Annotated in this window: 216 protein-coding genes and 2 pseudogenes (2 of these 218 only partly in view); 111 read left to right on the top strand and 107 right to left on the bottom strand. The window is 71.7% G+C overall.

The genetic code is table 11. The features are described 5' to 3' along the window. From AB0K15_RS09150 to AB0K15_RS09135, 4 genes are all read left to right on the top strand, one after another. Positions 1 to 119 carry the end of an alkaline shock response membrane anchor protein AmaP gene (locus AB0K15_RS09150; RefSeq protein ID WP_364047482.1) on the top strand. Its footprint begins 493 nt before the window's first position, so 119 of the gene's 612 nt are visible here — the last part of the coding sequence; its start codon lies off the left edge, out of view; the stop codon is at positions 117 to 119. Positions 120 to 145: 26 nt separating this feature from the next. Next, complete coding sequence (locus tag AB0K15_RS09145) at positions 146 to 1225, top strand: ATP-dependent DNA ligase (RefSeq protein ID WP_364047480.1); 1080 nt, start codon at positions 146 to 148, stop codon at positions 1223 to 1225. Between the two features lie 68 nt (positions 1226 to 1293). Further along, positions 1294 to 2859, top strand: a complete 1566-nt coding sequence (locus AB0K15_RS09140; protein WP_364047478.1) for an alpha/beta hydrolase — start codon at positions 1294 to 1296, stop codon at positions 2857 to 2859. A gap of 13 nt (positions 2860 to 2872) precedes the next feature. After that, positions 2873 to 3541, top strand: coding sequence for a DNA alkylation repair protein (locus AB0K15_RS09135; protein WP_364047476.1), 669 nt, complete (start codon positions 2873 to 2875; stop codon positions 3539 to 3541). A 121-nt stretch (positions 3542 to 3662) separates the two neighbouring features. Here the strand turns inward: AB0K15_RS09135 and AB0K15_RS09130 are convergent, their stop codons facing one another. Next, positions 3663 to 3905 carry a DUF2630 family protein gene (locus tag AB0K15_RS09130; protein ID WP_364047474.1) on the bottom strand — a complete coding sequence of 81 codons (243 nt, stop codon included), beginning with the start codon at positions 3903 to 3905 and terminating at the stop codon, positions 3663 to 3665. A gap of 87 nt (positions 3906 to 3992) precedes the next feature. Here AB0K15_RS09130 and trxA point away from each other — a divergent pair, with 87 nt between their 5' ends. Next, complete coding sequence (trxA, locus tag AB0K15_RS09125) at positions 3993 to 4376, top strand: thioredoxin (RefSeq protein ID WP_364047472.1); 384 nt, start codon at positions 3993 to 3995, stop codon at positions 4374 to 4376. Between the two features lie 83 nt (positions 4377 to 4459). On the opposite strand, the gene AB0K15_RS09120 is transcribed toward trxA, so the two are convergent. Both AB0K15_RS09120 and pruA read right to left on the bottom strand, forming a co-directional pair. After that, positions 4460 to 5389, bottom strand: a complete 930-nt coding sequence (locus AB0K15_RS09120; protein WP_364047470.1) for a proline dehydrogenase — start codon at positions 5387 to 5389, stop codon at positions 4460 to 4462. A 12-nt stretch (positions 5390 to 5401) separates the two neighbouring features. Next, positions 5402 to 7030: an L-glutamate gamma-semialdehyde dehydrogenase gene (gene pruA / locus AB0K15_RS09115; protein WP_364047468.1), complete on the bottom strand. Its 1629-nt coding sequence runs from the start codon at positions 7028 to 7030 to the stop codon at positions 5402 to 5404. A gap of 169 nt (positions 7031 to 7199) precedes the next feature. Here pruA and AB0K15_RS09110 point away from each other — a divergent pair, with 169 nt between their 5' ends. From AB0K15_RS09110 to AB0K15_RS09100, 3 genes are read left to right on the top strand one after another with little or no spacing between them, the layout of a single operon-like run. Then, complete coding sequence (locus tag AB0K15_RS09110) at positions 7200 to 8795, top strand: helix-turn-helix domain-containing protein (RefSeq protein ID WP_364047466.1); 1596 nt, start codon at positions 7200 to 7202, stop codon at positions 8793 to 8795. A gap of 42 nt (positions 8796 to 8837) precedes the next feature. Next, complete coding sequence (locus AB0K15_RS09105) at positions 8838 to 9467, top strand: maleylpyruvate isomerase N-terminal domain-containing protein (RefSeq protein WP_364047464.1); 630 nt, start codon at positions 8838 to 8840, stop codon at positions 9465 to 9467. Beyond that, entirely contained in the window at positions 9464 to 9976 is a 513-nt protein-coding gene (locus AB0K15_RS09100; protein ID WP_364047462.1) for an AAA family ATPase, read from the top strand. The genes AB0K15_RS09105 and AB0K15_RS09100 overlap by 4 nt, the downstream gene beginning before the upstream one ends. Before the next feature lie 71 nt (positions 9977 to 10047). On the opposite strand, the gene AB0K15_RS09095 is transcribed toward AB0K15_RS09100, so the two are convergent. From AB0K15_RS09095 to AB0K15_RS09080, 4 genes are all read right to left on the bottom strand, one after another. After that, on the bottom strand, positions 10048 to 10302 hold the full coding sequence (locus tag AB0K15_RS09095) for a S1 RNA-binding domain-containing protein (RefSeq protein WP_364047460.1): 255 nt from the start codon (positions 10300 to 10302) through the stop codon (positions 10048 to 10050). A gap of 181 nt (positions 10303 to 10483) precedes the next feature. Beyond that, positions 10484 to 11485 carry an LLM class flavin-dependent oxidoreductase gene (locus AB0K15_RS09090; protein ID WP_364047458.1) on the bottom strand — a complete coding sequence of 334 codons (1002 nt, stop codon included), beginning with the start codon at positions 11483 to 11485 and terminating at the stop codon, positions 10484 to 10486. 48 nt (positions 11486 to 11533) lie between these two features. Further along, positions 11534 to 11926 (bottom strand): DUF6221 family protein, encoded by a 393-nt coding sequence (locus AB0K15_RS09085; protein WP_364047456.1) that lies wholly within the window; start codon positions 11924 to 11926, stop codon positions 11534 to 11536. A gap of 223 nt (positions 11927 to 12149) precedes the next feature. Beyond that, a complete protein-coding gene (locus AB0K15_RS09080; protein ID WP_364047454.1) occupies positions 12150 to 13172 on the bottom strand; it encodes a DNA polymerase domain-containing protein in 1023 nt (340 codons plus the stop codon). 65 nt (positions 13173 to 13237) lie between these two features. Here AB0K15_RS09080 and AB0K15_RS09075 point away from each other — a divergent pair, with 65 nt between their 5' ends. The 9 genes from AB0K15_RS09075 to AB0K15_RS09035 all read left to right on the top strand — a co-directional run bounded on the left by AB0K15_RS09075 (position 13238) and on the right by AB0K15_RS09035 (position 20176). After that, positions 13238 to 13912: a TVP38/TMEM64 family protein gene (locus AB0K15_RS09075; protein ID WP_364047452.1), complete on the top strand. Its 675-nt coding sequence runs from the start codon at positions 13238 to 13240 to the stop codon at positions 13910 to 13912. 117 nt (positions 13913 to 14029) lie between these two features. Further along, positions 14030 to 15712 carry a serine/threonine-protein kinase gene (locus tag AB0K15_RS09070; protein WP_364047975.1) on the top strand — a complete coding sequence of 561 codons (1683 nt, stop codon included), beginning with the start codon at positions 14030 to 14032 and terminating at the stop codon, positions 15710 to 15712. Between the two features lie 105 nt (positions 15713 to 15817). Continuing rightward, entirely contained in the window at positions 15818 to 16225 is a 408-nt protein-coding gene (locus tag AB0K15_RS09065) for a hypothetical protein (RefSeq protein ID WP_364047450.1), read from the top strand. A gap of 107 nt (positions 16226 to 16332) precedes the next feature. Continuing rightward, on the top strand, positions 16333 to 16638 hold the full coding sequence (locus AB0K15_RS09060) for a hypothetical protein (protein WP_285968938.1): 306 nt from the start codon (positions 16333 to 16335) through the stop codon (positions 16636 to 16638). A gap of 19 nt (positions 16639 to 16657) precedes the next feature. Next, complete coding sequence (msrB, locus tag AB0K15_RS09055) at positions 16658 to 17083, top strand: peptide-methionine (R)-S-oxide reductase MsrB (protein ID WP_360596774.1); 426 nt, start codon at positions 16658 to 16660, stop codon at positions 17081 to 17083. 134 nt (positions 17084 to 17217) lie between these two features. Next, on the top strand, positions 17218 to 18120 hold the full coding sequence (locus AB0K15_RS09050) for a TIGR04222 domain-containing membrane protein (RefSeq protein ID WP_364047447.1): 903 nt from the start codon (positions 17218 to 17220) through the stop codon (positions 18118 to 18120). Positions 18121 to 18148: 28 nt separating this feature from the next. Further along, positions 18149 to 19063, top strand: coding sequence for a TIGR04222 domain-containing membrane protein (locus tag AB0K15_RS09045; protein ID WP_364047445.1), 915 nt, complete (start codon positions 18149 to 18151; stop codon positions 19061 to 19063). After that, a complete protein-coding gene (locus AB0K15_RS09040) occupies positions 19056 to 19859 on the top strand; it encodes a DUF692 domain-containing protein (protein ID WP_364047443.1) in 804 nt (267 codons plus the stop codon). Before AB0K15_RS09045 ends, AB0K15_RS09040 begins: the two co-directional genes overlap by 8 nt. Then, the gene (locus AB0K15_RS09035) at positions 19856 to 20176 is read left to right on the top strand and encodes a hypothetical protein (RefSeq protein WP_364047441.1); all 321 of its coding nucleotides are present in this window, start codon (positions 19856 to 19858) and stop codon (positions 20174 to 20176) included. The genes AB0K15_RS09040 and AB0K15_RS09035 overlap by 4 nt, the downstream gene beginning before the upstream one ends. Here AB0K15_RS09035 and AB0K15_RS09030 read toward each other — a convergent pair. The 4 genes from AB0K15_RS09030 to hemE are packed head-to-tail and all read right to left on the bottom strand — an operon-like array spanning position 20166 to position 24795. After that, entirely contained in the window at positions 20166 to 21542 is a 1377-nt protein-coding gene (locus AB0K15_RS09030) for a CoA transferase (RefSeq protein WP_364047439.1), read from the bottom strand. The two genes, AB0K15_RS09035 and AB0K15_RS09030, sit on opposite strands and share 11 nt — an antisense overlap. A 5-nt stretch (positions 21543 to 21547) precedes the next feature. Further along, the gene (gene hemQ, locus AB0K15_RS09025) at positions 21548 to 22240 is read right to left on the bottom strand and encodes a hydrogen peroxide-dependent heme synthase (protein WP_364047437.1); all 693 of its coding nucleotides are present in this window, start codon (positions 22238 to 22240) and stop codon (positions 21548 to 21550) included. Positions 22241 to 22291: 51 nt separating this feature from the next. Then, positions 22292 to 23701 carry a protoporphyrinogen oxidase gene (gene hemG / locus AB0K15_RS09020; RefSeq protein ID WP_364047435.1) on the bottom strand — a complete coding sequence of 470 codons (1410 nt, stop codon included), beginning with the start codon at positions 23699 to 23701 and terminating at the stop codon, positions 22292 to 22294. After that, positions 23698 to 24795: a uroporphyrinogen decarboxylase gene (gene hemE, locus AB0K15_RS09015; RefSeq protein ID WP_364047433.1), complete on the bottom strand. Its 1098-nt coding sequence runs from the start codon at positions 24793 to 24795 to the stop codon at positions 23698 to 23700. Before hemE ends, hemG begins: the two co-directional genes overlap by 4 nt. 880 nt (positions 24796 to 25675) lie before the next feature. Here hemE and AB0K15_RS09010 point away from each other — a divergent pair. The 3 genes from AB0K15_RS09010 to AB0K15_RS09000 all read left to right on the top strand — a co-directional run bounded on the left by AB0K15_RS09010 (position 25676) and on the right by AB0K15_RS09000 (position 28970). Further along, positions 25676 to 26239, top strand: coding sequence for a DUF3000 domain-containing protein (locus AB0K15_RS09010; protein ID WP_364047431.1), 564 nt, complete (start codon positions 25676 to 25678; stop codon positions 26237 to 26239). Between the two features lie 677 nt (positions 26240 to 26916). Then, positions 26917 to 27633 carry a response regulator transcription factor gene (locus AB0K15_RS09005; protein WP_033291604.1) on the top strand — a complete coding sequence of 239 codons (717 nt, stop codon included), beginning with the start codon at positions 26917 to 26919 and terminating at the stop codon, positions 27631 to 27633. Positions 27634 to 27704: 71 nt separating this feature from the next. Further along, positions 27705 to 28970: a ribonuclease D gene (locus AB0K15_RS09000; protein ID WP_364047429.1), complete on the top strand. Its 1266-nt coding sequence runs from the start codon at positions 27705 to 27707 to the stop codon at positions 28968 to 28970. Between the two features lie 124 nt (positions 28971 to 29094). On the opposite strand, the gene AB0K15_RS08995 is transcribed toward AB0K15_RS09000, so the two are convergent. From AB0K15_RS08995 to AB0K15_RS08985, 3 genes are all read right to left on the bottom strand, one after another. Next, complete coding sequence (locus AB0K15_RS08995; protein ID WP_364047427.1) at positions 29095 to 29976, bottom strand: tetratricopeptide repeat protein; 882 nt, start codon at positions 29974 to 29976, stop codon at positions 29095 to 29097. A 680-nt stretch (positions 29977 to 30656) separates the two neighbouring features. Next, positions 30657 to 31598, bottom strand: coding sequence for a hypothetical protein (locus AB0K15_RS08990; RefSeq protein WP_364047425.1), 942 nt, complete (start codon positions 31596 to 31598; stop codon positions 30657 to 30659). 34 nt (positions 31599 to 31632) lie between these two features. Next, complete coding sequence (locus tag AB0K15_RS08985; protein ID WP_364047423.1) at positions 31633 to 32304, bottom strand: helix-turn-helix domain-containing protein; 672 nt, start codon at positions 32302 to 32304, stop codon at positions 31633 to 31635. 159 nt (positions 32305 to 32463) lie between these two features. On the opposite strand from AB0K15_RS08985, the gene AB0K15_RS08980 reads away from it, so the two are divergent. The 7 genes from AB0K15_RS08980 to AB0K15_RS08950 all read left to right on the top strand — a co-directional run bounded on the left by AB0K15_RS08980 (position 32464) and on the right by AB0K15_RS08950 (position 44011). Next, on the top strand, positions 32464 to 33963 hold the full coding sequence (locus tag AB0K15_RS08980; RefSeq protein ID WP_364047421.1) for an amino acid permease: 1500 nt from the start codon (positions 32464 to 32466) through the stop codon (positions 33961 to 33963). 10 nt (positions 33964 to 33973) lie between these two features. Continuing rightward, positions 33974 to 34804, top strand: a complete 831-nt coding sequence (locus AB0K15_RS08975; protein ID WP_364047419.1) for an urea amidolyase associated protein UAAP1 — start codon at positions 33974 to 33976, stop codon at positions 34802 to 34804. Continuing rightward, a complete protein-coding gene (locus tag AB0K15_RS08970; protein ID WP_364047417.1) occupies positions 34801 to 35421 on the top strand; it encodes an urea amidolyase associated protein UAAP2 in 621 nt (206 codons plus the stop codon). The genes AB0K15_RS08975 and AB0K15_RS08970 overlap by 4 nt, the downstream gene beginning before the upstream one ends. Then, complete coding sequence (gene uca / locus AB0K15_RS08965; protein WP_364047415.1) at positions 35418 to 38960, top strand: urea carboxylase; 3543 nt, start codon at positions 35418 to 35420, stop codon at positions 38958 to 38960. The genes AB0K15_RS08970 and uca overlap by 4 nt, the downstream gene beginning before the upstream one ends. Then, a complete protein-coding gene (atzF, locus tag AB0K15_RS08960) occupies positions 38957 to 40546 on the top strand; it encodes an allophanate hydrolase (protein ID WP_364047413.1) in 1590 nt (529 codons plus the stop codon). The genes uca and atzF overlap by 4 nt, the downstream gene beginning before the upstream one ends. A gap of 162 nt (positions 40547 to 40708) precedes the next feature. Continuing rightward, the gene (locus tag AB0K15_RS08955; RefSeq protein WP_364047973.1) at positions 40709 to 41899 is read left to right on the top strand and encodes a thiolase family protein; all 1191 of its coding nucleotides are present in this window, start codon (positions 40709 to 40711) and stop codon (positions 41897 to 41899) included. Next, complete coding sequence (locus tag AB0K15_RS08950; RefSeq protein WP_364047411.1) at positions 41900 to 44011, top strand: 3-hydroxyacyl-CoA dehydrogenase NAD-binding domain-containing protein; 2112 nt, start codon at positions 41900 to 41902, stop codon at positions 44009 to 44011. A gap of 48 nt (positions 44012 to 44059) precedes the next feature. Here the strand turns inward: AB0K15_RS08950 and AB0K15_RS08945 are convergent, their stop codons facing one another. The 7 genes from AB0K15_RS08945 to AB0K15_RS08915 all read right to left on the bottom strand — a co-directional run bounded on the left by AB0K15_RS08945 (position 44060) and on the right by AB0K15_RS08915 (position 49587). After that, positions 44060 to 44326 carry a hypothetical protein gene (locus AB0K15_RS08945; protein ID WP_364047409.1) on the bottom strand — a complete coding sequence of 89 codons (267 nt, stop codon included), beginning with the start codon at positions 44324 to 44326 and terminating at the stop codon, positions 44060 to 44062. A 227-nt stretch (positions 44327 to 44553) separates the two neighbouring features. Then, positions 44554 to 45063, bottom strand: a complete 510-nt coding sequence (locus tag AB0K15_RS08940; RefSeq protein WP_364047407.1) for a permease-like cell division protein FtsX — start codon at positions 45061 to 45063, stop codon at positions 44554 to 44556. Positions 45064 to 45120: 57 nt separating this feature from the next. Continuing rightward, positions 45121 to 45618, bottom strand: coding sequence for a hypothetical protein (locus AB0K15_RS08935; RefSeq protein WP_364047405.1), 498 nt, complete (start codon positions 45616 to 45618; stop codon positions 45121 to 45123). 18 nt (positions 45619 to 45636) lie between these two features. After that, the gene (locus AB0K15_RS08930; RefSeq protein WP_364047403.1) at positions 45637 to 46149 is read right to left on the bottom strand and encodes a hypothetical protein; all 513 of its coding nucleotides are present in this window, start codon (positions 46147 to 46149) and stop codon (positions 45637 to 45639) included. Positions 46150 to 46187: 38 nt separating this feature from the next. Then, positions 46188 to 47333: a HAMP domain-containing sensor histidine kinase gene (locus tag AB0K15_RS08925; protein WP_364047401.1), complete on the bottom strand. Its 1146-nt coding sequence runs from the start codon at positions 47331 to 47333 to the stop codon at positions 46188 to 46190. Next, entirely contained in the window at positions 47333 to 48007 is a 675-nt protein-coding gene (locus tag AB0K15_RS08920; RefSeq protein ID WP_220238356.1) for a response regulator transcription factor, read from the bottom strand. Before AB0K15_RS08920 ends, AB0K15_RS08925 begins: the two co-directional genes overlap by 1 nt. A 98-nt stretch (positions 48008 to 48105) precedes the next feature. After that, on the bottom strand, positions 48106 to 49587 hold the full coding sequence (locus tag AB0K15_RS08915; RefSeq protein WP_364047399.1) for a PucR family transcriptional regulator: 1482 nt from the start codon (positions 49585 to 49587) through the stop codon (positions 48106 to 48108). A gap of 107 nt (positions 49588 to 49694) precedes the next feature. Between AB0K15_RS08915 and AB0K15_RS08910 the strand changes: the two genes are divergently transcribed. The 4 genes from AB0K15_RS08910 to AB0K15_RS08895 all read left to right on the top strand — a co-directional run bounded on the left by AB0K15_RS08910 (position 49695) and on the right by AB0K15_RS08895 (position 54098). Continuing rightward, entirely contained in the window at positions 49695 to 51146 is a 1452-nt protein-coding gene (locus tag AB0K15_RS08910; RefSeq protein ID WP_364047397.1) for a sodium:solute symporter, read from the top strand. A 37-nt stretch (positions 51147 to 51183) separates the two neighbouring features. Beyond that, the gene (gene speB / locus AB0K15_RS08905) at positions 51184 to 52128 is read left to right on the top strand and encodes an agmatinase (RefSeq protein ID WP_364047971.1); all 945 of its coding nucleotides are present in this window, start codon (positions 51184 to 51186) and stop codon (positions 52126 to 52128) included. Continuing rightward, positions 52125 to 53771, top strand: a complete 1647-nt coding sequence (locus AB0K15_RS08900; protein ID WP_364047395.1) for a thiamine pyrophosphate-binding protein — start codon at positions 52125 to 52127, stop codon at positions 53769 to 53771. Before speB ends, AB0K15_RS08900 begins: the two co-directional genes overlap by 4 nt. Positions 53772 to 53906: 135 nt before the next feature. Next, the gene (locus AB0K15_RS08895; RefSeq protein ID WP_364047393.1) at positions 53907 to 54098 is read left to right on the top strand and encodes a hypothetical protein; all 192 of its coding nucleotides are present in this window, start codon (positions 53907 to 53909) and stop codon (positions 54096 to 54098) included. 121 nt (positions 54099 to 54219) lie between these two features. Here the strand turns inward: AB0K15_RS08895 and dxs are convergent, their stop codons facing one another. Further along, the gene (gene dxs, locus AB0K15_RS08890; RefSeq protein WP_364047391.1) at positions 54220 to 56139 is read right to left on the bottom strand and encodes a 1-deoxy-D-xylulose-5-phosphate synthase; all 1920 of its coding nucleotides are present in this window, start codon (positions 56137 to 56139) and stop codon (positions 54220 to 54222) included. 209 nt (positions 56140 to 56348) lie between these two features. Between dxs and AB0K15_RS08885 the strand changes: the two genes are divergently transcribed. From AB0K15_RS08885 to AB0K15_RS08865, 5 genes are all read left to right on the top strand, one after another. Next, the gene (locus AB0K15_RS08885; protein ID WP_364047389.1) at positions 56349 to 57818 is read left to right on the top strand and encodes an aldehyde dehydrogenase family protein; all 1470 of its coding nucleotides are present in this window, start codon (positions 56349 to 56351) and stop codon (positions 57816 to 57818) included. Positions 57819 to 57885: 67 nt separating this feature from the next. Continuing rightward, positions 57886 to 59448 carry an amino acid permease gene (locus tag AB0K15_RS08880; protein WP_364047387.1) on the top strand — a complete coding sequence of 521 codons (1563 nt, stop codon included), beginning with the start codon at positions 57886 to 57888 and terminating at the stop codon, positions 59446 to 59448. Continuing rightward, a complete protein-coding gene (locus AB0K15_RS08875) occupies positions 59445 to 60992 on the top strand; it encodes a GMC family oxidoreductase N-terminal domain-containing protein (protein ID WP_364047385.1) in 1548 nt (515 codons plus the stop codon). The genes AB0K15_RS08880 and AB0K15_RS08875 overlap by 4 nt, the downstream gene beginning before the upstream one ends. A 116-nt stretch (positions 60993 to 61108) precedes the next feature. Further along, complete coding sequence (locus AB0K15_RS08870; RefSeq protein ID WP_364047383.1) at positions 61109 to 61546, top strand: hypothetical protein; 438 nt, start codon at positions 61109 to 61111, stop codon at positions 61544 to 61546. Between the two features lie 42 nt (positions 61547 to 61588). Then, entirely contained in the window at positions 61589 to 62599 is a 1011-nt protein-coding gene (locus AB0K15_RS08865; RefSeq protein WP_364047381.1) for an ABC transporter substrate-binding protein, read from the top strand. On the opposite strand, the gene AB0K15_RS08860 is transcribed toward AB0K15_RS08865, so the two are convergent. Genes AB0K15_RS08860 through AB0K15_RS08850 form a run of 3 tightly spaced genes read right to left on the bottom strand, consistent with a single transcriptional unit; the run spans position 62589 to position 66428 of the window. Further along, positions 62589 to 63161 carry a TIGR03086 family metal-binding protein gene (locus AB0K15_RS08860; protein WP_364047379.1) on the bottom strand — a complete coding sequence of 191 codons (573 nt, stop codon included), beginning with the start codon at positions 63159 to 63161 and terminating at the stop codon, positions 62589 to 62591. The genes AB0K15_RS08865 and AB0K15_RS08860 overlap by 11 nt on opposite strands. Positions 63162 to 63192: 31 nt before the next feature. Next, the gene (locus AB0K15_RS08855) at positions 63193 to 64383 is read right to left on the bottom strand and encodes a class I SAM-dependent RNA methyltransferase (protein WP_364047377.1); all 1191 of its coding nucleotides are present in this window, start codon (positions 64381 to 64383) and stop codon (positions 63193 to 63195) included. Further along, on the bottom strand, positions 64380 to 66428 hold the full coding sequence (locus AB0K15_RS08850; protein WP_364047375.1) for an APC family permease: 2049 nt from the start codon (positions 66426 to 66428) through the stop codon (positions 64380 to 64382). The genes AB0K15_RS08855 and AB0K15_RS08850 overlap by 4 nt, the downstream gene beginning before the upstream one ends. A 150-nt stretch (positions 66429 to 66578) precedes the next feature. On the opposite strand from AB0K15_RS08850, the gene AB0K15_RS08845 reads away from it, so the two are divergent. Together AB0K15_RS08845 and AB0K15_RS08840 are read left to right on the top strand one after the other, a co-directional pair. Further along, positions 66579 to 67244 (top strand): TrkA family potassium uptake protein, encoded by a 666-nt coding sequence (locus AB0K15_RS08845; protein ID WP_364047373.1) that lies wholly within the window; start codon positions 66579 to 66581, stop codon positions 67242 to 67244. Next, complete coding sequence (locus AB0K15_RS08840) at positions 67244 to 67900, top strand: TrkA family potassium uptake protein (protein WP_360596843.1); 657 nt, start codon at positions 67244 to 67246, stop codon at positions 67898 to 67900. The genes AB0K15_RS08845 and AB0K15_RS08840 overlap by 1 nt, the downstream gene beginning before the upstream one ends. Before the next feature lie 62 nt (positions 67901 to 67962). Here the strand turns inward: AB0K15_RS08840 and AB0K15_RS08835 are convergent, their stop codons facing one another. Next, positions 67963 to 68622 (bottom strand): DUF3159 domain-containing protein, encoded by a 660-nt coding sequence (locus tag AB0K15_RS08835; protein WP_364047969.1) that lies wholly within the window; start codon positions 68620 to 68622, stop codon positions 67963 to 67965. Positions 68623 to 68760: 138 nt separating this feature from the next. Further along, entirely contained in the window at positions 68761 to 69141 is a 381-nt protein-coding gene (locus AB0K15_RS08830) for an OB-fold nucleic acid binding domain-containing protein (protein WP_220238342.1), read from the bottom strand. Between the two features lie 102 nt (positions 69142 to 69243). Between AB0K15_RS08830 and AB0K15_RS08825 the strand changes: the two genes are divergently transcribed. Continuing rightward, positions 69244 to 69978, top strand: coding sequence for an alpha/beta hydrolase (locus AB0K15_RS08825; protein WP_364047371.1), 735 nt, complete (start codon positions 69244 to 69246; stop codon positions 69976 to 69978). Between the two features lie 58 nt (positions 69979 to 70036). On the opposite strand, the gene AB0K15_RS08820 is transcribed toward AB0K15_RS08825, so the two are convergent. Both AB0K15_RS08820 and dut read right to left on the bottom strand, forming a co-directional pair. After that, complete coding sequence (locus AB0K15_RS08820; RefSeq protein WP_364047369.1) at positions 70037 to 70708, bottom strand: DUF3710 domain-containing protein; 672 nt, start codon at positions 70706 to 70708, stop codon at positions 70037 to 70039. Then, entirely contained in the window at positions 70708 to 71211 is a 504-nt protein-coding gene (gene dut / locus AB0K15_RS08815; protein WP_285968981.1) for a dUTP diphosphatase, read from the bottom strand. Before dut ends, AB0K15_RS08820 begins: the two co-directional genes overlap by 1 nt. Positions 71212 to 71235: 24 nt before the next feature. On the opposite strand from dut, the gene AB0K15_RS08810 reads away from it, so the two are divergent. Continuing rightward, a complete protein-coding gene (locus AB0K15_RS08810; protein WP_364047366.1) occupies positions 71236 to 71721 on the top strand; it encodes a DUF3093 domain-containing protein in 486 nt (161 codons plus the stop codon). 192 nt (positions 71722 to 71913) lie between these two features. Here the strand turns inward: AB0K15_RS08810 and AB0K15_RS08805 are convergent, their stop codons facing one another. Continuing rightward, complete coding sequence (locus tag AB0K15_RS08805) at positions 71914 to 72222, bottom strand: DUF4193 domain-containing protein (RefSeq protein ID WP_204090248.1); 309 nt, start codon at positions 72220 to 72222, stop codon at positions 71914 to 71916. A 592-nt stretch (positions 72223 to 72814) separates the two neighbouring features. Between AB0K15_RS08805 and cei the strand changes: the two genes are divergently transcribed. Then, on the top strand, positions 72815 to 73498 hold the full coding sequence (cei, locus tag AB0K15_RS08800; RefSeq protein WP_364047364.1) for an envelope integrity protein Cei: 684 nt from the start codon (positions 72815 to 72817) through the stop codon (positions 73496 to 73498). A gap of 34 nt (positions 73499 to 73532) precedes the next feature. Here cei and AB0K15_RS08795 read toward each other — a convergent pair whose 3' ends face one another. Then, the gene (locus AB0K15_RS08795; RefSeq protein ID WP_364047362.1) at positions 73533 to 74354 is read right to left on the bottom strand and encodes an inositol monophosphatase family protein; all 822 of its coding nucleotides are present in this window, start codon (positions 74352 to 74354) and stop codon (positions 73533 to 73535) included. 64 nt (positions 74355 to 74418) lie between these two features. Between AB0K15_RS08795 and ppgK the strand changes: the two genes are divergently transcribed. From ppgK to AB0K15_RS08760, 7 genes are all read left to right on the top strand, one after another. Beyond that, a complete protein-coding gene (gene ppgK, locus AB0K15_RS08790; RefSeq protein ID WP_364047360.1) occupies positions 74419 to 75180 on the top strand; it encodes a polyphosphate--glucose phosphotransferase in 762 nt (253 codons plus the stop codon). Positions 75181 to 75435: 255 nt separating this feature from the next. Continuing rightward, on the top strand, positions 75436 to 76839 hold the full coding sequence (locus AB0K15_RS08785) for an RNA polymerase sigma factor (protein WP_364047358.1): 1404 nt from the start codon (positions 75436 to 75438) through the stop codon (positions 76837 to 76839). A gap of 623 nt (positions 76840 to 77462) precedes the next feature. After that, the gene (locus AB0K15_RS08780) at positions 77463 to 78440 is read left to right on the top strand and encodes an ABC transporter permease (RefSeq protein WP_360596855.1); all 978 of its coding nucleotides are present in this window, start codon (positions 77463 to 77465) and stop codon (positions 78438 to 78440) included. Then, positions 78440 to 79435, top strand: a complete 996-nt coding sequence (locus tag AB0K15_RS08775) for an ABC transporter permease (protein ID WP_364047356.1) — start codon at positions 78440 to 78442, stop codon at positions 79433 to 79435. The genes AB0K15_RS08780 and AB0K15_RS08775 overlap by 1 nt, the downstream gene beginning before the upstream one ends. Beyond that, positions 79432 to 81564: an ABC transporter ATP-binding protein gene (locus AB0K15_RS08770; RefSeq protein ID WP_364047354.1), complete on the top strand. Its 2133-nt coding sequence runs from the start codon at positions 79432 to 79434 to the stop codon at positions 81562 to 81564. Before AB0K15_RS08775 ends, AB0K15_RS08770 begins: the two co-directional genes overlap by 4 nt. A gap of 41 nt (positions 81565 to 81605) precedes the next feature. Beyond that, positions 81606 to 83300, top strand: coding sequence for an ABC transporter family substrate-binding protein (locus AB0K15_RS08765; RefSeq protein ID WP_364047352.1), 1695 nt, complete (start codon positions 81606 to 81608; stop codon positions 83298 to 83300). 76 nt (positions 83301 to 83376) lie between these two features. Then, entirely contained in the window at positions 83377 to 84315 is a 939-nt protein-coding gene (locus AB0K15_RS08760; protein ID WP_364047350.1) for a DUF3592 domain-containing protein, read from the top strand. Here the strand turns inward: AB0K15_RS08760 and AB0K15_RS08755 are convergent. The 4 genes from AB0K15_RS08755 to AB0K15_RS08740 are packed head-to-tail and all read right to left on the bottom strand — an operon-like array spanning position 84307 to position 86551. Next, positions 84307 to 85287 (bottom strand): aminoglycoside phosphotransferase family protein, encoded by a 981-nt coding sequence (locus AB0K15_RS08755; protein ID WP_364047348.1) that lies wholly within the window; start codon positions 85285 to 85287, stop codon positions 84307 to 84309. The genes AB0K15_RS08760 and AB0K15_RS08755 overlap by 9 nt on opposite strands. A 46-nt stretch (positions 85288 to 85333) precedes the next feature. Then, positions 85334 to 85732, bottom strand: a complete 399-nt coding sequence (locus tag AB0K15_RS08750; protein ID WP_364047346.1) for a hypothetical protein — start codon at positions 85730 to 85732, stop codon at positions 85334 to 85336. Between the two features lie 19 nt (positions 85733 to 85751). Continuing rightward, entirely contained in the window at positions 85752 to 85961 is a 210-nt protein-coding gene (locus AB0K15_RS08745; protein WP_364047344.1) for a hypothetical protein, read from the bottom strand. Beyond that, positions 85958 to 86551, bottom strand: coding sequence for a hypothetical protein (locus tag AB0K15_RS08740; protein WP_364047342.1), 594 nt, complete (start codon positions 86549 to 86551; stop codon positions 85958 to 85960). Before AB0K15_RS08740 ends, AB0K15_RS08745 begins: the two co-directional genes overlap by 4 nt. A 109-nt stretch (positions 86552 to 86660) precedes the next feature. Here AB0K15_RS08740 and AB0K15_RS08735 point away from each other — a divergent pair, with 109 nt between their 5' ends. The 3 genes from AB0K15_RS08735 to AB0K15_RS08725 are packed head-to-tail and all read left to right on the top strand — an operon-like array spanning position 86661 to position 90036. Beyond that, positions 86661 to 87875 carry a histidine kinase gene (locus AB0K15_RS08735; RefSeq protein WP_364047340.1) on the top strand — a complete coding sequence of 405 codons (1215 nt, stop codon included), beginning with the start codon at positions 86661 to 86663 and terminating at the stop codon, positions 87873 to 87875. Beyond that, entirely contained in the window at positions 87872 to 88522 is a 651-nt protein-coding gene (locus AB0K15_RS08730) for a response regulator transcription factor (RefSeq protein ID WP_364047338.1), read from the top strand. The genes AB0K15_RS08735 and AB0K15_RS08730 overlap by 4 nt, the downstream gene beginning before the upstream one ends. 56 nt (positions 88523 to 88578) lie before the next feature. Continuing rightward, positions 88579 to 90036 (top strand): amino acid permease, encoded by a 1458-nt coding sequence (locus tag AB0K15_RS08725; protein WP_364047336.1) that lies wholly within the window; start codon positions 88579 to 88581, stop codon positions 90034 to 90036. Here the strand turns inward: AB0K15_RS08725 and AB0K15_RS08720 are convergent. From AB0K15_RS08720 to AB0K15_RS08710, 3 genes are read right to left on the bottom strand one after another with little or no spacing between them, the layout of a single operon-like run. After that, positions 90033 to 90785, bottom strand: a complete 753-nt coding sequence (locus AB0K15_RS08720; RefSeq protein WP_364047334.1) for a hypothetical protein — start codon at positions 90783 to 90785, stop codon at positions 90033 to 90035. The genes AB0K15_RS08725 and AB0K15_RS08720 overlap by 4 nt on opposite strands. Positions 90786 to 90789: 4 nt before the next feature. Continuing rightward, positions 90790 to 92151: a glutamine synthetase family protein gene (locus tag AB0K15_RS08715; RefSeq protein WP_364047332.1), complete on the bottom strand. Its 1362-nt coding sequence runs from the start codon at positions 92149 to 92151 to the stop codon at positions 90790 to 90792. 20 nt (positions 92152 to 92171) lie between these two features. Continuing rightward, positions 92172 to 92981 (bottom strand): EamA family transporter, encoded by an 810-nt coding sequence (locus AB0K15_RS08710; RefSeq protein ID WP_364047330.1) that lies wholly within the window; start codon positions 92979 to 92981, stop codon positions 92172 to 92174. A 340-nt stretch (positions 92982 to 93321) separates the two neighbouring features. Between AB0K15_RS08710 and AB0K15_RS08705 the strand changes: the two genes are divergently transcribed. Continuing rightward, complete coding sequence (locus AB0K15_RS08705; protein WP_204090267.1) at positions 93322 to 93501, top strand: hypothetical protein; 180 nt, start codon at positions 93322 to 93324, stop codon at positions 93499 to 93501. Positions 93502 to 93818: 317 nt separating this feature from the next. Here AB0K15_RS08705 and AB0K15_RS08700 read toward each other — a convergent pair whose 3' ends face one another. The 5 genes from AB0K15_RS08700 to AB0K15_RS08680 all read right to left on the bottom strand — a co-directional run bounded on the left by AB0K15_RS08700 (position 93819) and on the right by AB0K15_RS08680 (position 100660). Next, a complete protein-coding gene (locus tag AB0K15_RS08700) occupies positions 93819 to 94955 on the bottom strand; it encodes an ROK family transcriptional regulator (RefSeq protein ID WP_364047967.1) in 1137 nt (378 codons plus the stop codon). Between the two features lie 56 nt (positions 94956 to 95011). After that, a complete protein-coding gene (locus AB0K15_RS08695) occupies positions 95012 to 96442 on the bottom strand; it encodes an ABC transporter permease (protein WP_364047327.1) in 1431 nt (476 codons plus the stop codon). 20 nt (positions 96443 to 96462) lie between these two features. Continuing rightward, the gene (locus tag AB0K15_RS08690; RefSeq protein ID WP_360596877.1) at positions 96463 to 97236 is read right to left on the bottom strand and encodes an ATP-binding cassette domain-containing protein; all 774 of its coding nucleotides are present in this window, start codon (positions 97234 to 97236) and stop codon (positions 96463 to 96465) included. Positions 97237 to 97332: 96 nt separating this feature from the next. Then, positions 97333 to 98472: a substrate-binding domain-containing protein gene (locus tag AB0K15_RS08685; RefSeq protein WP_364047325.1), complete on the bottom strand. Its 1140-nt coding sequence runs from the start codon at positions 98470 to 98472 to the stop codon at positions 97333 to 97335. A 439-nt stretch (positions 98473 to 98911) separates the two neighbouring features. Further along, positions 98912 to 100660, bottom strand: coding sequence for a DEAD/DEAH box helicase (locus AB0K15_RS08680; RefSeq protein WP_364047323.1), 1749 nt, complete (start codon positions 100658 to 100660; stop codon positions 98912 to 98914). 225 nt (positions 100661 to 100885) lie between these two features. Between AB0K15_RS08680 and AB0K15_RS08675 the strand changes: the two genes are divergently transcribed. Then, on the top strand, positions 100886 to 102037 hold the full coding sequence (locus AB0K15_RS08675) for a YihY/virulence factor BrkB family protein (protein ID WP_364047321.1): 1152 nt from the start codon (positions 100886 to 100888) through the stop codon (positions 102035 to 102037). Between the two features lie 42 nt (positions 102038 to 102079). On the opposite strand, the gene AB0K15_RS08670 is transcribed toward AB0K15_RS08675, so the two are convergent. Both AB0K15_RS08670 and AB0K15_RS08665 read right to left on the bottom strand, forming a co-directional pair. Beyond that, a complete protein-coding gene (locus tag AB0K15_RS08670; RefSeq protein WP_364047319.1) occupies positions 102080 to 102919 on the bottom strand; it encodes a hypothetical protein in 840 nt (279 codons plus the stop codon). A gap of 381 nt (positions 102920 to 103300) precedes the next feature. After that, on the bottom strand, positions 103301 to 103543 hold the full coding sequence (locus tag AB0K15_RS08665) for a DUF3039 domain-containing protein (protein WP_364047317.1): 243 nt from the start codon (positions 103541 to 103543) through the stop codon (positions 103301 to 103303). A gap of 95 nt (positions 103544 to 103638) precedes the next feature. On the opposite strand from AB0K15_RS08665, the gene AB0K15_RS08660 reads away from it, so the two are divergent. The 4 genes from AB0K15_RS08660 to AB0K15_RS08645 are packed head-to-tail and all read left to right on the top strand — an operon-like array spanning position 103639 to position 106567. After that, positions 103639 to 104133: a pyridoxamine 5'-phosphate oxidase family protein gene (locus AB0K15_RS08660; RefSeq protein WP_364047315.1), complete on the top strand. Its 495-nt coding sequence runs from the start codon at positions 103639 to 103641 to the stop codon at positions 104131 to 104133. Continuing rightward, positions 104130 to 104777 carry a hypothetical protein gene (locus AB0K15_RS08655; protein WP_364047313.1) on the top strand — a complete coding sequence of 216 codons (648 nt, stop codon included), beginning with the start codon at positions 104130 to 104132 and terminating at the stop codon, positions 104775 to 104777. Before AB0K15_RS08660 ends, AB0K15_RS08655 begins: the two co-directional genes overlap by 4 nt. A gap of 9 nt (positions 104778 to 104786) precedes the next feature. Further along, the gene (locus AB0K15_RS08650; protein WP_364047311.1) at positions 104787 to 105701 is read left to right on the top strand and encodes a pseudouridine-5'-phosphate glycosidase; all 915 of its coding nucleotides are present in this window, start codon (positions 104787 to 104789) and stop codon (positions 105699 to 105701) included. Then, positions 105698 to 106567, top strand: coding sequence for a carbohydrate kinase family protein (locus tag AB0K15_RS08645; RefSeq protein ID WP_364047309.1), 870 nt, complete (start codon positions 105698 to 105700; stop codon positions 106565 to 106567). The genes AB0K15_RS08650 and AB0K15_RS08645 overlap by 4 nt, the downstream gene beginning before the upstream one ends. A gap of 65 nt (positions 106568 to 106632) precedes the next feature. On the opposite strand, the gene AB0K15_RS08640 is transcribed toward AB0K15_RS08645, so the two are convergent. Continuing rightward, a complete protein-coding gene (locus AB0K15_RS08640; protein ID WP_360596894.1) occupies positions 106633 to 106980 on the bottom strand; it encodes a DUF3099 domain-containing protein in 348 nt (115 codons plus the stop codon). Positions 106981 to 106997: 17 nt separating this feature from the next. After that, on the bottom strand, positions 106998 to 108281 hold the full coding sequence (locus AB0K15_RS08635; protein ID WP_364047306.1) for an amidohydrolase: 1284 nt from the start codon (positions 108279 to 108281) through the stop codon (positions 106998 to 107000). A 19-nt stretch (positions 108282 to 108300) separates the two neighbouring features. On the opposite strand from AB0K15_RS08635, the gene AB0K15_RS08630 reads away from it, so the two are divergent. From AB0K15_RS08630 to AB0K15_RS08615, 4 genes are all read left to right on the top strand, one after another. Then, on the top strand, positions 108301 to 109830 hold the full coding sequence (locus tag AB0K15_RS08630) for a class I SAM-dependent methyltransferase (RefSeq protein WP_364047303.1): 1530 nt from the start codon (positions 108301 to 108303) through the stop codon (positions 109828 to 109830). After that, positions 109827 to 110252, top strand: a complete 426-nt coding sequence (gene dtd / locus AB0K15_RS08625) for a D-aminoacyl-tRNA deacylase (protein WP_364047300.1) — start codon at positions 109827 to 109829, stop codon at positions 110250 to 110252. Before AB0K15_RS08630 ends, dtd begins: the two co-directional genes overlap by 4 nt. 322 nt (positions 110253 to 110574) lie before the next feature. Further along, positions 110575 to 111606 carry a sigma-70 family RNA polymerase sigma factor gene (locus AB0K15_RS08620; RefSeq protein ID WP_364047297.1) on the top strand — a complete coding sequence of 344 codons (1032 nt, stop codon included), beginning with the start codon at positions 110575 to 110577 and terminating at the stop codon, positions 111604 to 111606. Positions 111607 to 112021: 415 nt separating this feature from the next. After that, the gene (locus tag AB0K15_RS08615) at positions 112022 to 113680 is read left to right on the top strand and encodes a fumarate hydratase (RefSeq protein WP_364047294.1); all 1659 of its coding nucleotides are present in this window, start codon (positions 112022 to 112024) and stop codon (positions 113678 to 113680) included. A gap of 54 nt (positions 113681 to 113734) precedes the next feature. Here the strand turns inward: AB0K15_RS08615 and AB0K15_RS08610 are convergent, their stop codons facing one another. From AB0K15_RS08610 to AB0K15_RS08575, 8 genes are all read right to left on the bottom strand, one after another. After that, positions 113735 to 114160 (bottom strand): MarR family transcriptional regulator, encoded by a 426-nt coding sequence (locus AB0K15_RS08610; protein ID WP_364047291.1) that lies wholly within the window; start codon positions 114158 to 114160, stop codon positions 113735 to 113737. A 1-nt stretch (position 114161) separates the two neighbouring features. Beyond that, positions 114162 to 115565 (bottom strand): MFS transporter, encoded by a 1404-nt coding sequence (locus tag AB0K15_RS08605; RefSeq protein ID WP_364047965.1) that lies wholly within the window; start codon positions 115563 to 115565, stop codon positions 114162 to 114164. Between the two features lie 133 nt (positions 115566 to 115698). Beyond that, positions 115699 to 116136, bottom strand: coding sequence for an SRPBCC family protein (locus tag AB0K15_RS08600; protein WP_364047288.1), 438 nt, complete (start codon positions 116134 to 116136; stop codon positions 115699 to 115701). 177 nt (positions 116137 to 116313) lie between these two features. After that, on the bottom strand, positions 116314 to 116820 hold the full coding sequence (locus AB0K15_RS08595; RefSeq protein WP_364047285.1) for a hypothetical protein: 507 nt from the start codon (positions 116818 to 116820) through the stop codon (positions 116314 to 116316). 41 nt (positions 116821 to 116861) lie between these two features. After that, a complete protein-coding gene (locus tag AB0K15_RS08590; RefSeq protein ID WP_364047282.1) occupies positions 116862 to 117353 on the bottom strand; it encodes a hypothetical protein in 492 nt (163 codons plus the stop codon). Positions 117354 to 117441: 88 nt separating this feature from the next. Further along, complete coding sequence (locus AB0K15_RS08585; protein ID WP_364047279.1) at positions 117442 to 118110, bottom strand: phosphonatase-like hydrolase; 669 nt, start codon at positions 118108 to 118110, stop codon at positions 117442 to 117444. Beyond that, on the bottom strand, positions 118107 to 119225 hold the full coding sequence (locus tag AB0K15_RS08580; protein ID WP_364047276.1) for a TIGR03364 family FAD-dependent oxidoreductase: 1119 nt from the start codon (positions 119223 to 119225) through the stop codon (positions 118107 to 118109). The genes AB0K15_RS08585 and AB0K15_RS08580 overlap by 4 nt, the downstream gene beginning before the upstream one ends. Positions 119226 to 119319: 94 nt before the next feature. Further along, entirely contained in the window at positions 119320 to 119700 is a 381-nt protein-coding gene (locus AB0K15_RS08575; protein WP_364047273.1) for a DoxX family protein, read from the bottom strand. A 135-nt stretch (positions 119701 to 119835) separates the two neighbouring features. Here AB0K15_RS08575 and AB0K15_RS08570 point away from each other — a divergent pair, with 135 nt between their 5' ends. Beyond that, positions 119836 to 121059 (top strand): amino acid permease, encoded by a 1224-nt coding sequence (locus AB0K15_RS08570; protein WP_364047270.1) that lies wholly within the window; start codon positions 119836 to 119838, stop codon positions 121057 to 121059. 141 nt (positions 121060 to 121200) lie between these two features. Beyond that, the gene (locus tag AB0K15_RS08565) at positions 121201 to 122007 is read left to right on the top strand and encodes a serine protease (RefSeq protein WP_364047267.1); all 807 of its coding nucleotides are present in this window, start codon (positions 121201 to 121203) and stop codon (positions 122005 to 122007) included. 70 nt (positions 122008 to 122077) lie between these two features. Here the strand turns inward: AB0K15_RS08565 and AB0K15_RS08560 are convergent, their stop codons facing one another. Then, positions 122078 to 123184 carry a nitronate monooxygenase family protein gene (locus AB0K15_RS08560; RefSeq protein WP_364047264.1) on the bottom strand — a complete coding sequence of 369 codons (1107 nt, stop codon included), beginning with the start codon at positions 123182 to 123184 and terminating at the stop codon, positions 122078 to 122080. 8 nt (positions 123185 to 123192) lie between these two features. Then, complete coding sequence (locus AB0K15_RS08555) at positions 123193 to 124785, bottom strand: acyl-CoA synthetase (RefSeq protein WP_364047261.1); 1593 nt, start codon at positions 124783 to 124785, stop codon at positions 123193 to 123195. A 62-nt stretch (positions 124786 to 124847) separates the two neighbouring features. Between AB0K15_RS08555 and AB0K15_RS08550 the strand changes: the two genes are divergently transcribed. Beyond that, positions 124848 to 125636 carry a crotonase/enoyl-CoA hydratase family protein gene (locus AB0K15_RS08550; RefSeq protein WP_364047258.1) on the top strand — a complete coding sequence of 263 codons (789 nt, stop codon included), beginning with the start codon at positions 124848 to 124850 and terminating at the stop codon, positions 125634 to 125636. A 38-nt stretch (positions 125637 to 125674) separates the two neighbouring features. Here the strand turns inward: AB0K15_RS08550 and AB0K15_RS08545 are convergent, their stop codons facing one another. Further along, positions 125675 to 127198 carry an acyl-CoA synthetase gene (locus AB0K15_RS08545; protein WP_364047255.1) on the bottom strand — a complete coding sequence of 508 codons (1524 nt, stop codon included), beginning with the start codon at positions 127196 to 127198 and terminating at the stop codon, positions 125675 to 125677. A gap of 80 nt (positions 127199 to 127278) precedes the next feature. Here AB0K15_RS08545 and AB0K15_RS08540 point away from each other — a divergent pair, with 80 nt between their 5' ends. Genes AB0K15_RS08540 through AB0K15_RS08530 form a run of 3 tightly spaced genes read left to right on the top strand, consistent with a single transcriptional unit; the run spans position 127279 to position 130481 of the window. Next, the gene (locus AB0K15_RS08540; protein ID WP_364047252.1) at positions 127279 to 128256 is read left to right on the top strand and encodes an OB-fold domain-containing protein; all 978 of its coding nucleotides are present in this window, start codon (positions 127279 to 127281) and stop codon (positions 128254 to 128256) included. Positions 128257 to 128265: 9 nt separating this feature from the next. Then, positions 128266 to 129318 (top strand): thiolase domain-containing protein, encoded by a 1053-nt coding sequence (locus AB0K15_RS08535; protein ID WP_364047249.1) that lies wholly within the window; start codon positions 128266 to 128268, stop codon positions 129316 to 129318. After that, positions 129315 to 130481, top strand: coding sequence for a thiolase domain-containing protein (locus tag AB0K15_RS08530; RefSeq protein ID WP_364047246.1), 1167 nt, complete (start codon positions 129315 to 129317; stop codon positions 130479 to 130481). Before AB0K15_RS08535 ends, AB0K15_RS08530 begins: the two co-directional genes overlap by 4 nt. 5 nt (positions 130482 to 130486) lie before the next feature. On the opposite strand, the gene AB0K15_RS08525 is transcribed toward AB0K15_RS08530, so the two are convergent. The 3 genes from AB0K15_RS08525 to AB0K15_RS08515 are packed head-to-tail and all read right to left on the bottom strand — an operon-like array spanning position 130487 to position 133594. Further along, positions 130487 to 131509, bottom strand: coding sequence for a YhjD/YihY/BrkB family envelope integrity protein (locus AB0K15_RS08525; RefSeq protein WP_364047243.1), 1023 nt, complete (start codon positions 131507 to 131509; stop codon positions 130487 to 130489). 44 nt (positions 131510 to 131553) lie between these two features. Next, positions 131554 to 132330: a transglutaminase family protein gene (locus tag AB0K15_RS08520; protein ID WP_364047240.1), complete on the bottom strand. Its 777-nt coding sequence runs from the start codon at positions 132328 to 132330 to the stop codon at positions 131554 to 131556. Positions 132331 to 132367: 37 nt separating this feature from the next. Next, entirely contained in the window at positions 132368 to 133594 is a 1227-nt protein-coding gene (locus AB0K15_RS08515) for a cytochrome P450 (RefSeq protein ID WP_364047237.1), read from the bottom strand. 218 nt (positions 133595 to 133812) lie between these two features. On the opposite strand from AB0K15_RS08515, the gene AB0K15_RS08510 reads away from it, so the two are divergent. Both AB0K15_RS08510 and AB0K15_RS08505 read left to right on the top strand, forming a co-directional pair. Beyond that, positions 133813 to 135387 (top strand): acetyl-CoA C-acyltransferase, encoded by a 1575-nt coding sequence (locus tag AB0K15_RS08510; protein ID WP_364047963.1) that lies wholly within the window; start codon positions 133813 to 133815, stop codon positions 135385 to 135387. A gap of 31 nt (positions 135388 to 135418) precedes the next feature. Next, entirely contained in the window at positions 135419 to 135781 is a 363-nt protein-coding gene (locus AB0K15_RS08505; protein ID WP_364047234.1) for a VOC family protein, read from the top strand. 6 nt (positions 135782 to 135787) lie between these two features. Here the strand turns inward: AB0K15_RS08505 and AB0K15_RS08500 are convergent, their stop codons facing one another. The 4 genes from AB0K15_RS08500 to AB0K15_RS08485 form a co-directional block, all read right to left on the bottom strand. Further along, on the bottom strand, positions 135788 to 136402 hold the full coding sequence (locus tag AB0K15_RS08500; RefSeq protein WP_364047231.1) for a hypothetical protein: 615 nt from the start codon (positions 136400 to 136402) through the stop codon (positions 135788 to 135790). Between the two features lie 1010 nt (positions 136403 to 137412). Next, the gene (locus AB0K15_RS08495; protein WP_364047228.1) at positions 137413 to 137883 is read right to left on the bottom strand and encodes a pyridoxamine 5'-phosphate oxidase family protein; all 471 of its coding nucleotides are present in this window, start codon (positions 137881 to 137883) and stop codon (positions 137413 to 137415) included. Positions 137884 to 137920: 37 nt separating this feature from the next. Next, positions 137921 to 138817, bottom strand: a complete 897-nt coding sequence (locus AB0K15_RS08490; protein WP_364047225.1) for an SDR family oxidoreductase — start codon at positions 138815 to 138817, stop codon at positions 137921 to 137923. A 1-nt stretch (position 138818) separates the two neighbouring features. Beyond that, complete coding sequence (locus AB0K15_RS08485) at positions 138819 to 139547, bottom strand: SDR family oxidoreductase (protein ID WP_364047222.1); 729 nt, start codon at positions 139545 to 139547, stop codon at positions 138819 to 138821. Positions 139548 to 139627: 80 nt separating this feature from the next. Here AB0K15_RS08485 and AB0K15_RS08480 point away from each other — a divergent pair, with 80 nt between their 5' ends. The 5 genes from AB0K15_RS08480 to AB0K15_RS08460 all read left to right on the top strand — a co-directional run bounded on the left by AB0K15_RS08480 (position 139628) and on the right by AB0K15_RS08460 (position 143886). Further along, the gene (locus AB0K15_RS08480; protein ID WP_364047219.1) at positions 139628 to 140380 is read left to right on the top strand and encodes an enoyl-CoA hydratase family protein; all 753 of its coding nucleotides are present in this window, start codon (positions 139628 to 139630) and stop codon (positions 140378 to 140380) included. After that, positions 140377 to 141237: a CoA-transferase gene (locus AB0K15_RS08475; RefSeq protein ID WP_364047216.1), complete on the top strand. Its 861-nt coding sequence runs from the start codon at positions 140377 to 140379 to the stop codon at positions 141235 to 141237. Before AB0K15_RS08480 ends, AB0K15_RS08475 begins: the two co-directional genes overlap by 4 nt. Positions 141238 to 141307: 70 nt before the next feature. Beyond that, positions 141308 to 142027, top strand: coding sequence for a CoA-transferase (locus AB0K15_RS08470; protein WP_364047213.1), 720 nt, complete (start codon positions 141308 to 141310; stop codon positions 142025 to 142027). Further along, positions 142024 to 143076, top strand: a complete 1053-nt coding sequence (locus tag AB0K15_RS08465; RefSeq protein ID WP_364047210.1) for a nitronate monooxygenase — start codon at positions 142024 to 142026, stop codon at positions 143074 to 143076. The genes AB0K15_RS08470 and AB0K15_RS08465 overlap by 4 nt, the downstream gene beginning before the upstream one ends. A gap of 9 nt (positions 143077 to 143085) precedes the next feature. Continuing rightward, positions 143086 to 143886 carry an alpha/beta hydrolase gene (locus AB0K15_RS08460; protein ID WP_364047207.1) on the top strand — a complete coding sequence of 267 codons (801 nt, stop codon included), beginning with the start codon at positions 143086 to 143088 and terminating at the stop codon, positions 143884 to 143886. Between the two features lie 125 nt (positions 143887 to 144011). On the opposite strand, the pseudogene AB0K15_RS08455 reads toward AB0K15_RS08460, so the two are convergent. The 3 genes and pseudogenes from AB0K15_RS08455 to AB0K15_RS08445 all read right to left on the bottom strand — a co-directional run. Beyond that, positions 144012 to 144287: pseudogene (locus AB0K15_RS08455) on the bottom strand (cytochrome P450); the annotation flags it as partial. Positions 144288 to 144782: 495 nt separating this feature from the next. Next, positions 144783 to 145361 (bottom strand): VC0807 family protein, encoded by a 579-nt coding sequence (locus AB0K15_RS08450; RefSeq protein ID WP_364047204.1) that lies wholly within the window; start codon positions 145359 to 145361, stop codon positions 144783 to 144785. 102 nt (positions 145362 to 145463) lie between these two features. Continuing rightward, positions 145464 to 146630 (bottom strand): low temperature requirement protein A, encoded by a 1167-nt coding sequence (locus AB0K15_RS08445; RefSeq protein WP_364047201.1) that lies wholly within the window; start codon positions 146628 to 146630, stop codon positions 145464 to 145466. An 81-nt stretch (positions 146631 to 146711) separates the two neighbouring features. Here AB0K15_RS08445 and AB0K15_RS08440 point away from each other — a divergent pair, with 81 nt between their 5' ends. The 4 genes from AB0K15_RS08440 to AB0K15_RS08425 all read left to right on the top strand — a co-directional run bounded on the left by AB0K15_RS08440 (position 146712) and on the right by AB0K15_RS08425 (position 151086). Next, positions 146712 to 147842 (top strand): sensor histidine kinase, encoded by a 1131-nt coding sequence (locus AB0K15_RS08440; protein ID WP_364047198.1) that lies wholly within the window; start codon positions 146712 to 146714, stop codon positions 147840 to 147842. Then, complete coding sequence (locus tag AB0K15_RS08435) at positions 147827 to 148486, top strand: response regulator transcription factor (protein ID WP_266118359.1); 660 nt, start codon at positions 147827 to 147829, stop codon at positions 148484 to 148486. The genes AB0K15_RS08440 and AB0K15_RS08435 overlap by 16 nt, the downstream gene beginning before the upstream one ends. A 20-nt stretch (positions 148487 to 148506) precedes the next feature. Beyond that, positions 148507 to 149469, top strand: a complete 963-nt coding sequence (locus AB0K15_RS08430; protein ID WP_364047194.1) for a squalene cyclase — start codon at positions 148507 to 148509, stop codon at positions 149467 to 149469. 228 nt (positions 149470 to 149697) lie between these two features. Then, entirely contained in the window at positions 149698 to 151086 is a 1389-nt protein-coding gene (locus AB0K15_RS08425) for a hypothetical protein (protein ID WP_364047191.1), read from the top strand. Positions 151087 to 151345: 259 nt separating this feature from the next. Here the strand turns inward: AB0K15_RS08425 and AB0K15_RS08420 are convergent, their stop codons facing one another. The 4 genes from AB0K15_RS08420 to AB0K15_RS08405 are packed head-to-tail and all read right to left on the bottom strand — an operon-like array spanning position 151346 to position 155382. Then, positions 151346 to 152548, bottom strand: coding sequence for an amidohydrolase family protein (locus AB0K15_RS08420; RefSeq protein WP_364047188.1), 1203 nt, complete (start codon positions 152546 to 152548; stop codon positions 151346 to 151348). Then, complete coding sequence (locus tag AB0K15_RS08415) at positions 152545 to 153978, bottom strand: sodium:solute symporter family protein (RefSeq protein WP_364047185.1); 1434 nt, start codon at positions 153976 to 153978, stop codon at positions 152545 to 152547. The genes AB0K15_RS08420 and AB0K15_RS08415 overlap by 4 nt, the downstream gene beginning before the upstream one ends. Then, a complete protein-coding gene (locus AB0K15_RS08410) occupies positions 153978 to 154178 on the bottom strand; it encodes a hypothetical protein (protein ID WP_364047182.1) in 201 nt (66 codons plus the stop codon). Before AB0K15_RS08410 ends, AB0K15_RS08415 begins: the two co-directional genes overlap by 1 nt. A 4-nt stretch (positions 154179 to 154182) precedes the next feature. Then, a complete protein-coding gene (locus tag AB0K15_RS08405; protein WP_364047179.1) occupies positions 154183 to 155382 on the bottom strand; it encodes a M20 family metallopeptidase in 1200 nt (399 codons plus the stop codon). A gap of 121 nt (positions 155383 to 155503) precedes the next feature. Here AB0K15_RS08405 and AB0K15_RS08400 point away from each other — a divergent pair, with 121 nt between their 5' ends. Beyond that, positions 155504 to 156517, top strand: coding sequence for an Lrp/AsnC ligand binding domain-containing protein (locus AB0K15_RS08400; RefSeq protein ID WP_364047176.1), 1014 nt, complete (start codon positions 155504 to 155506; stop codon positions 156515 to 156517). Between the two features lie 128 nt (positions 156518 to 156645). On the opposite strand, the gene AB0K15_RS08395 is transcribed toward AB0K15_RS08400, so the two are convergent. From AB0K15_RS08395 to AB0K15_RS08380, 4 genes are all read right to left on the bottom strand, one after another. Next, complete coding sequence (locus AB0K15_RS08395) at positions 156646 to 156825, bottom strand: hypothetical protein (protein WP_364047173.1); 180 nt, start codon at positions 156823 to 156825, stop codon at positions 156646 to 156648. A gap of 305 nt (positions 156826 to 157130) precedes the next feature. After that, positions 157131 to 158621 carry a DUF1996 domain-containing protein gene (locus AB0K15_RS08390; RefSeq protein WP_364047170.1) on the bottom strand — a complete coding sequence of 497 codons (1491 nt, stop codon included), beginning with the start codon at positions 158619 to 158621 and terminating at the stop codon, positions 157131 to 157133. 241 nt (positions 158622 to 158862) lie between these two features. Further along, positions 158863 to 159612 carry a zf-HC2 domain-containing protein gene (locus AB0K15_RS08385; RefSeq protein WP_364047167.1) on the bottom strand — a complete coding sequence of 250 codons (750 nt, stop codon included), beginning with the start codon at positions 159610 to 159612 and terminating at the stop codon, positions 158863 to 158865. Between the two features lie 7 nt (positions 159613 to 159619). Further along, positions 159620 to 160237: a sigma-70 family RNA polymerase sigma factor gene (locus AB0K15_RS08380; protein ID WP_364047165.1), complete on the bottom strand. Its 618-nt coding sequence runs from the start codon at positions 160235 to 160237 to the stop codon at positions 159620 to 159622. Positions 160238 to 160538: 301 nt separating this feature from the next. Between AB0K15_RS08380 and AB0K15_RS08375 the strand changes: the two genes are divergently transcribed. From AB0K15_RS08375 to AB0K15_RS08355, 5 genes are read left to right on the top strand one after another with little or no spacing between them, the layout of a single operon-like run. Further along, entirely contained in the window at positions 160539 to 160976 is a 438-nt protein-coding gene (locus AB0K15_RS08375) for a hypothetical protein (RefSeq protein ID WP_364047162.1), read from the top strand. Positions 160977 to 161007: 31 nt separating this feature from the next. Further along, a complete protein-coding gene (locus tag AB0K15_RS08370; protein WP_364047159.1) occupies positions 161008 to 161700 on the top strand; it encodes a DUF4142 domain-containing protein in 693 nt (230 codons plus the stop codon). Further along, a complete protein-coding gene (locus tag AB0K15_RS08365) occupies positions 161693 to 162301 on the top strand; it encodes a ferric reductase-like transmembrane domain-containing protein (RefSeq protein WP_360596967.1) in 609 nt (202 codons plus the stop codon). Before AB0K15_RS08370 ends, AB0K15_RS08365 begins: the two co-directional genes overlap by 8 nt. Continuing rightward, positions 162298 to 162522, top strand: coding sequence for a ferredoxin (locus AB0K15_RS08360; RefSeq protein ID WP_220238256.1), 225 nt, complete (start codon positions 162298 to 162300; stop codon positions 162520 to 162522). The genes AB0K15_RS08365 and AB0K15_RS08360 overlap by 4 nt, the downstream gene beginning before the upstream one ends. Continuing rightward, positions 162515 to 163819: an NAD(P)/FAD-dependent oxidoreductase gene (locus tag AB0K15_RS08355; protein ID WP_364047155.1), complete on the top strand. Its 1305-nt coding sequence runs from the start codon at positions 162515 to 162517 to the stop codon at positions 163817 to 163819. Before AB0K15_RS08360 ends, AB0K15_RS08355 begins: the two co-directional genes overlap by 8 nt. 87 nt (positions 163820 to 163906) lie before the next feature. Here AB0K15_RS08355 and AB0K15_RS08350 read toward each other — a convergent pair whose 3' ends face one another. Genes AB0K15_RS08350 through AB0K15_RS08335 form a run of 4 tightly spaced genes read right to left on the bottom strand, consistent with a single transcriptional unit; the run spans position 163907 to position 167537 of the window. Further along, positions 163907 to 165058, bottom strand: a complete 1152-nt coding sequence (locus tag AB0K15_RS08350; RefSeq protein WP_364047152.1) for an acetyl-CoA C-acetyltransferase — start codon at positions 165056 to 165058, stop codon at positions 163907 to 163909. Next, positions 165051 to 165650 carry a TetR/AcrR family transcriptional regulator gene (locus tag AB0K15_RS08345; RefSeq protein WP_364047149.1) on the bottom strand — a complete coding sequence of 200 codons (600 nt, stop codon included), beginning with the start codon at positions 165648 to 165650 and terminating at the stop codon, positions 165051 to 165053. Before AB0K15_RS08345 ends, AB0K15_RS08350 begins: the two co-directional genes overlap by 8 nt. 10 nt (positions 165651 to 165660) lie before the next feature. Continuing rightward, a complete protein-coding gene (locus AB0K15_RS08340; protein WP_364047146.1) occupies positions 165661 to 166425 on the bottom strand; it encodes an SDR family oxidoreductase in 765 nt (254 codons plus the stop codon). After that, positions 166422 to 167537, bottom strand: coding sequence for an acyl-CoA dehydrogenase family protein (locus AB0K15_RS08335; protein ID WP_364047143.1), 1116 nt, complete (start codon positions 167535 to 167537; stop codon positions 166422 to 166424). Before AB0K15_RS08335 ends, AB0K15_RS08340 begins: the two co-directional genes overlap by 4 nt. 71 nt (positions 167538 to 167608) lie before the next feature. Here AB0K15_RS08335 and AB0K15_RS08330 point away from each other — a divergent pair, with 71 nt between their 5' ends. The 8 genes and pseudogenes from AB0K15_RS08330 (at position 167609) to AB0K15_RS08295 (ending at position 176359) form a co-directional block, all read left to right on the top strand. Continuing rightward, on the top strand, positions 167609 to 169204 hold the full coding sequence (locus tag AB0K15_RS08330; RefSeq protein ID WP_364047140.1) for a FadD3 family acyl-CoA ligase: 1596 nt from the start codon (positions 167609 to 167611) through the stop codon (positions 169202 to 169204). Then, positions 169197 to 170015 (top strand): annotated as a pseudogene (locus AB0K15_RS08325) (enoyl-CoA hydratase); the annotation flags it as partial. The gene AB0K15_RS08330 and the pseudogene AB0K15_RS08325, both read left to right, overlap by 8 nt. 161 nt (positions 170016 to 170176) lie before the next feature. Continuing rightward, positions 170177 to 171310, top strand: a complete 1134-nt coding sequence (locus AB0K15_RS08320; protein ID WP_364047137.1) for an acyl-CoA dehydrogenase family protein — start codon at positions 170177 to 170179, stop codon at positions 171308 to 171310. Beyond that, the gene (locus tag AB0K15_RS08315; RefSeq protein WP_364047134.1) at positions 171307 to 172443 is read left to right on the top strand and encodes an acyl-CoA dehydrogenase family protein; all 1137 of its coding nucleotides are present in this window, start codon (positions 171307 to 171309) and stop codon (positions 172441 to 172443) included. The genes AB0K15_RS08320 and AB0K15_RS08315 overlap by 4 nt, the downstream gene beginning before the upstream one ends. After that, a complete protein-coding gene (locus AB0K15_RS08310; RefSeq protein WP_364047131.1) occupies positions 172440 to 173546 on the top strand; it encodes an acyl-CoA dehydrogenase family protein in 1107 nt (368 codons plus the stop codon). Before AB0K15_RS08315 ends, AB0K15_RS08310 begins: the two co-directional genes overlap by 4 nt. A 79-nt stretch (positions 173547 to 173625) precedes the next feature. Next, a complete protein-coding gene (locus AB0K15_RS08305) occupies positions 173626 to 174660 on the top strand; it encodes an acyl-CoA desaturase (RefSeq protein ID WP_364047127.1) in 1035 nt (344 codons plus the stop codon). 10 nt (positions 174661 to 174670) lie between these two features. Then, on the top strand, positions 174671 to 175741 hold the full coding sequence (locus tag AB0K15_RS08300) for an MBL fold metallo-hydrolase (RefSeq protein WP_364047124.1): 1071 nt from the start codon (positions 174671 to 174673) through the stop codon (positions 175739 to 175741). A 363-nt stretch (positions 175742 to 176104) separates the two neighbouring features. After that, positions 176105 to 176359 carry a Smr/MutS family protein gene (locus AB0K15_RS08295; protein ID WP_220238245.1) on the top strand — a complete coding sequence of 85 codons (255 nt, stop codon included), beginning with the start codon at positions 176105 to 176107 and terminating at the stop codon, positions 176357 to 176359. Positions 176360 to 176366: 7 nt separating this feature from the next. On the opposite strand, the gene hsaB is transcribed toward AB0K15_RS08295, so the two are convergent. The 5 genes from hsaB to AB0K15_RS08270 form a co-directional block, all read right to left on the bottom strand. After that, complete coding sequence (hsaB, locus tag AB0K15_RS08290; RefSeq protein ID WP_364047121.1) at positions 176367 to 176903, bottom strand: 3-hydroxy-9,10-secoandrosta-1,3,5(10)-triene-9,17-dione monooxygenase reductase subunit; 537 nt, start codon at positions 176901 to 176903, stop codon at positions 176367 to 176369. A gap of 564 nt (positions 176904 to 177467) precedes the next feature. Continuing rightward, positions 177468 to 178367 (bottom strand): iron-dependent extradiol dioxygenase HsaC, encoded by a 900-nt coding sequence (hsaC, locus tag AB0K15_RS08285; RefSeq protein ID WP_364047118.1) that lies wholly within the window; start codon positions 178365 to 178367, stop codon positions 177468 to 177470. Next, positions 178367 to 179197 carry a 4,5:9,10-diseco-3-hydroxy-5,9,17-trioxoandrosta-1(10),2-diene-4-oate hydrolase gene (hsaD, locus tag AB0K15_RS08280; RefSeq protein WP_364047115.1) on the bottom strand — a complete coding sequence of 277 codons (831 nt, stop codon included), beginning with the start codon at positions 179195 to 179197 and terminating at the stop codon, positions 178367 to 178369. Before hsaD ends, hsaC begins: the two co-directional genes overlap by 1 nt. Then, on the bottom strand, positions 179197 to 180366 hold the full coding sequence (hsaA, locus tag AB0K15_RS08275; protein WP_364047112.1) for a 3-hydroxy-9,10-secoandrosta-1,3,5(10)-triene-9,17-dione monooxygenase oxygenase subunit: 1170 nt from the start codon (positions 180364 to 180366) through the stop codon (positions 179197 to 179199). The genes hsaD and hsaA overlap by 1 nt, the downstream gene beginning before the upstream one ends. Before the next feature lie 29 nt (positions 180367 to 180395). Next, positions 180396 to 181976, bottom strand: coding sequence for an FAD-binding protein (locus AB0K15_RS08270; RefSeq protein WP_364047109.1), 1581 nt, complete (start codon positions 181974 to 181976; stop codon positions 180396 to 180398). A gap of 99 nt (positions 181977 to 182075) precedes the next feature. Between AB0K15_RS08270 and kstD the strand changes: the two genes are divergently transcribed. Genes kstD through AB0K15_RS08240 form a run of 6 tightly spaced genes read left to right on the top strand, consistent with a single transcriptional unit; the run spans position 182076 to position 187627 of the window. Beyond that, positions 182076 to 183740, top strand: coding sequence for a 3-oxosteroid 1-dehydrogenase (kstD, locus tag AB0K15_RS08265; RefSeq protein WP_364047106.1), 1665 nt, complete (start codon positions 182076 to 182078; stop codon positions 183738 to 183740). Further along, positions 183737 to 184891: a Rieske 2Fe-2S domain-containing protein gene (locus AB0K15_RS08260; protein ID WP_364047103.1), complete on the top strand. Its 1155-nt coding sequence runs from the start codon at positions 183737 to 183739 to the stop codon at positions 184889 to 184891. The genes kstD and AB0K15_RS08260 overlap by 4 nt, the downstream gene beginning before the upstream one ends. Beyond that, positions 184888 to 185196 (top strand): hypothetical protein, encoded by a 309-nt coding sequence (locus AB0K15_RS08255; RefSeq protein WP_364047100.1) that lies wholly within the window; start codon positions 184888 to 184890, stop codon positions 185194 to 185196. Before AB0K15_RS08260 ends, AB0K15_RS08255 begins: the two co-directional genes overlap by 4 nt. Beyond that, on the top strand, positions 185189 to 186205 hold the full coding sequence (locus AB0K15_RS08250) for a ferredoxin--NADP reductase (protein ID WP_364047097.1): 1017 nt from the start codon (positions 185189 to 185191) through the stop codon (positions 186203 to 186205). Before AB0K15_RS08255 ends, AB0K15_RS08250 begins: the two co-directional genes overlap by 8 nt. A gap of 21 nt (positions 186206 to 186226) precedes the next feature. Continuing rightward, the gene (locus AB0K15_RS08245) at positions 186227 to 187087 is read left to right on the top strand and encodes a MaoC/PaaZ C-terminal domain-containing protein (protein ID WP_364047094.1); all 861 of its coding nucleotides are present in this window, start codon (positions 186227 to 186229) and stop codon (positions 187085 to 187087) included. Positions 187088 to 187144: 57 nt separating this feature from the next. Beyond that, positions 187145 to 187627 carry a riboflavin kinase gene (locus AB0K15_RS08240; RefSeq protein WP_364047091.1) on the top strand — a complete coding sequence of 161 codons (483 nt, stop codon included), beginning with the start codon at positions 187145 to 187147 and terminating at the stop codon, positions 187625 to 187627. Between the two features lie 33 nt (positions 187628 to 187660). Here the strand turns inward: AB0K15_RS08240 and AB0K15_RS08235 are convergent, their stop codons facing one another. From AB0K15_RS08235 to AB0K15_RS08210, 6 genes are all read right to left on the bottom strand, one after another. Then, positions 187661 to 188239, bottom strand: coding sequence for a DUF5134 domain-containing protein (locus tag AB0K15_RS08235; RefSeq protein WP_364047088.1), 579 nt, complete (start codon positions 188237 to 188239; stop codon positions 187661 to 187663). 187 nt (positions 188240 to 188426) lie between these two features. Beyond that, positions 188427 to 189596, bottom strand: a complete 1170-nt coding sequence (locus AB0K15_RS08230; RefSeq protein WP_364047085.1) for a lipid-transfer protein — start codon at positions 189594 to 189596, stop codon at positions 188427 to 188429. Next, positions 189593 to 189979 carry a MaoC family dehydratase gene (locus AB0K15_RS08225; protein WP_364047082.1) on the bottom strand — a complete coding sequence of 129 codons (387 nt, stop codon included), beginning with the start codon at positions 189977 to 189979 and terminating at the stop codon, positions 189593 to 189595. The genes AB0K15_RS08230 and AB0K15_RS08225 overlap by 4 nt, the downstream gene beginning before the upstream one ends. Further along, positions 189976 to 190887, bottom strand: coding sequence for an OB-fold domain-containing protein (locus AB0K15_RS08220; RefSeq protein WP_364047079.1), 912 nt, complete (start codon positions 190885 to 190887; stop codon positions 189976 to 189978). The genes AB0K15_RS08225 and AB0K15_RS08220 overlap by 4 nt, the downstream gene beginning before the upstream one ends. After that, the gene (locus tag AB0K15_RS08215) at positions 190884 to 192056 is read right to left on the bottom strand and encodes an acyl-CoA dehydrogenase family protein (protein WP_364047076.1); all 1173 of its coding nucleotides are present in this window, start codon (positions 192054 to 192056) and stop codon (positions 190884 to 190886) included. The genes AB0K15_RS08220 and AB0K15_RS08215 overlap by 4 nt, the downstream gene beginning before the upstream one ends. After that, on the bottom strand, positions 192053 to 193120 hold the full coding sequence (locus AB0K15_RS08210) for an acyl-CoA dehydrogenase family protein (RefSeq protein WP_364047073.1): 1068 nt from the start codon (positions 193118 to 193120) through the stop codon (positions 192053 to 192055). The genes AB0K15_RS08215 and AB0K15_RS08210 overlap by 4 nt, the downstream gene beginning before the upstream one ends. Before the next feature lie 149 nt (positions 193121 to 193269). Between AB0K15_RS08210 and AB0K15_RS08205 the strand changes: the two genes are divergently transcribed. Next, the gene (locus AB0K15_RS08205) at positions 193270 to 194220 is read left to right on the top strand and encodes an alpha/beta fold hydrolase (RefSeq protein ID WP_364047070.1); all 951 of its coding nucleotides are present in this window, start codon (positions 193270 to 193272) and stop codon (positions 194218 to 194220) included. A 3-nt stretch (positions 194221 to 194223) separates the two neighbouring features. Here the strand turns inward: AB0K15_RS08205 and AB0K15_RS08200 are convergent, their stop codons facing one another. Next, positions 194224 to 194775, bottom strand: a complete 552-nt coding sequence (locus AB0K15_RS08200) for a Uma2 family endonuclease (RefSeq protein ID WP_364047961.1) — start codon at positions 194773 to 194775, stop codon at positions 194224 to 194226. Positions 194776 to 195279: 504 nt separating this feature from the next. Between AB0K15_RS08200 and AB0K15_RS08195 the strand changes: the two genes are divergently transcribed. Then, positions 195280 to 196953, top strand: a complete 1674-nt coding sequence (locus AB0K15_RS08195) for a TIGR04141 family sporadically distributed protein (RefSeq protein WP_364047067.1) — start codon at positions 195280 to 195282, stop codon at positions 196951 to 196953. Between the two features lie 160 nt (positions 196954 to 197113). Here the strand turns inward: AB0K15_RS08195 and AB0K15_RS08190 are convergent, their stop codons facing one another. Next, entirely contained in the window at positions 197114 to 198508 is a 1395-nt protein-coding gene (locus AB0K15_RS08190; RefSeq protein ID WP_364047064.1) for a wax ester/triacylglycerol synthase family O-acyltransferase, read from the bottom strand. A gap of 58 nt (positions 198509 to 198566) precedes the next feature. Here AB0K15_RS08190 and AB0K15_RS08185 point away from each other — a divergent pair, with 58 nt between their 5' ends. Continuing rightward, positions 198567 to 199808 carry an alpha/beta hydrolase gene (locus AB0K15_RS08185; RefSeq protein WP_364047061.1) on the top strand — a complete coding sequence of 414 codons (1242 nt, stop codon included), beginning with the start codon at positions 198567 to 198569 and terminating at the stop codon, positions 199806 to 199808. 1 nt (position 199809) lies between these two features. Here the strand turns inward: AB0K15_RS08185 and AB0K15_RS08180 are convergent, their stop codons facing one another. Both AB0K15_RS08180 and folE read right to left on the bottom strand, forming a co-directional pair. Then, a complete protein-coding gene (locus AB0K15_RS08180) occupies positions 199810 to 201030 on the bottom strand; it encodes an FAD-dependent oxidoreductase (RefSeq protein ID WP_364047058.1) in 1221 nt (406 codons plus the stop codon). A gap of 14 nt (positions 201031 to 201044) precedes the next feature. Next, positions 201045 to 201644 carry a GTP cyclohydrolase I FolE gene (gene folE / locus AB0K15_RS08175; protein WP_364047055.1) on the bottom strand — a complete coding sequence of 200 codons (600 nt, stop codon included), beginning with the start codon at positions 201642 to 201644 and terminating at the stop codon, positions 201045 to 201047. Between the two features lie 199 nt (positions 201645 to 201843). Between folE and AB0K15_RS08170 the strand changes: the two genes are divergently transcribed. Beyond that, positions 201844 to 202488 (top strand): transcriptional regulator, encoded by a 645-nt coding sequence (locus AB0K15_RS08170; RefSeq protein ID WP_364047959.1) that lies wholly within the window; start codon positions 201844 to 201846, stop codon positions 202486 to 202488. Here the strand turns inward: AB0K15_RS08170 and AB0K15_RS08165 are convergent. From AB0K15_RS08165 to AB0K15_RS08155, 3 genes are all read right to left on the bottom strand, one after another. Further along, complete coding sequence (locus tag AB0K15_RS08165; RefSeq protein WP_364047052.1) at positions 202473 to 203639, bottom strand: SWIM zinc finger family protein; 1167 nt, start codon at positions 203637 to 203639, stop codon at positions 202473 to 202475. The two genes, AB0K15_RS08170 and AB0K15_RS08165, sit on opposite strands and share 16 nt — an antisense overlap. 11 nt (positions 203640 to 203650) lie before the next feature. After that, positions 203651 to 206401 (bottom strand): DEAD/DEAH box helicase, encoded by a 2751-nt coding sequence (locus tag AB0K15_RS08160; protein ID WP_364047957.1) that lies wholly within the window; start codon positions 206399 to 206401, stop codon positions 203651 to 203653. Between the two features lie 239 nt (positions 206402 to 206640). Beyond that, complete coding sequence (locus tag AB0K15_RS08155; RefSeq protein ID WP_364047049.1) at positions 206641 to 208743, bottom strand: acyl-CoA dehydrogenase family protein; 2103 nt, start codon at positions 208741 to 208743, stop codon at positions 206641 to 206643. Positions 208744 to 208888: 145 nt separating this feature from the next. On the opposite strand from AB0K15_RS08155, the gene kstR reads away from it, so the two are divergent. Next, the gene (kstR, locus tag AB0K15_RS08150) at positions 208889 to 209518 is read left to right on the top strand and encodes a cholesterol catabolism transcriptional regulator KstR (protein WP_364047046.1); all 630 of its coding nucleotides are present in this window, start codon (positions 208889 to 208891) and stop codon (positions 209516 to 209518) included. A 28-nt stretch (positions 209519 to 209546) separates the two neighbouring features. Here kstR and AB0K15_RS08145 read toward each other — a convergent pair whose 3' ends face one another. From AB0K15_RS08145 to AB0K15_RS08135, 3 genes are read right to left on the bottom strand one after another with little or no spacing between them, the layout of a single operon-like run. Then, complete coding sequence (locus AB0K15_RS08145) at positions 209547 to 210536, bottom strand: TIGR03557 family F420-dependent LLM class oxidoreductase (protein ID WP_364047043.1); 990 nt, start codon at positions 210534 to 210536, stop codon at positions 209547 to 209549. A 15-nt stretch (positions 210537 to 210551) separates the two neighbouring features. After that, positions 210552 to 211382 (bottom strand): LLM class F420-dependent oxidoreductase, encoded by an 831-nt coding sequence (locus AB0K15_RS08140; RefSeq protein WP_364047040.1) that lies wholly within the window; start codon positions 211380 to 211382, stop codon positions 210552 to 210554. A 19-nt stretch (positions 211383 to 211401) separates the two neighbouring features. After that, a complete protein-coding gene (locus AB0K15_RS08135) occupies positions 211402 to 212232 on the bottom strand; it encodes an LLM class F420-dependent oxidoreductase (RefSeq protein WP_364047037.1) in 831 nt (276 codons plus the stop codon). A 120-nt stretch (positions 212233 to 212352) separates the two neighbouring features. Between AB0K15_RS08135 and AB0K15_RS08130 the strand changes: the two genes are divergently transcribed. After that, positions 212353 to 213069, top strand: coding sequence for a class I SAM-dependent methyltransferase (locus tag AB0K15_RS08130; RefSeq protein ID WP_364047034.1), 717 nt, complete (start codon positions 212353 to 212355; stop codon positions 213067 to 213069). Positions 213070 to 213157: 88 nt separating this feature from the next. Here AB0K15_RS08130 and icmF read toward each other — a convergent pair whose 3' ends face one another. Continuing rightward, entirely contained in the window at positions 213158 to 216394 is a 3237-nt protein-coding gene (gene icmF / locus AB0K15_RS08125) for a fused isobutyryl-CoA mutase/GTPase IcmF (protein WP_364047031.1), read from the bottom strand. A 144-nt stretch (positions 216395 to 216538) separates the two neighbouring features. On the opposite strand from icmF, the gene AB0K15_RS08120 reads away from it, so the two are divergent. From AB0K15_RS08120 to AB0K15_RS08105, 4 genes are all read left to right on the top strand, one after another. Then, positions 216539 to 216883 (top strand): metalloregulator ArsR/SmtB family transcription factor, encoded by a 345-nt coding sequence (locus AB0K15_RS08120; protein ID WP_364047028.1) that lies wholly within the window; start codon positions 216539 to 216541, stop codon positions 216881 to 216883. Then, positions 216880 to 217323, top strand: a complete 444-nt coding sequence (locus AB0K15_RS08115; protein WP_364047025.1) for an SRPBCC domain-containing protein — start codon at positions 216880 to 216882, stop codon at positions 217321 to 217323. Before AB0K15_RS08120 ends, AB0K15_RS08115 begins: the two co-directional genes overlap by 4 nt. Continuing rightward, on the top strand, positions 217320 to 217970 hold the full coding sequence (locus AB0K15_RS08110; RefSeq protein ID WP_364047022.1) for a DUF899 domain-containing protein: 651 nt from the start codon (positions 217320 to 217322) through the stop codon (positions 217968 to 217970). Before AB0K15_RS08115 ends, AB0K15_RS08110 begins: the two co-directional genes overlap by 4 nt. A gap of 186 nt (positions 217971 to 218156) precedes the next feature. Beyond that, entirely contained in the window at positions 218157 to 218729 is a 573-nt protein-coding gene (locus AB0K15_RS08105; RefSeq protein WP_364047019.1) for a dihydrofolate reductase family protein, read from the top strand. A gap of 30 nt (positions 218730 to 218759) precedes the next feature. On the opposite strand, the gene AB0K15_RS08100 is transcribed toward AB0K15_RS08105, so the two are convergent. The 4 genes from AB0K15_RS08100 to AB0K15_RS08085 are packed head-to-tail and all read right to left on the bottom strand — an operon-like array spanning position 218760 to position 224649. Then, positions 218760 to 219371 (bottom strand): ATP/GTP-binding protein, encoded by a 612-nt coding sequence (locus AB0K15_RS08100; protein WP_204090344.1) that lies wholly within the window; start codon positions 219369 to 219371, stop codon positions 218760 to 218762. Continuing rightward, positions 219352 to 220122 carry a DUF742 domain-containing protein gene (locus AB0K15_RS08095; RefSeq protein ID WP_364047016.1) on the bottom strand — a complete coding sequence of 257 codons (771 nt, stop codon included), beginning with the start codon at positions 220120 to 220122 and terminating at the stop codon, positions 219352 to 219354. The genes AB0K15_RS08100 and AB0K15_RS08095 overlap by 20 nt, the downstream gene beginning before the upstream one ends. Before the next feature lie 7 nt (positions 220123 to 220129). Beyond that, positions 220130 to 220582, bottom strand: coding sequence for a roadblock/LC7 domain-containing protein (locus tag AB0K15_RS08090; protein WP_220238205.1), 453 nt, complete (start codon positions 220580 to 220582; stop codon positions 220130 to 220132). Then, positions 220579 to 224649 carry a nitrate- and nitrite sensing domain-containing protein gene (locus AB0K15_RS08085; RefSeq protein WP_364047012.1) on the bottom strand — a complete coding sequence of 1357 codons (4071 nt, stop codon included), beginning with the start codon at positions 224647 to 224649 and terminating at the stop codon, positions 220579 to 220581. Before AB0K15_RS08085 ends, AB0K15_RS08090 begins: the two co-directional genes overlap by 4 nt. Positions 224650 to 225628: 979 nt before the next feature. On the opposite strand from AB0K15_RS08085, the gene AB0K15_RS08080 reads away from it, so the two are divergent. After that, on the top strand, positions 225629 to 226057 hold the full coding sequence (locus tag AB0K15_RS08080) for a DUF485 domain-containing protein (RefSeq protein ID WP_364047009.1): 429 nt from the start codon (positions 225629 to 225631) through the stop codon (positions 226055 to 226057). After that, positions 226054 to 227652, top strand: coding sequence for a cation acetate symporter (locus tag AB0K15_RS08075; RefSeq protein WP_364047006.1), 1599 nt, complete (start codon positions 226054 to 226056; stop codon positions 227650 to 227652). Before AB0K15_RS08080 ends, AB0K15_RS08075 begins: the two co-directional genes overlap by 4 nt. A 200-nt stretch (positions 227653 to 227852) precedes the next feature. On the opposite strand, the gene AB0K15_RS08070 is transcribed toward AB0K15_RS08075, so the two are convergent. Then, a complete protein-coding gene (locus AB0K15_RS08070; protein ID WP_364047003.1) occupies positions 227853 to 228416 on the bottom strand; it encodes a helix-turn-helix domain-containing protein in 564 nt (187 codons plus the stop codon). A gap of 148 nt (positions 228417 to 228564) precedes the next feature. Here AB0K15_RS08070 and AB0K15_RS08065 point away from each other — a divergent pair, with 148 nt between their 5' ends. Beyond that, on the top strand, positions 228565 to 228747 hold the 5' portion of the coding sequence (locus tag AB0K15_RS08065) for an MFS transporter (protein WP_364047000.1). It continues 1260 nt past the right edge of the window; the window shows 183 of its 1443 coding nt (coding positions 1-183); its start codon is at positions 228565 to 228567; its stop codon lies off the right edge, out of view.

The following is a 228747-nucleotide window of genomic DNA, read 5'->3' as shown; positions in this document are numbered from 1 at the left end:
TCTGGACCGACCTCGACACCTACGTGCTCGCGCGCGCCCGCGAGGCGCTCGGGCTCGACTCGCTGCCCACGGCCGTGTGCCTCGAACTCGACACGACGGGCCCGGCACGCGTGCGCTGACCGCGTGTTTCGCACAGAATGCCCGCATGGCCCTCCCCGTGCAGGCTCCGATCAAGCCCATGCTCGCCAAGCCGGCGAAGGCGATCCCCGACTCCGGCGGGCTCCTGTTCGAGCCCAAGTGGGACGGGTTCCGCTGCCTGGTCTTCCGCGACGGCGACGAGCTTACCCTGCAGTCGCGCGCCGAGAAGCCGCTGAACCGCTACTTCCCCGAGGTGGTGGAGCGGCTGCTGGCGACGCTGCCCGAGCAGGTCGTGCTCGACGGCGAGCTGGTCGTGGGCCGCGGCGGCAAGCTCGACTTCGACGCGCTGACCGAGCGGATCCACCCGGCCGATTCCCGCGTGCAGCTGCTGGCGAAGGAGACGCCCGCGGAGTTCGTGGCGTTCGACGTGCTGGCGCTGGGTTCGGAGTCCTTCATGGACGAACCGACGTCGGCGCGGCGCGCCCGGCTCGAGGGCATCGCGGGCGACGGCGTGCACCTCACACCGGCCACCACCGACCCGGACACCGCGCGGCACTGGTTCGAGCTGTTCGAGGGCGCGGGGCTCGACGGCGTGATCGGCAAGCCGCTCGACGAGCCGTACTCGCCGGGCAAGCGCGTGCTGGTCAAGTACAAGCACTCCCGCACGGCCGACTGCGTGCTGGCCGGGCTGCGCTGGCACGTCGACGGCGAACCCGGTGAGGCCGTCGGGTCGTTCCTGCTCGGGCTGTACGACGCCGAAGGGCTGCTGCACCACGTCGGTGTGGTCGGCTCGTTCCCGGTCAAGCGGCGCCGTGAGCTGGCCGAGGAACTGGCCCCGCTGATCACCGACGGCGAGGGGCACCCGTGGGTGGGCGACGCCGTGCGCGAGGGCCAGCGGATCCCCGGCGGCATCACACGCTGGCGCTCGACCGAGCACGCGTGGGTGCCGCTGAAGCCGGAGCGCGTGGTCGAGGTCGGCTACGAGCACACCGAGGGCGGCGAGCCCGCGCGGTTCCGCCACACCGCGCAGTTCAAGCGGTGGCGCCCGGACCGGGAACCGGCGTCGTGCGGCTACGCGCAGCTGGACGAACCGGCGCGCTACGACCTGTCGGCGGTGTTCCGCGGCGAGGTCGTGCGGACCCGCTAACTTCCGCGTCACACCCGGCGTGCCAAGCTCGTCGGACAGTTCCACCGACACCACGTGAGGACCAGCCCGTGCGCCGCCGTTCCACCAGCCGCCCCCGTCTGCGTGCCGTGGTGGCGGTGCTGGTGGGCGCGTTGACCGTCGCGGGCTGCACCACGGGCCCGTCGGTGCGCCCGGCGGTGGTGGACAACGACGGTCAGGTCACGCAGCCGCCGGCGCCGACCGCCGCGCCCGTGCCGCTGCCGCCGCTCGTGCAACCGCAGTCGTCCAGCCTGCGCTGGACCGACTGCGACGACGACACGCGCCAGCGCATGGGCTCCCCCGCCGCGCCGGATTCACTGCACTTCACGTGCGCGCGCCTGACGAGCCCGCTCGACGCGCCCGACGACACGCAGCACCTGCTCGCGCGCATCCTCGTGCTCAAGGCCGGCAACGGCCCGATCCCGCTGGTGGTCGTCAACGACATCGGCGGCGAACCCGGCTCCGTCTTCGCCGCGCGCCTGGCCTCGCAGCTGCCGCCCGCGTTCCTGCAGAAGTTCTCGCTGATCGGCGTCGACCGCCGCGGCACCGGCCTGTCGGGCGGCGTGCAGTGCGTGCCGCCCGAGGCGCGCGAAGCGCTGCTCGGCGCCGACCCCGCCCAGGGCGATCTCACCGACGTCCTCGACGCGTCCCGCCGCGCCGGCCAGCAGTGCGCCATCGACCTCGACACCGCCCAGACGGCGCTGGACAGCTGGCGCACCGCGGGTGACCTCGAGGAGCTGCGGACCCAGCTCGGCGTGCCGCACCTCAACGCGCTCGGACGGGGTGACGGCTCGAAGGTGCTGTCGGAGTACGCCGTGCGCTACCCCGCGCAGGTCGGGCGCATGGTCCTGGACGGCCTGCCCGACCCGGGTCAGGACCGTGCCGCGGTGCTGGACGCCGTTGCCGCCGGTGCGCAGGCCACCCTCGACGCGTTCGGGGCCGATTGCGCTGCTCGTGGGTGCGCGATGGGTGATCCGAAAGCGGCGTTGAAGCAGGTGACCGACCGCTTGCGCGCGGTGCCGCAGACGACTCCGGACGGGGTCACGGTGACTCCCGGCATCGCGACTTACGCGGTGTACCTCGGGCTGGCCGACCGTACGCGCTGGCCTGCGCTGGCCGATGCGCTGACCGCGGCCAAGTCCGGCGACGTGACCGCTCTGGAGTCGTTCGCGGACCCGGTGATCGTCGACGCGCAGGGCCGCACGTCGCGGATCGGCGGGGTCATGGCCACCCGGTGCAACGACGCGGCCACCCGGCTGCCAGCCGACCAGATCAACAAGGTCGACGAGGGGATGCGGGCGAAGTACCCGCAGTTCGGCTCCGCGGTCGCGCAGGAGCTCGCGTGGTGCGGGGCGTGGCCCGTGCGCCGCGAGCCGCTGCCCGCCGCCGGCGCCCCGGGCGCGCCGCCCATCCTGGTCGCCGCGACGGCCGCCGATCCCGTGACGCCGGAGATCGGGACCACGCGTGCGGCGGACCAGATGCCGAGTGCGGTGACCATCTCCTGGCAGGGGGCTGGGCACGGGGCGGTCGGGCAGTCTCCGTGTGTGACGGCCGCCGTCCAGGCGTTTCTGATCGACGGGAAGGTTCCTACCGACGGGACTCTGTGCCCGGCTTGACGGGGGGTTGACGGTGACCGACAGCGCTGTGGCCGAGGTGATGGCCGAACTGGCCGCCTTGGAAGACCCGAGGTCTCGGGCGGTGAACGAGAAACATGGCGATGACCATGCGGTGAATCTGGGCAAGTTGCGTGCGCTGGCCAAGAGGTTGAAGACGCAGCATGAGCTTGCTGTTGAGCTCTGGGATACGGGGGACACAGCCGCGAGGCTGGTGGCACTGCTGATTTGCCGGCCGAAGCTGTTCGATCGTGTCGAGTTGGACACCATGCTGCGTGCGGCTCGGACGCCAAAGGTGCATGACTGGCTTGTCGCCTACGTCGTGAAGAGGAGTCCTCACGTCGAGGAGCTGCGGGTTGCCTGGTTCGGTGATTCGGATCCGGTCGTGGCCAGTGCCGGGTGGGCGCTGACTACCGATCGTGTGGCGAAGGCTCCTGATGGGCTGGATCTCGGTGGGTTGCTGGATGTCATCGAGGGTGAGATGAAGGATGCGCCCGAACGGTTGCAGTGGGCGATGAATCATTGTCTTGCGCAGATTGGGATTGAGCATCCGGGTTATCGGGGTCGTGCGGTGGGTATTGGGGAGCGGTTGGGGGTTTTGAAGGATTATCCGACGCCGGCGAATTGTACGTCGCCATATGCGCCGGTTTGGATTGCTGAGATGGTTTCTCGTAAGGTCGAGTAGTTGCGGCTCGGCGCGCGGAGCGCACCATTGCCGGGTTTCAGGGGTGGAGGTGGGCACCCCTACCTCCGGCAATGGTGCGCTCCGCGCGCCGAGCCGAATCAAAGAGCAAAACAAAGCAAAACTACTGCCGATACCCCTCAACCTCACCCACAGACCGCACCTTCGCCTCATCCGGGTTCTCATGGAACTCCGCCCGAGCCCGTCGCTGCCGCAACAGGTCCCAGCACTGGTCGAGCTCCTGCTCCACCTTCGTCAGCTTCGCCTGGTCGTCCCCGGACAGGCCGGTGCCGACCGATCGCGACCGCAGCTGGTGCTCTTCCGCGATGAGCTCGTCGATCCGGCCCAGGATCTCGCCGTTCGCCATGGGTGGTCCTCCTCACCTCGTACTTCCGGCCCCTGACGCTACCCGCCGCCGGGGAATTCCCGCCCGGCGCCGTCCGTTGAAGCCACCATGAGCACCGTTGAGCTGACCACCGCCAACTTCGACCAGACCGTGACCGACAACGACTTCGTCCTGATCGACTTCTGGGCGAGCTGGTGCGGGCCGTGTCGCCAGTTCGCGCCGGTGTACGACAAGTCGTCGGAGAAGCACTCCGACATCGTCTTCGCCAAGGTCGACACGGAGGCCGAGCAGCAGCTGGCCGCCGCGTTCGACATCCGGTCCATCCCGACGCTCGCGGTGATCCGCGACAAGACGCTGATCTACGCGCAGCCGGGCGCGCTGCCGGAGTCGGCGCTGGAGGACCTCATCCGCCAGGCCCGTGAGGTCGACATGGACGAGGTCAAGAAGGCCGCCGCCGAGCACGCCGAGCAGGCCGCCCAGGAGCAGGTCTGACGCACCGCCCCCGAGCAGGGGCCGACCACGACGAAGGCCCCCTCGACCACCGATGAAGTGGTCGAGGGGGCCTTCGCGCGTCTTCAGGAGCGGGTGATGAGCCCACGCAGGAAGAACGCCAGGTTGGCCGGACGCTCGGCGAGCCGGCGCATGAAGTAGCCGTACCACTCGTCGCCGCACGGCACGTACACGCGCATGGTGCGCCCCTCGGCCGCGAGGTTCTTCTGCTCCTCCGGGCGGATGCCGTAGAGCATCTGGAACTCGTGGTCGCCGGGCTCGCGGCCGTGGTCGGCGGCCAGCTTCTTCGCGATGGCGATCATCCGCGGGTCGTGAGAGGCCACCATCGGGTAGCCCTCGCCCGCCATCAGCACGCGCAGGCAGCGCACGTAGGACTTGTCGACGTCGGCCTTGTCCTCGAACGCCACCGACGACGGCTCCGCGTAAGCGCCCTTGCACAGCCGCACGCGCGACCCCGGGCCGGACAGCTCGCGGCAGTCCTGCTCGGTGCGCTTGAGGTAAGCCTGCAGCACCGCACCGACCCACGGGTACTCGCCGCGCAGCTCCCGCAGGATCGCGAGCGTCGAGTCCGTGGTGGTGTGGTCCTCCATGTCGAGCGTCACCGTCGCGCCGACGGCCTCGGCCGCCGCGCAGATCTTGCGCGCGTTCTCCAGCGCCACGTCCTCGCCGTCACCGGGCAGGAACTGCCCGACGGCCGAGAGCTTCACCGACACGTCGGCGCCGGCGGCGAGACCCTGGTCGGCGAGCGCCGAGAGCAGTTCCTCGTACGCCCGGACGGTGCCGGCCGCCTGCGTGGCGTCGGTCGTGTCCTCGCCGAGGTGGTCGATGGTGATCGACCGGCCGTCGGCGGCCAGCTCGCGCGCGACGCGCACGGCGTCGGCGGTCGTGGACCCGGAGACGAAGCGGCGCACGACGGATCGCGTCGCGGGCACCGCTTCGATCAACGCGCGCATCCGCTTCGATCGGGCGGCGGCGAGCAACGGGGCACGCAGCATGGCGGTCTCTCCTCAGCCCTGGTGCGGGTAGCGCACGGCGGTCGGCGGCACGAACGTCTCCTTGATCGAGCGCGGGCTCGTCCAGCGGAGCAGGTTGAAGATCGAGCCGGCCTTGTCGTTGGTGCCCGAAGCGCGGGCCCCGCCGAACGGCTGCTGCCCGACGACGGCGCCGGTCGGCTTGTCGTTGACGTAGAAGTTGCCCGCCGTGTAGCGCAGCGCCTGCGAGGCCTTGGCGACGGCGGCGCGGTCGTTGGCGATCACGGAACCGGTGAGCGCGTAGGCCGCGGTCTCGTCGATGACCTTGAGCATCTCGTCGAACTGCGCGTCCTCGTACACGTGGACCGACAGGATCGGGCCGAAGTACTCGGTGCTGAAGATCTCGTGCTTCGGGTTGCTCGACACCAGGACGGTCGGCTGCACGAAGTAGCCCACGCTGTCGTCGGCGGTGCCGCCGGTGAGGATCTCGACCTCGGCGTCGCCCTTCACCCGCTCGAACAGCGACGCGTGCTTGTCGAACGCGCGGCGGTCGATCACGGCGCCACCGAAGTGGGACAGGTCGCTGACGTCGCCGTAGGTGATGGCCTCGGTCTCGCTGACCAGGCCGTCCTTCAGCTGCTCCCACAGGCTGCGCGGCACGTACGCACGCGAAGCGGCGGAGCACTTCTGGCCCTGGTACTCGAAAGCACCGCGGACCAGCGCCGTGCGCAGCACGTCGAGGTCGGCCGACGGGTGCGCGAGCACGAAGTCCTTGCCGCCGGTTTCGCCGACGAGGCGTGGGTAGCCGCGGTAACCGGCGATGTTCGCCCCGACGGTGCTCCACAGGTGCTGGAACGTCGGGGTGGAGCCGGTGAAGTGGATGCCCGCGAGGTCGCGGTGCGTCAGCGCCACCTCGGACACGGCCTTGCCGTCGCCGGGCAGCAGGTTGATCACGCCCGGCGGCATGCCGGCCTCTTCGAGCAGCCGCATGGTCAGGTGCGCGGCGAGGCTCTGCGTCGGCGAGGGCTTCCACAGCACGGTGTTGCCCATCAGCGCGGGCGCGGTGGGCAGGTTGCCGGCGATCGCGGTGAAGTTGAACGGCGTGATCGCGTAGACGAAGCCCTCGAGCGGCCGGTGCTCCATGCGGTTCCACACGCCCGGCGAGCTGGCGGGCTGCTCGGCGAGGATCCGGCGGCCGAACTCGACGTTGAACCGCCAGAAGTCGGCGAGCTCGCACGCGGAGTCGATCTCGGCCTGCGTCGCGGTCTTCGACTGGCCGAGCATGGTGGCGGCGTTGAGCGTGGCGCGCCACGGGCCGGTGAGCAGGTCGGCGGCGCGCAGCAGCACCGCGGCGCGGTCGTCGAACGACAGCGCGCGCCACTCCGGTGCGGCCTTGCCGGCGGCCGCGATGGCGTCGTGGGTGTCTTCCTTCGACGCGCTGGAGATGGTGCCCAGCACGTGGCTGTGGTTGTGCGGCGCGACCACGTCGATCTTCTCGCCGCCTCCGGCGCGCTGCTCGCCGCCGACGGTCACGGTCAGGTCGACCGGACCGGCCTGACCCAGCTTCTTCAGCGCCCCTTCCAGCTCGGCGCGCTCGGCGCTGCCCGGTGCGTAGGTGTACACCGGCTCGTTCTTCGGAGCGGGTGTCTGGGTCACGGCGTCCACGGCGGCTCCCTCTGGTCTTTCTTCTGCGGTGCTTCTCGGTACTGCTTCTGGGTACGGCTGCTCTGTACTGCTGGGATGCCCGAACGGTAACTCCGGAAAGCGCCGGCAGGTTTATCCGACCGGCTAGAATCAGGGTGATGAACTTGTCCGATCGGATGAAGGTGGTCCGGTGACGGCCGAAGCGCCCGACGGCCTGCCCGCCACCTCGCTGCGCCACGTGCTGGCGACGCTGGGCGAGCCGCTCGTGCGCGTGCTGGTGGCGCCGCGGGGGCTGGGCGTGCGGGTCGACGACGTGGTGATCCTCGACCCCGAAGACCCCCCGGAGGCGCACCCGGGCGACCTCGTGCTGGTGATCGGCGCGCGCGGCCGGGCGGCGGCCGCGGCCATCCGCGCGGCCGGGCGTGGCGGGGCGGCCGCGGTGGCCGTGAAGGGCGAGGGCGGCACGGACGTGGCGGCCGACGCGGGCGTCGCGCTGCTCACGGTGGGGGCCGAGGCGCGGTGGGAGCAGGTGGAGGCGCTGGCCCGCGGGGTCGTCGACGCGGCCCGGGCGGGCGGCGAGGCGGAGACCGGCGAGGTGCTGGGCGACCTGTTCGCGCTGGCCCAGACGGTCGCGACACTCACCGGCGGCCTGGTCAGCATCGAGGACACCGCGAGCCGCGTGCTGGCGTACTCGCGCTCGTCGGACGAGGTCGACGAGCTGCGCCGGCTGTCGATCCTCGGCCGTGAGGGACCGGAGCGGTACCTGGCGATGCTGCGGGAATGGGGCGTCTACCAGCGGCTGCGCGCGGGCGAGGGCATCGTCCGGATCGACGAACGGCCCGAGCTGGGCATCCGCCGGCGCATCGCGGCCGGCATCCACGCGGGGTCGCAGCCGCTGGGCACGATCTGGGTGCAGGAGGGCGCCACACCGCTCACCGAGCAGGCCGAGGTCGCGTTGCTGGGCGCGAGCCGCACGCTGGCGCCGCAGCTCATCCGGGCCCGCACGCTGCCGAGCCCTCAGCTGCGGCTGCGTGAGGACCTGCTGGCCGGGCTGCTGGAGGGCCGCGTCGACGCCGAGTCGGTGGCCGACGACATCGGCGCCGATCCCGCGCGGCCGGCGCAGGTGCTCACGTTCGCGCTGTCCTCGGCCGGTCCCGCCGCGTCGGACCGGCTGCTGCGGCGCGCGGAGCTGGTGCACCTGATCGCGGTGCACACCGCCGCGTACCGGCGCAGTGCCCTGGTGAGCGTGCTGGGCGGGCGCGTGTACGCGTTGCTGCCCGATCTGCCGGAGCATTCGGACGCGGCGGTTCTGGCTCTGGCCAAGGAAATCGTGACGGCGGCGGAGCGGCACCTCGACGTGCCGGTGCGGGCGGCGCTCGGCGGCGTGGTCCCCCGGCTGTCCGACGCGGCCGCGTCTCGCGGCGACGCCGACCGCGTGCTGCTCGCGATGGCGCGCGGCCGCTGGCCCGACGCCGTCGCGTCGCTGGCCGATGTCCGCGCCGACGTGCTGCTGTCGGAGGTGCTGGCGTACCTCGCGGACCAGCCCCGCATCCGCGACCCGCGGCTGGCCGAGCTGCTCGCGCACGACGCCGACCACGGCGGGATCCTCGTGCCGGCGGTGCTGGCGTACCTCGACGCGTTCGGGGACGTGCGGGCGGCCGCGAAGGCGTTGAACATCCACCCGAACACCGTGCGGTACCGCGTGCGGCGGGCGGCGGAGGTGTCCGGTGTCGATCTCGGGGATCCGGCTCAGCGGCTGCTCACGCAGCTGCAGCTGCGGCTGTAGAAACCTTGTGCGGGCCGGAGTGTGGCCTCGCTAGGGTGCGGCATGGATCTTTTCCCCCGGGCCTGGGGCGCCCTGCAGGAAGCCGTCCACTCCCTCGACGACACGCAGTGGGTCGCGCCGTCCGGCTGCGCCGGGTGGCTGGTGCAGGACCTCGTGTTCCATCTGATCATCGGGGCGCAGGACATCCTCATCACGCTCGTGACGACCACCGACGCGCCCGCGACCCGCGACGCCGTGACCTACTGGGAGCCGGGCGAACCGGGTGACGGCACGGACGCGGAATCGGCGTTCGTCCGCCGCGGCGCCGTCGCGTACTCCGGCCCGGCCGCGCTCACGCACCACTTCGACGACCTGGCCGTCGCCGCGGGGCGGGCCGCGGCCGCCGCGGATCCCGCAGCCCGCGTGGAAACCCGCGACGAGGTGCTGACGGTCGCGGACTACCTCACGACGTACGTGGTCGAGGCGACGCTGCACCACCTCGACCTGACGCTGCATCTGTCCGGTGTGGACGGTCCGCCGGCGTCGACCCTGGCGGCGACGCGGGCGATCGTGGCGGGCGTGGCCGGACGGCCGTTGCCGTCGGAGGACGACCGGGAGGCGCTGCTCCACGCCACGGGCCGGCTGCCCGCTCCGCCCTCGTGGGCCGGGTTCGAGCCGGTGGCGCTGGGATGATCGTGTGGCTCAACGGCACGTTCGGCTCCGGCAAGACCACGACCGCGCGGGAGCTCACCGGGCCGCTGGGGGCGCGCCTGTTCGACCCGGAGTACGTCGGTTACCTGCTGCGCGTGCCGTTTCCCGAGCCCGACGGGGATTTCCAGGACCTCGAGCTGTGGCGTCCACTGGTGGTCGAGACCATGGCGCGGGTGCACGCGCACACCGGCGGACCGCTCGTGGCGCCGCAGACGATCCTCGTCGAGCAGTACGCGCGGGAGATCTTCGACGGTCTCCAGGCGCGCGGCATCGCCGTGCACCACTTCGTGCTGCACGCGGACCGCGACGAGCTGCGCCGCCGCATCGAGACCGACGAGCCGGGCATTCGGCAGTGGCGGCTCGATCACCTCGACGCGTACGAGAAAGCCCTTCCCTGGCTTGGGAAATCGGGCACGGTGCTCGACACGGCGAGCACGCCGCCGGCCGCGGTCGCGCGCACGATTCTGGCTGCGGTCAACCGAAAGCAGTGACGTGAAGGCCGTGACCTGACGGCCGTGAGCCGAGGGCTGGGGCAGCAGCGCTTCTGCCCCAGCCCCGCGCGTCACGCCGCGACGAGGCTGAACCGGCGACGTTCGACGTCGATCTGCTCGATGCGCACCGTCAGGCGGGCACCGACTTCAGGAGCGGCGCCGCGGTCGGTCACGAGCAGGCCCTGGATGCCCGGTGCCACCTCGACGAACGCGCCGAACGGCAGCTGCTGCACGACGACGCCGTCGAGCACTCCGCCCGTGGCGTGCTCGGACAGCCAGGAACGCCAGGTGGTTTCCGGGGCTCCGGTGGATTCCGATGTGGACAAACGATTTCACCTCCCTTCGCGAACCGCGGAAATGTCCTCGGAGTTCGCTGGGGAGGGGGTGGGCCACGGGCCCACCGGGGGTTCACGGCAAGGCCGGGTAACCCGTCTGCTCACGGCTCTCGGCCGACCCGGCAGTCATGCGCTCACCGTAGCAGTGTGTTCCGCCGCGGGTAAGCGGTTTTCAGGCCGAGACCGAGAGCCCGGCCAGCTCCGCCAGTGCGGCGAACGACTCGACGCGGGCAGCCTGGTCGTAGGTGCTCGTGCTCACCAGCAGCTCGTCGGCCCCGGTGGCCTCGACCAGCTCGCCGAGCCGGTCGGTCACCTCGGCGGGGGTGCCGCCGATCTGGCTCGCGACGATGTCGTCGAGGCGCGTGCGTTCGCGGTCGGTCTTGGGCAGCGCCAGGATCTCGTCGACGGGCGAGAGCGGCGGGAAGACGCCGTGGCTGCGCGAGTACACCGTCGACCACGCCTCGGGCACGAGCAGCCGGCGGGCCTCCTCGTGGGTCTCCGCGACGGCGACCGAAGTCGACACGACGACATAGGGCTCGGCGACCGCTCCCGTTCCCGCGAACGTGTCCCGGTAACGCCGGATGGCCTCGACCATCGCCCGCTCCCCGCGCGCCGGCGCGATCACCAGCGGCAGGCCCAGCTCGGCGGCGAGGTCCGCACCGGAGCCGGTGGCCAGCAGGAACGTCGGCAGGCTCAGCCTTTCGGCCGGGATCGCGTGCACGCCGGGGTAGGCCGTCTGGTCGCCGCTGAAGAACGCGAGCAGCTCGCGCACCTGGCCGCCGAAGTCCTCGGCCGCCTCGCGCCCCTGCCCGAGCGCGCGCCGCACGCCGTCGGTGAACCCCACCGACCGGCCCAGCCCCAGATCGATCCGGCCCGGGAACAGCGACTCCAGCACCCCGAACTGCTCCGCGACCACCAGCGGCCGGTGGTTCGGCAACATCACGCCGCCCGTGCCGACGCGGATCCGCGACGTCACGGACGCGACCGCCGCGGCCAGCACCGTCGGCGCCGACCCGGCCACCCCGGGCACGCTGTGGTGCTCCGACACCCAGAAGCGGTGGTACCCGAGCCCCTCGATGTCCCGCGCGAACGCGACGGTGTCCCTCAGCGCCTGCGCGCTGCCCCGCCCGCGCCGGGCGGGCGATCGGTCGAGCACGGAGATCCGGAACGTCACCCAGGGATCAACACGGCCGCCGCGCGGCGGATTCCCCGGCGTGCCGAGCTATGGACGCCAGCGTTCGCTGTAGTCCGGGTGGTCGGCGTAGGGCAGGGCGAGCAGCCGCAGCGTCGGGCACCAGTTCGACCCCGCCTCGTCGGCCGGGACGTGACAGGTCTCGCACCAGTACTCGCTGCCGTACAACGGAAAGCCGGGGACCTTTTCGGACACGGTGGTGCGGTGGGCGAGCATGATGCGGCGCGTGACCTCGACCTCGTTGATCATCTGGTTGACGACGTCGAGCTCGAGGTCGCCGAGCGCGCGCACGCGTTGTTCGACCGCGACCTTCGTCTCGCCGCGGTTGAGCGCCTCGCCGTTCTTCGCCTTCTGCACCGCCTGCATGATCAGCGCCTGCCGCTGACCCACCCGCGCGGCGAGGAACGCGATCAGGTCGTCCACGAAAGGCCTCCGTCCTCGAGCCGGGCTCCTCCGGCGCGGGATAGTCGCCCCGCGGCGCCGGGGCGTTACGCGCCGGATGTGCCGCAGGGCTCAACCCGAGCCCGCCGGACGCTACCCCACTCCCAGTCTGACCAGCGGGAACGTTACGCAGCCGTAAAGGTGGGAATTTTTCGCGTTCGCCGAAGTTGATGACGGACGGTGAGCACCCGCGGCGACGGAGCGATCACTCGGTGTCGGGCCGCGCCTTGCTCGGCTGCACACGCTTGGGCTCACCCGGCATCTTCGGGTAGTCCGGCGGGTACGGCAGCTCCGCGCCGCCGAGGTCGCGATCGTCGCGGTCGTACCACTCCAGGAGGGTTTCGAGGCCGAACGCCGTTTCGTCCATCGGCGCGTGGAGGTCGCCGTGCTCGGCCAGGAAGGCCGGCACGGTGAGCACGTCGAAGTCGTCCGGGTGCACGTCGTCGAGCATCGCCCAGGTCAGAGGCGTGGAGACGGTCGCGCGCTGCGTGCCGCGGACCGACCACGTGGACGCGACGGTGCGGTCGCGCGCCGCCTGGTTGTAGTCGAGGAACACGCGGCCGCCGCGTTCCTCCTTCCACCACGAAACGGTGGCCTTGTCCGGGATGCGGCGTTCGACCTCGCGCCCGAGCGCGATCACCGCGTGGCGCACGGCGATGAAGTCCCATTCCGGCCGGATGCGCACGAGCACGTGGACGCCGCGTCCGCCGGACGTCTTGGGGTAACCGGTGAGCCCGGCCTCGGCCAGCACCTCGCGGACCACGCGCGCCACCGCGACGGCGTCGTCGAAGCCGGCCGAGTCGGGCGGGTCGACGTCGATGCGCAGCTCGTCCGGATGGTCCACATCGGACCGCCGGACGGGCCAGGGGTGGAAGTCGAACGTGCCGAGGTTCGCCGCCCACGCGAACACGGCGGGTTCGGTCGGGCAGACCTCGTCGGCGGTGCGCCCGGACGGGAACGTGATCCGCGCGGTCTGGACCCAGTCGGGGGCGCCCTTGGGCACGCGCTTGGCGTAGAACCATTCGCCCGCCACGCCGTCGACGTAGCGCTTGAGCGTGGTGGGCCGCTCGCCGATCGCGCGCAGCAACGGCTCGCCCACGGCGAGGTAGTGCTCCACCACCTGCCGCTTCGTGATGCCGCGCTCGGGGAAGTACACCTTGTCGGGGCTGGTGACCCTGACGGTGCGCTCCCCCACCTGGTACTCGACCGGATCGCCGTTCTTGGGCATGGGCCCACCGTAGCCGGATCCACGCCGCGCGCCCGCCGATCACGCGTTCCTCTACCGTGGACCGGGTGTCCGGCAGAACCAAGCTGATCCTCGCGCTCACCGTGCTCGTCCTCCTCGCGGCGGCCGCGGTGTTCCTGCCGATCCCCGGCCCGGCGGACCTGCGCCGGTGGGCCCAGGCGACCGGTCCAGCGACGCCGCTGGTGCTGCTCGTCGCGTACTCGTTGCTCACCGTGGCGCCCATTCCGCGCACGGTGTTCAACCTCGCGGCCGGCCTGCTCGTCGGTTCTGTCGCGGGAATCGCGATCGGCCTGGTGGCGACGACGATCGCCGCGGGCCTGTCGTTCGGGCTCGCGCGGCTGCTGGGCCGTGACCTCGTGCTGCGCCACCTGCACCGCGCCCCCGTGCGCATCGTCAACGAACGGCTGTCCGGCGGCGGTGTGCTGGCGATCACCTCGCTGCGGCTGATCCCCGTGGTGCCCTTCGCGCCGCTGAGCTACCTGTGCGGGGTGTCGACGGTGAAACTGGTTCCCTACCTGGTCGGCACGCTGCTGGGAAGCGTCCCCGGCACGGTCGCCGTGGTGGTGCTCGCCGACGCGCTGACCGGCGACACGCCGCCCGCGCTCCTGGGTTGTTACGCCGTTTTCGCCGCGGCCGGAGCCGTCGGCCTGGTCAGGGTGCTGAAGAAGCGCACGCCCGCCGTCGAGAAGGAAGAGCCCGCCGCCTCCGCACCGGCTGGCTGACGGCGGCAACATCCACCCGACCGCTACACTCGTTCGGGTGCGCGAGGGGTATCCGCGCTGAGTAAGGCCACGATCACCGGGATTTCGTCAGGAGCGGTCGCCATCGACACCGGTCAGCTGATCGCGGGGCACTACCGCCTCGTCGAGCACATTGGTAGCGGTGCCATGGGTGTGGTGTGGCGCGCCGTCGACGTGCGCCTGGAACGGTCGGTGGCGATCAAGCAGATCCTGCCCCAGCCGGGCGTCTCCGAGGCCGAACGCGACAACATGCGCCAGCGCGCCATGCGCGAGGCGAAGAACGCCGCCCGCTTCCAGCACCCGAACGCGATCGTCGTCTTCGACATCGCCGAACACGGCGGCGACCCCTGCCTCGTGATGGAGTTCCTCGACGGCCCGAGCCTCTCGGCCGTGCTGGCCGAGCAGGGCACGCTGCCCGTCGGCCAGGTCGCGCGCATCGGGGAGCAGGTGGCCGCCGCGCTCGTCGCCGCGCACCGCTCCGGGATCGTGCACCGCGACGTGAAGCCCGGCAACATCCTCATCGACGAGACCGGCACCGCGAAGATCACCGACTTCGGCATCTCGCGCGCGGCCGGCGACATGACGCTCACGCAGACCGGCCTCATCGGCGGCACCCCGGCGTACCTCGCGCCCGAGCTGGCGCGCGGCGCCGACCCTGTGCCCAGCTCCGACGTCTTCGCCCTCGGCGCCACGCTCTACCAGGCCATCGAGGGCCAGACGCCCTACGGCAACACCACCAACCAGCTCGCGCTGCTCTACGCGGCCGCCAACGGCCAGATCAACCCGCCGACCCAGGCCGGCCCGGCCACCGCGCTGCTGATGAGCCTGCTGCGCAGCGAGCCCGGCGAGCGCCCGAGCATGGCCGAGGCCCGCGAAGGCCTGGCCAAGCTCGCGGCGGGCGAGCCGGCCGCGGGCCCGGAACTCCTGTCGTCCGGCCCCACCGAACGCCTCGACCGCGGCGGCTCACGTCCGCCGTGGCAGCGCGTGGACGGCCCGAAGACGGCCGCCCCGATCCCCACGCAGAAGGCCCCGTCGAACCCGCCGCGCACCCCGACGGCCGCGTTCATGCCGATGCGCTCGCCCGCCGCGCCGCCCAACACGCCGCCGCGGCCCCAGCCCGCCCAGCCGGCTCCCCCGGCGCGGCCGACGCAGCAGCAGCCCCGCCCGGCCCCGACGGCCGCCGCGCCGAACTACCGCAACGCGTCGAGCACGCCGCCGCCTGCCGACAACAAGCGCAAGTTCGCCCTGCTCGCGGGTGGCGCCGCGGCCGTGGTCGTGATCGCGGTCGTGGTGTTCCTGGTGCTGAGCTCCGGCAGCGATGGCGGGGGCAACGGTTCGAACACGGCGAACCAGCCACAGCAGACGAACTCGACCGGCTCGCCGAACACCCCCAGCAGCGGCCCGTCGGCATCGCCGCCGGTCGCCGGGCTCGGCCAGACGCCGAACGACGGGGGCAAGCTCGCGCTCACGCCCGCCGGCCAGCGGGTGATCGACTTCTACAGCTTCCCGCAGGACACGGCCGCGGCGTGGGCGATGCTCACCCCGGCCGCCCAGCAGGTCTACGGCAGCCAGGCGGCGTTCGACCAGTACTGGCAGCAGTTCGGCAATGTGAGCAGCAAGTCCGCTCGGGGCAGTTACAACGCCGACGACTCGGTGAACATGACGGTCACCGTCGTGTTCCCCGACCACACGGAGAGCCGCGCGTTCCGCGTCGTCAACTCCGGCGGGCAGATCCTCATCGACTCGAACACGAAGAGCCAGAAGGACATCACCCAGGGCTGACTCGTGCCCGCGGTGAGCAGGAATCCCGCTCACCGCCACACGAATCGGAATTGTCACCCGTCCGACGCCTTACGTCGCAACAGCTCGGTGCAATAGCTACGCCTGGTGATCAATCGGACGAATTCCCGAAACCGTAGATCCCTCGCAAAGCAGACACCGGCTGTCGCGCTGTCGGCCGCCACGCTGACGGTCGGCCTCAGCAGTCAGGCCGACGCGTCACCCCGTGCCGTGACCAGCGGAACGCCGGGCACGATGGTGACCACCTACGAGGCCGTCAACATCCGGCAAACTCCGTGGTCGACCAGCAAGAAACAAGGCAGTTACCCCGCCAACTACACGGTGTTCGGCATTTGCTGGGCGCACGGGGAACCCATTTCGGACAATGGTGTCGTGAGAAATGACATCTGGGTTTCCACCGGCGTCGAGAACGGCGTGCAGTCCTTTTTCATCAGTGCCGTTTACCTCAAAGGTGATTCCCTGGGTGGAATGCCCGTCGGCGCGCAGTGCCCCTGACAGCCTGCCGGAACGATCGTCACCAGGAGCTACGCCACAGTGGCGAACCAGTGAGACTCGCCGCGCGGGGAGTGTGGTGAGCAGGGGTGATGGCCTACCGTGGAGCCATGGCCGAGAGCGGAGCTGTACAGCCGGGCTGGAATCCTCGGTTCCACGAGGATCTCGTCGGGCTGGATCCGTACGACCCGGAGGCGCGCGCGTTCGCCGCGCACCTCGACCGGATGGAGCGCACGGGCCCGACGTTCACCGTCGAAGCGTGCCTCGACCAGGTCTCCGACTTCGCCGATTCCAGCAGCCGCGCGGGCGGGCTGCGCTACTGGGTTTCGGCGCTCATCGCGGCGTTGATCGTGTTCGGGGTGATCGTGACCGCATGGCAGATCGTGACCCACGCGATCGCTTTCCTGGCGGGGTAACGTGGGCGAGGTGAAAGGTATGAAACCCGTGGTCGGCACCACGCCCCGTGTGGTGAAGTCCGAGCAGGAGTGGCGCGAGCAGCTGAGCCCCGAGGAGTACGCGGTGCTCCGCCAGGCCGGCACCGAGCGGCCGTTCGTCGGCGAGTACACCGACACCAAGACCACCGGCGCGTACGAGTGCCGCGCCTGTGGTGCCGAGTTGTTCCGCAGCGACACGAAGTTCGAGAGCCACTGCGGCTGGCCTTCGTTCTTCGACCCGGCGGACTCCGACGCCGTGCTGCTGCGCGAAGACCGCACGCTCGGCATGCGCCGCATCGAGGTGCTCTGCGCCTCGTGCCACAGTCACCTCGGCCACGTCTTCGAGGGCGAGGGCTACGACACGCCGACCGACCAGCGCTACTGCATCAACTCGATCTCGCTGAAGCTCGTTCCCGAGACCGAGTGACACCGACGATCACCGAAGAGCGCCCTCCCACCACCGGGAGGGCGCTTTTTTCTTGAGGGAGACTTAGGGAAACTCGGGGCAACCACGGCGTCTTCCTGCGCGTGCTACGAAACACGACGCACCGGGGAGGCGCCATGACCCTCATCGCCACCATCGCCTTGACACTGCTCGGTGTATTCGCGTTTCTCGGCGGACTCTGCCACGACCGGCGAATCCGGGCCGGCTTCCGCAGCGGGACCCGCCTCGGCTCCCTCGCGCAGATCGCATTCCTCACCGCCGGCCCTGGCCGCACCGGTGAAACCGTGGTGGCGGCGATGATCGAACGCGAACAGCTGCGGCTCGACGGCAGCGGGCGGCTGTATCGCACCCCGCTGGCGCCCGTCGACGCGCTGGGCGTGGCCACGGCCGAGCTCGTCGGTGTCGGCGCACCGACCTTCCCCGACGTCATCCGGCAGCTGGCCACAACCGACGCGATGGCCGCGCTCGCCGGCGACCTCGCGGCGCGGGGACTCGTGGTCGACGCCGCCCGGAGGCGCCGAGGATGGTGGTCGGTGGCCGCCGCGGAAGCCGCGTTCGCGGTCGGAGGCCTGGTGCTGGGTGTGGCTTCCACGAGCTGGTTCGTCGCCGCGGCCGTGGTCCTCGTTTCGGCTCTCGGGGTCGTTGCTCTCATCTGCTCGTGGCAGCCCGCCGGCCGCACCAACGCTGGTTACGAAGCGGTGCGTGCTGCCTGGGCGGATCACGGCCTCATGACGGGAGCCGCGGGCGCCGTGGCGGTCGGCGGGCTGGCCAACCATCCGGACCGCGAGACGCGGGTCGTCTTCAGCCGCGGCAGGACAACCCGGCGCGTTCACCCCGGGTACGGCGGGGGCTTCTTCCCGGCGGTGGCGGGTCTTGTCTCGGGTCGAGCTGCGGCAGTGGTTCGAGTTGCGGCAGCGGATCGGGGTGCGGTGGCGGCGGATCCGGCAGCTGCTGACCGGAACCACGGCGCCGCGGACGGCGTCAGTTGTGCCGACCCCACAGGGGGACGGGGTAGGTAGCGTCCGGCGATTGCGAGGGAGGTAGGCCGTGGAAGAGACGTGGGGGATTTCGGGACCGCAGTTCCTGGCGTGGTACGGGATCGCGCTGGCCGTGGTGCTCGTGGTGCAGGTGGTGGGGCCGCGGGTGGCGCGCCCGCGAAGTGTCGAGCACACCGGTGAGCTGCCGGATGTCTACCACCTCGCCTACCTCGCCGGCGGGCCCGAGCGCGTGGCCGACACGGCGATCGCGGCGCTGGTGGACCGCGGCCTGCTGCGCGTGAACAGCGAAGGGCTCGTGACGGCGGCGGGGAAACGCCCGTGGCACAAGCTCGAACGCTCGGTGCACGAAGGCGCCAAGGGCGCCACCGGCGGCACCACGCGCAGCCTGCGGGCCAAGGCCGCGCGGTCGAAGGCGATGAGCGACCTCGAAACCGAGATGCAGCGCGCCGGCCTGCTGACCTCCGGCAGGGAAGCGCGGCCGTTCCACACCGTGGTTTTGCTGGCCTACCTGGTTCTCCTGGCGGTCGGCGCCGTGCGGTTCGTGGCGGGTGCGGCGAACGACCGGCCGGTCGGCTGGCTCTTCCTGCTGCTCGTCGTGGCCTTGGTGCTGACGATCGTCGCCGGGGTCGTGCGCAGCCGCGAGCGCGTGCGGGTCACGCCGAGGGGCCAAGGCGCGCTCACCCGCGCTCGGTCCGCGAGCCGGGCACGGGGTGCCGCGCAGCCGGCCTTGCTGCTCGCCGGAGCAGCCGGTGCGGTGGCGCTGGGCGGGCTCGCGATGTACCCGGACGACGAGCTGAGCGCGGCGCTGGTCCCGCCGTTCCAGCCGTTCGCCGGGTCCGGCGGTGGTTCGTCGGGCGGCGGGTCTTCCTGCAGCAGCAGCTCGTCGTGCAGCAGCGGGTCTTCGTGCAGCAGTGGCTCCTCGTGCGGTTCGTCGTGCGGTGGCGGCGGGGGTTGCGGTGGTTGACCGGCTCGGTGTCGGCATCGGCTGGCGGGCAGAACTGGACCTGTCGATCGCGCGGCTTCCCGGTGTCGACTGGGTCGAGGTCGTCGCCGAGAACCTCCACGCGCCGCACCTGCCCGAAAGCCTCCTGGCGTTGCGGCGGCGCGGCATGCCGGTGCTGCCCCACGCCGTTTCGCTCTCGCTCGGCGGGGCCGAGCCACTGGACACCCACCGCGTCGAGCACCTCGCCGAGCTGGCCCGGGCGCTCGACGCGCCGCTCGCCAGCGACCACGTGTGCTTCGTCCGCGCGGGCGGGCTCGACTCCGGGCACCTCATGCCGCTGCCGCGCACCCGCGAGGCGCTCGACGTGCTCGTGGCCAACGTCCGCCTCGCTCAGTCCATTGTGGACCTACCCTTGGCGCTGGAGAACATCGCGGCCGTGCTGGAGTGGCCGGAAAACACGTTGTCGGAGGAGCAGTTCCTCACCGAGCTGACCGAGCGCACGGGGTGCCTGCTGATCATCGACGTGGCGAACCTGTACGCCAACGCGCGCAACGTCGGCACCGACCCGGCGGCGTTCCTCGACGGGATCCCCTGGGAGCGCCTGGCCTACGTGCACATGGCGGGCGGGATCGAGCGCGACGGCGTCTATCACGACACGCACGCGCACCCGGTGCCGCCCGAAGTCCTCGACCTGCTCGCCGAGCTGCGCCGCCGCACCGACCCACCGGGCGTGCTGCTGGAACGCGACGACGACTACCCCACCGACACCGAACTGGCCACGGAGCTCGCCGCCCTGCGCGCGACGGTGACGGCGTGAGCCGCGAGGAGCTCGCCGCCCGGCAGGCCGCGCTGCTCGACACGCTGCTCACCGGAGCCCCGCCCCCGCCGGGTTTCGCACCCGAACGGCTGCGGGTGGAGGCCGACGTCCTGCTCGCCAAACGACGCCGGCTCATGGCGTACCTCAGGCCCGGCCTGGCCGAAAGCCTGGGCGAGCGCTTCGCCCCGCTCTTCGACGCCTATGCCGCCGCGCACCCGAAAACCGACACGATCCGGGCGCGCGAGTACGCCGACGCGTTCGCCGCCTGGGTCGCCGGCCGGGAACCAGCGAAGCGCCGGCGCTGGTTCAGGAGCTGACCGGGTGCCACACCGCGCTGTCCGCTCCGGGCAGGTGCGACGCGTGGTCCCAGTGCGGTGGGGCGCCCGGCAGGTCGCCGGCCATCTTCACGCGCGTGAGCCTGCCGAAGTCGCTGTCGACTTCTTCGACGAGGTCGCCGTAGTCCACCGAGTCCACACTGGACACCGCCGGGTCCTTGCGGCCCAGTGAATCCAGCCACCGGCCCGTGCCCGCGAGCGAGAGCCGCACGTTCCAGCTGCCGCCCTCGACGACCGTGCGGCGCACCGCCGTCATGATCGCCGCGGCCGCGAGCCAGCCCGTGGTGTGGTCGAGCGCCTGCGCGGGCAGCGGCGTCGGCCGGTCGGTGCCGGCGACGCGAGCGCCTTCCTCGGCGATGCCCGACGCCATCTGCACCAGGCTGTCGAACCCGCGGCGGCGGGCCCACGGGCCTTCCCAGCCGTAAGCCGACAGGTCGGCCGTGACGAGACCCGGCCGCAGCTCGGCCATCTCCTGCGGACCGAATCCGATTCGCTCGAGCGCGCCCGGGCGGAACGACTGCAGCACCACGTCGGCGCGCGCGATGAGCTTCTTCAGCCGGGCCCGGCCGCCCTCGGTGTCGAGCGCGACGAACCCCGAACGCTTGCCGTGGCCGGTGTCCATCGTGAGCGCGGGGATGCGCGGCAGGTGCGCGGCACCCACGTGGAGCACGTTCGCACCGTGGGCCGCGAGCACGCGGCCGGCCACGGGCCCGGCGAGCACGTGCGTCAGCTCCAGCACCCGGACTCCGCCCAGCGGCCGGTCGGAGTCGAAGAGCGTGTTCTTCGGCGCGTCGCCGATCTGCCGGATCTCGGCGAGCGGCAGGCCCGCGACGGCCTGGCCCTGCGGGTGCGCGAGCCACTCGTCGCGCGAACGCAGGAGCGCGGCCGCGCCGCCCGCTGTCACCACGGCCGACTCGACCTCGGCGGCCGTCTTGGCGGCCACGGTCTTCGCGACGGCCTCACGCTGCGCGGGCACGCCGAGCGACCAGCACACGGCGGCCTCGTGGCGCGGGTAGTTCGCGTGGAGCTTGACCCAGCCGTCGGACGCGAGATAGTCGCCGGCGATCGGTCCCCACGGGCTCGGAGGCAGCTCGCCGTCCACCCGCAGGAAGGCTTCGCTGCGCACGGCGGCCGCGGCGTGGCGCGTGTCGGCGCCCACCGTGCCGGGGTCGATGCCGCGCAGGCGCAGCAGCTCACCGGCCGCCAGCGTGGCGGCCGCGATGCCCGCCGTCGCGGCGGCCTCGACCCGGAAAGGACCGGGCAGCAAGGATTCGTCGCCGGTCAGGGACACGGCCGGGAGGGATTCGCCGGTGAGCGTCTGCCACACCCCGGCCAGCACGTCCTGCACGGCGGTTACGGCAGTGCCGCGACGAGCTCGGCGGGCGCCACGCGGGTGCCGGTGTAGAACGGGATCTCCTCGCGCACGTGGCGGCGAGCCTCCGTCGCGCGCAGGTGACGCATGAGGTCGACGATGCGGTGCAGCTCGTCGGCCTCGAACGCGAGGATCCACTCGTAGTCGCCGAGCGCGAACGACGCCACGGTGTTGGCGCGCACGTCCGGGTAGTCGCGGGCTTCCTTGCCGTGGTCGGCGAGCATCTTGCGCCGCTCCTCGTCCGGCAGGAGGTACCACTCGTAGGAGCGGACGAACGGGTACACGCAGATGTACTTGCGCGCTTCCTCGCCGGCGAGGAACGCCGGGATGTGGCTCTTGTTGAACTCCGCCGGCCGGTGCAGGGCGACCTGGCTCCACACCGGGGTCGACGCGCGGCCCAGCGGCGTGCGCCGGAAGCCGTTGTAGGCGGCCTGGACCTGCTCGATCTCCTCGGCGTGCCACCACACCATGTAGTCGGCGTCGGCCCGGAGCACGGACACGTCGTAGACGCCGCGCACCACCACGCCCTTGTCGGCGAGCCCGTCGAGGAACTCCGCCGTCTCCTGCCCCGCGGTGCCGCGGTCCTCGCCGAGGCGGCCGGGCTCGACCCGGAAGACCGACCAGGCGGTGTAGCGGATGCTGTCGTTGAGCTCGTTGTAGTTCAGCCGCGCCATGGCTCCATCCTCGCACCGCGCGGCATTCGGGCGCCAAGCGCCTCCGTCACGTCACACTGTGAAGCTCGCCGCGATCCGCTTCGCGGCGGCGTCGGCGGTCGCGACGCACGCCGGGAGGCCGACGCCGTGCAGCGTCGCGCCCGCCACGGCGAGGCCGGGGAGCGCGTTGACGGCCGTTTCGATGCGGGTCACGCGCTCGAGGTGCCCGGCGCCGTACTGCGGCAGGCCGCCGCCCCAGCGGGTGACCAGCGTGTCGAGCGGCTCGGCGGTGACGCCGGTGAGGCGGGCGAGGTCGTCGCGGACGGCGTGCACGAGGGCTTCGTCGTCGCCGCTCAGCGCGCCCGGTTCGCGGAAGCGGCCGACGGAGCCGCGGACCAGCACCGGGCCGGCGGCGCCGTAGTGGGCCCACTTGTTGGCGGAGAAGGTGAACGCCTTCGACGCGTACGGCACGCCGTCGGCGTCCTTCTCGCCCGCGCCGATGAGGATCCCCGACGCGTCGGGCAGCTTGGTGCCGGGCGGCAGCGCGAGGGCCACCACGGCCATCGACGCCAGCTCGACCTCGCCGAACGCCTCGGACGCGGCCGGGACGACGTCGGCGAGGAGCTTGCGCGCGGCGGGCGCGGGCACGGCGAGGACGACGGCGTCGACGTCCACCGGGGTGTCCTCGGGGGCGTGGGCCGGGGCGGCGGCGCCGACGTCGAGACGCCAGCCGTTCGCGGTCCGGGTCAGCGCGCGGACGGTGGCGGAGGTGCGCACGGTGGCGCGGGACAGCTCGCGCAGGCGGTCCAGCAGCGTGGTCAGGCCACCGGTCAGCGTGCCGAACACGGGCGCGGTGCCGGGGGTCTTCGGCAGCAGGGAGGCCGCGGCGTCGGTGAGCGAGCCGGCGCCCTCGGCGACGGCCTTGGCCAGGCCGGGCATGGTCGCGCGCAGGCCGAGACCGTCGGCGCCGCCCGCGTAGACGCCGCCGAGCAGCGGGTCGACGAGCCGGTCGACGAGCTCGTCGCCGAAGCGGGCGCGCAGCAGCGGGCCGAGGGGCAGGTCGGCTGCGGTGAGCTCGACGGGGCCGAGGGAGCGTTCCTTCTCGACGGCGAGGCGGCCTTCTTCCGAGAGCACGCCGGCCACGGCGTCGGCGGAGGCGGGCACGCCCATGACCGTGCCGGGCGGGAGGCCCGTGACGGTGCCGCCGGCGTGGATCTTGGCGCGCGCCTTGGTGGGGTGCACGAGGTGCTCGCCCAGCCCGACCTCGGCGACCAGCGCCGTGACCTCGGGCCGGCGGGCGAGGAACGCTTCGGCGCCGACGTCGTAGGGCACCCCGCCGACCTCGGCCGTGCGCAGCTTGCCGCCGACGGCGGGGGTGGCTTCGAAGACGGTGATCGCGACGGCGTCGCCGAGCAGCGTCCGCAGGCGGTAGGCCGCGGTCAGGCCGGAGATGCCGCCGCCGACGACGGCGACGTGCTTCACAGCGAATGCACCAGCTCGACGACGCGGGTGAGCACCTCGGGCTCGAGGCTCGGCAGCACACCGTGGCCGAGGTTGAAGATGTGGCCTTCGGCCGCGCGACCCTCGTCGACGATCCGGCGCACCTCGGCCTCGATCACCGGCCAGCCCGCGTAAAGCAGCGCAGGGTCGAGGTTGCCCTGCACCACGGCCTTGCCGCCGAGCCGGCGCACGGCCTCGTCGAGCGGCACGCGCCAGTCGACCCCGACGACGTCGGCGCCCGCGTCGCGCATCGCCACGAGCAGCTCGCCCGTGCCGACGCCGAAGTGGATCCGCGGCACGCCGTAGCCCGCCACGCCGGCCAGCACCTTCGCCGAGTGCGGCTGGACGAACTCGCGGTAGTCGCGCTCGGACAGCGCGCCCGCCCACGAATCGAACAGCTGGATGGCGTCGGCGCCGGCGTCGAGCTGCGCGCGCAGGAAGGTGAGCGCGATGTCGGCGAGGCGGCCGGCGAGCTCGTGCCAGAGCTCGGGTTCGGCGTGCATGAGCGCCTTGGTGTGCTCGTGGTTGCGGCTCGGGCCGCCCTCGATGAGGTAGCTGGCCAGCGTGAACGGCGCCCCGGCGAAGCCGATCAACGGCGTTTCGCCCAGGCGCTCCACGAGCAGGCCCACGCCCTCCGCGACGCGCGCGACCTGCTCGGCCTCCAGCAGCGGCACCGCCCGCACGGCGGCGGCGTCGCGCACCGGCTCGGCCACCACGGGCCCCGTGCCGGGCACGATGTCGATGTCCAGGCCCGCCGCCTTCAGCGGCACCACGATGTCGCTGAACAGGATCGCCGCGTCCACACCGTGCCGGCGCACCGGCTGCAGCGTGATCTCGGCGAGCATCTCGGGGTCGAAGCACGCGTCGAGCATCGCGACGCCCTCGCGCAGCTTCCGGTACTCCGGCAGCGACCGCCCGGCCTGGCGCATGAACCACACAGGCGTGCGCACGGGCTTCTCCCCGCGCGCCGCGGCCAGCAACGGCGACCCCGCCAACACCCGCCGCGCGGCGACAACGGGGGCGGCTTCGGACACGGAGGACTCAGACACAGACGAAAGCTCAGGCACGAAACCCATCGTCCCACCCACTCCCCCACGCCACTCGCGTAGGCCACGGCTACTGACCGGACGTGCCGGGATTTTCGATCTCGCGCACACCGGCCGGGGTGAGGAAGCCTCGGCGCCCGATCGACCCGCTCTGGCGGCGGGCGACGCGGGGGCCTGCGCGCCCGGCCTTCGAAACCGGTCGCCCGGCGCCGTCTCACCTGCGCCAGGTCGGCTCCCTCCCGTCCAGCTCTCCTCCCCGCGGACGGGAGGTCATGCCAACCAGGCGGCCGCCGAGCCACTCGGCAGCCTGCGCAGCCAGCCCTTCGGAACCGACGTCCAGCTCCCGTCCGCCCGCACCGAGCCGACTCCACCGCCTCCCTCCCGTCCGCCCCCCCCCCGCGGACGGGAGGTCATGCCAACCAGGCGGCCGCCGAGCCACTCGGCAGCCTGCGCAGCCAGCCCTTCGGAACCGACGTCCAGCTCCGATCCGCCCGCACCGGGCCGCCTCCACCGCCCCCTTCCTGTCCGACTCCCTCCCGCGGGCGGCAGGGCAAGCCAGCCCGGGCTGCCGCCAGGCCACTCGGCGGCGTCGGCACGCGGCACGAGCAGCCCCGACCGCGGACGACAGCTCAAAACCGACCTGACCTGCCGCCAGGCCACTCGGCGGCCACGACACCCGGCCCTGCGGATCCGATCGCCCGGCGCTCTTCGGCCTGCGCCAGGTCGGCTCCCACAGCTCCCCCAGCCCGTTGCCACGCCTGTCGAAGCCGCGACCAGCGCTGCGGCCGGATCGAGGCCCCGCGCTCGAATCGCCCGGCCCGGCGAGGCGCCGGCGGGCCGCTGGGCCGGTCGGGTCGTCCCTCGGCGCGCCTGCGTCCGCAACGGGGCGTCGCCGCCCTACAGTCGATGCGTGACCGCGATGACGCCAGTGCCCGAGCTCTTCCGCGAAGCCGTCGCGGCGCTGAAGTCCGTGCGGCCGCGTCCCGAGGTGCAGCTGGAGACCATGCGGGCGCCGCAGCGGCTGGCGCCGTGGTCGTTCGCGGTGAGCTGCGAGGTGGCGGGACCGGCGGACGTGCTGGCGTCGGGGCGGCTGGTGCTGCTGCACGACCCCGACGGTCAAGAAGGCTGGGACGGCGTCCTGCGGCTGGTCATGTACGTGCGGGCCGAGCTCGACCGCGAGCTGGCCACCGATCCGTTCCTGCCGGCCGTCGGCTGGTCGTGGCTGACCGAGGCGCTGGAAGCGTCCGGCGCCTCGTGGACGGCGCTGGGCGGCACGGTCACGGAAACCTCCTCGGCGCGGTTCGGCGACATCGCCGGCCCCTCGCGCACCGACGACCTCGAGCTGCGGGCGTCCTGGACGCCCACCGACGCCGCGCTGCGCGCCCACGGCTACGCGTTCTGCCAGGTGATGGCGAGCGTCGTGGGGCTGCCGCCGGTCGGCGTCACGTTGTTCGAACAGCGCCAGAGCTCCTGATCCACCGAAGTTCACCCGGACGGGCCGCCCGTCCGGGGCCCTCGCGCGCCCTCAGCACGTCCAGGAGCGCCCGACGTGGTCTGGACAACCGACGACACCGGCGGCGGACCGAACGCGATTCTGAGAGCCGTTCACGTCCGTCCACCTGGGACCGCACGCACTAGCACGCACGGACGCCCACGTTCGTGAAGACCCCATGATCACGGGCTGTCATGCCCTGGTCACGCCCGCAAAGCCCCCCGAGGCCCGCGGAGCCCCCGCGCCAACCCCATCCAGAGTCCCTCCGACCGCCTCTGTGCAAACGTGAAGAAAGTTGATCTTGCCCCGGCGGAGGCCGATTTCCGGTGTCTGATGGACTGCTCGCGAGACGTCCGGGCGCAAGCACCCGCAGGTGCACGGCCCACCTGCACGGGCGTTTCGGGTTCGGTAACTCTGTTGCATCGCCCCCGGAAGCCGTTCCGTTAGCAACGGGCTCAGCACTAGCCCGATCGTGTGACGGTGAACGCCCTGAGTGACGAGTCGTTTCAGATAGATACCCATTCGATCCCCCCGTAACGGCCTCCGGGCGGCTACAGTGCCTTCGACGACACCACTTTCGGTCTAAAGCTGGCGCGGCTGAACGGCCGAAGGTCCCGGTGCCGGTCGGGGGGCACGACCGACTCCAGGGAGGTAGTGACGTGGCTACCGTCGGCTTATCTCAGGCCGTTCGATCCACGCCAGCCGGTGCTTTGCCGGCGAGCATGGTTCCGCACCCGCGGGAAGAGCTTTTTTCCGTGTTGGTGGTCGATGACCACCCGCTGTTGAGGGAGGCAATCGCAGCACGACTCGCACAGATGGGTGCGGGCACGGTCCACGAAGCCGCCACGGTGGCCGAGGCGAGGGCGCGAGCACAGGCCACCGGCCCGTGCGACCTGGCGATCCTCGATCTCGGACTGCCGGACGGCAGCGGCATCGAGCTGGTTACGGAACTCCGTAGCCACGGGTGGCCGCGTGTGGTGGTGCTCGCATCGTCCGACGACCCGTACGCGGTTCGGTCGGCGTTCCAGGCCGGTGCCCAGGCGTACCTGCTGAAGTCCGCTTCGCCGGTGGTTGTCACCGACGGCGTGCGCAGGGTCCTGGAAGGCGGCGTGTACGCCGACCCGAGCGTGGCCCCGGTCCTGGCGACCGGCACGCGGGTCGCGGGTACCGACAACACCCCGCGTGAGCTCTCCGCCCGTGAGGTGGAGGTGCTCCAGCTCGTCGCCGACGGGCAGTCGAACAAGGAGATCGGGGAGGAGCTTTCGCTCTCCGCGCTCACCGTGAAGTCGCACCTCTCCCGCATCGGGCGCAAGCTCGGCACGGGTGACCGGGCACAGATGGTCGCATTGGCTATGCGAGCCGGTGTGATCCGCTGACGAAGGCAGACAGAGGCCCTGCGGGGCGGGCGGACCAGGCGCGGTACGCCCGTCCCGTAGGGTCGTCAGCTATGGGAAGTGCACAGGCGGACGGCGCCCGGACCGGAGACACCACCACCGAGGACGCCGGATCGCCCGTGCTGCTACGCGAGCCCGCCGAAGGGACACCCCCCGTGGTGTCCGATCCGGCGGCGCTCGCCGAGGCGTGCGCGCGGCTCGCCGCGGGAACCGGTGCCGTGGCCGTGGACACCGAACGGGCGTCCGGCTACCGCTACTGGCCCAAGGCGTACCTCGTGCAGCTGCGCCGCGAAGGCTCCGGCACGGTCCTGCTCGACCCGATCGCGCTGGCCGACGACCTCGCGCCCCTGCGCGAAGTCCTCAACGACACCGAGTGGGTGCTCCACGCCGCGTCCCAGGACCTCCCGTGCCTGGCCGAGCTGGACCTGCACCCCAAGAGCCTCTTCGACACCGAGCTGGCCGGCCGGCTGGCGGGCTACGAGCGCGTGGCGCTGGGCACGCTCGTCGAGCTGCTGCTCGGCTACACGCTCGAGAAGGGCCACAGCGCCGCCGACTGGTCGAAGCGGCCGCTGCCGATCGACTGGCTCAACTACGCCGCCCTCGACGTCGAGCTCCTCAACGAGCTGCGGGAGAAGCTCGAGGTCGAGCTGGAGTCCCAAGGCAAGCTCGAGTGGGCGCGGCAGGAGTTCGAGGCCGTGCGCACCGCGCCGCCGCCCGCCCCGCGCGCCGAACCGTGGCGTCGCACGTCGGGCGTGCACAAGATCCGCAGCCCGCGTGGCCTCGCCGCCGTGCGCGAGCTGTGGCAGGCCCGCGACGAGCTGGCCCGCAAACGCGACCGTGCGCCCAGCCGCATCCTGCCCGACAGCGCCATCGTCAACGCCGTGACCGCCGACCCGAAAACCGTCGAGGAGCTGCAGGCCCTGCCGGTGTTCAGCGGCCGCGTGCAGCGCAAGTACACCGCCAGCTGGCTGCGGCACCTCCAGGCCGCCAAGGCGCTGCCCGCGAGCGAGCTCCCCAGCCCCACCCAGCCCTCGGACGGCCCACCCCCGGTCAACCGCTGGGCCGACAAGGACCCCGACGCGGCCGCCCGCCTCTCCGCGGCCCGCGCGGCGCTGGCCGCCATCGCCGAGGACCGGCGGGTGCCCGTGGAGAACCTCATGCTGCCCGACCTCGTGCGCCGCACCTGCTGGCGCCCCCCGGCCGACCTGTCGGAAGACGGGGTGTCCGCGGTGCTGCAGGCGGGCGGGGCCCGGCCGTGGCAGGTGGAGCTGACGGTGGGGGCACTGAGCAAGGCGCTGCACTCGACGGCTTCTGCCTGACGGTCCCGGCGTGGCGGTGGGATCCGGGCCGAAGCGGCCGGGCTCGCGCTGGCTCTCGCATGGGCGGGCCATCCACGGCTTGGTGCGGCCGATCGCGACCCGCTCTCGCGCTTCGCTCGGCAGATCACACTTCGCCGAGCCACGCGGCGGTCTCGAGGGTGCGCGAGTGGGCGGGCCCGAGGACGGCGTCGAGGGCAACGACCGCGGCCTCCAGCCCACGGCGAGCCTCCTCGCGGTGCCCCCGGCGCGCGGCAACACGCGCGAGAGTCGCCTGGGCCGAAACGGGCGTGGGATGGCCGGGCGGCCAAGCCCCGGCGGCGAGGAGGACTCCGGCTTCCCGCTCGGCGCCGTCGAGGTCACCTGTCTCCAGGTATGCGCGCGCCAGCGAGCCGCGAACCACGAGGGTTTTGCGGGTGTGGTCCGGGGAGGCGGCAAGGATCGAACCCAGTAGCTCGGCGGCTTCCCCGGCTTCGCCGACAAGCAGCAGCACCGCGGCGAGGAGCTCGCGGAACCCCTCGGCGCCGTGCCGGGCGACGAGCTCACGCAAAGGCGCGACGGCTGTCTGCGGATCTCCCCGCTCCGCGCGGATCACCAGGCCGACCGCGGCCACGCTGTCGCGCAGGCGCTCAGTGGCGGCGAAGGGCAGCAGCTCGGCGAGCAGACACTCGGCCTCGTCGAACCGTTCGAGCGCACGCAGCACCGTGACCTGGCGATAGCCGGCCGTCTGCGTCGCCACGTGAGCCGGGCCGACCTCGGCCGCGCACGAGCGCCGGTGGGTTTCGAGCACGTCGAGTGCCTCGGCGTAGCGCCCGGCCACGCCGAGCACCAGCGCGAGGTTGGGGCGGGCTTGGAAGGTGCCAGGGGCCTTCGCGCCCCACGTCCGCTCGTAGGCCTCGGCGATCCGCACCAGCAGCGGCACGGCCTCGTCCGGCCGGCCCTGCTCGGCCAGGCTGAGCGCGAGGTTCATCCAGGCGGCCAGGGTGTTCGGATGCCGCGCACCCGTCACCCGTCACCCGCGCCTGCGCCGGCGCCAGCTCGGCGAACAGCACCTCGGCGGCCGGCCAGTCTCCGGCCTTCATCAGCGCTCGGCCCAGCTCATGCCGGTACCGGAGCGCGGTCGGGCTCTCGGGGTTGCGGGCCTTCGCCAGCGCGGCCCGCAGCCTTGTGGCCTCCTCGTCCGCGCCGGGCACGGGCCGGGAACGGAACAGTTTCACGGCCGGCGGCCGCACGGTCTGGGCACCGGAGCAGTCTGCTGGGCGCGGAGGCGGCGGTCCAGCGGGGTTTCCGGGGCCCCACCGCGGCGAGAATCGCGCCGGAGCGCAACACTGCCACCCCCGGACCGAGCGGACCCCGACCAACACCCCCAGTCGGCCCAGCAATCCACCGGGCTCAGCCCAAGTGGTCCAGAACCTCTCGCCCAGTCAGAACTTCCGGGACCCCGACCGCCGCGAGAATCGCCAGGAATGCAACGCCCCCCACCTCCGGACCGAGCGAACTCCGACCAACACCCCCAGCCAGCCCAGCAATCCACCGGGCCTCAGCCCAAGTGGTCCAGAACGGTCGCGCCCAGCCAGAACTTCCGGGACCCCCACCGCCGCGAGAATCACGCCGGAGCGCAACACCACCACCCCCGGCCCGAGCAAACCCCGACCAACACCCCCAGCCAGCCCACCAGTCCACCGGGCCTCAGCCCAGGCGATCCAGGACCTCTTGCGCAGCAACAACTTCCGGGTGTCCCACCGGCCACGCCACCGCTGCGAGTACCGCGCGGGCGTGGAAGGCCGCCACCTCCGGGTCCGGGTGGATCTGGGCCAAGGTGCCGCGGTTGCGGAGCGTCTGGCGCCAGCCGCTCCAGGACTCGGCGATCAGGGAGGTCAGCAGGGAGGCGGCCTCGGCGTGGTCGGCGGTCAGGACCAGTACGTCGGCGAGGCATTGGCGGAAGAAGCCGTGCCGGGGGTGCCGGGTGGCGAGTTCGCGTAGTGGGGGCACCGCGAGAGCAGGCTCGCCCTGTTCGGCGCCGATTTCCAGGCGCGCGGCTTCCGCCCAGTCGAGGTCGAAGGGTTTGCGCAGGAACGGGACGATGTGTTCGGCCAGCTCGCGCAGGGCCTCGTCCTGGCGGTCGGCGTCGCACAGCGCGATCAAGTCGCCGAAGCGGACTTCGCGGGTCAGGGGGTCGGCATCGCCGAGTTCGGCGGCGCAGTAGCGGACCAGGGAGGCCGACGCGGCGACGCGCTCGTCGATGCGGTTGGCCACGCTCAGGGCCTCGACGAGCATGCGGCGGCACCAGATCGTGGCGGCCTCGGCGCCCCACGTCCGCTCGTAGACGTCCTCCGTCTCGGCCAGCAGGGGCACGGCCTCGTCGGGGCGGCCCTGCCCGGACCACGACATCGCGAGCTGCACCCACAGGCCCAGCGTCTCCTTGCTGCGCGGGCCGAACTCGCGGGTCATGGGCGGCACGAGCTCGCGGAACACCGGCTCCGCGTCGCGCCATTCGCCCAGTTCGCCCAGCCGGACGGCGACCCCGAAGCGCTCCAGCAGGTCACGCGCGCCTTCGCGGCCGCGCGACCACGCCGCCGAGCCACGCAGCGCGGCTGCCTCGTCGAACGGTCGCGAACGGAAGAACTTCACAGGCACCACCGGAGCGACGTGTCCACAATGCGCATTATGTCCGACCGGCCCCTGCCAGCAGCGCGCGGGCCGCCGCCCGCAGCGTGTCGTCCGGTTCGCCGAGGCCGGCCAGCCGGACGACGGCGTCGGCCGCCTCGCGGGCGTGGGCCTCGACGTCGAGCGCCGGGTCGTCGCGGCGCGTGATCGCGGTGCTCTCCACCAGGCCGAACACCAGGTCCGTGCGGATTGCCGACACGCCCTGCCCAGCGGCGGCCACGAGCGCGCCGTACGCGGCCTTGAGCTCGGCCCGATCCGCGCGGAACCCGGCGAGGTTCGGCGACGACACCTCGGGCAGCAGGTACAGCGCCCCGATGTTGTGCCGGGCCCCGCCCAGCAGCCGCACGTCCGCGTAGGCCAGGGCCCACAACCGCACGCTCGCCGGCTCGGGCGAGGGCGCCGAGACCAGCCCGACCGCCACGGCCAGCGAAGGCCGGACCGTGGCCGCCAGCAGCTCGGCGAGGATGTCCTCCTTGGCCGGGAAGTGGTAGTACAGCGACGCCTGCCGCAGGCCCGCCCGCTCGGCGATCGCGCGGGTGGTGGTGGCCGCGTACCCCGCGCCCGTGAACAACTCCCCTGCCGCGTCGAGCACCGCCTCGCGCGCGTCCTGGCGGCTCGCCGCCGCGCCGCTCGCGCGGGGCCGCCCCACTCCCGTCGCCTTCCCGTCCACGCGGCCGATCCTGCCAGGCGCGCGGCCGTGTTACGCGCTGCAGCCCCCTCCGGAAACACCCGTTAACACTCGCCTTACGCGGGCGAGACGGCACCGACCCACCGGCGGCTTAATTTCGGTCAACCGATCGAAATCCCCGCCAGCAGACGGGAGCCCCGCATGCCCGCGCCACCGGTCCCCTCCGACGACCTCACCCAGTTCGGCTACCGCCAGGAGCTCCGCCGCAGCTTGGGCGGCTTCTCCGCCTTCGCGGCCGGCTTCTCCTTCGTCTCGATCCTCACCACCGTCTTCCAGCTCTTCGGCTTCGGCTACACCTTCGGCGGCCCGCTGTTCTTCTGGTCGTGGCCGTTCGTGCTCGCCGGGCAGGTCCTCGTCGCGCTCGTCTTCGCCGAGCTGGCCGCCCGCTACCCGCTCGCCGGATCCGTCTACCAGTGGGCCAAGCAGCTCGCGCGCGGTTTCGCCGGCTGGCTCGCGGGCTGGATGATGCTGCTCGGCTGCGTGGTCGCGCTCGCCGCCGCGGCGATCGCGCTGCAGATCGTGCTCCCGTCGGTGTGGAGCGGGTTCCAGCTCGTCGGCGGCGACCCGTCGGTGACGTCGCCGACCGGCGCCACGAACGCCGTGCTGCTCGGCACGCTGCTGATCGTCTTCACCACGGTGGTCAACGCCGCCGGCGTCCGCGCCATGGCCCGCATCAACGACATCGGGGTCGCGGCGGAGCTGATCGGCGTCGTCGTGCTCATCGGCGGCCTGGCACTGTTCGCGGTGCGCGGGCCGCAGGTCGTGGTGCACAGCGTCCCGGTGAGCGACGGCGCCTCCGCGGCCGGGATCGGCGGTGTGCTCGCTTCGGCACTGATGGCCGCGTACGTGCTCTACGGATTCGACACGGCGGCCTCCGTCGCCGAGGAGACGCGCGACGCCCGCCGGGCGGCGCCACGAGCCGTGCTGCGCGCGGTGCTGGTGTCGGGGCTCGGCGGCCTCGCCGTGGTGCTCACCGCGCTCATGGCCGCGCCGAGCCTCACCGACGGCGAGCTCGCCGGGCACGGCCTGCCGTACGTGATCACGGCCGTCTTCGGCGACACCTTCGGCCGGATCTTCCTCGCCGACGTCGCGATCGCCGTGATCGTCTGCACCCTCACCATCCAGACCGGCACGATCCGGCTGATCTACGCGATGGCCCGTGACAACGCGCTGCCGTTCTCCGCGCGCCTGTCCGGCGTCAATCCGCGCACCGGCACCCCGTTGTGGCCCGCCGTCGTCTCCGGTGCGCTGGCCATCGCGCTGCTCGGAGTCAACGTCGGCAACCCGACTCTGTTCAGCACGATCACCGGCACCTCGGTGGTCGTGGTCTACCTCGCGTACCTGCTGGTCACCGGCCCGCTGCTGGTGCGCCGGCTGCGCGGGCGGTTCCCCGCCGAGCCCGGCCTGTTCTCGCTGGGGCGCTGGGCGGTCCCGGTGAACGTCGCCGCGGTCGCCTACGGCGTGGTGATGATCGTCAACATCGCCTGGCCCCGCGCGGAGATCTACGACCTGGCCGGCTCGGGTTCGCCCTGGCTGCTGCTGTTCCCCGTCGAGTTCGTCGGCGCCGCCCTGCTGATCGGCTGGTTCTGCTGGCTGCGCCTGCGCCGGTCCACCACCCCCGCCCTCGAACCCGCGGTCTGAGAGGACGTCCATGAGCACCACGGCAACCACGTACGGCGCGCGCGACCACGCCCGCGCCCAGGCGGGCACCGTCGTCGACACGATGCCGACGATCCCGGCGGCCGGGTGGCCCGCGCCACCCGGAGTCGAGCCCACCGCGCTGACCTGGGCCGAAACCGTGGCCGGCGGCGGCTACACGCACAAGGTCCTCGCCCGCGGCACGCGGCTGCGGCTCACCGACCTCGAGGGCGACGCCTGCGCGCACCTGCTGCTGTTCAACGCCGACGGGCCGTGGGAACGGCTCAACGTCGCCGACACCGTGAAGGTGCAGTGGAACGCCTACCTCGGCGAGTCCGTCGCACTACTGTCGGACCAGGCCCGGGTGCTCGCGACCCTCGTGGCCGACACCAGCGGCCGGCACGACGCGGTGTGCGGCACGTCCACTGTGGACGGAAACACCGAGCGCTACGGCGACGGCGCACCCGAAGGCCCCTCTCCGGCCGGGCGGCCGCTGTTCACCTTGGCGGCGGCGAAAAACGGCCTGGGGCCCCGGGATCTGCCGCCCAGCCTGTCGTTCTTCCAGGGCGTGCGGGTCGGCGCGGACGGCGACCTGGCCTTCACCGGCTCCGCGGGCCCCGGCGCGTCGGTGGACCTGCGGATCGAACTGCCGGTGATCGTCCTCCTCGCCAACACCGCGCACCCGCTCGACCCGCGCGAGGGCTACACCGTGAGCCCGCTGCGCGTCCTCGCCTGGCGCGACCGGCCCACCGGCCCGGACAGTCCGGAGTGGACCCACACACCGGAAGCGCAGCGCGCGTTCGAGAACACCGCCGACTACCTCACCGCCCGGGGGCTCGCATGACCACGACCGTGCTCGACGTCGAAGTCCCCGCGCGGGCCCCGTTCTCCACCGTGCTGCGCCGCGGCCAGGAGCTCACGATCGTCGACCTCGGCGGCAACCAGGCCGTCGACTTCCTCTGCTACGACGCGAACGACACCTCTCGCCGCTACAGCGCCGCCGCGACGATCGCCGCGCAGCGCAACATCTTCCTCACCACCGGCAGCGTGCTGCGCACCGGCGAGGGCGCGCCGCTCGTCACGGTCGTCGCCGACACCTGCGGCCGCCACGACACGCTCGGCGGCGCGTGCAGCAAGGAGTCCAACAGCCTGCGTTACGGCCAGCACACCCGGTTCCAGCACGCCTGCGCCGACAACTTCCTCATCGAGGGCAGCAAGTGGGGCCTCGGCAAACGCGACCTGGTGAGCAACGTCAACTGGTACATGAACGTGCCCGTCGAGGCCGACGGCACGCTCGGCATCGTCGACGGCATCTCCGCGCCGGGCCTGGAAGTCCGGCTGCGCGCCGAGACCGACGTGCTCGTGCTCGTGTCCAACTGCCCGCAGATCAACAACCCCTGCAACGGGTTCGACCCGACGCCGGTGCGGATGGTCGTGACCGAACCGGAGCGTGCGGCGTGAAACTGCTGGTCGCCAACCGCGGCGAGATCGCCGTCCGCCTCCTGCGCGGCGCACGGGAGCTGGGCATCCCGACCGTCGCCGTGTACTCCGACGCCGACCGCACCGCACCCCACGTGCGCCTGGCCGACGAGGCCGTGCGGCTCGGCCCGGCGCCCGCGGCCGAGAGCTACCTGAGGGCCGACGCGATCATCCGGGCCGCGCTCGACACCGGCGCGGACGCGATCCACCCGGGTTACGGCTTCCTCAGCGAGGACACCGCCTTCGCCCGGGCGTGCGAGAACGCCGGGATCGCGTTCGTCGGCCCGGCACCGGATCACCTGGAAGTGTTCGGCAGCAAGCACACCGCGCGCGAGGCCGCGATCGCGGCCGGGGTGCCGCTGCTGCCCGGTACCGGGCTGCTGGCCGATCTCGACGAGGCCCTCGCGAAGGCAACCGCGATCGGCTACCCGGTGATGCTCAAGGCGACCGGGGGCGGCGGCGGGATCGGGATGCGCGCGTGCGCGTCGGCCGAGGAGCTGTCGGCCGCGTGGGAGACCGTGCGCAGTGTCGCGGCCAAGAGCTTCGCCAGCTCGGGCGTGTTCCTGGAGCGGCTGGTGACGCGCGCCCGGCACGTCGAGGTGCAGGTGTTCGGCGACGGCGAGGGTGCGGTCCTCGCGCTGGGCACGCGCGACTGCTCGCTGCAGCGCCGCAACCAGAAGGTCGTGGAGGAGTGCCCGGCGCCGGACCTGCCGGACGCGGTGCGGCGGCAGCTGGCCGACGCGGCGGTGGCGCTGTGCTCGTCGGTGCGCTACCGCTCGGCCGGCACGGTCGAGTTCGTGTACGACCCCGTGCGCGAGGAAGCCGCGTTCCTGGAGGTCAACACGCGGCTGCAGGTCGAGCACCCGGTGACGGAGGCGGTGTACGGCGTCGACCTCGTGGGCTGGATGCTGCGGCTGGCCCAGGGCGAGCGCGGGATGTTCGACGCGGTCCCCGAGCCGCGCGGGCACGCGTTCGAAGCGCGGGTCTACGCCGAGGACCCGAGTGCGAACCACCGGCCGAGCGCCGGCCTGGTCACCGGTGTCGCGCTGCCGCCGGACGTCCGCGTGGACACCTGGATCGAGGCGGGCACCACCGTCACCACGCACTACGATCCCTTGCTGGCCAAGGTGATCTGCACCGGCACCGACCGCACGGGCGCGCTGGCGAACCTGCGGGCGGCGCTCGCGGCCACCGCCGTCGGCGGCGTGCGCACGAACCTCGGCCAGCTCCGCGCCGCGGCCGCGGATCCCGCGTTCGCGAGCGCCGCCCACGACACCGCGACGCTCGACGGCGTCACCGACGACGAGCCGCGGATCGACGTCGTGCGCGGCGGCACGATGACCACCGTGCAGGAGTGGCCGGGCCGCACCGGGTTCTGGCACGTCGGGGTGCCGCCGTCCGGCCCGATGGACGACCTGTCGCTGCGGCTGGGCAACCTCGCGCTCGGCAACCCCGAGGGCGCGCCCGGCCTGGAGTGCACTGTGGACGGTGTCACGCTGCGGTTCTCGGCCGAGACCACCGTCTGCGTCACCGGCGCCACCGCACCCGTGCTCCTCGACGGCGCCCCGGCTCCCGCGTGGACCCCGTTCGTGGTCCCGGCCGGCGGCACGCTCGACGTGGGCGCGGGCACGGCCGGGCTGCGCAGCTACGTGCTCGTGCGGGGCGGCCTCGCCGTGCCCGAGTTCCTCGGCAGCGCGGCGACGTTCACGCTCGGCCGGTTCGGCGGCCACGGCGGCCGCGCGCTCGCCGCGGGCGACGTGCTCACCCCCGGCCCGGAGCCCGCGGACCCGGTCGGCGGCGCCGTCGGGGACCGGCCCCAGATGGACGCACAGTGGACGATCGGCGCGCTGGAAGGCCCGCACTCCGCACCGGAGTTCTTCACACCGGCCGACATCGAGACCTTCTACCGCACCGAATGGCAGGTGCACTTCAACTCCGCGCGCACCGGAGTGCGGCTCGTCGGGCCACGCCCGGAGTGGGCCCGGGAGGACGGTGGTGAGGCCGGGCTGCACCCGTCCAACATCCACGACACCCCGTACGCGATCGGCGCCGTCGACTACACCGGCGACCTGCCGATCCTGCTCGGCCCGGACGGCCCGAGCCTCGGCGGGTTCGTCTGCCCGGCGACGGTCGCGACCGGCGAGCGCTGGAAGCTCGGCCAGCTCCGGCCGGGCGACACCGTGCGCTTCGTCCCGATCGACGCCGACCACGCCGCGGCCCTGCGCCGCCGCCCGGCGGTACCGCTGCTCACGAGCCGCAGCGTCCTCGACGACGGCGGGGTGCTCGCCCGGCGGCCCGCGGCGGACGGCGAGCCGTCGGTGACCTACCGGCGCAGCGGCGACGACAACCTGCTCGTCGAGTACGGCGACATGACCCTCGACCTCGCGCTGCGGATGCGCGTCCACGCGCTGGCGGAGCGGCTCGCCGCCGAAGGCGTGCCGGGGATCGTCGACCTCACGCCGGGCATCCGGTCGCTGCAGGTGCACGTCGACCCGGACGCGCTGCCGGTCGGCAAGGCCCTCGGCCTGGTGCGTGAGCTGGAGGACGACCTGCCGGGCACCGCGGACCTCGTGGTCCCCAGCCGCGGGGTGCGGCTGCCGCTGTCGTGGGACGACCCGGCGACGCGCGAGGCGATCGAGCGGTACATGACGGGTGTGCGCGACGACGCCCCGTGGTGCCCGTGGAACATCGAGTTCATCCGCCGCGTCAACGGTCTGTCTACTGTGGACGACGTCTACCGCACGGTCTTCGACGCCGAGTACCTCGTGCTCGGGCTCGGCGACGTCTACCTCGGCGCGCCCGTCGCGACCCCGCTGGACCCGCGCCACCGGCTGGTGACCACGAAGTACAACCCGGCCCGGACGTGGACGGCCGAGAACTCGGTCGGCATCGGCGGCGCCTACCTGTGCATCTACGGCATGGAGGGGCCGGGCGGGTACCAGTTCGTCGGCCGCACCGTGCAGGTGTGGAGCGGCTGGCACCAGCGCGGCGCGTTCGAGCCGGGATCGCCGTGGCTGCTGCGGTTCTTCGACCGGATCTCGTGGTACCCCGTGTCGGCCGACGAGCTGCTGGACCTGCGGGCGCGCGGCTCGGCCGGGCAGCTGGAGCTCGACATCACCGACGGGGAGTTCCGCCTCGCCGACTACCAGCGGTTCCTCGCCGACAACGCCGAGAGCATCGCCGGGTTCCGCGCCACGCAGTCGGCGGCGTTCGAGGCGGAACGCCGCGCCTGGGCGGCCGCGGGCGAGTTCGACCCGAAGCCGGAACCGGTCACCAGGCCGCCGGCGCGCGTGCAGGCGCCGCCGGGCGGGCACGTCGTCGAGGCCCCGTTCGCCGCCACCGTTTGGCGGGTCGACGTCGAGGCGGGCACGCGGGTGGACCACAAGCAGTCGCTGGTCACGCTGGAAGCCATGAAAACCGAGGCGCGCATCCCCGCGCCCGCGGACGGGAAGGTGCTCGAGGTGCTCGTGTCCCCCGGCGACCAGGTCGCGCCCGGCACCCCGCTGGTGGTGCTCGGATGATCCGCGAACGCGTGCGCGCCGCGTACCGGCGCATCGAGCAGGTCGACCGGCCCGAGATCTGGGTCGACCTGCGTCCTGAAGCCGAGCTGCTGGCCGACGCCGAAGCGCTCGAGGAGCGGTACACAGCCGGAGAACCGCTCCCGCTGTACGGGCGGCTCGCCGCGGTCAAGGGCAACATCGACGTCGCCGGCTTGCCGACCACCGCCGGGTGCCCGGCCTATGCCTACGAGCCCGAGGCGGACGCGCCGGTCGTCGCTCGGCTGAAGGCGGCGGGTGCGCTGGTGCTCGGCACGACGAACCTCGACCAGTTCGCCACGGGGCTGGTCGGCACGCGCAGCCCCTACGGTGCGGTCCGCAACGCCGTCGATCCGGCGTACGTGTCGGGCGGGTCGAGCTCGGGGTCCGCGGTCGCCGTCGCGCTGGGGATCGCGGATCTCGCGCTCGGGACGGACACCGCGGGCTCGGGCCGGGTGCCGGCGGCGTTCAACGGGATCGTCGGGCTGAAGCCGACGCCGGGGCTGCTGCCGACGGACGGCGTCGTGCCGGCGTGCGCGAGCATCGACTGCGTGTCGGTCTTCGCGCGCACGGTGGGCGAGGCGGAACTCGCGCTGCGGTGCCTGTCGGACGAGGGCGCGTTCCGGATCGGCGTCCCGGCCTCCCTGGGGCCGCTGCAGGACGGGTGGGCCGAGGCCTACGCCGCCGCGGTGGCGGACTACACCGCGGCCGGCGCGGCGGTGACCACTGTGGACTTGTCGCCTTTTCTCGCCGCGGCGCGGCTGCTGTACGAGGGCTCGTTCGTCGCCGAGCGCTACACCGCCGTCGGCGAGTTCGTCGAGAAGCACCGTGACGACGTCGACCCGACCGTCGCGGAGATCATCACCGCGGCCCGCGACCTCCCCGCGCACCGGGTGTTCGCCGACCAGGCCACGCTCGCCGGGCTCAAGCGCGAGGCCGATGTCGCGCTCTCCACAGTGGACGCCCTGCTGCTGCCGACCACCACCGGGCACCCGACGCTCGCCGAGGTGGCCGCGGACCCGGTCGGGGCGAACGCCGCGCTCGGCCGCTTCACGAACTTCGCCAACCTGCTCGGCCTGTCCGCGCTCGCCGTGCCCGCCGGGACGGTCGCCGGGCGGCCGTTCGGGGTGATGCTCGTCGGCCCGGCCGGCGCGGACGCGAAGCTGGCCGCGTTGGCTCGCGGCGTCGAGGACCGCGTGCGCCTCGCCGTCGTCGGGGCGCACCTGCGGGGGCAGCCGCTCAACCACGAGCTGACCTCGCGTGGCGGCCGCTTCGTCGCCGAGACCGAGACCGCGCCCGAGTACCGGCTGCACGCCCTGGCCACGACCCCGCCGAAACCGGGGCTCGTGCGCGTGGCCGAAGCCGGCGTCGCGATCGCGGCCGAGGTGTGGGACCTGCCGGTGGCCGGCTTCGGCGCGTTCGTGGCGGCGGTCCCGGCGCCGCTGGCCATCGGGCGGGTGCGCCTGCGCGACGGTTCGGAGGTCTCGGGGTTCCTGTGCGAGCCGGCGGCGCTCGCCGCCGCGGAGGACATCTCGGCGAAGGGAGGCTGGCTCGCCCACCTGCGTTCCTGAGGGCGGGGGCCGCCCGGGAGTGTGCCGTCGCCCACTCGTCTGGGCCACTCCCCTGGTTACCCGTGGGTAACAAGGGCTATCGTGCGGACAGGATTTCTGTCTACTTCAGGAGCATTCGTGGCCGCACCAGCAACGCCGCCCCTTGCGCCGACCGCGCGTGGGGTGCGCAACGTCGTGTTCGTCGAAGGGGTACGCACCCCCTTCGGCAAGGCGGGCGACAAGGGCATCTACGCCGGGACCCGCGCGGACGACCTGGTCGTCAACGCCATCCGTGAGCTGCTGCGGCGGCACCCCGAGCTGCCGCCCGAGCGGGTGGACGACGTCGCCATCGCCGCGACGACCCAGATCGGCGACCAGGGCCTCACCATCGGCCGCACGGCCGCCCTCCTGGCGGGCCTGCCGAAGTCCGTGCCGGGCTTCGCGATCGACCGCATGTGCGCGGGCGCGATGACCGCCGTGACTACCGTCGCGAGCGGCATCGGCTTCGGCGCGTACGACATCGCCATCGCCGGCGGCGTCGAGCACATGGGCCGCCATCCGATGGGCGAGGGCGTGGACCCCAACCCGCGCATCATCGCCGACAAGCTCGTGGACCCGACCGCGCTCGTCATGGGCCAGACCGCCGAGAACCTGCACGACCGGTTCCCGGAGATCACCAAGGAGCGCACCGACGCCTACGCCGCCCGCAGCCAGGAGCGCTACGCCGAGGCCGTGAAGGCCGGCAAGATCGGCCCGGAGCTGGTGCCGGTCGCCATCCGCTCGAAGGAGCTGGGCTGGGGCCTGGCGACCGAGGACGAGCCGCCGCGGCCGGGCACGACCGTGGAGCAGCTGGCGAAGCTCAAGACGCCGTTCCGGCCCCACGGCCGCATCACCGCGGGCAACGCGGCGGGCCTCAACGACGGCGCCACCGCGTCGATCCTCGCCGACGAGGAAACCGCGCGCGAGCTGGGCCTGCCGGTCGCGATGCGGCTGGTCGGCTACTCGTTCGCCGGTGTCGAGCCGGAGGTCATGGGCATCGGCCCGGTGCCGGCCACCGAGAAGCTGTTCAAGCGCACCGGCCTGTCAATCGACGACATCGGCCTGTTCGAGATCAACGAGGCCTTCGCCGTGCAGGTGCTGGCCTTCCTCGACCACTTCGGCATCGCCGACGACGACCCGCGCGTGAACCAGTGGGGCGGCGCGATCGCGTGCGGCCACCCGCTGGCCTCGTCCGGCGTGCGGCTGATGACGCAGCTGGCGCGCCAGTTCGCCGAGCGCCCCGACGTGCGCTACGGCATGACCACCATGTGCATCGGCATCGGCATGGGCGGCACCGTGATCTGGGAGAACCCGGCGTTCGAGGGGGCGAAGTAAATGACTTTCACCGCTGAAGAGGCCAAGGCCGCGTTCCCCGACGAGGTCGTGACCACCGCCGTCACCCGCCTGGTGAAGGTGCCCGGGCTCGCGAAGCCCGTCGCGCTGATCACGCTCGACAACGGCCACGACCACACCCGCCCGAGCACGTTCGGCCCGCAGGGGCTGGTGTCGCTCGACGCCGCGCTGGACGTGGCGTTCGCGGCCGAGCCCGCGGCGATCGCGGTCACCGGCAAGCCGTTCATCTTCGCCGTCGGTGCGGATCTGTCCGGTGTGGAGGCCGTGTCCGACCCGGCGCTGGCGCGCAAGATCGCGCAGACCGGCCACGACGTGTTCCGCCGGCTCACCGAGTCGACGATTCCGACGTTCGGCTTCGTCAACGGCGCGGTGATGGGCGGCGGGGTGGAGCTGGCCCTCTCGTGCCACTACCGCACGCTGTCGGAGAACACCGCCGCGATCGCGTTCCCCGAGGTGTTCCTCGGCCTGTTCCCGGGCTGGGGCGGCACGCAGCTGCTGCCGAACCTCATCGGGGCCGACGCCGCCGTCACGGTGATCATCGAGAACGCGCTGGCGCAGAACAAGATGCTCAACGTCAAGCAGGCGGCGGAGCTCGGCATCGTCGACGAGGTGTTCGGCTCGGCCGACTATCTCGAGCGGTCGCTGCTGTGGCTCGCGAAGGTCGTCAACGGCGAGGTCACTCCCGCGCGGCGCGAGATCGACCGCGGCGCCGGCTGGGACGCGGCCATCGCCCGCGCGAAGTCTATCGTGGACGGTCGTACGCACGGCGCGTCCCCGGGCGCGACCAAGGCCGTGGAGCTGCTGGAGCTGGCGCGGGAGAACGACCTCGACCGCGGCTACGCGGCTGAGACCGACGGCCTCGCCGAACTGCTGATGTCCGACGTGCTGCGCGCCGGGCTGTACTCGTTCAACCTCGTGAACAAGCGCGCGAAGCGGCCGGCCGGCGCGCCGGACAAGTCGCTGGCGCGCAAGGTGAACAAGGTCGGCATCGTGGGCGCGGGCCTGATGGCTAGCCAGCTCGCCCTGCTGTTCGTGCGCCGCCTCAAGGTGCCGGTGGTCCTCACCGACGTCGACCAGGAGCGCGTCGACAAGGGCGTGGGTTACGTCCACGACGAGATCGACAAGCTGCTGTCGCGCAAGCGCGTGTCGCCGGACGGCGCCAACCGGCTCAAGGCGCTGGTGACCGGGTCGCTGGACAAGGCCGCGTTCGCCGACGCCGACTTCGTGATCGAGGCCGTGTTCGAAGAGCTGGGCGTGAAGCAGGCGGTGTTCGCCGAGCTGGAGCAGCACGTCTCGCCCGAGGCGATCCTGGCGACGAACACGTCTTCGCTGTCGATCAGCGCGATGGCCTCGAAGCTGCAGCACCCCGAGCGCGTGGTGGGTTTCCACTTCTTCAACCCGGTGGCCGTGCTGCCGCTGCTGGAGATCGTGCGCGGCGAGAAGACCGACGACGCCACGCTCGCCACGGCGTTCTCCGTCGGCAAGCAGCTGAAGAAGTCGAGCGTGCTGGTGAAGGACGCCACGGCGTTCGTCGTGAACCGGCTGCTGCTGCGCTTCCTCGGCGAGGTGCTGGTGTCCGTGGACGAGGGCACGCCGTTCGAGGTCGCGGACTCGGCGCTGGAGCCACTGGGCCTGCCGATGTCGCCGCTGAACCTGATGCAGCTCGTGGGCCCGGCGATCGCGCTGCACGTGGGCGAGACGCTGCACGGGTCGTTCCCGGACCGCTTCACGGTGAGCGAGAACCTCGCCAAGTTCGTGAAGGCGGGCAAGAAGGGCGTGTGGACCTGGGACTCCTCGGGCAACGCGTCCGTCGACCCGGAGGTCGACGCCCTCTGGACCCGGGGCGGCAACCCGTCCACAGCGGAGCAGGTGCGCGACCGCGCGCTGAACGCCATCGCCGAGGAGATCCGCCTCATGCTCGATGAGGGCGTGGTCGCGGAGGCGCAGGACATCGACCTGTGCCTGCTGCTGGGCGCGGGCTGGCCGTTCTGGAACGGCGGTATCACGCCGTACCTGGACCGCGCGGGGGTTTCGGAGCGGGTGAACGGGAAGCCGTTCCTGGCGCCGGGTGTCGCTTCGGTGCCGGTGGCTTGATGTCTCCGGGGCGGCTGTCCGTTGTGGACGGCCGCCCCGGTTTCCGGGTCACGGGCAGGACGGGCCGCGGGTGCCGGGCGGAAAGTACAGCCGCAGCTGGTCCTGAGTCATCACGTTCACGCGTTCCGCGCCCAGGGTCCGCTGCCGCAGTTTCGCGGCCAACGCGGTCGTGTCGGTGCCCGGCCGCGGGAACGCGGTGATCACGGGCGGCACGTCTTCGGGGCCCAGCGCCCGCCTCAGATCGGGGTCGTCCTTGAACACTTCCTCGACCCGGGCGTAGCTCTGGGCCCGGGTCTCGGTGAACACCTCGGCCACGTCGGGGTCGTCCTGCAGCGCCTGCCGCTAGCCGCATCTCGTCGTCCTCGGCGAAGGCGAGTTGCACGGCGGTGCAGCTCCCGCGTTCGCCCGGCGGCGCCCCGGCCGGGTGCCGGCGCACCGCGTCGGAGTGCACGGCCGTGCCGACGATGAAGGCCAGGCCGACACCCGCACCGAGGGCGAGCACGAGCACCGGGGCGAGCCGGCGCCACGTCCGCATCATCCGCTCAGAACTCCCCCGCGCGCGGGCACACGGGGCCGCGCTTGTCCGCGGGGATCTTGTCGCGCACGGCGTTGACGTCGAAATCGTCGGCCCGCCGCGCGCTCGGGAACCGCCGCCCGAGTTCGGCCGCGTACGCCTTCAGGTCGGTGCCCGGAAGCGGAATCACGGTCACCGAACCGGGGATGGCGCTCGGATCCGTGGTCGCCAGCAGGTCGGGCTCGTCCTTGAAGATCTCCTTGAAGCGCACCCAGGCTTCGGCCTTCGTCTCGGTGTACACCCGCCGGGCCTTCGGGTCGTTCCGCAGCTGGTCGGCCACGAACCGCATCACCTGGTCGTCGTCGAAGTACACCTCCACCGCGGCGCACGGCCGGTGCCCGGCCAGCGGCACGGGCGTCCGGTCCACCGGCAACGGATCCGGCCGCACGGCCGCTGCGACGACGAAGGCCAGCCCGACGCCTGCGCCCAGCGCGACGACCAGCACCGGGACGAGCCAGCGCCAGATGCGAATCCCCATGGCCTGATCATCACACACCGGAGCCGGGACTGGTCCCGGTCGGCGTTCGCCGTGCGGCTAAGCGCAGACGAAGCCCTGCATCCCCGGGTGGTACTTCTTCCACACAGCCTCGACGTCGAGCTGTTGGACCTTCTGGGCGTCCGGGAACCGCTGCTTCAGCTCGGCGGCGTAACGGGTGAGATCGGTGCCCGGAACCGGAAGCACCACCACCGTCGCCGGCATGGCACTTTCACTCGTCGCGGCGATTTTCGCCGGGTCCTGCTGGTAGATCTTCTTGAACTCCGCCCAGGTCAGGGCCTGGGGGTCGAGATCGACCCGGCGGGCTTTCGGGTCGTTCCCCAGCACGGCGGCGGCGCGGCGCATCGCATCGTCGTCGCGGAAGTAGACCTGCACGGCCAGGCACGGCTGGTGCCCAGCCGACGGCGCCGGTGTCCGCGCCACCGACAACGCCACGGCCCGCACCGACCCGGCGGCCACGAAGGCCAACCCGGCGCCCACCCCGAGCGCGACCACCAGAACCGGCGCCAGCCAGCGCCACAAACGAATCCCTGTCACGATTTCACCCAGTCCTGATCAGTACTCGCCCGCGCGCGGGCACGTCGGGGCGTCCCGAGGTTTGCCGAACTTCTCGTTGAACGCGTTGACGTCGAGGGAGTAGACCTCCTGCGCGTCCGGGAAGCGGGTCTTCAGGCGGGCGGTGTAGGCCACGAGGTCGGTGGCGGGCAGCGGCACGACGGTGACCACCGCGGGCGAGGTCTCCTCGCCGCCCAGCCCGTGCATCATCTCCGGGTGGTCCTTGAAGCCGTCGCGCAGCGAGAGGAAGGACTCGTGTTCGGACTCGACGAAGACGAGCCGGGCGTCCGGATCGTCGTGGAACGTGGCGGCAGCGCGCCGCATCTGGTCGTCGGTGTCGAAGTACGCTTCCACGTCCCGGCACGGCTGGTGCGCGGCCAGCGGCACCGGCGTGCGGTCGACCGGCAGCGGGTCCGGACGCACGGCCGTCCCGACCACGAAGGCCAACCCGGCGCCCACCCCAAGCGCGACCACCAGAACCGGCGCCAGCCGGCGCCACAAACGAATCCCCACGCACGATCATCATCCGGCGGGGCGGGAACGTTACGAGCTCACAGCGCCGGGATCCCGTGCGGACCCGCCGGCAGGTGCACCGTCACCGTCAACCCGCCGCCCACCACCGGTTCCGCCGAGATCGCGCCGCCGTGGGCCTGGACGGCGGCCCGCACGATCGACAACCCCAGACCCGCGCCGGAGCGGGCGGTGCGGGCGACGCCGGCGCGGCGGAACGGCTCGAACAGCTCCGGCACGGCCGCCGGGTCCAGCAGCCCGCCCGACGAGCGCACGCGCAGGGTGGACCACTGGGGCCCGGGTGTCGTGGAGACCTCCAGCCAGCCGCCGTCGACGTTGTGGCGCACCGCGTTCTCCACCAAGTTGCCGGCGATGCGTTCGAGCAGCGCGGGGTCGCCGAACGCGGGTGCGGCGACCGTCGAGAACTCGGCGCGCAGGCCTCGCGCGGACGCTTCGGCGCGCACGGCGGCCCAGGCGCGGCCGACGAGCACCGCGAGGTCCACCGGTTCGCGCACCACGAGACCGGCGCCGTCGGTGCGGGCGAGCAGCAGCAGGGAGTTCACGAGCTGGCCCGCGCGTTCGGTGGCGTCGCGGACCACACCGCCCATCCGACGGAGCTCTGCCTCGTCGGCTTCCTCGTCGGACAGCGTCACGTCGAGCTCGGTGCGGATGACCGAAAGCGGCGTGCGCAGCTCGTGGCTCGCGTTGGCGACGAAGTGGCGCTGCGCGTCGAACGCGGCCTGCAGGCGGTCGAGCATGTCGTCGAAGGTCCGGGCCAGCTCGGCCAGCTCGTCGCGCGAGCGGATCTCGCCGATGCGCTCGCCCATCGACTCCACCGACAGCCGCCGGGCGGTGCCGGTGATCTCGCGCAGCGGCAGCAGCACGCGCGAAGTGAAGGTCCACGCGAGGATCGCCGCCGCGGCCACGACGAAACAGAACGCCAGCGAGCCGAAGATCAGCACCCGGTTCACGGCGTGCGTACGCAGGTGCTGGGCGAGCGTGGACGCGTCGACGTCGACCCCGTCCACGCGCACGATCGTGCCGGGCGGCATGTGCGGCACGGCGTCCACCGCGTCGCCCACGAGCGACCACGCCAGCCACAGCAGGAGCAGCCCGGCCGCGGCCACCAGCACGGTCGCGAGGATCGTGACCCGGGCCCGCAGGCTGCGTGTGCCGGGCAGGTTCACTACGCGCCGGCCTCCGCGACCGGCACGCGGTAGCCCGAGCCCACCACGGTCTCGATGATTCCCGGCTCACCCAGCTTCTTGCGCAAGGTCATCACGGTGACCCGCACCGTCGTGGTGAACGGGTCGGCGTTCTCGTCCCACACGCGCTCCAGCAGCTCCTCGCTGCTGACCACCGACCCCGAGGCGGACAGCAGTACCTCGAGCACGCCGAACTCCTTGCGCGTCAGGTCGATCGGCCCGCTCGCGCGGCGCACGATGCGCTTCGCCGGGTCCAGCTCCACGTCGCCCGCCGTGAGCAGCGGCGGCGCGGCCGGCGTCGCGCGGCGGCCGAGCGCGCGCACGCGGGCGACCAGCTCGGGGAATGCGAACGGCTTCGCGAGGTAGTCGTCCGCACCGAGGGACAGCCCGTCGACTCGGTCGGAGACGGAACTGCTCGCGGTGAGCATGAGCACCCGCGTGAGCTCGCCGGACGCGACGATCTCGCGGCACAGCTCGTCGCCCGACATCCCGGGCAGGTCGCGGTCGAGCAGCACCACGTCGTACCGGGTGACGGACGACTTCTCGTGCCCGTCGTCACCGGTCAACGCGACGTCCACCGCCATGCCCTCACGGCGCAGGCCGCGGGCGATCGCGTCGGCCAAGGGCTCTTCGTCTTCGACTACCAGAACACGCACCAGACCACAATCCCACAGTTTCCTGAGAGCACCTGAGAGACCTGAATGGACACTCCGGGCCACCTCACGCGCAGCTCACGGCGAACGTCCGATCGGCGTCACGACCAGCGCAACGCGAACCACAGCCGCATCCGCGTCTCCGGGTCCGCGAGATCCACGCCCAGCGCCCGTTCGGCCTGCCCGATCCGGTGCCGGACGCTGTTGCGGTGCACCCCGAGCTCGGCGGCCGTGCGGTCCCAGCCGCCGTGGTGCGCGAGCCAGGTGCGCAGCGTCGGCACCAGCTCGCGGTCGTGCGCGCGGTCCAGCTCCCGCAACGGCGCCAGCACCCGCTCGGCGAACCCCGCCGCGGCACCGGGCGCGACGAGCGCGTCGAAACCCAGCGGATCCGCGGCCGCCACCGGCCGCCCGAGAGCCTGTGCCCGGGCCAGCAGCAGCTCCGCCTCCGCGAGCGCGCCCGGCAGCCCGTCCGCGGTCACGGGCGAGCCGGCCACCGCGAGCCAGCCGTGCTCGCGCAACCCGTCGAGCTCCGGCGAGGAACCCACCACGGCCAGGAACCGCGGGCCGGGCAGCACCCGCACGAGCGGGGTGTCGAGGCGCGCGCGCAGCCAGTCGTGGCGCACGGCGACCTCGTCCGGGCCACGGCGGTGCGCGACTCCGGCCACGAGCCGGCACTCCCCCGTGCCCAGCAACGTCGTGACCACGTCCGCGCCACCCTGGCCCAGCAGCAACCCGGTGGCCGCCGCCCCGAGTTCCGCGGTGTCGGACCCGGCGCGGCCGACGAGCCCGAGCAAAGCCGCGCCGACGGCGAGGATCGCGCGGTCCCCGCCGTCGAACCGGCGCCGCCGCCCGAGCACGAGCAGGTGCGCCGCGGTCGCCTGCGGGTACACCGGCTGCGCCACCACATACGTGCCGTCCGGCAGCTCGGTGGTCGCGCTGCGGATGCCGGTGCCCGCGCGCACCGTCGTGAGCAGGTCGGCGACCTCCGGCGGCAACGGCTGCGGCGCGTCGTGGCCCGCCACGAGCGCGTCCGCGGGCCTGACGAGCGCCACCCAGCCCCGCAGACGCTCGGCCAGCGCCGTCACGAGCGCCCCCATGCCGTCGCCCGCGGCGCGCGTGAGGGCCTCCCGCGCGACCGCCGTGCGGCGCTGTTCGCGTTGCCCCGCCTCCGCGAGCGCGACGGCGACGGCCCGGCTGATCGCGAGGAACGGCGTGCGGGGCGGCACGACCACCAGCGGCAGGCCGTGGCGCACGCACGCGTCACGCAGCGGCTCCGGCAGGGTCTCCGACACCGTCGGCGTGAGGCCGAAGCCCAGCGCGGTCACGCCGGCGTCGCGCAGGCGGCGGACGTAGTGCCCGGGCTCGCGCGGGAGGTTGACACCCGCGGTGAGCACCAGCTCGGCACCGAGCAGGTAGGGCGCGGGGTCGTCGAGCTCGCTCACGTGGGCCCAGCGCACGGGCGCGTCGAGCGCGCCCGGCCGCAGCGTCTCCCGCACGACGTCGAGCGCGAGTTCCGGGTTGCCGACAACCGTCCGTAACGGAACATTCACTTCCACGGACTCGTGCTCGAGGTTCTGGGTCATTTCATCCCGGCTTTCGACGGTTCCTGGACGGATCGTCCCATGCCGGAGCGGTGGCGCACGAACCTACGGTGGCCCGGACAACCCCGCAGAGAACCGAGGAGGACCCCGTGGGCGGCGACTACGCGGTGATCGCGCTGTACATCGCGGGCATGATCGGCGTGGGCTGGATCGGCCTGCGCCTGGCGAAGACGAAGTCCGACTACCTCGTGGCGGGCCGGCGGCTGGGCTGGTTCATGTACTCCGGCACGATGTCCGCCGTCGTGCTCGGCGGCGCGTCCACGGTCGGCGGCGTGAAGCTCGGCTACACCTACGGCGTCTCGGGCGCGTGGCTGGTGGTCACCATCGGCGCCGGCATCCTCGTGCTGCACGCGGTGTTCGCGCGGCGGCTGGTGAAGCTGCGCGTGTACACCGTCGGCGAGATGCTCGACCTGCGCTACGGCGGCCGCACCAGCGCCGTGTCCGGGGTCGTGATGTGGGGCTACACGCTCATGCTCACCGTGACCTCGACCCTGGCGTTCGCGTCGATCTTCAAGGTCCTGTTCTCCATCCCGAGCTGGGCCGGCATCGCGATCGGCGGCTCGATCGTGGTGCTCTACTCGGTGCTGGGCGGCATGTGGTCGATCACGCTCACCGACATCGCGCAGTTCGTGATCAAGACGATCGGCATCCTGTTCGTGCTGCTGCCGATCGCGCTCGTCTCCGCCGGCGGCTTCGGCGGGATGGCCGAGAAGCTCGACGCCGGCTACTTCGAGTTCACCTCGATCGGCGGCGAAACCATCCTCACCTACTTCCTGATCTACACCTTCGGCCTGCTCATCGGCCAGGACATCTGGCAGCGCGTGTTCACCGCCCGCACCCCGCGCGTCGCGACCGGCGGCGGCATCATCTCCGGCGTCTACTGCCTCGTCTACGGCGTGGCCGGCGCGCTCATCGGCACGGCCGCGAAGGTGCTCTACCCCGACCTCGGCAGCGCGCAGGACGCGTTCGCCACGATCGCCGAGCGCCTGCTGCCCACCGGCGTGCGCGGGCTGGTGCTGGCCGCCGCGCTGTCGGCGCTCATGTCGACCTCCAGCGGCGCGCTGATCGCGTGCGCCACCACCACGACGTCGGACCTGCTGCGCAAGATCGGCCTCAAAGGCGGTGAGGTGCTGCGCAACCGCGTGACCACGCTGGTCCTGGGCCTCGTCGCCATCGGCATCGCCATGGTCGTGGACGACGTCGTCAACGCGCTGACCATCGCCTACGACATCCTCGTGGGCGGCCTGCTGGTCACGATCCTCGGCGCGCTGTTCTGGAAGCGCGGCACCCGCCAGGGCGCGTACGCCTCGATGGTGGCCGGCACGGTGTTCGTGGTGGCGTTCATGATCATCGACGGGGTCGCGGCCAACAGCCCGATCTACTGGGGCCTCGGCGCGAGCCTGGTCGTGTACGTCGCGGTGAGCCTCGCGACGCCGCGCACCTCCGAAGCCATCCTGTCGGTCTGGACGCGGCGCCTGAACGGTTCCGCGGCAGACGAAGAGAACGCGGCAGCGGCGACCCCGGCCGCCGCGCAGGCCTGAACACCCCAACCACGAGGAGCACACCGCAGTGAGTGACCTGCCCCCGATCGGCCCGCTCGACTCGTCGCGCGTCCCGCGCTTCGCCGGCTTCGCGACCTTCGCGCGGCTGCCGAGGATCGACGAGGTGGCCCACGCCGACGTCGCCGTGGTCGGCGTCCCGTTCGACTCCGGCGTGTCGTACCGGCCGGGCGCCCGCTTCGGTCCCGCCGCCGTGCGCGAGGCGAGCCGGCTGCTGCGGCCGTACCACCCGGCGCTGGACGTGTCGCCGTTCGCCGAACGGCAGGTCGTGGACGCGGGTGACATCGCGGCGAACCCGTTCCACATCGGCGAGGCGATCGAGAAGGTGCAGCAGGACGCCGAGGCGCTGATGGCCGGCGGCACGAGGCTGGTCACGGTCGGCGGCGACCACACCATCGCGTTGCCGCTGCTGCGCGCCACGGCGAAGAAACACGGCCCGGTCGCGCTGCTGCACTTCGACGCGCACCTCGACACGTGGGACACCTACTTCGGCGAGCCCTACACCCACGGCACGCCGTTCCGCCGCGCCGTCGAGGAAGGAATCCTCGACACGGCAGCACTTTCGCACGTCGGCACGCGCGGCCCGCTGTACGGCAAGCGCGACCTGGAGGAGGACCGCCGGCTCGGCTTCGGCATCGTCACCTCCGGCGACGTGCTGCGCCGCGGCATCGACGAGACCGTCGACGCGCTGCGCCAGCGGATCGGTGACCGGCCGCTGTACATCTCGGTGGACATCGACGTGCTCGACCCCGCGCACGCACCCGGCACCGGCACGCCCGAGGCGGGCGGGATGACGAGCCGCGAGCTGCTGGAGATCCTGCGCGGGTTGCGCGACCTGCACCTGGTGGGCGCCGACGTCGTCGAGCTGGCCCCGGCCTACGACCACGCCGAGATCACCGCCATCGCGGCCTCGCACGTGGCCTACGACCTCGTGAGCCTGCTGGCGCTGGGGAAGAGCGAATGACGCGCATCGGGGGCGACATCGTCGTCGAGACGCTGCGCGCGCTCGGCGCGGACACGGTGTTCGGGCTGCCGGGCCAGCACGCGCTGGGGCTGTTCGAGGCGTTGCGGCGGGCGGACGACGTGCGCGTGGTGAGCTCGCGGGTGGAGAACAACCTGGCGTTCGCCGCCGACGGTTTCGCGCGCGCCCGGCTCGCCGCCGACCCGCACGGGCCGGTGCCGGTCACGCCGATGATCGTGTCGACCGGCCCGGGTGCGCTGCTGACGTTGGCCTCGCTGCAGGAGTCGCGGGCCGCGTCGGTGCCGGTGCTCGGGATCTCCAGCCAGATCCCCGTCGCCGGGCTCGGCGGCGGGCGGCACGGTTACCTGCACGAGCTGCCCGACCAGCAGGCGAGCTTCCGCGACGTCGTGAAGTCGGTGCACGTGGTCCGCGCCGTCAGCCAGATCCCGACGGCGCTGCGTGAAGCATGGACGGCCGCCGCGACCGCGCCGTACGGGCCGGTGTGGGTCGAGATCCCGCAAGACGTTCTGCTCGCGGAGGCTTCTCTGCCGCCCCTGCACGACGTGACCGCGGTGCCGGTTGCGCTCGAACCGCTGCCGGAACTGGCGGCGGAGGCTTCGAAGCTGCTGTCCGCGGCGAAGAACCCCGTGATCCTCGCCGGCGGGGGCGCGCTGCGGTCCGGTGCACACGCGGAATTGCGGGCGCTCGCCGAAGCGTTGCGGGCGCCGGTGGTGTCGACGTTCGGCGGCAAGGGTGTGTTCCCCTGGGATCACGAGTTGTCCGCGCGCTCGTGGCTGGAGGACTGGCACACCACGGAGTTCCTCGCCGGCGCGGACGTGCTGCTGGTGCTCGGTTCCGGGCTCGGCGAGCTGTCCAGCAACTACCGCGAATTCGCGCCGCGCGGGCGGGTGATCCAGGTGGAGGCCGACCTCGGGAAGCTGGAGTCGAACTACCCCGCGCTGGGCATCCACGCCGACGTGCGGCTGTTCCTGCGGGCGTTGGAGGTTTCGGCGCTGGACCTTCCGGCGCGGACCGCGGACGGGCGTGCCGAAGCCGCCGTGGCCGATTTGCTCGCGCGCGTCGAGTCGCGATTGGACGGTCAGGACCTGGCCGCCGAACGCAAGCTCGTCGACGACCTCCGCGCGGCGGTGCCCGAAGGCACGCAGACGTTCTGGGACATGACGATCGCCGCCTACTGGGCGTGGTCGGCGTGGCAGCCGGACGGCGCGCCGATCCACACCGCGCAGGGTGCGGGCGGCCTCGGCTACGGGCTGCCCGGCGCCCTCGGCGCAGCCGCCACGGGGATCCCCACGCTCGCCGTCTCCGGCGACGGCGGCGCGATGTACGGCCTGGCCGAGCTCGCCACCGCGAAGCAGCACGGTCTCGACGTCACGTGGCTCGTGATCGACGACGGCGGCTACGGCATCCTGCGCGAGTACCTCACGGGCGCCTTCGGCGAGACGACGGCGACCGAGCTGGCGCGGCCCGACTTCGTGGCGCTGGCCGAGTCGTTCGGGGTGCCGGCCGTGCGGTCCGGTTTGGGTACGGTGGGCGCGGACGTGGCCAAGGCGTTGCGGACACCGGGACCGTCGGTGGTCTTGCTGCCGGCCGTGCTGAAGATGTTCGCCCCGACCCACCTGGAGTGAGCGGCGACCCACGTCCTGAACTTCGTCGGCGACGCTCTTACCGAGGCCGAGGGCTCGCTCACCCGCACCGACCCGGCCACCGGGGAGGCGTCCGGCACGAGCGTCCTCTCCGTACAGTCCGAAGTCGACAAAGCGATGACCGCCGCGGCCCGCGCCTTCCGCACCTGGCGGCGCAGCACGCCGGCCACGACGCTGGGTCTGCTGTTCGCCGACACCCCGATGATCACGGGCCCGTTCGCCGGGGCGGCGGGTGGTGTGGACCTCAGCCTGGTGGTGACGCTCCGCGGCTGCGGTGGCTCATCCGGGGTTGGTGAAGGTGTTTCCTGAGCCGCGGGAGGTTTTCGGCCCGGTCACAGATGAGGTGGCGGCTGTCGCGGTGGTTTGACCCCGCGCACGAGAACGGCGGGTCCTCCGCAAAGGGACCCGCCGCTGTCGTACGACCGAAAACTCAGCCCCGCGGATTCTCCGCCGGAACATCCTGCGCCACGCCCAACCGGCCCGACGCCCATTCCGTGATGCGGCGCGCCACGTCCTGGGCGGTGAGGCCGACGCGGTCCAGCACCTCGTCGCGCGAGCCGTGGTCGTGGAAGCTCTGCGGTACGGCCAGGTCGCGCAGCGGGACGTCGCAGTCGGCGTCGCGGAGGACGGCGGCCAGGGCGGAGCCGAAGCCGCCGTGGCGGCCGCTGTCCTCGACCGTCACCACGAGCTTGTGCTGCTCCGCGAGGGCGACCAGTTCGGCCGGGACGGGGACGACCCAGCGCGGGTCGACGACCGTGACGCCGATGCCCTGGTCGGCCAGGCGGTCGGCGGCCGCGAGGCCCAGCTTGCCGAACGAGCCGACGGCGACGAGCAGCACGTCCGGGGTGCAGGACTCACGCGGGCGGCGCAGCACGTCGACCGTGCCGAGGCGCTCCACGGCGGGCAGGTCGGCGCCGACGGTGCCTTTGGAGAAGCGCAGCGCGGTGGGTCCGTCGGCGACGGCGACGGCCTCACGCAGCTCCTCGCGCAGCGTGCCCGGGTCGCGGGGCGCGGCCACGCGCATGCCGGGCACCATGCCGAGCAGCGACAGGTCCCACATGCCGTGGTGACTGGGGCCGTCGGGGCCGGTGATGCCGGCGCGGTCGAGCACGAACGTCACCGGCTGGCGGTGCAGCGCCACGTCCATCAGGACCTGGTCGAACGCGCGGTTGAGGAACGTGGAGTAGACCGCCACCACCGGGTGATAGCCGCCCATCGCCAGCCCCGCCGCCGACGTCACGGCGTGCTGCTCGGCGATGCCGACGTCGAACCAGCGGTCCGGGAACTTCTCGGAGAACTTCTCCAGGCCGGTGGAGCGCAGCATCGCCGCGGTGATCGCCACCACGTCCTCGCGCTCGGCGCCGATCTTCGCCAGCTCGTCGCCGAACACGCCGGTCCAGCTCGGGCCCTTCACCGGCGGCAGGCCGGTCTCCGGGTCGATCGGGTCGGTCTGGTGCATCTGGTCGGCCTGGTGGTTCACCGCGGGCGCGTAACCGTGGCCCTTCTCGGTGACCACGTGCACGATCACCGCGCCGCCGAACGCGTGGGCGCTCTGCAACGCCTTCTCCAGCGCCACCAGGTCGTGGCCGTCGACGGGGCCCAGGTACTTCAGGCCCAGGTCGGAGAACATCACCTGCGGGCTCAGCGCGTCCTTGATGCCGGCCTTCGCGGCGTGCAGCGCGGCGTAGATCGGCTTGCCCACCACGGGGGTGTTGCGCAGGATCTCGCGCCCGCCGTCGAGCAGGCGCTCGTAGCCGGGCTGCAGCCGCAGCGCCGCGAGGTGGTCGGCGAGCCCGCCGATGGTCGGCGAGTAGGAGCGGCCGTTGTCGTTGATCACGATCACGACCGGGCGGTCCCGGTTCGCCGCGATGTTGTTGAGCGCCTCCCAGCACATGCCGCCGGTCAGCGCGCCGTCGCCGACCACCGCCACGGCGTGGCGCGGGGCACCGCCGGACAGTTCGAACGCCTTCGCCAGGCCGTCCACATAGGACAGCGCGGTGGACGCGTGGCTGTTCTCCACCAGGTCGTGCTCGCTCTCGGCGCGCGACGGGTACCCGGTCGGACCGCCGAGCTGGCGCAGCTTGTCGAACTCGGTGTGCCGGCCCGTCACGATCTTGTGCACGTACGCCTGGTGACCGACGTCCCACACGATCGCGTCGCGTGGCGAGTCGAACACCCGGTGCAGCGCGAGCGTCAGCTCCACGACACCCAGGTTGGGGCCCAGGTGACCCCCGGACCGCCGCACCTTCTCGACGAGGAAATCCCTGATCTCGGCGGCCAGCTCGTCGAGGTCCTCGACGCTCATGCGCTTCAGGTCCGCCGGTCCGTGCACGGAGTCCAGCATCGTCACAGCTCCACCTCGCCTGGTTCCCTTCGCTCCCGCCAGTTCGGGCCAGTCTACGGATCCGCGCCACCACCGCCGCGCCGCCCGCGTCCCGGATCACACGCCGACCCCCCGCGCAACTCCACGGTCGGGTGTGAACATGGAGTCTTCGGCCAAGTCGCGGCTACCGCGAGTGGCCTCGATAATCCGAACCGGACCAAGATCGAGAGGACCTCATGGCGGACTTGTACATCGGCGGCGAATGGGTGGACGCGAAGGCGGGTGGCCGGCGCGAAATCCGGTGCCCCGCCGACGGGTCGCTCGTCGCCGAGGTGGCCGAGGCCACGCGCGAGGACACCGAGGCCGCGATCGCCGCCGCCCGGCGCGCGTTCGACACCGGCCCGTGGCCCTCGACGCCTGCCGCTCACCGCGGCGACCTGCTGCTGCGCGCGGCCGACCTGCTCGACCGCGACGCCGAGACCTTCGCCCGCGCCGAGTCGCTCGACACCGGCAAACGCCTGGTCGAGAGCCGTTACGACATGGCCGACATCGCCGCCTGCCTGCGGTACTTCGGCAAGCTCGCGGCCAACGACGCGGGCCGCGTGGTCGACACCGGCAGCGCCGACTCGTTCAGCCGGATCGTGCACGAACCGGTGGGCGTGTGCGGGCTCATCACGCCGTGGAACTATCCGCTGCTCCAGACCATCTGGAAGGTCGCGCCCGCGTTGGCCGCGGGCAACACGTTCGTGCTCAAGCCGAGCGAGCTGACGCCCCACACGTCGATCCTGCTCATGAAGCTGCTCACCGAGGCCGGCCTGCCCGGTGGCGTCGCCAACCTGGTGCTCGGCGCCGGCCCGGAAGCCGGCGCACCGCTTTCGGAACACCCGGACGTGGACCTGGTCTCGTTCACCGGCGGTCTCGCCACCGGCCGCGTGATCGCCGCCAACGCCGCCGCGACGGTGAAAAAGGTGGCCCTGGAGCTCGGCGGCAAGAACCCCAACGTGGTGTTCGCCGACGCCGACTTCGAGACCGCCGTGGACTACGCCCTCACGGCCGTGTTCCTGCACTCCGGCCAGGTCTGCTCCGCGGGCGCGCGCCTGATCGTCCAGCGCGAGTGGCACGACGAGTTCGTCGACGAGCTGGTGCGCCGCGCCGAGCGGATCCGCCTCGGCGGCCCCTTCGACGAGCACGCCGAGACGGGACCGCTGATCTCGGCCGCCCACCGTGAAAAGGTCGAGCGCTACATCGCCACGGCCCTGGCAGAGGGCGCGGTGCTGCGCACCGGCGGCAAACGGCCCGACGACCCCGAGCTGCAGAACGGTTTCTACTACCTGCCGACGATCCTCGACAACGTCGCACAAGGCAGCCACGCCGTGGTCGAGGAGTCGTTCGGACCGGTCCTCACCGTCGAGACCTTCACCGACGAGGACGACGCCGTGCGCATCGCCAACGACACCCACTACGGGCTGGCCGGCGGCGTGTTCACCAACGACGCGGCGAAGGCGCAGCGCGTGGCGAACCGCTTGCGCCACGGCACGGTCTGGATCAACGACTACCACCCGTACCTGCCGCAGGCGGAGTGGGGCGGCTACAAGCAGTCCGGCTTCGGCCGCGAGCTGGGCCCGACGGGCCTGGCCGAGTACACGGAGGCCAAGCACATCTACCAGAACCTGCGTCCCGGCCCGCAGAAGTGGTTCGCCGGCTGACACCCGTGCGCTGAACAAGCGCCTCAAGCCCTAGTCCGATCGAGAACCACCGAAAGGACCAGTGCCCGTGAGCACCGACACCGGCGGCCGTGGCAACGCGGACACCAGCGACCGAGAACTCGGCGAGTTCGGCTACACCAACCAGCTCAAGAGAACGCTGGGCAGCTTCCACACGTTCGCCGCCGGCATCAGCTACATCTCGGTGCTCACGGGCGTGTTCCAGCTCTCCTACCTGGGCCTTTCCGAAGGCGGCCCGGCATACTGGTGGTCGTGGCCGATGGTGTTCGCCGGCCAGCTCACGGTGGCGCTGAGCTTCGCGGAGCTGGCCGCGCAGTACCCGGTGGCCGGGTCGGTCTACAACTGGGCGAAGAAGCTCGGCAACGGGCACGTGGCGTGGCTGGCGGGCTGGATGATGCTGCTGGCCTCGATCGTGTCCATCTCCGCGACGGCGCTGGCCTACCAGCGCACGCTGCCGCAGATCACCTCGTTCTTCCAGTTCATCGGCGACGGGTCGGGCACCAGCGACGCGGCCAACGGCGTGCTGCTGGCCACCTGCCTGATCGTGTTCACCACGCTGGTCAACGCGTTCGGCGTGAAGCTGATGGCCCGCATCAACAGCGCGGGCGTGTTCATCGAGCTGCTGTTCGCGGTGCTGCTGGTGGTGTTCCTGGCGTTCCACTTCGTGCGCGGCCCCGGCGTGGTCACGCAGACGAACGGCACCGGCGCCGGGCACGCGGGCGGCTACCTCGGCGCGTTCCTCATCGCGGCCATCGCGTCGTCGTACGTGATGTACGGGTTCGACACGGCGGCCTCGCTCGGCGAGGAGTCGGTGGACCCGCACCGCAACGCGCCGAAGGCGATCATGCGCGCGCTCGTCGCGTCGTTCCTGCTCGGCGGGCTGATCATCCTGTTCGCGCTGATGGCCGTCGGCAACATTCACGCGCCGGAGCTCGGCACGGTCGGCCTGCAGTTCGTGCTGACCGACGCGCTCGGGCCGGCGATCGGGCGGATCTTCCTGTTCGTGGTGTTCATCGCGATCACGGTGTGCGTGCTGGCGGTGCACACGGCGGCGATCCGGATCGCGTTCGCGATGGCCCGCGACAACGCGCTGCCCGGCGGGTCGCGGCTCGCGCGGGTGAGCAAGAAGACCGGCACGCCGGTGCTGCCCGCGATCGTGATCGGCGTGATCGCGATCGCGCTGCTGCTGGTGAACATCAACTCGTCGCAGATCTTCTCGGCGATCACGAGCCTCGCGATCATCCTGATCTACCTGGCCTACCTGCTGGTCACGGTCCCGATGCTGATCAAGCGCGTGCGCGGCGGCTGGCCGCGCAAGGACTGCCCGCCCGGGCGGTTCTCGCTCGGGCGCTGGGGCCTGCCGGTGAACGTGCTCGCGGTGCTGTGGGGCATCGGCATGACCGTGAACCTCGCGTGGCCGCGCACGGAGATCTACAACGCGTCCCCGCCGTTCCACTGGTACCTGCGCTGGAGCTCGGTGCTGTTCGTCGGCGTGTTCGCGGCCGGCGGGTTCGCCTACTACTGGTTCGTGCAACGCCACCGCATCGGGGTGCTGGCGGGCCACGCCTCGGTGCCGTCGGCGGAGCAGTCCGAAAAGGAGGAGTCCCGGTGAACGAGTTCGACTACGTGGTGGTCGGCGGCGGCACGGCGGGTTCGGTGGTGGCGGCGAGACTTTCGGAGGACCCGGACGTCACCGTCTGCCTGCTGGAAGCCGGACCGTCCGATGTGGACGACCCCGCCGTGCTGGAGCTGACGAACTGGATGGCGCTGCTGGAATCCGGTTACGACTGGGACTACCTGGTGGAGCCCCAGGAAGCCGGCAACTCCTACCTTCGCCAGGCTCGCGCGCGGGTGCTCGGCGGGTGTTCGTCGCACAACTCGTGCATCGCGTTCTGGGCGCCGGCCGAAGACCTCGACGAGTGGGCTTCCCTCGGCCTGCCGGGCTGGTCGGCCGCCGACATCTTCCCGCTGTACCGACGACTCGAGACCAACGACGGCCCCGGCGAGCACCACGGCCGCTCCGGACCCGTCACGATCCGGTCCGTGCCGCCGCGCGATCCCGCGGGTGTCGCGATGCTCGCGGCGTGCGAGCAGGCGGGCATCCCGACCACGGAGTTCAACTCCGGCAAGACGGTGACCCATGGCGCGAACTGGTTCCAGATCAACGCGCGCGAGGACGGCGTGCGCTCCTCGGCCTCGGTGTCGTACCTGCACCCGATCCTGGACACGCGCAAGAACCTGGAGGTGCGCACCGGCGCGCGGGCCAAGCGGCTGCTGTTCGACGGCCGCCGCTGCACCGGCGTCGAGCTGCAGCACCCCGACCTGATCCACCACACGACCGTGACGGCGCGGCGCGAGGTGATCGTGAGCTCCGGCGCCATCGACACGCCGAAGCTGCTGATGCTCTCGGGCATCGGGCCCGCCGGGCACCTGCGCGAGGTGGGCGTGGACGTGCTCGTGGACTCCCCCGGCGTCGGCTCGAACCTGGAGGACCACCCCGAGGGCCTGGTCCAGTGGGACGCGCTGCAGCCGATGGTCACCGAGTCCACGCAGTGGTGGGAGATCGGCATCTTCACGTGCACCGAAGAAGGTCTGGACCGGCCGGACCTGATGTTCCACTACGGTTCGGTGCCCTTCGACCTGAACACGCTGCGCCACGGCTACCCGACCACGGAAAACGGCTTCTGCCTCACGCCGAACGTCACGCGCAGCCGCTCGCGCGGCACCGTCCGCCTGCGCACGCGCGACTTCCGCGACAAGCCCCGCGTGGACCCGCGGTACTTCACCGACGAGCACGACATGCGCGTGATGACCCACGGCGTGAAGCTGGCCCGCGAGATCGCCGCGCAGCCGGCGCTCGACGAGTGGGCCGGTATCGAGCTCTCACCGGGCCGTGACTGCGTGAGCGACGACGAGATAGCCGACTACCTGCGCAAGACCCACAACACCGTCTACCACCCCGCGTGCACCGCCCGGATGGGCCCGGACGGCGACCCGGACGCCGTGCTCGACACCCGCCTGCGCGTTCGCGGTGTCGAGGGCTTGCGGGTGGCGGACGCGTCGGTAATGCCGTTCCTGGTGACCGTGAACCCGTGCATCACCACGATGGCCATCGGCGAGAAGTGCGCGGACCTGATCAAGAAGGATTACGCCTGAGGCGGCGGAGATCACCACGCGAGCCGGGTTTCCGGTGAGCGGGCACCGTCCACAAGCGTCCGTCCGGAGGCAGTGGAACCGGTCACGGCGCCCGTACACTCGGGTCCCCTGGCCTGGTGGAGGTGTTCGTGAGCGGTGGGTCGCTGCGCGGGACGCGGGCGGTGCTGGTGGCCGGCACGGCCGTGGCGGGCGGGGTGGCCCTCGTCCTGCCGACGGCCCACTCCCTGCCCGGCAAGCTGCCCGCCGACGACCTCGGCCCCGAGCTGAGCCTGGCGCTGAGGATCGTCTGCGCGGTGGCGCTCGCGGCCGCCTTCGCGCTCGCGTGGGTCACGCTCAAGCGCCACAGCGACGAGCCGCTGGCGTTCGCGATGCTGCCCGGGCTCGTCATCGCCGGGATCGCCGTGCGCTACCTCCTGCGGACACTGCCCGCGTACGCGGACGAGTTCCCGGCCGCGGGCATCGGGCCGGCGCTGGGCTCTTGGCTGTTGCTCGGCGTCGGCGCGCTGCTGACCGTGACGGGGCTCGCGGCCGGTTTCGCGCTCAAGAGGCGCTGACGCCGTTGCAAGAATAGGCAATGCTTACCTAATATCCCCGGCATGACTTCTGGCCTGGTGGGGCGGCGCGGTGTGCTCAAAGCCGCGGTGGGGGTGTCCGCCGGGCTGACCCTGGCGGCTTGTTCCAGCGCCGGGGAGACCCCGGCCGCGAGCGGTCCGGCCGCACCAGGCTTCCCGGTCGACGTGAAGGGCGGCGAAGGCACCACGACGATCCCCCGGCCGCCGCGGCGCGTGGTGTCGGTGGGCCAGTACCGCGACTCCGACGCGGCCGTCGCGCTCGGCGTCGTGCCCCTCATCACCCCTGACCTGGGCAAGTTCCTCCCGGGCGGGATGTCGCCGTGGCTCAAGGTCAAGGCGGGCGCCCACCCGCCGGAGCTGTTCGCCGACACGCAGCTGCCGTACGAGCGCATCGCCGCGTTCACGCCGGACCTCATCCTCGGCGCCGACCGGTCCACGCTGGCCCAGGACTACAAGACGCTCAGCGCGATCGCCCCGACGCGGTCGTCCGCCTCCGGGTACAACAAGGACACCTGGCAGGTCACCACGCGCCGCGTCGCCACCGCACTGGGCCGCTCCCCCGAGGCCGAGAAGCTCGTGACCGACGTCGAGGCCCGGATCAAGGCCGCGAAGGACGCCAACCCGAGCTTCGCCGGGCGCACGTTCACCATCGGCCCGGTCACCGGCGACGGCACGATCACTACGATCAGCAGCGCCCAGGACGCGTCCGCCCTGTTCTTCGCGCAGCTGGGCCTGGTGCTCTCGCCGAAGGTGACGTCGCTGCCCCAGACCTCGATCCCGGGCCGCTCGCAGATCAGCCCGGAACGCCTGGACCTCATCGACGCCGACGTCCTCGTGCTCACCTACACCACCCCGGGCAGCCGCGCGCAGACCGAGGCGCTGCCGCTGTTCCAGCAGCTCCCCGCCGTGCGCCGCGGCTCGTACGTCGCACTCGACATCACCACGGCGATCGCCCTGGCGTTCCCCTCGGCGCTGAGCGTGCCCTACGGCCTGACCGAGGTCGTGCCCAAGATCGCGGGCGCGATCAAGGCCTGAGCACGCGCACCGGAGTCCGCCCCAGGAAAGCCGCCAGCCGATCGGCGACGCTCGCGTCCGGGGGAGCCGGTTGCTCCGGCGCGAAGGGGCCGCCGGGTGGCCGGGCCTGGTCGCCGAACCGCGTTCGCCAGGATTCGAGCGCCTGCTCGGCCAGGTCGGGCACGAGGTCCGTCGGCTGGCCCGTGGCGTCGGCGATGTCCCAGCCGTGCGCGAGGTACTCGTTGAGCCGCAGGTGGACCAGCAGGGAGCCGGGCACGTCGCCGAGCGGGGTGGTCACCAGGCGCGTCGCCAGGCCGGGCTCGGCCAGGACCGAGCGCGCCCGCGCCACCGAAGCCGTGAACGCGCCGGGCGGATCGGCGCCGAGGTAGTCGCCCGGTGGCGCCGCCGGGCCCGCCCCGGCCCATTCCGCCACCCGCGCATTGCCGTGCGCTAGGTGGTTGACCACCGCGCGAACGTCCCACTCCGCACAGGCCGTGGGCAGCGCCCACTGGTCGTCGCGCACCGAAGAAACCACCGCCTGGACCGCCGCCGCGGCGCGGTCGAAGTCGTCGAGCAGAGCCATGCCGCCAGTGTGACCTGTGCCACCGACAAAATTACTGCAGCAGCGCGACGCACTCCACGTGGTGGGTCATCGGGAAGGCGTCGAACGCCCGCAGGTCCGTGAGCGAATACCCGTGGTCGGCGAAGGTCGCCAGGTCGCGTGCGAGCGCCGCGGGGTCGCAGGCGACGTACACGATCCGGTCGGGCGAACCCGCCGCGATCGCGTCCACCACCGCGCGCCCCGCGCCCTTGCGCGGCGGGTCGAGCACGACCACGTCGACGGGCTTAGGCGCGTCCGCCAGCGCGAGTTCGACCCGACCCTCGCGCCACGACACCTGCGGCAGGTCCGCGAGGTTGCGCTCGCCGTCCGTCACCGCCTGCCGGCCGGACTCCACGGCGAGCACGTGCCCGTCCGGCCCGACCTGCTCGGCCAGCACCGACGCGAACAGGCCCACGCCGGCGTAGAGGTCCCAGGCGACCCCACCGCGTGGAGCCTCGGCCCACTCGCGCACGAGCTGCGCGAACGTCTCCGCCGCGAAGGGATGCACCTGCCAGAAGCCGTGGGCGTCGAGCCGCCAGTCGCGGCCGGCGGCGTGCTGCACGGCGAGGCCCCCGGACAGCTGGCGCGACTTCGTGCGGCCGTGGACGGTGGAGAGCTCGCGCAGGTGCGTGTGCCCGTCGCCGTCGGTGGTCGTCTCCAGCTCGGTGCCCGGGCGCCAGCGCTTGGCCAGCGCGACGTCGAGCGTGCCCGGCACCGCGATCGGGCAGTCGTCGAGCGCGACGACGCGGTGGCTGTGGTGCGCGCGCAGCCCGGCGCGGCCGTCCCGCCCGGCCACGAGCCGCACGCGGCTGCGCCAGCCGAGCGGGCCGCCGTCGAGCGGCTCCACCACGACGTCACGCGTGATGCCCGCCAGGCGTTCCAGCTGCTCGGCGACCACGGCCGCCTTCAAGACGCGCTGGTACTCCGGGTCGGCGTGCTGCCAGTCGCAGCCACCGCAACCGCCCGGGGCGGCCAGCGGGCACGGCGGCGTGACGCGGTGCTCCGAAGCGTCGAGCACCTCCACCGCGTCCGCCCGGCAGAACGAACCGCCCTTGTCCTCGGTCACCTCGGCGCGCACGCGCTCGCCCGGCAACCCGTGGCGCACGAACACCACCCGTCCGTCCACACGCGACACGCAGTGGCCGCCGTGGGCGACCGGGCCGATCTCGAGCTCGAGCACGCGGCCGAGCCAGTTCTCCGTCATTCAGCAGTTTCCTTGGCCGGTTTGGGGGTTTCCACGGGCTTCGCGGCACCACCGGCGCTCGCCGCGAACCCACGTCGCACGTCGCCGGCCGCGGGTCGGGCCCGGCGTTCGCGCTCGGCCGCTTTCGCCGAAGACTCCAGCTGCCACGGTACGCTCGCGACGATGACACCCGACTGGAACAGCAGCCTTCCCTTGAGCCGCAACGCACTCTGGTTGTGCAGCACCTGCTCCCACCAGTGGCCCACCACGTACTCCGGGATGAACACGGTGACCACGTTGCGCGGGTTGTCGCCGCGCACACGCTTCACGTAGTCCAGCACCGGCTTCGTGATTTCACGGTAGGGCGACTCGACGACCTTCAGCGGCACCTTGAACTTGTGCGCATCCCACTCGGCGGTGAGCCGGCGGGTGTCGGCGTCGTCGACGTTCACCGTCACGGCCTCGAGCACGTCGGGCCGCATCGCCTTGGCGTAGGCCAGCGCACGCAGGGTCGGGCGGTGCAGTTTGGACACGAGCACGATCGCGTGGTTGCGCGAGGGCAGCACGGTCGGGGTGTCGTCGAGCTCCTTGAGTTCCTCGGCGACGCGGTCGTAGTGCTTCCGGATCGCCGTCATCAGCACGAAGATCGCCACCATCGCCGCGATCGCGATCCACGCGCCGAGCAGGAACTTGGTGATCAGCACGATGACCAGCACGGTGCCGGTCATCGTCAGGCCGATCGCGTTCACCGTCTGCGAGCGCCGCATCCGCCGCCGCACCGCGCCGTCGGTTTCCTTGGCCAGCAATCGGTTCCAGTGCCGGATCATGCCCGCCTGGCTCACCGTGAACGACACGAACACGCCCACGATGTAGAGCTGGATGAGGCGCGTGACCTCCGCGTCGAACGCGATGATCAGCACCAGCGCGAAGATCGCGAGGAACAGGATGCCGTTGGAGAACGCCAGCCGGTCGCCGCGCGTGTGCAGCTGCCGCGGCAGGTACCGGTCCTGCGCGAGGATCGAGCCGAGCACCGGGAAACCGTTGAACGCCGTGTTGGCCGCCAGCAGCAGGATGATGCCGGTGGAAAAGGAGATGTAGTAGAACGCCGGCGGGAAGTCCGCGAACACCGCCTGCGCGATCTGCGCCACGATGGTCTTCTGCTGGTACCCCGCGGGCGCGCCCTGCAACTGCTCGGCCGGGTTGTCGGCGAAGTTCACCTTTGTGATCACGGCGAGCGTGATGATGCCGATGAGCATCGTCACCGCGAGCACGCCCATGAGCAGCAGCGTGGTCGCCGCGTTCTTCGACTTCGGCTTGCGGAAGGCCGGCACGCCGTTGCTGATCGCCTCGACGCCGGTCAGCGCCGCGGCACCGGAGGAGAACGACCGCAGGATCAGGAACACGAACGCGAACCCGGTCCAGGTGCCCTCGGAGTGCAACGTGAACCCGGCGCTCTCCGCACGCATCTGGGTGCCCGTCGCCGCCTCGATCAGGCCCCACACGACCATGACGAGAATGCCGACAATGAAGCCGTATGTGGGGATCGCGAAGGCTTTGCCCGATTCCCGCACCCCGCGCAGGTTCAGCGCGCTCAGCACCGCGACGATCACCACGGACGTGATCACCTTGTGGTCGGCGACCCACGGGATCGCCGAGCCGATGTTGGCCACACCGGACGAAGTGGACACCGCGACGGTGAGCACATAGTCCACGAGCAGCGCGCTGGCCACCGTGAGGCCGAACTTGCCGCCCAGGTTGGTCGTGGCGACCTCGTAGTCACCGCCACCGCTCGGGTAGGCGTGCACGTTCTGCCGGTACGACGCCACGACCGTCAGCATGACCAGCGCCACGGCCACCCCGATCCACGGCGCGAACGCGTACGCCGACAGCCCGGCGAAGCTCAGGGTCAGGAAGATCTCCTCCGGCGCGTACGCGACGCTGGAGAGCGCGTCCGACGCGAAGATCGGCAGCGCGATGCGCTTGGGCAGGAGCGTGTGGCCGAGGCTGTCACTGCGGAACGGACGTCCGAGCACCAGGCGCTTCAGCACGGTCGGGAACTTCGACACCTGGGTGAATCTACAGCGAAGCGAAGCTTCTCCGTTGAGGGCGGTGGCGGGGACGACAGTGGAGTAACTGCCACCCCGCGCGGTAGGTTCAGCGCTGGTGCGCGAGGGTACCTACGGACGGGTTTACCCCCACCTACGAGGAGGCAGGGCGTGCACGTGGTGATCATGGGGTGCGGCCGGGTCGGCGCATCCCTGGCCGCGGCGCTGGAGCGTCTCGGCCACGAGGTGGCCGTCATCGACAAGAACCCCCAGGCGTTCCGCCGGCTGGGCAGCGACTTCCACGGCCAGCAGATCGTCGGCGTCGGTTTCGACCGGCAAATCCTGATCGAGGCGGGCATCGAACAGGCCGGCGCGTTCGCCGCCGTGTCGAGCGGGGACAACTCCAACATCATCTCCGCGCGGGTCGCGCGCGAGAACTTCGGCATCGAGCACGTGGTCGCGCGGATCTACGACCACAAGCGCGCCGCCGTGTACGAGCGGCTCGGCATCCCCACCGTCGCGACGGTGCCGTGGACCACCGACCGCTTCCTGCGCACCCTCCTGCCGGACGGCGTCGCGTCGGTGTGGCGCGATCCGTCGGGCAACGTCGCGCTGCTGCAGCTGCCGCTGAACGAGGGCTGGGTCGGACGCAGCGTGCGCGAGCTCCAGGAGGCCACCGGCGCACGGGTCGCGTTCATCATGCGGTTCGGCAACGGCGTGCTGCCGGACAACAAGACCATGGTGCAGGCCGACGACGTCGTGTACGTCGCGGCCCGCTCCGGCACCGTCAGCGACGTGACGAGCGTGGCCGCTCGCGCTCCGGAGGAGGAGAACTGATGCGGGTCGCGATCGCGGGTGCCGGCGCCGTCGGGCGCTCCATCGCCGTCGAGCTGATCGACGGGCGGCACCAGGTGATGCTGATCGAGCGCGAGGCGGACCAGTTCGAACCCGACACCGTGCCGCAGGCCGACTGGGTCCTCGGCGACGCGTGCGAGGTCTCGATCCTCGAGGAGTCGGGGATCGAGCGCTGCGACGTGGTGATCGCCGCGACCGGCGACGACAAGTCCAACCTCGTGGTGTCGCTGCTCGCGAAGACGGAGTTCGCCGTGCGCCGCGTGGTGGCCCGGGTGAACAACCCCGCCAACGAATGGCTCTTCACCGACGCCTGGGGCGTCGACGTGGCCGTGTCGACCCCGCGCATGCTCGCCGCGATGGTCGAGGAGGCCGTGAGCGTCGGCGACCTCGTGCGGCTGATGACCTTCCGCCAGAGCCAGGCGAACCTCGTGGAGCTGACGCTGCCCGAGGAGACCCCGTTGGCCGGCAAGCCCGTGAGCGAGATCGCGCTGCCCCGCGACGCCGCGCTCGTCACGATCCTGCGCGGCGACCGCGTGATCGTGCCGCAGCCGGAGGACCCGCTGGAGGCCGGCGACGAACTGCTGTTCGTGGCGACGTCGGACGTCGAGCCGGAGATCCGCACGGCCCTGGGGTACTGAGCACCCGAGAAAGGCCCCTCACGAGCGCGTGAGGGGCCTTTCCGGTGTCTTGGAGAAGACCGTTAAGCCTCGGGAGTCGGCGTCTGCGCGTACTTCTCGCGCAGCCGGGCCTCGACCTCCGCGTCGGTCTCCGGCTTCGGCTCCGTCTCGGCCAGCGCCTTGAGCCGCTTGTCCGAGCGGCGGACCGCCCAGACGACCACGAGCAGGCCCAGCGCGTAGAGCGGGTACCCCATGGCGATCTTCGCGAACGCGAGCCAGCCGGTGTAGTCGCTGTTGTAGAGCCAGCGCTGCACCACGAACCGGGCGGCGAAGATCACGGCCAGCGCGAGCGTGGCGATGTCGTAGCCGTAGCGCGAGGGCTTGTCCTTGCGCCAGGCCTGGCCGGTGCCGTTGAGCGCGCTCCACACCACGCCGGCGATCGGCCAGCGCACGAGGATCGACAGCACGAACACGCCGCAGTAGGCGAGGCTCGCCCAGATGCCGAAGAGGAAGAAGCCCTTGGCCGAACCCGTGCGGAACGCGATGAACGCCGCGATCGCGACCCCGAAGAACCCCGAGATCGCCGGCTGCAGCGGCTCCTTGCGCACGATCCGCAGCACCGTGATCGCCACGGCGCTGCCGACCGAGCCCCAGATCGCCGCGGTCAGCCCGAAGAAGGCGTTCACCAGCACGAACACGATCACCGGCACCGACGAGTAGAACAGGCCCGACACGCCGCCCATCTGCTCCAGCAACGTGGGTTCGGGCTTCTCGGTGTCGGTTCCGGCGTCGGTGTGGTGCTGGTCGCTGTCCTGCTTTTCGTCCCCGCCTTCGGGCACGTGCTTCTCGTCGCGGGGAGCGGGTTCAGTCACGGGAGTCGATCAACCTACCGGGCTCTGGAGTTCGTAGTACGGGTTGTACAGCACCTTCTGGCCGTCACGCTCTGCCATCCGGCCGCGGACCTTGATGGTCCGACCCGGCTCGATACCGGGGATCCGGCGTCGGCCCAGCCAGATTAGCGTCACGCCCTGTGTCCCGTCGAACAGCTCGGCCTGGAGCGTCGGAGTTCCCTCGCTCGGGCACAGCTCGACGCTGCGCAGCCTGCCGAGCACTGTCGCCTCTTCGCCGGACCGGCAGTCACAGGCACGGCGAGCACCTTCGGCCCCGGACCTCTCGGACATCTCGTCGGCGTCGAGGTCCTCGACGTCGCTGGTCAGCTTGCGAACCAACCGGCTGAAGTAGCCGCCGTCCTTGGCGGACATGGTGTGCTCCTGTGCTCCGGGGCCCCCGACTTCGCGGCCCGTGCGTAATCCAGCGTAGCTGTGGTTCACATCAGCGAAACGGGTTTGCGCCAAGATCGCAACGTGACGTCCGCAATCCGGAACCTGCCCGTCGTCCTGCTGCCCGGAACGGGGTCCGACGAAGTGTTCGTCCAGTCGGTGTTCACCGGCCCGTTGGCCTCGGTGGGCGCCCGGCTGATCGCGCCTCCCCCGCCGCCCGGCGCCGCGCTCGCCGACGGGTACCTCGAAGAGCTGGACCGCCTGGCGGGCGTGCACGGGTCGCTGGTCGTCGGGGGCGTCTCGTTCGGCGCGCACCTGGCCGCCGAGTGGGCGGTGGCGAACCCGGGCCGTTGCGAGGGGCTGGTGTGCGCGCTCCCGGCCTGGAACGGCGAACCCGGGTCAGCGGCCGCGGCCGTCGCGGCTCGCGCCTCAGCGGATCTGGTGGCCTCCCAGGGGGTCGAGGGCGCGCTGGCCGCCGCGGCCGCCGGGAGCCCGGGGTGGCTGGTCGACGAGCTTTCACGGGCGTGGCGCCGGCAGGGAAAGGAACTGGTGGCCGGGCTGCGGGTCGCGGCGGGGCGCCGGGCGCCGTCGTTGGCCGAGCTCGCGACGGTCGCCGTGCCGGCCGGGATCGGCGGCTGCGCCGGGGACCTGGTGCACCCGGTGGCGGTGGCGCGCGAGTGGGCCGGGGTGCTGCCGAGGGGCGAGCTGGAGGTGGTCGAACTGGCCGGCTTCGGGCGCGACCGCGAGATGCTGGGGCGGGCGAGCCTGGTCGGGTTCCTGAAGGGCTGGTTCAGGCCCGCCGCGGGCGGTGAGCAGTGACTGCAACGGGCGAAGGCCCCGGCACGGGTGAGTGCCGGGGCCTTCGCCGCGTGGGCTGTCAGCCTTCTTGCTGCTCGGCGATGTGCTGCGCGACGGCTTCCGGGAGCGTGATGGGGAGCGGGGTGCGCACCGGCATCGGGGAGTCGCCGCGGTCGACGATCGTGTGGCGCACGATCATGCGCAGCACGTCGGGAGCCTGGGCGGACTGCGACTGCGGACCGGCGATCACGCCGCGCAGCATCCAGCGCGGGCCGTCCACCCCGACGAAGCGCAGCGCGACGTCGCCGACGATGGCGGACAGCTCCAGGCCCCACTCGCCGCGGCCGACGGTCACCTTCGCGCCGTCGGCGCGCAGCTGGTCGGCCAGCTCGGTGCCGACCTCGCGCCACAGGCCGCCGGAGCGCGGCGCCGCGTAGGCGCTGACCGTGATCTGGCCCTGCTCGGTCACCACGTGGACCGCGCGGACACCACCGGCCTCCGGGTCCATCTCGACCTGCACCTGCGAGCCGTCCGGGACCGGGACCCGCACCGACCCGAGGTCGATGCGCGGGATGCCGTCCTCTTCGGCGTCGGCGACGTCGAAAGGCCCCTGCTCGGTCTCCGACAGCTGGTTCTCGGGTTCGATCGCGTCGTCGGCGTCCGCCCCGGTGTCGCCCGCAGCGCCGTCGCCGTGCTCGGTCACCCCGTCGACCGCGCTGCCGGACTTGCGCTTGCGTCCGAAGATCCCCACTACTTCTCCGTTCCTTCCCCAGTGCCCGCGTCCGCGCCGGGCACGTCCGGGACCAGTGTGGCGTGCCCGCCCGTCGAGCCGTAACCACCGGCGCCACGTTCGGTGTCACCGAGTTCGGCGACCTCCACGAACACGGCCTGCTCGACCCGCTGGATCACCAGCTGGGCGATCCGGTCGCCGCGCGCGAGCACCACCGGCTCGTGAAGATCATGGTTGATGAGGCAGATCCGGATCTCACCGCGGTACCCCGCGTCGATCGTGCCGGGGGTGTTCACCACCGAAAGGCCCACGCGGGCCGCGAGCCCCGAGCGCGGGTGGACGAACCCCGCGAACCCCGGCGGCAGCGCGATCGCGACGCCGGTTCCCACCACCCCGCGTTCGCCGGGCCCGAGCACGATATCCGAGGTGGTGACGAGATCGGCGCCGGCGTCGCCGGGCCGCGCATACGCGGGCAACGGGACGCCGGGGTCGAGCCGGGTGAGGAGTACCTGAACGCTGGACACGGGCGGCGAGACTACCCTTGTCGCGTGGCTGACACCGTGAACACCGCCGTGAAGCGCGGCCTGGCGCACTCCGAACGGCTGTACGTGCCGTGGTGGGGCTGGCCGCTGCCGATGCTCGGCGCGATCCTGCTCGGCGTGGAGATCCACCTCGGGTACCCCTCGATCCCGGTGTGGATCCCGCTGCCGATCGCCATCGTCGTGATGGGCGCGCTGCTGCTGTCGCTCGGCCGTTCCCGCGTGCGGGTGACGAGCGGTGACGAGCCGGAACTGTGGGTCGGCGACGCACACCTGCCGCTGCGCTTCGCGGGCGTGGTCGAGATCCTCGAGAAGGACGACAAGCGCCGCGCCCTCGGGCGCGACGGCGACCCGGCCGCGTTCGTCATGCACCGCGGCTGGGTGGGCCCGGCGGTCCGCGTGCAGCTCACGGACCCGGCCGACCCCACGCCGTACTGGCTGTTCAGCACGCGCAAGCCGAAGCGCGTCGCCGAACTGCTGCGCGCCCGTTCCTGAGCGGGCGCACCCGCCGCGTCCGCGGAACCGGTCCCGCGGACGCGGAAGGGGGCCGGCCTGGTGGGCCGACCCCCTTTATCCAGCTCGCGAGCGAGCTTCCCCGGACCGCCGCGACTGTGTTTCCCCTGAAAAACCTGTGTTTCCCTGAAGTCCTGTACGAGATCCCCGTACGCCGTCAGGCGCAGGCTGTGCTCAGGCGCAGTCGCGGCAGATCAGCCGGCCGCCGTTGTCTTCGGCGAGCCTGCTGCGGTGGTGCACCAGGAAGCAGACCGAGCAGGTGAACTCGTCCGCCTGCTTCGGCACGACCTTCACGGTCATGTCCTCACCGGAAAGCCCGGAAAGGTCGGCACCAGGAAGCTCGAAGTTCTCGGCGTTCGCGTCCTCGTCGACGTCGACGACGCCGGACTGGTTCTCGTTCCGCCGGGCCTTCAGCTCCTCCAACGAGTCTTCGGCCAGCTCGTCGGCTTCGCTGCGGCGCGGAGCGTCGTAGTCGGTAGCCATGTGTCCCTCACCCCTGCGAATCAGCTTGTCTTGTTCTTCCGGTCCCCCGGGCGTGCCCGTGAGCCGGTCGTGCCGCTGGTCAACGTTCCAGCGCCCCTGTTTGTGCCCGGCGCCCGCAGTGACCGAGGTCTCAGCCAGGTGCCCCTCTTCCTGCGGCCGGAGCCCGCGAAGGGTAGCTCACCGTTCGCCGAGCTCCGCACCGAGTCGCACATTGCTTGAATTTCGTCACCCGACAGGGGGAACCCGCAGGTGAGACGGCTTCGCTCCGGTCAGGTTGCCCGCGCGTCGCGAAGATCACCCGGCAGCGGTGTCCGCTTGCTCCCGCGGAGGTCTCCGTGGTGCGATCGGCGGACCGGGGATTCGCGGCCCGGCCTCGGCGGGGACGGGGCGGGCACAGGGTGACCCGCGCCACCGGGTGCGGCGCGGAACGCCTAGGCTGGGCGGCTACGGCGGCCCGCACGGTGTCGCCTGGTACACCAGGGACGACACCGGGGGACGACATCGACCGGGGCGCGCGGCGCCACGGGGTCGTGAGGTTCCTCGGGCTGGGGTCCGCGGATGGGGTTTCCGCGTTCGGGAAGGGACGGGGCAGGTGGCGTCGGGGAACGGCTCGGGGGACCGTGGTGCGCGGCCCTATCGCAAGCACCGGCCGCTGCCCGCGCTCATCGTGATCGGGGTGCTCGCCCTCGGCGCGGTGTTCGTGTGGGTGAACGCCGTGGTCAGCCGAGGGGACGTCGACGAGGCCGTGCTCTGCACGCCGGCGCCCACCCCGCCACCGGGCACCACCTACACGACGGTGGCCCACAACGGCCTCGACGACCGTTCCCCCGTGCCGCCCGACAAGGTGGCGCTCAAGGTCCTCAACGCCAGCACCACGCGCGGCCAGGGCGGCATCACGACCACGGCCCTGCGCGAGCTCGGCTTCACCGCCATCGGCGACCCGGCCAACGATCCGGCCTACCCCAAGGGCGACGCCAAGTGCCGCGGCCAGATCCGCTACGGCGAGAACGGCGCCGCGGCCGCGCGCACGGTGAGCCTCGTGGTGCCGTGTGCCGAGCTCGTGCGCGACAACCGCAAGGACGCCAGCGTCGACCTCGTCACCGGCACGCTCTTCGACGACGTCCGCCCGCGCCCCGAGGCGCTCCAGATCCTCCGGAAGCTCGCCGACTGGTCCAAGTCCCACCAGGGCGGGGGCGGCAACGAGCAGTCCTCGGGCCCCGGCGCGCCCGTGATCGACCAGACGCTGCTCGCCGCGGCCCGCGACGTCACCTGCTGACCCTGGACCCCCGGGCGGGGGTCCAGGGCACGCGTCAGACGCTCTTGGCGTTCAGCGAAGCCAGCACCTGCCGCAGCGGCTCCGCGATGCCGGGCGCCGCCGCGAAGGTCACGTCGTCGCCGAGGTCGGGTGCCGAGCCCGGCAGGAGGATCGTCGCGCCGGCCTCGGCCGCGACGAGCGCCCCGGCGGCCCAGTCCCAGCGGTGCAGGCCGTGCTCGAAGTACGCGTCGAGCCAGCCCGCGCCGACCGCGCACAGCTCCAGCGACGCCGCCCCGCCGCGGCGGAGATCCCGCACGTGCCCGAGCAGCTCGCCCGCGAGGGCGCCCTGGCGCACGCGACGGTCGCGCGCGTAGGCGAACCCGGTGCCGACCAGCGACAGGTCCAGGCGCGTCGGGGAGGACGCCGACAGGCGCCGTCCGTCGAGCCAGGCGCCCTGGCCCCGCGCGGCCGTCCAGCGGCGGCCGCTGACGGGTTCCACGACCGCGCCGGCGACCGACACCCCGTCGACCTGCGCGGCCAGCGACACGGCGAACGCCGGCAGCCCGTAGAGGAAGTTGACGGTCCCGTCGATCGGGTCCACCACCCACGTCACCCCGGACCCGGCCGCGGCGCCGCCGCCCTCCTCCCCGAGCACGGGCTCACCCGGGCGCAGCTCGGCCAGCCGCCGGCGCACCAGCTCCTCGGACTCCTTGTCGATCGCGGTGACCACGTCGGTGTCCGCCGACTTGGTGTCCACGCGGACCACCTCGCCCGCCTGCATGGCGGTCCAGGCCGCCCGCACCAGCCCGGCCGCCTCGACCGCCACCTGCTCCGCAACGCTTTTCAGCAACGACTCGTCAACTCCCACGTCCGACATGTCACCACACCCGGTTAAAGTCTCCGGAGCAGACTTCTGAATCGTGCGAGAAGGGACCACGTCAGTGACGGCGACCCGAGGTTTCGGAATCGACATCGGCGGCAGCGGGATCAAGGGCGCGCTGGTCGATTTGGAAACGGGACAGCTCATCGGCGAGCGACACCGGATCGAGACGCCGCAGCCGTCCACGCCGGAGGCCGTCGCGGACGTGGTGGCCGAGATCGTGCACATCGCGGAGTGGGACGGACCGGTCGGCGTGACGCTGCCGGCGGTGGTCAAGAAGGGGGTCGCGCACACCGCGGCCAACATCGACCACGCCTGGATCGGCACGGACGCCGACGCGCTGTTCGCCAAGCGCCTCGGCAAGAGCGTCGCGGACGTGGCGATGCTCAACGACGCCGACGCGGCCGGCATGGCCGAGATCCGCTTCGGCGACGAATCCGCGCGCACCGGCGTCACCGCCCTGCTGACCTTCGGCACCGGCATCGGCAGCGCCGTGTTCCACGACGGCAAGCTCGTGCCCAACACCGAGTTCGGCCACCTCGAGGTCGACGGCCACGACGCGGAGAAGCGCGCCGCGGCGTCGGTGAAGGACAACGAGGGCCTGAGCTACCACCAGTGGGCCAAGCGGGTACACCGTTACCTGACCGTGCTGGAGAACCTGATCTGGCCGGATCTGTTCATCGTCGGCGGCGGCGTCAGCAAGAAGGCGGAGAAGTGGGTGCCGCTGCTGGACGTCCGGACGCCGGTGATCGTGGCGTCGCTGCAGAACAACGCGGGCATCGTCGGCGCCGCCGCGGCCGCGGCCGAGGGCATCGAGCACTGATCGAGCACTGACCCGGTGACGCTCGTGACCGGCCGCGAAACCTACGCGCGGGTCACGGGAAGGTCACGTGCGGGTACCGTGCGGCAGGCCGGAGGGTGATCGCTTCGCGACGCACTGCCCGGCCGTCGTTACAATGGAACGCGGCCCACGGCTGCGGGAGTGAAAACCGCAGGCCGAGGCGTGTTCCCCGAATGTGAGGCAGCCGAGGTGGCGATACCTCGGCTCGTCATGATCGACCGCTGCGAAAGGGCGTAAGTGGCAGCCGCAAGAACCGCAACCCGAAGCGGGACGAAGACAGCGACCGCAGCCGGCGAGCCGGCCGACGAGGCAGCCACCGGCGCGGCGAAACCCAAGACCGCCACCAGGTCTGCCGGCGCGAAGAAGGCTCCGGCCAAGAAGGCGCCGGCCAAGAAGGCCACCACCAAGGCGCCCAAGACCGACGACGGCGACCCGGACGGCCCGGTCGACCTCGACGAGGCCGAACTCGACAGCCCGGACCTGTCCGACCTGGAAGAGGTCGAGGTCGACGTCGTCGACGAGACGGTCAACGACGACGTCGCCGAAGACGACTCCGACGACTCGGAAGACGAAGCCGAGGAGACGGAGACACCGGCCGCGCGCCGCCGTAGCAACGCAGCCGCCGAGAAGGGGCCGAAGTCCTCGGACAACCCCGACTTCGTCTGGGACGAGGAGGAGTCCGAGGCGCTGCGCCAGGCGCGCAAGGACGCCGAGCTCACCGCCTCGGCCGACTCGGTGCGCGCCTACCTCAAGCAGATCGGCAAGGTCGCGCTGCTCAACGCCGAGGAGGAGGTGGAGCTCGCCAAGCGCATCGAGGCGGGTCTCTACGCCGCCGAGCGCGTGCGCACCGCCGAGGAGGAGGGCGAAAAGCTCGTCACCCAGATGCGCCGCGATCTCAAGTGGATCGTGCGCGACGGCGAGCGCGCCAAGAACCACCTGCTGGAGGCGAACCTCCGGCTCGTGGTCTCCCTGGCCAAGCGCTACACCGGCCGCGGCATGGCGTTCCTGGACCTCATCCAGGAAGGCAACCTCGGCCTGATCCGCGCGGTGGAGAAGTTCGACTACACCAAGGGCTACAAGTTCTCGACGTACGCCACGTGGTGGATCCGCCAGGCGATCACCCGCGCGATGGCCGACCAGGCCCGCACCATCCGCATCCCGGTGCACATGGTCGAGGTCATCAACAAGCTCGGCCGTATACAGCGCGAACTCCTGCAGGACCTCGGCCGCGAGCCGACGCCCGAGGAGCTCGCCAAGGAGATGGACATCTCGCCGGAGAAGGTCCTGGAGATCCAGCAGTACGCGCGTGAGCCGATCTCGCTGGACCAGACCATCGGCGACGAGGGCGACTCGCAACTCGGTGACTTCATCGAAGACTCCGAAGCGGTCGTCGCGGTCGACGCGGTGTCGTTCACGCTGCTGCAGGACCAGCTCCAGTCGGTGCTGCAGACGCTGTCCGAGCGCGAGGCGGGCGTCGTCCGGCTGCGCTTCGGTCTCACCGACGGTCAGCCGCGCACGCTCGACGAGATCGGCCAGGTCTACGGCGTCACGCGTGAGCGCATCCGCCAGATCGAGTCGAAGACGATGTCGAAGCTGCGGCACCCGTCGCGGTCCCAGGTCCTCCGGGACTACCTGGACTGATCACTCAGTCTCGACGAAGAACCCCGTCACCGGAATCCGGTGGCGGGGTTCTTTGCTGTGCGCGAAGATCCACTGGGCCCTGATGATCGGGCACTGTTCGATCATCAGCGCTGTTCGGTCGGGCACAGCTCCGTCGAGCGCCGTTCAGCCGGACACGGCTCCGACCGGCCACTGTGGACGAAGCGGGTCCGGCACACAGGACTGGACCTCCGCCGGCCGGGCGAACAGGTCCAAACCATGACCGGTATGTCCGTTTCCCCTGTTCCGCAGGCGTTCGCAACATTTCCGTCCGCCCCCGGAAACATTTCCGGAACGTGATCCGCGGTATTCGCCCACACACCCACCGCGACGAACCGCACGTAGTGAATACCGCGCGAGCCCCGTCCACCGCAACACCCGAAAGTCGGTCCTTCACGTGCCCGCGGCGAAAATCGTGATTATTTGGTTGCCTGGGAACGAAGTTCGAAGGGCCTTCTCCGGATTATGCTGCGCCGACAACGAGCGTCAGCAGCATTCGGAAGGCAGCACCGGCAAGTGTTTTCGACGAAAACTCAATCGGGCGAGAGCCAGGCGTGGCCGTCGGGTCGGAGTGGAACCTCCGTCCCCGGTGAATCGAGGAAACCGTGATCGGCTTCCTCCTCCGCCGCCTCGTCAACTACGTGGCATTGTGCCTGGTCGCCACCTTCGCGGCCTTTTCCTTGGCGTCGCTGGCTTTCAGCCCGCTCGACGCGCTGAAGCTGCGGAACCCCCCTGCTCCGCAGTCCACTATCGACGCCAAGGCGGCCGAGCTCTACCTGAACCAGCCGATCCCCGAGCGCTTCTTCACCTGGCTCGGTGGCGTGCTGCACGGGAACTTCGGCCGCACGGTCGCCGACCAGCCGATCACCGACGAGCTCTTCCGCCGGGCCGGCGTGAGCCTGCGGCTGTTCCTGCTGGGCATCACGATCGGCATCATCATCGGCGTGCTCGTCGGTGTGGTGAGCGCGATCCGGCAGTACAAGGTCAGCGACTACGTGGCCACCACGTTCTCGTTCGTCGTGCTGTCGACCCCGGTCTTCGTGATCGCCACGATCCTCAAGGCGGGCGCCCAGTCGGTGAACGACAACCTGCTCGGCGGGTACCAGTTCTTCATCGTGCAGGGCGAGACGAGCGGCCTCGACGGCAGTTTCGGCGACGTGCTGCTCGACCGGCTGCAGCACATCATCGTGCCGACACTGGCGATCGTGCTGACACAGGTCGCCTACTACAGCCGCTACCAGCGTTCGGCGATGCTCGACGTGCTCGGCTCCGACTTCCTGCGCACCGCCCAGGCGAAGGGCCTCACGCGCCGGCGCGCACTGTTCAAGCACGGCCTGCGCACGGCGCTGATCCCGATGGCGACGCTGTTCGCGTTCGGCTTCGGCCTGCTCATCACGGGCGGCATCTTCACCGAGCGGATCTTCGGCTGGTACGGCATGGGCGACTGGCTGGTGACCGGGATCCAGAAGCAGGACACCAACATCGTCGCGACCGTGACCCTGTTCATCGCGATCTGCGTGCTGCTGGCCGGGTGGCTGGCCGACGTGCTCTACGCCGCGCTCGACCCGAGGGTGAGGATCTGATGGCCGCTCCCGTGAACGAGGCCGACATCGCCGACTCCGCCGTGCTGGCGGTCGACCCGGGCAACGAGGCCGACAGCAAGTCCTCCAGCCGCGGCAAGCTCGTGCTCCGCCGGTTCCTGCGCAACAAGCTCGCGGTCGTCTCGCTGGCCGTGATCGTGCTGTTCTACGTGCTGGCCTTCACCTACACGTGGTACTCGCCGTGGTCCTACGACGAGCTCGACCCGCTGTCGAACCTGCTGCCGCCGGACGGGAACCACTGGTTCGGCACGAACCAGATCGGCGGCGACATGTTCGCGCAGACCATGCGCGGGCTGCAGAAGTCGCTGACGATCGGCCTGCTGGCCGCGCTGTTCTCCACCGGCGTCGCCTCGATCGTCGGCGCGGCCGCCGGCTACTTCGGCGGCTGGACCGACCGCATCGCCATGTGGTTCGTGGACCTGCTGCTGATCCTGCCGCCGTTCCTGATCATCTCGATCCTCTCGCCGGCCTTCCGCGGCAAGACGTGGCTGATCCTGGTCGGCCTGATCGCGTTGTTCCAGTGGATGATCACCGCCCGCATCGTGCGCGGCATGACGCTGACCCTGCGCGAGCGCGAGTTCGTGAAGGCCGCGCGGTTCATGGGCCAGCCGTCCTGGCGGATCATCGCCAAGCACATCGTGCCGAACATGGCCTCGCTGCTGATCATCGACGCTACGATCAACGTCGGCGTCGCGATCATCACCGAAACCTCGTTGTCGTTCTTCGGGTTCGGCGTGCAGTCGCCCGACGTCTCGCTCGGCACGCTCATCGCCGACGGCACCGACGCGGTGCGCACCTTCCCCTGGCTGTTCTACATCCCGGCGGGCTTCCTCGTGCTCACCGTGCTCGCGGTGAACTACGCGGGTGACGGCCTGCGCGACGCGCTCGACCCGTCGTCGTCGCGGTCGCGGCGCAAGGAGCGCAAGCGCATCGAAGAGAAGACGAAGTCCCCCAGCACCACAGGAGCCACAGCATGACCGCCGCACTCACCCTGGGCGCGGAGACCGAGAAGCCCACCGGCACGGTCCTGGAGGTTGCCGACCTCGACGTGTCGTTCCCGTCCGAATCCGGCCGCGTGCACGCGGTCCGCGGGCTCTCCTACCAGGTCGCGGCCGGCGAGGTGCTGGGCATCGTCGGCGAGTCCGGCTCCGGCAAGTCGGTGTCGTCGCTGGCGGTCATGGGCCTGCTCCCGCCGCAGGCACGCATCTCCGGCTCGATCCGGTTCCAGGGCAGCGAGCTCATCGGCAAGTCCGACGTCGAGCTGTCCAAGCTGCGGGGCAAGAAGATCTCCATGGTCTTCCAGGACCCGCTCTCGGCGCTGACGCCCGTGTACACCGTGGGCGCGCAGATCGCCGAAGCGCTGCTGGTGCACGCCAAGGGCTCGATGACCAAGCAGCAGGCCAACAACCGGGCCGTGGAGCTGCTCGACCTCGTCGGCATCCCCAACGCCGCCGCGCGCGCCAAGGCGTTCCCGCACGAGTTCTCCGGCGGTATGCGCCAGCGCGCGGTGATCGCCATCGCGATCGCCAACGACCCGGACCTGATCATCGCCGACGAGCCGACCACCGCGCTCGACGTGACCGTGCAGGCCCAGGTGCTGGAGGTCCTCAAGACCGCGCAGGAGGTGACCGGCGCCGGCATCGTGATCATCACCCACGACCTCGGCGTGGTCGCCGGGTTCGCCGACCGCCTGATGGTCATGTACGCCGGGCGCGCCGTGGAACAGGGCCCGGTCGAGACCATCTACGCCCAGCCGCGGATGCCGTACACGCTGGGCCTGCTGGGCTCGATCCCCCGCGTCGACGCGCACGAGAAGCAGCCGCTGGTGCCGATCGAGGGCCAGCCGCCGTCGCTGGTGAACCTGCCCTCGGGCTGCCCGTTCGCGCCGCGCTGCCCGCTGGCGATCGACGCGTGCCACCAGGCCGAGCCGGAGCTGTTCACGATCACCCCGGGCAACCCGAACGCGCCGGTCGACACCACGCACCGGGCCGCCTGCATCCGCACCGAGGAGCTCGCCGGCCCCCAGGCCGACGCGGCCGAGGTCTACGGCGCCGAGGTGATCGAGGAGGCCGCGGTCGCGAAGCTGCCGCGCACCCAGCGCACCACCGTGCTCGACGTGCAGGACCTGCAGAAGCACTACCAGATCACCAAGGGCGCGGTGCTCAAGCGCAAGGCCGGGGTGGTCAAGGCGGTCGACGGCATCAGCTTCGACATCGTCGAAGGTGAGACGCTGGGCCTGGTCGGCGAGTCCGGCTGCGGCAAGTCGACCACGCTGATGGAGATCCTCGAGCTGGCCGCCCCGCAGAACGGGTCGGTGGCGGTGCTCGGCCGGGACGTCGCGAAGCTGAACGGCAAGGGGCGCAAGGAGATCCGGCGCGACCTGCAGGTGGTGTTCCAGGACCCGATGGCCGCGCTCGACCCGCGGCTGCCGATCGGTGACATCATCGCCGAGCCGATGGTGACCCACGGCTATGACAAGGCCCGCATCGCCCAGCGCGTGCCCGAGCTGCTCGGGCTCGTGGGGCTGCGCGCGGAGCACGCCGACCGGTATCCGGCGGAGTTCTCCGGCGGTCAGCGCCAGCGCATCGGCATCGCCCGGGCACTCGCGCTCGAGCCGAAGCTGATCGTGCTCGACGAGCCGGTGTCCGCGCTGGACGTGTCGATCCAGGCCGGCGTGATCAACCTGCTCGACGAGCTGAAGGCGAAACTCGGCCTGTCGTACCTGTTTGTGGCCCACGACCTGTCGGTGATCCGGCACATCGCCGACCGCGTGGCCGTGATGTACCTCGGCAAGATCGTCGAGATCGGCGACGTGGAGACGGTCTTCGACGCGCCGCAGCACCCGTACACGCAGGCGCTGCTGTCCGCGATCCCGATCCCCGACCCGATCAAGGAACGCGAGCGGACGCGGATCATCCTCACCGGTGACCTGCCCAGCCCGGCGAACCCGCCGTCGGGCTGCCGGTTCCGCACCCGCTGTTTCGTGTTCTCCCAACTGTCCGAACAGGACAAGCAGAAGTGCATCGACGTCGAGCCGCCGCGCGAGTCGCGCGCGGACGACCACGACGTCGCCTGCCACTACGCCAAGACCCGCGAAGTCGTGTAGCCACGCATCCGTTGGCACACAGGGAAAGAAAGGTAAACATGATGCGACGGAGAATGGCCGCGATCGTGGCTCCCGTTGCCGCTCTGGGGCTCCTGCTCGCCGCTTGTGGCGGCGGCTCCTCCAGTGGTGGCAACAGCGGACTGCAGGACGCCGGCAGCCAGCAGGTCAAGACCGCGGACATCAACGCGATGCCGGTCGACCAGCTCAAGGACGGCGGCGACCTCAAGTGGCCGGTCGACCAGCTGCCCGACAACTGGAACTACAACGAGGTCGACGGCACGGTCCTCGACGGCGCCAACATGTTCGGCGCCATCCTGCCCTACCCGTTCCCGCAGAACGCGGACGCGACGGTGGGCCTGGACCAGAACTACCTCACCTCGGCCGAGGTCGTCAGCACCGACCCGCAGGTCATCGAGCTGAAGATCAACCCGAAGGCCAAGTGGAGCAACGGCCGGCAGTTCTCGTGGGAGGACTACGCCGCGCAGGCCAACGTGCTCAACGGCAAGAACCCCGCTTACCAGGTGTCGAGCACCACGGGTTACGAGGACATCGCCAAGGTCGAGAAGGGCACCGACGACCTCGACGTGAAGATCACCTTCGCGAAGAAGTTCGCCGAGTGGAAGTCGCTGTTCAGCCCGCTGTACCCGAAGGAGCTGAACGCCGACCCGGACACCTTCAACAAGTCCTGGGCCGCGAAGCCGGCGATCACCGCGGGCCCGTTCAAGGTCAAGAGCATCGACGCGACCGCCAAGACCGCGGTCTTCGAGCGTGACCCGAACTGGTGGGGCGCGAAGCCGAAGCTGGACACCGTGACCTACAAGGTCGTCGACCGCGCCGCGCAGCCGGACGCCTTCGCCAACGGCCAGATCGACTTCTACAACCTGAACAACGACATCAACACCTTCAAGCGCGCCCAGGCCGACCCGAACGCGGTCGTCCGGCAGTCGACCTACCCGGACTACACGCACCTGACCTTCAACGGTGCGTCCGGTTCGATCCTGGCCGACAAGGACCTGCGCCTCGCGCTGATGAAGGGCGTCGACACGGTCGGGATCAGCAAGGCGATCCTCGGGCAGATGCAGAAGGACACCACCCCGATCGGCAACCACCTGTTCCTCAAGGGTTCCAAGACCTACGAGGACAACTCGGGTCCGTACAAGTACAACGTGGACAGCGCCAAGGCCGACCTGGACAAGCTGGGCTGGAAGCTGAGCGGTGACACGCGGGCCAAGGACGGCAAGCAGCTCAAGGTGCGCCTGGTGATCCCGTCGGGCACCCCGATCAGCCAGCAGATCGGCCAGATCCTGCAGTCGGAGTTCAAGGCGATCGGTGTCGCGCTGGACATCCAGGCCGTGCCCACCACCGAGTTCTTCAAGAACTACGTCAACGTCGGCAACTTCGACCTGACGATCTTCCGCTGGATCTCGAACTCGTTCCCGATCGGCGGCAGCAAGGGCATCTACTACCTCGACCCGAAGAACATCAACCAGAACTACGGCCGCATCGGTGACGACAAGCTGAACCAGCTGCTCGACACCGCGGCCCAGGAACTGGACGACACGAAGCGGGCCGCGGACATCAACGCCGCCGACAAGGAGATCTGGGCCATCGGGCACCAGCTCCCGATCTTCCAGTCGCCGGGCGCGTTCGCGACGCGCAAGACGCTGGCGAACTTCGGTTCGCCGGGTTACGCGAACAACCCGTACGACTACACCAAGATCGGCTTCGTCAAGTAACGCGGTACCCCCGGGAGAGCGGCGCGGGCCCCGGCCCGCGCCGCTCTTTCCTTTGTAGACACCTAAGGTGGAACGCATGCGGAGTTTCCTGCGGCTGCGGCCGGTGCGCCACATCTTCGTGACGAGTGCCGTGGTGCTGCTCGTGTGCGCGGCGGTGTTCGTGCTGCAGCTGCTGGAGTTCTCCCACGCGCAGGCCGAGGTCCGGGGCATCACGGCACAGGCCACGGGCACCGTGGTGCGCGGCGGTGAAGGCTCGGCGACCGTGCGCTTCCCGGTGGCCGGCGGGTCCGAAGCGACGGCCGACGTGCAGCTCGACAGCTCGGCGCCGAAGACCGGCACGAGCGTGCCCGTGCTGTACGACCCCGCGCAGCCCTCCCGCGCGCTGATCCGCGACGCCACCCCGATCGTGACCGCCGACCGCGCGACGACCTACGCCACGGTGACCGTGGTCGCGGCCGCCGCGGTGCTGGCCGTCGACCTCTTCCTGTTCTTCACGCGCTTCGTCCGGCCCGCGCGGGCCGCGGCGTCGACGTCACCGATCCCGGTGCGGCGGGTGAAGGTGCAACGCGGTCTGCTCACGCGGTCCTGGCTCGAAACCGAGACGGCATCGCCCCGCTGGATCCCGGTCTACTTCTCCCCCACCCTGATCGGCCTGCCCGCGCCGGCGAAGGTCGTGGTCCGCGGCGACGTGCGCCGCGACCGGCTCGTCGCCGTCGAGGTGGGCGACGAACTGCTGTATCCGGCCGGCTCCGTGCGGGCCACCGAGCCGCGCGGCCGCCGCACCGACAACCCCGCTGAGCCGGACGAAGAACGCTCGCTCGCAGCGGCGCGCCCGGTGTCGCCGGCCCGCCAGTTCCGCGCCGACCTGCCGGTGCTGGCCGTCGCCCCGATCGTCGGCGCGTTCTGGGCCTTCGTCGACGGCAGCGGCTTCAGCGGCTGGCTCGTGGTCACCGTGCTCGTCGCCGCGTTCGGGTTCTGGTGGGCCGCGTTGCGCGGCTCCGACCCGTCAGTCTGAGCCCAGCTCCGCGAGGACGGCGCTCACCTCGTCGTAGGAGTCCGCGAGCTTCTCCGCCTGGTCGAGGCGGTGACGCTCCAGCCGCAGCGCGCCGAGGTGCCGGGCGCGGTAGTAGAGCATGCGCCGCCGGGCCTCGGGCGAGGTGTCGAGCGGGCCGTAGGCCTCCCAGAACTCGTCGCGCTCCGTGCCGGGCTTGGCCAGCGCCATGCGGATCGGCCAGTCGGCCGCCGGGTCGCCCCACCAGCTGCGGTCGTGGTCGTAGACGCCGGTGACGCGGAGGTCGTCGGCGAGCATCACGTTCACCGTCCACAGGTCACCGTGCAGCAGGCGCGGTTCGGTGACCTCGTCGATCAGCGCCGAGTCGCGGGCGGCGAGCTTGCCGATCTCCCGCGCGTCGGCGGCGTCGAGGCCGCGGTCTTCCAGGTCGAGCGCGATGTCGGCGAAGAAGGCGACCAGCGCTTCGCTCCACGTGGCGAAGTGCGGCCCCGCGACCGGACCGAAGCCGGGCCCGCGCACGTCGTGCACCAGGCGCGTCAGGCGGCCCAGCTCGCGGAAGAACGGCCCGCGCTCGGCCGGCGGGTGGCCCGGCAGGACGTCGGGCCCGGCGCGGCCGGTGAGCACGGCCTGCACCACGTAGTCGCGCGGGAGCACCTCATGGGTGAAGTCGGCCGCGATCGTGCGCGGCAGCAGGTGCGCGATGGGCGCGAAGTAGGGCGCCGCGATGTACTCGTTGCGCATGAACTGCCACTCGGTCCGCGCCTGGCGCGCGGGCTCGGGGGCCACGCGGAGGATCACCGGCCCGTCGGCGAGCTCGACGCGATAGGTCGTGTTGTAGCCGCCCCAGCCCAGCTCGGTCGCGGACCGGACCACGGTGGCGGGCCCGAACACGCGCTCGCACACCGCTTCGATCTGCTCGGGCCCGAGCTGCTGCTGGAACGCCCCGATCGGGCGGTCGAGGGGGCGGAAGTCCATGGGGCTCATCCTGGCAGCCCGGGTGGCGGCGCCGATCACCAGCCGCTCAGGGCACCGCCAGGCCCTCGCGCCTCAGCGACTCCTCGATGCGCAGCCGCTCGAGATCGCGGTCGATGCCCTCGGGCAGCGATTCGAGCCGGTGCTCGACGCCGACCGCGCGGCAGGCCGTCTGCAGCAGCTCGTCGTAGGCCTGGCGGGTACCGATGCGCCGGGCGGCCGGTGTGCCGGGCGGGTAGGACGCGAGCACGCGGTGCACCCGCCGCAGGTCCGCGGAGAGGCGTTCGACGGGCGGCCCCGCCGGCCGCGGCTGCTCGCGGCGGCGGTCGCGCAGCCAGCGGTAGACGGCGGGCACGCGCAGCGCGCACCAGAAGAGCGCCGAGGGGGCGATGCTGACCACGGCGAAGAGGACGAGAGGCCCGGCCACGCTGCCGGTCGCGTCGGCCACGCATCCAGTGTAATCCGCGTCACAGGTGATCGCGCCGGCGTTTTCGGGCCTGGCCCGCGAACAGCACGGCGGCGCCCACCGCGAGCATCACGGCACTGGCCGCGATGTGCAGCTGCGGGGGCAGCAGGTGCAGCTGCACGAACCAGCTGGGGTTCGTGTGGCCGGCGAGCCGGTTGATGAGCCCGCCGGCCCCCTGGATCACGAGCAGGAGGCCGAGGAGCTCGATCACGAGGTCACCTTCTCCTGCCGCGCCGGCTCGTCCTTCTTGCCGAACAGCTCGGTCCACAGCGGGCCGGCGAAGAGCCAGATGCCCACGAGACCGCCGAGGCGCGGCAGCCAGTCCCACAGCGGCGCGACCTGGCCCGGGCGGCCGATGAGGAAGATCGCGGCCAGCAGCAGCCCGGCGGCGATCACACAGGCCAGCACGCACTTGTACCACTCACGCCACTCGTGGCGGATCTTCGCCTTGCCCCGCAGCTTCGGCGCGGGCGGCGGGCCGCCGGCGAAGCGATGGGCGAAGCGCACGTCGGCCCAGCGGACCATGCTCGGGCCGAACACGATGCTGAAGCCCAGGTACACGGCGGCGAGGCCGTGCGAGAGGTTCGGGGTCGTGCCGCGCGCGAGGTCGACGACGGTGGCGACCAGCACCACCAGGTCGATCACGGGCACGGCGGCCAGCAGGACGGTGCTGAACTTCTTCAGCTTCAGCGGGTAGCGCGCCACCAGGCCGCCCACGAGGACGACCCAGAAGGCCACTTCACCCCCGACGATGAACAGGGTCGTCGGGTTGTCGACGAGGTAGTTCCCGACAGCGTTCATGATCCCCACTGTCCCGCGAAGAACAACGGGACGAATCGGTGAAGGGCACGATCGAGGGGTCATCACTTAGGAGGACGACCACCGGTACGCCCTGTGCTTCCATGGGGTCGTGCCGCTGCGAGGAATCCGCGCGCCGGCCCTGTTCAAGCCCCGGGAACTGCCCCCGTGGCAGCAGGACGGCCTCATCGCCCTGTTCGTCTTCGTCGTGGGCCTCGCGCTGTACCTCACCGACGTCTACCGCCTGGTCCCCGGCCCCGACCACTTCGGGCTGTGGGTGCGGCTCCTGGAGCTCGCGGTGCTGTGCGGCCTGTCGTTCCTGCGCCGCTGGGTGCCAGGCGGCCTGCTGCTGGCCACGGGTGTGCTCGCGGCCGACCTGGTGCTGAGCCCGTCGCTGCCGGTCGTGGCCGTGTACACCGACTTCCTCTACGCGGCGACGCTGTACGGCTCACGGCGCATGAGCCGGGTGATGATCGGCGTCGCGGCCACGGCCGCGCTGGGCGTGCTCGTCGCCGCGCTGGCCGTGTCCGCGCAGTGGCGGTTGGCCGTGATCGGCGCGCTCGGGATCCTGCCGTTCCTGCTGGTACCGGTGTGGTGGGCGGCGAACGTGCGCCAGCAGCGCGACATCGCGTCGACCGAGCGCGCCAACGCCGAGCAGCTGGCGAAGATCGCCGAGCTCGACCGGCGCGCCGCCGTGGCCGCCGAGCGGGCGCGGATGGCGCGCGACCTGCACGACGTGATCGCGGGGCACCTCTCGGCCATCGCGATCCAGTCGGAGGCGGCGCTGTCGATGGCCGAGGACCCGAAGATGTCCCGCGCGGTGCTGGAAGCCGTGCGGGAGAACAGCGTGAGCGCGCTCGACGAGATGCGCACGATGATCGGCCTGCTGCGCGCCGCGTCGGAGAGCGACGACGACGAGTACGAGACCACCGCTCCCGCCCGGCTCGCCGAGCTGTCGCGGCTGGTGGAATCCGCGCGCGCCACGGGGATGGAGGTCGTCGTCGAATCCACAGTGGACTCGTCCGCTGGCCTGCCCGCCGCGGTCGACCTCACCGCGTACCGGATCGCGCAGGAAGCGCTGACCAACGCGGTGAAGCACGCGCCGGGTGGGCGGGTCGTGGTGGACCTGCGCTGCGACGGCGGCATACTCACCGTCGAGATCGGCAACGAGCTGCGTTCGACGGCCGCGCGTACCGGGGGCACGGGCCACGGGCTGCTGAGCATGCGCGAACGCGCGAGTGCCGTGGGCGGGACGCTGAGCGCGGGCCCGTCGGGCTCGGACTGGGTGGTCCGCGCCGAGCTGCCACTGGTGGAGGGACACGCGTGACGGTCAAGGTGCTGGTGGCCGACGACCACGGGGCGATCCGGGCGGGCCTCGTGCTGATCCTCGGCAATGCCGAGGGCATCGAGGTGGTCGGCGAGGCCGCCGACGGCGCCGCCGCGGTCCGGCAGGCGCGGGCGCTGCGGCCCGACGTCGTGCTGATGGACGTGCGCATGCCCGGCACCGACGGCATCACCGCCACGCGCGAGCTCGTCGCCGAAGGGCTGGCGCAGGTCCTCGTGCTCACCACGTTCGACCTCGACGAGTACGTGCACGCCGCCCTGCGCGCCGGTGCCGCGGGCTTCCTGCTCAAGTCCGTCGAAGCGCCTCGGCTGGTCGAGGCCGTGAAGCTCGTCGCCGCGGGCGAAGGTGTGCTGGCGCCGCAGGTGACGCGCAAGCTCATCACGGCGTTCGCGCAGTCGGCCGGGAAACCCGTCACCGCGCCCGCGGGGCTCGACGACCTGACCGACCGCGAACGCGAGGTGCTGGGCTGCCTCGGCGCCGGCCTGTCCAACGCCGAGATCGGCAGCCGCCTGCACATCGGCGAGACGACGGTGAAGACGCACGTGTCGCGCGTGCTCACGAAACTCGACCTCCGCTCGCGGGTGCAGGCCGCGATCCTCGCGCAGGAAGCCGGGCTCGCGCTGGACTGAAGTCCGCGCCGAGCTGCCGATCTGCAGGCCGGCCCGTGAGCTTCTAACGTTCTTCCATGGGTGTGCGGAGAACGTTGGACGTGGACGAGGTCCTGAAGCGCCAGGACTCGGGCGAGCTGAAGCGGCGGCTCAGGGGACGCGACCTCGTGGGGTTCGGCGTCGGAATCATCATCGGGACCGGTATCTTCACGCTCGCCGGCGTCGAGGCCAAGACCCACGCCGGGCCGGCGGTCACGCTGTCGTTCGTGATCGGCGCGGTCGTGGCCGGGCTCGCGGCGCTCTGTTACGCCGAGCTGGCCTCCAGCGTGCCGACAGCCGGCAGCGCCTACACCTACGCGTTCGCCACGCTCGGCGAAGTCTTCGCGTGGATCATCGGCTGGGATCTGCTGCTGGAGTTCGCGCTCGGCGCCGCCGTCGTGTCACGCGGGTGGTCCGGGTACCTGGCGAACCTGCTCGGGTTGCCGTCCGCGTGGTTCGGTGAGGACGCGAAGGTCAACATCGGCGCGGTGATCATCATCGCCGTGCTGACGGTGGTGGCCGTGCTGGGCATCAAGGAATCCGCGTGGCTCACCAACCTGCTGGTGTGCGTGAAGGTCGCGGTGTGCGTGCTCATCATCGCGGTGGGCGTGTTCTTCATCAAGGGCGCCAACCTCACGCCGTTCATCCCGCCGGCGCAGCCGCCCTCGGGTGGCTCGGGCGCGCTGGAGCAGCCGGTGGTGCAGGCCGCGCTCGGCCTCGACCAGTCCGTGTACGGCATCGCGGGTGTCGTGACCGCCGCGGCCGTGGTGTTCTTCGCCTACACCGGTTTCGAGGCGCTGGCCAACCTCGGCGAGGAGACCGTCAACCCGCGCAAGGATCTGCGCGTGGGCATCCTCGGCGCGCTGGCCGTGTGCGCCGTGCTCTACATCGCCGTCTCGATCGTGCTCACGGGGATGATCCCGTTCACCGACATCGACACCGGCGCCCCACTCGCGGCCGCGTTCGACAGCGTCGGCCAGCACTGGGTCGGCGCGCTGATCTCACTCGGCGCGGTGACCGGCCTGACGTCGGTGATGATGGTCGAGCTGGTGACCATCGGCCGCATCGGCTTCGCGATGGGCCGCGACGGCCTGCTGCCCAAGGCCATCGGCACGACCCACCCCCGCTGGGGCACCCCGCACCGCATGACCATCCTGGGCGCCGTTCTCATCGCCGCGCTCGCCGCGTTCGTGCCGATCTCCGCGCTGTCCGACATGGTCAGCATCGGCGCCCTCTCGGCGATGATCATCGTGGCGCTGGCCGTGCCGGTGCTGCGCCAGCGCCGCCCGGACCTGAAGCGGCCGTTCCGCGTGCCGTTCTCCCCCGTGGTCCCGATCATCGCCGCCGTGGCGTGCTTCTACCTCATGCTGAACCTCGACGTGCTCACCTGGATCCGCTTCGCCGCGTGGCTCGTGCTGGGGCTGCTGATCTACTTCTTCTACGGCCGCAAGCACTCCCGCCTCGCACCGGGCAACCGGACCGAGTCGACCACCTAGGCGAACCCGGGCCGCAGGCCCGCGCCGGCGACCGCTTCGGCGAGCTCGCCGGCGTGGGCCGCGTCCGCGACGAGCAGCAGTACTCCCGAAGCGGCCAGTGCGGCCGACATCCACTCCACCGGCTGGTCGTGGATCCCGTTGTCCCCCAGCACGGCGTAGGTGTCCACAACGGACAGCAGCGTGCCCTCCGCGCCGATCCGCACGCCGGCCACCAGAAGGTGGTGGTGGCCGGGCGGGCGCCACCGGTTCGTCCACAGGGGAGGGACGCCGGTGTGGAGGTAGTCGAGCAGCGCGCGTTCCGGGGTGTCGGGCGAGCCCAGCTCGGCCGGGTCGAGCCGCGCGAGCACCGCCACGCGCGGCAGGTCCCACAGCGCAACCAGCAGGTCGACCAGCGCCCGCGGGGACCACTCCCCCGCCGCCGGGACGACCCGCAACCGCTTGCCCGACAACGCTTCCACGGCGGCGGCCAGCGCTTCCGGCTCGGTACCCGCCGTCGCGGCGTCGCACGGCACGGGCAGCCGGAAGTCGTCACGGTTCTTCGCCCCGGCCGGCGGCTCGCCCGGCGCGCGCACGGTGCCGGCCGCCGCGGCGACCTCGTCCTGGTCCGCGACTTCGCAGCCGGCCGCCCGCAATACGGCCAGTGCCGCGAAGGCGGCCGAGAGCCCGTCCTTCTGCGGCAGCTCGGCGCGCGCTTCGGCGATGAGCCGCGCGGCGCCGGGCAGCCAGTGCACGGCGGAGAGCCCGGCCACGCGGTCAGTACCGCCAAGCGTGGGCCGCGACGATCTCCTCCGGCGTGCGGTCCGCGGCCCACGCCGCGTCGGACGCGCGGACCGCGCGGAAGGCACCCAGCAGCTCGTCGCCGAGGGCGCCCGAGACGCGGGGCGACGCGAGCAGCGCCGCGGCCTGGTCGGCGGGGTTCGCGGGCAGCGGCAGGACGCCGCGGGTCTCGCGTTCGCCCGCCGTCCAGCCACCCGGGTCCTCGGCGATCGGTTCGGGCAGCGGGGCGCCGTCCTCGATGCCGGACATCCCGGCGGCCAGCACCACCGCCAGCGCGAGGTACGGGTTGGCCGACGCGTCGGAGGTCTTGAGCTCGACGTTCGCGTGGTCGGGGCCGAGCAGCGCCGAGTCCGGCACGTACCGCAGGGGCGCTTCGCGGTTCTCCACGCCCCAGAACGCGTACGCGCCGGCGAAGTAGCCCGGACGCAGCCGGAGCGTGGAGGGCACGCTCGGCGCCGTGACGGCCGTCAGTGCGGGCAGATCGCGCAGCAGGCCGCCGAGGTAGGCGGCACCCTCGCCGGCGAGCTCGCCGGGCCGGCCCTCGCCGGCGAGCAGGTTGCGGCCGCGGCGCCGCACCGAGGTGTGCAGGTGCCAGCCGTTGCCGGCCGCCGCGAGGCTGACCAGCGGCGCGAAGCTCACGGCGAGGCCGTGGGCGTGCGCGGCGGCGTGGATGGTCTGGCGGGCGAGGAGCTGGTCGTCCGCGGCCGACACGGGGTCGGTGGCCGCCAGCGACAGCTCCAGCTGGGCCAGGCCGTACTCGGCGTGCAGCTGGCCGATCTCCAGGCCGTTGGCGGCGAAGTCGTGCAGCAGGGCGGCGACGAACCCGTCGAGACCGACGAGCGCGTGCGGGCTGTAGGCGGGACCGGGGTGCCCGGGAGCCGCGGCGACGTCGGTGCTGCCGGCGGGCGCCACGGCGAACTCGAGCTCGTAACCGGCGCGGAACTCCAGCCCCCGGCGGCCGGCCTCCTCGACCTGGCGCTCCAGTACCGAACGCTGGCAGTAGGGCCAGGGCGAACCGTCGGCGGCGACCTGTCGCGCGGGCGCCCAGGCGAGCGCGGGCTGGCCGGCGAGGCGCCGCAGGCGTTCCAGCACCGGCACGAGCCGGATGTCGCCGGACGGCGTCGCCAGGCCCGCGTGGCCGTAGGTGATGGCGTCGTGGCTGTCGAACACGGGGAACAGCGAGGTCGCGCCCACGCCGCGGGCGGCGGCGCCCGCGAGGCCGTGGATGGGCACGATGCGCGAGCGCGGGATGCCGTTGTTGTCGGCCCAGGAGAGGTGGACCCCGCGCACCCCGGACAAGGCCAGGTCCTTTGCAACCGCCGACGCCGCCTTGGTCATCGCCACCTCCGGGGTTCGGCTCAGTATCGCGGCTCCGGCGAGGGATCGTCGACCGCCGGCTCGTCCCTGCGGCGCAGCGCGACCCCGGCGACGACCGCGAGCGTGCCCAGCGCCTCCGGCAGGCTCGGTACCTGCGCGAGCAGCGCGTACCCCGTGACGCCGGCCGTGACGGGGAGCAGCGCCAGCAGCACCGCGAAGCCGGCCCGGCCCACGCGCCGCAGCACGAACTGGTCGAGCACGTAGGGCACCACCGTCGACAGCACGCCCACGCCGATGCCGAGCAGCAGCATACGTGGCGAAGACCACACCGCACCCGTGCCGAGCGCCAGCGGCGAGAGCACGACGGTGGCCACGGCGAAGCCCACCGCGAGGCTGTCCACGCCGTCGCCGGCCACCGCGACGCGCTTGCCGAGCACGATGTACCCGGCCCACGCGGCCGCCGCGGCCAGGGCGAACACCACGCCCAGCGCGCTGCCCTCCAGCCGCACGTCGGCGATCGCGACGACACCGACGGCCGCCAGCGCCAGCGCGCCGAGGTCGCGGCGCGTCCGCGACCCCACGGCCGCCACGACCACGGGCCCGGCGAACTCCAGCGCCACGACCGTGCCGAGCGGGAGGCGGGCGATGGCCTCGTAGAAGGCCACGTTCATGACCGCGGTGACCACGCCGAACGCGGCGGCGAGCACGAACCGCCGTCCCCGCCAGGCGGCGCGGGCGGGCCGGCGCCAGGCGAGCAGCACCACGGCGGCGCCCAGGCAGCGCAGCCAGGCCACCCCCGAGGGGGAGGCGTGCCCGAAAAGCCCGACCGCGATGGCCGCACCGGCATACATCGAAATTCCGCTGAGAACGAACAAGACCGGGGCCGGAATGGCCGGCGCACGTTTTCCGGATAGCACAGAACCCACTCGCGCATGGTGCCTGACCTCGAAAAACGGCTACGCACAGGCACCCTTGTCCTAAGGAGCGGGACGGGACTACGACAACTGGGGTAAATCGGCGTGACACAGGTCCCACCGGCGCGGGAACACTTGCGGGCCGCGAAACGTCTGGAACAGTGGAAGCACGAACACCGCGGAGCCGGAGGCGATCCCGCCGAGGGCATCACTTCCGAAGTGGGCGTAGCTGGATCGAGGTACTGGGCAACCAGTACCGGGACGGAGGGAGACCCCCATGACATCACCCACGCTCACCCGCCCCGAATTGACCGCCGCCGACCGATGCGACCGGTGCGGGGCTGCGGCTCAGGTACGCGCCGTCCTCAGCTCCGGAGGTGAGCTGCTCTTCTGCGGGCACCACGCCCGTGAGCACGAGGCCAAGCTCAAGGAACTGGCCGCGGAGATCCAGAAGTAGGGGTCTCGAAGACCACGCCGAGGCCAAGTTCTCGGCCCGAAGGCGGCAGGTGCCCGATGCACCTGCCGCCTTCGGCGTATCGAGACCCTTTAGCGGTGAAACCGAGACCCGGCGACTTCGCCACTTGCAACTTCACGTTTTGCACCGGGTGCTGAATTGACAATTCCTGTCCGGTCCGAAACCGGACCGAAACCGAATACCGGGTAGTTCCGTGGCAAACGCCACACCCCGGAATTCACCGCGGGTAATCGCCGGGGAGTCCGTGAAGGGCACCTCGGGCGAGTCGGCGGCCGCCGGGGTGCCCTTCACGGAACTGCCTAGACCGTGTCGAGGACGACCTCGAACGCCACCTCGGCGGCGCCCAGCAGCTTCACGTCGGCGCCCAGCGCCGAGCTCACGATCCGTGTGCCGCCGACCGCCCGGCTCACCAGGCTGCGCCTGCGGACCTCGGCGCCCACGGAGCCGATCACCGACTCCGGCAGCACCGTGAGCAGGTCGCCCAGCACGACGAGCTGCGGGCCCAGCAGGTTGACCACGTTGACGAGGCCGATTGTGAGCCACTCGGCGAACTCGGCGAGCCGCGAGAGGGCCGCCTCGGGGTCGCGGGCCAGCTCCCGCAGCTCGAACAGGATCGCGCCCCGTGCGGTGTCCTCCGGCAGGCCCAGGGCCCGGCACAGGGCAGCCTCGCCGATCTCGGTCTCCCAGCAGCCGCTGCTGCCGCAGTAGCAGGGTCGTCCGCCCGGGCGGACGACCATGTGGCCGATCTCCCCGACGTAGCCCGCGCCGCCCCGCAGCGACGAGCCCTGGGCGATGACGCCGCCACCGACACCGACGTCGGCGGACACGAACACGGCGTCGGACGACCCGCGGGCCGCGCCGCGCAGGTGCTCGGCGACGGCGCCGAGCTCGGCGTCGTTGCCGACCAGCACGGGGATGCGCAGCACGCTGGACAGGCGCTCGCCGAGGGCGACGTCGGTCCAGCGCAGGTTCGGCGCCTCGTGCACGTGGCCGTCGGCACGCCGCACGACCCCGGGCACCGACACCCCGACGGCCACGGGCGTGACCCCGAGGTCGCCGGCCAGCACGGCGGTCGACTCGATCACGTGCGTGATCACCTCGTCGGCCTCGCGCATCCGGCCGCGCAGGTTCCAGCTGTTGCGGCCGAGGATCTGGCCGCCCAGCCCCACGAGCGCGATCGCCACGTGCTCGACCTGCAAGTCGACCGCGAGCACGACCGCCGCGTGCGGCTGGGGCAGGACCAGGAGCGAGGGGCGGCCCGCCCCTCGTCCCGGCCTCGGCACCTTCTCCTCGACGACGCCCGCTTCCGCGAGCCCGTCGACGAGGGTCTTGATCGTGCTCCGGTTGAGGCCCAGCTCCGCGGCCAGGGTCGCCCGGGTGCTCGGCCCGCCGACGTGCAGCAGGCGGAGCAGGGTCGTGCGGTTGTGCCGGCGCACCTCGTCGGGTCGTGCGACGGACGAGCTCGTCACCGGCTTGACCGTGACATCGGGCGTCAGCGTGCCGACGCAGCCGCTCGGCGCCGCGACAGCGCGTCGACGGTGGCCGCGAGCAGCAGGACGAGACCGGTGACGATGTTCACGACGGCCGCGGACTGCTGGAGCAGGCCCAGGCCGTTGTTCACGATCGCCAGCACGGCACCACCGATGACCGCGTCGATGATCCGGCCCTTGCCGCCGAACAGCGACGTACCACCGATGACCGCCGCGCCCACCGCGAACAGCAGCGTGTTCAGGCCACCGGACTGCGGGTTGACCGAGCCGATCTTCGACGAGTACACGATCGCGCCGATCGCCGCGAACGACGAGCTGATCACGAACACGCTGGTGCGCAGCTTCGCCACGTTGATACCGGCGCGGCGGGCCGCTTCCTGGTTGCCACCGACGGCGTAGAGGTGCCGGCCGTACTTCGTGCGGTTGAGCACGTAGGTGCCGGCGAACAGCAGCACCAGCACGATCGGGACGACGTACGGGACGCCGTCGATGACCACGGACGCGTTGGACGAGCGGTTCACCGTCAGCAGGTACGTGGCGACCGCCGAGATCACCGCGACCAGGCCGACCTTGAACAGCACGATGGGCGTCGGCTGCACCACGAGGCCGCGTTTGAGCCGCGAGAAGTGCTGGCCGAGCGCGATGATCGCGTACCCGCCCACGGCGACGATGAACAGGATCCAGCTGCCGAGCACCGACAGGTTGCCGTTGGCCACCGCGTTGAGCGTGTCGTCGGTGCTGATCGGCAGCGTGCCGCCCTCACCGATGAACTGCAGGATCACGCCCTGCCACACGATGAACAGCGCCAGCGTCACGACGAACGACGGCATGCCGATCTTCGACACGAGGAAACCGGTGATGCAGCCGATGGCGGTACCGGTGGTGATCGCGATGATCATCTCGAGCCACGCGTTCTGCGGGGCTCCGATCAGGATCACCACGATGCCGATGAGCGAGACCGCGGCCCCGGCCCAGATCCGCTGCAGCAAGGCCAGGATCACGGCGATCGCGAGCACGGCGATGAACGTGACGAACACGCCCGTGCCCATCGAGCCGAGCAGGTTGCCGTTGCGTACGTAGTGCAACGCCATCAGCGAGGCGGCCACACCGGAGGCGGTACCGGCCGACAGGTCGATCTCGCCGAGCAGCAGCACGAAGACGATGCCCATCGCGATGATCGTCTGGCCCGCGCCCTGCGAGAGCAGGTTCGCGATGTTGCGCAGGGTGAAGAAGTCGCTGGAGAGGGAGCTGAAGAGGATCGCGAGGACGATCACGCCCAGCACGGCGGGGACCGAGCCGAGCTGGCCGTCCTTCATCCGCGCGAAGTAGTCCTTGATCGCCTCGCCCGTCGACATCGACGTGGTGTCGATGCCGAAGTCGGCGATCGCGTTCGCCGAGTCCGGCTTGGCGGACTTGGCAGGGGTCTCAGTCATAACCGGTTCTTTCTCGTTGCTCACAGCACGACGTGTTCGGGGCGGGCCAGGCCGAGGTCACCCGACCGGCCGGAGGTGATCAGCTCGACCACCTGGTTGGTCGTCACGTCCTTGGTCTGGACCTCAGCGACCAGACGGCCCAGGTACAGCACGTCGATGCGGTCGGCGACCTCGAACACGTCGGCCATGTTGTGACTGATCAGCACGACACCGAGACCCTGCTCGGCGAGGCGCCGGACCAGGTCGAGGACCTGACGGGTCTGCGCCACACCGAGGGCGGCGGTCGGCTCGTCGAGGATCACGACCTTGCTGTTCCACAGCACGGACTTCGCGATGGCCACGGTCTGGCGCTGTCCACCGGAGAGCGCGGAGACGGGCGTGCGCACCGACTTCACGGTGCGCACCGACAGCGAGGCCAGCGTTTCCCGCGCGGCCTTCTCCATGCTCGCCTCGTCGAGCAGCCAGCTGTTGCCGCGCTCGCGGCCGAGGAACATGTTCTGGACGATGTCGAGGTTGTCGGCCAGCGCGAGGTCCTGGTAGACGACCTCGATGCCGAGCTCGGCAGCGTCCTTCGGGCTGTGGATGTGGACTTCCTGGCCGTTGAACCGCACGGTTCCCGTGTCGTACGGGTGGATGCCGGCGATGCACTTGACCATCGTCGACTTGCCGGCGCCGTTGTCGCCGACGAGCGCGGTCACTTCACCCGCCCGCACGGCGAAGTCCACGTCGTGGAGGACGTGGACCGGGCCGAAGCTCTTGTTCAGGCCTTTGATGTCGAGAATGGGCTCGCTCATGGGATTCGCATATCTCTCGCGTGGGTACCGGGCCGGGACGCGTAGCCGGGGTACGCGTCCCGGCCCGGCTGCTGGGTTGGTGCTACGCGGAACGGATCAGCTGATGCCGTACTGGGTGCACTTGGCGGCGACGTCACCGGTGCAGACGTCGGACGCCTTGACGTAGCCCTGCTGGATGACCGTCTTGACGTCGTTCACCGTGATCAGGGTCGGCGCGAGCAGGACCGACTTGATGTCGCGGTTGTTCTTCGGGTCGTGCAGGGTGCCGGTGGCGATCGCGTCGGCAGCGGCCTTGTCACCCTTGGCCAGCGCGGCGGCCAGCTTCGCGGTGTTGTCGGCTTCCTGCTTGATCGGCTTGAAGATCGTCAGGAGCTGGTCGCCACGCAGGATGGCCTGCAGGCCGGCCGCGGTGGCGTCCTGGCCCGTGACCGGGACCTTGCCGTTGAGGCCGTTCTTCTTCAGCACGGTGATGACCGCGCCGGCGAGCTCGTCGTTCGCCGCGACGACACCGTCGACCTTGTTGCCGACACGGGTCATGATCTGCTCGAAGGTCGTGCCACCGACCTGCGGGTCCCAGTCGTTGATCGGCTGCTTCTGGACCAGCGTCAGCGCGCCCGACTGGTACAGCGGCTTGAGGACCTTGTCGTGACCGTCGCCGAACAGGGTCGCGTTGTTGTCGGTCGGGGCGCCCTCGAGCTGGACGACCGCGGCACCCTTCTTGTCCTTCAGCGCGTCGGCCATGCCCTGCGCCTGCAGCTCGCCGACCTTCTCGTTGTCGAACGAGACGTAGTAGTCGGCCGAACCGCCGAGGCTCGGGCGGTCGTAGTCGATGACCGGGATGCCCGCGGTCTTCGCCTTGGCCTCGATCGCGGCACCGACGGCCGGGTCGGACGGGGCGATGACCAGGACCTTCACGCCCTGGCTGATGAAGCCGTCGGCGAGGGTCGAGAACTTCTGGTTGTCACCCTGGGCGTTCTGGATGTCGGCGCTGAAGCCCTGGGCCTGGAGAGCGGCCTGGAGCATCGGCTTGTCGAACGCCTCCCACCGGGCGGAGGTGGCGGTCTCGGGCAGGATCACGCCGACCTTGCCGTTCGCGCCGCCGCCGGCGGGGGCGGAGGCCGAGCCGGAGGCGGAGCTGTCCCCCGTGCCCCCGGAGTTCGAGTTGGCACCGCACGCGGTCAGCACCAGGCCGGCGCTCACCGTGGCGGCAAGGAGGGTAAGGGTTCTGCTGCGCATCCTCGTTCCTTCCGGATCATGCTCGCGGGGCGGTGATCCGGAAGACCCGGCGCACCGACGCGCATATGTTGTGGCCGACAACATATGCCGCTGAGCAGCTTCGCGGAAGATAGCTGGATCGATTAAATGACACCAATTGGACACGGTTTCGCAACACGGCCCGACCACAGCCCGGAAAGGGTAAATCCACTGACGGAGTGATCGCCAGTGCGCACCGAGCGTGACGAGATCGACTTCGCTGACTCTTCGTGAGCCGAACGCCTCCTGCCGCCCCGACGGAGCCCCCCGGACACGTTCGGTGCGCAAATCCCGTTACGCGGCGCCGATCCACGCGCCACGGTCAGGCAGGCAGAATTCGGGCACCGGCCGGGCCGGCCCGCGGATCCGTCCCGTTCCGCGTCCCCGGACGATCGCCCGGGGGCCTCGAACGGAGCAAGCGTCACCAGGAACGGAGCGTGACGATCCGCTCTTCGAGCTGCTCCACGGTCGCCATGGCGGTCGGCGGGCCGCCGCACACCCTGCGTAGCTCGTTGTGGATCGCGCCGTGGGCCTTTTTCGTGCGGTGGTGGTAGACGCCGACCAGCGCGTTGAGCTCCTTGCGCAGCGAGCCGAGGCGCTCGCTCACCGACTGGGGCCGCGCGGGCGCCGGAGCGGCCTTCTCGGCCTCCGGCTTGCGGCGCTTCTCGTCGGAGAGCTGCTCCTCCTGCCGCTTGCGCAGCAGGGCGCGGACCTGGTCCGGCTCGAGCAGCCCGGGCAGGCCGAGGTACTCCTGCTCCTCGTCGGAGCCGGAGAAGACGGCGGTCCCGAACGAGTTACCGTCGTAAATCACCTGATCGAGCTCAGCCGACGCGCCGAGCGAGGTGAACGCCTTCTCCTCTTCGCCCGGTTCGTCCTCCGTGCGGTTGGCCTGGGCGAGCAGTTCGTCTTCCCAGCCGTCCTTCTCGCGGTGGGGCTTGCCGAGCACGTGGTCGCGCTGCGCCTCCAGCTCGCTGGCCAGCTCCAGCAGCACGGGCACGCTGGGCAGGAAGACGCTCGCCGTCTCGCCCTTCTTGCGGGCCCGCACGTAGCGGCCGATGGCCTGGGCGAAGAACAGCGGGGTCGACGCGCTGGTGGCGTACACGCCGACCGCCAGGCGCGGCACGTCGACGCCTTCGGAGACCATGCGGACGGCCACTATCCAGCGCTCGTTGGTCTCCGAGAACTCCTTGATCCGGCCCGACGCCTTCGGGTCGTCCGACAACACCAGCGTCGGCATCTCCCCCGAGATGCGCTCCAGGATCTTCGCGTACGCGCGCGCCGACTCCTGGTCCGTCGCGATCACCAGACCGCCCGCGTCCGGCACGCCCTGGCGGACCTGCGACAGCCGCGTGTCGGCCGCCTGCAGCACCGCGGGGATCCACTCGCCCGCCGGGTCCAGCGCGGTGCGCCACGCGCGGGCGTTCTGCTCGGCCGTGAGCGGCTCGCCCAGCCGCGCGGTGAACTCCTCGCCCGCGCTGGTCCGCCACGACGCCTCGCCGGAGTAGGCCAGGAACACGACCGGCCGGACCACGCCGTCGGCCAGCGCGTCGGCGTAGCCGTAGGAATGATCGGCCTTGCTGCGCTGGAAGCCGCCCGCGTCGGGCTCGTAGGTGACGAACGGGATGGCCGAGTCGTCGCTGCGGAACGGGGTCCCGGTCAGCGCCAGCCGCCGGCGGGCGGGCGTGAACGCCTCGCGCACCGCGTCGCCCCACGACTTCGCGTCGCCGCCGTGGTGGACCTCGTCGAGGATGACCAGCGTCTTGCGGTTCTCGGTGCGCACGCGGTGCAGCGTCGGGTGCGCGGCGACCTGCGCGTAGGTGACGGCGACGCCGAGGTAGTCCGACGACGTGACACCCGTCGTGTTGCGAAAGTTCGAGTCGATCGGGATCCCGGCCGCCGACGCCGAGGCCGCCCACTGGTGCTTGAGGTGCTCGGTCGGCGTGACGATCGTGACCGCCTCGATGGTGCGGTCCGACAGCAGCTCGGCGGCGATGCGGAGACCGAACACGGTCTTGCCGGCGCCGGGCGTCGCGACCGCGAGGAAGTCCTTCGGCTTGCTCGAGAGGTACTTCGTGAGCGCTCGGCGCTGCCACGCGCGCAGCGGTCGCGCGGTGGAGTCCCGCTCGGCGGGTGGTGCCCCGAGGACCCCCTGCGTCGTCGTCTCGGACAACCTCGCTCACCCCCTCCCCGGGCCGCGAACCGCGGCCGTGACGTGCGAAAACCCCCACTGTGGTACCGGCTTCGACGCCGGCGACTGCGGTGAGGGCACTTCGGGCAGCTTACCTTCCGGGCGCCGCGGCGCCCGGCACCGCCACGGGTGATGTCCCCCGACACGCTCGGAGAGGGGACCCGCGACGAGCCAAATTCCCGCGAATGGACCATGCTGGGACCCACCATGGGTGAGGTGAGACCGGACGCCGACGCGGCGACGGCGACGAAGACGGCACGCAAAGGGCCGTGGCGCCTCATCACGCGCACCTTCGCCAAGGCCTGGGACGGCAACATCTTCTCCGAGGCGGCCGAAGCGGCGTTCTGGCAGACGCTCTCGCTACCGCCCCTGCTGCTCGGGCTGCTGGGCAGCCTCGGCTTCATCGGCGAGTGGTTCGGCCAGGGGGTCGTCACGGCCGTGCACGACCGCATCATCACGTTCTCCCGCACCATCTTCAGCACCAACGCGGTGCAGGAGATCATCGAGCCGACGGTGAACAGCATCCTCACGGTCGGCAAGGGCGAGATCGTGTCGGTGGGCTTCGTCATCTCGCTGTGGGCGGGCTCGTCGGCGATGTCGTCGTTCGTCGACGCCATCACCGTGGCCCACGACCAGTACGGCGTGCGCAACGAGGTGTGGCAACGGATCTTCGCGCTGCTGCTGTACCTGTGCGGGCTCGTGATCCTCGTCGTCGGGCTGCCGCTGCTGGCGATCGGGCCGGACCTGCTGCCGGAGTTCTTCCCCGTCGCCTGGCGCGACACGGTGTCGGCGTGGGTCGGCACGCTCTACTACCCCGTGCTGGGCGTGATGATCGTGCTGGCGCTGACCACGTTGTACAAGCTGGCGCTGCCGCGGCGGCTGCCCTGGCACCGCGGGCTGCCCGGCGCCGTGCTCGCGATGCTCGTGTTCCTCGTCTCCAGCATCGGGCTGCGCATCTACCTCAACTGGATCACCAAGACCGGCTACACCTACGGCGCGCTCGCCGCGCCGATCGCGTTCCTGCTGCTGATGTTCTTCATCGGACTGGCCGTGGTCGGCGGCGCGTACTTCAACAGCGCGATCCAGGAACTGTGGCCCGCCAAGGCGTCCCGGCGCCAGCGCCGCAAGTGGCGCCGGCTCGAGATGGAGCGGGCCAACGAGCGCATGCGGGCCGAGGAAGGGCGCAAGCTCTGGGACCGCACCACGATCCCTTTGCGGCGCCCCAAACGCGCCGCCGACGCCGAACCCGAAGAGCCGCCTGCGGAAGCGGTTCCGGACGAGGACGCGGCAGGCGAACGGCCCGACCGGTCCGGTCACGACGCCGACGCCGATGCCGACGCCGTGCGCAAGCTGCCGTGAAGGGCAGCGCCGTTCCGTAGCGGTGCCCTTCACGGACCGGGGTCACTGCTGCCGGAACCGCCAGGTCTTGCTGTCCACGGCGATGCAGACGCTCGGCGACATCACGATCACGCGCAGGGTGTCGTCGCGCTCGTCGAAGTCGATGCCCTCGACCTCGAAGGTGCCACCGCACCCGCTCTGCAGCGGCAGCCGGCCCAGCGACGTCACGTGGCCGGTCACGTCGGAGCCCGATAGCGGCCCGTCGAGGTCGACCTGCAGGAGCGGCTTAATGGCGCCGAAGAGGCTGCCGTCGGGGTCGTCGGAGGCGCACATCAGGCGCGTGGCCGTGACGAAGTCGCAGCCCTGCACGTCGCGGACCTGGTGGTCCAGGCGGATCGCGGAGGCGTAGGGCAGGTTCTGCGCCGGGTCGGTGAACGCCACGCCGGGCATCGGGTGCACGAGGAGGCGGTCCATCGTGCCCCACTCGCCGGCCACCAGCCAGCGCGCGTCGGGTGAGACGGCGGCGAAGGAGTTGTTGCTCGCCTCCCACGGCTCCAGCGCGTGTTTGTAGTCGGTCTGCGTGCCGTCGGGTGTCTGCACGCGGAAGAGCTTCGCGCCGCGGTCGTCGCGCTGGTAGGGCTCCACGTACCAGCCCTGCGCCGAGCCCGGGTCGCCGACGTGGTTCCAGCCCTGCACGGCCAGCCCGACGTCGACCGTGGCGACGCCGGTGTAGTGGATGGTGGTGCCCGACGGGCGGACGACCGTGGCGAGGCCCTGGCTCTCGTCGAGCGGGCGAGCGCGGTCGGACCCGACGGCGGTCCACCCGGTGACGGCCTGGGCGAGCCCCGGCACGGCGGCCGCAAGCACCACGACGAGGGCGAGGACGATCCCGGTTCTGCGCATGTGGAGGTCTCCTGCTGCGGGAAGGAACTGGCGGGATCGCAGATCTACCAGTTCTTCCCCGGCTCCACAGCCACTGGGTGAATGATTTTCACGTTTTTTCGCCCGGGCGTGCCTGAGCGGCCACGCCCGGGCGCGGGTCAGCGGTTTGAGCAGAGAGGGCGCAAGCGACCGGCTGCGTCGGACGCCGGCGGTTCGTGGACCGGCGCACCCTCGCCAGAGCCTCGCCCGACGGCTCGGGTCGGGCCGGAAGGTTCGCCCGGGCAAGCCGATCCGCCGGTCAAGCGCACGACGACGACCGGCCCCGAGCCGGCGGTGTGTTCGCCCGGGCGTGCCTGAGCGGCCACGCCCGGGACGCGGGTCGTCGGGGTCTGCTCGGCGGGTCTAGGCGTCCCCGCCCGGGCGGAGGCCGTCGTAGATCTCCTTGCAGGCCGGGCAGACCGGGGAGCCCGGCTTGGGCGACTTCGTGACCGGGAAGACCTCGCCGCAGAGCGCCACCACGTGCGTGCCCATGACCGCGCTCTCGGCGATCTTGTTCTTGCGCACGTAGTGGAACATCTTCGGGGAGTCGTCGTCGGTCGACTCGGTGCTGTCGGTCTCCGGCTTCGTCAGCGTCTCGGTGCTCACGCGTCCATCATGCCTCAGTCGCGCGGGTGCCGGAATCACCGGCCGCGGGACTATCGTCAGTGCACCCACGGGCACCGGACGGCGGGAGCCACGTCATGGACGGACCGACCGCGACCAGGCCGCACATGCCGGGCTACGGCATCGCACCCGCTTCGGCCGGGCTGCTGCCGTGGCGCTGGGCCGACGAGCGGCTGCGCACCTCCCACGACTACTGGCTCGCCACCGTCACCCCCGCGGGCCTGCCCCACCTCATGCCCGTGTGGGGCGTGTGGACCGGCGAGCTGCTGTGGTTCTCCTCGTCGCTGCGCTCGGTGAAGGCGCGCAACGTCGCAGCCGGCTCGGCGGTGTCCGTCGCGACGGAGGACCCCGAAGAGCCCGTGGTGCTCAGCGGCGCGGCCGAGCTCGTCGCCGACGCGGACGAGATCCGCGGATTCCTCGACGCGATGAACGCCAAGTACGAGACGACGTACGGGATCGACTTCCTCGACCCGGCCGTGAACGCGTCCGTGCGGGTGCGGCCCGAGGCGGTGTTCGCCTTGCGGGAAAAGGACTTCACGACTTCCCCGACGCGCTGGGAGTTCTCCCGGTGACGGCCTGGGGCGCCGCGGTCGCGCACGTGGGCGGCGACGAGGAGGTGGCCCGCGAAGCCTGGCGCGACCTCGAAGCGCGCTACGGCGAACCGCACCGGCACTACCACGACCTCGCCCACGCCACGGCCGTCGCGCGCGACGGTGCCCAGCTCGCCGCCGAAGCCGGCCTCGGCCCGGACGAGTGCGCCGCGGTCGCGCTGGCCGCGTGGGCGCACGACGTGGTCTACGACGCCGTGCCGGGCGAGGACGAGCGCGCCAGCGCCGCCTGGCTGCGCCACTGGCTCACCCTGGCAGGCGCCGGCGCGCAGCACGTCGCGCGCGCCGAGGCCCTCGTGCTCGCCACCGCGGCCCATGAAGCACCGGAAGCCGACGGAGCGGCCACCGCACTGCTCGACGCCGACCTCGCGATCCTCGGCGCGGCCCCCGCGGCTTACGCCGGGTACGCCGCCGCCGTCCGCCGCGAGTACGCGAAGTACGACGACCGGGCCTGGGCCGCCGGGCGCGCCGCGGTGCTCGCGAACCTGCTGGCCCGGCCCCTGCTGTACCGCAGCGAAACCGCGCGGGCACGCTGGGAGACGCCCGCGCGCCGCAACCTGGCGGCCGAGCTGACCCGCTGGCGGGAGCACGCCGGCGATCACCGATGATGTCCGTCCGTGACCACACAACTCTTCCTCCACGAGGAGGTCGCCTCGGCGTTGCGTGACGGCCACCCCGTCGTCGCCCTCGAGAGCACCATCCTGTCGCACGGGCTGCCCCACCCCCGCAACCTCGACGTCGCCCACCGCCTCGAGCGGGTCGTGCGCGACGGCGGCGCCGTGCCGGCCACGATCGCCGTGCTCGACGGGCGTCCGGTGATCGGCCTGTCGCCCGCGGAGCTGGAGCGCGTGTGCGCGCCGGGCGCCGGGCTGGACAAGCTCTCGCTGCGCGACCTCGGCCCGGCCGTGGGCCTCGGCCGCTCGGGCGCGACGACCGTGGCCGGCACGTCGGCGCTGGCCGCCGCGGCCGGGATCGGCGTCTTCGCCACCGGCGGCCTCGGCGGGGTGCACCTCGGCGCGGCGCAGAGCTGGGACGTGTCGGCGGACCTCGGCGTGCTCGCGAAGGTGCCGACGGTCGTGGTGTGCTCCGGCGTGAAGTCCGTGCTCGACATCGCGGCGACGCTGGAAGTGCTGGAGACCAACTCCGTGCCGGTGCTCGGCTACCGCACCGACGAGTTCCCCGCGTTCTACCTCCGCTCGTCGGGCCACCCGGTGGGCTGGCGCGTGGACGACGCGAAGGAAGCCGCCGCGGTGATCGCCGCGCACCGCGCGTACGCGAATTCCGGTGTGCTGCTGACGAACCCGATCCCGAAAGAGTCCGAAATGGACCGTGAGCAGCACGACCGGCTGCTGGCCGACGGGCTCGCGAAGCTGCGCGACGGCGGCGTGCACGGCTCCGACGTGACGCCCGCGCTGCTGGAGCACTTCCACACCGCGAGCGACGGCGTGAGCATCGACGCCAACGAAGCCCTCGTGCTCAACAACGCCAAGCTCGCCACCGAGGTCGCCGTGGCGCTGGCGGTGCGCGCGTGACCGGCATCGTGGTGGTCGGCGACGCCGGCCTCGACGTGGTCGCCCGCCACGACGAACCCCTCCCCCACGGCGGCGACGCCCGCGCGCAGATCCGCTTCACCGGCGGCGGCGCAGGCGCGAACACCGCGCTGTGGCTGCGTTCGCTGGGCGCCGACACCACCCTGGTGGCCCGCATCGGCGACGACTCGGGCGGCCGGCTGATCAAGGCCGAGCTGGAGGCGACGGGTGTGCGCTGCGCGTTCGCGGTCGACCCCGAGGCGGCCACGTGCTGCGTCGTCGTGATGGTGGACGCCGAAGGCCAGCGCAGCATGCTCGCCGACCGCGGCGCGAACAAGCGGTTCCGGCCCGAGGACGTGACGCCCGAGGCGCTCGCGGGCGCGAGCCACCTGCACCTGTCGGGCTACGTGCTGCTCGACCCGTCGTCACGGCCCGCGGGCCTCGCGGCGCTGGCGGCGGCGAAGGAGGCCGGGCTCACCACGTCGGTCGACCCGCAGGCCGCGGCGCACATCCACGACCCGGCGGCATTCCTCGACGACGTGCGCGGCACCGACCTGCTCATGCCCAACACCGAGGAGCTGGTGGCGCTCACGGGTTCGGCCGATCCGCTGTCGGCGAAGGAACTGCTCGGCACCGTCGGCGCGGTCGTCGTGACGGCGGGCCTCGGCGGCGCCGCCTGGGTCGACACCCACGGCGTGACCACCGTGCCCGCGGTCGAGGCCGAGTGCGTGGACTCCACGGGCGCGGGCGACGCGTTCGACGCGGGGGTGCTCACCGCGTGGCTCGCCGGGCAGTCCACTGTGGACGTGCTGCGCGCGGGGACCCGGCTGGGCGCGCTGGCCGTGAGCCGTGTCGGCCCCCAGCCCTGAGCCTGAAAAACCCGTGGGCGCCACCGCCGGCGAGAACCGGCGGCGGTGGCGCCCACGGGCGAGCTTCAGCCGTCGATCACCCGGTGTTCGCGGTTCTCGATCTGCTTCGCCTCCCGCTCGTAGCGGTTGACGTTCTTCGCCTTGCGCGGCGGCCGGTCGTTGGCGATCAGCACCGCGATCCACGGCAGCGGCACGGAGATCACGAGGAACGTGACCGCGAGCCACCACGTGTGGTAGGTCAGCCCGGCCAGGATCAGGCACGGAATGCGGCACACCATCATGATGATGTACTTCTTCTTGCGTGCGGCCAGCTGATCGTCGTAGGACGGTTCTGCCTCGGTGATGAGCACCGGGGCCGGGCGGGGATCGGAACCTTGGGCGGGCTCGTTCACAGCACCACCTCCACCCCTCATGCTCCCACTCCTGGCCGTCATGCGACACCCGGGTGGGACATCCGCGACAACGCGGCGACGACGAGCGTCTCCACGCCCGCGCGCAGCGTCGGGTGCAGGATCGGCGCGAAGCGCGGCGAGTGGTTCGACGGGATGTCGGTCTCGAAGCGGCCCTCGGTCATCGCCGTGATCACCTCCTGCGGTTCGAGGCCTCCGACCAGCCAGAACACCGAGGGCACGCCGGCCGCCGCGCCGAACTCGCCGAAGTCCTCGCTGCCGGTCACGAGCGGCGCCGGCAGCACGGTGCCGTCGGCGAAGTGCCCGCGGAACACCTCGGTGAGTTCGTCGGACGCGGTCTCGTCGTTCGAGGTCGCCGGGTAGGAGTTGAGCAGCTCGATCGTCGGCGGCTTCGGCGCGTTCGCGCCCGCGGCCTCGGCGTTCACGATGCGTTCGATCGCGGTGCGCAGCCGCAGCAGCACCCCGTCGTCGAAGGCGCGGGTGTTGACTTCGAGCACGGCGTCGTCGGCGATGACGTTGCCGACCGAGCCGACGTGCAGCGAGCCGACGGTGACCACCGCCGGTTCGGTGGCCGCGACCTCGCGGGAGACCACGGTCTGCAGCTTCAGCACCACCGACGCCGCCATCACGGCCGGGTCGACGGTGGTCTCGGGCCGCGAGCCGTGGCCGCCGCGCCCGTGCAGGGTGATGCGCAGCGTGTCCGAAGCCGCCATGAGCACGCCCGGCCTGGTGAGGACCCAGCCGGCCGGACCGGGCACGAGGTGCTGGCCGAAGACCACGTCGGGGCGCCCGGCGAGGTCGAACAGGCCGTCGGCGATCATCTCGGACGCACCGCCGTTGCCCTCTTCCGCGGGCTGGAACACCGTCAGCAGCGTCCCGGACCACTCCCCGCGCGCGGCCGCGAGCAGGCTCGCGGCGCCTGAGAGCCACGTGGCGTGCATGTCGTGGCCGCAGGCGTGCATCACGGGCACGTCGTTGCCCGACTCGTCGACGCCGCGCGCGGTGCTCGCGTACTCGAGGCCGGTCTTCTCCTCGACCGGCAGCGCGTCGATGTCGGCGCGCAGCATCACCGTGGGGCCTTCGCCGTTGCGCAGCACGCCGACCACGCCGGTGCGGCCGACGCCGGTGTGGACCTCGAACCCGTCGGCCTCGAGCCGGCGCGCCAGCTCGGCCGCGGTGCGGGTCTCGGCGAACGCCAGCTCGGGGTGGCGGTGGAAGTCGACGTAGAGCGCCTCCAGGCCGGGCAGGGCCGCGGCAAGGGGAGCGAGGACACGTTCGACGGGATGGGAGGTCACGGAACCCATCGTGGCAGGCTTACCCACCGTGAGCACGAACACGCCTCTGCCCGACCTGTCCGACGACGTCTGCGCGCGCTTGCGCGAGGCCTTCCGGCGCGCCGGCTACGACGCCGACGGGGTGGTCGACGCCCTCGGCGGCGCGGCCCACGCGGCGCTCGGCCGCGGCGAGCCCGAGCCGGCCCGGCGCGCGAGCCTCGACGCGGGGGACCTCGGCACGCTCGTGCGGCTGTTCCTGCTCGGCCTCGCCGAGCCCGAAAAGTCCGTTGCGTCCGCTTTTTCGCCCCTGACACCGGAAGCCGCCGTCGCGGCGGGGATCCTCGCGGCCACGGAGACTTCTCATGACGGCGACGGGTACAAGGCCGCCCTCGACATCCGCCCGCACGGCGACGAGGAGGGCTCCTGGTGGGTGGTGGCCGACCTCGACGCCGACATGCTCGGCCACGTCGTGCCGGAGGACCACGTGCTCGGTGTCGGGCACGCGTCGCTCAGCCTCATCCGCGCCACCAGCAGGCGCCCGGTCGGCACCCTGCTCGACGTCGGGACCGGTAACGGGGTGCAGGCCCTGCACGCCACGCGCCACGCGCAGCGGGTGACGGCCACGGACGTCTCCGCGCGGGCGCTCGCGCTGGCCGCCGGCACGTTCCGGCTCAACGAGCTCGACGTGGAACTGGTGCGCGGCGAGTGGTTCGCGCCGGTCGCGCGGCGCCGGTTCGACCAGATCGTGTGCAACCCGCCGTTCGTGGTCGGACCACCGCGCGTGGACTACACCTATCGCGACTCGGGCCTGGCCGGCGACGACGCCAGCGCGCTCGTCGTGCGCCAGCTGCCGGGGTTCCTCAACGACGGCGGCACCGGGCAGCTGCTGGCTTCCTGGCTCCACACGGGCGGTGAGGACTGGGCCGATCGGGTGGCGCGCTGGCTGCCGGCGGAGACGGACGCGTGGTTCGTGCAGCGCGACGTCGCCGACCCCGCGCTGTACGTGGGCACCTGGCTGCGCGACGAGGGCATCGACCCGCGCTCACCCGAAGGCCGGGTGAAGGCCGCCGCGTGGCTCGACTGGTTCACCGAGAACCGCGTGCAGGGCATCGGCTTCGGCTTCGTCACGCTGCGCCGCGCGGCCGGCAAGACGCCGACCGTGGTGTGCGAAGACCTGCGCCAGGCCTACGACGACCCCCTGGGCCCGGAGGCGGCGAACTGGCTCGACCGCGTCGACTGGCTGCGCACGTACGGCGACGAGCTCATGGGCACCGCCTTCCGCGTGCCCGACAGCGTGCTGCTGGAACGCGTCGACTCCCCTGGCGACGAGGGCTGGGAGACCACCGTGCGGCGCCTGCACCGCACCGACGGACCCGGGTGGCAGCACGAGGTCGACGAGCTCGCCACGCGGCTGCTGGCGGGCTGCCGGGGCGCGCTGGCGCTGGAGGACCTCGTGGAGCTGCTGGCGGCCGCGCAGGGCCTCGACCCGGCGGAGCTGGCCGCGGCCGCGCTGCCCGTGGTGCGTGAGCTCGTGCGGCACGGGATGCTCGTGCCGGCCGCCGCGTCGATTTCACGGTGAGGGCCGTCGCGGCGCGCGTCACCCGGGCGAGTGTGACGGTCGACGGAGAGGTGACGGGCGCGCTCGAAGAACCGGGACTGTTGGTGCTGCTGGGAATTCACGCCGACGACGATCGGGTGAAAGCGGCGACGATGGCGCGCAAGCTCCACGAACTGCGGATCCTGCGCGACGAGCAGTCCTGCGCGACCGCGGGCGCACCGTTGCTGGTGGTGTCCCAGTTCACGCTCTACGGCGACACGCGCAAGGGCCGCCGGCCGTCCTTTGTCGCCGCCGCGCGCCCGGCCGTGGCCGAGCCCCTGGTGGACGCGGTGGTGCAGGAGTTGCGTGACCGTGGGGCATCCGTGGCCACCGGGCGCTTCGGCGCGATGATGGCGGTGGAGAGCGTGAACGACGGTCCGTTCACCGTTCTCGTTGAGGTCTAGACCACTGTCACTCCGCCGCTCTCGGTGCCCGGGAACGTAACCGGGCACCGAGCGGTTCACCCCGAACGCGGATTCTCATGGAATTCTCATGATTATTCCCGCTGTGGCGTGCTTCTCAGCAAAAGCTCAGTTTTGGTGGAGCAACCGGGCGACGGGTGTGCCCGTCCTTTCTTCAGCGAGCCGGGAACGTTTTGGAAACCCGGTGCGTTACCACAAGTGTCCAGCTAAGCCGGCTGGCCGGAGGTCAGGGTTTCCACAGGGCCCGACACCGAAGGCGCAGCACAGGCGAGACACGTTCAGCCCGTGACCGGGGAGGCAGAGAATGTCAGTCCAGACTCTCGAACGCGAAGCGCGCGGGATTCGCGAGCGTGGGATTCCAGCACAGCAGAACGAGGAGCCCGTGAGTGTGGGGACGCTCACGGACGCCGACCTCGACGCCCAGAGCCCGGCCGCCGACCTGGTGCGCGTGTACCTCAACGGCATCGGCAAGACCGCGCTGCTCACCGCGGCGGACGAGGTCGAGCTGGCCAAGCGCATCGAGGCGGGCGTGTTCGCGCAGCACATGCTCGACACCGCCGAAGACCTCACGGCCAAGCGCCGCACCGAGCTCACCGCGCTGGTGCGCGACGGGCACGTGGCGAAGAACCACCTGCTGGAGGCCAACCTCCGCCTCGTGGTCTCGCTCGCGAAGCGCTACACCGGCCGGGGGATGCCGCTGCTCGACCTGATCCAGGAGGGGAACCTGGGTCTGATCCGCGCGGTGGAGAAGTTCGACTACTCCAAGGGGTTCAAGTTCTCGACCTACGCCACCTGGTGGATCCGCCAGGCCATCACCAGGGGGATGGCCGACCAGGGTCGCACCATCCGGCTGCCGGTCCACCTCGTGGAGCAGGTCAACAAGCTCGCCCGCATCCGCCGCGACCTGCACCAGCAGCTCGGCCGTGACGCGACGCACGACGAGCTGGCCGCCGAGTCGGGCATCCCGGTCCACAAGATCTCGGACCTGCTCGACCAGTCGCGCGACCCGGTGAGCCTCGACATGCCCGTGGGCGCCGAGGAAGACGCCCCGCTGGGCGATTTCATCGAGGACTCGGAAGCGACCGACGCCGAGAGCGCCGTCATCTCCGGTCTCCTGCAGGACGACCTGCGCCGCGTGCTCGCGACGCTCGACGACCGCGAGCAGCACGTCATCCGGCTGCGCTACGGCCTCGACGACGGCCAGCCCCGCACGCTGGACCAGATCGGCAAGCACTTCGGCCTGTCGCGCGAGCGCGTGCGCCAGATCGAGCGTGAGGTCATGGCGAAGCTCCGCCAGGGCGAGCGCGCCGACCGGCTGCGTGCCTACGCGTCCTGAATCCTGATGACCCGAAGACCCCGTGGCCCCCGGCCCACGGGGTCTTCGGCGTTTCCGGGCGGATTCCCGCGCGCGCAAAGGCGAACGATCACCGGCGTTTGAGCCTGTTGGTGACTGGGTAGCAATCAGTGGGCAACACCCGTTCGGCCGCGTTGACTTATGACCTTCGTCACGAGACTGTCGTGCTAGGCGAACGGAACGCCAGGTTGAGCCACGCGGTACGGGTGTTCGCATCCGGCCGCTTTCCCCGGGAGGTCGGGTCCGTCGGGGTGGGCCCGGCCTCCCGAACCAAACTCCGGGAGCCGTGAGCCGGCCCCGTGAGTGCCCTGCAACACAGTCGCCACGCGGGTGTGCGGGGAGCCGGAAGCCGCTGAGTACCGTGGTCGGATCCCGATCAGGGCAAAGGAGCCTGGCTGTGCCGTCCACCACGTTTCAGCACACCGAAGTCCTGCCGCTGGGCAAGGACACCACCACCGAGTACCGGCTGGTCACCGCCGACGGCGTCGAAACCGTCGAAGCGGCCGGCCGGAAGTTCCTCAAGGTCGACCCCGCGGCGCTGACCACGCTCGCCCGCACGGCCATCACGGACATCCAGCACCTGTTGCGTACGTCACACCTGCAGCAGCTGCGGGCGATCGTTGACGACCCCGAAGCGAGCGGCAACGACCGGTTCGTCGCGATGGACCTGCTGCGCAACGCGGCCATCTCGGCCGGCGGCGTGCTGCCGATGTGCCAGGACACCGGCACGGCCATCGTCATCGGCAAGCGCTCCGAGGGCGTGCTGACCGGCGGTGACGACGAGCGGGCCCTGTCGGAGGGCATCTTCGACGCCTACCAGCAGCTGAACCTGCGCTACTCGCAGATGGCGCCGACCACCTTCTGGGACGAGCGCAACACCGGCACCAACCTGCCGGCGCAGGTCGAGCTGTACCACAAGGACGGGGAAGGCGACCCGTCGTACGAGTTCCTCTTCATGGCCAAGGGCGGCGGGAGCGCGAACAAGACGTTCCTGTACCAGGAGACCAAGGCCGTGCTGAACCCCAAGCGGCTCGCCCGGTTCCTGGACGAGAAGCTGCGCAGCCTCGGCACCGCGGCGTGCCCGCCGTACCACCTGGCGATCGTCGTCGGCGGCATGTCGGCGGAGTTCAACCTGAAGGTCGCGAAGCTCGCTTCGGCGCGCTACCTCGACACGCTGCCGGCCGAGGGTTCTGAGCTGGGCCACGCGTTCCGCGACCAGGGCCTCGAACAGCAGGTGCTGGAGATGACGCGCCAGTTCGGCATCGGCGCGCAGTTCGGCGGCAAGTACTTCTGCCACGACGTACGCGTGATCCGGCTGCCCCGCCACGGTGCGAGCTGCCCGGTCGGCATTGCCGTGTCGTGCTCGGCCGACCGCCAGGCCAAGGCCAAGATCACGGCCGACGGCGTGTTCATCGAGCAGCTCGAGCGCGACCCCGCGCGCTTCCTGCCGGACGTGACCGAGGACGACCTGTCCGACGAGGTCGTGAGCGTGGACCTCAACCGCCCCATGGCCGAGATCCGCGCGCAGCTTTCCCAGCTGCCGGTGAAGACGCGCCTGTCGCTGTCGGGGCCGCTGGTCGTCGCGCGCGACATCGCGCACGCGAAGATCGCCGAACGCCTCGACGCCGGTGAGGAGATGCCGCAGTACCTCAAGGACCACCCGGTGTACTACGCCGGCCCGGCGAAGACGCCCGACGGCTACGCGTCCGGTTCGTTCGGCCCGACCACGGCCGGGCGCATGGACTCCTACGTCGAGCAGTTCCAGGCCGCGGGCGGCTCGATGGTGATGCTCGCGAAGGGCAACCGCTCCAAGCAGGTCACCGCCGCGTGCCAGAACCACGGCGGCTTCTACCTCGGCTCGATCGGCGGCCCGGCCGCGCGGCTGGCCAAGGACTGCATCAAGAAGGTGGACGTGCTGGAGTACCCCGAGCTCGGCATGGAAGCCGTGTGGAAGATCGAGGTCGAGGACTTCCCCGCCTTCATCGTCATCGACGACAAGGGCAACGACTTCTTCGCCGCCACGAGCGAGCCGGTGCTGCAGATCAGCTTCCGCTAGCCGAACACGGCCGCGCCCCGCCCGCCGAAGCCCGGTGAGCGGGGCGCAGCCGTGTCAGTCGTCGGTGACCTGGGCGATCAGGCGGTCCAGCTCGATCAGCTCCGCGGACGACAGCGCGAGCATCGATTTCGGCGGCTCCCCCAGGATGCGCTCGGCCCGGGCCGCCACCATCGCGCCTTCGGCCGTGACGGTGACGACGCGGCTGCGCCGGTCTTCCGGATGTGGTTCGCGCAGCACCAGGCCGCGGCGGACGAGCTCGTCCACCACGTGCGTGGTGTAGGGCCGGTCGGTGTTCAGCTGCTCGGTGAGCTCGCTCATCGTCAGCGGCCGCGCCGCGACCCGGCGCAGGGCTTTGATCTTGATGAAGCTCATGCCGAGCGCTTCGCAGACCTCACGCTTGCGTTCGTGGCGGTCGAGCACCAGCGCACGCATCCGGGCCCACACCCGGGTGGCGACCTCGGTGTCGGAGTCGGTGCCCATGTCAGGCCCGGACCAGTCCCGTGTCGGTTTCCTCTTCGACGCCCACCCGCCGCGCCGTGGCGTACGCCCAGCGCGTGGTGGTCACCAGCCCCAGCACGAGCACCAGCAGCCCGCAGCCGCCGATGATCCACCAGCCGGCGTGACTGGCGGCCGCGAGACCGCCGGCGAACGGGCCGTGCACCCGCGCCGTGACCACCGCGCCGATCACCGCCACGCCGAGTGACGTGCCGACCTGGCGGCTCGTCGACGCGATCGCCGCGGCCACGCCGGCCTGCGCCCGCGGCATCCCGGACACCGCCGCGTAGGTGATGGGGGCGTTGACCAGGCCGAACCCGACGCCGAACACGACGTAGGCGATGACCAGCCGCCACAGCGGCGTGGTCGACGACAGGTCGAGCATGAGCAGCGCGCCGACCACGGTGCCGATGCCCGCGCCCACCAGCGGCAGCCGCGCGCCGCGGGTGCCCACGAGCCGGCCGGAGATGGGTGCGCAGATCGCGCACATGATGGCCATCGGCAGCGTCAGCAGGCCCGCGTGCAACGCGCTGTAGCCGCGGGTGTCCTGCAGGTAGAGCGAGTTGAGGAAGAGGAACCCGGCCATCGCCGCGATACCGGACACCGCCGTGAGCGTGGCGCCGGAGAACGGCGCGCTGCGGAAGAACCGCGGTTCCAGCAACGGATCTCGTCGCCTTCGTTCGTACGGCACGAACACCGCCACCGAGACCAGGGCGAGCACGAACGCGACGAGGATCTGCGGCGAGCCGTAGCCGGCGTCGCGGCCCTCGATGATGCCGTAGGTCAGCCCGGCGAGGAACACGATCACCAGCAGCTGGCCCACCGGGTCGATCCGGCGCGGCCGCGGCGCGCGCGACTCCGGCACGAACACCGCGGTGAGCACGATCGCGGTGATGATGACCGGCACGTTGATCCAGAAGATCGAGCGCCAGCCGGCCGCGCCCACGAGGAGCCCGCCGAGCACCGGGCCCACGGCCATGGACAGCCCCATCGTGGCGCCCCACATGCCGATCGCGCGTCCGCGTTCCTTCGGATCCGTGAACGTGTTGGTGACGATCGACATCGCCACCGGGTTGAGCATCGACCCGCCGATGGCCTGCAGGGCGCGGAACGCGATGAGCAGGCCCACGCTGGGCGCGAGACCGCACAGCAGCGAGCCGACGCCGAAGAGCACCAGGCCGGTCTGGAACGTCCGCCGCCTCCCGAGCCGGTCGGCCGTCGAGCCCGACAGCATGAGCAGGCTCGCGAGCACGAGCGTGTAGGCGTCGATCGTCCACTGCAGGCTCGACACGGACGCGCCCAGGTCGTGCTGGATGGAGGGCAGCGCCAGGTTCACGATCGTGTTGTCGAGCCCGACGATGAACAGGCTCATGCAACAGACAGCCAGCACGATCTGGCGCCGCCGACGGCTGAGCTCCGGCACGGTACCCCTCGAGGTAGTTGTAGAATCCTAACATTTAGCACACTACAACTAACTGTCCGCGCCTACCGCCGAACGCGGTACAGCTCACGCTGCATCCCGGTCAGCCGGGGAACATCTTCGTAAGCCGGGCGAGGGTCTTCTCGATACCGTCGGCGTTGCGCTTCGGGAAGCCCATCAGCTCGATCGCCAGCGGCGAGGCCGCGGTCGAATAGTCGAACGTCTCGGTCACCGTGGTCTTGTTCGCGCCGGCGGGCTCCAGCAGCCAGCGCCAGCGGTGGCCCACGAAGTGGCGCCACGCGATGAGCCGGTTCTCCTCGAACTCCACCACGGTGTTGCTGATCCGGTACGGCGCGCCCAGCTTCATGTCCATCCCGAACGTCGCGCCGAGCGAGAGCCGGGAAGGGGCCCCGTCACGGCCGCGGCGGACCGTGCCGGACCCGTCGATCAGCGGGTGGTTGGCGGGATCGGCGAGCAGGTCGAACAGCTGCTCGGGTGACGCGGCGACGACCGCGGTGCGCGAGATCTGGCGAGTGCCCATGCCCGGTGAGCCTAGGGCTCCGCCGGTGCGCCCACGATTCGAACGACGGGCGCCCCGAGGGAGATCACCCGGGTACCACGGGGGCGGGTGGCACCCGGGTGACCGCCCGGCCGGGACCGCGTGGCTCGGGCAGCCGGCCCCCCGAACGAGCCACGCGGCTCCGGCCCGGCGAAGCCGTCACCGAGGCGGCGACTGCTTCAGAACCACCGTCCGCTCGCCGAGCGGCGCGGCGAGCGCGACGGAGATGTAGGGGTAGCGCAGGTCCATCGTGCACATCTGGCCGGTCTGCGCCTTGGTCTCGCTCAGGTCCAGCACCACGTGCTGCGCGGTCTGCTCGATCGCCTCGCCGAGGGCGTGGCCGCAGCCGCCCTCCTCGGCGCGGACGTTGATGATCGTGCCGCCGTTGGCCGTGTAGACCTCGTGCGGGAAGCCGGACGGCAGCGCCTTCGCGTCGACCTGGTCCGCGGGGACCGGCGTGCTGCCGGCCGGCACCTCGAACCGGGGTTTGCCCGGCGGGTTGGGAGGTTGCTTCGGCACCGGCGACGGCGAGGTCGAGATGCTGCCGCTCGGCGCCACGGAGTCGCCTCCGGACGCGGGGTTCGTGGCCATGGTCCCTTGGGCGCCGCAGGCTGTCACCGTGGCGAGGATCAGGCCCGTGCCGACCAGCTTCGTCAAGTACCTCATGAGCCAAGGACGGAACGGGAACCGCATCCGGTTGCATCCGCTCACGGACCGGGGCGCAGGACCAGCTTCCGGCCGCCGAGCGGCTCGGCCAGCGGCACGGGCAGCGACACCTCGCGCACGTGCATGGGGCACATCTGGCCGTGGGGCGCCTTGGTGACGGTGACGATCACGACGGCCTGCTGCGCGGTCTCCCCACCGGCCGCGGCCGTGATGTGGTCGCAGCCGGCCTCGTCGGCGTGGATCACGACGACCTTGCCGCCCTGCGCGAGCGTCACGTCGTGGGGATAACCACCGGGCAGCGCCGACGCGTCGATCTGGCCGGGCGCCGGTGCCGTGTCGCCGGGCGGCGTGCCCTGCGTCGGACGGCTCTGCGGCGGGCCGGACGGGGACGGCAGCGGCATCGGCGGGGGAAGCGTGGGGGAAGCCGGTACCGAGGACGTCGCGGGAGAAGGCGACGAGCTCGCCGCGCCGGGCCCCGCCGGCGCGGCCCCTCCGCCGCCGCACGCCGCGGCCGAAAGCAGCAGAACGCTCACACCCAGGACTTTCACCGTTGTCCGCATACCGTGCGGACGGAATCCGGGCCGCGGTGGTTGCACGGGCCGGCCGGAAAGCTCGGAAACTTCAGTCCAGCACGTCCGGCAGGTCGCGCACGGAGTCCAGCACGTGCGTCGCCCCGGCCTCGGTGAGCTCGGCGCGCGTGCCGGCGCCGGTCAGCACCCCGGCCACCACGCGCGCGCCCGCGGACAACCCGGTGCGCACGTCCGAGGGCGTGTCCCCGGCGACGGCGACGTTGCGCACGTCGGTGACGCCCAGGCGCAGCACGGCCGTGAGCACGAGGTCGGGGTACGGGCGGCCGCGCACGCCCTCGCTCGGGGCGAGCGTGAGGTCGGCGAGCTCGCGCCAGCCCAGCGCCTCGAGGATCGCCTGCTGGGTGACGGCCGCGAAGCCGGTGGTCAGCGCGACCTTCACGCCGCCGTGGCGCAGGCCGCGGATCACGTCCTCCGCGCCCGGCACCGGCTCGCAGTCCCCCGCCGCGACGAGGCTCGCGTAGGCGCGTTCGAACTCGGCGTTGGCCCGCTGCGCGAGGTCCTCGGTCGGCAGCAGCGCGCGGAAGACGGTGATCTTCGACTGGCCCATCGTGGCGTTCACGTGCGCGAGCATCGCCGGGAACCGCTCGTCCACTTCGGACACCCCGGCGCCGCCGATCGCGGCGGTGAAGGCGCGCACCACGAGACCGTTGTCGACGACGGTGGTGCCGGCGAGGTCCAGCACCACGAGCTCGGTCGTCACAGGCCCAGCTCCCGCGCGGTGTCCTCGGCGATCGCCGGCGAGCACGTCATGCCGCGCCCGCCGGGTCCGGTGACGAGGAAAGCGTTGTCCGCCAGGCGTTCCCGGTGCACGATCGCGGCCGGGTCGAGGGCCTGGGCGTACACGCCGGCCCAGCGGCGGCGGAGGCGCGGCAAGGGCCGGCCCAGCAGCGCGCCGGCGACCTCGGCGAGGTGCTCGTACGGGTCTTCGGTGACGTCGAAGCCGAAGGGCTGGTCGTACTCGTGCGTGTCGCCGATGGTGAGCGAGCCGTCGAGGCGCTGGACCATGAGCAGCTGCATCGCGTGCGCGGCGGCGACGTCGCCCTGGGGCTGGGTGCGGCCGAGCTCGGCGAGCGCGTCGCCGCGGAAGACCGGGTAGTAGCGGAAGCTGTCGGCGTCGGCGACGCTCGTGGTCAGCGTCTCGCCCAGGGGTTCGGTCTGCGCCATCTGCAGCCGCACGCGGCGGACGGGGACCTCGCCCGCGAGCTCGCGGACGAGGCCGCCGAGCCACGCGCCGGTGCAGAAGATCGTGACGTCGCCTTCGTGGTGGTCGCCGTGGTCGTCGGTGACGCCGGTCTTGGTCAGCGAGCGGACTTCCCGGCCGGGCAGCCAGGTGTAGCGGCCGGTCTTCCGCAGCGCCTCGCGCAGGGCGGGCTGGGCGGCGCGGGGTTCGACGGCCGCATCGCGCTCGCACCACAGTGCGGCCGTGAAGTCGCCGCGCAGAGCCGGGTTCAGCCGGCGGGTCTCGGGCGGGGTGAGGAGCGTGAAGCCGCGCTCGGCCGCGTCGGCCTTCGTCGTCGCGGCTTCGGCGACGGCACGCTCGGCTTCGGTGCGCAGGACCGTGAGCGAGCCGTTGGCGCGGAAACCCAGCGCCGGCGTCTGCTCGGCGATCGTCTGCCACAGCTCGCGGGCACGCAACGCCGTGGTGAGCTCCGGACCGGCCGCCCGGCCGCTGACCCAGACGAGACCGAAGTTGCGCACGGACGCGCCGCGGGCTTCGGTCTCGCGTTCGAGGTGGACGACGTCGTGGCCGCGGTGGATCGCCTGCCACGCGTGCATCGTGCCGAGGACGCCGCCACCGACGATGAGGATTCGCACGAGGGCCACGGTCGTTCAGCGGTGGGAATGGGGAGTTTCGCGGTGGGGAACGGAGAGTGAAGACGTGCGGTGGAGTGGCTCGGGGTTGTTCCCGTCAGAGGCGGCCGCTCGCGACGAACACGGCGAGGGCGAGGATCAGGGCGTTGACCGTGACGTTGCGCCACTCCGCGGCCTTGTGCTGGACGATCGCGAGGCGCGCGTGCATGGCCATCGCGCCGATCATCACCACGACCAGGCCGACGGCGGCCCAGCCCGTGAGGCTCGGCGCGACACCCGTGAGCTGCGGCAGGATTAGGCCGGCCACGGCGATGAGCTCGCAGATCGCGGTGAACCGCACCACCGGCAGCGGATAGGCGGCGGCGCCGGTCTGGCCCGTTTCGAGCATGCGCTCGCGCGACATCGTGGACTTGAGCGAGCCGGACAGGGCGAAGAGCACGGCGAGGACGATCTGTCCGGCCCAGAGTGCGGCGTGCACGGGGTCTCCCTCCGAATGGCGGTCGCGGAGGGAACGAGGGAGCGCCGCGAGGTGTGACAGCGGGGATTTGCCGCCCCTTGAGGCCGCCCGCTGTGGTTGGCTGTCGCTGCCCGCCACCGGTGAAAGGAACCCACGATGCCGCTCGCCCGCCGGCTGGGGCTGACCGATGCCGTGTTCCTCGGACTCGGGTCGATGATCGGCGCGGGGGTGTTCGCGGCGTTCGCGCCCGCGGCCGGCGCCGCCGGGGCCGGGCTGCTGCCCGCGCTGGGGATCGCGGCGGTGGTCGCCTTCTGCAACGCGACGTCGTCGGCTCGGCTGGCGGCGCGGCACCCGGAGTCGGGCGGCACCTACGTGTACGGGCGGGCGCGGCTCGGCGAGTTCTGGGGGTACCTCGCCGGCTGGGGGTTCGTCACCGGCAAGACGGCGAGCTGCGCGGCGATGACGCTGACCGTCGTGGCGTACGGGGCCCCCGGTGTGGGGCAGCCGTGGCGTGCGGTGATCGCCGTCGGGGTCGTGGCCGCCGTGACGGGGGTCAACTGCCTCGGGGTGCACCGGTCGGCGCTGGCGACGCGGGTGATCGTGGTGGTCACGCTGGTGGTGCTGGCGGCGGCGGTCGCGAGTGCGACGTCCGGCGGGTTCGTCGCCGAGCCGTTCGCGCCGTTCGACGGCGGCGGGGTGCTGACGGCGGCGGGGCTGCTGTTCTTCGCGTTCGCCGGGTACGCGCGGCTGGCGACGCTCGGGGAGGAAGTGCGCGACCCCGCGCGGACCATTCCGAGGGCGATCCCGATCGCCCTCGGGCTGACACTGGTGGTCTACGCCGTGGTCGCCCTCGCCCTCCTGCTCACGCTGGGGCCGCAGCGGCTGGCGGCGAGCGCGGACCCGATCGCGGAGGCGGCGGCGCCGTGGCTCGCGCCGGTCGTGCGGGCCGGTGCGGCGCTGGCGTCGCTGGGTTCGTTGCTGGCGCTGGTGCTCGGCGTCTCGCGCACGACGCTGGCGATGGCCCGTGACGGCTATCTGCCGCGCGCGCTCGCCTCGGTGCACCCGCGGTTCGAGGTGCCGCAGCGGGCGGAGCTGGCGGTGGGCGTGGTGGTGGCCGTGCTCGCCACGACGGTGGATCTCCGGGGGGCCATCGGGTTCTCGTCGTTCGCGGTGCTCGCGTACTACGCGATCGCCAACGCAGCGGCGTTGCGGCTGCGGGCGGAGGAGAACCCAGCGCCGCGGATCGTCGCGGTTGCGGGGCTGGCGGGGTGCGCGGTGCTGGCGTTCAGCCTGCCGTGGCCGTCGGTGGTGGCGGGGTGCGCGGCGCTGGCGCTCGGGGCGCTGGCGTACCTCGTGCGGCGGCCGACCGTCCGGCACTGAACCGGTTCCGTGACCCGAGGGGACCGCTCGCCCGAAAGATCCGAAGAAAGTTGGTTGTCCGGTTGTCCGGGGTCTGGTGTAGTCGAGTCATCACTCCCCGTATCCCCATTCCTCTGTGGACACCGGAAGGACGGATCCCCCATGACCTTCAAGAGACGGTTCACCCTGCTCGGAAAAGCTCTCGTCGGCGTCACGGCGCTGGCCGCCGCGGTCGGGCTCGCGACCCCCGCCGTCGCCGGCCCGCCGCCGTCGACGAACGGCACCCAGGTGGTGGGCGGCAGCCGGGCAGCGTCAGGTGAGTTCCCTTGGATGGTAAGGCTTTCCATGGGCTGCGGCGGCGCGCTGTACACGCCGCAGATCGTGCTCACCGCCGCCCACTGCGTCACGCGCACCGGCTCGAACACGTCGATCACGGCGACGCTCGGCGTGGTCGACCTGCAGAGCTCCAGCGCGAAGAAGGTGCGCTCCAGCTACGTCTACCGCTCCACCACGTACGACACGACCGGCGGTGACTGGGCGCTGATCAAGCTCGCGAGCCCCGTCTCCGGCATCCCGACGCTGCCGCTCGCCTCCAGCACTTCCCTCAACACCGGCACGTTCACCGTCGCGGGCTGGGGCGCCGCGACCGAGGGCGGCGCACAGCAGCGTTACCTGCTGAAGGCGCAGGTGCCGTTCGTCAGCGACTCGACGTGCAAGGCCCAGGGCGGCGACTACTCCGGTCTCATCGCCAATGCGGAAATCTGTGCGGGCAACGTCTCCGCGGGTGGCGTCGACACCTGCCAGGGCGACTCCGGCGGCCCGATGTTCCGCCGCGACACGGCCGGCGAGTGGGTCCAGGTCGGCATCACGAGCTGGGGCACCGGCTGCGCCCGCGCCCACGCGCCCGGCGTGTACACCGAGGTGACGAGCTTCGCGAGCGCGATCGCTTCGGCGGCTTCGAAGATCTGACCCCGGCGGCCGGGGATGGCGTGGCGCCGGTGCGCCACGCCATTCCCGGCCGCGGCGGAGACCGTCCGGTTCAGCGGGTCTTTTCCAGCCGTACCAACGCTTCCTCGTAGCCGCTCACCAGCTCCCCCATCACCTCGGCCACCGGGCGGACGCGGTCCATCCGGCCGACGATCTGGCCCACCGGCATCGACACCGCGGCCGGGTCGCTCGCGGCGTGGATGCGGTTGTGGGCGTGGGAGACCAGGAGGTTCTGCAACGGCATCGGCAGCGGTTCGGGCGCGCCGGGAGCGGCCCAGGCGTCCGTCCAGCGCGTTTTGAGCAGGCGGGCCGGCTTGCCGGTGTAGATGCGGGTGCGGACGGTGTCGGCCGAAGTCGCGTCGACCAGCGCCGTCTGCATCGCGCCGGAGCCCGGCATGGTGCGGCGGTACTCCTCGGTGGCGAGCCAGAACGAGCCCATCCACACGCCCGTCGCGCCGAGCGCCAGCGCGGCCGCGACCTGCCGGCCGGAGCCGATGCCGCCGGCCGCGAGCACCGGGACCTGTGCGCCCACGGCGTCGACGATCTCCGGCACCAGCACCATCGACGCGATCTCGCCGGTGTGCCCGCCGGCCTCGTACCCTTGTGCCACCACGAGATCCACGCCGCGCGCGACGTGGCGGGCCGCGTGCTCGCCCTTGCCCGCGAGCGCCGCCACGGGCACACCGGCGGCGTGCGCGCGGTCGATCACGTCTTCGGGCGGCGAGCCCAGCGCGTTGGCGATGAGGCTGATGCGGTGCTTGAGCGCGACGTCCACATGGGATCGCGCGACGGAGTGCAGCCAGCCGAGCACGCCGGCGCGTTCGTCGGTGTCGTCGGGCAGCGGGGGCACGGCGAGATCCCGCAGCACTTTGTCGACAAAGGACCGGTGGGCGTCGGGGATGAGCTTGGTGAGATCGACCTGGGTGCCCTCGGCGGGGATCTTCGCGGGCATCACGATGTCGACGCCGTAAGGCTTTCCACCGGTGTTCTCGTCCATCCAGGACAGGACGGCGTCGAGCTCGGCGGCGTCGTTGAACCGCACGCAGCCGAGCACGCCGAGGCCGCCCGCGCGACTGATCGCGGCGGCGACGTGCTCCGACGGCGTGAAGCCGACGATCGGCAGGTCGATGCCGAACCGGTCGCAGAGGGAAGTCCGCATGCGCGCTCCTAGGCGGGTTCGTGCTCGGCGGCGTAGCGCTGGGCCCACGGGTAGTCGGGTTTGCCACTGGGCGAACGGCCGATCTCGTCGGCGAGCCACACCGTGCGCGGCACCTTGTAGCCGGCGATCTCCGTGCGCACGTGTGCCTCGATCGCCGCGAGGTCGGGTGCCACCCCGGGCCGCGGCTGCACGACGGCGGCCACGCGCTGGCCGAGGCGCTCGTCGGGCACGCCGATCACGAGCGCGTCGAACACGTCGGGGTGGGATTTCAGTGCGCCCTCGACCTCTTCGGGATACACCTTTTCGCCGCCGGTGTTCACGCACTGCGAGCCGCGCCCGAGCAGGGTGACGGTGCCGTCGGCCTCGTAGCGGGCGTAGTCGCCCGGCACGACGTAGCGCACGCCGTCCACGTCGGCGAAGATCGTGCGGCTCTTCTCGGGGTCGTTGTGGTAGCCCAGCGGCACGTGGCCGCTGCGGCCGATGAGCCCGACGGCACCGGGCTCGCGTTCGACGACCGAACCGTCCTCGCCGAGCAGGATCGCGTCCTTGCCGAACTGGACGCGCGGACCGGCGCTGTGGTCGGAGTCCCTGCCCACCATGCCGATCCCGGTGAAACCGCTTTCCGACGAGCCGATCGCGTCGGTGAGCACGACGCCGGGCAGCAGCGCGAGCAGCTCCTGCTTCACCGACTGCGAGAACAGCGCGGCATGACTGGACACGGCGACGAGCGACGACGCGTCGTAGTCACCCTCGCGGTAGGCCTCCACGAGCGGGCGCGCCATCGCGTCGCCGACGATGGTCAGCACCTGGACCTCGTGCTCCTGCACGGCTTTCCACACGTCGTGCGCGTCGAACTGCGGCACGAAGACCACCGGGCTGCCGGTGAACAGCGCGCCGAACGCGGCCCACTGCGCGGCGCCGTGGATGAGCGGCGCGGCGGGCAGCCTGGTCAGGCTGCCGCTCTTGCCCTGCTCGGCGAGCGTCCACTCGTCGGGCACGTACTCGCCGGTGACGAAGTTGATGCCGCCGCCGAGCGCGCGCCAGATGTCCTCGTGGCGCCAGAGCACGCCTTTCGGGTAGCCGGTGGTGCCGCCGGTGTAGAGGATGTAGAGGTCGTCGGCGCTGCGTTCGGGAAAGTCGCGGCAGGGGTCGTGCTGCGCGAGCGCTTCCTCGTAGGCGACGCCTTCGTAGGCCGCGTCCGACCCGTCTTCGACGACGACAACGTGTTTCAGTTTCGGCGTCTCGGGCAGGACTTCCGCCACCTTGCCGGCGAAACGGCGCTCATGCACGAGGGCGACCAGATCGGCGTTGCCGAACAGGTACTTCAGCTCGCCGGGCACGTAGCGGTAGTTCACGTTCACGGCGACGGCGCGCAGCTTGTACGCGGCGAACATCGACTCCAGGGCCTCGATGGAGTTGCGGGAATAGACACCGATGTGGGACCCGGGTCCCACGCCGTGGGCGGCGAGGTGGTGCGCCAGGCGGTTCGCGCGGGCCTCCAGCTCGGCGAACGTCACCTGCCTCGCGCCGCACACGACCGCGACACGCTCCGGCACGGCGTCGACGGCGTGCTCGAGTAGATCCGCGATGTTGAGTGCCACGCCACTCAAAGTAGAACATGTTATTGTTCTGGGCAATGCCCCGCCTCGCCCGGGAGGTTTCTTTGTCTGCACCCCACGCCCTCGTGTCGCTGGAAGGCCAGACCCTCGTGGTGACGATGAACCGCCCCGAGGCCCGCAACGCGCTCACGGGCGAGATGCTCGCGATCATGACCTCGGCGTGGGACCGCGTGGACGCCGATCCCGAGGTGCGCTCCTGCGTGCTCACCGGCGCCGGCGGCGCCTTCTGCGCGGGCGCCGACCTGAAGTCGATGTCCCGCAACGCCCCGTCCGACGCGTTCGGCTCGGGCACCTTCGACCCGAGCCGCATCGACGGCCTCCTGAAGGGCCGCCGCCTGTCGAAACCGTTGATCGCGGCCGTCGAGGGCCCCGCCATCGCCGGCGGCACCGAAATCCTCCAGGCGACCGACATCCGCGTCGCCGGCGCATCCGCCCGCTTCGGCGTCTCCGAGGCCCGCTGGGGCCTGTTCCCCCTGGGCGGCTCCGCCGTGCGCCTCCCCCGGCAGATCCCCTACACACTCGCCGCCGACCTGCTCCTCACCGGCCGCCACCTGTCGGCCGCCGAGGCCCTCGCCTGCGGCCTCATCGGCCACGTCGTCCCGGACGGCACCGCCCTGACCCGCGCGCTGGAGCTGGCGTCACTCATCAACGCCAACGGCCCCGTCGCGGTCCGCGCCATCCTCCGCACCGTGCGCGACACCGAAGGCCTGCCGGAGAACGAGGCGTTCAAGCTGGACGCGAAGTACGGCATGGAGGTCTTCGCGTCGGCCGATGCGAACGAGGGGCCGAGGGCGTTCGCGGAGAAGAGGAAGCCGCGGTTCGAGGGTTGCTGAGCCGGACGTCCGGCGCGGCCGGGTCCCGGCCGCACCGCTCAGGACACGTACCGCTCCCGCAACCTCCGCTTGTACAGCTTCCCGTTCGGATCCCGCGGCAGCTCCTCCAGATAATCCACCGACCGCGGCAGCTTGAACCGCGCCAGCCGCGTCGCCGCGAAGGCGAGCAGCTCGGAGGTCAGGTCGGGGGAAGGGGAAACGCCGGGGGCCGGCTGGACCACCGCCTTGATCTCCTCGCCCCAGTCCTCGTGGGGGATGCCGAACACCGCGACGTCCGCGATTTTCGGGTGCATCACGAGCTCGCCCTCGATTTCGGCCGGGTAGATGTTCACGCCGCCCGAGATGATGAGATCGGCGGCGCGGTCGTGGAGGTACAGGTAGCCGTCGGCGTCGAGGTGGCCGATGTCCCCCAGGGTGAACAGCTTGCCGACGCGGGAGCGTTCGGTTTTCGCGCGGTCGCCGTGGTATTCGAAGGACGAGTCGCCCATCTTCAGGTACACCGTGCCGACCTCGCCGGGAGGGACCTCGGCACCGGCGGAGTCCAGGACGCGCACGGTCGAGCCCGGCCAGGGCAGGCCGACGGAACCCGGCTTGCGCAGCCATTCCTCGCCCGTGATGACGGTGCCGCCGCCTTCCGTGGCGGCGTAGTACTCCGTGACGACCGGGCCCCACCAGTCCAGCATCCGGCGCTTGACCTCGGGCGGGCACGGCGCGGCGCCGTGGATCATCACGCGCAGCGAGGAAAGGTCGAAGCCCGACCGCACTTCGGGCGGCAGCGCGAGGAGGCGGCGGAACTGCGTGGGCACCATGTGGCTGTGCGTCACGCGGTGCCGCTCGATCAGGCGCAGCATGCCGGCCGCGTCCCAGCGGTCCATGAGCACCGCGGTGTGGCCCAGCTGCACGGAAATCGCGACGAAGTTCAGCACGGCCGTGTGGTAGAGCGGCGAACCACACAGGTGCACGTGCCCGTCGAAGGGCGCCAGGCCGAAGATCCCGAAGAACCACGTGGACGCCGCCGGCACCTCGTCCGGGTCGGCGCCCGTCAGCGGCCGCCGCACGCCCTTGGGCCGGCCCGTGGTGCCCGATGTGTAGAGCATCGGCGATCCCGCCGTCCGGCCGGACGGCCGCCCGTCGCCCAGGCCCGCGCCCAGCTCCTCCATCCGCCGGAAGCCGGGCACGTCGCCCACGGCGAACCGGGCCGGGATCCCGGCCTCGTCCGCGGCGGCCACTGCGACGTCCGCGAACCGTTCGTGCGCCAGGAAAGCCTTGGCCCCGCTGTCCGTCAGGATGTACGCGACCTCCGGCGCAACGAGGTGCCAGTTGACCACCACCACGTACAGCCCCGACTGGATCGCGGCGAAGTACGCGGCGAGCAGCTCGTGGCCGTTGGGCTGCAGCAGCACGATCGCGTCGCCGACCTCGAGCCCGAGCTCGCGCAGGCCCAGCGCGTAGCGGTTGGCTTTCGCCGCCAGCTCGCCGTAGCCGACCTCGCGGCCGTCGGGGTCCACCAGTGCCACGCGGTCGGGCTCGGCCGCGGCGATCGTCCACAGTCCCAGGTCCATGAGTTCAAATCTAGAACGCGTTCCACACGCGCACAACAGCCATCTTGCCTCCAATTCGAGAACGTGTTTCACTCAGGAATGTGACGGACACCCCGCTCTCGGCGCCGCTCGACGTCGGATTCGACTACACCCGCTCGACCGGACCCGTGCTCGGCCGGTTCGTGAACGCCTTGCGCGAGCGCCGGATCGAAGGCATCCGGGGCAGCGACGGCCGCGTCCACGTGCCCCCGCCCGAGTACGACCCCGTGACCGCCGAAGCGCTCACCGAGTTCGTGCCGGTGGGTGCCGAGGGCACCGTCGTCTCCTGGTCGTGGTGCGCGAACCCACTGGAGGGCCAGCCGTTGTCGCGTCCCTTCGCGTGGGTCCTGGTCAAGCTCGACGGCGCCGACACGACCGTGCTGCACGCTCTCGACGCCGGCGATCCCGCAGGAGTCCACACCGGACAGCGGGTCAAAGTCCGCTGGGCGACCGAAACCGTCGGCCACATCCGCGACATCGCGTACTTCCTCCCCGCCGAAGCAGCCGAAACACCACCCACCGAACCCCCACCCCCGGTGGCGAAACGCGAAGACGGCACCCCCGTCGAGGTGATCATCACCCCGGTCCACCTGTACTACCGCCACTCCGCGTCCCCCGAGGAAAGGCGCTACCTGCGCGCGCTCGCCGAAGGCCGGCTGATCGGCCAGCGCTGCCCCGCGTGCGCGAAGGTCTACATTCCGCCGCGCGGCGCGTGCCCCACCGACGGCGTGCCGACCACCGACGAGGTCGAGCTGCCCGACACCGGCATCGTCACCACGTTCTGCATCGTCAACGTCCCCTTCCTCGGCCAGCGCATCAAACCGCCGTACGTCGCGGCGTACGTGCTGCTCGACGGCGCCGACATCGCCTTCCTGCACCTCGTGCTCGGCTGCGCCGCCGAGGACGTGCGGATGGGCATGCGGGTGCGCGGGGCCTGGCGCCCGCGCGAGGAGTGGTGGACGTCGCTGGAGAACATCAGCCACTTCGAACCGACCGGCGAGCCCGACGCGCCGTACGAATCCTTCGCCCACCACCTGTGAGGGGGACGCATGCCCGAAGTCGCCGTCGCCGGGTTCGCGCAGGCGCCGAACGTCCGCGAGACCGCCGGCACCACCAACGGCGTCGAGATGCTCGTGCCGATCCTGGCCGAGGTGTTCGCCGCCACCGGACTGTCCAAACAGGACATCGGGTTCTGGTGCTCCGGCTCGTCGGACTACCTGGCCGGGCGCGCGTTCTCCTTCATCGCGGCCGTCGACGCCCTCGGCGCCTTCCCCCCGATCCACGAGTCGCACGTGGAGATGGACGCCGCGTGGGCGTTGTACGAGGCCTGGCTCCAGATCCGCACGGGCGAGGTCGACACCGCGCTCGTCTACGGTTTCGGCAAGGCCAGCGCCGGACAGCTGCGCCGCGTGCTCGCGCTGCAGCTCGACCCGTACGTGCTCGCTCCCCTGTGGCCCGATTCGCTCGCCCTCGCCGGCCTGCAGGCCCGCCTGGGCCTCGACGCGGGGCTGTGGTCCGAAAAGGACCTCGCCGAGGTCGCCGCCCGCAGCCGCGCCGACGCCGCCGGCAACCCCGCCGCGCAGCTCTCCGGCGAGGTCGACGTCGCCGCCCTGCTCGACACCCCGTACGTCGCGGATCCCCTGCGGGCACACGACATCTCGCCCGTCACCGACGGCGCGGCCGTGCTCGTGCTGGCGAGCGCCGAGCGGGCGAAGGACCTCGTCGACCGGCCCGCCGTCCTCGCCGGCGTCGAGCACCGCATCGACTCCCCCGTGCTGGGCGCCCGCGATCTGACGCGATCGCCGTCGACCGAGGCCGCGGCGCGGAACCTCGATCTCGACGGGGTCGAGCTGGCCGAGCTGCACACGCCGTTCACGCACCAGGAGCTCATCGTGCGCACCGCGCTCGGGCTCCGCGACGGCGTGCGGATCACCCCGTCGGGCGGCGCGCTCACCGGCAACCCGATGTTCTCCGCCGGCCTCGCCCGCATCGGCGAGGCGGCCGCGCGCATCCACCGCGGCGAGGCGAGCAAGGCCCTCGCCCACGCGACGAGCGGCCCGGCCCTGCAACAGAACCTACTCGCCGTGCTGGAGGCGCGATGACCAAGCAGCTCGCCGCGGTGCTCGGCACCGGCCAGACGCACCACCGCGCGAAGCGCACCGACGTGTCCATGCCCGGCCTGCTGCGCGAGGCCATCGACCGCGCGATGGCCGACGCGCAGGTCGGCTGGGCCGACATCGAGGCCGTGGTGCTGGGCAAGGCACCCGACCTGTTCGAGGGCGTGATGATGCCCGAGCTGTTCCTGGCCGACGCGCTGGGCGCGACCGGGAAACCGTTGCTGCGCGTGCACACCGCGGGTTCGGTCGGCGGCTCGACGGCGCTGGTCGCCGCGTCGCTGATCCAGGCCGGCGTGCACCGGCGCGTGCTGACGGTGGCGTTCGAGAAGCAGTCGGAGTCCAACGCGATGTGGGGGCTCTCGATCCTGCCGCCGTTCCAGATGCCGGTGGGTGCCGGCGCGGGCGGGTACTTCGCGCCGCACGTGCGCTCCTACATCCGCCGGTCCGGCGCGCCCGCGCACGTCGGGGCGATCGTCGCCGCGAAGGACCGGCGCAACGGGGCGCTCAACCCGTACGCGCACCTGCGCCAGGCCGACATCACCGTCGAGTCCGTGCAGGCGTCGCAGATGCTGTGGGACCCGATCCGCTACGACGAGACCTGCCCCTCCTCCGACGGCGCCTGCGCCATGGTGCTCGGCGACGAGGCCGCGGGCGACGCCGTCCCGGGCGGAGCCGCGTGGATCCACGCGACGGCGATGCGCACGGAGCCCACGACGTTCGCCGGCCGCGACCAGGTGAACCCTCAGGCCGGCCGCGATGCGGCGAAAGCGTTGTGGCACGAGGCCGGGATCACCGACCCGCTGTCCGAAGTGGACGTCGCCGAGATCTACGTGCCGTTCTCGTGGTTCGAGCCGATGTGGCTGGAGAACCTGGGGTTCGTGCCGGAAGGCCAGGGCTGGAACGTGACCGAGGCGGGCGACACGGCGCTGGGCGGCCGGCTGCCGGTGAACCCGTCGGGCGGGGTGCTGTCGTCAAACCCGATCGGCGCGTCGGGGATGCTGCGGTTCTCCGAGGCGGCCAAGCAGGTGATGGGCCGCGCGGGTGACTACCAGGTCGACGGCGCGCGCGTCGCGCTCGGACACGCGTACGGCGGCGGCTCGCAGTACTTCAGCATGTGGGTGGTGGGCTCGGCCAAGCCCGGCTCATGACCGGTTCACGACCGCCGGCGGCCGCGCAGTGCGAACAGCGTGCCCAGCGCCCCGAGCACCGCGCCGAGCGCGAGAGGACCCGCGGTGTGCCGGCGTGGCGCGATGACGGGCCGCAGCTGCGTGGGCGACGGCGGCGGGATCGGTTTCCGCGGCGCGTCTCGAGCCGTCGCCGTCCAGGCCGTGATGTACACGAGCATGCGCGCGATCAGGGAGATGAAGAACAGCAGACCGATCACCGACCCGAACGCGACGCCGGAGGGCGACGCGCTGATCAAGTTCAGGTAGATGCCACCCGCCTGCTTGAGCAGCTCGAAGCCCAGCGCCGCCGCGACCGCGCCCCGCATCGCGCTGCGCCAGCCGACGCGTTCGCGCGGCAGCCGCGTGAGCACCCACAGGAACACCAGCCAGTCGGCCAGCAGCGCGAGCGGCACCGACGTCGCCGAGAGCACCGAGTGGCCCCAGCTGGTGTCGTCGACGCCCACGAGTTTCAGCAGGTAGCCGCCCGCGGCCGTGCCCGACACGGTGATGCCGAACGACACCAGGAGCGCGGCCGCGAGCCCCAGCAGCGCGAGCACGTCCATCAGGATCGTGCGCAGCAGCGGTCCTTCGGAGTGGTTCTGGCCGTACATCGCGGTGAGCGCGTCGCGCAGGGAATTCATCCAGTTCCACCCGGAGTACAGCCCGACGACGAGACCCGCGACCCCGACGCCGGTGCGCTGCTCCACGAACCCGGTCAGCAGGTCCGACGCCTTCTCCCCGAGCGAGCCGGGCAGCGTGCCGGAGATGGCGTGCAGCATCTGGTCGAGCAGGTGCGGCTGCGTGGCCAGCACGAACCCCGCGGCCGACGACGCCAGCATCAGGATCGGCACCAGCGAAAGCAGGCTGAAGTACGTGATCGAGGCGACGTAGTGGTAGCCCCCGTACTCGAGGTACCGGTTGGTGGCCAGCGCGAGGTGGTCGAGCCAGCGGTACCGGGCACGCGCGCGGGCCCACCGGCTCGGCCCGGGCAGTTGAGGGTTCACGGTCACTGTCTACCCAGCCTGAGCCGGGTTTGTCGCACCGGACCCGCCGTTCACCCCAGGACGACGGGTTTGTCGTGATCGTCGGGCGGTGGTGCGGCATCAGTGGTCGCGAAGACCGTGGCGCCGAGGAAGTCGAGCTCGCAGCCGAGCGGGGTGAGGAATCCGGTGTCGGCGGCGTCGCGACCGGTGGCGATGCGGAGCATCACGGAGCGCGGGGCGAGGCGGGTCGCGTCGAACACGAGCCAGCGCCCGCCGACGCCGGCCTCGAACACGGCGTGGAAGTCCATCGGTTTCAGGCCTGGGGCGTAGACGGTGGTGAAGCGCGCGGGGATGCCCGCGGCCCGGCAGAGGGCGATGCAGGCGTGGGCGAAGTCGCGGCAGGCGCCTTCGCCGGCTTTGAGCGTGGTGGCGGCGTCCTGGCCTTCGGGGGTGGCGGGCACGTAGGTCAGCCGGTCGTGGACGTGGTCGGTGATGGCGCGGACGCGGGCGCGGTCGTCGCCGTGGCCGGGTTTCAGGGCGGCCATGCGGTCGGACGGGCAGAACCGGCTCGGGCGGGTGTAGCGCGCGAGGTCGGCGAGCGTGACGGGCTCGGCGGTGGCGCGGCAGAGCGTGCGTTCGCCGTGGTAGGTCACGCGGTGCTCGCCGGCGGGGAGGTCGTACACCTCGGCACGCGTGCCGTGGTCGAGCTCGGCGATGCGGGGCGCGCCGGCGGCGGAGACGGAGAGCTCGTCGGCATCGGCGTGGACGGCAGCGACCGAGATCGCGGCGAGCCCGGGCTTCGTCACCCGGACGCCGAACTCGACATCGACCGTCACGCGTTGCGCCACCAGGCCATCATGCCGGTTTCGGGCGGATCGGGTCTGGTCACGCGTACCGGACCTGGTAGTGCTTGATGCCGTTGAGCCAGCTGGAGCGCAGGCGCTGCGGGGGCGCGACCTCGGCGATGCCCGGCATGACGTCGGCGATCGCGGAGAAGATGAGGTCGATCTCGAGGCGGGCGAGGTTGGCGCCGAGGCAGTAGTGCGAGCCGGTGCCACCGAAGCCCACGTGGGGGTTGTCCTCGCGGAAGACGTCGAACCGCTCGGGCTCGTCGAACACGTCGGGGTCGAAGTTGGCGGAGCTGTAGAACATGCCGACGCGGTCGCCGCGGCGGATGTGCGCTCCGCCGAGCTCGGTGTCGCGCGTGGCGGTGCGCTGGAACGCGACCACGGGCGTGGCCCAGCGGACGATCTCGTCGGGCGCGGTCTTGGGCTTCTCCTCGCGGTAGCGCGCCCACTGGTCGGGGTGGTCGAGGAAGGCCTTCATGCCGTGGGTGATGGCGTTGCGCGTGGTCTCGTTGCCCGCGACGGCCAGCAGGATCACGAAGAAGCCGAACTCGTCGGAGCCGAGCGCTTCGCCGTCGACGTCGGCCTGCACGAGCTTGGTGACGATGTCGTCGACCGGGCAGCGGCGGCGCTCCTCGGCCATGTTCCAGGCGTAGCCGACGAGCTCGGCGGACGCGGTGAGGGGTTCGAGCTCGTACTCGGGGTCGTCGTAGGCCACCATCTGGTTGGACCAGTCGAAGATCTTCATGCGGTCCTCCTGCGGCACGCCGATGAGCTCGGCGATGGCCTGCAGGGGCAGCTCGCACGCGACGTCGGTGACGAAATCGCCTTCGCCCTTGGTGCGCGCCTCGGCGACGATGCGCTCGGCGCGTTCGCGCAGCGTGTCCTCGAGCCTGGCGATGGACTTCGGCGTGAAGCCCTTCGCGACGATGCGGCGCAGCTTCGTGTGCTGCGGGGCGTCCATGTTGAGCAGCACGAGGCGGTTGGCGTCGAGGTTCTCCGGCGTCATCCGGTCGTCGAAGCGGATGATGGCGGTCTTCTCCCACGACGAGTACAGCTGGCTGTCGCGCGAGACCTCCTTGACGTCGGCGTGGCGCGTGACGACCCAGTAGCCGTCGTCGCCGAAGCCGGCGGTGTTGCGGCGCTGCGGGTTCCACCACACGGGCGCCGTGCGCCGGAGCTCGGCGAACTCCTCCAGCGGCAGGCGGTTCGCGTAGAGGTCCGGGTCCGTGAAGTCGAAACCGGCGGGCAAAAGCGGAGCGGCCACGGCTGCCTCCAGCACGGGAACGGCGGTGATTCGCGCACTGCAACACGTTCTATGGTTCATTGGAGCATACGGTGTTAACTTACGGAACCCTGTTTGGTGATACCTGTTTACTTTACCGATTCTGCCCAGGTGAACGAACGCTCAGTTGGTGAAGATCGAGATTGGCCGACAGCTGGGAGTTCTTGCTATTAATAGGAACGTGTTCTAATTTTGGGTGGGTGAACAGTGTTAGCTCTCCCGTGATCGTGGCAGCGGTGCGCACGCCGATCGGCAAACGCGGCGGCTGGCTCTCGGGCCTGCACGCCGCCGAGCTGCTGGGCGCGGCGCACCTCGCACTGATCGACCGCAGCGGCATCGACCCCGCCCTGGTCGAACAGGTCATCGGCGGCGCCGTCACCCAGGCCGGCGAGCAGGCCGGCAACATCACCCGCACGGCCTGGCTCCACGCCGGCCTGCCCCCGGCCACCGGCGCCACCACCATCGATGCCCAGTGCGGCTCGGCCCAGCAGGCCACCCACCTGATCGCCGGCCTGATCGCGGCGGGCGCGATCTCGGTCGGAGTGGCGTGTGGGGTGGAGTCGATGAGCCGGGTGCCGTTGGGGGCGAACCGGGGAGTGGGGGCGTCGGGTGGATCGGCTGGGTCGGCAGGATCGCGCGGATCAGAGTGGTCGGCAGGGCCGGACGGATCACGCGGATCGGCGGGCTCGGGCCGCCCGGGTGGATCTGGCGGATCGGGATCAGGTGGCTCGGCCGCGTCACGCGGGCTGGGCGGGTCACGCGGGTCGGGTGGACCAGCAGGGTCAGGCGGACCAGCAGAGTTGGGCGGACCAGCAGAGTCGGGCGGACCAGCAGAGTCGGGCGGACCAGCAGAGTCGGGCGGACCAGCAGAGTCGGGCGGACCAGCAGGGTCAGGCGGACCAGCAGAGTCGGGCGGACCAGCAGGGTCAGGCGGACCAGCAGAGTCGGGCGGACCAGCAGAGTCAGGTGGCCGCGCGAATGCGGCCGGGTCGGCGGGCTCGGCGGGTTTCGGCCGCTCCACTGGATCGACGCGGCCGGAGTCGTGGTCGATCGACATGCCGGACCAGTACCGCGCGGCCGAGCGGATCGCCGTGCGGCGGGGCCTCACGCGCGCGGACGTCGACGAGTTCGGCGTTGCTTCGCAGCACAAAGCGGCGGCCGCGTGGGCGGCCAGTCGGTTCGACCGTGAGATCGTCCCGGTGAAAGCCCCCGACCCGGTCACCGGGGAACCCCGTTCGGTCACCCGGGACCAGGGCCTTCGAGAGACCACTGTGGACGGTCTCGCCGCGTTGAAACCCGTGCTGCCCGGCGGCCTCCACACCGCCGGCACGTCCTCGCAGATCTCCGACGGCGCCGCCGCGCTCCTGCTCATGGACGCCACGCTGGCCCGTTCCCTCGGCCTGCGCCCCCGCGCGCGGATCCGGGCCCAGGCACTGGTCGGCGCCGAACCGTACTACCACCTCGACGGGCCCATTCAGGCCACCGACCGCGTTCTGGCCCAGGCCGGCATGACCATCGACGATCCGGACCTGTTCGAAGTCAACGAAGCGTTCGCCTCCGTCGTCCTCTCCTGGCAAGGCGTCCACTCCCCCGACCCCGGCCGCGTGAACGTCAACGGCGGCGCCATCGCCCTCGGCCACCCCGTCGGCAGCACCGGCGCCCGGCTCCTCACCACGGCGCTGCACGAACTCGAACGCCGCGACACCGCGACCGCGCTCGTCACCATGTGCGCGGGCGGTGCCCTGTCGACGGCGACGGTCATCGAACGCCTCTGAAACCCGGCGCGGATCGGCTTACGCTGAAGCGATGAAACTGACGGCGACCGTGCTCGGTGCGCCCGACCCGCGGGCGCTGGCGAAGTTCTACCAGGCGTTGCTGGGGTGGCCCTTCGGCGCGGACGAGCCGGACTGGGTCACGCTGCGGCCGCCCGAGGGTGGGCCCGGGCTGTCGTTCCAGCTGGAACGTGAGCTGGTGCCGCCGAAGTGGCCGCAGGAGCCCGGATACCAGCAGATGATGCTGCACCTGGACATCGAAGTCGACGATCTGGCACAGGCCGGCGCGAAAGCCGTCGCGGCCGGGGCACGGCTCGCGACGTTCCAGCCGCAGAAGCACGTCCGCGTGTACCTCGATCCGGCCGGGCACCCGTTCTGCCTGTGGGCCCGGCCCTGAGCCGGCTCACGACAGCGGCACGGCGACGACCCCGGGCGGCATCCGCCCCGGCTCCCGCCGCCACACCGCGGCGAACGCGTGGGCGAGCCGCTTCGGAACCTCGGCCTGCGCGCCACCTCCGTGGAAGTCGACGGTCACCAACGTGGCATCCACGCCCCACGGCACGCGGCGCAGCAGCTTCGCGTAGTCCGCGCTCGCGGACACGAACCCGAGGACCCGCCGGGCACCGATGCGCTGCACCTCGTACTGGATCGCGGCCTCGAGCGTCCCGGGCGGCCAGTCGCGCAAGCGGAGTTTCCGGTCGTAGAACGCGATCGGCTCGTCCGCCCTCGCGACGCCGTAGCCACCGCTGAGGATGAGCAGCCGCCCGGACGCCGCGGCGTCGGGCAACGCGTCGCCGACGTGCCGGTAGAAGTGACCGCTGTAGCGCTGCCACGCCGGCAGCCGCGTCCGGTCGTCGACCGCCGAGCGGGGCAGGAGTTCCTCGCGCCCCCGGAGCAGGTCCTCGGGCCAGTCCGCACGCCCCGCCGGGGCCGCACTGCCACCGGCGACCTTGGCCTTCGACGGCCCGATGATCAGCAGGGTGCCGGGCTCGTCGACCAGGTCCTCCACCAGACGCATGCCCGCATTCAACCACCCGGCCCAGCGCCGGCACCGCACACGTGATCCACCGGCCGGGCAGGCCGAAACCGGCGGTTCCGCCGAAGCCGCCGGCAGACGCTCGGCGCACGCAGCCGGGACCCGATCGGGCCCGGCGCAACACTCACTCGACCCCACAGCGCAAACCCGCCCGAGCTCACCGGCACCCCTGACCACGGAGGGCCGCTCGGCCTCACCCAAACCACGCCCAGGGAACCGGAACGCACCCAGACACCGCCCGGCCGCACTCGCGGCAGCGCCGGCCCTCACACAACGCATGGCACTCAACCGAAAACCGCGCACTCCACCGGACCGTTGTCCGGCAGACCCGAACGCGCCCCGGCACCGCTCGACCCGCAGCGGTGCCAGTCCTCACACAACCCCGCGCCCCTCAACCCAGCACCATGTGCTCCACCGGCCCGCGGTCCGGCAGACCGAAAGCACCCCCGACCCGAAGCAGCGCCGGCCTCACACAACGACGCCACTCAGCCGAAAACCGCGCACTCCACCGGACCCTTGTCCGGCAGACCTAACTCACCCCGGCCCGACCCGCCGCAACGCGAACCCTCACACAACCTCGCACCACTCAGCCGAGCACCGCGCACACCACCAGCCGTCACCCGACCGACCCGAACCCACCCCTGCCATACGCGCAGCAACACCAGCCCCCGCACAACCTCGCATCACTCAACCGCACCGCGCACACCACCAGCCGTCACCCGGCAGACCCGAACCCACCCCTGCCAGACGCGCAGCAGCGCCAGCCCCCGCACAGCCAGACGTCACTCAACCCAGCACCGCACACACCACCAGCCGTCGCCCCGCAGACCCGAACGCACCCCGGCACCGCCTGACCCGCAGCAACGCCAGGCCACCCACAACCAACGACACTCAGCCCAGTGCCGCGAACGCCATCAGCCGTTCTCCGGCAGACCCGAACGCAACCCGGCCCAACCCGCCGCAGCGCCGGCCCGAATGCAACCCCGCACCCCTCAACCCAGCACCGTGCGCTCCACCGGCCCGTTGTCCGGACGAGCAAAGCGCACCCAAGCACCCCCCTCATGCCAAGACTCCACGAACAGCGTGTTGTCCGCGACCCACGTGTAGACCGCTTCGTGGATGTCCAGTTCGAAGAGGTGGCTGTCGGAGCCGGCGCGGGAGTCGGTGATTTCCCGGGCCACGCCGGCGAGTTTGGCGTCGCCCGGGCCGTTTTCTTCGATGCCCGGGTAGGCGTGGAGGGCGAAGCGGCCGTCGTGTTGGAGGTCGCGGGCTTTGCGGGCGTCGAGCATCGAGCCGATGTACAGGGAGCCGTCGTCGCGAAAGGAGACTTCGGAGCCGCTCACGCGGGGTGAGCCGTCGCGGCGCAGGGTGGCCAGGACGTGGGACTCGCCGCTGAGGAAGCGTTCGTGGATGCGCTCGGCCAGCGAGGGGGCGGCCGCCGCGAAGGTCTGCCAGGTGGTCATGCGGACGAGTCAAGCACGCGCCACCGACAAAACCGGCTCATGCGCCGTACACCGGTTCAGGTGAAGGCGCGGAAGCCAGCAACGAAGCCACCACCGGGCCCAGCTCGGCCGGTTCCCACCGGGCACCCTTGTCGCACGCCGGGCCGTGGCGCCAGCCGTCCGCGAGGGACACGCGGCCACCGTCCACTTCGAACACCCGCCCGGTGACGCCGGCCGACTCGACGGAACCCAGCCACACCACCAGCGGCGACACGTTCTCCGGCGCCATCGCGTCGAACCCCGACGCCGGCGCCGCCAGGTCGAACGTCCCCTCCGTCATGCGCGTCCGCGCGGCCGGCGCGATCGCGTTGACCACCACGCCGTAGCGCGCCAGCTCGGCCGCGGCCACCGAGGCCAGCCCCAGGATCCCGGCCTTGGCCGCCGAATAATTGCCCTGCCCGACACTCCCCAGCAGCCCCGCACCCGAGCTCGTCAGCACCACCCGCGCCTCCCGTGCCAGTCCCGCCTTAGCCTCCGCACGCCAGTACGCCGCCGCGTGCCGCAACGGCGCGAAGTGCCCCTTCAGATGCACCCGCACGACGGCGTCCCACTCCTCTTCCGACAGGTTCACCAGCATCCGGTCCCGCAGGAACCCGGCGTTGGCGACGAGCACATCGAGCCCGCCGAAGGAATCCACCGCCGCCGACACCAACCGCGCGGCACCGGACCAGTCGGCGACGTCGTCGGTGTTCGCCACCGCTTCCCCACCCGCCGAACGAATCTCGTCGGCGACCACCTCCGCCGGACCCACCGCACCGCCGCTGCCGTCGAGTGCAGTCCCGACGTCGTTCACCACCACCCGCGCGCCCTCGGCCGCGAACGCCAGCGCGTGCGCCCGCCCGATCCCGCGCCCCGCGCCGGTGACCACCACGACCCGACCGTCGACCAGCCCCACGTCACACCCCTTCCGAACCGGCCCGCAGGTACGCCGGTGCCTCACCACCGCCGTGCACCGCCAGCCGCGCACCACTCACGTACGAAGCCAACGGAGAAGCCAAGAACACCGCACACGCCCCCACTTCCGCCGGCGTCGCCAATCGCCCCAACGGCACCGTCGCGGCAACCGACGGGTCATAGCGCGACGGCGAGGTCCCGACCATCCCCACGTCGAGCGCGTTCACCCGCACCTTCGGCGCCCACTCCACCGCCAACGTCGCCGTCAGGTTGTCGAGCCCCGCCTTGGCCGCCCCGTACGCCGCCGTCCGGGGCGAAGGCCGGGTCGCACTGACGCTGCTCACGTTCACGATCACCCCGCCACTTTCCTGCTGCTGCATCACGGCGTTCGCCGCCTGCGCCACCCCCAGTGGCGCCAGCAGGTTCACCGCGACCACCTTCTCGTGGAACCGCGCCGACGCCGTGGCCGTGTCCGCGAACGGCGCTCCCCCGGCGTTGTTCACCAGCACGTCCAGCCGGCCGTACACCGTCACCACGAGAGAAACCAGCCGTGAAACCTCCGCCGGCTCCCGCACGTCGCACCGCACGAAATCCGCGCCGGCACCACTTCGCGCGCACACGACGACCCGCGCGCCCGCGTCGCGGAACACCGCGGCGATGCCCGCGCCGACCCCGCGCGTCCCGCCGGTGACCAGCACGACGGCGCCGTCGAGCCGAAGATCCAGTGCCACTCAACGACCTCCCGCCGCGTCGCCGTTGCCGTGCTAACGTACCAAGCAAGTGCTAGGTTTGTAACCCGTCAGAGGTGACCATGACCGTGACCACGCACTCCCCGGAGCCCGGCGTCGCAGTGGTGACGGTGGCCGCCCCGCCGGTCAACGCGCTGGCCGCGGACGGCTGGTTCGCCCTCGCCGAAGCCGTCACGAACGCGGGTCGCGACCCCGGAACCCACGTCGTGGTACTGCGCGCCGAGGGCCGCGGCTTCAATGCCGGCGTCGACATCAAGGAGATCCAGCGCGACCCCGGCCACGCCGCGCTCATCGGCGCCAACGAAGGCTGCGCCGCCGCCTTCTCCGCCGTGTACGACTGCGCGGTGCCGGTGATCGCGGCCGTGCAAGGGTTCTGCCTCGGCGGCGGGGTGGGGCTGGTCGGCAACGCCGACGTCGTCGTGGCCAGTGAAGGCGCCGAGTTCGGCCTGCCCGAGGTCGACCGAGGCGCGCTCGGCGCCGCCACGCACCTCGCGCGGCTCGTCCCGCAGCACCTCATGCGCGCGCTGTACTACACAGCCGAAACGATCTCCGCGAAGCAGCTTCACCACCACGGTTCCGTGTACGCGGTCGTACCCCGCGAAGAGCTCGACGCGACAGCCCTGGCCCTCGCCCGGAGAATCGCCGCGAAGGACACCCGCGTGATCCGCGCCGCCAAACAGGCCATCAACGGCATCGACGTGCAGCCCGTGCACCGCAGCTACCGCTTCGAGCAGGGCTTCACCTTCCAGCTCAACCTCGCGGGCGTGTCCGGCGCCGCCCGGCAGCAGTTCCTCGACGGAGGGGGAAAGCCTTGAGCGACAAGCGGATGACAGCCGACGAGGTGGTCGCCGAGCTGCGTGACGGCATGACCGTCGGACTCGGCGGCTGGGGCTCGCGGCGCAAGCCGATGGCCTTCGTGCGCGCGATCCTGCGCTCGCCGCTGAAGGACCTCACCGTCGTCTCCTACGGCGGCCCGGACGTCGGCCTCCTCGCCGCCGCGGGCAAGATCCGCCGGCTGGTCTTCGGGTTCGTCACGCTCGACTCCATCCCGTACGACCCGTGGTTCACCCGCGCCCGCGAAGCCGGCGCGTTCGAGGTGACGGAGTACGACGAGGGTGTGCTCGGCACCGGCCTTTCCGCCGCGGCGCACCGGCTTCCGTTCCTCCCCACCCGTGCCGGCCTCGGCTCCGACGTCATGCCGCTGAACCCCCACCTGCGCACGGTGCGCTCCCCTTACGCCGACGGCGAGGAGCTCCTGGCCGTCCCCGCGCTCGACCTCGACGCGGCCCTCGTCCACCTCAACCGCGCCGACGCCCGCGGCAACGCCCAGTACCTCGGGCCTGACCCGTACTTCGACGAGCTGTTCGCCCTCGCCGCCGACCGCTGCTACGTCTCCGCAGAACGGGTCGTCCCCACCTCCGAACTGTCCGCCGCGCCCCTGCAGAGCCTGCTGCTCAACCGCGCAAGCGTGCACGGCGTCGTCGAAACCCCGCACGGCGCGCACTTCACCAGCGCCGCGCCCGACTACGGCCGCGACGAGAACTTCCAGCGCCACTACGTGACCTCGGCCAAGGACCCGGACCGGTGGCCGAGGTTCGCCGACCGATTCCTCTCCGGCGACGAGGCTCAGTACCAACGCGAAGTCGCCCGGTTCGCCGAGGAGGCGGCATGAGCTCACGATCGCGCCGGCCCGCTCGTGCCGCCGACCGGGTGCGGGTGTCCCGCAAGACACAGGAGGCGGCATGAGCGAGGTGACGCGCGCCGAATACGCCGTGATCGCGTGCGCGGAGCTGTTCCGCGGCGACGGCGAGATCCTGGTCAGCCCCATGGGTTTCGTCCCGAGTCTGGGCGCGAAACTCGCACGGCTCACGTTCGAGCCCGATCTGCTGCTCACCGACGGCGAGGCCTCCCTCGTCACGGCCGACGGCGTCGTCGAGGGCTGGCAGCCGTTCCGCAAGGTGCTCGACACCGTGGTGCCGCACGGAAAACGGCACGTCGTGATGGGCGCGAACCAGCTCGACCGCGAGGGCAACCAGAACATCTCCGCCATCGGCCCGCACGCGAAGCCCGCGAAGCAGCTTCTCGGCGTACGCGGCGGGCCCGGCAACACGGTGAACCACCGCACGAGCTACTGGGTGCCGCGCCACAGCCGGCGGGTGTTCGTCGACCGCGTCGACGTGGTGTCGGGCGTCGGCTATGCACGGGCAGGGTCCCTGCCGTACCACGACGTGTACCGCGTGGTGACCAACTTGGGCGTGCTCGATTTCGGCGGCGCCGGCCACTCACCCCGGCTGCTTTGGGTGCACCCCGGCGTTTCCGTCGAGGAGGTCACCGCGGCGACGTCGTTCCCGCTCGACACCTCCGGCACCGCACGGACCCGCGCACCCGGCGACGACGAGCTGCGGCTGCTCAGGGAAGTCCTGGACCCGAAGTCCCTGCGCGACAAGGAAGTCCCCTCGTGAGGACGGCGCTGACGGACCTCATCGGCGTCCGCCACCCGGTCGTCCAGACCGGCATGGGCTGGGTAGCCGGCCCTCGGCTCGTCTCCGCGACCGCCGAAGCCGGCGGTCTCGGCATCCTCGCCTCGGCCACCATGACCTACGACGAGCTGGCCGCCGCGATCAAGAAAACCCGCTCCCGCACTGAAAACCCCTTCGGTGTCAACCTCCGCGCCGACGCCGAGGACGCGGCCCGGCGCGTCGACCTGCTGATCGCCGAAGGCGTGAAAGTCGCGTCGTTCGCGCTGGCCCCGCGACGGGAACTGATCACCAAGCTCAAGGACCACGGCGTGGTCGTCCTGCCGTCGGTCGGCGCGGCCCGCCACGCGGAGAAGGTCGCGGCCTGGGGTGCCGACGCCGTGGTCGTGCAGGGCGGCGAAGGCGGCGGGCACACCGGCGGCGTCGCCACGACCCTGCTGCTGCCCGCCGTGCTCGACGCCGTCGACATCCCCGTGGTCGCCGCGGGCGGCTTCTTCGACGGCCGGGGCCTGGCGGCCGCGCTCGCGTACGGCGCGGCCGGGATCGCCATGGGCACCCGCTTCCTGCTCACACGCGAAAGCACCGTGCCCGACGCCGTGAAGCGGCTCTACCTCGACCACGACCTCACCGGCACCGTCGTGACGCGCAAGGTCGACGGCCTCCCGCACCGCGTCCTGCGCACCGGACTCGTCGACGCGCTGGAGAAGTCCGGCGCGCTCACCGGGTTCGCGCGCGCAGCGGGGAACGCCGCCCGGTTCCGCCGGCTCAGCGGGCGTTCGTGGGCCGCGCTCGTGCGAGAGGGCCTGCGGCTGCGGACAAGCGGGCGAACGCGGGCGCAGGTCCTGATGGCCGCCAACACACCGATGCTGCTGCGCGCGGGCCTCGTCGACGGCGATCCGGCCGCCGGTGTGCTGGCGTCCGGGCAGGTCGTCGGGCTGCTGCGCGACCTGCCGCCGGTGGCGGACCTGATCGACGGGATCGTGGCCGACGCCGAGGCGATCCTGCGCCGCCTCGGCGACGGCCGTTGTGCTTGACTTCAAGGCATGATCTCGGAAAGCCGCTGCCCGGTCGCGGAGGGCGAGCTCGCCGTCCGCACCGGTGGCGAGGGCCCGATGCTGCTGCTCATCCCCGGGGGCACCGGCGGCGCGGACTCGCTGCGCGCGCTCGTCAAGCAACTGCAGGCGGACCACACCGTGGTCACCTACGACCGGCGCGGCCACTTCGCCAGCACCGACACCACCACGGGTCCGGTGCCGGTCTCGCTGCAGGCGGACGACGCGCTCGCCGTGCTCGACCACGTCGGCGCCGGCCCGATCCCCGTGTTCGGCACCAGCGCCGGCGCGCAGATCGGCCTCGACCTCGTGGCGCGCCACCCCGATCGGGTGTCGGTGCTCGTCGCGCACGAACCGCCCGCGGTGCAGCTGATGCCCGACGCCACGGGCTGGCTCGAGGCCGCGAACGACCAGATCCGGCTGGCCCGTTCGGGTGACCTGATGGGCGCCGTCACGCGCTTCGCCGACGGCATCGCGGGCGCGGCGCTGCCCGATCTGCCCAACCTGCGCCTGCCGAACGAGGCCGACTGGCTGCGCCTGTTCGACCGCGAGCTCGCCGAGTTCTTCGACTACCTGCCGGACCTGCGCGCCCTGCGCCGCGCGAGCACCGAGATCGTGCCCGTCGCCGGCGAAGCCAGCCGCGGCCGCTACCACTACCAGCCGGCGAAGATCCTGGCGCTGGAGCTGGGGCTGCCGTTCGTCGAGGTCCCCGGCGCGCACCTGGCGCCGCAACGCAACGCGCCGAAGTTCGCCGCGGCGCTGCGCGAGCTGCTCGCGGCGGCGCAGGCCTGACCGTTCCCCAGGTCACGGGCAGCTCCGCGAACGCCGTGTGCCCGGTGTCGGCGCGCAGCCGCAGCTCTTCGGCCGGTGCGGCGAGGTGGAGGTCCGGGCAGGAGCCGCGGCAGAGCCGTGAAGACCGCCTGCAGCTCCAGCCTGGCCAGCGGTGCGCCCAGGCAGTGGTACGGGCCGTGGCCGAACGCGAGGTGACCGGTGGCGTCGCGGCGGACTTCGAACTCAAGCGCGGCCGGGAACACCGTCCCGTCGAGGTTCGCCGCGACCGCACTCAGCAGGACGAGGCCGCCCGCTTCGACGCGGTGATCACCGACGGCGAACGCGGCCGTGGCCCGGCGAGGACGGCCACGCCGTGGCGGGTGCACGGGAAACCTGAGGATCTCCTCGACGGCGCCGGGCACCCTCGCGGGATCGGCCCACACGGCCGCGCGTTGCGCGGGATGGGTGTCGAGCAGCACGACACCCTTGTCGATCGCGGTCGTGGTGGTCACGTGGCCCGCGTACAGCAGCAACGTCGCGTACCGGACGGCTTCGGCGGGCGGGATCTCGCGGACGAGCTCGGACAGCAGATCGTCCGCGGGGTGGCCGAGCTTGAAGCGAGCGACCTCGGCCAGGTCCTCCCCGGGCGGTGCGCCGAGCAGACGGCGGATCACCAGCTCGGGGAACGGCTCCGAGAACACCGCGTGGAAATCGGCGGGCGGGCCCGGCAGTTCCGCGAGCAGCCTGCGCGTCGACGTCGTCGCGCAGCCCGGCCAGGCGCCGAGCGGCGAAGGCGCCGCTGAGCAGGCGGCGCATCCGCCGGTGCTCGGCCGGGTCGCGGGCGGGCACCGGCTCGAGCCGTGGGTCGGCGAAGAACCGCTTGACCTCCGCGTTCCCACGCACGACCCACGGCTCGGTCACGCCGCACGCAGCCGGTTGCGGTAGACGAACATCGCCAGCAGCCCGGCACCGATCACGGCATAGCCGACAGGCTTGCCCACAGCCAGGAACGTCGTGGTCGGCAGGGAGATCGCCAGCGCCAGCAGGACCACCGCGTGCAGGGTGAGCACCCCGCCGAGCAGGGCGGTCATCACGGTGATCCCCCTGCGCCGGCCCGGCGCGGGCACGGGACGGCCGGTGAACCGGAGAACCAGGAGCAGCAAGGGTTTCCCGGCCATCGCCGAGCCGAGCAGCACGATCCCCACCGGCCCGGTGAGCACGGTGTCCTGCAGCTTCAGCACGAGCTCGTTGCCGCCGGTGAGCCCCAGGACCACGAGCATCACCACGAAGCCCGCGACCGCCACCACCCCGACCGGGTCCAGCCGCCGCCGGACGGCGAACTCGCCGACCGTGACGAGCAGCGGGATGGCCGCGGAGATCGCCAGCGCCACCACCTCGCTCCCCACGACGGGCTTCAGCAGCACGTACACCACCAGCGGCAGCGCGACGTTCAGCACGAGGCTCGGCAGCAGCCGGCGCAGCAGTTCGGGTTTCACGAGCGGGTCCTCCCCTTCGGTGATTCGGACCCGCTCAGCGTGGCTCCCGCGCCCCTTCACCGCGTCGGCGCCAGGGTGGGAAATCCTTCTCCACCCACGGGTCTACGCGGTCGCCGGCTCCGCGGAACGACGCCGCAGCAACCCCGCGCCCGCCGCCACGACCAGCAGCCACAGGAACACCGCCGGGGCCAGCGTCTGGCCCGCCAGGCCCAGCGCCAGCGGGATCACCAGGCCCGGGATCGCCGTCACCACGGCCCACCGGGCCCCGCGACCCGCCGCCAGCCCCGCGAGAGACCCGATGATCGCGAACGCCGCGATGCTGCCGCACAGGAGCCAGCGCGTGGACGTTTCGAGATGGCCCTCGGAGACGGACTCGACGGCGTCGCCGAGCGCTCCCGCGAACGCGGCCAGCAGACCGGCCACCAGGCAGTGCAGGGGCAGCAGCAGGCGTGGCCCGAGGGCGTCGGCGGCCAGGTAGGGAATGCCGCCGAAGCCCTGGTTGAGCGAAGTGCCCCACAGCGTCGCGAGCAGGGCCAGCGCGGCGATCACCGTCAGGAACACGCTGGAGTGGTTCCACTCGGGGGTGGCGGCCATCGCGTCGGTGACGTTGAGGACGCCTTCGCCGAGCACGATGATCGTGAACAGGCCCAGCCGTTCGCCGAAGTGCACGGTGTCGAGGCGGGCGAGCGTCGGGCGTGGGCGGGGGCCGTCGCGGTGCGCGAGCTTCGCGGTGATGTTGGCGACGAGCCGGTCGCCGGACACCGCGAACGTGATCACCAGGTCGAGCGCCAGCCCCAGCGCCCACAGCCCGTAGCGCCACGGCGAGTCGACCCACAGCGACACCACCCACGGCACCACGCCGAACCCGAGCTGAGCCACCGGCCAGTCGACGATCACGCGCACACCGCCGCGGCGGCTCTCCCACACGCGGTCGGCCAGGGCGCGCACCGCGATGTAGGCGATGGCGAACACCTTCGCGTGCTCGCCGTGGATGCCCTCCACGGACGCGGCCATGAACGCGAGCCCGGCCATCGCCAGCAGCACGGGCATCGTGCGGGCGGCGCCCTTCGCGACGTTGCCGTAGACGGTGAAGCACATCCACGCCGTCCAGAAAGCCAGGAAGCACACCACATACAGTCCGACGTCGCCCCAGGACGTGCTGCCGTGCACCAGGTGCGCCAGCTGCGCGACCCCGGCCACAGCCACCAGGTCGAAGAACAGTTCGAGCCAGGAGGCGTGCCGCTCCTCGCTCTTCTCGATCGTGGTCATGGCCGACAGTATGGCCGCGGCCCGCGGATCTACACCCGAGGGTTGACGACTCCCGCGTACGCCGCCGATATCGTCGGCCGGGTGTCCGACGCACCCGTGAACAGCGCCGACCACCGCGTCCAGCGGCTGGTCTCGGTGCTCATCCTGGTGCTGCTCACATGGCTCGCGGCGAAGTCCGAACCACGCCCCGCGCTGCACGGCCAGGGGCTCGGAGTGCTGCTCGGCCTGCTCGGCGTGCTGCTCGGCGGGGCGCTGCTGATGTACGGCGTGCAGCAGTGGCGGCTGCCGGTGCCGGTCGAGATCGGCTTGTTCCTCCTCGTGCTGGCCAGCTCCGTGACGCTGGTGTGGCTCGAGCCCAACGGCACGGGGTTCTTCGGCGGGTTCCTGCTGGCGGCCACGGCGTCGGCGCGGCTGGCTCCGCGCAGGGGCGGGATCGTCGCCGGCCTGGTCGTGGCGATGCTCGTGGCGGCGAGCCTGTTCGGCGCGCGCCACGAGGCCGTTCCGACGCTGCTGAGCGCGTTCGGCGTGCTGGCGTTCTACCGCCTGGGCGTTTACATGCGGAAGCTGCGTGAACGCACGGAGGAGCTCGAACAGACCCGCGCGGCCCAGGTCCGGGCGGCGGCGCTGGCCGAGCGGCAGCGGCTCGCGCGAGAGATGCACGACGTGCTCGCCCACTCGCTGTCCGGTCTGCTGCTGCACCTCGAAGGAGCCCGGCTGCTGTCCGTCCACAGTGGAGCAGACCCGCGGCTGACCGACACCGTGGAACGCGCCCACCAGCTCGCGCAGAGCGGGCTCGCCGAGGCGCGCCAGGCGATCGGCGCGCTGCGCGGCGAGGACCTGCCGGGCCCGGAGCGGCTGCCGGTGCTGGCGGCGGAGTTCGAACGCGACACCGGGATCCCGTGCGAGGTCACCGTGAGCGGGCAGGCGCCGGAGCTGGCCGCGCAGACGCGGCTGACGCTGTACCGGGTGGCGCAGGAGGCGCTGACCAACGTCCGCAAGCACGCCGACGCCGAGCGCGTGGACCTGCGGCTGAGCTACGAACCGGGCGGCACGCTGCTGACCGTCGAGGATCTCGGCAGCCCGGGCGCGGCACCCGGCGACCACGGTTACGGCGTGAGCGGCATGCGCGAGCGCGCCGAGCTGCTGGGCGGGCAGCTCGAGGCCGCGCCGACCGGCACGGGGTTCCGGGTGAGCCTGTGGGCACCGGCGTGATCCGCGTGCTGGTGGCCGACGACCAGCGCGTGGTGCGCGACGGCCTGTCGATGCTGCTCGGGCTGCTCCCGGGCGTCGAGGTCGTCGGCACGGCGGCCGACGGCGACCAGGCAGCCGAGCTGGCCGGGCAGCTGAAGCCGGACGTCGTGCTGATGGACCTGCGCATGCCGCGCTGCGACGGGATCGAGGCCACGCGCCGCATCCGCGCCCGCGACCACGACGTGCAGGTCGTCGCGCTCACCACGTATGCCGACGACAAGTCCGTGCTCGACGCGTTGCAGGCCGGCGCCCGCGGCTACCTCACGAAAGACGCCGGGGCCGACGACATCCGCCGCGCCCTGGGCCAGGTGACGCGCGGCGCGGCCGTGATCGACCCCGCGGTGCAGCACCACCTCGTGGACGCGCTCACGGCCGGCGCGCCCCGCCCGCCGTCCGCCGAGGCGCCCGACGGCCTGACGCCGCGCGAGGTGGACGTGCTGACGTTGATCGCCGACGGCCTGTCCAACACCGAGATCGCGCACCGGCTCTTCGTCGCCGAAGCCACGGTGAAGAGCCACATCAACCGCATCCTCGGCAAGATCGGCGCGCGCGACCGGGCGCAAGCCGTCGGCTACGCCTATCGCCACGGGCTGACTTCCGGCTGAGGCGGCCGTAGAGTCGGCCCATGGCTGAGGTGCTTCCGTGGCTGCTCGACTCCGACCCCGCGCTGCGCTGGCAGGTCGAACGCGACCTCGCGGGCTCGCCACCCCAGGTCTGGGAGGCGACGCGCGCCCGCGTCGCCACGGAGGGGTTCGGCGCGCGGCTGCTCGCCCTGCAGGACCCGGACGGCCAGTGGGCCGGCGGCGCATACTTCCCCGCCGAGTTCAAGGGCTCGCCCGAAGACGGCCAGCCGTGGACCGCGACCACGTGGTCGCTCAACGCGCTGCGCGACTGGGGTCTCGACGCGTCGGTGCTCAGCGGCACGGCGGAGCTGCTGGAGCGCAACAGCCGGTGGGAGTACGAGAACCTGCCGTACTGGGACGGTGAGGTCGACGCCTGCATCAACTCGTGGACGCTGTCCAACGGCCTGTGGCTGGGCGCGGACGTCCACGGCATCGCCGAGTGGTTCGTCGAGCACCGCCTGCCCGACGGCGGCTGGAACTGCCTCTGGGTCGAGGGAGCCAAGCGCTCGTCCGTCCACTCGACCCTCAACGCGCTGAAGGCCTTGCTGGACCACGAGAAGGCCTGCGGTTCCGCGGACTCCGCCGCTTCTGTCGCCGCCGCCCGCCGTGGCGGCGAGGAGTACCTGTTGTCCCGCAACCTGTTCCGGCGGCTGTCGACGGGTGAGCCGATCGCGCCGTGGGTTCGGTTCTTCAGCTACCCGTTCCGCTGGTTCTACAACATCCTCAACGCCGCGGACTACTTCCGCGCCGCCGCGCTGGCCGACGGCACCGCCCCGGATCCGCGGATGGCCGAAGCCGTCGAGATCATCCGCGCGGAACGACAGCCCGACGGAACGTGGCTGCAGGCCCGGCGCCACCCCGGTGAGGTCTGGTTCGAGATCGACGCACCGGCGGGGGAACCGTCGAAGTGGCTCACCTTCCACGCGCTGCGGGTGCTCGACTGGTGGGACTCTCACGCACGCTGAGGAGAGGGGACGGTCCTTCGGCCCAGGCAAACCCGGCCACCGCGGCGTTGGGGCTCAGTGCCCTCGGCGCCCGACTCCGAGCTGCGCGCGAAGGTCCCGCCGCGGTGCGGGCGGCGGTGACGTTCGGCCGGTGATCGTTCACTCGTGCGGGTGCGAGGTCGCGTCCGCCCCTGCCGCGCCCGGCTGGGCGGTGTAGGCCTGAGGAGGTCGCCGCCGAGGGGAGTGGGCATGAAGCTGGGTCGGGCGCTCGTGCTGGCCGTGGTCGTCGCTGTTCCGCTCGCCGCACCGGCCGTGGCCACGCCGCCGAACGCCGCGACGGCAGAGGTCGCGCAGGCCGTGCGCGCGGGCACGCTGGGTGAGGACCACGGCGTCGCGGACTCGTGCACCGGCGTCGTGCAGGGGCACCAGGTGGATCTCGGCTGCCTGACGAACGTGGTCACGCGCGACAAGGCCTCGGCCGATCCCCTCACCACGCCCGCGCCGGCCGGGTTCTCGCCCGCCGACCTGGCGCGGGCCTACCACTTGCCGGACGCGAAGACCGGCGAGCGCGGCATGGTGACGATCGTGGGCATCGGCGCGTACCCGACGCTGGAGGCCGACCTCACGACGTACCGCGATCAGTTCGGCCTACCCGAGTGCACGACGGCCAACGGCTGCCTCAAGATCACCGACTACCACGGCGGTCCGCCACTCAAGCCCGTCGACGGGCTCGGCGAGATCGAGGAGGCCTACGCCACAGAGACCGCGCTCGACGTCGACCTCGCCTCCGCCGCGTGCCCGATGTGCCGCATCACGATGGTCCAGATCCCGATGGACGTCGGGCGCCTGCTCAACGCCGTGCTGCTGCAGCTGCCCGGCCAGCTCGCCGACGACTTCGGCACGGCCGTCGGCTACGCGGCGAGCCTGCGTTCGAGCGCCGTGAGCATGAGCTACGGCGTGCCCACCGGCCTGCAGGGCGACTACCTCGGCACCGGCGCGCCCGCCGTGGCGCTGCACCACCCGGGCATGGCCGTGGTCGCCGCGTCCGGTGACAAGGGGTATCTCGGCGGGCCGCAGCTGTGGCCGCAGGAACTGCCGTGGGTCACGTCGGTGGGCGGCACGTCGCTCAGCGGCTCCGGCGGCTCGTTCGTGCAGAAAGCCTGGGGCAGCCTGTTCACCCCGCACGGCGAGCAGCAGCGCTGGGTCGGTGCCGGCAGTGGGTGCGCGCTCGACCTCGGACCCGCGCAAGGCCAGCCGGCCGCCATCGCCGCCAACTGCTCGGGCCACCGCGCGGGCTCCGACGTCTCCGCGGTCGCCGACCCGCTCACCGGCGTCGCCGTCTACCGCTCCTACGCGCCCCACGGCGGCAAAGCCGGCTGGCTCGTCGTCGGCGGCACCAGCGCCGCCTCGCCCTTCGTCGCCGGCCTCTACGCCCGCGCCGGCCGGCTGTCCGGTGTGGACGGTCCGAACACCTTGTACAGCGCCCCTCCCGGCACCATCGCCGACGTCTCCTCCGGCTCCAACGCCCAGCACGGCCCCGCCGACTGCGCGCAGTTCAAACCCGTCGTCTGCTCCGCCGGCCCGGGCTGGGACGGCCCGACCGGCCTCGGGGTACCGGTGGGGCTGGGCGCTTTCTAGGCCACGAGCCTGCCGCGGATCGCCGCGAGGGCGGCACCTTCGACGCCGGCGTCGAAGAGGTACCGCTCGGCGTCGAGGACGGTCAGGAGCAGCTGTCGTGGTGGTCGTGGCGCGCGGCGATGGCGGCGGCCTCGCCCCGGCGAGAGCCGGCAGCAGACGAGCGACGAGACCGACCGGCGCCACAGTGGAACACGACCCGGCCCATCGGCCGAGCATGGCTCGCGTGGTGCTCCGCCAGGGCCGGAGCACCACGCGAGCCTCACACCGCCCGCACCCCGTCCTGCCAGACCTCGCGGACGTTGGCCGCCAGGTCGGCGAAGTCGTACGGATCCCCGGCCACCACCACGACATCCGCACGATGACCCGGAGCGAGCCGGCCCAGGTCACCCTCCATGCCGAGCAGCCGGGCGGCCGACGACGTGGTCGCCACGAGCACGTCGGCCGGGCTCATGCCGCACGAGCGCATCAGCTCCAGCTCCTCCAGGTTCGTCCCGTGGGGACCCACCCCGCTGTCCGTCCCCATCGCGATCCGCACGCCCGCGGCGACCGCCCGGCGCACCGAATCCGCGTGGACCTCCGCGACCTCCTTCGCCTTCTGCACCACCGCGTCCGGCAGCGAAGCACCCGCCGCGGCCGCCCTGATGACGTTCACCGGCGCCACCAAGGTCGGCACCAGCCAGGTGCCGCGGGCCAGCATGAGCTCGATGGCCTCGTCGTCGAGGTAGATGCCGTGCTCGATGGAGCGGATGCCGGCGCGCACGGCGTTCTTGATGCCCTCCGCGCCCTGGGCGTGGGCCATCACGGCGCGGCCCTGCATCTGGGCCTCGGTGACGAGGACGTCGAGCTCCTCCAGCGTGAACTGCGAGTGCCGCGGGTCGTCGCGGGGCGACAGGACGCCGCCGGTGGTGCAGACCTTCAGCACGTCGGCGCCGGCCCGCAACAGCGTCCGCGCGACGCGGCGCATCTCGTCCGGGCCGTCGGCCGTCGCGTCGGGGCGGCCGGGGTGCGGCAGCGAAAGCGGAACGCAGTGGCCCGAGGGCATCCAGCCGTCGCCGTGGCCGCCGGTGGGACTGATCAGGCCGATCGCGATCTCCAGCCGCGGCCCGGGGATGAGCCCGTCGGCCACGGCCTGCTTGATGCCTAGGTCGGCGCCGGCCGCGTCGCGCACGGTCGTGATCCCGAGCTTGAGCGTGGTCCAGAGGTTGCGGGCGGCCTCGTAGAACTGGTACGAGAACGGCTTCTGCACGCGCGGCAGCAACCCGAGGTCCGACACCGTCACGTGCACGTGGCAGTCGAACAGGCCGGGCAGCAGCGTCGCGCCGGTGCAGTCGACGGACCGGTCACCGTCGAGGCCGGTGCCGACCTCGACGATCCGGCCGTCCTCCACCGCCACATCGGCCGGGGCCGGGGCGCTGCCGGTGCCGTCGAACACCGAGCCGCCGCTGAACACCGTGCGGGTCATACCGGTTCTCCTGTCTTCACGGGGACACCGGGCCGCGGCACGGCCCGCTCGATGCCGGCGGCCACGGCGAGCACCACGACGTTGGCCGCGAGCCCGATCAGGCCGACGTTCACGGTGCCGGCGAACTTCGTGTCGAAGAAGGTCAGCCAGATGACCACGATCTCGCCGACGACCAGCCCGGCGAGCACCGGGCCCTTGCCGACCGGCACCTTCTTGAGGAAGCCCAGCAGGTTCGCCGGCGCGAGCTGCACCGAGCCGGAGTACGTGAGGAGCAGCAGGTTCGCGAGCAGATCGGGCCGGAAGATGCCGAGCACCAACGCGAGAGCGCTCGCGAGGACGACCGTGCCGTGGTTGATCCAGAACTGCTTGCGCTCCCCGCGCACCCGCGCGATGTTGCGGGCCACCAGCGACGAGATCCCGATGAGGATGCCGGCGGCGGGCACCATCGCGGTGGCCGTGGCCGCCACGACGACCAGCCCCGTGACCCAGCCCGGCAGTGCGTCCTTGCTCAGGGTCAGGAGCACGCCGTTGGGGTCGCTGGTCTTGTCCACCACGAGGATCGCGGCGAACCCGATGATCATCGGCAGCAACAGGCACAGCTCGTAGATCGGCATCCACGTGTAGTTGCGCCGCAGCACCTTCGGGTCGCGGGCGGCCATCAGGGCGGGCCACGAGTGCGGCAGCGTCATGAGCCCGACGCCGATCGCGCTCACGAGCATGCTGGTGATGAACCACGTGTGGTCGTTGGCGCCGGCGTGGACGAAGAGCTTCTCCGGGTGCAGCTGCTCGATCTTGTGGAACACGCCCGAAATGCCGCCGGCGAAGTGCGCGGGCACCGCGATGATCAGCACCACGAGGACCACGAGCATGATCGCGTCCTTGAAGTACGACGTCGCGGCCACGCCCCGCAGCCCGGCCCACAGCACGAACGCGACGATCAGCACGCTGCCGAGGACCATGCTCAGGTTGCCCGACGCCGCGTCGCCGGTCACGAGCCGCACGATCAGGCCGAGCCCGGTGATCTGCAGCTGCAGGTAGGGCAGCACGAAGATCACGCCGAGCACGGCGGAGAGCGTGCCGAGGAACTTGCTGGAGAAGCGGTCCTCGAGAAAATCGCCCTGCGTGAGGTACCCGCGCTCCTTGCCCATCCGCCACAGGCGTTTGGCCAGGAAGAACAGGACCACGTAGGCGATCGGCACGTACGGCAGCGCGTACATCGCCGCGACGCCACCGGAGAACGCGAGCCCCGCCATGCCGAGGAAGGTGAAGGTGGTGAACACCTCGCCGGCCTGCAGGAACCACATCGTGAGCGCGCCGAACTTGCGGCCGCCGACGGTCCACTCGCTCAGATCCGCCGCGGGCTTGCGCCGCCCGACGAAGCCGAGCACGCCGATGAGGACGATGCCGACGAGGGTGAAAGCCAGGATCATCAGTCCTCACCCGCCCCCGCGCGCGCCATCATGCGTTCGCTCAGCAGCAGGGCCGGGGTGAACATGAGGCACCAGAAGGCGCCCCACACCAGCATTTTCGGCAGGCCGAGCCACAGCCCGGTGGAGTTGACGAACGGCAGGAACGGCATGAGGACCAGCGCGATCACCGGGATGATCGGCGGGAGGTGGTAGCTGCGCATGTGATCACGCTGCCAGGAGCGCGAGCTGCCGGCACGCCAGCTCGGCCAGGAGGGTCGCGCCGTCGGCGAGCACCGAGTCGTCGAACGCGGCGCGCGGCGAGTGGTTGTTGGGCGCGCCGACCGGATCGTCCGAGCGCGAAGCGCCGAGGAACACGAACGCGCCCGGCACCTTCCCGAGCACCCGGGAGAAGTCCTCCGACCCCGTCATCGGCTCTTCCAGCAGTTCGAACCGTTCCTCGCCGAAGACCTCGCGCACGGTGCCGGCGATGAACTCGTGGCCGGAGTCGTGGTTCACCAGCACGGGGTACTCGGCGTCGTAGGTGATCTCGACGTCCAGGCCGTGCGCGGCGGCGATGCCCTCGCACACGCGCACGACCTGCGTGCGGATGCGCTCGCGCACCTCCGGGTCGAACGAGCGCACGGTCGCCTCGAACACCGCGTCGTCCGGGATCACGTTGCGCCGGGTGCCGGCGTGGAAGCTGCCGACGGTGAGCACCACCGGCTCGAACGCGCCGAACGCCCGGGTCATGCGCGTCTGCAGAGCGGTGACCATCTCGCACGCGGCCGGGATGGGGTCGCGCGAAGCCTCCGGCGCCGAACCGTGGCCACCGGCGCCGACCACACGCACCTTCACCGCGTCGGACGCGGCCATGAGCGGCCCGGGCCGGCAGGTGAACAGGCCCCGCGCGTGGCGCGAAGACGAAACGTGCAGCCCGTAGGCGGCGTCGACCTGACGGCCGGACGCGGTGAGCACACCCTCGTCGATCATGTAGCTCGCGCCGTCGCAACCTTCTTCGCCGGGCTGGAACATGAACACCACGTCGCCGGCCAGCTGGTCGCGGCGGCAGACGAGCAGCTGCGCGGCGCCGACGAGCCCGGCCGTGTGCAGGTCGTGGCCGCAGGCGTGCATCGCGCCGTCGATCTCGGAGGAGAACTCCTCACCGGAGGCTTCCGTGACGGGCAGCGCGTCCATGTCGCCGCGCAGCAGCACGGTGCCGCCGGGTCCGCCGCCGCCACGCAGCACGGCGGTCACGGAGGACAGGTCGCGGCCGAGGCTGATCTCGAGACCGAGGCCGTCGAGGGCCTGGAGCACTTTTTCCTGGGTGCGGGGCAGGTCGAGGCCGATCTCGGGGGTGCGGTGCAGTGATCGGCGGAGCGCGACGAGGTCGGGGTGCAGGGCTGCGGAGTCGGAGCGCAAGGACATGGGTCTCCCTCGCTGGAACATCGACATATGCTGGCCCGAAGATCATGCGAGTGTCGAACGCTCCTGCCGGCCGGATCGCAGGAATCCGCCAAATCGGCGCCGCTCGGACGAAGGATCGGCCATGTTGAGCGAGAGCGACCTCAAACTCCTCGACGCGCTGCAAACCCGGCCGCGCGCGACGTGGGCCGTGCTCGGCCAGGCGCTGGGCATCGGCGCCGTGACCGCCGCGCGCCGGTGGGAGGCGTTGGTGGCGCGCGGGCAGGCGTGGCTCACCGCGTACCCCGGCGGCGAGCTGGTGGCGCAGCTGGCGCTGGCGTTCGTGGAGATCGACTGTGCGCCGGGTTCGGCTTTGGCGGTGGCCCAGCGCCTCGCCGCCGACCCGCACGTGGCGACGGTCGAGTACCTGGCCGGGCACTGCGACCTGCACATCCACCTGGTGGCGCCCACGCTCCGCGCGATCTCCGACTACGTCCTGCACAGCTTGTCGGCACTGCCGGGTGTCACGGGGACGCGCACGGTGGTGTCGCCGCGGCTGTTCACCGAGGGCAGCCGGTGGCGCGTCCGCGCGATCTCACCCGGTGAGCGGGAGGCTTTGGTGTCGCCTGCGGCGCGGACGTCCGGCCCCTTGCGCTTCGGCGAACTGGACCAGGCGCTGATCCTGGCTCTCGGCGAGGACGCCCGGGCGTCGGCCGCTTCGCTGGCGGTGGCGTTGGGCGTGGGCGCGAGCACCGTCCGGCGCCGCCTCGACGCCCTGCTGGCCCGCGGCGCCGTCCGGCTGCGCTGCGAGATAGCGCGGCCCCTGTCCCCCGCGCCCGTCACGGCGATGCTCTGGCTGCGGGTGCCGCCCGACAAGCTCGAGACGACCGCGCGCTCGCTCGCGATGCTGCCGGAGGTGCGCATGTGCGCCGCCCTCAGCGGAGCGGCGAATCTGATGCTGGTGGTCTGGCTGGGTTCGCAGCACGACTTGCTGCCCCTGGAAGGGGCCCTGGCGGCCAAGCTGCCGTGGCTGGAGATCGTCGACCGCGCCGTGACGCTGCGCGGGATCAAGCTTATGGGCCACCTGCTCGACGACGAGGGCCTCGCCGTCGGCCACCTCCCCTTGGACTTCTGGTCCCCCGTGACGAGAAACCCTTGACCGGTCCGGCGGGTGCGGGGGGATGTGGGAGGGAAGCGCCCGCCGGACCGGCAAGGAACCCGACCCGGCGAGTGGGGGGTGGGTGAAGGAGAGGGAACCTCGCCGAATCGGAGCTTTTTGTGGGTGGGTCAGCCGGTTTCCGAGGGGGACATCGGGGGCAGCGGCAACACGCCGGAGAACCGTCCGGAACCCGCCGCCCGTCCGCCTCCGTCACGCCACGGCAGCTCGGCAGCGCAGTCGCGCGCCGCACCACCCGGGTCCTCGCGACCGTCCCGGTGGAGATCCTCGTCGTGGTAAGGGAAATTCATGATTGCTCCTGGGTCTTTCGGTGGTCCGGCGAGGCCAGCGGTGCCCGCGCGGGGCCCGAGCGAGGCACCACACCGCGCCGCCGGTCCGGGCGGCCGAAGCGCAGGACCCGGGTTCCCACCAGACGGCGGCCGCGACGGGCTGTGAACTCCGCGAGGCTCGGGGAAATCCGCATCGAAACTCCTTCAGTCACCTGGTCGAAACCCACCGGCCGGCGTCGCCGGTGCGGTGAGGGGGCGGGGTGGGGGCGGCCCGGGTCCCAGCGGTGTCCGAGCGAGACACCGCCCCGAGCCGCCCTCTCCCCTGGTCATTCCTTGCAGCGCTTGCCCGTGTTGATGCAGGAGACCACGCGGTTCATCTGGGACTGCGTCATGACGTTGGCGAAGTCGTCGTGGTCCGAACGGGGGTTGTGCTTCTCCTCGGGGAACGCGTCCACTTTGTACTGGCCCTTGACCTGCACGTCGTGCGGGATGTTGTAGACCAGCGTGATCTTCAGCTGCGGCACGGCCTTGAAGCCGCGCTTGCAGTTTCCGTTCGCATCGGAGAAGACGATGTGGGTGCGGTGGTTGGCGCTGTCGATGTTCTTGCCGTCCCAGCAGTTCGGGAAGGCGTGGATGCGCTCGACCTTGCTGCCCTCGGGACAGATCGGGTAGTGGTCGGTCAGCCGGTCCTCGAAGCCGGAACACGTCCAGCTCGCGCGGGCGTTGGCCGGACCGTTGGCGCCTTCCTTCGCGTCACCGTAGAGCACCCGCAGGAACCGCGGCATCGCCACGACCCGGCGCGCGCCGCCGCTGCCGAAGGACAGCGTCGCGGACACCACGCGCTGGATCTCGCCGTCGTTGCCGGCGACCTCGTTCTGGTCGTTCACGCCCGGCAGCTCGGCGGTCGCACCGTTGTCCTGCTTCTGCTTCTCCTCCGTGGCGCTCTCGCCGGCGGCGGGGTCGCTGTTGTCTCCACCGTTGTCGAGACCCGTGTCGTCCTGGTCCTGCACCGCGCAGCCGGCCAGCGCGGCCGGGTCCTCCGGCTTCACACCCTGTGCGGTCATCGTGTCCGAGATCTTCTTCAGCGACGCGGACCGCTTGCCCTTCAACGAGCTCAGCACCGAGTCGGCGTCCTGCCCGGCCTCGACCTGCTTGTCGGCCTGGTCGACCTGCGCGTCCATCGCGTCGAGCTCGGTGTTCACCGCGTCCATCGCCGCGTCGGGCACGTCGGGCAGCTCGCTGACCACGTCGGGGCACTCGACCTGCGGCCCGGCGGCGTCCTTGGCCGCGTCGGCGCGGTCCGCGGCCACGTCCTCACCGTCGGCCGGGGCGGCGGCTTCGGAAGACGCCGGGGCTTCTTCCTCTTCGTCGTCGGTGTCGATGCGGACGACCGGCCAGAAGTAGGTGGACTTGTCGCCGTTCTTGCACGTCGTGCCGGCACGGGCGAGGCTGCGGTTGGTCGAGTCGGCGTTGGTGGAGAGGTTGCCGACGTAGTCGTGCAGGTGCTGGGCGCCGTTGCGCACCCCCGGCTGCGCGATGAAGTTGTCGGGGTTGAAGTGGCCGTTCTCGTTGCGTCCACAGTCGACGGTGAACGTGCCGCGCGCGCCGCGGTTCTGCGCCCGGCTCACGTTCGAGCCCTTCGGGACCTTGGTGATGTCCAGGAAGAACGACTTGTCGGCCGGGTCGGCGCCGGCGCGGTCGGGCTGGCCGGACGTCGCGTTCACGGCCAGCGCGCCGACCGCGAGGGCCAGGCCGAGCGCACCGGTGACGATCGTGACGCGCTTCGCCGACCGGTGCCGGGGATGGTTCCTGGTCATGGTGTTGTGCTCACCTCGTTCGATCCTCCGGGCGCGCCGAACTACGGCCGCGGCCCGGGTGTGAACTACTTGGAGTCGAGACGCTCGGCAGCACGGATGCGGGGGAATCCGGTGCCGGCACTGGGGAATACGGACGGGGAGGCGAAGTGGTTCAAAAAGAAATTGCCGCGTTATCCGCACGTGATCGGCAGGTCCGCCCAGTAGTTCCACAAAGGACAGAGCATTTCCCCGGCGGGGAGAGTCAGCGGTCGACGACCACGAGCAGCGTGCCGTCGTCGGCCCGGACCTCGAACCGCGTGATCTCGTCGGCGGACATCGACGTGCCGCCCGTCACGTGCAGCGGATCGGGCGAGCCCGGGATCCCGTAGCCCTTCGCGGGCACGGACCAGCCCGTGACCGTGCGGATGTCGCCGGCCGAGGAGATGGCGAGCAGCTGGCAGTTCGTCGGTCCCACGACCCCGCTCAGCTCGAGGTCCACGGAGCTGCCCCACTCGCGCGGGGTCACGGTCACCCGCGCGGTCACGGCCGAAGCGCCCTGACCCGACGACGTGCCACCACCGGGCGCGGACAGCGAGGAGGACGGCGCCGGCGGAACCGACGTCGGCGCGGCCAGGCTCACGGAGGGACCGGCGGCGTCGGCGGGGCGCACCGCGAGCGTCACGAGCGGACCCGCCACCACGAGCGCGGCCGCGGCCGCCGCGGCGACGAGCCCGAGGCGCCGGCGCCGCTTGCGCTTCACCGTCGCCTCGGCCATCAGCGCCCGCAGCACGCGCGGGCCGGGCGCCAGCGTGCGCCCCGGCGTGACCGGTACCGGTGGCTCCGGCCAGTTCTTCTTCACCAGGTCGAGCACGTCGGGCAGCTGGTGCAGCTCGACGAGGTCGAGCTGGCAGTGCGGGCAGTCGAGCAGGTGTTCCTCGAACCGCGTGTTGTCGGCTTCACTGAGCACGCCGAGCACATACGCGGCGAGGTCGGTGTGCGGGGACCCGGCCACCGTCAGCTCACCCCCGCTCGCGCATGGCCTTCCGCAGGGCGCGGACGGCATGGTGGATTCGCGATTTGACGGTGCCGGGCGGCACCCCCAGAGTGGCGGCGACCTCGTTCACGGTCCGGTCGGCCAGGTACGTCTGCTGCACGGCCTCCCGGTGCTCGGGCGAAAGCCCTTGCAGCGCCTCGTAGAGGATCATGGCCGCCACGGTCTTGTCCGACTCGTCGGACACGAACACGGCGTCGGACTCGATCTCCTCGAGCTCCTGCGGACGGACACTGCGGCTGCGCCAGCCGTCGATGACGATGCGCCGAGCGACGGTGAACAGCCACGCGCGCAGCATCGCCGGCCTCCGGTCGAGCTTGTCGGCATTGCGCCACGCCTTGATCAACGTCTCCTGCACCACGTCCTCCGCCCACTGCCGGTCGTGGCCGGTCAGGCGCAGCGCGAAGCCCATCAAGGCTCCGCCGAACTCTTGGTACAACGCTTTGGCCAGGTCGTCATGAACTCCGGGGGTTTCGGTTTCATGATCGTCCGTCGGGCTCAGCGTTCGATTGTGCCGTCCCACGCGGGACATCTTTGTGGCAACGACACCATTTCGTCCAGTACCAAATTCACGGGCTTTGGTCACGAAAGTTTTTTGAACCGTGTCGAACCCGTGTCCGTATCCACCGTCGAAGACCCCCGACAAAGCGTCGTTCCCCCGCGACGCGCCGCATTCACCCTGGGCTTACTGTCCACAGTGGATCAACTGCGCCCTTTTCCCGTCGTTCCCCCGCGACGGTGCGCAGTTCCGCCCCCTGGAGGAAGCCGTGAACCGCTTGTTCCGCACAGCGGCACCGCCCGCTGTGTGCCTGGCCGCATTCACAGTATTGACCGCATGTCAGTCCGGAACCGCTCCCGGTGGCTATTCTTCGAGCGCAGCGGGCTCGATGACCATGCCGATGGAGATGCCCGCCGACCAGACCGACCCGGCGAAAGCCGCCTTGCGTGCCGCGCGCGCGTTCGACCTCGGTCCGGTCGTCGTGGACGGAAGCGGTTTCGCCGTCTACCGCTACGACCGCGACAGCGCCAAGCCGTCACGGTCCCGCTGCACCGACGACTGCGCGCAGAAGTGGCTGCCCGTGCGCGCGAGTGGTGACGTGAAGCTCACCGGCATCGACCGTGACCTTGTGGGAAGCGTCACGCGTCCCGACGGCACGGATCAGGTCACCCTCGCCGGCTGGCCGCTCTACCGCTTCACCGGCGACGAAATGCCGGGTCAGACCTCCGGGCAGGGCGCCGACCGCGCGTGGTTCCCGCTGTCGCCCGATGGCCGCAAGATCGAGACCACCACCGATACCTGGCGGACCGATGCGTTCCGGATCTGAGCTCGCCCGAAGGTTCCTTCGCATCGTTTTCGTGGTGCTCGCCGCCACCGTGCTGCTGCAGCCGCCCCCCGCGTCCGCCCAGACCGGCGTCGACGCCGGCGACCAGCTGCTGCTCGTGAAGGTGCGCCAGGCCGGTCTGTGGGAGATGCCCGCCGGGACGTGGGCCGAAACCCGCGGCGCGAGCCCGAAGGTGCGGGAAGTCGGCGCCGCGATCATGGTCGACCACGGCCGGCTCGACGTGATGACGCGCCAGCTCGCCGCGAAGCTCCACGTCGCACTGCCCGCCGAGCCGTCGGCCGAGCAGATGGGCTGGCTCAACGAACTGCAGAACGCTCCCACCCCGCAGGACTTCGACCGCATCTTCGCCAACCGGCTGCGCGCGGCCCACGGCCAGGTGTTCTCCGTCATCGCGCAGGTCCGCGCCGGTACGCGCAACCCCGAGATCCGCGCGTACGCGACCGTCGCGAACCAGGCCGTGCTGCGGCACATGACGCTGCTGGAGAGCACCGGTTTCGTGGACTTCACCGCGCTGCCACAGGCCAACGTGGCCAGTTCCGCGGCGCCCGCGGGCGCCGCCCTCGACCTGCAGACCGGCGACGTGCTCACCGGCGCGCTGGTGATCCTGCTGGTCGGCGGCGCGACGCTGCTCGGGGTCCGTTACGTCAAGTCGGGCCGCCTGCGCGGCGGCCGGCTCCGCCCGAACTCAGGAGAAACCCATGGTTGACACCGTCCACGAGGCGGTGACGACCCTCGCACAGCAGTCCACCGATCCGGCCGCACGCGGCATCGCGGCGCTCTCTGCGAGGCTGTCGTACGCGTTCATGTGCCTCACGTTGTGCTGGGGCGTCCTCACGGCCACCGGCTGGGTGCGCTCGGTCACCGGCCGCAAGGCCCTGCGCAGCGGCCACCTGACGCTGGCGACGCTCACGCTCGCGTTCGGCTGCCTCCACGCGCTGGGGTTCCTCTACCTCACGGTGAACCCGTTCTCGCTGGCCTACATCACGGTCCCGTTCATGCCGGGCACGCTCGCGCGGCACACGTTCGGCATCGTGGGACTGGAGCTGATGCTGGCCATCGCGCTCACCACGTGCGTGCAGCGCTGGACGTCGTACCGGCGCTGGCTGTGGCTGCACCGGCTGGCCTACCCGGCCGTCGCGCTGACCGCGTTGCACGCGTTCTTCGGCGCGATCGCCAACGGTCACCTCGCGACGCTGTGGCTCGTCGGCATCACGCTGCTGGTCCCTCCGGTCACCCTGGCGCTGCTGCGGTTCCTGCCGCCGCGGACGCTCGAGCGCATCGGGCTCGTCGAGGAGCAGGTGGCGTGAAACTTCCCGGCAGCGGGCCGCGCGTGAGTGTCGACAACGACCGGTGCGAGCTCTACGGAATCTGTGCGATGGAGGCCCCCGGCCTCTTCGACCTGGGCCGGGACGGGCGCCTGCGCTTCCGCAAGCGCCTGCTCGAACCCGAAGACATGACCCAAGCGATCGCCGCGGCCCGGGTGTGCCCGATGCAAGCGGTCGTGCTGAGAGGGGAACTCGATGGCTGACGGCGACCGGATCGTCATCGTCGGCGCAGGTGTCGCCGGCCTGCGTGCGGCGGAACGGCTGCGTGAGCTCGGTTTCGACGGCGAGATCGTGGTGGTGGGCGACGAGGCCCGCCGCCCGTACCACCGGCCGATGATCTCGAAGCAGCTCGTGATGGGAGCGGCCCGGCCGCCCGACACCACGCTGCGGGCCTACGGCGACCTCGACGTCCACTGGCGGCTCGGCACCCGCGCGACGCACCTCGACACCGTTGAGCGCGTCGTGCACCTGCCCGGTGGTGAGGCACTTTGGTACGACGGGCTCGTACTGGCCACCGGCGTGGTGCCGCGGCACCTGCCCGGCTCGCCGCGCCACGACCCGCGCGTGCGGGTGCTGCGCACGATCGACGACGCGCTGGCCGTGCGGCACTGCCTGCACGCGAGCAACAAGCCGGCCGTGGTGATCGGCGGCGGCCTGATCGGCAACGAGTTCGCCGCGAGCATGCGCCACCTCGGCCGCGACGTCACGCTCGTCGGCCACGCCAAGGCGCCGCTGCACCGCTTCGGCAGCCGGATCTCCGACGCGGTGGTGAAGCTGCACAAGGAACACCGGACGAAGCTCGCGATGGGCTCGGAGGTGCGCCACTGGATCAGCACCGACGACACCGTCGGGCTGCACCTGACGAACAACAAGCTGCTCGTGGCGAGCTGCGTGGTACTCGCGATCGGCAGCGTCCCGGCGGTCGACTACCTGCGTGGCTCGGGCCTCGACGTCGAGGACGGCGTGCTGTGCGAGCCGACGCTGTTCGCCGAGGGCGCCGACGACGTGGTGGTGGCGGGTGACCTCGCACGCTGGCCCAACCTGCGCTTCGACGAGGTGCCGCGTCGCGTGGAGCACTGGATCAACGCCGTGGAGTCGGCGCGCGCGGCCGCGGAGAACCTGATCGCGGGCCGGTCGGCGGCCATGCCGTTCGCGCCGCTGCCGCGGGCGTGGTCGACGCTGTACGACGTGCGGCTGCAGATGGCGGGCATGCCGTCGCTGGGCGAGGACACCGTGTCGCTCGCCGACGGCATCACCGGGTTCATCCACGCGGGCCGGCTCGTGGGCATCACGGCGTGGGACAAGCCGCGCGCGATGCTCGACTGGACGGCCGAGCTCGACCGGCGGCTGCCCGTGCCGGACTACACCCCGGTGGCACCTGCGCCGGTCGATGCGTGGTCCGAGGACGAGCAGTTCGACACCGACGAGCGGTTCGACACCCAGGAGTTCTACGCGGAGTTCGCCGACGAGCTCGGCACCGTCCAGGACTACGCGCGGTGAGAGCCGGGGGTGGCCGCGCGCGGCGGCCGCCTCCTCCCGCCGGTCACCACACCGTCCCTGCGGCTGGGCGGTGTGGTGGCCGGCCCTTCAGAGCCGTTCGACGATGGTGACGTTGGCGGTGCCGCCGCCTTCGCACATCGTCTGCAGGCCGAATCGCGCGTCTCGGCGTTCGAGCTCGTGCAGGAGGGTGGCGAACAGCTTCGTGCCCGACGCGCCGATCGGGTGGCCGAGCGCGATGGCGCCGCCATTGACGTTCACGCGGTCCGGGTCGGCGCCGGTCTCGTCGAGCCACGCGAGCACGACGCTGGCGAACGCCTCGTTGACCTCGAACAGGTCGATGTCCCGGATCGTCAGGCCGGTCTTGCGCAGCGCGTGCGCGGTCGCCGGGATCGGGCCGGTGAGCATCCACACCGGATCCGCGGCGCGGACCGACAGGTGGTGGATGCGTGCTCTGGGCTTGAGCTTGTGCTCGGCGACGAACTCCGCCGAGGCCAGCAGCGTCGCGCTGGCGCCGTCGGACAGCTGGCTGGCGACGGCTGCGGTGATGCGGGAACCGTCGGAGAGCGGCTTCAGCGCGGCCATCTTCGCGAGGCTGGTGTCGCGACGGGGACCTTCGTCCACGCGGAAGTCGCCGTACGCCACGAGTTCGGCGTCGAAGCGCCCTTCGTCGATGGCGGCGGCCGCGCGTTCGTGGCTGCGCAGCGCGAACTCCTCCAGCTGCGCGCGCGAGAGGTCCCAGTGCCGCGCGATGAGGTCGGCGCTGCGGAACTGCGAGACCTCCTCGGCGCCGTAGCGCTCCTGCCAGCCTTTCGAGCCCGAGAACGGGTCGGGAAACCCCAGCTCGCGCCCGGCGAGCATCGCGGACCCGATCGGCACGGCCGACATGTTCTGCACCCCGCCCGCGAGCACGAGATCGGCCGTGCCGCTGAGCACCGCCTGCGCGGCGAAGTGCACGGCCTGCTGGCTTGAACCGCACTGGCGGTCGACGGTCACGCCCGGCACGTGGTCCGGGAAGCCGGCGGCGAGCCACGCGGTGCGCGCGAGATTGCCGGCCTGCGGCCCGAGCGTGTCGACGCAGCCGAGGATCACGTCGTCGACCAGCGCCGGGTCCACGCCGGTGCGCTCGACGACCGCGTTGATCACGTGTGCGCCGAGGTCGGCCGGGTGCACCGCGGCGAGCGCGCCGCCGCGCCGGCCGACGGGCGTGCGCACGGCGTCGAGCACGTAGGCCTCAGCCACGGCGCTTCCGTTTCGCGATGCCGTCGAGCAGGATGCCGAGGTACTGGTCGGCGACGTCGTGGGCGCTCAGCGCGCCTTCGGGGTTGTACCAGCGCACGGCGACCCAGACCGTGTCGCGGATGAAGCGGTAGACGAGCTCCACGTCGAGGTCGGGGCGGAAGACGCCGGCCTCGACACCGGCGGTGAGGATGCCGTTCCAGAGCTTGCGGAACTCGGCGTTGCGGTCGTTGAGGTAGGCGAAGCGCGGCAGCTGCATGAGGTGCTGGGCTTCGTTCTGGTAGATCGCGACCTCGGCGGGACGGCGGTGGATCGAGTCGAACGACGCGACGACCACGGCTTCCAGCGTCTCGCGCGGGCCTTTGCGCTCCGCGACGATCTCGGCGTAGGCCCCGAACAGCTCGTCGAGGAAGCCGGAGAGGATCTCGTCGGCCATCGACTCCTTCGAGTCGAAGTGGTGGTAGAGGCTGCCCGACAGGATGCCCGCGGCGTCGGCGATGTCGCGGACCGTGGTGGACACGTACCCGCGCTCCGCGAACAGCTTCGCGGCGAGCGCGAGCAGCTCGGCTCGCCGGGATCCGGGGGCGTTCTTCACTGGTTCCACCTCACGCGTGCTGGGCACTGACCGACACCACCTCGCCGGTGAGGTACGAGGCGTACTCACTGGCGAGGAACACCATCACATTCGCCACCTCCCACGGCTGCGCCGCCCTCCCCGAGACCTCACGCGCGGTGAGCTCGGCGAGCAGCTCGTCGCTGGTCACCTTCGCCAGGTTGGCGTGCATCGCGAGGCTGGGCGCGACGGCGTTCACGCGCACGTCGTACGGCGCGGCGTCCACGGCGGCGCACCGCGTCAGGGCCATCACGCCGGCTTTGGCGGCGGCGTAGTGGGCCTGGCCTTCCTGCGCGCGCCAGCCGAGCACCGAGGCGTTGTTGACGATGGCGCCGCCGGTTTTCTGGACCGCGAACCGGCGCAGGGCGGCGCGGGTGGCGCGAAACGTGCCGGTGAGCGTCACGTCGAGCACGCGCGACCACTCGTCGTCGGACATGTCGAGCAGGGAGCACGTGCCGCCGAGGCCGGCGTTGTTGACGAGCACGTCGAGGCGGCCGAAGTGCTCGACGGCCGCGTCGACGAGGTGCTGCACGTCTTCTTCGCGGGTGACGTCGCAGGGCACGCCGGGGACGCCGAGGTCGGCCGCGGTCTCCTTGAGGCGGCGTTCGTGGCGGTCGCTGATGAGGACGTTCGCGCCTTCTTCGAGGCAGCGTTTCGCCGCGGCGGAGCCGATGCCGGTGCCGGCCGCGGCGGTGATCACCACGACCTTGTCCTTGAGCAGGTTGTTGCCGCTCGGGTACTCCGGGACGGTGATCACGGGCGGGCCTCCCGGGGCAGGCCGAGCACGCGCTCGGCGATCACGGTGCGCTGGATCTCGTCGGAGCCGCCGTAGATCGTGTCGGCGCGGGAGAAGAGGAACAGCCGTTGCCAGCGGTCTTCGGTCGCGACCAGGCCCGCGGCGCCGCGCACGAGCATCGCCAGCTCGCCCAGCTTGCGGTGCCAGCCGGCCCAGACCAGCTTCGCGACAGAGGCGGCGCCCGGTCCACCGGGTGCTCGGAGGGCGTGCGCGTGCATGACCTCGAGCCCCACCCAGGCCCGCGCGATGGCCTCGGCGACGTGGGGATCCCTTGCCGCACCGGACGTTTCGGCGAGTTCGGTGATCGCCTCCAGCTCCCGGCGGAACCCGGCCTGCTGGCCGAGCGTGGCGACATCGCGTTCGAACCCGAGCAGACCCATCGCGACCCGCCAGCCGTCGCCGGGCGCGCCGACCACGAGGTCCTTCGCGGTGCGGGCTTCGGTGAAGAAGACCTCGTTGAACTCGGCAGTGCCGGTAAGCTGGCGGATCGGCCGGACTTCCACGCCGTCCTGGCGCATCGGGACGAGCAGGAAGGACAACCCGTGGTGGCGCTTGCTGTCCGGCTCGGTGCGGACGAGCGCGAAGCACCAGTCGGCGACCTGGGCGAGTGAAGTCCAGACTTTTTGGCCGGTGATCACCCACTCGTCGTCCTGGAGCCGGGCTTTCGTGGCGACCGAGGCGAGGTCGGACCCGGCGCCGGGTTCGGAGTAGCCCTGGCACCACAGCTCGTCGACCGAGAGGATCTTCGGCAGGAACCGGCGTTGCTGGGCTTCGGTGCCGAACTCGATGAGCGTCGGCCCCAGCAGCTCCTGTCCGAGGTGGCTCACCCGCGCGGGCGCGTCGGCGCGGGCGTACTCCTCGTGGAAGGCGACCTGCTGCTCGATCGTCGCGCCGCGGCCGCCGTGCTCCACGGGCCAGCCCAGCCCGTTCCACCCGGCGGCACCGAGTTTCCGTTCCCAGGCCCGGCGTTCGTCGAACGCTTCGTGCTCGCGGCCGGGCCCGCCGAGGCCCTTCAGCGCGGGGTCGAGGTGCTCGGCCAGCCAGGTGCGGATCCGCGTCCGGAACTCGTCCACCGCGTTCTCCTCTCTGGCCTCGGGGCTCGTCCGTAGGTTACCCTACCAAGCACTTGCTAGGGAGGTCTGCGATGACGCTGACGGTTCCCGCAGCGCTCGACGCGGCCGCGGAGCGGGACCCCACGGGCGAAGCCGTGGCCGACGGCGACGTCCTGCTGACGTGGGCCGCCCTGCGCGAGCGCGTGCGGACCTTCGCGGGCTTCCTGCGTTCCCGCGGCGTGGGCCCCGGTGATCGGGTCGCGGTGTGCTCCCCCAACACATGGCACTGGGTCGTGGCCGGCCTGGGCATCCTCTACGCGGGCGCGACACTCGTTCCGGTGAGCACCCGGTTCACCGCCCGGGAAACCCTCGACGTTCTTTCCCGGGCCCGGGTCTCGGGCCTGGTGATCACGGGCCGGTTCCTCGGCACTTCACGGCTGGCCGCGCTGGACTCCCTGCCGCCGCTGGTGGTGCGCGTGCCGGTCGAGCTCGCCGAGCCTCCGGTCCCGGGCGTCGTCGAATGGTCCGATGTGGATGGCACGTGCGGTTCGGTGGCGGTGACCCCGGACGACGTCAGCGACATCCTCTTCACCTCCGGCACCACCGGCCGCAGCAAGGGCGCGATGAGCGCACATCGCCAGGCCCTCGGTGTGGCCGACGCGTGGGCGTCGTGCGCCTCGTTGTCCGCGCGGGATCGCTACCTGGTGGTGAACCCGTTCTTCCACAGTTTCGGTTACAAGGCCGGCATTCTGGCCTGTGTCCTGACGGGTGCCACGATCGTCCCGCAACGCGTCTTCGACGCTTCCTCGACGTTGCAGCTGATCGAGCAGGAACGCATCACCGTGCTGCCCGGCGCCCCGACCGTCTACCGGATGCTGCTCGACGCCCCGGACCGCGCCCGCCTGGACCTCTCCACCTTGCGCCTGGCCGTCACCGGCGCGGCCACCGTCCCCGCTGCCTTGGTCTCCCGCATGCATTCCGACCTGGGCTTCGACACGGTGCTGACGGCCTACGGCCTGACCGAAGCCGTCGTCGCCACCATGAGCCGGCCGGCGGATTCGCTGGACGTCATCTCCCGCTTCTCCGGCCGCCCCACCGCCGGCTTCGAAATCCGCCTCGGCGACCACGACGAGATCCTTCTCCGCGGCCCCAACGTCATGCTCGGCTACCTCGACGACCCGGCCGCCACCGCGTCCGCCATCGACCCCGCCGGCTGGCTTCACACCGGCGACGTGGGCTTCCTGTCCCCCGACGGCAACCTCCGCATCACCGACCGCCTCAAGGACATCTACGTCAGCGGCGGCTTCAACGTCTACCCCGCCGAAGTCGAGCAGGTGCTCGCCGCCCACCCCGCCATCGCCGACTCCGCCGTGGTCGGCCGCCCCGACCCCCGCCTGGGCGAAGTGGGCCGCGCCTACGTCGTCCCCCACTCCGGCGCCGCGTTGTCCGCCGAGGCTGTCCTGGCGTACTGCAAGGAGAATCTGGCCAACTACAAGGTGCCGCGCTCAGTCGAGTTCGTCCGCGCGCTGCCACGCAACCCTTCGGGCAAAGTCCTCAAACGCCTCCTCCGCGAGACCTCGACGCCCGGCCCCGCCGAGGACGAGTCGTGCACGAACGCCGCAACCCCATCGTCCTCGTCACCGTCAGCCGGCCGGACCACCGCACCCGGGGAGAACACCGATGCCTGAAGTCCTCTACGAGCGCCGCGGGCCGACCGCCGTCGTGACCATGAACCGGCCGGAGTACCGCAACGCCCAGAACTCCGCGATGACTTACGCCCTCGACGATGCCTTCACCCGCGCCGTCGAGGACGCCAAGGTGAAGGTCATCGTCCTGGCCGGCGCGGGCAACCACTTCTCCGCGGGCCACGACATCGGCTCCCCCCGCCGTGACGCCGACGTGTCGTTCCCCCGCCGCGCCGTCACCTGGTGGGACCACGTCGACGCCCCCGGCGCCGACCGGCGCTTCGCGCGCGAATCGGAGGTCTACCTCGGCATGTGCCGCCGCTGGCGGGACCTGCCGAAGCCCACCATCGCCGCCGTTCAGGGCGCCTGCATCGCCGGCGCCCTCATGCTCGCCTGGACGTGCGACCTCATCGTCGCCTCCGACGACGCCTTCTTCGCCGACCCCGTGGTACGCATGGGAATTCCCGGCGTCGAGTACTTCGCCCACCCCTGGGTGCTGGGCCCGCGCGCCGCCAAGGAAGTCCTCTTCACCGGCGCGCGCTTCTCCGCCGGCCAGGCGCTGACGTGGGGCATGGTGAACCGCGTCGTCCCCCGCGACTCCCTGGAATCCGAGGCCCTCTCACTCGCCGGGCAGATCGCCGAGATGCCCCGCTTCGGCCTCGCGCTCGCCAAAAAAGCCGTCAACCAAGCCGAAGACCTCATGGGCCTGCGCAACGGCACGGACTCCGCGTTCGCCCTCCACCACCTCGCCCACGCCCACAACGCCGAAACCTCCGGCGACTCCCTCGGCGGCCACACCGCCCGCTCCATGCGCCACCCCGCACCGCGATCGCCCCAGCCCAGCCGGACCGACGCTGCCCACCGGCCCACAGACCGCAGTCCCGAGCCCACCGAACACGCCACCGATCGCCGCAACTCAGTCGATCTCGGGCCCGAGCCCGCCGATGGTGCCGCCGAAACCGGAGCGTGAGCCCAGTGGATCTCGACCTGGGCGCGGATGCCCAGGCATTCCGCGACGAAGCCCGCGAGTGGCTGTCCACACACGTGCCCCGCAATGCTTTGCCCTCGTTCGACACCGCCGAGGGCTTCGCGGCACACCGGGCGTGGGAAGAGGAGCTCGCCGACGCACGGTGGTCCGTCGTCTCCTGGCCCCGCGAGTACGGCGGCCGCGACGCGAGCCTCCTCGAGTGGGTCCTGTTCGAAGAGGAGTACTACGCCGCCGGCGCACCCGCGCGGGTGAACCAGAACGGCATCTTCATGCTCGCCCCCACCCTCTTCTCCCACGGCACCCCCGAGCAGCTCGCCCGGATCCTGCCCAAAATGGCCCGCTCACAGGAAGTCTGGGCCCAGGCGTGGTCCGAACCGGACGCCGGCAGCGACCTCGCCTCCCTGCGCAGCACCGCCACCCGCACCGACGGCGGCTGGCTCCTCAACGGCCAGAAGACCTGGAGCTCCCGCGCGGCCTTCGCGGACCGCGCCTTCGGCCTGTTCCGCAGCGAGCCCGGCTCGGCCCGCCACCGCGGCCTCACCTACCTCATGGCCGACTTGCGCGCCCCCGGCGTCACCGTGCGCCCCATCCCGCAGCTCGACGGCGAGCCCGGCTTCGCCGAAATCTTCTTCGACGACGCCTTCGTCCCGGACCCCGACATCATCGGCACTCCCGGCGACGGCTGGCGCGTCGCCATGACCACCGCCGCCAACGAACGCGGCCTCTCCCTCCGCAGCCCCGGCCGCTTCCTCGCCGCCGCGCGACGGCTGGCCGCCCTGTGGTCCACTTCGGACCGCCCCGACGCCACGGCCGCCCGCGTCGCCGACGCCTGGATCGGCGCGCGCGCCTACCAGCTCCACACGTTCGCCACCGTCACCCACCTCGCCGACGGCACCCAACCCGGCCCGGAAGCCAGCGTCACCAAGCTCTTCTGGTCACACCTCGACCTCTCCCTCCACGAAACCGCCCTCGACCTCCTCGGCCCCTCCGCCGAACTCCGCGGCCCCTGGCCCGACGGCTGGCTCTTCTCCCTCGCCGGCCCCCTCTACGGCGGCACCGACCAAATCCAACGCGGCATCATCGCCGAACGCCTGCTCGGCCTCCCGAGAGGAGACCGATGAGGTTCACCCTGTCCCCCGACCACCGCGACTTCGCCACCTCCCTCACGGCCCTCCTCAACACCCTCGACTGCGACGCCGCCACCCGCGCCTGGGCCACCGGCAACCCCGGCCCAGGCCTGAAAATCTGGCGCCGCCTCGCCGACCAAGGCCTCCAGGCCCTCACCGTCCCCACCCACCACGGCGGGCTATCCGCCGACGCCGCTCCGCCCATCGATCGCGCGTCAGCCGGCAGCGCTCCTTGGCCCGGTGGTCGCGCTTCATCCATCGACGCGCGTCCTGCCGACCACGTCGCTCCAGCCGCCCAAGGCGGCTCGGCCGACCACGTCGTCTCGCGCGCCGCTTGTTCCGCGGCAACCGAGACCGGTTCGGCCGACACCGGCGATTCCGGCGCCAACATCGTGGATGCCGTCGTCGCCTTCGAGGTGCTCGGCCGCTTCTGCCCGCCCGGGCCGTGGACCGACGCCGCGGTGCTGCCGCTGCTGCTCGACCACGAGGTGCTGACCTCCGTGGCCATCGGCGAAACGCTCGTATCGCTCTCCTTCCCTCCGTACGTTCCCTACGCCCTCGACGCCGACATCGCCGACGCCCGCTACCTCGTCGACGGCGCCCGCCTCCGCGCCTTCACACCCGGCGCTGCCCTCTCCTCCCTCGACTCGGCACGCCGCCTGTTCGAGCCCCTGCCCGGCGCCGACGTCGGCCCTGCGCTCGCGCCGACGCGCGCGTTCGACCTCGGCGCCCTTCTCACCGCGGCCCAGCTCCTCGGCTCCGGCCGGTGGCTTCTCGAAACCTCGGTCGCCCACGCCCTCACGCGCCGCCAGTTCGGCCGCGAGATCGGCCGCTACCAGGCCGTGCAGCACCTCCTCGCCGACGTCGCCACCGCCCTCGAGCTCGCAACGCCCCTCCTCTACGGCGCCGCTGTCACCGCCGAGCCCGCCGACGTCTCCGCCGCCAAAACCGCCTGCGGCGACGCCGCCCACCTCGCCGCCCGGACGGCCCTCCAGGTCCACGGCGCCGTCGGCTACACCGCCGAACACCCGCTCGGCCTGCGCCTCACCCGCGTCCGCGCCCTCATCGGCACCTGGGGCACCCCGGCCGAACACCGCCGACGAGTCCTGGCGGCGATCGCGCCGTGACGTTCACGCCCGAGCAGGACGACCTCCGCGCCAGCGTCCGCAAGCTCCTCGACCGTGAGGCCGAGCCGTGGCCCGCCCTGTGTGCTCAGGTCGGCGTCGCCGCCCTCACGGTGCCCGAGCGATTCGGCGGGTTCGCCACCGAACCGGCGCCCCGGCCGGCCGATCCGGCCCACCGCGCCGGCCCACGCCGTCCGTCCAGCCCGGCCCGCTCAGCCGTCCCAGGCAGCCCGGAACACGCCATCGGCCTCACCGAGGTGCAGATCGTCGCGGAAGAACTCGGCCGCAACCTCACCGACGTGCCCTTCCTCGGCTCCTCCGTCCTCGCAGTCACCTCCCTTCTCGGCACCACCGATACCAACGCCACCGACACCGAGGCCCTGGCCCGCCTGCTCCCGGCACTGGCCGAGGGCACCGTCGGCGCTCTCGCCTGGACCGCCGACGGACGCTGGGACCCGCTGCAGCCCGTCTTCACCGCCGACGGGTCCGTAGTGGACGGAACCGCCCACTACGTGCTCGACGCCGCAGGCGCCGACGTCCTCCTGGCCGCCGCCCGAACCTCGGACGGACCCGCCCTTTTCGAGGTCGACCCTGCGCACCCCGGCGTCCGCTGCGAACCCGTGCCGACGATGGACGAGACCCGCCACCTCGCCACCGTGACGCTCGACCGAGTCCGCGCACGTCCGCTCGGACCGGTCGACCTGGCGCGGGTTCGCGACGTCGCCTGCGCCGTCCTCGCCGCCGAACAGGCCGGGGCAGCGTCACGGGCGCTGGAGCTCACCGTGGAGTACACGCGCCAGCGAGTGCAGTTCGGCCGCCCGATCGGGAGCTTCCAGGCGCTCAAGCACCGGATGGCCGACCTCCACGTGCTGGTGGAGACCGCGCGCTCCGCCGCCTACGCCGCGCCGGCCTCGCCCCGGCTCGCGGCGGTGGCGAAGGTGCACTGCAGCGAGGCGTTCGCCGAGGTCGCCGCCGAGATGATCCAGCTGCACGGCGGCATCGCCATCACCTGGGACCATCCCGCGCACCGGTACTTCAAACGAGCACACGCGGCCGCGCAGCTATTCGGCGCACCCCATCACCACCTTCCGCGCGTCCACCCCTAGCGGGGTGGGGCCACCCCCCGTACGGGTCCTGGGGTCTGCCGGGTTCTGCTCGGCCGGCTTCCCCGAAAAACTCGACGAGGTGACCACAGACAATCTCGTCCTCCCGGCCGCGGCCGGCCCCGGCAGCGACTTCGCCCGTCTCTCCCGCCGCATCACCGACGCGGGACTGCTCGCGCGTCGCCCCGGCTACTACACGGCCAGGATCGCCGTGGTGACCACCCTCTTCGCCGGCGGCTGGGTCGCCTTCGCGCTCCTCGGGGACTCGTGGTGGCAGCTCGCCGTCGCCGCGTTCCAGGCCTTCATGTTCGGCCAGATCGCACTGCTCTCCCACGACCTGGCCCACCGCCAGGTATTCCGCACGCGACGCCCGTCCGAAGCCGCCGGGCTCCTCGCGGGCAACCTGGGCGTGGGCATGAGCTACGGCTGGTGGATGGACAAGCACACCCGCCACCACGCGAATCCCAACCACGAGGAGCTGGATCCCGACGTCGACCCCGACATCCTCGTGTGGTCACAGGACCAGGCCCGCGCCAGCCGCGGCGTGCCCCGGTTCATCGGGCGGCACCAGGCGTTCCTGTTCTTCCCGCTGCTCACGCTCGAAGGCCTGAATCTGCATTGGTCCGGCATCCGCGCGGTCGCCCGGCCCGGCCTGCGCCGCCGTGGCCTCGAGGCCACTCTTCTGACCGTGCACTTCGCGGCCTACCTCACCGCGTTGTTCGTGGTCCTCCCGCCGGGCCTGGCCCTGCTCTTCCTCGCCGTCCACCAGGGACTGTGGGGTGTCTACATGGGATCGATCTTCGCGCCCAACCACAAGGGCATGCCGACGCTGACCGGCCGCCCCCAGCTCGACTTCCTCCGCAAGCAGGTGCTCACGTCGCGCAACGTCCGCGGAGGCGCGGTCGTGGACGTCGCCCTCGGCGGCCTCAACTACCAGATCGAGCACCACCTGTTCCCGAGCATGCCGTCGGTGCACCTGCGACGCGCGCAGCCGATCGTGCAGGGCTACTGCGCCGAGCTCGGCATTCCCTACCTGCAGACCAGCCTCGTGGAGTCCTACCGGCAGGCGCTGACCCACCTCCACGAAGCTGGGGCTCCTCTCAGGAAGCGTTCGTAGACTCGGGGGCATGCTCAGGAAAACTGTCTCGGCACTCGGTGACCTCCCGGTGGCCTTCGGCGCGAAGGCCACCGGCGCGCGTGCCGAGCGAATGCGCCGTTCGCCGCAGTACGCCGACGGCGTCTTCCACAACGCCTCAGCCACGCGCTCCTCCCCGTCGCCCTCGGCCGCCGGCGGCATCCTGCGCGAGCTGCTCTTCGGCGACGATCGCGACCGCCGTAAGCCGGCCGGGGAGATACCGCTCGTGGCCGACGTCGCCGCGGACTCCGCCGAAGGCCTGTTCCTCACCTGGTACGGCCACGCCTCGACGCTCGTCGAGATCGACGGCGCTCGCGTGCTGTGCGATCCGGTGTGGAGCGACCGGGTGTCGCCCGCCGCTTTCGTGGGCCCGCGCCGCCTGCATGCCGCGCCGGTGCCGCTGGACGCGGTCGGCCGGGTCGACGCGATCGTGATCTCGCACGACCACTACGACCACCTCGACCTCGCCACCGTGCGCGCCCTGCTCGAGGCGCACGACGCGCCGTTCCTCGTGCCGCTGGGGGTCGGCGCGCACCTGGAGCGGTGGCACGTGCCGGCCGCGCGGATCGTGGAACTCGACTGGCACGAGGAAGCCGAGGTCACCGGCATCCGGTTCGTCGCGACGCCGGCCCAGCACTTCTCCGGCCGCGGCATCGGCAACGACAGCACCCTGTGGACGTCCTGGGTGATCTCCGGGCCGCAGCACAAGGTGTTCTACAGCGGGGACACCGGCTACTTCGACGGCTTCGCCAAGATCGGCGAGGAGTACGGCCCGTTCGACGCCACGCTCATCCAGGTCGGTGCATACGCCCCGCACTGGCCGGACATCCACATGACGCCGGAAGAGGGCATCGCCGCGCACATCGACGTTCGAGGCGGGCTGCTCGTGCCCGTGCACTGGGCCACGTTCTCCCTCGCCATGCACCCGTGGGGTGAGCCCGCGGACCGCGTGTGGCGCGAGGCCAAGGCGAACGACCTCGCCCTCGCCGTGCCGAAGCCTGGTCAGCGGATCGACGTGGCGAACCCGCCCGCCGTGGACGGTTGGTGGCAGACCCTGGGGTGACGCCCGGAGTCTTCGCTCGCCGTCCGTGGGACGACGTTCCGGTCTCCGGCGCGCACGAGCTTGTTTGCGCGCCGCCGAATTGACTTCTGCTGGGTACATCGCTGATCCGTTCTCGCGTAACGGTGTCGGTGTGCTGCTCGAGGGCAGAAATGGTTGCTGCTGAAGGATTCCCGCGCCGATGAGGACGAGGCGGAGTCACGCCGCGTCCGGCTGCTTTGATGAATCCGACGTTAGCGCGCCGCAGGCGGCAATCGCCGCCTTCACCCGAGCAACCACCCGATCGTGCGAACATCTGTTCGATAGGGGGTGTGCCGGAGGCTCGGTCCGGTCGTCTCGCGGGGTGCTCGTGGCACGCTGGACGGCATGAAGCTCAAACTCGACCTGCACGACATCTACAACCGCAGCGGCGAGATCGACCGGGCGCTGCGGGCGGTGATCGACGAGGCGGTGGCGAAGAAGGCACCGCTCGTGGAGATCATCCCGGGGAAGGGGTCGGGGCAGCTGAAGAAGCACGTGCTGCGGTTCTTGGAGCAGAAGGAGATCAAAGCGCTCTACCACCGCGTGGAGAAGGACAAGGACAACTTCGGCCGGGTGTTCGTGCATTTCCGCTGGAAGTGAGGCTTCGCTACAGCCAGTCGTCCGGCCGGGGCCAGGGCAAAAGGGCCGCGAGTGGGTCGGGGACCGGTTCCGTGACGGTGTACTGGCCGCGGTGGAAGAGGAGCGGCCGGGCGTCGGAAGTGTCGCCGAGTGCGGTCACGCGGCCGATGACGACGTGGTGGTCGCCGGCGGGGTGGACGGCCTCGAGGGCGCAGTCGATCCAGGTGAGGGCGCCGTGGATCAGCGGGGCGCCGGACGGGGCGGGATGCCAGGCGACGGTGGCGAACTTGTCGTCGCCGCGGGCGCCGAAGGTGGCGCTGAGGCCGCGCTGGTGCTCGGCGAGGACGTTGACGGCGAAGCGGCCCGTGGCGGCGAGGATCGGCCAGGTGTGCGAGGTGCGGGCCACGCAGAACAACGCCAGCGGCGGATCCAGCGACAGCGCCGCGAACGACTGACACGCGAACCCGACGGGAGTGGCCCCGTCGCGGCCGGTGACGATGGTGACGCCGGTGCAGAAGTGTCCCAGCACGGCGCGGAACCGGGACGGATCGAGTACGGCGGTCATCCGGGCCTTACCGACGCTTCGGCCAAGGCGCGGGACGCAGGCGCAGACGGCTGCGAAGGATTGTGGTCGGCGGGGACTGACGCAAGAACGGCGGCCCGGCGAAGACACCACCGTGGTGGCACGCGCGGACAACATTGCGAAACAGTGCGGGCTTCGAGAACCGCCGCCGAAGCCCCTGCCCCGCAAAGACACCGCGGTGCGAGCGCACGCGGAGAAGACCGAGAAGCAACGCAGTCACCGGGGACTGACGCAATAGCGCCACGAACACACTGCCGCGCTGACCCGCGTGGTCAAAGCTACGAAGATGCGCACACATCGAGAACCGACGCAGCAGTCCAGGCCCCAATGGGGCAATGCGGTGCGGACCTCTGCAGACAAGCCTACGATATAACGTAGTCATCGAGAGCCGATACTGAAGACGCGGCCTTAGATGGGCAACGCAGTGCGGGCGCGCGCGGGCAAAACTGCGAAACAGTGCGGGGTTCGACAAGCGTCGCAGAAGCTGGGCCCCCACAGGGACACCGCCGCACTGGCGCGCGCGGAGAAGACCGAGAAGCAACGCAGTCATCGAGAACCCACGCTGAAGTCGTGGCCCCACAAAGACACCGCGGTGCTTTCGCGGGCGAGCCAGGTGGTGTCGTCGACTTGGCGGCCTTCGCAGCCGTATTCGAGGTCGAAGCCGCCGGGGGTTTTCATGTAGAAGGAGAGCATGAGGTCGTTGACGTGGCGGCCGAGGGTGGCGGACAGCGGCACCGAGCGGCGGTGGGCGCGGTCGAGGCAGAGGCCGACGTCGTCGGTGGAGCCGACTTCGAGCATGAGGTGGACGATGCCGCTGGGGGTGGGCATCGGGAGGAACGCGAGGCTGTGGTGGCGGGGGTTGCAGCCGAAGAAGCGCAGCCACGCGGGTGGGCCGTCGGCGGGGCGGCCGACCAGCTGGGGTGGCAGGCGCATGGAGTCGCGGAGGCGGAAGCCGAGGATGTCGCGGTAGAAGGCGAGCGCGGCGGCGTCGTCGTGGGTGGAGAGGACCACGTGGCCCAGGCCTTGGGAGCCGGTGACGAAGTGGTGGCCGTAGGGGCTCACGACGCGGCGGTGTCGGAGGGCGACGCCGTGGAAGACTTCGAGCGTGGTGCCGGACGGGTCGGCGAAGCTGATCAGTTCGGCGACGCGGCGGTCGGCCAGTTCGTCGGGCGTGCCTTCCTTGTAGGGCACGGAAGCGGCGGCCAGGCGGGTGCGGATGTCGTCGAGTTCTCCGGCGTTGGCGGCTTCCCAGCCGACCTGCGCGAGGCGGTCGGCGGGGCCCTCGACGATGACGAGGCGGGCGGGGAAGTCGTCCATGCGCAGATACAACGCGTCGGGATCGGGGCCGGTGCCTTCGACGAGGCCGAGGACCTTCAACGCATAAACGCGCCAGGCGGGGACGTCGGTCGCTTCGATGCGGAGGTAGCCGAGGGAACTGATGGCCATCACGGGCTCCCCAGGAAGTCGAGGGTCAGGCGGTTGAACTCGTCGAACTTTTCGAGCTGGGCCCAGTGCCCGCAGCCGCCGAAGACGTGGAGTTGGGCGCGCGGGAGGGTTTTCAGGGCGAGGAGGGCGCCGTCGAGGGGGTTGACGCGGTCTTCGCGGCCCCAGACGAGCAGGACTCGTTGGCGGAGGCGGTAGGCGTCGCGCCAGAGGAGGCCGTCCTCGATGGACGAGGCGAACGACTGGCCGAGCGAGCGCATCGCGGCCAGGGATTCCGGGGACGAGGCGGCGGCGAAGCGCTCGTCGATCAGCTCGTCGGTGATCAGGGACTGATCGTGGACCATGATGCGCAGGAACGCGGCCATGCGGTCGCGCGTGGGGGAAGCAGCAAAGCGGCCCAGCAGGCGCACGCCCTCCGTCGGGTCGGGTGCGAAGAGGTTCAGGCTGAGGCCGCCGGCGCCCATCAGGACCAGGCGGCCGGCCCGCGCCGGGTGGTCCAGGGCCAGGCGCACGGCGGCGCCCGCGCCCAGGGAATTGCCGACGAAGTGGGCGCCCGAGATGCCGAGGGTGTCCATGAGGCCGACGATGGCCTCGGCGCTGTGGCGGAAGTAGTGGGGGTGCTCGGTGGGTTTCGACGACTGACCGAAGCCGGGCTGGTCGACGGCCAGCGTGCGGTACACCTTGCCGAACTCCGGCAGGGTGCGGCCGAAGTTGGACCACGCCGAGGCACCCGGGCCACCGCCGTGGAGGAGGATCACGGTCTCGGCGTGCTCGGCGCCGGCTTCGTGGTAGTGCAGCGAAAGTCCACTCGGGACGGAGACGACAGAGCCCATCACACCATCGCATTCTCGACGGGCAGCCCGAAGGCGCCGGTGCCGAACATGACGTACGCGCGCTCGGCGTCGTTGGCCGCGTGGACGCGACCGGCGTGCGCGTCGCGCCAGAAGCGCTGGATCGGGGTGCCGCGTTGCAGCGCGCGGCCGCCGGAGTTTTCGAAGAGGCGGTCGATCGCGCAAATCGCGCGTTCGGTGCCGCGCACCTGGTCGCGCCGCACACGCAGCCTTGTGGCGAAAGGCAGCTTCTCGCCGCGGCGGGCCAGCTGGTACAGCTCGTCGATGTTGTGCGTGAGCTGCAGCCACGCCGCGTCGATCTCGCTGGCCGCCTCGGCGATGCGGATCTTGGCGAACGGGTCGTCCTGCGCTTTCTCCCCCGCGTACGCCGCCCGCACCCGACTACCCTGGTGCTCCACGTGCGCGTCGTACGCGCCTTGGGCCATGCCGATGATCGGCGCGGTGATCGTGCTCGGGTGCACCGAACCGTAGGGCAGCTTGTACAACGGCCCCGGGTTCACGTCCTGCCCCGGCGTCCGGCACTTCGAGGTGGCCACAAAGGACAGTGCGCGGTGCGCGGGTACGAAGACGTCCTCCACCACCACGTCATTGGACCCCGTGCCCCGCAGGCCCACCGTGTCCCACACGTCCACGACGGAATAGTCGGACAGCGGCAGCAGGTATGTGCAGAAGTCCACCGGCGCGCCGTCCGCGAACGCCGGCGCGCCCAGCAGCACCCACGTGCAGTGGTCGCAGCCGGACGAGAAGCTCCACCGGCCCGACAGCCGGTAGCCGCCGTCGACGACCGTCGCCTTGCCCATCGGCGCGTACGACGACGAGATCCGCACGTCGTGGTCCTCACCCCACACGTCTTCCTGCGCCCGCGCGTCGAACAGCGCCAGGTGCCACGGGTGGACCCCGAGGATGGACGCGACCCAGCCTGTGGACCCGCACGCGCTCGCCACGAGTTTCACGGCGGTGTAGAACGTGACCGGGTCGGCTTCCAGCCCGCCGTACGGCTTCGGCTGCAGCAGCCGGAAAAATCCCGTCTCCTGCAACGCCTTGACGGACTCGATCGGCACGCGCCGCGCGTCCTCGGTCTCCTGCGCGCGTTCCCGCAGCACCGGGAGCAGGTCACGCACCCCCGCGATCACGGCAGCCAGCTCGCTCATCGGCCGTCCTCTCGTTCGACAGACCAAGACTAGAACACGTTCTCGTTTTTGTCGACGCGGTCGGGCTCCATGGCGCTGCTCTTCCCTGCCCGACGCCCGGAAAACACGCAGTCCGCCAGCGAAAGGCCGCTCACGTAGGACCTGGAACAGATTCCCACCGCCGTCCGTCCGGCCGCGTACAGGCCACGCACTCCGGCCACCGCGCCGGTCTCCTCGTCGACCACGAGCCCGCCCAGCGTCAGCATCGGACACGGATAGCCGAGGCTCGGCTTCACGGACACATCGATCAGCGAAAACGGCGGGGTGTCCAACGGCCGCGCGAACTCCGCGGGCTTCCCCGCCGGGTCCGGGCCTCGCCGGTACGCGGAGTACGTCGCCCGCAACCCCTCCGGGTCGACACCGGCCTGCCGCGCGACCTCCTCCAAAGAAGCACCCGTGACGCGACCCCGGCCGAGCAGGTACCGCAGCTGCAGCCATGCGAACCACTGCCCCTGCTTGCGCCCGTCGCGCCGAGCCTCGCGGACCACCGGCTCGTCCACGAGCAGCCAGCCGCGCCCGCCGTGCGCGGTGATCATCCGCTCGCCGATCGCCGCGCCGTACCGGGATTCGTCGATGATCCGCCGCCCGTCGGCGTCCACGAGCAAGCCGCCGAGGAACGCCGCCGGCGGCGTGAGGAACCGCCACGCCGAGATCCGGTCCATCTCCGCGACCCGGCCGCCCACCGACAGGCCCAGCTCGATGCCCGAACCGTCGTCGGCCGAGGTCCCCAGCGCGAGCCCGCCGCGATACGCCGGCGCGTGGTCCCGCACCAGCGCGCGGTTCGCGATGAACCCGCCCGCCGCGAGCACCACACCGCGACGCGCGACGATCCGCACCTCACGCGAATACCGCTCTTCCAGCCGCTCCACGCGCCGATGCAACGCCCGACGCAACGGCGGCACATAAATCCCCGGCTTCGCGGCGTACGAGGCCAGCACCACATGCCTCCACCGAGCCCAAGCAGGAGCCACACTGTCCGCGACAACCCCCGAGACCGCACCAGAAGCATCCGTCACGAGACTCCGTGCCCGGGTCTGCGGCACCACCCGCACCCCCCGCTTCCGCGCCGCCGCGAGCAGCCGCGCCATCAGCAGCTTCCCCGACGTGCCCGGCCCCTTCACCCGATGTCCGCGCGGCGCCGGCGCGGCCGCGTCCCGGAACCCGCCGGACACCTCACTCCCGGAGTAGTACAGGTAGTGCGCGTCGCTGGGATACGACGTTTTGTACGGGCACAGACTCCCCTCGAACGGCACCCCCAGCCCCTCGAGCCACCGGATCGCCTCCGGGCTGGTTTCGCAGAACCACCGCAACGTCCGCGAGGACACCACCCCGTCGGTCTCCAGCCGGAGGTACTCGAACATCGCGTCGACGCTGTCGGAGGCCCCGGCGTCGATCTGCTGCGAAGTGCCGCCCCCGGCGTAGACCACGCCACCGCTCACGCGGCTCGCGCCACCCCCCGAGAACCGGTCGAGGAGCAGTACCTCGGCCCCCGCGTCGGCGGCCTCGATGGCCGCGCACGCGCCGGCCGCGCCGGCTCCGATCACGACGACGTCTGCCACGAGCTCGTCCATGCCGGCCACCCTAGAACTGGAACACGTTCTCGTCTATGGTGACAGAAGCTGCTCCGAACAGGCCAGAGACTCGCGATAACACGTTATATGTGAGGTGGCATGGCGAACGAGTACGACGTGGTGGTCGCCGGCAGCGGCGCCGCCGGGATGACCGCCGCGCTCGCCGCCGCCCGCCGGGGCCTCAGCGTGGTCGTGCTGGAGAAGGCGCCGTGCTTCGGCGGGTCGACGGCCCGCTCCGGCGGCGGCGTCTGGCTCCCCGGCAACCACGCGCTCAAGGTGGCCGGGATCGACGACCCCCCGGACAACGCCCGCGAGTACCTGGCCGCGATCGTCGGCGACGTCGTGCCCGAAGCCAACCGCGAGGCCTTCCTCAAGCACGGGCCCGAGGTCCTGGAACTCATCAGCGACCGCACCCCGCTCGAGTTCCGCTGGGTGCCGGGCTACAGCGACTACCACCCCGAAGCCCCCGGCGGACGTGCCCAAGGCCGCTCCGTCGAACCGAAACCGCTCGACGCCAGGCTCCTGGGTGACGACCTGGCTCACCTGGAACCGCCGTACAGCGCGCCGCCGCTCGGCGTCCCGATCACCCAGTCGGACTACCGCTGGCTGAGCCTGCTCGCCCGCCACCCGCGCGGCCTCGCCCGCGTCGCCGCACTCGGCGCCCGCTGGCTGGCCGGCAGGCTCCGCGGGCAGCAGCCGATCGCCATGGGGCAAGCGCTTGCGGCGGGGCTTTTCCTGGGGCTCAGGCGAGCCGGCGTCGACGTCCTCCTCGACACCCCGCTGGTCGAGCTGACCACCGAAGACGGCCGCGTCACCGGCGTGCGAACCGCCGGCGGCGTCTTCCACGCCCGCCGCGGCGTGCTGCTCGCGTGCGGCGGCTTCGAGCACAACGAGGAGATGCGCACCAAGTACCAGCGCGCCCCGATCGGCACCGAGTGGACCGTCGGCGCCGCCGCGAACACCGGCGACGGCATCGCGGCCGGCCTGAAGCTCGGCGCCGCCACCGACCTCATGGACGACGCGTGGTGGGGCCCGTCGATCCCGCTCACCGGCGGCCCGTGGTTCGCCCTCGCCGAGCGGTCGCGGCCCGGCTCCCTCATGGTCGACGCGCGGGGCACCCGGTTCGTCAACGAGTCCGCACCCTACGTCGAGGCCGTCCACGCCATGTACGGCGAAGGCGACGGCCCCGCCGAGCACATCCCCGCGTGGCTCGTGTTCGACCAGCGCTACAAGGACCGCTACCTGTTCACCGGCATCGGCCCGCGCCAGACGCTGCCCGGCCGCTGGTACAAAGCCGGCATCGTCGCGAAGGCGGCGACGATCGACGAGCTGGCCACGCGCATCGACGTGCCCGCCGACGCGTTGCGAAGCACCGTCGAACGCTTCAACGGCTTCGCCCGCACCGGCGTCGACGAAGACTTCCACCGCGGGCGAAGCGCCTACGACCACTACTACGGCGACCCGCGCAACCACCCCAACCCCAGTCTCGGCCCGCTGACCAAGCCGCCGTTCTACGCGGTGAAGATCGTGCCCGGCGACCTGGGCACCAAGGGCGGGCTGCGCACCGACGAGCACGCCCGCGTGCTGCGCGAAGACGGCTCGGTCATCCCCGGGCTGTACGCGGCGGGCAACACCAGCGCGGCCGTCATGGGCCGCACCTACGCCGGGCCCGGCGCGACGATCGGGCCGGCGATGGTGTTCGGCTACCTTGCGGCCGAGGGGCTGGCGACCGAAGATCGGACCGGCACGGGAGGCAGCCAGTGACGTCACCACCGCGAGAGAACGTCCGCACGATCGACGCCGGCACGCCGCCCACGCGGTACGCCCGGGGCTGGCACTGCCTCGGCCTCGCCGACACCTTCCGCGACGGGAAACCCCACTCCATCGAGGCGTTCGGCACGAAGCTCGTGGTCTTCGCCGACTCGACGGGCCGGCTCAACGTGCTCGACGGCTACTGCCGTCACATGGGCGGCGACCTCACCCAGGGCTCGGTGAAGGGCGACGAGCTCGCGTGCCCGTTCCACGACTGGCGCTGGAACGGCGCGGGCAAATGCGTCTCGATCCCCTACGCCAAACGGGTTCCGCTTCGCGCGCGGACGCGGTCGTGGCGCGTGCTGGAGGAGAACAAGCAGCTGCTCGTGTGGCACGACCCCGAGGGTTACCCGCCGCCCGACGACGTGGTGGTCCCCCGCGTCGAGGGCGCGTTCAGCGACGAGTGGAGCAACTGGACCTGGGACTCGATCCTCATCGAGAACGCCAACTGCCGCGAGATCATCGACAACGTCGTGGACATGGCGCACTTCTTCTACATCCACTACGCCTACCCCACGTACTTCAAGAACGTGTTCGAAGGTCACGTCGCCACGCAGTTCCTCAACACCAAGGGCCGCCCCGACATGGGCATGGCGTCGAACTACGGCGGCGAGGACAACCTGCTGCGCTCGGAAGCCTCGTACTTCGGGCCGTCGTACATGATCAACCACCTGGTGAACTCGTTCCAGGGCTTCGAGATCGAGAACGTGCTCATCAACTGCCACTACCCCGTCACGCCGACCTCGTTCGTGCTGCAGTGGGGGATCATGGTCAAGAAGCTGCCCGGGATCTCCGACGAGCACGCGGACAAGATCGCCGCGCGGCTCGCGAAGGGCATCGGCGTCGGGTTCCTGCAGGACGTGGAGATCTGGAAGAACAAGACCCGCATCGACAACCCGTTGCTGTGCGAGGAAGACGGTCCGGTCTACCAGCTGCGCCGCTGGTACGAGCAGTTCTACGTCGACGCCGACGACGTCACCGAGGACATGACGCGCCGCTTCGAGTTCGAGGTCGACACGAGCAAGGCCAACGAGGCATGGGCCGCGGAGGTCGCGGACAACCTGGCTCGGCAGCGCGCGGAGGCGGAAGAGGCAGGCGTGTGACGGCCGAGGTCACGGAGTTCCTCACCGCCGGGCTGCGGCCGCACGAGTGCCGCAGCTGCGGGACGTATGTGCTGGTCAAGAAGAACAGCCTCGCGCACACGAGCATCCAGTGGGCCACCGACGCTTCGCGCAGCTGCCCCGTTTTCGCCGCGCACGTGGCCGCCGGGCGGCATCCCGCGTTGCTCGGCACGTGCGAGAAGCTGGCCGGCAGCATCGCCGAGGCCGTGCGCGACGGGAGCCTCCCCGTGGGCGATGAGCCGAGCAGCGCCGGTCCCGCGCCGGCCGAGGTGGTGCGGGATGGCTGACGTGGTGACGCTGACCGTCGCGGAGGTGATCGCCGAGACCGCCGACGCGCGCTCGATCGTGTTCACGGTCCCGGAAGAACACCGGGCGGCCTTCGCGTACGAGCCCGGCCAGTTCCTCACGCTGCGGATCCCCAGCGACCGCACGGGGTCCGTCGCGCGGTGCTACTCGTTGTCGAGCGCGCCGCACGAGAAGCGGATGCAGGTCACGGTGAAACGCACCGGCTTCGGCTCCGGCTGGGTGTGCGAAGAGCTGCGGGCCGGCGCGGAGATCGACGTGCTGCCGCCGGCCGGGGTGTTCGTCCCGGCATCCCTGGACGGCGACTTCCTGCTGTTCGCGGCGGGCAGCGGGATCACACCGGTCATGTCGATCCTCAAGTCGGCGCTGCGCCACGGCTCCGGGCAGGTCGTGCTCGTGTACGCCAACCGCGACGAAGCGTCCGTCATCTTCGCCCGGCAGCTCGCCGAGCTCACCGGCCGGCATCCGGACCGGCTCACCGTCGTGCACTGGCTCGAAAGCCTGCAGGGCCTCCCGTCCGCGCGCACGCTCGAAGCCCTCGCCGCACCCTATCGCGGCCACGACGCGTACCTGTGCGGGCCGGCGCTGTTCCTGGCCGCGGCCAGGACCGCGCTGACCGAGCTCGGTGTGCCACGCGAGCGCGTCCACGTCGAGAAGTTCCACTCCCTCACGGGGAATCCCTTCGAGCACGCCGTCGAGCCCGCGGCGGACGGCGGCGAGCCGGTGCGGCTCACGGTCGATCTCGACGGCGAAACCCGCACCGTCATCTGGCCCCGGCAGCGGAAGCTGCTCGACCACCTGCTCGCCGAAGGCCTCGACGCGCCGTACTCGTGCCGCGAAGGCCAGTGCAGCGCTTGCGCGTGCCGGCTGGTGTCGGGTGAGGTGAAGATGCTCGACAACGAGGTGCTGGACGCCGAGGACCTCGCCGACGGGATCGTGCTGGCCTGTCAGTCGCTGCCCGTCACGGACGAGGTGTCGGTCAGCTACGACTAGCCCGAGAACCGAGGAGACTCCGTGCCCATCGACCCCGCGCTCGCGATCGGTGCCGACCTCGGCGAGGTGCGGTTCGCCTGGACGCCGTCCGATGTGCTGCTCTACCACCTCGCGCTGGGCGCCGGCGCCGATCCGGTCGACGAGCGCGAGCTGCGGTACGCCTACGAGCAGCGCCTGCGCGTGATCCCGACGTTCGCCACGGTCGCGGTGAACCTGCGCACGTTCACCCCGCCCGCGGTCAAGTTCCCGGGCGTGGACATCGACCTCGCGAAGGTGCTGCACGGCACTCAGGAGATCGAGCTGCACCGGCCCATCCCCGTCGGCGGCGAAGCCGTGGCGCGCACCCGCATCACCGACGTGTTCGACAAGGGCAAGGCCGCCGTCCTCGTGCAGGAGACCACGGTGGCCGACACCCAGGGCGATCCACTGTGGACAGCCCGCTCCGGCATCTTCGCCCGCGGAGAAGGCGGCTTCGGCGGCAAGCGCGGGTCGGCACAGCAGCTCGTGTGGCCCGGGCGCGAGCCCGACGCGGTACTGGACACCCCGACGCTGCCGCAGCAAGCGCTTTTGTACCGCCTGTGCGGCGACCGCAACCCGCTGCACGCCGATCCGGCGTTCGCGAAGGCCGCCGGGTTCGACCGCCCGATCCTGCACGGCCTGTGCACCTACGGCGTGATCGCGAAGGCGCTCACCGACGCGTTCCTCGACGGCGACCCCACCCGGATCCGCTCGTTCGGGACGAAGTTCGCCGGTGTGGTCTTTCCAGGCGAACCGTTGCGCACGCGCGTGTGGCGCGAGAGCGACCGGCTGCTGGTGACCACCACCGCTCCGGAGCGTGACGACGCCCCTGTGCTGTCGGACACAGTGCTCGTGCCACGCTGAGCCGGCCGCCAGTATTACGGTGTCGGAAAGGACACCGGAACAGGGACGGGACGGCGGATGGCGGACGAGCACGCTCTCGGTCAGCACAGCGGCACCTTCTTCGTGGTCCGCGGACCGGTGGAGCCGGGTGACCAGCGCGGCCGCGAGCTGGGCTTCCCCACGGCGAACATCGCGCTGCGCAACCAGAGCGGGCAGGTCGGCGACGGCGTCTGGGCCGGCTGGGCCGAGCGCGCGGACGGCACGCACGTGGCCGCCGCGGTGTCCGTCGGGCGCCGCCCCACGTACTACGGTGCCGACGGCTACCGGCTCGTCGAGGCCCACCTGCTCGATTTCAAGGGCGACCTCTACGGCGAGAAGCTCACCGTGTGGCTCGGCGCGCACCTGCGTGAGCAGCAGAAGTACGACTCCGGCGAGGAGCTGATCGAGGCGCTCGACCGCGACGTCGCCGCCACCCGCAAGTGGATCGAGGAGAACCCGGCGAGCGAGCTGCCGGACCTCGGCACGCCGCCGCCCGACGGCGAGGTCCGCCGCATCGGCTGAGCGGGCGACGCCCGGTCGCCCGGCAACAGCGAGTCACACGGCGGCGAGCAGCAGGTACCCCATACCCGCACCCATCACCGCGCGGCACACCGTGCGCGAGGTCAGCCCGGGTGCCGCCGCACCGCGCGTGCGCACCGCGAACACGCCCGACCGCGCGGCGTCGGCCACGAAGTACACCGCGCCCAGCACGGCGAGCAGCGGCACCGCGAGCCGGGCGTCCATTGAGGACATCGTGAGCCACGGACCGTGGACCATGCCGCCGTGGGGCATCGCGCTCACCATGTACAGCATCGCGGCGGCCGACAGCGCGTGGTGGCCACAGCCCGAAGCGTGCGCCGCGTGCGCCCGGTTCCGCTCGCGCCACCAGGCGAATCCGAACCACGCCGCCGTGAGCAGGAACACCGCCTGCCAGCCGGCGGCGGGGATGGGGCCGCCGACGGGCGAGATCATCGCCACCATGGCCACCACGAGCAGCAGCTCGGCCAGGTCGGCGTTGCGCACGCCGGAACCGAGGCGCGCGTAGTCGAGGCTCACGAGCCGCAGCACGCACGGCAGCGCGAGCACCGCGAAGACCGCGGTGAGCAGCCACGCCACCAGCACCGGTGCGCTCATGGCGAGCCCGCGAGGACGGTGGATCCGGACATCGTCGTGCCTGCTTTCACGCTGCGTCGCTGATCTCACTTCCACGGTGGCATTCCACGACGGGTGAGCACCAGCCAGCAAAGAGGTGAAAGCCGTTGCCCCACAAGAGTTACAGTGCTGCGAGAGCTACCGTACGGGGCCAGGGTATGAGTCGCGCTCAGTGACGAGTCAAGACCAGCCCACTGGTCGGGACGCCGGTGCCCGCGGTCACGAGCACGGTCTCGGCTTCGCGCACCTGGTTCACGGCGGTGCCGCGGATCTGGCGCGCGGCTTCGGCGATGCCGTTCATGCCGTGGAGGTAGGCCTCGCCGAGCTGCCCGCCGTGCGGGTTGAGCGGCAGCGCGCCCTCCAGCGTCAGCGTGTCGCCGGCGATGAACTCCTTCGCCTCGCCGCGCCCGCAGAAGCCCAGCTCCTCCAGCTGCATCAGCACGTACGGGGTGAAGTGGTCGTAGAGCACCGCGACGTCCACATCGGACGGCCCGAGCCCCGCCTGCGCCCACAGCTGCCGGCCGACCACACCCATCTCGGGCAGCGCCGCGAGGTCGTCGCGGTAGTAGCTGGTCATCACGTACTGGTCCGGCCCGCTCCCCTGCGCCGCAGCGGCGACCACGGCCGGCGCGTGGCGCAGGTCGAGCGCGCGTTCGACGCTCGTGACGACCAGCGCCACCCCGCCGTCGCTCTCCTGGCAGCAGTCGAGCAGGTGCAGCGGTTCCGCGATCCAGCGCGACGCCTGGTGCTCGGCCAGCGTGATCGGCCGGCCGTGGAACCACGCCGCCGGGTTGGTCGCGGCGTGCGCGCGGTCCACCACGGCGACGCGCCCGAAGTCCTCGCTCGTGGCGCCGTAGTCGTGCAGGTAGCGGCGCGCGACCATGGCGACGGTGGCGGCCGGCGTCGCGATGCCCATCGGGTAGTGGAAGGCATTGTCCACACCGGACGAGTTGACCTGTGTCGCCGCGGCAGCCGACACGCGGCCGAAACGCTGCTCGGAGCGTTCGTTGAAGGCCCGGTACGCCACCACGACATCGGCGACACCCGTGGCCACGGCCATCGCCGCCTGCTGCACGGTCGCGGCCGCGGCGCCACCGCCGTAGTGGATGCGGCTGAAGAACTTCAGCTCGGGGATGCCCAGCTCCCGGGCCAGCGCGATCTCCGCGGTGCCGTCCATCGTGAACGACACCAGTCCGTCCACTTCGGATGCCGGCAGGCCCGCGTCGGCCAGCGCGTGCGTCACGCATTCGGCCGCCAACCGGAGTTCGCTGCGGCCCGAGTCCTTCGAGAACTCCGTGGCCCCGATCCCGGCGATCGCCGCCGCGCCCGCCAACGTCACGGCGCACCGCCGGGCACCGTGAGGGTGACCGTACCGGTCAGGTGCTCACCCAGGCTGCCCGTGGCGGACACGGCGAGCTCGACGTCGGCGCCGTCGCGGGACACGACGCGGCCGGCGAACGTGAGCGTGTCCCCCGCGTAACACGGCACGCCGAGGCGGATCTTGATCGACCGGATCAACGCCTCGGGCCCGGCCCACTCGCTCACGAACCGCTGCACGAGACCTGTGTCGGTGAGGATGTTGAGGAAGATGTCCTTCGAACCCCGGGCTCCGGCGGCGTCGCGGTCGTGGTGCACGTCCTGGAAGTCGCGGGTCGCGAGCGCCGTGCTGACCACGAACGTCGTGGTCGCCTCGATCCGCAACGGCGGCACTGCCTCACTCATCGCGCCACCCGCCACGCCGGCAAGGTCAGCTCGTCGTCGACCCGCACGAACGCGGCGACCACCGGCAGCCCGACCCGCACCTCGTCCGGTGCCGCGTCGAGCAGCTCCGCCATCACGCGCACGCCTTCCTCCAGCTCCACCAGCGCCACCACGAACGGCAGCCGCTTGCCGGGCACCGGCGGGTGGTGGTGCACGACGTAGCTGTGGACCGTGCCGCGCCCGCTCGCCACGACGTAGTCCGGTGTCGCCTCCAGCGAGCCGCCGGGCGGCATCGGGCCCGGCGGGTGGCGCAGGGTGTCGCCCCACCGCTGGATGCGCAGCTCACCCTCCCGCAGGCCGGCCCAGAAGAACTCCGTGTCCCGGCTGATCACCGGGCGCAGCACGGGCGCGGGTGGCTCGGGAACGGCCGCGGGCCGGAACTTCAGCACCCGGAACACCATGTCCGCCACGGCTTCGCCGTCCACCGTCCAGCGCATCACCGTGGTCACGAACCAGCCCTCGCCCAACGCCGTGCGCTTGGGCCCGGTGACGTCCGCCAGCTCCGTCGTCACCGCCACCCGCTCGCCCGGCCGCAGGTACCGGTGATAGGTCTGCTCGGAGTTCGTGGCGACGATCGACGAGTACCCGGCCTCGTCGAGCACCGCGAGGATCGCGCCCATCGGGTCGTCGTCCGCGCGCACCCCGTGCAGGCCCGGCATCGTCCACACCTGCGCCATCGCCGGCGGCGCCACGAGTCCCTTGTGGACGGACGCCGCCGCGACAGCGGGATCGGCGTAGACCGGATTGGCGTCGCCGATCGCCTCCACCCAGTTGTTCACCATCGCCTGGTTCACCGGATCCCGCGCGAGCCGCGGCGCGCACGGCCCCGCGGCGGCGATCTTCGCGGCGGCCTCCTCCATCGTCGTCATCGCGGCACCCTCGGCAGTCCCAGCCCGGCGGAGGCGATCAGCTCGCGCTGGATCTCGCTGACGCCCCCGCCGAACGTCAGCACCAGGTTGCGTTTGGCCAGCACGTCGAGCCATTCGGCGAGCTCGGCCGTCTCCGGGTCGGCGAGGTCGCCGTGCCGCCCCACGAGCTCTTCCAGCAGCCGCCCGATCCGCTGGATGCGCTCGGCGGCGAACACCTTCGTCGCCGACGCGTCGGCCACCGCGACCGGGCCCGTCCCCGAGGAGACCTGCCAGTTGAGCAGCTCGTTGACCCGCGCCACCGCGAACGTCTCGGCCAGCACCGCGCGCACGTCGGGCAGGTCGAGCAACGGCAGCCCGTCCGGGGTCCGGCGCGCGGCGGCCCACGCCCACACGCGGTCGTGCAGGCCGCCGATCCGCCCGGCCGGCCCGAGCATCACGCGCTCGTGGTTGAGCTGCGTGGTGATCAGGCGCCAGCCCTCGTTCTCCCGGCCCACCCGCAGGTCCGCCGGCACGCGGACGTTCTCGTAGTAGGTGGCGTTCACGTGGTGGGCGCCGTCGCAGGTGATGATCGGCGTCCACGAGTAGCCGGGGTCGCGCGTGTCGACGATGAGGATCGAGATGCCCTGGTGCCTGGGCGCGTCCGACGAGGTCCGCACGGCGAGCCAGATGTAGTCGGCGTCGTGGCCGCCGGTCGTGAAGATCTTCTGGCCGTTGACCACGTACTCGTCGCCTTCACGGACCGCGCGGGTGTGCAGCGAAGCCAGGTCCGTGCCCGCTTCGGGTTCGGTGTAGCCGATGGCGAAGTGGATCTCGCCCGCGAGGATCCGGGGCAGGAACCGTGCCTTCTGCTCGTCCGTGCCGAACTCCTGCAGCGTCGGCCCGACAGTCTGCAGCGTCACCGACGGCAGCTGCACGTCGGCGCGCGCGGCTTCGTCCACGAACAGGTGCTGCTCGATCTCACCGAACCCCTGCCCGCCGTAGCGCTTCGGCCAGCCGACGCCGAGCTTGCCGTCGCGACCCAGACGTCGCACGACCTCGCGGTACACCGGCCCGTGGCGCTCCCGCAGCAGCGCCCGGCGTTCCCCGGGCGTCAGCAGGCCCGCGAAGTACTCCCGCAGCTCGGTGCGCAACGCCTGCTGCTCGGCCGTCAGCTCGATGTGCGTGCTCACCCGGCCACCCGCTCCCCCAGCCGGCCCAGCCGGTGCGCGGCGCCGCCCAGCGCCCGGCCGAGGTCCTTCACCGCGGAGGAGTAGCGGTGCAGTGGGTACTCGCGGTCGACGCCGAGCCCGCCGTGGAGGTGGTGGCACGTCGCCAGCGCCGCGGGCGCCTGGTCGGTGAGCCAGTAGGCGGCGACGTCGAGCTCCGTGTCGGCGTCGAGGCCCGCGGCCAGCCGCCACCCGGCCGACGTCGCGGCCAGGTGCACGGTCCGGGCGGCCACGTAGACGTCGGCGATCTGCTGGGCCACGGCCTGGAACGCCGCCAGCGGACGGCCGAACTGCGTGCGTTCGGCGATGTGGCGCGAGGTCAGGGCGAGCGCGCCGGCCAGCAGCCCGTCGCCGAGCGCCAGCGCGCCCGCGAGCGCGAACCGGTGCAGCGTGGCGACGGCGTGGCCGGGTGAGCGGTCGCGCAGGAACTCCGTGTCGGCGAGCCGCACGTCGGCCAGGCGCACGGTGTACTCGGGCGCACCGCTGGAGCTGGGGGTGGGGACGAGCTCGACGCCGTCGGCGCGCGGGTCGACCAGCGCGACCGCGGTACCGCCCGGCAGCGCGACCGGGGTGAGGATCCGCGTGGCGTCCGCGGCGCACGGCACGCCCGTCTTCACGCCGGTGAGCTGCCACACACCGGCGGCGGCTTCCCCGACGGTGTGGGGCACGGCCGTGAGCGGCGCGGACGGCTCGTGCAGCGCCGCCGTGAGCACCTCCTCGCCGGCCGCGACGGGTGGCAGCAGCCGGGCGCGCTGGCGCGGCGTGCCGAGCGTCTCGACGGGCAGCACACCCAGCGCCAGCACGGGATACGCGGGCACGGCGGCGGCCGCGCGGCCGACTTCGGCCAGCACCGCGGCGACCGCCCCGATCCCGAGCCCGTCGCCCCCGAGGTCCGCGGGCAGGGCGAGGGCGAGCAGCCCGGCGCCGGCCAGCGCGCGCCACTGCTCGCCCGCGTCGGCGGATTTGCCGAGCACCCTCGCGGTCAGCGCGGCGATCTCGGCCTGCGTATCGTCTGGGGTGAAGTCCACGCCGGTCCCTCCCTCCGGATGGTCGCCACAAGTGGAACACGTTCTAGTCTTAACCAGAAGGGGCGGGATCGGCAACCCCCGGCGGCCGCGGCAACCGGGTATTCCAGAAGCGGAACAGGCCGTCGAGCGAAGAGGGGTGCCGAGTCGACGTGGGTGCGGAACAGGTTCTCATCAGCGCGCTGAGCGACGTCGGCTGGCAGGCGACCCGGAAGCTGGCGACGATCCCGTCCACAGCCGGGGTGCCGGACCCGGAGCCGCTCTCGCTGCCCGGCCGCGGCCAGACCGTCGTGGTCGACGTCGGCCCGCGCCAGGCGCCGGCGATCATCCTGCTGCACTCCGTGGCCTGCACCGGCCTGCTCACCTGGTATCCGGTGCTGGAACGGCTTTCCGCGCACTACCGCGTGGTCGTGTTCGACCAGCGCTGGCACGGCCAGGGCATCCGCTCCCACGAGTTCACGCTGCAGGACTGCGCCGACGATGTGGTGGCGGTGGCCGACGCGCTCGGCATCGACCGGTTCATGATCGCCGGCTACTCCATGGGCGGCATGGTCGGCCAGATGGTCGCCCACCAGCAGCGCGAGCGCGTGCGCGGGCTCGTGTTGTGTTCCACGGCCAGCTACTTCCGCCGCGGTGTGCGCCAGCGCGTGGCGCTCGACCTGTTCGGGCGCACGCTGCAGCTCATGCGCGACCAGGCCAAGATCGGCCTCGTGCCCGGCGAGCCGCGCCGCGAACGGCTCGCACGCCTGGAAGACCACCGGTGGGCGCTCGCCGAGTTCCGGTCCACGAGCCCGTGGGCCATCGCCGTCGCGCTCGACGAGATCGGCCGCTTCGACTCCGCTCCGTGGCTGCACACGCTGCGCGTGCCGACGTCGGTGGTCGTGACCAGCCGGGACGGCTTCATCGCACCGGCGCACCAGCGGTCACTGGCGCGGCGCATCCCGGGCGCGGCGACGTACGAGATCCCCGCCGGGCACACGGCTTGCGTGCTGGCGGCGAACCAGTTCGTGCCCGCGCTGATGGCGGCGTGCACGTCGGTGCACGCGGCGATCGCCGACGAGGAAACCGATCGGGAGCGCGAAGAAGAACCCGACTCGGCGTGAGGCTCAGTAGCTGGAAACCAGGTCCGCGGGGCTGAGGGAGAGCCGGTAGGGCACCTCGAGATGCGCGGTCTCGTCGCCGGTGACCTCGGCATCGAGCACGAATTCGGTGCCCTCCAGGCGAAAACAGCTGAGCGTGGGCTCGGTGGGCTCGATGACCCAGTAGAAGGGGCAGCCGGCCGCCGCGAGGCGGGCGGGCTTGAGGTGGCGGTCGATGTAGCGGCTGGACGGGGAGACGACCTCCACCGCGAGCACGGGCACACCCACGAGCGCACGCTCGGTGAACGTCTCGCGCCGGCCGACCACCACATCGGGGATCATCACGGTGAACTCGTCGAGCACGACGTCGACCGGTGCGGGGAGCACCTCGCAATCCGCGGGGCACACCGGGCTGAGCGCCGCGAGCAGGCGCGCGACGACCCTCTGGTGCAGCGGACGCGGGGACGGGCTCACCAGAAGCGTCCCGTCCACCAGTTCGTATCGACGGCGTTCATCCGTGATCGCCTCCAGGTCCCGACGGGTGAGACGGTCGCCGTGTGCGAACGACGGGACTGTCATCATGCTGCCCCCAGGACGGGCCGACCGGAAAACGACTACGCCAGGGTAGACGTGCACGCGCGGCAGCGCGAACCGTCCTCCGGCGCGGGGGAAACCCGGGCGGCCTATTCGTCCGCGCGCCGTCCGCCGTTCGGCGTCACGCAGGGTCACGAAAAAGCGGAGAAACAGACCCGGACAGCCCAGGAGAACCCTGCCGGACAGGGCCGTTCGAGTCATGTGAGCGAATTCTCGAAATGGCCATTCCGGGTAGGGTAATACGACACCAATGGATTACCAGTTGGACGTCTGAGCTGGGCCGAAACCGATCTTTCGCGGCGCCGTAAACGTCCCCCACCCGGCGCCACATCACGTTATCATTGCGCGATCCGCCAGCGTGGGAAACCCCGAGTAAGGTGAACTTAACCATTCCGCATCACGTTCGCTCTGCGTGATTAACCGGGTGGACAAGAAAATCACGCATTCTGACTCGACGTTCGCACGCGTCAGCACACTTCGGTGGTGGTCATGCCTGCCCCGTCCGCACCCAGCCGGCCCGTCTCCCTCTTCCGCCTCGACGGCACCGACGCCGAGGCCGACCTGCTGGTGTCGCTCAAGCCCGAGCAGGTCACCACCGACACCACGGTGGACCTCTCCGGCACGCGCGCGCGGCTCGTCGCCGGCGCGTTCCACACCGAGGTCCCGCAATGGCTTCCACACGCGAGCGCGCTGACCGGCAACGAACTCGACCTCTCGTCCACGCTGCCGTTCGCCGTGCTGCTCGTGCCTCGTCCACCTTGGACATACGCGGTGTCCTGGGGCGCCGGGCATCTGGTGCTCAACGACGAGTACGTGGAGCAGGGTTTCGGGCTGCTGTTCGGGATCCGCCGCCTCGACCCGTTCGACCTCGGGCTGGTGTCGAGCGCCGCGCTCGACGTGTCCGCGCGCGCCACGCAGATCTCGATCCCGGGCGGTGGCGAGCTTTCCGCGTTCCGGCTGGAGCCCTACGGCGACCTCGTGAACCGGCTGGCCGGCTCCGCGGACCTGACCGACCTCACCTACGGGCGCGTGACCGGCAAGCGCTACCGGATCCGTGTCGGCAATTCGCTGTACGTGCCACTTGCGAAGGAACCACAGGCTTTTCTCGCGGATCTCGACGCGGTGGGTGCCGTCGTGGACGAGCCCGACGCGTCCTCGGCATTGCGGTTCGTGGCGCAGACGCGGCCGCTCGACCGCCACCACCGGCTCGTGCCGACACTGGAGGCGCGGCTGGCCGAAGCCCTCGGCGGCGACACCGGCGCTTCGCTCGGCCTGGCGTGGCCCGCGACCGCGGTCAACGACGCCGAGAACGCCGGCTCGTTCCGCATCACCGGCCTGGGTCCCGGTGGGCCGCTGCACGTCGAGTCGCGGCTGGAGCTGGACCACCTCACCGGCCGGCTCGCGCAGCTGCCCGAGGACAAGCGCGTGAAGGCCCTGCGCGCCGGGCGCGTGGTCACCTGCGCCGACGAGGCCGGCGAGGACGAGACCGGGTCACCCGTGCAGGTCGCGAAGTGGCTCGTGTTCGAGACGACGATCGGGCACACGCGTTACGTGTTCCACCAGGGCCGCTGGTACCGCATCGGCGAGACGTACGTGGAACAGATGCGCGAGCAGGTCTCGCACCTGCTCGCGCGCAAGTACGAGTGGCCGGACCTCACGTGGAAACCCACCGGCGAGCCCGACGACGAGAACCGGTACTGCCGCCAGGTCGCGACGCTCGACGGGTACGTCTGCCTCGACCGCGACACCGCGACCACGCCGCTGCACCCGCGCTTCGAGCTGTGCGACCTGCTGGGCCCGGGCAACGAGCTGATCCACGTGAAGTGGCTGGGCCGTGCGACGGCCGCCAGCCACCTCTACACCCAGGCACTCGTGTCGGCCGAGGCGCTGCACGACGAGCCGGAAGCGTTGGCGCAGCTCGCCGAAAAGGTGTCCACAGTGGACGACGGGCGCGTGCTGACCGAGCCGCCGGACACCGTCGTGCTCGCCGCCGCGGGCCGCGCGTGGAACGTCGACGAGCTGTTCACGCTCTCCCAGGTTGCGCTCCTGCGGCTCGACCGGGCGGTGCGCAGCCTGCAGGCGACGTTGAAGTTCGCCGACATTCCTTACCAGGCCAAGAAGAAGACCGCCGCTCAGCCGGCGAAGCGCCGCCGGAAGGCGTGACCGACCGGCGTTTCGGCCCACCCACGGTTACGCCGGCCGGGGACCTCGACACCGAGCACGCGATCTACGCCGAGGACCGCGATCCCAGCCGCAGACCGGCGAACTCTTCCCGTGGCCGCGGCCGGATCCGCGCGCAACGCGGCGGGCACCCGGCCTCGGCTCAGGCCGGCGAGGCCTTCAGCAGCTCCGTCATCGCCTCGGGCAGGGCGTCGGCCAGGGGCCAGAGGTCCTTCACGAGCTCCTTGGCGCCGAGCAGGCCGACGCCGACCTTGCCCTCGTAGGAGAAGACGGTGATGTTGAGCCCGGCGCCGTGGAAGACCGGGCCGAGCGGGTACAGGCCGGTGACGCGGGCGCCGAGCAGGTAGAGCGGCATCGGCGGGCCCGGTACGTTGGAGATGATCAGGTTGTGCACCACCGGGTGGCGCTCCGCCAGCCGCAGCGAGGAGTAGGCGCGCACGCCGAGGCCGAACGCCGTGGCCGGGGAGAACTGGGCCCAGTCGGCGAGCATGTCGGCGTCGATGTCGTAGTGGTGGTCCTTCGACAGGCGGTTGGCCTCGGCGAGGAAGAACACGCGCGCGGCCGGGTCACCCAGGTGCGTGGGCAGCGAGGCGAAGAACGCGGACACCTTGTTGCTGCCGTGGTCGCGTTCGGTGCGCTCGTGCACGGACACCGGCACGGTGGCCACCAGCGGGTCTTCCGGGAGCTCGCCGCGGCCGAGCAGGAACTGCCGCAGCGCGCCGGAAACGAGCGCCAGCACCACGTCGTTGACGGTGACGCCGAAGGCGTTCTTCACGCGCTTCACGTCGGCGAGGTCGACCTGGGCGAAGGCGACGCTGCGGTGGCCGGTGATCGTGCCGTTGAGCGACGTGCGGGGCGCGGTGAACGGGACCGGCATCCCCTTGCCGCGCAACGTCTTGCCGAGCCAGCGCGGCACGAGCTCCACCAGCTGGGGCAGCAGCTTCGCCATCTCGAACGGACGGTGCACGAGGCCTTCCACGCTTTCGCGCAGGATCTCGACGCGCGTGGGCAGGCCGCTGTTGTGCCGCTTGTCCTGCGGGATCTCCGGCAGCGGAGCCTCGGGCTCGAGGCCCGCGAGGTAGGTGATCAGGCTGGCGCCGCCGACGCCGTCGATGCTCGCGTGGTGCATCTTGATGAGCACCGCGATGCCACCGTTCGACAGGCCCTCGATCACGTAGAACTGCCACAGCGGGTGCGCGCGGTCGAGCTGCTGGCCGGCGATGTGGGCGCACAGCTCGGCCAGCTCGCGGTCGTCGCCGGGGGCGGGCACGCCGATGCGGTGCAGGTGGTTGTCGAGGTCGAAGTCCTCGTCCTCGACCCACACCGGGTGACTGAGGTTCCAGAGTGGATTGTGCAGTTTGCGACGGAATTCCGGAATCAGCGCGACGCGCTCGGCCAGCCGGCGCTGCAGCTCGGCGAACGAGTAGCCCCCGGGGATGGTGGAACCGTCGAGCGTGAGCAGCCCGCAGACGTGCAGGACCTGCGCAGGGGTCTCCAGGTACAGGAAACTCGCATCCAGGCCGCTCAGTCTCTGCATGTCGCCAGCGTAAGGCAGAACCCCGGACGGGGCGGGGTGCGGCGGTAGCATCGGGAAGGTGAAACCGGCCTTCCTGACGCGCCGGGCCGCGCAGCTCGGCCTCACCGCCGTGGCCCTGCGCCCGCCGCGCAACCGCGCCACGTCGATCCCCGTGTTCTTCACCACGTGGCTCACCGACGAGCTCGCCCCGCAGCTGCTCGCGCTCACCGCCGCCGACACCGTGCAGCACCTCCTGCGGCACGGGCGGCGGTCCTCGAAGGCCGGGGTCGCCTTGGCCGCGCTGTCGGCCGCCGGGCTGGGCGCGCTCGTGGCGACGGCGCAGAAAGCCCGTGGCGAGGTCGAGTCGGCCCTCACCGAGGCACTCGGGCCGGACTACTCCACGCGGCTGGAGCACCCGCCGAGCCCTCGCGACCTGGCGACGCCGTGGGGACAGCTGGCGCTGCCGTTCCGCGGCCGCGACCCGGAGGTCGTGCGCGAGCGGAACATCCCGTACGCCCCGGGCGGCAAGCGGTTCCTGCTCGATGTGTTCCGGCCCGCCAAACCGGTGACCGCCGCGCCCGTGCTGCTGCAGATCCACGGCGGCGCCTGGACGATCGGCAACAAGGACGAGCAGGGCCAGCCCCTCATGCGCCACCTCGCGCGCCGCGGCTGGGTGTGCGTGGCGATCAACTACCCGCTCGCACCCGCCCACCGCTGGCCCGCGCACGTGGAGGCCGCGAAGCGCGCGCTGGTGTGGATCCGGTCGAACATCGCGTCGTACGGCGGGGATCCCGGTTTCGTGGCCGTGACGGGCGGTTCGGCGGGCGGGCACCTCGCCGCGCTGCTCGCGCTGAGCCAGAACGACCCGGCCCTGCAGCCGGACTTCCCCGGCGCCGACACCAGCGTGCAGGCGTGCGTGCCGCACTACGGGGTCTACGACATCGCGGCCACCAGCGGCGCGGCCGAGAGCCAGTACCGCCTGGAGAGCCTGCTCGCCCGGCGCATCTTCTCGCCCGACCGCGACCCGGTGACCTACCTCGACGACTACGTGGCCGCGTCCCCGCTCGACCGCGTCTCCGGCTCGGCGCCGCCGTTCTTCGTGATCCACGGCCGCAACGACTCGCTGGTGCCCGTCGAGGAGGCCCGCGAGTTCGTGGCCCGGCTGCGCGCGAAGTCCCGGCAGCCCGTCGCCTACGCCGAACTCGCGGGCGCGCAGCACGCGTTCGACATCTTCCCCTCGATCCGCAGCGCCCACGTGGTCCGGGGCGTGGAACGGTTCCTCGACCACACCTACCGGGCGTGGGCCGCGGCGGACCGGTAGGTCAGGGTTCGAGCGGCGCGTCCGGGTCCGCGAGCCGGTCGGCGTCGATCGGGCCTTCGGCGCGGATGAGGGCCTTGAGCTGGTCGCCGACGTCCCAGACGTTGACGTTCATGCCCGCGAGCACATGGCCGTCGCGGAGCCAGAAGGCGATGAACTCGCGTGCCTCGACGTCGCCGCGGAAGACGACGCGGTCGTAGGCGCCCGGTTCGACGTGGCCGTGGTACTCCATGCCCAGGTCGTACTGGTCGGTATAGAAGTACGGGAGCTCGTCGTAGGTGGCGTCCTGGCCGGCCATCGCGGCGGCGGCGGCGGCGGGCTGGTTGAGGGCGTTGGCCCAGTGCTCCACGCGCACGTGCTTGCCGAACAGCGGGTGCAGCGCGGAGGCGACGTCGCCGGCGGCGAAGACGTCCGGGTCGGAGGTGCGCAGGGACGAGTCGACCACCACGCCGTTGTCCACGGCCAGGCCCGCGGCCTGCGCGAGCTCGACGTTGGGCGCGGCGCCGACCGCGACCAGCACGGCGTCGGCGGCGACCTCGGTGCCGTCGTCGAGACGCACGCCCGTCGCCTTGCCCCCGTCGGTGGTGATGGCCTCGACGTGCACGCCGAGGCGCAGGTCGACGCCGCGGGTGCGGTGCAGGTCGGCGAAGACCGTGGCGACCTCGCGGCCCAGCACGGCCAGCAGCGGCAGCTCCGCGACCTCCAGCACGGTCACCTCGGCCCCGGCCTCGCGCGCGGCGGCCGCGACCTCCAGGCCGATCCAGCCCGCGCCGATCACGGCCAGGCGGGTGCCGGCGGTCAGCGTCTCCTTGAGCTTCGCGGAGTCGGCGAGGCGGCGCAGGTAGTGCACGCCCTCGGCGTCGGAGCCGGGGATCGGCAGGTGCCGCGGGCTCGAACCGGTGGCCAGCAGGAGCTTGTCGTAGGCCACGGTCTCGCCGCCCTCGAGGCGGACCACGTGGTTGTCCCGGTCGATGGCCGTGGCCGTGGCGCCCAGGCGCAGGTCCACGTCGTGCTCGGCGTACCAGCCCGCCTCGTGCACGAACACGCTTTCGCGCTCGGCCTTGCCCGCGAGGAAGTCCTTGGACAGCGGCGGGCGCTCGTAGGGCCGGTCGGGTTCGTCGCCGATGAGCGTCACCCGTCCGGCGAATCCCTGGGTCCGCAGTGCCTCAGCGGCCTTGGCGCCGCCCAGGCCCGCGCCGACGATGACAAAACCCTGCTCTGGCAAAGGAAACAACTCCTTTATGCGTTGACGCCCGTGAGTGCGAAGAACTCCTGGCGGGAGCGGGCATCCTCCCGCAGCGTGCCCAGCAGTGTCGAGGTGACGGTGCTGGAGCCGGTGGCCTGCACGCCGCGCAGCGTCATGCAGGTGTGCTCGGCCTCGATGACCACGCCGACTCCCTTCGGGCTCAGCTGCTCGCTCAGCCAGCCCGCGACCTGCTTCGTGAGCCGCTCCTGCACCTGCGGCCGGCACGCGAAGTGCTCGACCACGCGCGCGAGCTTCGACAGGCCGAGGATGCGGTCGCCCGGCAGGTAGCCGACGTGCGCGACGCCCGTGAACGGCAGCAGGTGGTGCTCGCACACCGACCGTACGGGGATGTCGCGGGCCAGCACCAGCTCGTCGTAACCCTCGTCGTTGGGAAACGTGGTCAGGTCGAACGAGCGTGGTGTGAACAGCTCCGCGTACGCGCGCGCCATGCGCTCGGGCGTGCCCTGCAGGCTTTCGGTCTCCAGGCTGACGCCGAGCGCCCGCAGGAAGTCGCCTGCGGCGCGCGCGGCGGCGGCGAGGTCGATGCCGGGGTCGGGTTCGTGGACGACGTGCAGTGCGGAGCCGGAGCGCATGGAGACCCCTCGGGGTTCGGCGGGTTTTCGTCCATGAATATTGGTCTTATTGTCAGTCTCGGTCAAGGTGACCAGTTCAACAGGGTGATCTGAGACTTGCGGACACGTTCATGGGCGTTATCGTGGACCCGTGACGACTGAGCCCGCCGCTGCCGCGATCAAGGCCGTGGCCGCGCTGGAGGAGGACCTGCGCCGCGGGATGTACACGTTCATCCGCGGCTCGGTGCGGCCCGTCACGCGCGACGAGGCCGCCGCGTCGGTCGGGATCTCGCGCAAGCTCGCCGCGTTCCACCTCGACAAGCTCGTGGACGCCGGCCTGCTGCGCTCGCGCTACGAGGCCGTCGGCGGCATCCGCAAGGTCGGCCGCACCCCGAAGGTGTACGAACCCGCCGACACCGACTTCGCCGTCACCATCCCGCCGCGCCGCCACGGTGTGCTCGCCGACATCCTCCTCGACGCCGTCGTCGCCGAAGGCGAGGGCGAAACCGCCCGCGGTGCCGCGCTGCGTGTGGCGGGTGCGCGCGGCGAGGAGCTGGGCGCCACCGAACGCGCCGCCCTGCGCCCCGGCCGCCTCGGCGCCGAACGCGGCTTGACGCTCACCGAGACCGTCCTCGCCCGGCAGGGGTTCGAGCCGCGCCGCGAAACGCCGACCTGCGTGCGGCTGCGCAACTGCCCGTTCCACCCGCTGGCGGGCAAGGCGCCGGACCTGGTGTGCGGGATCAACCAGGCGTTCCTGGGCGGCATCGTGGCGGGGCTTCAGGTGCCCGGCGTCGAGGCGGTGCTGATCGATCCGGCGCCCGGCGGGTGCTGCGTGGAGCTGCGGGCGGATCAGCCCGGCGGGTAGGCGACGTCGAGGGCGCTCGTGGCCGGTGGGCCGTCGAGCTGCCAAGCCGAACCGGTACGGAGGAAGCGGTACCAGCGGTGGTCGCGGCCGTAGCGGAGCTGCAGCGGGCCTTGGGTCACGCGGTTGCGCCAGACCGTGATGGCCTCGGAGAGGCCCGAGTCCGAGAGGCAGGCGCGGGCGTCCGCGAGCGGGCCCGGGCCCGGTGACCACGTTTCGCGCAGGGCGGCCAAGCCGCCACGGCCGGCTTCGCGCCAGCTGTGGGCCCAGGTGGTGAGCTCGGGCAGCGCGACACCGGCAGCCAGGGCCAGGGCGGGGAGCTCGGCGTCGGCCCGGGCGGCGGCGCGGCGGGCCAGGTCCTCCTCGAACGTCAGCTCGGCCGCCGTGGCGCCCGACACGAGCAGGTCGCGCGCGAGGGAAGCGGCGTCGGCGGCGAGGGTGCCGAGGGCGGCCGCCGTCCAGCCCGTGCTCGGTGGCGGGTCGAGGTCGAGGACGGCGGGTGACCCGGCGACGTCGGGCACGGGCGGCAACCGGGGTACGGCGGTGACGCGGCGGGCGTACGCGCGCTTCGGGGTGAGGCCGGGGTCGCGGACCTTCTTGCGTTGCGGGCGGTCAGGGGCGCGCAGTGTGCGCAGCCGGGCGAGGACTTCGTCGCGCGGGCGGCCGCGGAGCTTGAAGAGCACGAACGGGTCGGTGTCGACCTCGTCGGCCACGACGTAGTACACGGCGGCGACGTGTTTGCACGGGTTCGCCGAGTCCGGGCACGAGCAGCGCGGTCGCAGGTCGCCCGGGCCGGGCAGCAGATCGGCGCCCGCCTCGCGGGCCTGGGCGGCCAGCTCTTCGGGCAGCTCGCCGTCGAGCAGCGCGGCGGTGTGGCCGAGGCGGCGGCCGACGACGTCGAGCAGCGTGTGCCACTGCTCGGGCGAGAACTCCTTCATCCGGATCGTCACGTGGTACGGCTCGGGCCGGCTCCCGCGCACGCGCGCGGTGACCTCACCGGCACCGACATGCAGCTCGCTCACGGTGTCCTTGCGCGCGTAGGTGCGCCCGCGCGGCAGGCGGTTCGGGTCGACACTCGCGCGCTGCTCCAGCGCCTCCACCCAGGCTCGGCCCCACCAGGTGTTGCCGAACGTCCTGCGCCGGGTCCCGGGCATCGTGCGGGGCATCACCCACCGCCGAGCCGCACGAGGTCGGCGAGCTGGTCGTCGGACAGCTCGGTGATCCAGTCCTCCCCCGCGCCGACGACGGCCTCGGCCAGCCCGCGCTTCGCCTCGAGCACCGTGGCGATGCGCTCCTCCAGCGTGCCCTCGGCGATCAGCCGGTGGACCTGCACCGGCCGGTCCTGCCCGATCCGGTACGCGCGGTCGGTCGCCTGGTCCTCCACGGCCGGGTTCCACCAACGGTCGTAGTGGATCACGTGCGTCGCGCGCGTGAGGTTGAGCCCGACGCCGCCCGCCTTGAGCGACAACAGGAACACCGGCACCTCGCCGGACTGGAACGACGCCACCAGCTCGTCGCGCCGCTTCGGCCCGACCTCGCCCGACAGCAGCGCGACGGGCAGCCCACGGTCGGCGAGGCGGCGTTCGAGCAGGCGGCACAGCTGCACGTACTGGCTGAACACGAGCACGCTGTCACCCTCGTCGAGGATCACGTCGAGCAGCTCCTCGAACGCGGCGAGCTTGCCGGAGCGTCCGGTGAGGACTCCGCCGCTCTCCTTGAGGAACTGCGCGGGGTGGTTGCAGATCTGCTTGAGCTCGGTGAGCAGCTTGAGCACCTGCCCACGCCGCTGAACGCCCTGCGACTCCCGGATCTCGGCCAGGTTCTCCCGCACGACGGCCTCGTACAACGTGGTCTGCTCCGCCGTGAGCGGCACGAACCGGTCGGTCTCGGTCTTGCGCGGCAGCTCCGGCGCGATGTCCGGGTCGGTCTTCTTGCGCCGCAGCAGAAAGGGCCGCACGGTCGTGGCCAGCCGCTCCGTGGCGGTCTGGTCCCGGTCGCGTTCGATGGGCCGCGCGACGGTGCGGCGGAAGCGGTCGAGCGGGCCGAGCAGACCCGGTGTCGTCCAGTCCATCAAGGACCACAGCTCGGTGAGCCGGTTCTCCACGGGCGTGCCGGTGAGCGCCACGCGCGCCGCGGCCGGGACCTTCCGCAGCTCTTTCGCCGTGGCGGACAACGGGTTCTTCACGTGCTGGGCCTCGTCGGCGGCGACAAGACCCCAGTCCACTTCGGACAGTGTCGCGCGGTCGCGGCGGACCACGCCGTAGGTGGCGAGGACGACCTCGTCGGGCAGCAAGTCGTCGAGGTGGCGGCCGCCGCCGTGGAAGCGGCGCACGCGCACGTCCGGCGCGAACCTGGCGAACTCGCGTTCCCAGTTGCCGAGCAGCGACGTCGGGCAGACGACCAGCGTGGGCCCGGCTTTCAGGGCGCGGCGGTGCAGGTGCAGGGCGATGAGCTGGATGGTCTTGCCCAGGCCCATGTCGTCGGCGAGGCACGCGCCGAGGCCGAGGCCCGTCATCGTGGCGAGCCAGCCGACGCCCGCGAGCTGGTACGGGCGCAGCGTCGCCGCGAGTCCGTCCGGCGGGCCGACCGGCTCGGGGTCGCGCTCCTTGAGCCGTTCGACGAGGCCGGCGAGCGCGGGCTGCGCGGCGAACTCGACCGTTTCGCCGTCGAGTTCGAGCTCGCCCGTGAGCGCCGCGGCGAGTGCTTCGGCGCCGGTGAGCTTGCGGTTGCGCTTGGCGCGCATGCGGGCGAGCAGGCGCGGGTCGAGCTTCACCCACTGGCCGCGCAGGCGGACGAGCGGCCGCTTGGCCTCGGCGAGCGTGGCGACCTCCTCGTCGGTCAGCTCGGCGCCGCCGAGGGACAGGCGCCAGCGGAACTCCAGCAGGCCGGTCAGCGGGAACGCGGGACCGCCCTCGCCGGCCGGCGCCTGCGTCGCGCTCGCCTTCGCACGGACTTCGCCGGCGAAGAGGTCCTTGGGCCACAACACTTCGATGCCGGCGCCGCCGAGGTCGCGGCCGCCGGCGCCGAGCAGGTCGACGACGTCGTCGTCGGACAGCGCGAGCTCCGTCGGCGCGGCTTCGGCGAGCACGCGTCCCAGCGGCGGCCACGCTCGCGCGCCGCGGCGCAGGCCGAGCAGCAGCTGGGTTTCCACCTGGTCGCCGAGGCGGTGCAGCACGGCGTCGGGCGCGTCCCAGAGCGTCGCGGCTTCGACGACCAGGCTCGGCTCGAGCGCCGACCGCACGGCCAGCACACCCGCGAACTGCTCGTCTTCGCGTGCTTCGACCCGAAGGATCAGCTGCGCGCCGTGGGGCCCGCGGGCGTCCAGCTCGGTGAGCCACGCCGCCCCGTCGGGCCCGATCAGCGTCGGCTCGGCCGCCGCGAACGCCGGCCCGCCGGCCCCGACGGACGCGGCCGGGCTGCGCACGAGCACGTCGGCCGCCGCGTCCCACAACGCCCGGACCAGCGACTCCGGCGAATGCAGCCGGATCCGCTTCACCCCGGACAACGGCAACGCGTGTGCCTCGGGCGGCAACGCCGACGCGAGCCCTCGCACCAGCTCCTCGTCCGCGGCGTCGAGCGGCCCCACCCGCCACGACCCCACCCCGCCCGCCGTGAGCGCCGGCCGCAACCGGCCGCGCGCCACGAGGTTCACCCCGGCGTTCACCACCGCCGACCACGCGGCGATCGCCGGGCTCACGTCGTCGGGCACCACCAGCAGCGGCGGGATCGCACGCGCGAGCGGGACCAGCCTCGCGTCCACCTTGGTGCGCGCGAACTTCTTGTCGTTGGGCAGCACGAGCTCGATCGCGGTGTCCCCCGCGACCTCGTCGCCCCACAACGCCAGCACACCCTCCCGCGGCGGGTCCGAGGGAAGGTAGGTGGCCTGGGTCAGTGCACCGAACTCCACGCCCAGCACCGTAGGGCAGAGGTACGACAAACGGCGCGGCGCGGCAGGTCCGGCAGCCGGCCGGGCCGCGCGCACCTCACCGGCCGGGTGAATCCCGCGCCGCGCGACGGGACTCCTCGCGACGTTGCACGTCCAGCGGGCCACCCACCCTCGACCACGACATCGGCAGGGCCCTCCGGTGTGCCCGGCAACCCGTTCGGCCTCGGCGAACCACGCACCACAGCCCGCAACCCGAGCCGGCAATCGGCTCAGCGCGGCAGGCCCAGCACGCGCTCGGCCACCGCGGACAGCAGCACCTGCGTGGTGCCGCCGGCGATGGAGAGGCAGCGGCTGAGGAGGAACTCGTGGGACGGCGCGGTGTCGGGAAGCAGATCGGGGGCGAGGTCCAGGGCGAACTCCGCGACGGACTGGCGGTGGCGGACGCCCAGGAGCTTGGCGACGGAGGACTCGGCGCCGGGGCCCTGGCCGTCGAGGCGACGGAGGGTGGCACGCAGGTCCAGCACCGAGCAGGCGCTGCCGGAGCCGATCAGGGCGCCGAGGCGGTCGCGGGTGGACTCGCCGAGCTCAGGGCCCACGCCGCCCGGGTCGCCGTGCTCCCCCCGGCCGAACCGGCCGACCAGGCCGGCCACCAGAGCCTCGACGCCCTCCCCCGCCGCCGAGCCCTTGCCCAGCGCCACGCGTTCGCCGGCCAGCGTGGTGCGGGCCAGGCGCCAGCCGTCGCCCGGGGCGGCGACGACGTCGGCGTCCGGGACGAAGACGTCGTCGAGGAAGACCTCGTTGAAGACGCTCGCGCCGGTGATCTCGCGCAGCGGACGCGTGGTGATGCCGGGCGAGCGCATGTCGACGAGGAAGTACGTGATGCCCTTGTGCTTGGGCACCTCGGGGTCGGTGCGGGCCAGGCAGATCGCCCAGTCGGCCTCGCGCGCGAGCGAGGTCCACACCTTCTGCCCGCTGAGGCTCCAGCCGCCGTCGACGCGGCGGGCGGCGGTGCGCAGCGACGCCAGGTCGGAGCCCGCGCCGGGTTCGCTGAACAGCTGGCACCACGTCAGCTCCCCGCGCAGCGTGGGGCCGGTGAACCGCGCGCGCTGCTCGGCGGTGCCGTGTTCGAGGATCGTCGGGACGGCCCACGCGCCGATCACCAGGTCCGGCCGGCGCACGCCCGCCTTCGCCAGCGCCGCGTCGATGCGCAGCTGCTCGGCGGGGCCGGCGCCCCGGCCGTGCGGCGCAGGCCAGTGCGGCGCCAGCAGTCCCGCGTCGGCCAGCGCGACACGACGGCGGTCTTCCGGCAACGCGGCGATCTCCCCCACGAGCCGCGTGAGTTCCGGTGAGCCGGCGACCTCGACATCCAGCGTCCGCCGCTCCCCCGTCAGCGCGAGGGCGGCCGCGCGCCGGCGCCACCGCGCCGAACCGCCGAGCCAGTGCCGCAAGGCCAGAGCGCGGCGCAGGTACAGGTGTGCCGGGTGTTCCCAGGTGAAGCCGATGCCACCCAGCACCTGGATGCAGTCCTTGGCGTTGTCCACGGCCGCGTCGAGCGCCACGGCCGCCGCGCTCGACACCGCAACCGCGTGCTGCGAACCGAAAGCCGCCGTCGCCGCGTCCCACGCCAGTGCCTCCGCCGCCTCGGTGCGGCACAGCATCTCGGCGCACAGGTGCTTCACCGCCTGGAACGCGCCGATCACCTGCCCGAACTGCTCGCGCACCCGCGCGTACCCGACCGCCGTCGTCAGGCACCACCGCGCGACCCCCGCCGCCTCCGCCACGGCCAAGGTCGCCGCGAAGTCCCCCGCGTCCGGCAGCTCCAGCACGTCCGCGACGGGCACCCGGTCGAAGTGCACCCGCGCGAGTGGACGCGAGAAGTCGAAGGGCGCCAACGGTTCCACGCGCACCCCCGCGGCACCCGGCGGCAGCAGCACGTGCCCGCTCGGCACCGGCACCAGCAGCCACGCGCCCGCGTCCGCCCCGGGCACCGCCCTCGAAGAACCGTGCAGAAACCCGTCGGCACCCGGCGCTTCGAGCAGCACGGCCACCCGCGCGCCGCCGTCCGCGATCGCCTCCACCACGCCCCCGCCGCCGAGCAGCAACCCGGCCAGCGCCGTGCTCAGCACCGGCCCCGGGACCAGCTCCGAAGCCGCCGCGGCCAGCCCCGCCGCGAGATCCGCGACAGTGCCTCCGGCGCCGCCCACCGACGGTGGCAACGCGACCCCGGCCAGCCCCAGATCGGCGAACCGCGCGGGCACCGGGGCGCCGGCTCCTTCGGCCGCGAGCACGGCCGCAACCGGATCGTGGGCCCGGGCCCAGTCGTGGATCGCGGCGGCCAGCGCCGCCTGTTCGCCGGTGAGCGCGACCGCCATCGGGGCCTCCTCGCGGTACGGGACTACTCGCGAGTGTAGAACGTGTTACAGTTTTTCGGCCAGCGGGTCGGTAGTTGAACGTTTCGCCAGGGAAGGTACGCTGAACGCAGAACTGAAACGGGTTCCGCAAGACAGGAGAAGGCCGATGCCGGGCAAGGCGAAGGCTCCGGCGGCGAAGGCGCGCACCGGACTGGGCACGATCGGCGACGAGCTCGGCTCCGCGGCGCAGCGCGACCGCCGCCGCCGCATCATCGACGCCACGCTCGCGCTGGCCTCCAAGGGCGGCTACGACGCCGTGCAGATGCGAGCCGTCGCCGAGAAGGCCGACGTCGCACTGGGCACGCTCTACCGCTACTTCCCGTCGAAGATCCACCTGCTCGTGTCCGGCCTCGCGCGGCAGTTCGAGCGGGCGCAGGAGAAGCTGGAACGCGCCGCGATCCCGGGTGAGACCCCCGCGGAGCGGCTGATGTTCGTGCTGGGCCGCAACACGCGGCTCATGCAACGCGACCCGCACCTGACCGAGGCGATGGTGCGCGCGTTCATGTTCGCCGACACGTCCGCCGCAGCCGAGGTCGAGCTCGTCGGCCGGCTCATGGAGGACATGTTCGCTCAGGCCATGGGCATCGCGGAGCCCACGGAGTCCGATCGCGACATCTTCCACGTCGTCGCCGACGTGTGGATGGCCAACCTCGTGGCGTGGGTGACGCGCCGGGCGTCGGCCGCCGACGTCGCCCACCGCCTCGAGCTGTCGGTCCACCTGCTGCTGGACAAGTAGGGCCCGCCGGCCGCGGGCCCTACCCGGCTCAGGCAGTCAGCTTCGGCAGGACTTCCTTGCCGAACACGTCGAGGAACTGGTCCTGGTTGCGCCCGACGTTGTGGATGTAGATGCGGTTGAACCCGGCGTCCACGTACTTCTGCAGGGCCGCCCGGTGCACGTCCGGGTCCGAGGACACGACCATGCGGCCCTCGAAGTCCTCGCGGCGCACGAGCTTGGCCATCTGCGCGAAGTCGAACGGCGAGCGCACGTCGGCCTTCGGGAACTTCATGCCACCGTTGGGCCACTGGTCCATCGCGTTGGCCCACGCGGTCTCGTCGTCCTCGGCCCACGACAGGTGCACCTGCAGCAGCTTGGGCATCTCGTCCGGGTTCTTCCCGGCCTTCTTCGCGCCGGCGTTGAAGTTGTCCAGAATGCCGGCCAGCTTCTCGATCGACGCGCCCGGCGTGATCAGCCCGTCGGCCAGCTCGCCGGTCTTGCGCGAGGTGTACGGCCCGGCGGAGGCGATGTAGACCGGCGGCGGCGTGTCGGGCAGCGTCCACAGACGGGTGGTGTGCAGCTTGAAGAACTCGCCGTTGTGCTTGACGTCCTTGCCCGTGAACAGCTTCCGGATCACCTCCAGCGCCTCGAACATCCGCCGCACGCGCTCCGGCGCCTCGGGCCAGTAGCCGCCGATGATGTGCTCGTTGAGCGCCTCACCCGACCCGATCCCCAGCCAGGTGCGGCCCGGATAGGTCGCCTCCAGCGTCGCCGCCGCCTGCGCCACCATCGCCGGGTGCAACCGGAACGACGGGCACGTCACCCCGGGACCCAGGTCACCCGTGGTGTTCTCGGCCAGCGACGCCAGCACGCTCCACACGAACGAGGCCTCACCCTGCTGCGGCACCCACGGCTGGAAGTGGTCCGCCGCCATCTGCCCCGAGAAGCCCCGCTCCTCGGCCGCCTTCGCCAACCGAATCGACTCCCGCGGCGAGAACTGCTCCAACGCAGCCGCAAGGCCGATCTGCACGTCACTCACGCGTCTTCCGCTCCTTCACCGATACTTCCCGACGACCTCGACGAGGGCGTCGAGCCTCTCCAGGGTCTCCGCTTCGGGCCGCGTGCCGAGCAGGAGCGTGATGCGCTCCACCCCGGCCTCGACGTAAGCCTCCAGCAGAGCTTCGTTCTTGCTGCCCACCGCGAACACCGACACCGGCGTACCGGGGGCGAACTCGTCGCGCAGGGCCATGAGTTTCCCGACCCGCTCGGGCACGACCACGGAGTTCGGCATCCACACGCCGCCGTGCCGGGCCGCCCGTCGCGCCGCGTGCCGGCTGTTGCCGCCCACGTAGATCGGCGGGTGTGGCTTGCGCGCCGGCTTCGGGTACGCCACAGCGCGGTCGAACCGCGTGAACTCGCCGTGGAAGGTCGCTTCCTCGGCCGTCCACAGCTGCTTCATCGCGTCCAGCCGCTCGTCGAGCAGCCGGCCCCGCGTGTCCGGATCGGTGCCGTGGTCGCGCATCTCCTCGAGGTTCCAGCCCGCGCCCACACCGAACACCACGCGCCCGCCCGACAGGTGGTCGAGCGAGGCGACCTCCTTGGCCGTCTGGATCGGGTCGCGCTGCGCCAGCAGGGCGACGCCGGTGCCCAGCAGCAGCGTCGAGGTCACCGAAGCGGCCGCCGTGAGCGCCACGAACGGGTCGTACATCCGGTAGTACATCCGCGGGAGCTCCCCGCCCGCCGGGTACGGCGACTGCCGGTCGGCGGGGATGTGCGAGTGCTCCCCGACGAACAGCGAGTCGAACCCGCGTTCCTCGACGCCGCGCGCGAGCGCGTCGGGCCGGATGCCCTCGTCCGTGACGAAGCTGAAGATCCCGAACTTCACCCGATCACCGAGGCCCGGTTCACCGGTGGTCCGCCGCGAGCCGCGCGAGGTCGTCGAGGGCGGCGAGCGTCTCGGCCTCGGGCAGGGTCGGGAGCATGAACGTGTAGCGCTCCACGCCGGCCTCGGCGAAGCGCTTCACCGCGTCGGCGTCGGGTCCGCCGCCGAAAACGGTGAACGGCACGTCGGTGCGGCCCTGCTCGGCGAGCCATTCGCGCACGCGCTTGATCTCGTCGGACGGCGTCTGCTGGCGCGGCAGCCAGGCGTCGCCGTGGCGGGCCAGGCGGCGCAGCGCGGCCGGGCTCTCGCCGCCGACGTAGATCGGCGGGTGCGGCGTCTGCACGGGCTTGGGCCACGCGAAGATCGGGTCGAAGTTCACGTGCTTGCCGTGGTACTCCGCCTGCTCCTGGGTCCAGATGGCCTTGAGCGCCTCGATCTGCTCGTCGATCAGCGCGCCACGAGTGGTCGGGTCCGTGCCGTGGTTGGCCATCTCCTCGCGGTTCCAGCCCACCCCGACGCCGAACGCCACCCGGCCGCGCGACACCAGGTCGAGTGACGCGACCTCCTTGGCCGTGTGGATCACGTCGCGCTGGATCAGCAGCGCGATGCCCGTGCCCAGCACGAGGTTCGACGTGTTCACCGCCGCCGCGGTCAGCGCGACGAACGGGTCCAGCGTGCGCTTGTACTTCTCGGGCAGGTCACCACCACCGGGGTAAGGACTCTCCCGGCTCACGGGGATGTGCGAGTGCTCGGCGAGGAAGAGCGAGTCGAAACCCCGCTCCTCCAGCGCCTCACCCAGCACGTCGGGGCGGATGCCTTCGTCGGTCACGAACGTGGAGATGCCGAAGTCCATGCCTCGTTCTACCCGATGCGGGGGCGGCCTATTCCCGCGCGGTCGCCTCGAGTTGACAGCCGGCCACGGACCGTCGCAGCATGGAGGAGAACTCATCAGCCGTTGAATAAGGGGGTAAGCATGACCGAACCGGACGTGAACGTCGCAGACGTGGATTTCGAACAGGTGTACCGCGGCGCCACCCCGCTGGGCCCGAGGATCCCGTGGGACATCGGCTCGCCGCAGCCTGCCGTCGTGGCGCTAGCCGACGCCGGCGAGTTCACCGGCGAGGTGCTCGACATCGGCTGCGGGCTCGGCGACAACGCCGTGTTCCTCGCCTCGCGCGGGATCCACGTCACCGGGCTGGACGGCGCGCCGACGGCGCTCGAAAAGGCCCGGGAACGCGCTGCCGTGGGCGGCGTCGAGGTCACGTTCGCCGTTGCCGATGCGACGACGCTGGAAGGCTGGGAAGGCCGCTTCGACGTGGTCCTCGACAGCGCGCTCTATCACTGCCTTCCCGAACCGCAGCGGCACGAGTACCTCGCCGCGCTGACCCGGGCGACCCGGCCGGGAGCCCGCCTGCACCTGCTCTGCTTCTCCGAGGAAGTCCCGGAGGCGTTCCCCGGGCCGTTCCGGATCAGCGAAGCCAACCTGCGTGCGACCGTCGGCAAGGACTGGACGATCGACCGCATCGAACCCGCGCGCTACACCACGTCCTTCACTCGCGGTGAACTGGTCGCGACTGTCCGGAAGTTCACAGGTGACAACCCCGGCGCCGCCGACCTCGAGCGCCTGGACGCCGACGCCGACGGCCACGTCCTGACTCCGTCCTGGCACCTGGTCGCGCACCGACCCTGAACACCGCGGGCCTGAGCACCGAGCAAAGCCGGGTCCGCGCGCAGGTCCGGCGGCTGGCCGCCGAACGCGCGGGACCCGGCCCTTTCACTCAGACGTTGCGCCGGTACTGACCGCCGACCTCGAAGAACGCCTCGGTGATCTGCCCGAGCGAGCAGACCCGCGCGGCATCCATCAGCACCCCGAACAGGTTGCCGCCGCGGGTCGCCGCCTCACGCAGTGCCTTCAGCGCCTGCTGCGCGTCTTCGGCGTGGCGGTGCTGGAAGTCGGCGAGCCGGTCGAGCTGGGACTTCTTCTCGTCCTCCGTGGCGCGGGCCAGCTCGACCTCGACGTCTTCCTCGCCCGCGTGCGGGTTGCGGAAGGTGTTGACGCCGATGATCGGCAGCGAGCCGTCGTGCTTCTTGCGCTCGTAGAGGATCGACTCGTCCTGGATCTTGCCGCGCTGGTAGCCGGTCTCCATCGCGCCGAGCACGCCGCCGCGCTCGGAGATCCGGTCGAACTCGACCAGCACGGCTTCCTCGACCAGGTCGGTCAGCTCGTCGATGATGAACGAGCCCTGCAGCGGGTTCTCGTTCTTCGACAGGCCCCACTCCTTGTTGATGATCATCTGGATCGCCATCGCGCGGCGCACCGACGACTCCGACGGCGTGGTGATGGCCTCGTCGAACGCGTTGGTGTGCAAGGAGTTCGCGTTGTCGTAGAGCGCGCACAGCGCCTGCAGTGTGGTGCGGATGTCGTTGAAGCTCATCTCCTGCGCGTGCAGCGAGCGGCCCGAGGTCTGCACGTGGTACTTGAGCTTCTGCGAACGCTCGTTGGCGCCGTAGCGCTCGCGCATCGCCACGGCCCAGATCCGCCGGGCCACGCGGCCGAGCACCGAGTACTCCGCGTCCATCCCGTTGGAGAAGAAGAACGACAGGTTGGGCGCGAAGTCGTTGATGTCCATGCCGCGCGCGAGGTAGGACTCGACGTAGGTGAACCCGTTGGACAGCGTGAACGCCAGCTGCGAGATGGGGTTCGCGCCGGCTTCGGCGATGTGGTAGCCGGATATCGAGACCGAGTAGAAGTTGCGCACCGCGTGCTGGATGAACCACTCCTGGATGTCGGCCATCATGCGCAGGCTGAACTCCGTGGAGAAGATGCAGGTGTTCTGCCCCTGGTCCTCCTTGAGGATGTCGGCCTGCACGGTGCCGCGCACGTTCTTCAGCGCCCACGCACGCAGCTCGGCGGCCTCCTCCGCCGACGGCTCGCGGCCGTGCTCGGCGCGGAACGCGTCGAGCTTCTGGTCGATCGCGGTGTTGAGGAAGAACGCGAGGATCGTCGGCGCCGGGCCGTTGATCGTCATCGACACCGACGTGTTCGGCGCCGTGAGGTCGAAGCCGTCGTAGAGCACCTTCATGTCCTCGATCGTCGCGATCGAGACGCCCGAGGTGCCGACCTTGCCGTAGATGTCCGGGCGGGTGTCGGGGTCGTGGCCGTAGAGGGTCACGGAGTCGAAGGCCGTGGACAGGCGCTTGGCCTCGGAGTCGGCCGAGAGCAGCTTGAACCGGCGGTTGGTGCGGAAGGCGTCGCCCTCGCCGGCGAACATGCGCGCCGGGTCCTCGCCGTCGCGCTTGAACGGGAACACGCCAGCCGTGTACGGGAAATACCCGGGCAGGTGTTCGCGACGCAGGAACGAGAGCAGCTCACCGGATTCGGTGTAGCGCGGCAGGGCGACGCGCGGAATCCGGTTGCCCGACAACGTCTCGCGCCACAGCTGCGTGCGCAGCTCCTTGTCACGGACCTTCACCACGAGCTCGTCCTCGCGGTACTCCTCCGCCAGCGCGTGGAACCGCTCCAGCAGCTGGGTGGTCTCGCCGTCCACATCGGACTCGGCGGCGGCGAGCAGCCCGTCGAGCGCATCCGTGGAGGCGTCCACTTCGGACAAAGCGGCCTTCGCGGCGGCCAGGTGCTCGCGCTTGCGCACGGCGGCGACCTGCTTCTCGGTCTGCTCGTGGTAGCCGCGCACGGTCTCGGAGATCTCCGAGAGGTAGCGCGCCCGGTTGCCCGGGATGACCGTGCTCGCGTCGGTGGACACCTTGCCCTCGACGGCGGGCAGCACGCCGGCCGACACCGACAGCCCGCGCTCGGCGAGCTGGTCGCGCAAATTCTGGTACAGCGCGGTCACGCCGTCGTCGTTGAACTTCGCGGCGCTCGTGCCGAACACCGGCATGTCCTCGGGAGCCTTGTCGAAGGCCTCGCGGTTGCGCACCAGCTGGCGCGCGACGTCGCGACGGGCGTCCTCGGCGCCGCGCCGCTCGAACTTGTTGATGGCCACCACGTCGGCGAAGTCGAGCATGTCGATCTTCTCCAGCTGCGACGCGGCGCCGAACTCCGGCGTCATCACGTACAGCGACTCGTCGACGTAATCGACGATGCCCGCGTCGCCCTGGCCGATGCCCGGCGTCTCCACGATCACGAGGTCGTAGCCCGCGGCCTTGCACGCGAGGATCGACTCGCGCAGCCCGGCGGGAATCTCGCCGCTGGTCGTGCGGGTCGCGATGGAGCGGAAGTACACCGGTGAGCCGTCGAGGCAGTTCATGCGGATGCGGTCGCCGAGCAGCGCCCCGCCGCCCTTGCGCCGCGACGGGTCCACGGCGAGCACCGCGATCCGCAGCTTGTCCTCCTGGTCGAGGCGGAAGCGGCGGATGAGCTCATCGGTCAGCGACGACTTGCCGGAACCGCCGGTGCCGGTGATGCCGAGCACGGGTACGTGGCGCTTCTCGGCGGCCTCGGTGATGGTGGCGAGCCAGCCTTCGGGCAGTTTTTCACGCTGGAGCTGGGTGATCACCCGCGCGAGCGCCGGCACGTCGCCGGGGAGCAGCTTGTCGACGGACACCGGCGTCTGGGTCGAGAGGTCCACGTCGCAGGCCTTGATCATCGAGTTGATCATGCCCGGCAGGCCCATCTCGTAGCCGTCCTCGGGCGAGAAGATCCGCGCCACGCCGCGCGAGTGCAGCAGGTCGATCTCCTCGCGGACGATCACGCCGCCCCCGCCACCGAACACCTTGATGTGCCCCGCGCCGCGTTCGCGCAGCAGCTCCACCAGGTAGGAGAAGTACTCGACGTGGCCGCCCTGGTAGGCGGAGATGGCGATGCCCTGCACGTCTTCGGTGATGGCCGCGGTGGCCACCTCGTCGACCGAGCGGTTGTGCCCGAGGTGCACGACCTCGGCACCCTGCGACTGCAGGATCCGCCGCATGATGTTGATCGAGGCGTCGTGGCCGTCGAACAGGCTCGACGCGGTGACGAACCGGACCGGGTTCTCGGGGCGGTAGAGGTCGCTGCTCATCCTCCCAAAATACTTGGACTTCCTACTATTGGAAACCCGAGCGGCGGTGACGCAGGTCTCAAGCCGCTTCCTCCCGCGGTTGACAGGAGCCAGCTGGGAGCTATATTCAACCTATAAGTTAATCAACCAAGCGATTGAGTACCGATGGCCACTGATCAGCTCAGCACCACGTTCGCCGCGCTGGCGGACCCCACGCGGCGGGCCATCCTCGCCCGGCTCGCCCGGGGTGAGGCAACGGTGAACGAGCTGGCCGAGCCGTTCGAGGTGAGTCTGCAGGCGGTGTCGAAACACCTGAAGGTGCTGGAAGCGGCCGGGCTCATCACCCGCGGCCGGATGCGCCAATGGCGCCCGTGCCGGCTCGAGACGAAGCCGCTCATGGTCGTGGCCGACTGGGTGAACGAGTACCGGCAGTTCTGGGAGGCGGGGTTCGACCGCTTGGACGAGCATCTGCGGCTCCTGCGGGAGCCCCGGAAGGAGACCGAGCAATGACGCAACGGGACCTGACCATCACGCGCGTGTTCGACGCCCCGCGGGAGCTGGTGTTCCGCGCGTGGACCGAGCCGGAACGCCTGGCGAGCTGGCTCGGCCCGGACAAGTTCGCCGCCTCGGGTGTCACGATCGACCTGCGGCCCGGCGGCGCGTGGCGCGCGCGGATCCACAGCGCCGAATACGACGTCGAGCGCTGGATGCAGGGCGCCTACCGCGAGATCAGCCCACCCGGGCGGCTCGTGTTCACGTTCTCGTGGGACCAGCCCGACGACGTGGTCGGCGAGACCGTCGTGACCATCACGTTCACCGAGGTCGGCGACAAGACCGAGATGACGTTCCACCAGGCGCCGTTCCCGACCGAAGAGGAGCGCGCCGGGCACCAGGACGGCTGGAGCTCCACGTTCGAAAAGCTCGCGCACCACCTCGAGGAGGCCCGATGACCACCGCACTCCCCCGCGTCGTGTCCGCCCAGGACTGGCAGGCCGCGCGCGATGCCTTGCTGGTCAAGGAAAAGGAACTGATGAAGGCGGCCGACCACCTGACGGCCGAGCGCCGCCGGCTGCCGATGGTGCGCTTCGACAAGGCGTACGAGTTCACCTCGGCCGAGGGCAAGAAGAGCCTGCTGGACCTGTTCGAGGGCCGCAGCCAGCTGATCGTCTACCACTTCATGCTGCATCCCGGAGACGAAGCGGGCTGCCCCGGCTGCTCGCTGGTCGTGGACAACGTGCCGCACCTGGCGCATCTGCACGCCCGGGACATCACGTTCGTCGTCACCGCGCCGGCGACGCTGCCGGAGATCGAGCGCTACAAGGCCCGCATGGGCTGGGACGTGCCGTGGGTCTCGGCGAACGGCAGCGACTTCACCGAGGACTGCGGCGTCGGCCGGTTCTTCGGGACCAGCGTGTTCCTGCGCGACGGCGACGACGTCTACCGCACCTACTTCACCAGCGGCCGCGGCGCCGAGACGTTCTCCGCGGTGCACCGCTACCTCGACATCACGCCGTTCGGCCGGCAGGAGGCGTGGGAGGAGGAGTCGCGCGGTTCCGACGAACCCGGCGGCTGGTGGCGAAGGCACGACGAGTACTGAGGAGTCCTGAAACTTCCGGCGGAGGACGCAGTTCACCGCGGATCACGGGCCGGTGCCTGGGGGTCCGGCCCGTTTCCGCTGCTCCGGCAAGATCTTTTCGCCGCCGATGTCCGATCGCGACAGCCGGCTCCGACCCTAGGCTGAACGGCGTCCGACAGGGACGCCACTCGGTGAAGGAGCCTGGCCATGGGTGAGCTGGTGTACTACGTCCACGTCTCGGTCGACGGCTGCGTCGAGGGCCCGAACGGCGAGTTCGACTGGCCGAGGATGGGGCCCGAGCTGTCGGCCCACTCGCACGAACTGTCCGACCGCGCCGCCGTGTTCGCCTACGGGCGACGGGTGTGGGACATGATGGCGGGCTTCTGGCCGCGCGCGGAGTCCATCTCGGACGATCCGCACGACGTGGCCTTCGCCCCCGTGTGGCGGAAGACCCCGAAGGTCGTCTTCTCGCGCACGCTCACCGACCCCGGCTGGGACACCGAGGTGCTCGGCGGCGACCTGACCGAGGAGGTCACGGCGCTGAAAGCACGGCACACCAAGGACATCCTGCTCATGGGCGGCGCCGACGTGCCCGCCCAGCTGAGCCGGCTCGGGCTGATCGACGAGTACCACGTGCTCGTGCACCCGGTGGTGCTGGGCGGCGACAAGCGGCCGTTCGCCGTCGACGCCGAGCGGCTCGGCCTGCGGCTCGTCGAGTCCCGCGTGATCGACGGCGCCGTGGTGCTGCTGCGGTATCGCCGGGCCACCGAAGAGAGGTGACCCGGCCGCCGCATCCCCGACGGGACGGGGTCAGCGGGCTTTGGCCGCCCGCAAGGCGATCCACTGCCGCATGGCGTACTCGACGAGCGTGATCAGCGTCTGCTTCGTCGACTCCCGGTCCCGCGCGTCACAGCGGACGATGGGGATGCTGGGGTCGATCGACAGCGCCTCGCGCACGTCGTTGATGTCGTGCTCCAGCACCCCGTCGAACGTGTTGATGCCGACGATGTAGGGCAGGCCGCGGTCCTCGAAGAAGTCGATCGGCGCGAACGAGTCCGCCAGGCGGCGGGTGTCGGCCAGCACGACGGCGCCGATCGCGCCGCGGACCAGGTCGTCCCACATGAACCAGAAGCGCTGCTGGCCCGGGGTGCCGAACAGGTACAGGATCAGGTCGGCGTCGAGCGACACGCGGCCGAAGTCCATGGCGACCGTGGTGGTCGTCTTGTTCGGGGTCTGGTCGAGGTTGTCGATGCCGCGGCTCGCGTCGGTCATCATCGCCTCGGTGGTGAGCGGAACGATTTCCGACACCGAACCCACGAACGTCGTCTTGCCCGCTCCGAAGCCGCCCGCCACCACGATCTTCGCCGATGTCATGGTCGGGGGCGCGGTTTCCCGCGGTGCCTTAAAGCCGACGGAGTCCACTCAAAACCCTTTCCATCAACATCAAGTGTGCTTCGGCGCCGTCATTGCCCGAAATCGTCCGGTGCACGGTGACGAGGCCCGCGTCGGCCGCGTCACTGATCAGCACCCTGGCGACACCCAGTGGCACCCGCAGGGCCGCCGCGACCTCGGCGACCGAGCGCGGGGTCCGGCACTCTTCCATGATCGAGATGCTCTCGATCTGTTCGGCCGCCGCCTCGGGGAAGCCCCCCGCGACGACGTGGTCATTGGTGGAGATCAGCGTCTCCAGCTCGAGCGCGTAGTTCGCCCGGGTCCGGCCGCCGGTGAGAGCGTACGGCCGCACGATCGACGTCTCCTCGGCCGGGTCCACCCGATCGGGTCGGTCCGGCCGGGTGAACGCTGCGGGCATCACGAACTCGCCGCTGGGCGGTCCGGGGTCGAAGAGGCCGCCTGGTCTAGGCCCATCCGCGTCGGTACTGCCCGGTGGAGAGACTAGAGAGGTCACTCGATCTCCTATCTCGGCCGGCGGCTCTGGCGCCGCCGGCGGTTCCTCCGCCGCGTGCGCTCCCGCAGGCGGGGGTTCGGGGGACTGGGACTCCTTACCGGTCTTCTTCCGCTTCTTGCGCGAGCGGCCCGAATCGAGGCTGAAGCCGTTGAGGAGGTCGGCGAAGGTGCCGTCGTCCTCACCGCGGGCAGCACCGGCAGCCCCCGCGCGCGGGGGTTCCTCGCTGTCTCCGGGCTCTCCGCCGAATAATCCGGACCCCGTGCTCATCGCGTAATCATCCCACCGGCTCACCGATCAGCGACCCACCCGCGCCCTGCAATTGCGCGCGGAGTTCCGGGGTCAGGATCTGCCCGACGCGGTCCACGAGCATCGTCATCTCGTAGGCCACCTGACCGATGTCGCAGTTCGGCGCCGCGAGGATCGCGAGGCACGAACCGTCGCTGATGGACATCAGCACCATGATGCCGAGCTCCATCTCGACCACGGTCTCGTTCACCGCACCCGCCTCGAAGCACCGGGCCGCGCCCTGGGTGAGGCTCACGAGCCCGGAGGCGACGGCGGCGAGCTGGTCGGCGCGGTCGAGCGGCAAGCGGTTGGAGGCCGTGAGGAGGAGCCCGTCGGCCGACACCACCACGGCGTGCGCCACACCCGGGACCCGCTCGGCGAAGTCGTTCACCAGCCAGCCGAACTGGTTCTGCTGCGGCTGAGCCGTACTCGGCGAGGTCATTCACCCTCCAGTGTTTCGTGGTTGGTCTCAGTGGCCTGCCCAGTGCGGTGCCGGCCGCGCTGGATGCCCTGTTGGAAACTGCTCAGGCGGCCACGCACGTCGTGCGCGTCGCGGGTCGGACGGGGGTTCGCCGCTCCGGCGGGCGGCGGAGCGCTCCCGGGGAGCAGCTGCTCCCCGCGGCGACGCCGGGGCAATCCTGCCGAAGTGAACGAAGAGGGCGTCGACTGGGACACCGATTGGACCGTCCGCCAGCCCTCGTCGGACCCGAAAGCCCACTCCGCGGCGGGTGTCCCGGCCGCGGCGGCCTCCAGGTTCGCCACCGCGGCGGGCACCTGGCCCGGATCGACGGCCGGCGGTCCGGGCGGCAGGTTGCTGGCGGCGGGACGCCGGGTGGGCAAGGACTCGGGCGCCGCGGGGCGGCCGGGCACCTCGCCTTCCGGGCGGCGCGCCGGGCGCGGGGTGGGCGACGGGCGGGTCGCCGTGCCGTTGCCGGTGCTGCCATTGCCGGTGCTGCCATTGCCGTTGCTGCCGTTGCCGTGGGTCTCGCTCGGGGCCGTCCAGCCGCCCTGCGGATCGAACGCCGGCGGCACCGGCTGGTCCGCCGCGGGCTCCGGCTGAGCGGTGCGCGCCGCGCCGAAGGCACTCGCGACGCCGCGGCGGTCCGGGCGGGTCTCGCCGTCCTGCTCGCGCTCGGCCGCCGGCGTTTCCGCCTGGGCGGCACCGAAAGCGTTCGCGACCGACGGGCGGCCAGTCGCGGTCTCGCCCGGCTGCTCGGTCTTCGCGGCCTGCTCGGCGGCGTCCGCCGCGGCCACCGCCGCGTCGAGGGCACCGACGAAACCGGGGTACTCGGCCGTGGTCTCGTTGTCTCCCACCGGACTCGTCTGGTCCGGACCACCGGTGCCGAACACCTTCGCGACGCCCGGGCGGTCCGCCGGGGTCTCGCCGGCCGGGGCGAACCCGGGGGCCGCGAACCCGGTGCCGGCCTCGCCCTCCAGGCGGTTGAGCGCCGCGGCGCCCAGACCCTGCTGGTCGGCGACCGGCTCGACGACACCGTCGCGGACCTGCTGCCGGCCACGGTTGACCCCGCGCTGGAAGCTGGTGAGGCGACCGCGGACGTCCGCCGGGTCGCGCACCGGCAGGCCCGGCTTGGCCGACTCGGCGGCGGGCAGCTCGTCCGGCGTCGCGCTGCCGGGCATGAGCTGCTCGCCACGACGGCGGCGCGGCAGGCCCGCCTTCGTGAACGCCGTGGGCTCGACCTGCGAGACGGCCTGGACGGTGCGCCAGTTCTCGTCGCTCGCGAAGTCCCAGTTGCGCTCGTCCTGCTCCGGCGTGGTCACCGGGGCGACGCCGGGCTCCGGCTTCGCCACGTCGGCCGGCGGCTGCTCCTCCGGCTTCGGCTCGGTCTTCGCGCCGGCCTTGTCGTCGGTTCCCGCAGCGGACTCGCCGGGCTTCGCGGTCTTCTCGGCCGCGGGCTGGTCTGTACCGGTCTTGGCCGCCGTCTCGTCCGCGGGCGGTGCGGGCGAGCGGAACCACGCCGAGAGCATCTCGTCGAAGATCGGCGTGTTCTCGATCGTCGTCTCGGCGGCCGTCGGCGGCGGCACCTCCGGCACCTTCTGCGCCGCCTCGTTCCACCACTCGCTCAGGGTGGTTCCGTTGGCGGAGAACAGGTCCTTGCCCGAGGGCAGCTCGCGGGCGCGCTCGTCGGCGGGCTCCGGGCGCGCTTCGGGCTCCGGCTCCGGCCGCGGCGGCGGCACGTCGACGATCTGCGGCAGCTGCGGCACCGGCGGCTTGGGCGGCGCGGACGCGTCGTCACGCGGAATCGGGCTGAACAGCGCGGTCCCGGAGATCTCGAGGTCCGACGGCGGGCGCACGCCCGGGTCGACGGTGTGGCCGTTCGCGAAACCGGCGAGGTCGCTCGCCGAGGGCCACAGCTGCTGCTCGTCGGCGCCCTGGATCGGCTGCTGCGGCACGAGCGCGCGGTCCGCGGCCGGGCGCGCCGAGCCGTTGACCGGACGCTGGCGGCGCGGCAGGCCGCCGGGGCTCGCGGGCGGCGCGGCGACGCTGCCGAACGGACCGGTCTGCTGCGTCGGGTTCTCCAGCGCGGCGCCGGTCATGACCAGCTCGGGCGGGACCACCACGGTGGCCCGCACGCCGACGATGTCCTTGCCACCGTGCAGCGAGACGCCGATGCGGTGGCGCCCGGCGAGGCGGCCGACCACGAACAGGCCCATGCGGCGCGAGGTCGCGAGGTCGACCGAGCCGGCCTCGGTGAGGCGGCCATTGGCCTCGACCACCTCGTACTCGTTCATGCCGATGCCCTTGTCGAGGATGTCGACGTTGAGCGAGCCGTCGTCGGCCAGGCGGGTCGCCACGGTCACCTGCGTCTCCGGCGCGGAGAACGCGGTGGCGTTGTCCAGCAGCTCCGCGACGAGGCGCTGCACGTCGCTCGCGGCGAACCCGACGATCTTCACCGCCGGCGGCTGCTGCACCGAGACCCGTTGGTACTGCTCGATCTCCGAGACCGCGGCACGCAGCACGTCGTGCGCGGCCACGGGCTGGCCCGAGCGGCGGCCCGGCTCGGCGCCGGAGAGGACCATCAGGTTCTCGTTGTTGCGCCGCATCCGGGTGGCGAGGTGGTCGAGCTGGAAGAGCGTGGCGAGCTGGTCGGCGTCCTCCTCGTCGCGCTCCAGCCGCTCGATCAGCTGCAGCTGGCGCTGCACGAGACTCTGGCTGCGACGCGAGAGGTTGACGAACACACTGCTGTAGCCCGCGCGCATCGCGGCCTGCTCGGTCGCGAGCCGCAGCGCCTGGCTGTGCACCTTCTCGAACGCGCGCGCGACCTCGCCGATCTCGTCGGACGCCCGCACGGGCACCGGTTCGACCTCGACGCTCTGCGCGCGGCCCTCCTGGATGTTGCGGACGGCAGCGGGCAGATCCTTCTCCGCGACGTCGAGCGCGCTGCGGCGCAGCGTCTTCAGCGACCGCAGGATCTGGCGCGTGATGAGGAAGACGACGGCCGCGGCGGCGACCATCGCAGCGAACAGCAGCACCGCGAGCAGACCCGCGCTGCTGCTGGCGTCCTCGACCAGCGCGGCGGACGCGGCGGTGGCGTCGGCGCTCATCCGGTCGCCGACCTCGGAGAGCTGGCTGACCACCGCGTTGGACGCGTTGTTCCACTCCTGCGACTGGACCTGCGACAGTCCCTCGTCGCTCGTGGGGCCCTGCTCGCCGAGGACGATGCCGACCATGCGCTTGCGGTCGTAGGCGGTGTCGGGCTTGAGGGTGCTCTCGAGGTCCTGGCGCTGCGGCGCGGTGGAGGCCGCGTTGAAGTCGTCGATGCGGTCGTCGTAACGCAGTTCGGCGTCGCGGACGTCGCTGAGCTGCTGCGGTTCCAGCGTGTGGTTGTCGATGCCGTAGGACACCAGTGCCTGGCTGACCGAGACCTGTTCCTTGGCGGCCTCGAGGTCGTGCAGGGCGTTCGCCGTGCCGCCCAGCGCGTCGGCGCTGGCACCGGCGGCCACCGCGGTGTCGGCACCGATGAGGGCGCCGGTCACCGCGTTGTAGTCGCCCACCGCCTCGGCGGCGTCGAGCAGGCCGGCGCCGACCTGCTGGCGGATCACGGCGATCTCGTTGACCTGCGCGGTCGCCGAGTTCACGGCACCGGACACACTGGACTCGGACCCGCCGACGCGGTTCGCCGCCGTGATGAATGGTTCGACCTCGGCGTCGGTGGCCGCGCGGGCGGCCTTCAGCTCGGGCGTGATGCCGGCGGTGCCCGCCGTGAGCTGCGCCGCGGTGAGCGTGCGCTCCTTCTGCAGGCCGTCGGTGAGCTTGCGCAGCTGGGTGCTCAGGCCGACCAGCTTGTCGATCCGCTCGTAGTCGTCAGAACGGCTGACCTGCCCCACGATCGCGGTAATGCCCAGCACCAGCGCGAGGACGATGGGGACCAGCGTCACCGCCGAGAGCTTGACGGGAATGCTCCAGTCCCGCCAGCGCAGCGCCGCTCGCCAGCCCGAGGACCGGCTCGGTCGCCGGGGCGGGCGGCCGAGCAGCTTCTCAACAGGCACCTGGCCATCTCCTGCAACGGTCACGAAAGTGACTCCCTGTCCCGCGTCGTGGCTGCCCGTGGGCGGCTTCCGGTGCTCCCGGATCGGTCCACGGCATTCCGCCGACCCGCGCGATCGACCCCGTGAGGACACGACCGTGCAGACCTTTCACCGTGATCACCGGCGTGCTGCTTCCCGGGACTTTGCACGTGCACGGCGCAAGTTGCGTACTGCACGGCGGTGGTCGAGGTCAACTTGTCTGTGCCTATCGATCGCTGCGGTCAGCTGGGCCAAAGAATCGTACACCAATCCCGGCCGAGGATATTGTCTTCCGCTTCGCACGGCTGACCTGGGAAAAGTCGATTCGGCCCAGGCCGCGGGCCGGGGATTGGACCCCGAGCGGGGTCGAAGAGGGAATTCCGGTTACCGGTTGCTCCGGGTCACGGCGTCCGGCAGTCACCCGATTAGCCCACGCAGGGTAGTCGAATCCCTCGGAGGATCTACGCTCCGTGCCCCCATCGGGTGGGTCACCCCCGAAGATGAACCCGATGTTGTGGTCTGGCAGCAACTCGCCGCCCGACCCGGTGATTTCTTTCGGGACCCGTCACTGGCCTGCGAATCCTCGCCCCGACCCCACCGGAGGGACGCCGGACCGGGGCGCCGGTCCCGCACTTCGACTACCCCGTGTCACGGTATTCGTCCGACCATTGTCCTGGTCTCCACCATTTGCCGCAGCGTTCCTCAGCTGCGACAACGTGGCGTGACATACGCTCTCACTATTACGAGTGATCTGTTCGTGATCTTCATTGAAGGTGCCGTTTTCGCACATTTCCAGCCGGAAAACGAATTCCGGAGACCCTTCTCAGGAACCGGCTTTTTCCGGGATCCGGCGCCGTCGTTACTATGGCCGCCTCCCAGTCCGCAAGGGCAGACCGGGTGCCACTCGAACGAGGGGCCCCGACCCGGCCACCGCCACGGACGCAAGTTGCCGGAGGCAGCCATGCACAACGTCGCGAACACCCCCGCGGCGAGCACCCCGCTCGAGGAGACCGGACAGCTGCCGGCCATGTTCGCCCGCGAGGGCGTGGAGCCGGCGCCGTCGACCCGGCGCGGTCCCGACTACGACCTCATCCAGCGCAGCCCCGAGTTCACCTCCCTGCGCCGGCGGTTCCGCAGATTCGTGTTCCCGATGAGCGCCGGCTTCTTCGTCTGGTACCTGACTTACGTGGTGCTGGCCGCGTACGCGAACGACTTCATGAGCACCCGCGTGTTCGGGCTCGTCAACGTGGGCATGCTGCTCGGCCTCGCGCAGTTCGTGACCACCGCGCTGATCACGCTCGTCTACGTCCGGTTCGCGAACCGGGAGATGGACCCGCGGGTCGCCGAGCTGAGGGAACGGGCCGCCGTGACGGAAGGAACCCGCCAGTGACCACCACCGAGCTCGCCGAGAGCGTGCCGGCGAGCAACCCGCTCGTGAACACGGGGGTGTTCGCGCTGTTCGTCGCGATCACCCTGTTCGTCGTGTACCGCGCGGGCAACCGCGGCAAGAAGACCACCGCCGACTACTACGCGGCCGACAGCGCCTTCACCGGGCGGCAGAACGGCATCGCGCTCTCGGGCGACTTCCTGTCCGCCGCCTCGTTCCTGGGTATCGCCGGCGCCATCGCGATCCACGGCTACGACGGCTTCCTGTACTCCATCGGCTTCCTGGTCGCATGGCTGGTCGACCTGCTGCTGATCGCCGAGCTGCTGCGCAACACCGGCCGTTTCACGATGGGCGACGTGCTGAGCTTCCGGATGAAGCAGCGCCCGGTGCGCGCGGCCTCGGCCGCCTCGACCCTCGTGATCTCGTTCTTCTACATGCTCGCGCAGATGGCCGGCGCCGGCGGCCTCGTCGCGCTGCTGCTCAACGTGCACTCCCGGCTGGGCCAGTCGCTGGTGATCGGGGTCGTCGGCCTCGTGATGGTCGTCTACGTGCTCGTCGGCGGCATGAAGGGCACCACGTGGGTGCAGATCATCAAGGCGAGCATCCTGCTCGTGGCCGCCACGCTGATCACCGTGTTCCTGCTGGGCAAGTACGGGTTCAACTTCTCCCACCTGCTCACCGCGGCCACGGACAACAGCCCGATGGGCACCAGCCTGCTCGAGCCGGGCGGCTCGTACGGCGCCAGCGGCACCACGCGCCTGGACTTCGTGTCGCTGTCGCTCGCGCTCGTGCTCGGCGTCGCGTCTCTGCCCCACGTGCTGATGCGCTTCTACACCGTGCCGAACTCGCGGGAGGCGCGCCGCTCGGTGGTCTGGGCCACCGTCTGCATGTTCGTGTTCTACCTGTGCACGCTGGTGATCGGCTTCGGCGCCGCCGCGCTCGTGGGCAGCGACGAGATCAAGGCCGCGCCGGGCGGCGAGAACTCCGCGGCCCCGCTGCTGGCCCTGCACATCGGCGGCACGCTGCTGCTGGGCATCATCTCGGCGGTCGCGTTCGCGACGATCCTCGCGGTGGTGGCGGGCCTGACGATCACCGCGTCCGCCTCGTTCGCCCACGACGTCTACGCGAACATCTTCAAGCGCGGCAAGGCCGAACCGGCCGACGAGGTCCGCGTCGCCCGCCTGACCGCCCTGGTCGTGGGCGTGATGGCGATCCTCGGCGGCATCCTCGCCAACGGCCAGAACATCGCGTTCCTCGTGGCGCTCGCCCTGGCGGTCGCCGCCTCGGCCAACCTGTCGACGCTGCTGTACTCGCTGTTCTGGAAGCGGTTCAACACCACGGGCACGCTGTGGAGCATCTACGGCGGCCTCGCGGCGTGCCTGGTCCTCGTGCTGTTCTCCCCGGTCGTGTCCGGCGCCGCCGACTCGATCTTCAAGAGCGTGGACTTCCACTGGTTCCCGCTCAAGAACCCGGGCCTGGTCTCGATCCCGTTCTCGTTCCTGTGCGGCTTCATCGGCACCATGGTCGGCCGCTCGAAGGCCGACGGGGCCAAGCACGCCGAGATGGAGGTCCGGTCCTTGACCGGCATCGGGTCCTGACGGCTGCACGGCTGCGACGAGAAGGGGCGGGTCCCGCGAGGGCTCGCCCCTTCTTTCTGGCGAGGACCCGGATTCAGGCCGGCAGCGTGCGGAGGCGCCCCTTCCGGACACGCTCGGCCGGACCGATCACCAGGACCCGGCACCGTCCACGGTGAACATCGACCCGGGCTGACGACGCAGACCGGCGATCTGCGCGGACGTCACCCGCGCAAGCCGTCCATCATCACCTTCATCAGGCGGGCCGCGTCCTCTTCGGACGCGTTCTTCGCGGCCGTGCCGATGCCGTGGCCGAGGCGCAGGACGTCGATGCCCGTGACGTCGGCGCGGACGTCGCCGGTGGTCTGGGCCGCGGTGACCAGGTCGGCGCACGCGGTGCGCAGGCGGGTCTGGCACCACAGAAACGTCTCGGAGCCCGAGTCGATCGACGCCTTGAGGAGGGCGGCGAGGCCGTGGCGCTCGATGACGTACGCGACCTGCTCCCCCAGCCACGCCTGGAGCGCCTCCCACGGCGGCAGCTCGGCGGCGAGCACGGCGGCGCGCGAAGCGAGCTGGTCGATCTCGTCGCGGTAGACGGCTTCCATCAGCTTCTCGCGCGTCGGGAAGTGGCGGTACAGCGTGCCGGCGCCGACGCCGGCACGCTTGGCGATGTCGTCGAGCGGGACGTCGACGCCGTGTTCCGCGAAGGCGTCCTTCGCGGTCGCGACGATGCGGTCGTAGTTCCGCTTCGCGTCCGCCCGCATCGGCCGCGCTGCCTCCGCCGTCATCCACGCACCTCCTCGCACCCGGCTCCCCAGAAAACGGAGAGATTCTCCGAATTCCCTTGCGGAACCGGAGACGCTCTCCATATTATCGCGGACGCAACCAAGTGGAGAGTTTCTCCACTTACCTCGTCCCTCTCTGGGGAGTCCTCCTTTGACCGAGTTGACCGAGCGAACCTCGTCGACCGAGCCTAGGCCGAGACACCGGACCGCCGCGTCCGGGCTCGTCCTCGCGATCGTGCTGACCTGCCAGCTCATGCTGATGCTCGACGCCACCGTGATGAACGTGGCGCTGCCCCGCATCCAGTCCGACCTGGGCTTTTCCGCCACCGGCCTG

It is taken from the genome of Amycolatopsis sp. NPDC049253 (genome assembly GCF_040678995.1).
GTDB lineage: Bacteria > Actinomycetota > Actinomycetes > Mycobacteriales > Pseudonocardiaceae > Amycolatopsis.
This window is presented reverse-complemented; position numbering and strand designations above follow the sequence as displayed.

Excerpts from the sequence above, each read along its gene's own strand:
- AB0K15_RS09145 (WP_364047480.1), top strand. The coding sequence starts at position 146 with ATGGCCCTCCCCGTGCAGGCTCCGATCAAGCCCATGCTCGCCAAGCCG.
- AB0K15_RS09130 (WP_364047474.1), bottom strand. The coding sequence starts at position 3,905 with ATGGCGAACGGCGAGATCCTGGGCCGGATCGACGAGCTCATCGCGGAA.
- trxA (WP_364047472.1), top strand. The coding sequence starts at position 3,993 with ATGAGCACCGTTGAGCTGACCACCGCCAACTTCGACCAGACCGTGACC.
- AB0K15_RS09120 (WP_364047470.1), bottom strand. The coding sequence starts at position 5,389 with ATGCTGCGTGCCCCGTTGCTCGCCGCCGCCCGATCGAAGCGGATGCGC.
- AB0K15_RS09105 (WP_364047464.1), top strand. The coding sequence starts at position 8,838 with ATGGATCTTTTCCCCCGGGCCTGGGGCGCCCTGCAGGAAGCCGTCCAC.
- AB0K15_RS09100 (WP_364047462.1), top strand. The coding sequence starts at position 9,464 with ATGATCGTGTGGCTCAACGGCACGTTCGGCTCCGGCAAGACCACGACC.
- AB0K15_RS09080 (WP_364047454.1), bottom strand. The coding sequence starts at position 13,172 with ATGCCCAAGAACGGCGATCCGGTCGAGTACCAGGTGGGGGAGCGCACC.
- AB0K15_RS09060 (WP_285968938.1), top strand. The coding sequence starts at position 16,333 with ATGGCCGAGAGCGGAGCTGTACAGCCGGGCTGGAATCCTCGGTTCCAC.
- msrB (WP_360596774.1), top strand. The coding sequence starts at position 16,658 with ATGAAACCCGTGGTCGGCACCACGCCCCGTGTGGTGAAGTCCGAGCAG.
- AB0K15_RS09050 (WP_364047447.1), top strand. The coding sequence starts at position 17,218 with ATGACCCTCATCGCCACCATCGCCTTGACACTGCTCGGTGTATTCGCG.
- hemQ (WP_364047437.1), bottom strand. The coding sequence starts at position 22,240 with ATGGCGCGGCTGAACTACAACGAGCTCAACGACAGCATCCGCTACACC.
- hemE (WP_364047433.1), bottom strand. The coding sequence starts at position 24,795 with ATGGGTTTCGTGCCTGAGCTTTCGTCTGTGTCTGAGTCCTCCGTGTCC.
- AB0K15_RS09000 (WP_364047429.1), top strand. The coding sequence starts at position 27,705 with ATGGGAAGTGCACAGGCGGACGGCGCCCGGACCGGAGACACCACCACC.
- AB0K15_RS08980 (WP_364047421.1), top strand. The coding sequence starts at position 32,464 with ATGCCCGCGCCACCGGTCCCCTCCGACGACCTCACCCAGTTCGGCTAC.
- AB0K15_RS08975 (WP_364047419.1), top strand. The coding sequence starts at position 33,974 with ATGAGCACCACGGCAACCACGTACGGCGCGCGCGACCACGCCCGCGCC.
- AB0K15_RS08970 (WP_364047417.1), top strand. The coding sequence starts at position 34,801 with ATGACCACGACCGTGCTCGACGTCGAAGTCCCCGCGCGGGCCCCGTTC.
- atzF (WP_364047413.1), top strand. The coding sequence starts at position 38,957 with ATGATCCGCGAACGCGTGCGCGCCGCGTACCGGCGCATCGAGCAGGTC.
- AB0K15_RS08950 (WP_364047411.1), top strand. The coding sequence starts at position 41,900 with ATGACTTTCACCGCTGAAGAGGCCAAGGCCGCGTTCCCCGACGAGGTC.
- AB0K15_RS08940 (WP_364047407.1), bottom strand. The coding sequence starts at position 45,063 with ATGGGGATTCGCATCTGGCGCTGGCTCGTCCCGGTGCTGGTCGTCGCG.
- AB0K15_RS08915 (WP_364047399.1), bottom strand. The coding sequence starts at position 49,587 with ATGACCCAGAACCTCGAGCACGAGTCCGTGGAAGTGAATGTTCCGTTA.
- AB0K15_RS08900 (WP_364047395.1), top strand. The coding sequence starts at position 52,125 with ATGACGCGCATCGGGGGCGACATCGTCGTCGAGACGCTGCGCGCGCTC.
- AB0K15_RS08895 (WP_364047393.1), top strand. The coding sequence starts at position 53,907 with ATGACCGCCGCGGCCCGCGCCTTCCGCACCTGGCGGCGCAGCACGCCG.
- AB0K15_RS08885 (WP_364047389.1), top strand. The coding sequence starts at position 56,349 with ATGGCGGACTTGTACATCGGCGGCGAATGGGTGGACGCGAAGGCGGGT.
- AB0K15_RS08865 (WP_364047381.1), top strand. The coding sequence starts at position 61,589 with ATGACTTCTGGCCTGGTGGGGCGGCGCGGTGTGCTCAAAGCCGCGGTG.
- AB0K15_RS08860 (WP_364047379.1), bottom strand. The coding sequence starts at position 63,161 with ATGGCTCTGCTCGACGACTTCGACCGCGCCGCGGCGGCGGTCCAGGCG.
- AB0K15_RS08855 (WP_364047377.1), bottom strand. The coding sequence starts at position 64,383 with ATGACGGAGAACTGGCTCGGCCGCGTGCTCGAGCTCGAGATCGGCCCG.
- AB0K15_RS08840 (WP_360596843.1), top strand. The coding sequence starts at position 67,244 with ATGCGGGTCGCGATCGCGGGTGCCGGCGCCGTCGGGCGCTCCATCGCC.
- AB0K15_RS08835 (WP_364047969.1), bottom strand. The coding sequence starts at position 68,622 with ATGGGCGGCGTGTCGGGCCTGTTCTACTCGTCGGTGCCGGTGATCGTG.
- AB0K15_RS08830 (WP_220238342.1), bottom strand. The coding sequence starts at position 69,141 with ATGTCCGCCAAGGACGGCGGCTACTTCAGCCGGTTGGTTCGCAAGCTG.
- AB0K15_RS08805 (WP_204090248.1), bottom strand. The coding sequence starts at position 72,222 with ATGGCTACCGACTACGACGCTCCGCGCCGCAGCGAAGCCGACGAGCTG.
- AB0K15_RS08795 (WP_364047362.1), bottom strand. The coding sequence starts at position 74,354 with ATGTCGGACGTGGGAGTTGACGAGTCGTTGCTGAAAAGCGTTGCGGAG.
- AB0K15_RS08775 (WP_364047356.1), top strand. The coding sequence starts at position 78,440 with ATGGCCGCTCCCGTGAACGAGGCCGACATCGCCGACTCCGCCGTGCTG.
- AB0K15_RS08770 (WP_364047354.1), top strand. The coding sequence starts at position 79,432 with ATGACCGCCGCACTCACCCTGGGCGCGGAGACCGAGAAGCCCACCGGC.
- AB0K15_RS08765 (WP_364047352.1), top strand. The coding sequence starts at position 81,606 with ATGCGACGGAGAATGGCCGCGATCGTGGCTCCCGTTGCCGCTCTGGGG.
- AB0K15_RS08760 (WP_364047350.1), top strand. The coding sequence starts at position 83,377 with ATGCGGAGTTTCCTGCGGCTGCGGCCGGTGCGCCACATCTTCGTGACG.
- AB0K15_RS08755 (WP_364047348.1), bottom strand. The coding sequence starts at position 85,287 with ATGGACTTCCGCCCCCTCGACCGCCCGATCGGGGCGTTCCAGCAGCAG.
- AB0K15_RS08740 (WP_364047342.1), bottom strand. The coding sequence starts at position 86,551 with ATGAACGCTGTCGGGAACTACCTCGTCGACAACCCGACGACCCTGTTC.
- AB0K15_RS08725 (WP_364047336.1), top strand. The coding sequence starts at position 88,579 with ATGGGTGTGCGGAGAACGTTGGACGTGGACGAGGTCCTGAAGCGCCAG.
- AB0K15_RS08715 (WP_364047332.1), bottom strand. The coding sequence starts at position 92,151 with ATGACCAAGGCGGCGTCGGCGGTTGCAAAGGACCTGGCCTTGTCCGGG.
- AB0K15_RS08710 (WP_364047330.1), bottom strand. The coding sequence starts at position 92,981 with ATGTATGCCGGTGCGGCCATCGCGGTCGGGCTTTTCGGGCACGCCTCC.
- AB0K15_RS08705 (WP_204090267.1), top strand. The coding sequence starts at position 93,322 with ATGACATCACCCACGCTCACCCGCCCCGAATTGACCGCCGCCGACCGA.
- AB0K15_RS08695 (WP_364047327.1), bottom strand. The coding sequence starts at position 96,442 with ATGACTGAGACCCCTGCCAAGTCCGCCAAGCCGGACTCGGCGAACGCG.
- AB0K15_RS08690 (WP_360596877.1), bottom strand. The coding sequence starts at position 97,236 with ATGAGCGAGCCCATTCTCGACATCAAAGGCCTGAACAAGAGCTTCGGC.
- AB0K15_RS08685 (WP_364047325.1), bottom strand. The coding sequence starts at position 98,472 with ATGCGCAGCAGAACCCTTACCCTCCTTGCCGCCACGGTGAGCGCCGGC.
- AB0K15_RS08675 (WP_364047321.1), top strand. The coding sequence starts at position 100,886 with ATGGGTGAGGTGAGACCGGACGCCGACGCGGCGACGGCGACGAAGACG.
- AB0K15_RS08670 (WP_364047319.1), bottom strand. The coding sequence starts at position 102,919 with ATGCGCAGAACCGGGATCGTCCTCGCCCTCGTCGTGGTGCTTGCGGCC.
- AB0K15_RS08660 (WP_364047315.1), top strand. The coding sequence starts at position 103,639 with ATGGACGGACCGACCGCGACCAGGCCGCACATGCCGGGCTACGGCATC.
- AB0K15_RS08640 (WP_360596894.1), bottom strand. The coding sequence starts at position 106,980 with ATGAGGGGTGGAGGTGGTGCTGTGAACGAGCCCGCCCAAGGTTCCGAT.
- AB0K15_RS08635 (WP_364047306.1), bottom strand. The coding sequence starts at position 108,281 with ATGGGTTCCGTGACCTCCCATCCCGTCGAACGTGTCCTCGCTCCCCTT.
- AB0K15_RS08620 (WP_364047297.1), top strand. The coding sequence starts at position 110,575 with ATGTCAGTCCAGACTCTCGAACGCGAAGCGCGCGGGATTCGCGAGCGT.
- AB0K15_RS08610 (WP_364047291.1), bottom strand. The coding sequence starts at position 114,160 with ATGGGCACCGACTCCGACACCGAGGTCGCCACCCGGGTGTGGGCCCGG.
- AB0K15_RS08600 (WP_364047288.1), bottom strand. The coding sequence starts at position 116,136 with ATGGGCACTCGCCAGATCTCGCGCACCGCGGTCGTCGCCGCGTCACCC.
- AB0K15_RS08595 (WP_364047285.1), bottom strand. The coding sequence starts at position 116,820 with ATGAGGTACTTGACGAAGCTGGTCGGCACGGGCCTGATCCTCGCCACG.
- AB0K15_RS08570 (WP_364047270.1), top strand. The coding sequence starts at position 119,836 with ATGCCGCTCGCCCGCCGGCTGGGGCTGACCGATGCCGTGTTCCTCGGA.
- AB0K15_RS08565 (WP_364047267.1), top strand. The coding sequence starts at position 121,201 with ATGACCTTCAAGAGACGGTTCACCCTGCTCGGAAAAGCTCTCGTCGGC.
- AB0K15_RS08560 (WP_364047264.1), bottom strand. The coding sequence starts at position 123,184 with ATGCGGACTTCCCTCTGCGACCGGTTCGGCATCGACCTGCCGATCGTC.
- AB0K15_RS08545 (WP_364047255.1), bottom strand. The coding sequence starts at position 127,198 with ATGGACCTGGGACTGTGGACGATCGCCGCGGCCGAGCCCGACCGCGTG.
- AB0K15_RS08535 (WP_364047249.1), top strand. The coding sequence starts at position 128,266 with ATGCCCGAAGTCGCCGTCGCCGGGTTCGCGCAGGCGCCGAACGTCCGC.
- AB0K15_RS08530 (WP_364047246.1), top strand. The coding sequence starts at position 129,315 with ATGACCAAGCAGCTCGCCGCGGTGCTCGGCACCGGCCAGACGCACCAC.
- AB0K15_RS08505 (WP_364047234.1), top strand. The coding sequence starts at position 135,419 with ATGAAACTGACGGCGACCGTGCTCGGTGCGCCCGACCCGCGGGCGCTG.
- AB0K15_RS08500 (WP_364047231.1), bottom strand. The coding sequence starts at position 136,402 with ATGCGTCTGGTGGAGGACCTGGTCGACGAGCCCGGCACCCTGCTGATC.
- AB0K15_RS08495 (WP_364047228.1), bottom strand. The coding sequence starts at position 137,883 with ATGACCACCTGGCAGACCTTCGCGGCGGCCGCCCCCTCGCTGGCCGAG.
- AB0K15_RS08480 (WP_364047219.1), top strand. The coding sequence starts at position 139,628 with ATGACCGTGACCACGCACTCCCCGGAGCCCGGCGTCGCAGTGGTGACG.
- AB0K15_RS08470 (WP_364047213.1), top strand. The coding sequence starts at position 141,308 with ATGAGCGAGGTGACGCGCGCCGAATACGCCGTGATCGCGTGCGCGGAG.
- AB0K15_RS08460 (WP_364047207.1), top strand. The coding sequence starts at position 143,086 with ATGATCTCGGAAAGCCGCTGCCCGGTCGCGGAGGGCGAGCTCGCCGTC.
- AB0K15_RS08445 (WP_364047201.1), bottom strand. The coding sequence starts at position 146,630 with ATGACCACGATCGAGAAGAGCGAGGAGCGGCACGCCTCCTGGCTCGAA.
- AB0K15_RS08430 (WP_364047194.1), top strand. The coding sequence starts at position 148,507 with ATGGCTGAGGTGCTTCCGTGGCTGCTCGACTCCGACCCCGCGCTGCGC.
- AB0K15_RS08425 (WP_364047191.1), top strand. The coding sequence starts at position 149,698 with ATGAAGCTGGGTCGGGCGCTCGTGCTGGCCGTGGTCGTCGCTGTTCCG.
- AB0K15_RS08420 (WP_364047188.1), bottom strand. The coding sequence starts at position 152,548 with ATGACCCGCACGGTGTTCAGCGGCGGCTCGGTGTTCGACGGCACCGGC.
- AB0K15_RS08415 (WP_364047185.1), bottom strand. The coding sequence starts at position 153,978 with ATGATCCTGGCTTTCACCCTCGTCGGCATCGTCCTCATCGGCGTGCTC.
- AB0K15_RS08410 (WP_364047182.1), bottom strand. The coding sequence starts at position 154,178 with ATGCGCAGCTACCACCTCCCGCCGATCATCCCGGTGATCGCGCTGGTC.
- AB0K15_RS08405 (WP_364047179.1), bottom strand. The coding sequence starts at position 155,382 with ATGTCCTTGCGCTCCGACTCCGCAGCCCTGCACCCCGACCTCGTCGCG.
- AB0K15_RS08400 (WP_364047176.1), top strand. The coding sequence starts at position 155,504 with ATGTTGAGCGAGAGCGACCTCAAACTCCTCGACGCGCTGCAAACCCGG.
- AB0K15_RS08395 (WP_364047173.1), bottom strand. The coding sequence starts at position 156,825 with ATGAATTTCCCTTACCACGACGAGGATCTCCACCGGGACGGTCGCGAG.
- AB0K15_RS08390 (WP_364047170.1), bottom strand. The coding sequence starts at position 158,621 with ATGACCAGGAACCATCCCCGGCACCGGTCGGCGAAGCGCGTCACGATC.
- AB0K15_RS08375 (WP_364047162.1), top strand. The coding sequence starts at position 160,539 with ATGACCATGCCGATGGAGATGCCCGCCGACCAGACCGACCCGGCGAAA.
- AB0K15_RS08365 (WP_360596967.1), top strand. The coding sequence starts at position 161,693 with ATGGTTGACACCGTCCACGAGGCGGTGACGACCCTCGCACAGCAGTCC.
- AB0K15_RS08355 (WP_364047155.1), top strand. The coding sequence starts at position 162,515 with ATGGCTGACGGCGACCGGATCGTCATCGTCGGCGCAGGTGTCGCCGGC.
- AB0K15_RS08330 (WP_364047140.1), top strand. The coding sequence starts at position 167,609 with ATGACGCTGACGGTTCCCGCAGCGCTCGACGCGGCCGCGGAGCGGGAC.
- AB0K15_RS08315 (WP_364047134.1), top strand. The coding sequence starts at position 171,307 with ATGAGGTTCACCCTGTCCCCCGACCACCGCGACTTCGCCACCTCCCTC.
- AB0K15_RS08300 (WP_364047124.1), top strand. The coding sequence starts at position 174,671 with ATGCTCAGGAAAACTGTCTCGGCACTCGGTGACCTCCCGGTGGCCTTC.
- AB0K15_RS08295 (WP_220238245.1), top strand. The coding sequence starts at position 176,105 with ATGAAGCTCAAACTCGACCTGCACGACATCTACAACCGCAGCGGCGAG.
- hsaB (WP_364047121.1), bottom strand. The coding sequence starts at position 176,903 with ATGACCGCCGTACTCGATCCGTCCCGGTTCCGCGCCGTGCTGGGACAC.
- hsaC (WP_364047118.1), bottom strand. The coding sequence starts at position 178,367 with ATGGCCATCAGTTCCCTCGGCTACCTCCGCATCGAAGCGACCGACGTC.
- hsaD (WP_364047115.1), bottom strand. The coding sequence starts at position 179,197 with ATGGGCTCTGTCGTCTCCGTCCCGAGTGGACTTTCGCTGCACTACCAC.
- hsaA (WP_364047112.1), bottom strand. The coding sequence starts at position 180,366 with ATGAGCGAGCTGGCTGCCGTGATCGCGGGGGTGCGTGACCTGCTCCCG.
- AB0K15_RS08270 (WP_364047109.1), bottom strand. The coding sequence starts at position 181,976 with ATGGACGAGCTCGTGGCAGACGTCGTCGTGATCGGAGCCGGCGCGGCC.
- kstD (WP_364047106.1), top strand. The coding sequence starts at position 182,076 with ATGGCGAACGAGTACGACGTGGTGGTCGCCGGCAGCGGCGCCGCCGGG.
- AB0K15_RS08250 (WP_364047097.1), top strand. The coding sequence starts at position 185,189 with ATGGCTGACGTGGTGACGCTGACCGTCGCGGAGGTGATCGCCGAGACC.
- AB0K15_RS08240 (WP_364047091.1), top strand. The coding sequence starts at position 187,145 with ATGGCGGACGAGCACGCTCTCGGTCAGCACAGCGGCACCTTCTTCGTG.
- AB0K15_RS08235 (WP_364047088.1), bottom strand. The coding sequence starts at position 188,239 with ATGAGCGCACCGGTGCTGGTGGCGTGGCTGCTCACCGCGGTCTTCGCG.
- AB0K15_RS08225 (WP_364047082.1), bottom strand. The coding sequence starts at position 189,979 with ATGAGTGAGGCAGTGCCGCCGTTGCGGATCGAGGCGACCACGACGTTC.
- AB0K15_RS08220 (WP_364047079.1), bottom strand. The coding sequence starts at position 190,887 with ATGACGACGATGGAGGAGGCCGCCGCGAAGATCGCCGCCGCGGGGCCG.
- AB0K15_RS08200 (WP_364047961.1), bottom strand. The coding sequence starts at position 194,775 with ATGACAGTCCCGTCGTTCGCACACGGCGACCGTCTCACCCGTCGGGAC.
- AB0K15_RS08195 (WP_364047067.1), top strand. The coding sequence starts at position 195,280 with ATGCCTGCCCCGTCCGCACCCAGCCGGCCCGTCTCCCTCTTCCGCCTC.
- AB0K15_RS08190 (WP_364047064.1), bottom strand. The coding sequence starts at position 198,508 with ATGCAGAGACTGAGCGGCCTGGATGCGAGTTTCCTGTACCTGGAGACC.
- folE (WP_364047055.1), bottom strand. The coding sequence starts at position 201,644 with ATGCGCTCCGGCTCCGCACTGCACGTCGTCCACGAACCCGACCCCGGC.
- AB0K15_RS08170 (WP_364047959.1), top strand. The coding sequence starts at position 201,844 with ATGTACACGTTCATCCGCGGCTCGGTGCGGCCCGTCACGCGCGACGAG.
- AB0K15_RS08165 (WP_364047052.1), bottom strand. The coding sequence starts at position 203,639 with ATGCCCGGGACCCGGCGCAGGACGTTCGGCAACACCTGGTGGGGCCGA.
- AB0K15_RS08155 (WP_364047049.1), bottom strand. The coding sequence starts at position 208,743 with ATGGCGGTCGCGCTCACCGGCGAACAGGCGGCGCTGGCCGCCGCGATC.
- kstR (WP_364047046.1), top strand. The coding sequence starts at position 208,889 with ATGCCGGGCAAGGCGAAGGCTCCGGCGGCGAAGGCGCGCACCGGACTG.
- AB0K15_RS08135 (WP_364047037.1), bottom strand. The coding sequence starts at position 212,232 with ATGGACTTCGGCATCTCCACGTTCGTGACCGACGAAGGCATCCGCCCC.
- AB0K15_RS08130 (WP_364047034.1), top strand. The coding sequence starts at position 212,353 with ATGACCGAACCGGACGTGAACGTCGCAGACGTGGATTTCGAACAGGTG.
- icmF (WP_364047031.1), bottom strand. The coding sequence starts at position 216,394 with ATGAGCAGCGACCTCTACCGCCCCGAGAACCCGGTCCGGTTCGTCACC.
- AB0K15_RS08120 (WP_364047028.1), top strand. The coding sequence starts at position 216,539 with ATGGCCACTGATCAGCTCAGCACCACGTTCGCCGCGCTGGCGGACCCC.
- AB0K15_RS08115 (WP_364047025.1), top strand. The coding sequence starts at position 216,880 with ATGACGCAACGGGACCTGACCATCACGCGCGTGTTCGACGCCCCGCGG.
- AB0K15_RS08110 (WP_364047022.1), top strand. The coding sequence starts at position 217,320 with ATGACCACCGCACTCCCCCGCGTCGTGTCCGCCCAGGACTGGCAGGCC.
- AB0K15_RS08105 (WP_364047019.1), top strand. The coding sequence starts at position 218,157 with ATGGGTGAGCTGGTGTACTACGTCCACGTCTCGGTCGACGGCTGCGTC.
- AB0K15_RS08095 (WP_364047016.1), bottom strand. The coding sequence starts at position 220,122 with ATGAGCACGGGGTCCGGATTATTCGGCGGAGAGCCCGGAGACAGCGAG.
- AB0K15_RS08090 (WP_220238205.1), bottom strand. The coding sequence starts at position 220,582 with ATGACCTCGCCGAGTACGGCTCAGCCGCAGCAGAACCAGTTCGGCTGG.
- AB0K15_RS08080 (WP_364047009.1), top strand. The coding sequence starts at position 225,629 with ATGCACAACGTCGCGAACACCCCCGCGGCGAGCACCCCGCTCGAGGAG.
- AB0K15_RS08070 (WP_364047003.1), bottom strand. The coding sequence starts at position 228,416 with ATGACGGCGGAGGCAGCGCGGCCGATGCGGGCGGACGCGAAGCGGAAC.